The sequence below is a fragment of the Bacillus sp. FSL W8-1127 genome, assembly GCF_038006725.1.
Classification (GTDB): domain Bacteria; phylum Bacillota; class Bacilli; order Bacillales; family DSM-4216; genus Bacillus_O; species Bacillus_O smithii.
Genome location: NZ_JBBOVU010000001.1, coordinates 922,747 through 1,153,432, shown reverse-complemented (window position 1 = coordinate 1,153,432; position 230,686 = coordinate 922,747). Strand labels below are relative to the sequence as shown.

The window sequence follows — 230,686 nt, the reverse complement described above, 5'->3', positions numbered from 1 at the left end:
ACATATCGGCGTTTTCAGTTCCTTTTGAACCAACGCATGATCGACGATATCATCGTGGGCCAACGGCTGCTCAATCATCATTAAATGAAAGTCATCCAATTGTTTCAATAAAGGAACATCTTCCAAACGATAAGCAGAGTTGGCATCGGCCATCAAAGGGAGCTGCGGAAAATAATGACGGATTTGTCTGATCACTTCTACATCCCAGCCAGGTTTGATTTTCACTTTCACTCTTTTATATCCTTGTTCCACATAGTTTTTGATCATTTCCAGCAAATCATCGATGGATTTTTGAATGCCAAGGCTGATACCAACCTCTATTTGTCGCTTTTTCCCCCCAATCACTTGGTAAAGCGGTTTGTTTAAACGCTTTGCATATAAATCCCAAATGGCCGTTTCAATAGCGGATTTTGCCATATAATTACCACGAATCGGCTGAAATATCGAATTTACTTCATGTGGATGAGAAATCTCCCGCCCTTTTATCATGGGGATTAAAAAATCTTCCAAAATATGCCAGTTGGTTTGAAACGTTTCTTCAGTATAGGTAGGTGCGCTAAAGGCAACGGATTCCCCCCAACCTATATTCCCGCTCTCATCTTGCACCTCAACTAAAATGAAATCTTTCATTTGGATGATGCCAAAACTGGTGACAAAAGGAAGTTTCATTTTCATTTTCATATGGCGCATGCTTATTTTTTCAATAATCATACAAGTCATCCCCTTCTATATCGTTGCACATTCGGAACCAGCAGGTAAATTGAACTGATTCTTTTGCATTCTTACAAATTTCATTACAACCATTCCCGACTGAACATAATTAAATTAACAAGTCTTGTTTGATGACAATTTCTGCGCCAATGATTTTCTTCAGCTCATGACCGCTTAGGATCGCTCGATATAGCAAATTGTAATGGTTAGGTGAATAAACAGAGATCCAACCATCATCGTAAAATCCTATCAATTATTTCCCAGGAAAAAACAGAAACGATCCTATTTCGTTACCACATTAAAGATACTGAAAAACACGTCCATTCAAAAAGTTTGACAGGTATACCGATATTCCGTTGATGAATAAGCTTTCATCACTATTTTGGGCCCGTTGTCGGATTGTGAGTTTATTAGAAACGATCGATTTTCATTATACCATTCATCCGGCCTTGTCCTTATCCGACAGTTCGAACGTGCGCATCACTGCATTAGCCAATATTTCGATACCGGTAAAGATTGCTTCCGTTTGAAAGGTCATGTTTGGATGATGAAGCCCCGGACGCAGATCGCAGCCAAGTCCGAGCATCGTAGCTTTTAAATCTGGTTTATGGAAAGTATAATGATGAAAATCCTCGCCCCCCGTTGTCAGCATGCCAGGAACCAGCCCTTCTTCTCCCAATGTTTGGACAATCGCTTTGGACATGATTCTTTCTGCTTCCGGATGGATGGAAGCAGCTTTCACATCGGCTTCCATTTTAGCGTGGATCTTAACGCCAAATTGAATTTCTAATGATTGGAATATTTTCGATACACGTTCCATTAGCTGCTGCATAGCCTCGTTCGTTTGTGCTCTAATATCCATTCGAAAAGAAGCTTTTCCCGGAATGAGGTTTGCCGCTTCCCCGCCGGCATGAAAACTTGTCAACTTCACAGAATAAGGGATTCGGGGATCGAAATGAATTTGATTCAAAGCGTTAACCAAAGCGGCTCCAACTTCAATGGCATTTTGCCCTAAATGAGGCCTGGCGGCATGAGCATCTTCTCCGTGAATCTTGCCTTGAAGAAATGCTGATGCGCCATGTTTGATACTTGGTGAAGCCTGACCAAAGCGAAGTTCTTGAATAGGCCGCAAATGAATGCCGTATAAATAGTTCAAGCTATCAATAACGCCTTTTTCAATCATTTTCAGCGCCCCGGTACCTTTTTCTTCTGCAGGCTGAAAGAGAAACATCAACTTTCCGGGAGGACTATAGTTTATTTTTTTGAACAAAAGCATCACGCCAAGAACAATGGCCATGTGGGCATCATGGCCGCATGAATGATTGGCTTGCCATATTCCGTCTTTTTCTTGCCATAAAGCATCCATATCGCTTCTGACCCCGACACATATTCCGTTTTTCCCTTGGCCGAATTCTACCACAACTCCCGTACAATCCGTAAACGTTTTTGGTTGATAGCCGAATGTTTTCAGCTGTTCAGCAATAAAGCGTGTCGTTCCAAACTCATGCCAGCTTTTTTCCGGATGATGATGGAAATAGTCAAACAGCTGGTGAACAACAGGCTTTAAAACCTCCAAATCTTTTTTCACGTCCACACCTTCTCCCCATGCGAATCATCATTTTATCATTTAAGCATCCATCCGATTTTAAAACGTTATCTATACGTTTTTCTCCCGATACTTTGTTTAGAATGCGAGTGCACAAACGATTTTTTATAAAAACAAACTATTATGCGTCTTTTCCAGCGCCGAAAATCCATGATTTCCTGTTTTCTTTTATCTTATGGTCCATCAAGATTTATTCTTCTCATACAGCTTCTTTAATTCTATGTACAAGCAAATTTTTGAATTTTCCCGAAATAGGAAACGGATTTTTTTCAAAGAGCTTCTTCACTCAGAACCTTTGTTCAGGTTGGAATCAATTATTTCTTTCGTTTTTCACCTATTGATGAATTCGTTCGTCATCCTAGCCTTTCGGATTTTCCAAACGATCTCTTTTGCTTGATTGAATGTATTAGAAATCAAATTTTTCTAATTTTCAAAATCATCCTTTCATCATTCTGCTTAAATCATTTGAAAACGAGCATTAAATATTGTTACACATCCTTTTTAAAAGATAGTGCCCCGATATATCAACATTTTAAGGTTATTTTCAGATTTATTGAACCTTTTCCACAGGAACAAATTTTATCATTATTCTTCGATCATTCATATAAATAATTAAACTATATGCAGTATAGCGATTTTTTTCATTCCTTTATTCCGATTCTCTAAAACGAGGAGAGGTTATGATTGATCATTATTAATCAAAAATTAGAAGATTTCAGCCAAATGGATCTGGGGACTTTATCCAATGAAGCATCTACAATCCTTCAATTAATGGGGAAATACAGTACGGTTTATGAGTATGAAACAAAGGAGCAACTTGAATTTGAACTTGCGATTAGACTTCAAATCATTCAAGCGGCTAAACGGTTGTATAAAAGCGGTGTCCATTTTGCCACTTTTAGTACATCTAAATGCAACGAAAAATATTGGACGCTTACCGAAAAAGGCGCCTTTGCCCTCAAAACTAATGTTTTGCCCCAAACTGCGATTGAAGACATCTTCCGTAACGGCAGAAAGTATGCTTTTGAATGTGCTACAGCCATGGTGATCGTCTTTTATAAAGCAGTTTTGGAAATCATTGATAAAGAACAGTTTAATCTCCTTTTTTCAAATCTTTATCTATACGATTGGCAATATGACCAAGATCTTGATCTCCGCAGTCATAAAGGAACGGATTTTTTACCCGGAGATTGCGTTTATTTTATCAATCCTGATCATGATCCTAATACTCCGGAATGGCAAGGAGAAAATGCGATCGTATTGGATGAACGTCTCTATTATGCACATGGAATCGGGATTACAACCAGGCAAAGAATCATTGATATATTAAATACTAAAAGAAAGCAAAATCCCAATCAATCCGCTTTTTTAACCAATCAAATCACTCGCCTGAATTTTCGGTCTTTACTTCCTTACAAACCAAAAGTAAATCGTGATCATCACCACGTGCACCAGCATTCCAGCCTTTTTTCCGATGATGTAAATTATTTTGTGTAAGCAAATTTTTCTACTAGAAAAAAAGAAAAAGGCAGGGTATTCTCAGATTTGCGACCAAACAAAACTGAAAGGAGATACCCTACCTTATGAGTAATAGTATACTCAACTCAGATTTCGCAAATCAACTGGAAAATATGATAAAAGATTTTGTTCAAGAAAAGCTTGAATTCATCATGAGAGAAGAAATCAAAAATTTCCTCCAAGTGGAACAGGAACACGTTCAAAACTCAAGAAATGGTTATTATCACCGTACTCTTGATACAAAGTACGGGAAAATAGAAGCTCTTACGGTTCCAAGAGATCGCAACGGGGATTTCCAGACTCAACTGTTTGAGCCTTATCAACGTCAAGACGGCTGGCTGGAACAGGCGATTATTAAAATGTATCAAAGTGGGATGAGCACTCGAGAAATTGGGAAGTTTATCGAAAGAATTCTTGGTTCAACCTACTCTCCTACCACGATTAGTCATATTACAGATGCCGCGTTGGAGGATATTCAAAAATGGCAACAACGTCCATTAAACAAACGGTATTCTGTGTTGTATCTTGATGGGTTTTATATAAAAGTTCGTCGTGATACGTATGCCAAAGAAGTCATTTACGTTGTTCTTGGTGTCAATGAAGAAGGTTATCGTGAAATTCTTGGCTTTTACGTTGGAGGTCAAGAAAGCGCGCATGGCTGGCAAGAGATTCTCCAAGACCTTTATACACGCGGTGCTCATGAAGTCTTACTTGGTGTTTTTGATGGACTCCCAGGTCTTGAAGAAGCCTTTAAAGCCGTCTATCCGAAAGCCGATGTTCAACGATGTGTGGTCCACAAAGTAAGAAATACGTTAAACAAGGTAAGGAAAAAAGACCAATTTGAAGTGGCTGAAGACCTAAAGCTGATCTATCGTTCGATGACAAGAGACGCAGCCATTCAAGCCTTTCATGAGTTTAAAGACAAGTGGTCTAAAAAGTATCCTAGAGAAGTCCAATCTTGGGAACAAGATTTAGATGTCCTCCTAACATTCATGAAATATCCGACCAGTATTCGTAGTGTCATCTACACGACCAATGCGATTGAACGAACGATTAAAGATATACGTAAACGACTCAAAACGATGAACAGCTTAACCAGTATTGAAGCAGCAGAAAAAATCACGTTCTTAACGGTACAGGACTTGAATGAAAAATGGTCCACTAGAAAACTTAAAGGGTTTTCTACGGCATACAAGGCACTTCAAGATATGTTTGAAGAAAGATACTGAAAGACCAAATTTTGTTCATGAAGAACAGAGTCTAGGGAGACTAAGTTGTCTTATATGAGACTGAATATTCAGTCTCATATAAGACAACTAAACACCTCCTCCAAGATTAAAAAAACGTATCTGAGAATACTCTCTTACACAAAATTCTTGACGGTACCTTTTTTCCAATCTAATCATTTCTAAAATAGGTTCGAAAACTTATCTTTTATAATTTTTTATTACAACTGTCCAAAACTCTTCATTGTTCATTTCGGAAAGAAGTTGGGTTCCCGGCAAAAATTTTGAATGGATGGCAAGCGGTCGATCAAACTCATGACTTTGGATGAGATGTGAACATTGATTTAAATGGAAAAGAATCAGGTTGACCTCATTTTGTTACGTTTAGATGATCTCTTCAGAGTGGTTTGGTTGATGCTAAACGGCGAAAGAATCGTTTTTCATTCAGGTTATAATCCTTTTCATTGAAAAAAGGGGTGACTATAACGAAGTCACCCCCTGATTCATCCTCATTATAGTTTGACTACATGTTCTGCCTGAGGTCCACGATTTCCTTGAACCACTTCAAACTCCACTTGTTGTCCTTCTTCCAACGTCTTATATCCTTCTCCTTGAATGGCGCTGTAATGAACAAATACATCGGATCCACTATCAGATTCGATAAATCCGTATCCTTTTTCAGCATTAAACCATTTAACAGTGCCTCGTTCCATATTAAAACCTCCAACATATAAATTCATTCTTTATTTAGTTTCTCCAAAAAAAGAAAAAACATTCACTTATCCATAAAATATTCTTTTTCTGCCAAAAAAAGGCCCTACATCGATTACGGAACAAACGGAATCGTCGCAATCAATGTAGGACCGCAAATGAACCGTGCTCTCCACGGCTCCTATTGAAACGGATTAATGATTCATTTTATCCAATCGAGTCGTTCTATATTGTTTCACATCGCTCGGTTCTGCCCCGCATCCCCAAACTTTGATCGTTCTTTCAATTTTTACATCAGCTTCATAAGTTCCTTGCTGTTGGCCGTCTGGTGAATGATAATCAATTCGTACCCGAGCCGTATTCTCGCTTTTTTCAACGATCTTCGACTGTTTCATCATTTCTATCCAATCCCAGCCCATTTTCAAAAAGGCTTCCCGCTCTGCTGCTTGTTCAAATGGAGAAATAACTCCCCAGCCTCGGTAAGAACCGGCTAGATCAGAAAATGCACCCTTCCGGAACAATAGAGCATCCAGTTGATTTGGATTCAAATGGCCCCAGTAGCGTCCTTCCGGCAAGTCAAGCATAGTCGGCGCATAGCGATGGCCTCCCAAATGACTGGAACGCCATACGCGTAAACAAGAATCAGGATTTAATGAAAGACGTTCCTGAATTTCCTTATACAGTTCGTAGCCAAACTTTCCACAGCACCGATCGCGGCTGCCTTGTGTACATAAAAACAGCTCTCTGATATGGGATGAAGGCTGCAAGTACTCATCAAATTTCTCTAAAGAAGCGGTATTGGCTAAAAAACCTCGCACCAACTCGTGAACTTTTTGACTCGGAAGCAAATATTCCCGTTTTTCATAATGAGCCAAAAAAGAGTCCGGTCGTTCAAACAAAAAGACGCGCGAATACCCATCAGGAGAAGGGAGAGTATCCGAATGAAACGCTAAAAACCGGAAACTTTTTTCTTGCTCTTCCGCCTCTTTTAATACTTCCAACAATTTTTCATTCATTTTTGGGGACTGTTCTACTTTTTTTGTCCATGGAAATGGCGTTTCCACCAAAATATAGCGCTGATGAACCGGAGCTGAACCGATTGGATCAATTCCATTGGTCTTGGCTACGATGGAACAATAGTCATGTAGATCTGCTTCTTTCGGGCTTGTTTTTGTTTCTAACATACTTTGCATCGTCTCCTTGCTTTTCAACTTAATGACCTTTTTCTTCATACACTTGAATATTCTTTCTTCCTATCATTAGTTTAATGATAGGGAGATGTAACTTGCAAATGTATGGGCCCATTTTTCTTAATGATCTGTGAGAATCTTAATTATGAACAATCTTCATGTTCACAAAACAAAAACACCGTCACGTACGAACGGTGTAAAAACAAAGTCATATCAAGAAACCCTAACTATTCATTCCGGACAAAAAAAGCTCTACTTACTACCACTTAACCTGAATTCTAATTAGGAAATAATGCCTTGCAGTTTTTTAAACTTTATTGTGATCTTTGGTCCGAAATGGTTGCATGATTATTTTCGGCACTTAAGGCAGCCAAATCATCGTATGGTGGTCCTGTTGTAGTTCCAGCTAGCAAGACAATATCAAACTCATTTGCCGGGATTCCCCATGAATTACCATTAAATGTCGTGAATGCCCGATCCACTAAAAAACCACCTTTTGTATTATAAACCACGTTATTATTCATAGCACCCGTTACATTTGGATTGATATAAATACCTGTCCGCAACGAATAAAACGTATTATTTTCAACTATTAAATTCGTTACATTAACCTGAGGCACTACTGCCCGATTCACTACCCAGTCAGACATTGGCAATGCTTGTGGAGGACCGAATATTGTGTTATTCATCAACCTTGTATTCGTTCCGGCAACTTGGATGAATTCTTTCTGGTAAGGAGTATCACTCGTTATGGTTAAACCATCAATCGTCGTATTATTCGATAAAATTAACAATGGAATAAGATCGGCCTGCAATACAAGCAATGTTCCTGGCTCGCCTTTTAAAGTAATCCCTTCCTTATTGACGGCAATTTGAGTGGTGATAGGGTATGTTCCACTTAATACATGGACCGTTCCTCCCGGATTTACGGCTGCAATCCCTTCCACAATGCTACCAAATGGATTCGCTCTGCTTCCATTTCCATCTACTGAGCCTGCAAGAACAAATATATTGTTCGGATCTACGATTTGATCTATTGCATGATTAAGAGCTTCTTGTACACTTGCCACGGTAGGATATCCTGAAACGGGTCGATTCGTTAATACGGTTCCGGCTGCTTGATCTTTTTGTGCCTCTGTTAGGCTGTTGTATGCTGTAAGATCAAGCCCCAATTGTGGATTTTCAAGAGCAGCCCGCATCTCAGCCACTGTTAGAGCATTATTTACTGCATCTAGACTGCTGTTGCCTCCAGATAAGACGTAATCGGTTAGTTCCTTTGTGATTGTAATCACATCATTAGTATTAAGAAGATTATCAAGCTCACTTCCAACTACGGTTACAAATTGAATTTTGCTATAAAGATCTCCTGCAAAAATAGTAAACAAAGAAATTCCGTTCAGGAAAGAGTTTTGAGCGTTTCCAAAGGCAACGACCTCTGTTTCTCCCGGATCAAGGACAAAAGAAACCGTCCCATCTTGACTTAGCGGGTCATTTCCTTCACGAATAAAAAGAGTAACTTGTAAAGTGGCCGGGCTCGTGTTTACAAATGTTTTTGTACCTGCCATCTTATTTCCCTCCTTTCTTGCTTAATTGATCAAATATATTATTCATAAATTAGATAAAAATACCAACTGCTTATTAAGAAAGACAGATCACTGTCTTCAGTTCATCATATGTACAAGCTGGTCAAAAGAGTGAAACTAAAATAGCCCTTTTTAAAAAAAGGGCGCAACGGATTCTATTGGGATTTTTCAAAAAATCCAGTTTTAAAAAGAACACATTAAAAAAAGGGGGGCTACTATATTCTTCTTTATATCCATTCCAAAATACCGGTTAAATCTTCATATATTGCATCCGGATGTAAATCCAACTCTTCTATCGGCAACTTGTTCCGATTTATCCATGCAGTATGAAAGCCAAAGTTTTTTGCACCGGAGATATCCCATCCATTTGAGGAAATGAACAATACTTCTTTTCGTGAAACTTTTAGCGTATGTAATGTATGATCATAGGCGGCTGGAGTTGGTTTATATTGTTTTACTTCATCAACGCTGACGACATCATCAAAAAGTTCGCCAAATAGAGAATGATCGATCAATGGATCTAGCATATCATGCGACCCATTTGAAAACACAGCCAGAGTCTTGTTCCGTAATTGAAGCAAAACTTCATGGACTTCGGGAAAAGGAGTAAGATGCAAATAAGCTTCCATTAAAAATTCCTCAATTTCAGACGGTATGCTCCGTTCATTTTCTTTCAAGGCATAGCGGAGAGCATCTTTTGTTATTTCCCAAAAAGAACGGTATGTTCCCATGAGTTGACGCAAAAACGAGTATTCGACTTGCTTTTTCCGCCAAGTCTGACTAATAGACTCACCTTTTCCAGGATATAAAGTTTCCACTGCTTCTTTCACAGAATGTACATCAAAAAGAGTACCATATACATCAAATATAAATGCTCTTACGGATTTAGACATTTTTCTCCCCCCTTTAAGAATAATAAACTTAATATTCTAAAATTTAAAATGATTTTTTAAATTTTATGGTAAAAAAGCAGCCGGATCCATTAAAAAACCCTCTGCGGAAGTTCCGCAGAGAGCGAAATATTAGCGATTGTCGATTTTTTCAGGATATAAATCGTGATTCATTAATCGATATTCAGCCATTTTTTCATATTTTGTACCGGGACGTCCGTAATTGACATACGGGTCGATCGAGATTCCGCCCCGTGGAGTGAATTTTCCCCAAACCTCAATATAGCGTGGATCCATGACATCGATTAAATCGTTCATAATAATATTCACGCAATCCTCATGAAAGTCTCCGTGATTGCGAAAACTAAATAAATAGAGCTTCAACGATTTGCTTTCGACCATTTTTTTGTCGGGAATATAGCTAATATATATTGTAGCAAAATCCGGCTGGCCCGTTTTTGGACACAAGCTTGTGAATTCCGGGCAATTGAATTTTACAAAATAATCGCGGTTCGGATGTTTGTTGTCAAATACTTCGAGAACCTCTGGTGCGTAGTCGAATACATATTTTGTTCCTTGATTGCCTAACAACGTGACTCCTTGCAATTCTTCCTCATTTCTTCCTGCCATTTCGGCTTCCTCCTTTTCTACTTTTTTTGTTTAAACCCCTCGTTTATTTCCCCATAAAAGAGTATGGAGCTGCGGCAGTGCCCGAACATCATTCATTTCAGCCGATGCAGAAATTTTTTCTACAAGCCATTTCATTTTTGTTAATAAATGCTTAATCAACTGATCATCATCGGCCGTAGCTGGATCGTCATTTCCTACTTGGACAAAAAAAGGAACAGAGGGGTAGCGTTGATGGACGGAGACAGCATAATCAAAATCACGATCATCAAATATTACCACTTTTAAACTAAAAGTTTGGTGGTTTTTCGCTTGAAGCTTTTTCACGATGTCATCCAGCACGAAAAAATTGGTTTTCATCCCTGAACTAGGAGGCTTCGGTGAAATCGTTAAATCATCGATTTGCCAAAACCAATCTTGCCAGCGGCTCCCTTGCGTTTCAAGACCTATACGGATTCCTTCCTCTTTCAGCAAATCAATGAATTCTGAAAGGCCAGAGATGAGCGCCGGGTTGCCTCCGGAAATCGTCACATGACTGAAACAATCACCGCCCAGTTGTTTGAGTTCCTTCCATATTTCCTCCGCCGTCATTTGTCGAATGTCTGCTTTTGCCGATCCGTCCCACGTAAAAGCAGAATCGCACCAACTGCATGAATAGTCGCAGCCGGCCGTTCGGACAAACATTGTTTTTTGACCGATTACGCTGCCTTCTCCTTGAATGGTCGGGCCGAATATTTCTAATACAGGCACCTTCTTAGCCATATTACTTCCCTCTCTTCGGCCGATAAACTACATAACTGGTCGGTGTTTCGCGCAAGAACACCTGCAAGCATTTTGGCTTGTTCGGCAATGTGTCCAAATAAGCTTGTATCATTTCGTATATTTTTCGTGCCACTACTTCGGTGGAAGGAAAGTTTTCAGGCTGTTTTTCACTGAACATTTGGTGATCATTCAAAAGTGTATGGTCAAATGGATACGAAACAATTTTTTTCAACGCTTGAAAGTTCACCAAAAATCCGGAATCATCCAACTCGTCACCTGCAACCGTTATATTGACAAAATACGTATGGCCATGTACATTACGGCACTGTCCTGCATCTGGATGAGGAATGAAATGGGCAGCTGCAAATTGCAGATCTTTGTTTAATTCGTACGTATAATCATGCTGCACTTGCGGATAAATTTGTTGTAGCATTACTTACTACCTCCGTTCTTTTTAGATAAATATTCGTTCAATCCCCGCTTGCGAAGTTTACAGGCCGGACAATGACCGCAACCGTCGGCCATAATACCGTTATAGCAAGTCAATGTATTTTCACGCACATAATCAAGCGCTCCTAACTGATCAGCGAGCTCCCAAGTCTGAGCTTTATTCAGCCACATCAGCGGGGTATGAATGACAAATTCGTAGTCCATTGCTAAGTTAAGCGTCACATTTAAGGATTTGATAAAAACGTCCCGGCAATCAGGATAGCCGGAAAAATCCGTTTCACAAACCCCTGTGATAATATGGCGAGCCCCCGATTGCTTTGCCAGCACCGCAGCAAACGATAGAAATAACAAATTTCGGCCGTCCACAAAAGTGGTTGGGAGTTCCCCCTCTTTTTGTTCAATCTCAATCTCTTTACGAGTCAGTGCATTAGGAGCGAGCTGATTTAATAAAGACATATCCAGCACTGTGTGCTTCACTCCAAGATCGTCAGCAATCGTTTTTGCCACTTCTATCTCTTTTCGGTGACGTTGTCCGTAATCAAAAGTCACCGCTTGAACTTCTTGAAAATTTTTCAAAGCCCAAAATAAGCATGTTGTGCTATCTTGTCCTCCGCTGAATACCACAACCGCTTTTTCCTCATTCAACATGATCTTCACCTTTTCTTATATAAATTGGTTGTTTAGGGTTCACGAATTCCAATATAATCGCCGGCATAATAAAAAGAGATTGCGCAATGGAAAGACGCAATCTCCCACTATTATCAGCAGAGAAACAAACTGCTGACCTGCCGTTCCTAAAAAAAAGCAAATCAATAAAAAGCACCTTTCCATTTCGTACGAACTAAAGGGAAACGTGCTTTGACAGACATGCAGAACGGCAGCCCGGACATTGTTTCCTGGCCGGATGTCTCTCCTTAGTTTTTTATAGAGGGAGTTCGCGAACCTCTCCCGCGCGTTATGCACGGATTTCTTATGGAGTTGTTCAAATGATCATTCATCATTCTGATTGTTTACTATAGCACATTTTTATAGATTCGACTACTATCAGGATCCATCCATTCATTTGTCTTATTTTTCCATTCACAAGGAAAACACACCGTTCAACAAGACGAACGGTGTGAAAAATCGTAAATTCAACTTCTATTTAGAACAGTTCCAGGTCTGTTATTCCTGATTTTCAATCGCTTCAATCACTTTTTCAGCCGTGCTTTTGCTGGATTGTGGATTTTGTCCTGTTACCAAATTTCCGTCGCGGACAGAGAAATCGGACCACTTTTCACCCGAAACAAAGTTCGCCCCTTTTTCACGCAGCTTGGATTCCAGTAAAAATGGCATATGTCTGTCCAGCTGCGTTTCCCTTTCTTCCTCATTCGTAAAAGCGGCTACTTTTTTCCCTTTCACTAATGGAGTACCGTCTTTATAGGTGACGTTGACAAGCCCCGCCGGACCATGGCAAACAGCGCCAATGACTCTTCCATCTTCGGCGAATTGCTGCAATACATATTGCAACGTTTCATTATCCGGAAAATCAAACATGGTGCCATGCCCTCCAGGGAGGAACACTGCATCAAATCCAGCGGCATCTTCTTTGCTTAATTTCGCTGTGTTTTTTAATTCTTTTTCCGCTTCAACCCAATCCGGATTTTTTTCTTTTATGCTATTTGGATCAAGAGGAACTTCTCCGCCGTTAATGCTCGTTACTTTGACATCATATCCTTTTTCCTTAAAGGTCAAATAAGGCACCGCAAACTCTTCCAGCCAAAGTCCCGTCTTGTGATCATCCGTAATCGTTGTATGGTTCGTCACAACCATGAGAATACGTTTATTGTTCGCCATTTGATGTACCTCCTTTAATTGAGTCTCATGACGTTTTCGAATTTACTATAATGATTCTTTCCCGATAAAACAAAAGATATGCTTCGGTTTGATGAACCTTAAAATCGTTATTAAAGGTCCAATCCATATTCTATGACCTTCAAACTGCCTTGCTGATATTCCCTTTTTTGAAATGCAGAGAGCCACCTCTTATTACACTTTCGAATAGCCATCCAAATTCATGGACACTTTGCTTTAAATGCCAAATGCCAGCCAGTTAATCGATTTATCTGCTTTTTACGAGAAGCTGCACCGCTTCTTTAATGACCTCAGAACGCGCTTGATCTTCTCCCTCTTCCATTTGTTCACGAATGCATTTTTCTAAGTTTGTCGCCACTATTAGTGCAATCGCCCGATCCAAAGCACTTCTTGCTGCACTTAATTGGGTAATTACTTCTTTACAATCTTCCTCTTGGTCCAGCATACGAAGTACTCCGCGAACTTGTCCTTCGATTCGCTTTAAGCGGTTTTTAATATCTTTACTATACTCCATTACCGGCTATCCCCTTTATCCTTTTTTGATCACACGAACAGTTCGATAATGAATAACTTTTAACTTTAAACCCTTTTCTAGCTAAAAACCGCAGACCTAGATTCAATTCCAGTGGATCTTGCGCAATCAAATGAATGTTGTTTTTGGGAATATCTTTATAAAAACGTTTTAAGTATGCATATGGAATATTCAAAGATGTATGACCGTCCGTTTTCATGACTTCATTATAGTCCCTGATATCCAAGAACGTAATTTGGCCATCTTGGCGCTGTTTCCTTTGATCTATACACGGAATGCCTTTAACCGGATAGTAACGTTTATAAAGTTCTTTTAAGCAAATAAAAATGATGAATAATATCAGCAATCCAACCATAAGCATCTCCCATATCTCGTATATTCTATACTCACAATGGATAGTATACCCTATGGGGTGTTTAGTCAAGTAGATTGATTTATTATGAAGCATGAGGCTTTTGCCGCATCTTACATCGTATTTTCTTGTAATTGCTGAACATTCAATAAGAATGAACGTCTATTGGATGCTCAAAACCATTTTCATCCTATCTCTACTACATGTAACTGCTACAATATATAATACTTTTAAGAGGTGAATGGTATGTGTGGACGATTTACACTAACGGCTTCCATTGCAGAAATTGCTGAACGTTTTAGCGCTGAATATTCATTTAAGGATGAAGATTATTCCTCAAGCTACAATATAGCCCCTTCCCAATCGGTTCTAGCCGTCATCAATGATGGTCAAACCAACCGAATGGGCTTTTTAAGATGGGGATTAATTCCGCCTTGGGCAAAAGATGTGTCCATTGGCCATAAATTAGTGAATGCCAGAGCTGAGACTCTTACTGAAAAACCTAGTTATCGGCATGCATTTCAAAAAAAACGCTGCCTTATTGTAGCCGACTCCTTTTACGAATGGAAACGAGTGAACAATCAAAAGATTCCGATGAGAATTTTATTAAAATCCCACGAGTTATTTTCGATGGCTGGATTATGGGAACAATGGAAATCGCCGAATGGCGACTCGATATTTTCTTGCACCATCATTACAACCAAACCTAATCCTCTCATGGCGTCTATTCATGACAGAATGCCAGTGATATTAAAACCGCAGGATGAACCGTTATGGTTGGACCCAACTATTAGCGACCCTCAAAAATTAAAGAATTTATTAAAGCCTTATGATGAGCAATGCATGGAAGCGTACGAAGTTTCTCAATTGGTCAATTCACCGAAAAATAACTCGCCCGATCTAATTCAGCCCATTGACTAGGAAGTTTTAAGGCTTTCTTTTTTTCTTTTTTTCTTTTCCCCTTTTTCATCACGATTATAGAGAAGATTTCAATAAACGAATCCTTTTCTGAATTCGATCACGTGAAATGTCCTAATGGTTTTTCACAAAATTATTTGACACAAGTATAAAATTCTGATTTTTGATTCAAAATATGGACAAAGGAGGATTGAATGATGAAATACGCTGGCATTTTACTTATAAAATTTATTGCTTGCCTAATCGCATTTGCAGTAGGTCTCGATCTATTTTTTGATGCTACCTATTTGGATATTTTTTCTTTCAGCTTACTGACGACGATTATGTCTTTTTTAATAGGAGATCGGTTGATTCTTCCCTATTTTGGAAATACGTCTGCATCAATAGTTGATTTTCTTCTTGCCTATACGAGCGTTTGGATTTTTGGCAGTATTCTTCTTAATAACTATATGCAGATTGCTTGGGGAAGCATTATTTCAGCCGTTATCATCACAATAGCAGAAGCGTTTATTCATCAATTTATTCTGAATCGTTTTCCGGACGTTCAAACGAACAGGCGGACAAAAATGGGAGTCAATCAAAAACTAGCATATAACGCCGAGTTTTCGGAAGATCATGATTTTAACGATAAAAAAGAATAAATTGGTCATTTGATTAGATCCCCTTATAGGCAATGGAAATGAAAGAAACGAATGATACCTAAATGACTATAAGGGGTTTTTGTATGGACTTTAAAACCTATTTCCCATTCGCCCTTTTTTTTGCAAGAAAACGCCGATTCATCCTGTTTCTATAAAAAATGGTTTCATCCAAAAATAAAAAAAATCAGTGTGTGAAAAAGTTCACAAATTATTCATTTATATTGTGAATAAATTCACATTTAGTGTTGTATAATGAACTTGTAAATCGCTGCAGCCATTCCTTTTCTTTCTAAATTATCAACGTTTTATGAAGAACCGTACCCTTTCACGTGTGTCTTTGGCTGCAGCATCTTTTAAATGAATGTTGGCATAACATTTACTGCTAACAGGAAATTATGTTCTAACAGTACATAAATTTGTAGACTTACCCTATGTAAACCATTTTTTACATATGGGTTTGGTTAGATTCTCACACATTTCACATCAACCAGAAATGACGAAAGGAGTTTCTTATCATGAAAAAAGAAAAAGTAAATCGTGTTGTTATCGTTGGAACTGGTGCAGTAGGTTGCAGCTATGCTTACTCCCTAATCAATCAAGGTGTAGCTGAAGAAATAGTATTGATAGATGTCAACAAAGCAAAAGCGGAAGGCGAAGCCATGGACCTCAATCACGGAATACCGTTCGCCCCTTCTCCCGCTAAAATTTGGAACGGAGATTATGAAGATTGTAGACAAGCTGATTTAGTCGTCATAACAGCCGGATTAGCGCAAAAACCGGGAGAAACCCGTCTGCAATTAGTAGAAAAAAACACTAAGATTTTTAAAGAGATAATTCGAAATATTATGAACAGCGGATTTGACGGAATTTTCCTAGTAGCTACAAATCCGGTCGACATTCTTACTTATGTGACCTGGAAAGAATCAGGACTTCCTAAAGAACGTGTCATCGGTTCCGGCACTGTACTCGACTCAGCCCGGCTGCGCTTTCAACTTGGAGAACGTTTAAAGGTCGATCCAAGAAATGTTCACGCAGTTGTTATTGGTGAACACGGCGATACAGAACTTCCGGTTTGGAGCCATGCTACTATTGGTATTGAACCACTCGATTCCTTTATCAAAAAGGGTGAAATCACTAGAGCAGATCTGGATGAGATCTTTGTAAACGTACGGGATGCTGCATACCATATCATCGAAAGAAAAGGAGCCACCTATTACGGAATCGGAATGTCTCTTGTCCGCATCACTAAAGCGATCCTTCAGAATGAAAACAGCATTCTGACTGTATCCGTTCTGCTTGAAGGAGAATACGGTCAAGAAGATCTTTACATCGGTGCACCCGCCGTCGTTAACCGAAATGGGGTTCGTGAAATCATCGAAATGAAATTAAATGAAGAAGAAAAAGAAAAATTCAACCACTCAGCCGCTGTTTTGAAAGAAACGATGAATAAAGTACTTTCTTAAACGACCATACAAAGGGAGCGTTTTAAGTTAAATGCTTATTCCGCTCCCTTTATATATGCCCTGTCTTTTGGCGAGCTGCAGAAGTTTATTTCCAGTTTCGTTCTATCATAAACCATGATTCTGAGAAGACAAAACCATGCAAAAACTCATTTGAGAGGGCAAGGGGTATTCAAACTCGATTTAATCAAAACGATCGTTATTATTCGAATTTTAGTTGCATTTCCGCATCGTTTTTCTGGACGCCGAAATGGTTCCATGTATGAAGAAATAATATGTTGATTGAATAAATGAAACCGGCATTTTTTGACATTATATAGATTCTACTTTAGTTTTTTCTATGTTCACTATAATTTTAAAATTTTAAAAATTAAAAACTTCTTTTTGAACTGTCAATAATCCCCTTGAAAATGCACATTTTTTACACTTATTTGATCTTGCATATTCCCCACCCTGCATTTAAAATTTAATTTGAAACGACTATTTATTATTTTTAGAATTTTATTTCGTCGTTGCGAGGGATTTTGACGTCGATTTTTGTATGTTTTTTAAAATCGATTCACTAATACGCTCGAAAAGTATAAACGAAAAAAAGACCGGACAACATAAGAACGCTTAAAATCTTTTATTCATCAAACCTGCGTAGGTTCAGGGAGGAATTTCATTGTCTTTTATCATTAACATCATTGGAATTATCGTTGTTTTTGCTATTGCCTATTTATGCTCTATCAATCGTAAAGGCATAGATTTTGTCTCTATCCTTTTGATGTTTGTTATTCAATTGGTTATTACTTGGTTTATGTTAACCACTAAAATAGGTGGACAATTCATCCAAATCGTTTCAAAGTTTTTCTTATGGCTTATCCATTGCTCTATGTCCGGTATCAATTTCGTCTTTGGTGACCTAGTATCTTTAAATGGTACACCGTCCTTTTTCATGAGCGTATTAATGCCGATTATTTTTATTGTTGCCTTCTTCGATATCTTAACTTATTTCGGCATCCTTCCAGCTTTAATCAACGGCATCGGTTTTGTGCTTTCTAAATTGACGCGTGCTCCCCGCTTTGAAAGTTTTTTCGCTACTCAAGTCATGTTTTTAGGAAACAATGAAGCGTTGGCGGTAACGAGACAACAACTGAACAAAATGGATGATAAACGGCTGCTGACCGCCTGTATGGTAGGAATGTCTTGTGTCAGCGTTGGAGTTCTCGGCGGATATATGCAGCTCATCGATCCTAAATATGTATTAGTTGCCATTCCATTAAATGACGTTGGAGCATTAATCATTACATCATTCTTAAATCCATATAAAGTGTCGAAAGAAGAAGACGTCGTTTACAACCCTGCAAAATCCGGAGAGAGAAGAAACTTCTTCGATATGTTGGCAGACAGTATGCTGACTGGAGGAAAACTAGCTTTAATCATCGCCACCATGCTGATCGGATTTACAGCATTAATTACTGCCAGCGATAGCGTTTTAGGATTGATCCATAAAAACCTTTCACTGGAAAATATTTTTGCCGTACTTTTTTCGCCTTTTGCCTATTTAATGGGAGTTACACATTCCCAAGTATTTACCGTTTCTCAATTTATGGGTGAAAAATTAGCGACGAATGAATTTGTAGCAATGGGGAAACTACACCCTATACTGAATAAACTGAATCCACACACAGAGGCTGTCATCTCCACGTTTCTTGTTTCTTTTTGTAACTTTTCTACTGTAGGAATTATTTTGGGAAGCGTGAAATCATTATTCAATGAGGAGAAAACAAAACTAATCGCCAAAAATATTTGGCGTCTGCTCGTTTCAGGTATTTTGGTCTCCTTTTTAACTGCGATGGTGGTAGGGTTGTTTGTAAGATAAGCAAGAAGATGCTGTCGCTTTCTATTCATTGAGGTAAGAAAATCAATTCCGGTCCTAAGCAAAGTTGATGCTTAGGACTGTTTTATGGGTGAAACTGCTTCTTTCTTTTCTTCCTGAAATACCACTAATCTTTAGGCAAGGATTTGCATTCAAGCAATCAAATAACCCCAATATCTCGATCATATTCTTCAAAGCTTATACACAATGAATCCGCTTTTAAGTTTTTATAAAAAAAGCTCGGCACAATGTTCGAAGAACCAATGTTCCGAGCCTCTTTTTCGCATGAAAAAAGAAAAAGGTAAATATGGAATACCCTAGCTTTGGCCTTTAGACAAACCGCTTTTAAATACCCAAAGTCGGCTGCCCATAAAAGTAATGGCCATCCCACACAATGTTGCAAAAATCTTACTTACAGCCAACGGCCATTCAAACTTTTGCTTAAATAAAGAAAGTAAAAGAAGAGTAGTCGCATAGGCAGCCAAATTAATGGTTAGAAATCGAAGCAGCTCTTGAATATTAGCTTTTTCTTCTGCTTTAAAAGTCCAATTCCTGTTCCATATGTAGCTATTGATCATACCAGCAAGATAAGAACATCCTTGCGCCCATAAGTAATGGACATGTAAACCGGTGAGGACAAAAAAGACGATAAAATCAATAAGTGTATTTCCAACTCCTACCGTACAAAACTTCAGAAGCATTCCCATTTTTTCTTTTAGATGATCCCACATAAAGATACCTCCTTCGTCTTTTGACCGGAAGGCAAAAACCATAATCTTTCACGCCATTCGAATGCTGTCAGGATTTCACCAAAATTCGAGGAGGCCTGATTGGGAGCTGGACCTCCTCGCTTGATCAATTCTCGGAAGTTTTAGGAGCAGGAGATGAAAGTTTCGCTTCTTTTGTATATAAGTCCGTTTCGATCGCGTATCGAGGACGTTTTTTTACTTCTTTAAAGATTTTTCCAATATATTCTCCTATCAGTCCAATCCCCAATAATTGCAAACCTCCAATCAACCAAATGGAGAGCATGAGAGAAGTCCATCCTGATACGGTATGGTGCCGCCATTCTTGAATAAGAGCATATCCGCCAATCAAAATACTTAAAAGAATAGAAAGAAACCCTAATAACGTCACAAATCGAATGGGAGCTACACTAAACGATGTAATTCCATCAAAAGCGAAGGCCAGCATTTTTTTCAAAGGATATTTAGATTCCCCGGCGAAACGTTCCTTTCGATCATACATCACTTTAGTAGATGGGAAGCCGATTAACGGCACAATCCCTCTAAGGAAAAGGTTCACTTCTTTATATTTTAGTAATTCTTCCAAAGCTCTTTTACTCATAAGACGAAAATCTGCATGATTAAAAATAAGGTTAATGCCCATTTTGTTCATGAGCCGATAAAACGCGACAGCGGTTGTCCGTTTAAAAAACGTATCGGTATCTCGTTTATTTCGTACTCCATAAACAATGTCATAACCTTCCCAATATTTTTCTACAAACGTACGGATGGCACGAATATCATCTTGCAAATCCGCATCAATGGAAATCACGCAGTCGGCTTGTTTGCTGGCGGTTGCTAATCCCGCCAACAAGGCATTTTGGTGCCCGACATTTCGAGCAAGCTTTAAACCTTTTACATAAATATTTTGATTCGTTTCTGCTTCAATCAAATCCCAAGTACGGTCTCGACTGCCATCATCCACAAATAAAATATTGCTATCTTTTGAAATTAAATGTTCATCGATTAATTCTTTGATCACCTGTGTTAATTGTTTAGACGTTTCTTGAAAAACTTCTTCTTCGTTATAACAAGGAACGACGATGGTTAAAACTGGGTAATTCAAAGAAATTCCTCCTCAGAATTCTTTATTTTGCTTTGTATAAATAAATTCTCCACGCTGAATCCGGATCGTCGAAAGCCTTTAAAAAGTGAAGGCCGTCCTCCTCCGCATTCATAATAGGTACGGATGAAAATATATACTGTCCGCCCATTTTCTTAAATTGATCAATGTTCAATTGAAGATGATGAATTTTTTTCTTGCTATTTTTTCGGAAGTCGTAATGCTTTCCTAATTCACTTACAAAAATATAGCATCTGCCGCCCCATTGATCAAAGTATGTCTCCAACTGCTTATTTTTCTCCAGTTCTTTCGCAATGATTTTCCTAAATTGGTGCTTATACGACAAAGGATAAAAATTATTATAGGTATCCAATGTGTAAAACCCATTATACTGGGCAATGGCAGGGTGAAGCCCTATGCTCGCCACCCGATAAGAAGATTTTGGTTTTCCGATATATTTCGCTATTTCTTCAAACTGATGAGTGGCATAAAACTGTTTAAACGACGGCGAGTGATTGGCACGATAATAAATCTCTGGATTGGCTGCAAAAAGTATAAGAAGCTGCAGCACTAAACATACCTTCACAAATCTTTTCCATTGAACCCCTTTTTTCCAGAGAATATAAGCACCTACCGCGAACATCATGTAAATGATCATTGGCCGTAAAAAATGGAAACGAGCAAAATTAAACGTATTTAGCAATTGGTACCTTTCTTTTAATGGCTCCCATCCTTTGTAAAACCAGAAGGCATACCAGACTGATAATACGAAGTTAAGGATAAACAAACGAACATAGTTTCTTTCTTGATTCCATTGTTTCTTCTGAATAATGATCGCCATGACGATAAAAGAAAGCGGAACAATCACAAAAGTGTGCAGGGTCATTACGTGCGTATGCCCTAAGAAATAGTTCTTAAACACAAGACGAACAGAATGCCAAAATCCTAATTTAGAACTGACAAATTCATTCCGGCTCGTCGGTTCTGTCGGAAACACCAGCGAATAAACCAGCCGATATTCAATTGCCAAAAAAAGGAAAGTCATATACGCTATGCTGCCAAAAAACTTGAGATTCCAATCACGTTTGACCATCACATCGCGCAGCCAAAGGAGCCCCATGGCTACCAGAAAAAAGAAAAACCCTAAAACGAAGCTTGAATAGAAAGGAAGCAAAGTAATCGTCAACCATTCTTTCCAAGTCGCTTTTCGTTCTCTTATATTCAAAAATGCCCATAAAGCAAGCGGCTGTCCAAGCGTGCTTAACATGCCGGAAGGCCAAAAAGGAGTCAGCGCAAAAGCAAGCGACACTCCTACTCGAATTAGATAAGCATCGTCTGCTTTAACAAAGTGCTTTTTTAAAAGCAAATACATGCCTATAAAAGCGAATACCCGTGTGATCGTTTGGCTTAATGCGTAAGCTAACATTGGAGGAAACAAATGATGCAGCCATTCGATCCCACTAAACTCCGTACCGTATGCATTACGCGGCAACCCATTGATTACTTGTGGAATGGTAGCATTAATAGGTCCGAATAATTCCCCGCTTCGCTTTAACACCCTATACCAAGCAATGTTCGAGTCCATATTATCATGAACCCGAATATGTGAATTTTCCCCTAATACATACATAGGAAGGAGATATACTCCAATTAATGCAAAAGCAATAATAATCCATTTTTGTTCTTTCGTCCAATTCGAAGCTAATTTTGCCATCATTCCGTATACACGCACCCCATCTATTTGTTTTAAACCATTCTCTCTTCTTGTTTTATCAGTTGTTTCAATTTTTCTAGCATAGGCTCTCTTAATTCTTCATTTTTTAAAGCAAACTCAATAGTCGTCAAAATAAAGCCCAATTTTTCTCCGACATCATATCGTTTCCCTTCAAAGCAGTAGCCAAACACTTTTTGAGTCTTGCTCAATTTTTGAATGGCGTCGGTAAGCTGAATTTCTCCCCCTGCCCCTCTTTCTTGTTTTTCTAGGTAAGAAAAGATTTCTGGCGTCAGAATATAACGACCCATGATCGCTAAATTAGAAGGGGCTTGTCCTCTTTTCGGTTTTTCCACTAAATTTTTGATTTCATACAGTCGGCCATTCTGAGCCATCGGGTCAATCATTCCATAACGATGACTTTCTTCCAAAGGAACAGGCTGAACTCCAATGACGGATGCTCCCGTTTTTTCATATACATTCATTAGCTGCTTGATGCAAGGAGTTTCCGATTCCACAATATCATCCCCTAATAACACGGCAAAAGGCTCGTCTCCAATAAATTTACGAGCACACCAAACCGCATGGCCCAAACCCAACGGTTCTTTTTGACGAATGTAATGGATGTCAACCATGTTCGATGATTGCTGAACCTTTTCCAACAAATCCAGCTTTCCTGTGTCATAAAGGTTTTTTTCTAATTCAAATGCATGATCAAAATGGTCTTCTATCGCGCGTTTTCCTTTGCCGGTCACGATGATAATATCCTCAATCCCAGAATGAATGGCTTCTTCCACAATATATTGAATGGTAGGCTTATCAACAATGGGAAGCATTTCTTTTGGCATCGCTTTTGTCGCAGGCAAAAAACGTGTTCCCAACCCGGCAGCCGGGATGATCGCTTTTTTTACTGATTTCATGACGTTGCACTCTCCCTTGGATGAAAAATTGGTCTTTTTATCATTTTCACCATTCGTTCAACGGTAGAAAAACTCATATCTTCTAAAAATCCTATTTCTCAAGAAAAAAGAATTTAGCCTTTGTTTATTTTCGGGAAGAATCCATTATGAGTTTAAAAGTTAGGCGATCATGGATACAGTCCATTCACTCGTCCTCTCCATCGACCGTACGATCAAAATGAAATGTCATCATGATGATGACATTCTAAAAGACCTATCTATACCATTAAAAGTTCTGCCGGAATTTTTTATTTTCTATCCATTATTACAATATAGATAATTTCTCAAACCCATTCTTTGAAAATAATAGAATAGATCGCACGACTTCTCCAAGCTCCCGAAAGATCGGCATTGTAACCATTTCCCCCTTCATCCATTCCACGTTTTATTATAATCCCAGTTTCAAGACGAAAAAGCAGTAATCCCGGCAAAGGCTGAAAAGGAGATTGAAAAAGAGTCCTTATACAGGTTAATGAAAAAGCAGACTTTTGACAATAGAGAACGCCAGTGGAAGAATGAATCTAGAACATGCTCACTATTACATCTTATTCATAAAAAAACCTTTACGAATCCTCATTTTATGCTGAAATTCGTAAAGGTTTTACTCATTCATGATTTTATGACAGTGCATCTGATGGATGAACACAATTTTATTTTTTTAAGTTTTTCAATCTATCCAACAAAAGTATGAAAAAGGATAAAAAGATTTAGTAAAATGACTAGCGTTGCGACAATCCAGCTAATGACGGTTGTCATGCGATGATTCACAAGAATCCCCATAATTTTTCGCTTGCTTGTAAAAATAATGAGCGGAATTAAAGCGAAAGCAATGCCAAAAGATAAAACAACTTGGCTGACTACCAACGCTTTTGTAGGATTAATGCCGCTTATAATAATGGCCAACGGCGGCACCATTGTAATGAATCGCCGGACATAAATAGGTATTCTTTTGTTAATAAATCCTTGCATGACCACATCACCAGCCATCGTCCCGACGGAAGAGCTCGACAAGCCAGCAATTAACAAACCAAGACCAAAAAAAGCGGCAGCTGCAGTACCGGATAAATGATGGAAAAGGTAAAAGGCTTTGTCCAAATCTTCTACAACATAACCATTTTTATGGAATAAGGCCGCGGCTACAATCAACATGGCCATATTGATGGCACCCGATATTAACATCGCAAAAAGGATGTCCAAAAACTCAAATTGAAATATTTTCTTTTTCTCTAACTCGCCTTTTCCCACTATACGATTTTGAGTCAAAGAAGAATGAAGGTAAATAGCATGAGGCATGACCGTCGCCCCGAGAATGCCGGAAGCGAGCAGAATACTGTCTGCTCCTATAAACTTCGGCGTCAACAAGCCTTCGGCAACGGCTCCCACATCAGGTTTTGCCAGAACCGTTTGGACCGCAAACGATAAAACCACCATGGAAATCATGACGACAATCACGGTTTCCAATGAACGAAAACCACGGCGCTGACATTCCAAAATCACAAAAGATGCAATAGCGGTGATAAGAGCGGCAGGAACCATAGGCACCCCGAAAAGCAAGTGAAGCCCTAATGATGAACCAATAAACTCAGCCAAATCCGTTGCGATGATCACTAATTCACTTTGAATCCATAAAAAGACGGAAACAGGTTTTGAAAAATATCCCCTTGCTACCTCAGGCAAGTTACGGCCTGTTGCAATTCCTAATTTAGCGGATAAAGATTGAATCAGCACCGCCATTAAATTGGATGCCGCAATCACCCATAACAACGCATAGCCATATTTAGATCCCGCTGTGATATTGGTTGCAAAGTTGCCCGGATCCATATAGGCGACAGAAGCAATAAACGCCGGACCCAAGAAAGGAAAAATGCCTTTCCATCCTTTGATTTTGCCCTCTAAAACCGCCTGGGCTGTATAAATAATTTGTTTATTCTTATCATGATTGTTCATTACGAATGATCCTCTCATTTTTGCATAAACACCTAAAAGTAATACTTCTACAAAAAAGTTTACTTAAGGAAAAAATAATTGTTTTCATCTTAAATCATTCATGCAAAAATGTAAATTATTTTGCACTAATTCTTACTCGCATAGCCTGGTGAGATACATCCATACATCTTAATCCATTCACCATTATGGCAAAGCATCCATATTCAGTCCATATTTTGTGCTAGAAAGAATTATTCTATCAACAATGCTCCGTTCAGGACTTATCTATTATGACAAAATATAAAATGTTTCCATTTCTCCCTTCTAAAATCATTTCACGTATAGAATGAAAGAGACATGCATAGGTCCGTTATAAAAAAACAGCACTCTTTCACCCGATTTAAGGAAGAGTGCTGCAAGAACGTTTATTGGTTTCAAAAATCAACTTCTCAAAAAGCATTGGAGTTCCGCTGAAAATCTTGGAAAATGATTCAAACTTACACCAACAGCTGAATCTGATTTCCTGAAGGATCTTTTGTCATGTATATATCGTTTTCTTCTGTCACGGAAGCATCGATTTTCCGCAACCGGTCGATGATTTGATTTCGAGCTTCATCGCTCGGGAGGACAAGAGAAAACTTTTTCAATCCGACGCTATTTTCTGAAGGCGCAGGTATTCCCACCCCGTTCCAAGTATTTAATCCAATATGATGATGATAGCCGCCTGTCGAGATAAATAACGCCTGTCGACCATATCGGCTTACAATATCAAATCCAAGCCCTTCACGATAAAATTGCTCCGTTTTTTGCAATTCGGAAACGTGCAAATGAATATGTCCAATAACTGTATCGGAAGGAAGTCCTTTCCACGATCCATCTCTTCCTTCTGCAAGCAAATTTTCTACATCCAGCGGCTCTGTTGACATGACCACTTCCCCATTGTTCCAATTCCATGTAGATGATGGACGATCTGCATAAATCTCAATTCCGTTTCCGTCAGGATCCGCTAAATAGAGCGCTTCACTTACAAGGTGATCCGATCCCCCTTGCAATGGATAGCGAATTTGAATAAAATGCAGCAATACTTTCGCCAAGTCCGAACGTGTAGGCAGTAGGATGGCAAAATGGTACAAACCGGTTCTATGCGGCTGTTTCGGTATCACATTTTCCGGTTGCTCAATGGTTACCAGAGGCGTTTTTCCATCCGCTGTAAGGACCGCCTTCTTTTTTGATTGTTCCAGTATTTGAAAACCTATCACGTTTTGGTAAAACGCAAGAGAACGTTCTAAATTGGCCACTTTTAAGTCCACTTGTCCCACAAACGTATGGGGCGGGATGAAATTCCATATTAATTCCCTCTCTTTGAATAAATAATGAAATTCATTTACTTACCTTCAGTTGTAAAAAAGTAGTTTTCAAAATTTATATAGTTACTTTACGTAAGTAATTTTATTATTGTAATTAAAAACTGTAAAGTAACAATCTTGATCATGAAAAATATATTTGAAAATACATGAATGAGGTGGTCATTCGTGCCTTGCCGTTATAATAGTATGTTTTTATTCTTTTAAAGCCAAAACAGACAACGTTCAAAAATGATTCCATTCAACCTGCTTCCATTTTCCGATTGTTAATGTTGCTGCTATGTTTTCCTCATTGTTCAATTCAGCCAAACATTTCTCATTTGCTTATTGTCCACAAAGCTGCTCCATTTCGCATCATCATCTTTTTCAAAATTCGCACAAAATATCAGAATACATGGTTTTTAGATATCAAAACATTTCTTGATACCATTTAGCAGCGGCTTGAATTTCATCCAATGTTAATTGATGGCCTTTATTCTCCCAGTGAATGTCAACTTTCGCATGTGCTTGTTCTAATAAAAGTTGAAGTTCCGATGATTCCTGCGGAGAACAGATGGGATCATTTGTGCCCGCTGCGATGAATACCTTTGTCTCTGACAGATGCGGCAAATCAATCCCTCTTCTTGGAACCATCGGATGAAAGAGAATGGCTCCTTTCAACGCATCTTGATAATGAAACAGTAAGCTTCCGGCGATATTAGCTCCGTTGGAATATCCAATAGCCACTATATTTTTTCGATCGAATGAATACTTCTTTGATGCTTCGTCTAGAAACTCATATAATTCTTTCGTACGGAACACAAGATCTTTTTCATCGAATACGCCTTCCGCCAATCTTCTAAAGAAACGAGGCATTCCGTTTTCCAGCACATTTCCGCGTACACTTAAAACGGAAGCATCCGGGTCGATCATACCGGCCAGAGGCAATAGGTCCGATTCATTGCCCCCTGTTCCATGAAGCAAAAGAAAAGTGGGCTTCGCCGGATCGCGGCCTTGTTGAAATAGATGTCTCATGATTTTTCTCCTTTCATACCTCATAACAAGGAAGACGGCTCATTCAATTTCCGATTTTCTTATGGATTGGATCAATGATCGAATCCCAATCATCTAGTCCTGCTTTTAAAAAGAAATTTTTACTTCTGAGTTTTGTCCAATTCTCTTACTTGAATAGACGGCAAAATTTGTTCCAATTTGCTTCTGTACGGTTCATACCACTCAGGCAGCATTAAATTTTCTCCTAATTTTTCCGGTTCTTCATCAATGGCAAATCCCGGTGGGTCTGTGGCCATTTCAAATAAAATTTTCCCATATTCTCTGAAGTAAATAGAGTGAAAATAATTTCTGTCCTGTACAGGCGTTACTGGATATCCGTGTTTTTCGATGCGTTCTTTCCAATCCAACTGATCCTCGTCATTCTCTGTACGCCAAGCGATATGATGGACCGTTCCGACCCCTACTTGACCGCGGCCGGTTGGAGATGTTTTCAAATCAACCACATTCCCAATGTCGCTTGTCGACCGAAAACGGATATATTCTCCTTCCTCTCCTGCTTGTTCAAGCCCCAGTACGTTTTCGAGCAATTCAGCTGTTTTTTCAGGATCGGCAGAGAAAAGAACGGCTCCTCCAAAACCTTTAATGGCGACATCAGAGGTCACGCCGCCAAAACTCCATTGGCTGTTGTCTCCTTCTTTTCTCTCCACCAATTCTATTTCCAACCCATGAGGATCGCTCAAACGTAAATATTGTTCGCCAAATCGTTCTAGTTTGGAAAATGGAACGTGGAATTTCTCGAGCCTTTGTTCCCAAAACAGCATAGCGCCTTTTGGAACAACATATGTTGTCACTCCCACTTGTCCGTCGCCGATTTTCCCTCTGCGCCCATCTGGCCATGGGAAAAAGGTGATAATCGTGCCCGGTTTTCCGGCTTCATTGCCAAAATAAAAGTGGTAAGTGCCCGGATCATCGAAATTAATCGTTTTCTTCACCAATCGCAATCCCAGCACACCAGCATAAAAGTCGACATTTTCCTGCGGATTCCCCACAATGGCTGTGATGTGATGGATCCCTTTTGTTTTCTTCCCCATCATTCTTCTCTCCTTGAATAGATTGATTCCTTTCCTGATGAAGCAAGTATGGATCATTTTCTAAAAATACAAGTATCTTCCTCGCTTTTGCATGTTAAAAAAGAAGGGGCAAATTTTCTATAATGGATTCTATAATGGCTGATTCACTCTATTGCCCCTCCATACTCATTTACTTTAAATTCTCTTTTGATTCCCTCACATTTTGGACAAAATCGTTTTAGAAAAGAACGGCATCCAAAGCATATTGGCCAGGACCTGTAAGAGCAACCCCAATGGCAACTGCAATTAATATAAGATTCAATTCATAACCATTTTGTGTCGCCCAAAATCCATTCGGTCCGTGAACTTTTGCAATCGCAACGATCATGGTCGCAGCGATCATGATTCCCGCAAGAGGTGTTAGTAATCCTAGAGCGAATAACAATCCCCCTGCAAATTCTGCTAAACCGGCCAGAAAAGCCATCGTTGCACCTGGTTTAATGCCAATCGATTCCATCCATTGACCGGTGCCCTTTATTCCATAGCCTCCAAACCAGCCGAACAATTTTTGAGCTCCATGGCCGACAAACGATAATCCAATCACTAAACGAATAATTAACAAACCAATACTCATCATCATTTTCTCCTCCCTCAATAAAGTTTATTTTTCTCCCGAATACTCGCTTTTTCTCAAAATTTCATAGACACTTAATAGAATACACACCTCATTTAATGGATATATGTTGAATTTTTTTAAATAATTTACATGGTAGGGGGCATCCTATCAACCAAATTGTATTTATTTGGTAAAAATAAGGTATAACCGTGCTTCATCATCTCCACATCACTCACGGTCGCTAACCCTCCCACATCTCTCCGGATTGAATTCCATACATTCCTTCGTCCTGCGTATCCATGAGGTGGAGGTTGGATATGCTCCTTTGCTGGGTCACATGCCCGTATGGAATAAATAAGCTCCAACTCTGCACTATTGGTGTTTGTCATTTGAGATAATTACGGTATTCTGAAATGATTTCATGAACTTAATAAAGCCTTAAGCTGCCTGTAATGAATCGATTTGAGGCAAACCTCTCAATAACTTTGAACCATCAAATTCACACTGTTTTTGACCAATGACAAATAAGACACGTAGTAATTTACAACACAAGGCAATCAGTGACTGCTGTTTCTTCAAAGGTCGATCAGGACGCTTTGTGTAGTATTGATGCAGGGCTTTAAACGTTGGATTATGGGCAACGAGTGGACGAATGGCCAAGTATAAAGCTCTTCGCAATCGACTTCGTCCTCGTTTTGTGATCTTGGTTTGCCCCTTAAACTTCCCGGAACTATGTTCACGTAATGACAGCCCTGCCAGATTTACTAATTGCTGGGGATGACTATACTTTGTTATATCCCCGACCTCAGCGAAGAATAGCGCGACTGTTGTAGGACCTAAGCCTTGAATATTGATCATTTCCTTCGCTCCAGGTATCGTTACTACAAGTGCTTCCAGATCCTTATCTAACTGTCCTAATTGCTCTTTGTATAGCTCATATTGATCGAGTAAATAATCCAATTCACGTTTAGCAAACTTGATACCAATTTGGATACCAATGCTCTTTTTCGCTGCTTCTATTAACTTTGTAGCTCGTTTGATTCCTACACCACGGTTTACTTCTTGTTTCCATTTCGCAAGAACTTCTTCTGATGTCATTTCTTTAATCTGAGAGGGGAATGGAAAGTTTCTTAATGTACAAAGAGCTGCCTTTCCTTCCCAGTCTTTAAATACATCGAAAAACTCCGGAAAGTAACGCTGGATGTGATTTTGAATACGACCTTCTGTGATCATAAGCTGCTGGATGAGCTGATCTCTTAATTTGACGCCTTCTCTTAGCTCTGCATAGATGCCATCTAAGAGATTTGGTACGGAGTATCGCCCATCTTTAATCAGCTGTGCAATCACACGTGCATCTTTCGTATCGTTTTTAGTTGGAGAGTTATCATCCAGCTCTTTAGTTTTTTTGACATGCATAGGATTGACCAAGACAAAGTCATAACCTTTAGCAGTCAAGAAATAGGCCAGACTCAGCCAGAAATGACCGGTCGGCTCAACACCAAAAATGACATGTGTTTTTTGGTGTTCCTTTTGATGCCTCGAAACCCAATCAAGCAGTTTTTGATAGCCATGTATGCGATTTTCAAAGATCAGTCTTTTTCCAAATTCGATTCCTCGATCATCCTGAGCTCGAGCGACGTGTTTGTCTTTGGCGATATCAATGCCTACAATTAATGTTGATGGTGTAATTTGCGAGATTTTACGATTTTGCGTATAATTCATCTTGAGTCCTCCTTGGTAATTATTAATTCGGGGTCAATGCATTGACACCCTGTACTATACCAAGAGGGCTCTTTTTGTTTCAAACCTCAAATTTCTTCATTACAGGAATAGCTCCTTTAAAATTTATTTTGATCTATATTGAAGGGGCCCATTCTCGCCCCGTGCTTAGGGTGCGCTTTCCTTATTCATACTAAGGAAACGTTCCACTATTCCATCCTGTCTAAAAACCAACAGACATCATCATCTTGTTATTTCCACCCCCCTTATATTCGTTTTCTTCCACCTCATTATCTTAAATCCAAGTATCTTGAATTTGAGATAATAGTAACGCACATCCAATCTTTTGTCAACTCTTATGTTGTAGATTGGAAAATTTTATTGAATGGTATTTTTTGTTCAATCCGCAAAAGGAAAGAACAAAATAAAAATGAGCGTGATGGCAGGATCAAATAAAGCATTTATCGTATAGTGAAAAAATTATGAGATCGATCAAAACCTCCATAAAACATTGGTTTCCTTTGAATTTTATTTTGATTGTTCACATAGTATTCGAATAAAAGCTGTTTCTTCCTGCCGAATCAACACCCAAATAACAGGAATTTTTCTTTTTATGCTAAAAAAGGTTGTGCCCTATAGTGGACACAACCTTTTGGATCCGGCAAGCTCTTCCTGACATCGGTTGAACTCTTTTTTTTCCATTAATCCAATTCTGCTAATTTCGCTTTTAAATATTCGATTGACGTTCTTGCATACCAATCAGGTTCTGATTGTCTCGTATGAAATCCTACTTCCATTGACAAATAACCGTCATAATGAATATCTTTTAACGCTTTTAATAAAGATGGAAAATCGCCTCTTCCTTGTCCGGGCGGAAGTCGGTCATGATCAGAAATGTGGACGTGGTGAAGGTATTCTCCCATTCGATAAGCATAATCGCTTGGCACTTCATTTCTGTATAAAGCATGGAAAGTGTCAAACATTACTTTTACATTGGATAAGCCTGTTTGTTCCCTTAAAAGCAAGGCATCATCGGCTGTTTCAATTAAATTGCTGTCCGCAGGAGTAGGTTCTACTACCATCGTCACCCCATGTTTTTTGGCGAAATTGGCTACATCTATTAAACCTTGCAAACTATAATTCCACGCATCTTGTTGAGAAGTGCCATGGACAACCCAGCCGGCAACCCAGATAACGGTTGGACATTCCCATTCAGAAGCTAGCCGTACCACTTCTTTGTAATGGTTGATGGTAAACTTTCTTTCTTCCGCCAGAGGAGAACTCGGATTCATCCCCGGCCCGCCGCCTGGAGCGGGCAACATTGCTGATACTTTTAAGTTCTTTTCTTTTAATAATTTTAAAATCTCTCGTCTTCTTTCATTTGATAAATAGTCCGGCCACGCATGCGGACTGGCGCATCCTATTTCAATCGCATCATAGCCAAATGACGAAATTCGTTTAATCACTTCTTCTAACGGATAAGAAGGAACCCAAGTTGGAAAACTGCTGTAAACCCAAGTATTAAAAGATATACCCTTCATCTTGTACATCCCCTTTTCAAAATTCATTCCCAAACAAATACCGCTTTTTCCGTTTTGCGCTCATCAAACAGCCGAAAAGCTGTTTCAGCCTCTTCCAACTTAAATCGATGAGTGACCAATTTTTCGACGGGCAATTTTTTTCGGATGATAAATTGCGCAATTTCCTCATATTCATGAATGGGGAAATACCAAGAACCTATAACTGTTATTTGTTTACGAATGAACTGATCACTTGGCTTAATCGTTGTGCTTTTGCTCTCGCCAATCCATGCGACTCGTCCGTGAGGGCGGACACAATCCAACGCATTATTTTCAGCTTGCGCGTTTCCGGAACAATCAATGGCAGCATCTGCGCCACGGCCATTTGTAATCCGAAAGATTTCTTCCAGTACATTGACCTTTTTACCATTAACGATATAATCCGCTCCAAGCTCTTTTGCAACTTGCAGCCGTTCATCCAGCATATCTACGGCAATGACCGTTGCCCCCAATCCTTTGGCGATCATGACACCCGCACCGCCCATTGGCCCTAAACCAAAAATCACTAAGACATCTCTTCCGGAGATCCCCAGCCTCTTTTGTGCATGGTATAATGTGCCAATGGCATCAGTAGAGACGGCAGCAGCAACAAAACTCATTTCATCGGGAATTTTCATACAATTTTCAGCCGGAGCCACCATGTAGTCAGCATCTCCGCCATGAGCGTCAAATCCAATGCATTGAAATTCTTTACAAAACATTTTATAACCGCTTTTACAATATGAACATTCTCCACAGCCCAATGCTAAATAAACAGCCACCTGGTCTCCGGGATAGTAGGAATGTACACCTTCTCCTACTTGAACAATTTCTCCTGCCGGTTCATGTCCCGGAATAATGGACCCTGTTTTCGCCTTTTCTCCGCCGACAACAGGGTCGCCGTAATATAAGCTCATATCGCTTCGGCAAATGGCTGACGCTTTCATTTTGATTAACACTTCACCTGGTCCTGGAGTCGGAATGGGATATTCTCGCACTTCCACCTTTTTATCTCCAGGAAATATAACCGCTTTCATTTTCGTGATCCACTCCCCTGTAATCATTATGCAGCAGGCCCCAAGAGACAATCATATAAGATCAATCGTTTTCGAAAATTTCATAGAAATTAAGCCCACCACATTTCTTCTACCGGCTCTTTGAAGAGCGCTCCTTTTAATAAAGAAATCGCCTTGCCTAAGCCTTCATCTATGGAAGCAAGCATATCCTCGTGTTCAATGGAAACCACATAATCATACCCAACGGCGCTAAGAGCGCTGAGCATATCTTTCCATGCCTTTTCATCCATACCGTATCCAACGGATCTAAATGTCCAGGAGCGATTCAAAATATCGCTGTAATGTTTTGTATCCAATACGCCATTGACACGAATATTCGCTTCATCCAGATAAATATCTTTTGCATGGAAATGAAAAATGGCATTTTCTTTTCCTAATTTTTTAATCGCCTCAACGGGATGAATCCCTTGCCAAACGAGATGGCTTGGATCAAAGTTGGCACCGATGGCAGGTCCGACATGTTCCCTTAATTTTAGTAAAGTTTCCGGATTGTAAACAACAAAACCAGGATGCATTTCAAAGGCAATCTTCTTAATTCCGTGTGACTCCGCAAACTTGGATTCTTCTTTCCAATAAGGAATAACGACTTGGTTCCATTGCCAATCTAGAATTTCTAAATATTCCGGCGGCCAGGAACAAGTGACCCAGTTTGGAAACTTCGCATTTTCGTGATCGCCCGGACATCCGGCAAATCCATTGATCACGGGCACTTCTAGACGTTCTGCCAACAGAACCGTTTTCCTCCAAACCTCATGAGCTTCTTTTGCAGCCTTTTTATTCGGGTGAAGGGGATTTCCATGACAGCTTAATCCGCTGATGGTTAACCCTCTGCTTTCGATCGCATGTAAAAAAGATCTGATTTTTTCAGGATTATTGAGCAGCTCGTCCGGATCGCAATGGCTGTTTCCCGGATAATTGCCTGTTCCCAGCTCAACCGCCTCTACCCCCATCTCGCACAGCTTATCTAACATCTCTTCAAACGGAAGATTTTGATAAAGAACGGTAAATACGCCTAGTTTCATGAATGTACCTCCTAATCTGCCTTCACTTTCACCCATTTTTGTTGTTCATGACTTTCTAAAATGGCATCCGTAATACACATCGATACATGACCATCTTCAAATGTGGCAAAATTTGCTTTATCTCTCAGCGGGTCTTTGCCTTCTTGAATAAAGGTATAAAAATGGAGCATCATATTTTTTAAAGAGTCCGGCCAACCTTCATTGTGTCCCCCAGGATGATGAATATATGATCTTGCTTTCGGCGTGAATAAAGCAGGATCCGCTAAGAGAATTTCATTCGGCCTGTCCCGATGCCCAATCCATAATTTCTCAGGTTCTTCTTGATTCCAATAGGCCGATTTTTGGCTGCCATCAATTTCAAAACTGAGCCTGTTTTTTCTTCCGGCGCTTACTTGTGAAACCGTGAAAACACCTCTTGCTCCATCTTCAAAACGTACAAGGACAGAAGCATAATCTTCTGTTTGTATCGGAACATCTTCGGATGCTTCCTGTCCTTTTTGTGTTCCAAACGTCGTGACATGGGATGATGGTTTTTTCCTAATCGGTATCACCGTGGCCAAATCAGCAAATACTTCCACAATTTTTTTGCCGGTTATTCTAATTTTCATTTTTTTCCACTACAGATTTTTTATCATTCAAGAATTAAAATAAAACTACTTTTCTGTGGTTTGGCAGCTTGGCCTTTTCCTTAGAAGAAAATGAAATTGATCTCCAAAAGAAAGGTAGGATCCTATTGATTAAACTAGTCTTAATGGATTTAGATAATACATTATTGCCCTTTCAATCGTATTGGGAAGAAGCAAATAAGGATGTTTTCCACTCTTCTCATTTAACGAAAAACCTTGATTATCATAAATTTCTCTCTTTATTTAAAAGATATGATAAAGAATTATGGAACCTCCATTCCCAAAATGTCATATCTTTAGATGAATTGCGTCAACAAAGATTAATAAAAACGTTAAACGATTTTCAAATTGATATTACGGTTGAAGAATCTCAGCAGTATTTTCAAGAGTTTTTTCAGAATTTATTAGATAGGATCACTCCAGACTTTACGCTACATCATCTGTTGACGTCCATAAAAAGCCATTATGAACTTGCGATTTTAACAAACGGGAAAAAATCAGAGCAAAAAGAAAAAATAAAGAGAATGGGACTGGATCAAATCATTAAACCTACCCATATTTTTATTTCAGAGGAGATCGGTTTTGAAAAACCCAATCCTAAAGCATTTTATTATGTTTTAGATAAATTAAATAAGAATCGTGAAGAGGCTATCTACGTTGGAGATTCTTGGTTAAATGATATAGAAGGTTCGGTGAAAGCCGGTCTTAAAGCTGTATGGATCCATCCTTCTTCCACTTTGCCAGACCCTTCTTATCATTCAAAAGTGTATATATGCCCGTCTATTTTAGAACTGGAAGAAGTTTTACAAACGATCCAGATCCCAAACTAAACTCAACAAAGTGACAATGTCTAAAGCTCTTTATCGGACAATTGGATGAGATGATGTTCTAAATTTAGCAGGACTAAAAAAGAAAACCATATTCTTATCGAAAGAATATGGTTTTCTCAGAGTGTAGACAAAAGGCATCCGAATGTGCGCTTTCGGATGCCTTTTGTCACTTTTATGCTTTCAAATGTTTGGAATAGACCCCTCCAGGGGTCTATTTTATGTTATTGCTGGACTTTTCCATGTCCAGCAAGCCATCTTTTTCAAATTCATTGCAGCAAAAGTTAGCATCGCCTGCATGGACAATTTTTTTAGACCTCTTAAGGTTGTCCAACGCATACCATGCTTTTCCTTTGCATCAGCAAAAACACGTTCAATGGTTTCTTTCCGTCTTGCATAAATGCTCTTATTCTCTTGTGTATGCCGAAGATGATCAGCTTCCTCTAAATAAAATTCCCATACATGTCGCTGAATCAGTTTTTTATGCTCCTTACTTTGGGTGCACTTCGAAAGGAATGGACAATCTTTACACTGGACTGGATCAGAAAAATATTGACGATAGCCTTCCTTCGTCGTAGTTGCATATTTTAACACTTGTCCTTGCGGACAAAGATAACAATCGTAGTATTCATCGTAAACATACTCATGTTTTTTGAAATAACCATCCTTTGTACGAGGGCGAGTATAAGGTAAAGCAGGGGTCATATCATTTTCAAATATGTATTGGGCAACGGCGGGAGTTTTATATCCAGCGTCAGCAGCAACTACAACCGGTTTTCCATGTTTTTCTATGACTTTTTCAAGAAGTGGCTCCAATACGGAACTGTCATGAATATTCCCTGGCGTTACAATAGCCCCCAAAACAAAGCCATTTCGATCCGCAGCAGCATGGAATGAGTAAGCAAACTGTTTTGTTCGCTCGTCTTTTACGTAGTAACCACTTTCCGGATCAGTGGTACTTTCTTTTATTTCTTTATATTCTTCTTTCCCAAATTTATCTGGAGGAAATGGCTTTTTTCCATGTGCTTCTCGATCAGCATTTATCTCATCTTGTAGACGTGCTTGATAGGCTTTCGTTTCTTTTCGAACCACTTTCTTCTCAAATTTATGCTTATTCGCACTCGCTTTGACATGAGTAGAATCAATAAAGACATGCTCACTGCTTATCAGCTTCTTATCTGCAGCTTCTTTCAAAATGCGATAGAATATCTGTTCAAATAAGTCTGTATCCTTAAAGCGTCGCTCGTAGTTTTTCCCAAACGTTGAAAAGTGAGGTACCTTATCATAAAAACCAAATCCAAGAAACCAACGGTAAGCCAGATTCGTTTCGATTTCCTCTATAGTTTTTCGCATGGAACGAATACCGAAGGTATATTGGATGAAAGCCATTTTAATCAATACAACTGGATCAATACTTGGTCGACCTCTTTCCGATGAATACATGTCTTGAACAAGCGAATAGATAAATGAAAAATCAATAGCAGCGTCGATTTTACGAACCAAATGATCTGCAGGTACAAGTTGGTCTAAAGCTATCATTTCTATTTGATCACGATTCATCTGTGTATTTTTTGTTAGCACTTCATCCACCTCAATTCATTACGGTATCTTAATTATACAAAAAAACGCTTCTTTCTCCTTATTAGAAAGTTCGAAAAAAGTTTATGTTCTTTTAGTACAATCTTTTCTAAGAAATATATGTATATACAGCAAGTGCAAAAAAAGGAGCTCTTACATGATCATTAAATATTATTCTTTTACCATTAAATAAAGAAAGTATGGAACTCCAATGATCGACACAACGATTCCAACCGGTATCTCTGCGGGTGCTACAATATTTCTTGCGATCGTATCGGATATTAACAAAAGGAGCGTCCCTACTAAGGCTGACACGGGCAATAACAACTTATGTTTCGGACCTACTAATTTTCTGGCAATATGCGGAGAAATCAGACCTAAAAAAGAGATCGTTCCTGCGACAGAAGTAGCGACTCCGGCCAATGCAACCGCAAAAAGAATCAGTATCCGTCGTGCTTTTTCCACTTGAACGCCTAATCCGATGGACAAGTGATCGCCTAAAAGGAAAACATCTAAAAATCTTGCCTTATAAATTGCGAAAAACAGAAAGACTATGATCCATGGTAATATGGTGATGACATATATCCAACTAGTCCCCCATATGCTGCCTGAAATCCAAACCATTACTCTATTAAATTCCTGTGTGGTAAATCGAAGTTGAAAGATAATCATGAGAGCTTGAAAAGCAGAGTTTATTCCGATCCCGATTAAAATCAATCTTGTAGGATTGATCCCTTTTTTCCAGGCAAACAAGTAGATGAGCACGGCCCCCAATATCGATCCAAAGAAAGCTACAACAGGCATCGTCCATATAGTTAAATTACTTACCCCGTCGTAAACATTCCCGTTCATAAAATATATGTACATCACGACAGCTAACGCCGCTCCCGAACTAATTCCCATGATGCCAGGATCCGCTAAATCGTTTTTGGTGATGCTTTGAAGAATGGCGCCAGATACGGCTAAAGCGGTACCTACCAGTATCGCCATCACAATTCTGGGGAGTCTCATACTAAAGAGAACGATTTCTTGTTTTCTAGTACCTTGTCCAAGAAAGGTTTGAACGACTTCCCATGGTTTGATCGAAAAAGAGCCTAATTGTAAACTAATCAGAATCGTGAATAGAATAAGAATTATAAAAACCGTTGTAATCCAAATCACTCTTTTCCGTTTACCATATGTGATCATGACACTCTAGCACCCTTTCTTACAAGATACAGAAAAAACGGCACTCCTAATAGAGCTGTTATGGAACCTACGGGAGTTTCGTAAGGCTGATTGATCATTCTTGCGATGATATCGCTAAACACTAGCAAAGTAGCCCCCAACACAAATGAACAAGGAATAATCAATCGATAATCCGGCCCAACCAAACTTCTTACTATCTGAGGCACTATAAGCCCTACAAAAGCAATATTTCCCGCCACTGCTACGGAACTACCACTTAACAAAATAACGATGATGATTCCCATTATTCTTACAGTATTTGTCTTTTTCCCTAGACCAATCGCAACTTCTTCCCCTAAGCTTAAGATGGTAATGCTCGGTGAAAGGATGATGGCCGCAATGACTCCCCAAATCCCTGCGAAAAAGAGCAACTGGACCCCTTCCCATTTTGCCGTTGTCAATCCACCTACAATCCAAAAACTCAATTGCTGTGATAAATTGTGGTACATGGCAATGGCCACCGCCACTGATATAAACAAAGTCCCGAGCGCTGTTCCGGCTAAAGCCAGCTTGGCGGGATCCACACCATTTTTCGACCTGGAGCTGAGAAAATATACTAGTAATCCACTCAAACTTGCACCTATAAACGCAATAAACATAAAGCCTGCGCCACCTATTTTCGCTTGCATTGCAAAAGCAATGGATATAGTGAGAGTGGCGCCTTGAGTGATGCCTAAAACGGAGGGTTCTGCAATCGGATTCCTTGTCATTCCTTGCATAACGGCGCCTGATACGGCCAGGAATGCTCCAACCAGAGCCGCTGCGACTGCTCTAGGCAATCTCACATCTCTCACAATTTGAGAGTCTAAAGCATGTTTTCTCGTAAAGATACTGTTCATGACGGTCGAAAAACTGATGTCTTTCGCTCCTAGAGAGATGGAAAGTCCAATACCAAAAACCAACAGTATCAACCCAACTATCAAGAGAGAAATCGTCATGATGACTCGCCGAGACGTCAATTTTTGATGATATACTTGTGATATTTCATCCATTGTGTATTTGCTCCTCCTGAAAAAGCAATACGGGCTGACAAAAGGTAGGACTATTCCTTTCGTCAACCCTGCTTACTATCCTATTTCTTTGTTACTTTTTCTTTTATGTCATCTAGCAGAAGTTCTTTTCCGATTGGTTGATAACATTGAGTAAAGTAAGGGGAGCTATTAAGGAATGTTACATTCCCTTCTTTCACAGCTCTCATCGATTTCCACACAGGATTGCTTTCTAAATTTTTCTTATCTGCATCGGTGGCAATCATAATGATGTGATCGGCATCAATTTTGGATAATCCTTCAATCGTCACTACAGGCAATGTAATTCCTTTTTGTTTTGGCAGATTAGCTGGTTTTTTCAACTTCATATCATCATAAAGAATGGACCCCACACCGGCATCGGCTAATACAAAGAATTGGCCGCCGCTCGCTAATACGGATAAATACGTTTGATCCCCGTTTTTAGCTGCAATTTCTTTTCCATCTTCTTTCGCCTTTTGGTCATAAGCGCTCAGCCATTTTTTGGCATCTTTTTCTTGACCAAATAACTTGGCGACATCCATCATTCTGGCTCTCCAATCATTTCCATAATCCTTCATTACAACAACGGGTGCAATCTTTTTCAATTGATCATAAATTTTTTCTTGTCTTTCGCTCATGATAATCAAATCAGGATTCGTATCCAATATCGCTTCTACATCCATCGTATCGTTCATGTTATAGCCTACAATTTTTGCATTCTTCATTTTATCTTTCAGATAGCTTGGGAACTCTTTTATGTTATAGGCATCACTGTTGGCGGTCGCCACCGGCGTATGACCTAAGATGAGCAAGTCTTCGCTGGCACCGGAAATATCCGCAATGCGTTTCGGATTCGCCGGAATTTTCACATCGCCTTTGAGCGTGCTGACCACTCTAGTTTTATTATCCTCTTTGGCTTCTTCTTTTTTATTAGAGCACCCAGAAAATATAGTAAGTGTTAAAAATAATGCGACGATAAGCGCTAAAGACATTTTGTTCTTCATGGTGTTTCCTCCTATACATTTCTTAAAATGACTAATTGATGCTGTTATATAAATGGGCTTTTTGAACATTTGCTAGAGTTTTGTATCGACGGAAAGTGAAAGAGAATGAACCCACTCCTGTAACGCTCTTCTTGGTTTTGCTTTCGGTATTTTCTCTTCATCTATGTATCCTAAATGAACAGAACCTATGATTTTTTTAGAAGATGGGATCCCTAACTCTTTTGCAAATATCGGATCATGAATATAAGGATTAGTCCGCCACACAACCCCTATATTTTTCTCCCAACATAATAATTGAAGGTTTTGAATAAACGCACAAGTAGCTCCTATGGATTCAAAGTCTTTTTGTTCATCTCCAAAGAGATCCGTTGCTACAATTAACGTAATGGGAGTTGATGAAAAATACTGCTCATACGCCTCTCTTATTTTATTCACACGCTCTTCAGAATAAGCAGCCAACACTCCGGTTCTTTCGTAACTATTCATCACACAATTCAAAAAATACTTTTTCTCATCCTCAGTAGATACGATGGTGACAGACCAAGGTTCCACTTTGCTGTGAAAGGGTGCATAAGCAGCCATTTCCAACAAGTGTTCCACTTCTTGCAAAGGAATGGGAATTTCTTTTGTTACTCGAATCGTTCTTCTTGATACAATGACCGATTCGATGGAAGATTCCGGTTTTAGCGTCTCCATAAGCTCCACCTTCTCCTTATATCAGATCCCCGCCGCTTTTCCAATGTCAAGTTGCTCATCTTTCAGCAAATCGTAAGTCAGACACACAGGTCTTTTCGTTCTCGGATCTTGCACAATTTCTGCGTCAATCTGAAAGACCTTCTTTAATATTTCAGTCGTCATCACTTTCTCTGGCTCCCCTTCACATACGATTCGCCCATCGCACATAGCAACCATATAATCGGCAAATCTGGCTGCATGATTCAAATCGTGCAAAACCATGACAACTGTTCGATCTTCTTTTTTATTTAATTCCTTAAGAAGCTCGAGTACTTCCAGTTGATGCGCTAAATCCAAATACGTGGTAGGTTCATCTAGTAAGATGGAGTCCGTTTGTTGGGCAAGTGCCATGGCAATCCAGACACGCTGTCTTTGCCCGCCAGATAAAGCATCGACCGGACGATCTTTAAATGGTAATGTTCCTGTGACAGTTAACGCCCAATGAATGATTTTTTTGTCTTCCGCTGTTATTCTTCCAAAACCGCTTTGATGAGGAAAACGGCCATATGTGACCAGTTCAAAAACCGTCAGCCCTGATGGCGCATCCGGTGCCTGCGGCAAAATAGCCATCTTCTTGGCAATCTCCTTCGTCGATTGTTTATGAATGGCTTTGCCGTCCAAATAAACAGTGCCTTTCTTTGGTTGCATGATGCGCGCCAACGTTTTTAACGTAGTGGATTTTCCACAGCCATTAGGACCTATAATAATGGTCATTTTCCCTTTAGGGATTTTCAAATTCAGATCCTGAACGATTTTCCTTTCCCCATATGAAATATCAAGATTTTCAGTAGCTAAGTAAGGCATTGCGATCCTCCTTTCTTTTAAAATGACCCGATCTCCGCCTGTATTGTTTGGTTTTATCCGCGAAATCGCTTTTATGTCATGAAAACCGCAATTATTATAATGATAATCATTTTCAATTATAAACGTGGAATCGCTAGTGTCAAGATTATTTCTTAAGAAACACAGCTTAGTCCCTTACATCATTTTGTGTAATCCTACAAAAAAAATCAATAAAGCGAAAGCGGAGAAAATCCCTTTTCAGAAAAAGATAAAATACAAAGCCGAAACAGGATATAAGGATATCGAAATATCTGATTTTATTCTTCAAATCAGTTAAAAAGAAATTCCACACCTATTGCAAAAAAGTAAGAAAGCTTTTGACTAAAAAGGAACTCGCAGCCTACATGCAGGCTGACTCCATAACATATTGAGTCAGCCTGGGCTTTTACAAAAACGTTTGAGTAAAATCAATCGAGTGAAAATTCAGCCATAATACGATATGATGACATCAATCTTTTTATGAAAAACGTGTATGAAACCATGTTTTAATAACCAAAAACCGTTCTCAACAACATTGTTCTTAAGATTGCTGATCATTGAGAAAATATTTTTCAATATCATCCAACATTAAATTAGCAGCGATGACACCGCCTGCCGTATTCCAAATAGCATCGTCCACTTTATAAACTTTATGATTCTTCGAAACGGATAAATTTTTGAAAATCGGATCAGAAATCCAATCCTTTTCTAATTCATTTCCTTTATTGTCACCGGTATCATAAGTGAAATAGAAAAGAATATCGCCATCCATAGCAGACGCACGCTCTTTTGTTACGTGTTGTTCTGCAAAGTCGTTTTTATCTTGTGAGGCAGGGCGAGCAAATCCTAGTTGGTCTAAAATCACTCCTGAAAAGGTGTCTCTATGATAAATCCGAACATCCCCTGGAACAAATCGAACGACAGAAACTTTCATCTTTGTTTTGTCCCCTAGCTTTTGCTTCAATTCCTTTACACGATTATCAAATTTGGCAATGACTTCATTGCCTTCTTTTTCTTTATGTAAAGCTTTCGCATAAAGTTTGAAATTTTCTTTCCAATCTCCGCGTAGTACATCAGAAAAAACAGTAGGCGCAATAGCGCTTAATTGTTTATAAATTTTTTCTTGGCGCATTTTATTCCCAATAATCAAATCCGGTTTCAATGAAGCGATTTCTTCTAAATTTGGTTGGTCTTCTGTACCTACTACTTTGACGCCTTTCATCTGATCTTTAATATGATCATACCAAGGATTCCCTTCCCATGATTGAACAGCTCCAACCGGTTTCACACCCATCGCAAGCAAAGCTTCTGTCCCTTCATTGGTTAAAATTACAACACGTTTCGGTGTCCCTTTAATCTTTGTAGTACCCATGGCATGTTTGACCGTATAGCTGGTGCTCGGAGAAGCGGTGGTTTTCTCCGAAGATGTATCTCCGCTGCTGCTACAAGCTCCCAGAGCAAAGACAGCAACAAGAATAAGTAAAAAAGTAGTTAGTTTGGTAGAAACCATTTGCATATTATTCCCTCCCGAGATAATTGATAGTAATTTTCATTCTCAAATACCATATTATGAGTGATAGAGCCGGTTGTCAATGATTAATTGAAAATGATTATCATAGTCATTGACAGTTTATTATTAATTTTCTAGACTATTAATGAACAAGTATGTTGAAATCGATTAAATAGACAAGGAGAAAGACCTTATGTTAAGCAGCTTTACGACACGATTGGTTGGATTAATCGGGGGATTCATTCTTTTAGTGATTTGTATTGGTTTGAGCATCATCTTAGGATACACCGATACAAACGTACAAGCAGTGATAAATACTTTTCAACATTTTAACGGCTCAAATACTCAACTTGTGATAAAAAATGTTCGTTTGCCAAGGGCTTTGATTGGCGCGTCGGTAGGTGGTTGTTTAGCTGTAGCGGGAGCTCTTATGCAAGCACTTACCAAAAATCCTCTTGCTTCTCCTGACATTATGGGAGTAAATGCTGGTGCCGGCCTCTTTATAGTAGTCGCTGTTATCTTTTTTTCTGTTAGTTCGCTCCATTCCTTTACATGGATCGCTTTTCTAGGAGCTGCCATTGCCTCTTTTATTGTCTACTGCCTTGGATCACTGGGTAAAGATGGTCTTACACCGATGAAAATGACATTGGCGGGTGCTGCGATTGCGGCTATGTTCGGCTCATTGACCCAAGGGCTGCTTGTTATCAACGAATCTTCTTTAGATCAAGTTTTATTTTGGCTAGCAGGATCTGTTCAAGGACGAAAGCTTGAGATTCTTTTTGCAGTACTTCCCTATATGATTTTTGCTCTTGCTTGTTCCTTTTTATTAGGAAAGCAAATCAATATTTTAGTCATGGGTGAGAAATTGGCGAAGGGATTGGGCCAACGAACAGGGATGGTCAAACTCCTTATGTCTTTAATGGTAGTCCTCTTGGCCGGAGGGGCCGTTGCGGTTGCCGGTCCGATCAGTTTCGTGGGTGTCATGATTCCGCATGTTGCCCGTTGGCTGGTGGGAAATGACCATCGTTGGGTTCTCCCTTATTGTTCTGTTTTAGGTGGAATTTTTTTGATTATCGCGGATATTGGCGCCAGATATATTTTAATGCCCGAAGAAGTACCCGTAGGCGTGTTGACGGCTTTCATAGGGGTTCCCTTTTTCATTTACATAGCGCGCAAGAAAGGAGAAGCGTTATGAAAAATCATCTGTCTTTGCGAACCAAGTACTTTTCTTTTTTAATCAGTAAAAAGTCTTTATTTCTTATTCTGTTTCTTTTTATCCTTTTGCTCGTTTGTTTTACAATCAGCGCAAGCTTGGGAGAAACGTTTATCAACCCATTTCATGTGATCGAGGTATTAGTCGGAAAAGGAAATGCATTTGAACAATTAGTGGTGACTCATTTTCGACTTCCTCGGATTCTCATTGCTATTTTAGTGGGAAGCAGTTTGGCTGTAGCTGGCGCCATTCTACAAGGAATGACGCGCAATCCCCTAGCTTCTCCTGACATTATGGGGATTACAGGAGGAGCCGCTACTGCGGTTGTGCTCTTTTTGACTTTCTTTAGTGACAAAGATAATAATTTGACCGTCAGCATTCAATGGTTGCCTTTGAGCGCATTCGTAGGAGCCACCGTCGTTGCACTGCTTTTATATATCTTAGCCAACCACGGCAGGAATCTTTCCCCTATTCGTTTAGTGTTAATTGGAATCGGTTTATCTGCTTTCATGAAGGCCGCTACGACACTCTTTATGATTACTAGTCCTATTTACCGTGCGAGTCAAGCCAATATTTGGATTACGGGAACTGTCTATGGATCTGACTGGCAAGATGTAAACATACTATTGCCGATTACGACTGTATTAATGTTGATCAGTTTCCTCATCATTCGGGACATAAACATTCAAGAATTAGGCGAACCAATCGCCAAAAGTGCAGGAAATCGTGTCCATACATATCGTTTCCTGTTTTTATTGATTTGCACAGGTTTAATCGGCAGCGCAGTTGCTTTTGGAGGAACGATTGGTTTTGTTGGCTTGCTGGCCCCTCATATCAGTCGGAGATTAGTCGGATCTTCCTTTGGGTATCTGCTTCCTTCATCTGCTATCATGGGAGCTCTTTTAGTTTTACTGGCTGATCTGGTCGGAAGAACGCTGTTTTTACCCATTGAAGTTCCGGCTGGTGTTTTTACGGCGTCTATTGGAGCCCCCTATTTTGTCTATCTTTTATTGAAACAAAGGAATCAGTAATTGCTTGGAAAGGAGAGAATGACATGGAAGCCATTGAAACAAAATCATTGACTTTATCATATGGAGACAACGTCATTATTGAAGAGTTGGACTTACAAATCCCTAAAGGGGAAATTACGGTGTTTATTGGCAGTAATGGATGTGGCAAATCCACATTGTTACAATCTTTAGCTCGATTGCTTAAACCGGCTAACGGGACGATCCTATTAGATGGAAAGCAGATTTTGAAGCTGCCAACAAAAGAAGTGGCAAAACAGCTTGCCATTCTCCCTCAAGGCCCTATTGCACCGGAAGGGATTACCGTATTGCAGTTGGTTAAACAAGGACGCTACCCCCATCAAAGGTGGTTTCAACAATGGTCAGAGGAAGACGAAAATAAAGTTCTAGAAGCATTAAAACTGACAGGAATGGAGACGCTGGCAGATCGTCCTGTGGATTCCCTTTCAGGTGGCCAGCGGCAAAGAGCGTGGATTGCCATGACGCTGGCCCAAGACACTGACACGATTTTATTAGACGAACCTACTACGTATTTAGATATGGCTCATCAAATTGAAATTTTAGATTTGCTGTTTGAATTAAATGAAACAAAAAAACGCACGATTGTAATGGTGCTGCACGATTTAAATTTAGCGTGTCGCTATGCTCATCATTTGGTCGCCATTCATGATAAGAAGGTATATGACCAAGGAAAACCTGAAGAAGTGGTAACATGCGAACTTGTCAAAGATGTCTTTCAAATCGATTGCCAAATTGCGGTTGACCCTATTTTCGGCACACCGATGTGTCTTCCCCACGGAAAAGGACGCCGGATTGTACAAAAAGCCGGCCCAACACTACGAGCAGCGGACTACTAATCAAGAAAACGAAATAACAAACAAACATGCTGTTTTTTATAAAACGACCGGCTTATTTGCAATGAAAATGATCATATGAATCGAATGAATCCTTTCTACTTTATTCTACTCATTTTTTGTACAACTGGTCGGCTATCTGTTTCATTTAGATTCATCATTTTCAGGTGTTCTGCTAATCTTTATAACGGCTAATAAAAAACATGAAATCATCCATTCACAACAGGCAGATCTTATTTGAAGATTGGCAGAGAACTGCTCCTTGTTTATGACTAATTAATACTTCCATGGTTTCTCTTTTACAAGATGTAAAAGAACTTCAATGAATGGTTCATTCATTGAAGTTCGCCCTTTAATATTGAGAATTTATATGATAGGGGGTGGGATCATAAACGTTTTTAACGCAAAAACGATAATTACTTCTTCTTGCTAGTCTGAATGGCTACTTCATACAGTGCATTCGACACTTCTCCATACTCGCTGGCATGCGGACGATCCTCTCCGTCTGCATAACCATAATCGAACATGCGATTTCGATTCAGTGCCAACTTTGTAAACGTTGGACGCAACAAATCAAAGAGCTTGAATCGGTCTTGTAAATGCGAAAATTTTCTTTGATATGATAGGATTTCTTCACGAACAATGCCCCAAAAACGATACTCAGAAAATTGTTCTTTTTCCTGTAAAATGTTGCTTAAATACCGGAAATGGCAAATAAATAATCCGGTTAAAATAAATTGTGTCAATCCTTCAGGCGGCTCGCTGCGCAATACTTTTTTCAACTCGGGAGACAATACCTCAAGTTCCGGAAGAGGCTGGTCGCTAATATTGACATCATCGACAAAATCTTTCATAATGATGCGCTCTGGCTTGTAATCTTTTAACACAAGCACCGTATTTTGGCCATGCGGTGAAAACACGGTACCGTACTGATATAAATAATGAAGCAACGGTGGCAGAATCGCTTTTGCAAGCTTTTTCACCCATTGTTCTACCGTAAGACCAGATCGTTCCACTAATTTGGATACGAACGGAGTTCCTTCATGGTCTACATGCAGCAATGCTGCAAGTGTAATCGCTCGCTCACCTTCTTTCAGTTCCTTATAGACGCTTTCTCTCCACACCACACCAAGCATTTCAAGATATTGATAAGGAGCTCCTTTTAAGTTCGTATACGTGCGGTGATCGACATTGATGGTCGCCACTTCTCCCAACAGACCAAGGCGGCATTCTTCCTTTAAAAACCAATCGTTTTCCAGAATATTTTTCATATACGTCGTTACTTCGGGAGCGATCACCGTCCTCTCGCTCGGCAATCCCCTGTATACAAGTGTATTAAAAATGCTCATCGGCAGCTTCACATGAAACTTTTCTTTGCTTGTTACATTCACAAAAGTGCGAATCGACTGTTGAGGCAGATATTCATCTTCTCCTTCTCCTAACGGAATCAACTCTTTTCTTGCTATTTCAGCAGCAAACATAGACACAATTACATTGTTCCATTGCCAGGCATGTATGGGCATGAAATAATAATCCTTCGCTTTGACTCCTGCTTCTTCCAGCTTTTTCAGAAAAAGCTGATAGGTTTTTTCACCAAGTTCTTGTTCGATCACATGCTGATAAGTTAAACCGTCTACCGAATGAAAAGTGCCAATATTTCGATGAACGGCAATCCATGACAGCTGGACCTTTTTCTTTTGCTCCGGTGCGTATTTGACATAGTCATCATACCCGAATCCAATACGGCCTTTATTGTATGTGATCCAAGGATGCCCCGTCATTTCTCCTTCCAATTCCGAATAATCTAATAAAATCAGGTCTTGCGATAACTTGGATCTTTCTTTCAAATGAGTATCCGCTACTAATGTATGTAAATACTCTTTTACTAAATGTCCCGCCGTAGAACTTGACATGTTTCCTTCCTCTTTTATACTTAACAAAAAAGCAAGAGACTGTGGTATATCGCTTTTTTCATTCGTTACCACTTTGATGCTCTCTGGTAAAACATAATAACTGTCAAATAGGCGAGGTTTTGCCTGAAAATAGTAAACATTTCCTTTTTGATCTTTCCATTCGCAATACCGAATGCCTTCTGACTCATCCTCACTGAATACCTTAGGTATTATAATTTCCTCATACATGAACTCTTGAATCATTTTGGCTAAAAGTCGTTGATCGGCTTCTTGAAAAGCTTTTTCTGTTATCATATGGACAGGAGTTTCACAAATTTTCACGACGTTCAACTCTCCTTTTCATTGAATTTGAAGATGATGGATCCATATGGATAGAACTCAAGATTATGCTCAGTGTCGAACCCAATAAAAGAAAACCACACAGGAGAAAAGGTGCTTCCAAGCCGTTATGCTGCACCATCATCAAAGCAGCCATCGGCGATAAAAGCAGGGAAACATTTTGCATCGACGAGACAATACTATAAGACAATGGCGCTTTTTTTCCGATTCCCATTTGGAAAAATAAAAGATCTAATGCCGCCAGACTTACAAAAAAACACATACCATACAAGATTCGAATGAAAACAAACAACCATATGCTTCTGGCAGCCGATTGGATAATAAGCAATCCCCCGGTTATACCCGTTAAGCTAATGAAGATGGCTTTCATATGCGTTTTTAGACAACGCTTCGGCAATAAAAATTGCAGTACAATCGCCACAATACTTGGTAATACATATAACAAGCTTGATACTTGTTTGGTTAGGCCAAATCTGTCGTCAAGAATAACCGTAAAGTAGGGACGTATGGCATTATGTCCAATATAAAAGAGAAAGACAGTGAGCAAATATCCTAAAAATTCCACCGACCACCTTCTACTTTTTCTTTTAACGGAATTTTCTTTCTTTTTTACACACCCCCTTTTTCTCATCGCTTCATTGCGAGAGAAAACAAAGCCACTTGCGATCGCAAAAACGAAATCTATGAATGCAAAAACGTAATAGCTGTCGAACGGGAACGGCTGGTTCACCATAAAGCTTCCAGCCATTCCCGATACGACCACACTCCCATGAAAGATCCATAAGTAAGTCGTTGTGGCTCTTACTTTTTCTTCCTCATTTTTGCTTGCAGCCACGAGCGTCGGATATAACAAATAAATTCCGCTTTGGAAACAGAGCAAAATAAGTGAAACGATTAAAAAATAAAGAAACGTATGGCCCATAGGGAGGAGGATTTTGCACCCTCCCATAGCTGTCAACAAGATCGGTATACATTTCTGAAAATCTCTTAATTTCCAAATCATCGCCCACAGTGGTGTCATCACAATCACAACAAGGCGACAGCAAATGATAAAGAAGCTCGTCGCTTGCACCCCATCCACTTGAAAATAGTCGGAAAATAGCTGCGGATAAAACGGGGATAACAGCATTTCTGATATCAACGTAAACAGTAGACAACTGTAAATAAATCCTTTTTCCCTGTTCGTCATTTCTTTTTTCTACAGCCCGAATTGTTGAAACACATTTTTTTCATAGGTTTGGTAAATTTCTTTTCCTGCCAACTGATTGATAATCGTTGCATTTCGAAAGGCGCCTAGTCCCAAATCAGGTGCACCTACACCGTGAGTATGAAGTTCGCCGTTTTGAACGAATATGTGGTTTTGCCCTTCCTTGTTCAACTTCACTTTATAATTTTCCTGAATGACAAGTTGTCCGTCCTCATCCCAATCCACGATATGCTTGATTCCTTGCAAACAATCCGGGATATAAGGATGATATCCCGTTGCCAGGATCACAACATCACTATTCAATTGGTGACTCTTTTCTTGTTCATGTTGGTACAGCGTTAAACGATATAGATGATCCCACTCTTCTATAGACACTAATTCGGTTAATGCTTGCAGATGAACATTCAGCACTTTATTTCCCACTGTCCGTTCATACAATAACTCGTAAATGTCGGCAATGGTCTTAAAGCTGATCCCTTTGTATAGCAGCGCTTGTTTGCTCAAAACTTCTTTTTTCTTTTCTTTCGGCAGCCTATAGAAATATCGTGTATAATCTGGCGAAAAATGCTCGAGACCAAGTTTGGAATATTCCATCGGATAAAATCCTTTGGATCTTGTAAACCAATTCAACTGGTAATCATGTTCCGGCTGCTTTAACAATAAGTCGTGGAAAATCTCCGCTGCACTCTGTCCGGATCCAATCACCGTAATCGAATTCGCGTTCAAAATATTATCTCGCTTGGTCAAATACTGACCAGAATGAAAAACTCGATCACCAAGAACGTTTTGAAACTTATCGGGAACGTACGGTCTCGTTCCTACGCCTACTACTACATGTTTCGTGTGATACGTTTTTCTTTCCTTTTCTTTCTGGCAATAAACGGTCACTCGATAATATCCTTCTTCTGTTTGCTCAATGTTCTCTACTTCACATCCAAACTGAAGCTGTGGAAGCTGGCTGGCCACCCATTGACAATAGTGATTGTATTCTGTACGTGGGATTAGGAATTTTTCAAAAAAGTAAAAACGATACAACCTGTTATGCTCATGTAAATAGTTGAGAAAGCTGAAACGGCTTGTTGGATCGACCATCGTTACGGCATCTGCCATAAAAGGTACCTGCAGAGTCGTTCCCTCCAACAACATTCCCGGATGCCAGTCAAATTGATCTTTTCGATCAAAAAATATGGAACGACAATCTGTTTTTTCCAGTAAAGCAGCCAATCCAAGATTAAAAGGACCGATTCCGACGCCAATTACATCTAAAATCTGTTCTCTTGCCAATCTGTCCATCTTTTTTCAAATCCTTTCCTCTCACAAATCATAAATAATCCTGTTTTATCAGGGAGATCCACCTCCTTAATGGGCTGAAAACCGCATTTTTGGAATATATGAATCATTTTTTCATTTCTCACATCGGGCTCGGCCACAATGCGAGTCGTTTCTTGAACTTGAAATTTTTTATGCAAAATGGTTAACAATAACGGATAAATGTAGCCTTTTCCTAAAAACTCCTTTGGTCCTATCAATAAATGAATGCCTTGATCATATTCATCAAACTTATAATATTTCCCGATAATATCATCCTTCACCCAGTAGGACTCCCAATAGCTCATTGGAATTCCGTCCATTTCTCCAATGAGAAGTATTTGATGATCGTCATGCAGAAATTTCTGTAAATGTGCTTTATACTCGGTAAAAGGGATATTTAAGTTCCAAAAGGGAATGACATGCGGCTCATGCATCCATGAATGAAGCCGACTCACATCTTCTTCTAAACGAACCGGCCGAAATGTAATCTTTTTTTGAATGACGGGATCGTACCTTTCAAATGGATAGCTCTGTTGAGCCATGATATTACACTTCATGCCATTCACCCACCGCAGCAACGATTGGATTAGGTACTCGAACATAAACGGATTGCGATGCAAGAGACCCTACAAGCTCGTCCATATCATGCACTCTTGTCAGTAAGTTCCCCTTGCTCGGCAGCTCTCTTTCCGTTAGCAGAGATTCTATCAAATTCGTACGATCACCCAGTTGAGCTTTTAATTGATTCAACTCTTCTTTAACCATGATCAACAAACGGTTTTCATCTATTAAACGGTTCACTCCGAACGCGTTGATTAAACCAAATAAATGATTAAACAATACGTAGTAGCAAAAACGCTCCTTTGCAATAGCATCGTCGCATACTGTGTCGCTTTTTTCGTTTAAAGTGCCAACCAGTTTTTTAAGAGCTTCCGCTTTTGATCTCATAAAATAATAGCCTTGGTTATCGCGATAATAGAAAGTGGATGGATAACCTTCTTCGTCCAGTTTGACGATGGAGTTTTGCTGATGGGCTTCTAAGGCAATCCCATACGTTTCGTATAACCAGTAAAGAGGCCGCAAACTGATCTCTAAATAACGAGCAAACCACTCCTCGCTCACTTCCGCAACGGAAGTCCCTTCTCGATGTGCAATGTCCAAAATGATGTTGGTTAGATGGGAACGTCCTCCTGTAATATGGTCTTGACATAACGCCGCTAATAAAGTAGTCCGAAGTTCATTTCCTTCTTGAAATGGATTATCACGAATGACGACTTCGAATCCAGTTTCATAAGAATCGGATTTTAACGAAATATAAGCAGGATCTTCAATAATGCGAAACGAAGGGTGCTGTTCTTGTAATTGTTCACGAATCTCTCCGTGAAGCAAACGACTCACTTCCACCCCGCGATGCAGCTCTTTTCGCTTATTAATACGCAACGAATTGGTGATTTTCACCGGAATCGAAAATTTATACATGAACTTTGCCTCTGGGTGGTATACAGTTCGTACGGAAGAAGTTGGATAATATTTTCTTCCATGAGGTCCAAGATAAGCCATTTTCCCTGATTGGATCAGGTCACACACATATTCATTCCCCAAAAGCTTCCTTGCCTGAAGCGGGTGAACTGGTATAAGAGAAAAACCATCTTTCTGACAATATTTTTCTTTAAAAGCTTTTGAAACCAAAGGATCATACAACAGTTCTTCTTTAATAAGAGTGGATGCCTTTTTTGCCAATACAGAATCTTCTTCCACCAGTTCATTCACAATTCGAAAATAATGAAGCTGAAAAGCTCCTTTTCGTTCAGGAGCAAAGATATGCTCTTCATCTTCATCGATTCCTTGTCGGCTTTTCGGCGTCGGATGGAGCTGGTGTCCGACGATCAATGACTGTTCCGATTGGAGGTAGGTTTTTTCTTTTTGATAGCATTCTTCTATATCCTCCTTTCTTTCTGTAAGAATGGTTTTCATATTCTGATAGCTTAAAAGGATACGAAGGATCAGTTCGTCTGAATGAATGGGCTTGTCCGATTCGAGTCTGCATTCTTTTTGAATCAACAAAGCCAATGTGACATAGTCGAGTTCTTCCATTTCCCCATCTCTCAATTGATAATAAATAGGAGATGAATAGAGGTGGCGGCCTGTTGGCGACTTATACTGAACAGGAACATATACTGTAACAGACTGCTGACCAAAAGAAAGTACTAATACATAGGCAACATCTGGTATTTGGACTTGAACAGGAATGTCATCCGGATGCTTCCATTCCCCTCTTCCCGTCTCTTTTACATAACAATTAATTAAGTTTTGCATCGTAATGTGGCTCGTAATGAATGGAATATTCATGCCTTTTCTCTCCTTGCTCTTTCTCTATTTTTTCTCCCAATCTCTTCATCCGTTCTATATGTTTCTTCATATGATCGATCGTATTAAGCGGATTAAGCATCGTACATTTTAAATATAGTTTTCCATTTTGTTTTGTTTTGGCTATAATGAACTCGCCGTTTTCGTAAAGGGCTTGCTGGATCTTACGGTTCATTTCATCCACATACTTTCGGTCTTCCGTACGTGACGGTAAATAGCGGAACAGAATGGCATTCATTTCCGGATGGACCGGCACTTCAAAACAAGGATCTTTTTTCATGAGCGATGCCGTTTCTTTCGCTAAATCAATCGTATAATCAATCATCTGCCCCAAGAGATCGGTCCCTAATAATTTGAAAGTCATCCATAATTTCAAAGCGTCGAAACGCCTCGTTGTCTGAACACTTTTTTCAACAAGGTGGATCATCCCTTTTTCCTGATCTTCCTCAGGATTCAAATAATCCGCATGATAAGCAATACGGTGAAAATCTTGCTTATTTTTCACAAAAAAAGCACCGCAGCTGATGGATTGATAGTATAACTTATGAAAATCGATGGTGATCGAATCAGCCAAATGCAATCCATCTAATAAAGACCGATATTGATGAGAAAAGAGAAGCGCTCCGCCATAGGCGGCATCGACATGAAGCCATAATCCTTCGTCCTTTGCCAATCGTGCCGTCTCACTTATACTATCAATGCTTCCAAAATCTGTTGTCCCTGCTGTCGCTACTATCATAAAAGGAATCAATCCTTCTCGACGAAGCTTTTTCAGTTTGTCCCTCGCATCATCTATGGACAGCTTCTGCTGATCATCTGTCGATACTGTCACTACGGCATTCGCTCCCAATCCAAGCTGTGCGGCCGACTGCTGCACAGTAAAATGAGCATGCTCCGAGCAAAGGATGCGCAGCTTATTTGCTTCATAAGGCAAACCCTTTTGATGGGCATTCACCTTGAAGTACGTTTCACATGCTTTATTCCGAGCAAGCAGCAATCCCATATAATTAGATTGAGTGCCCCCGCTTGTAAACACACCATCAGCTTCATGAGAATAGCCAATTTTTCGAGTAAAAAATTTCACAAGCGCCTCTTCCACATAAGTAGCAGAGGGGCTTTGATCCCATGAATCCATCGACTGATTTAACGCTCCAATCATCGTTTCTGCCGCAATCGATGGAAGCAAAGGGGGACAATGCAGGTGTGCCATAGCGGAAGGATGGGAAATCCATAACGAATCTCCCACAATAACGTCTTGAATTTCCGCCATCACTTTCGCTACTTCTTGGCCGGCGATTGGAATGTGGAGCGCCTCCTTCACTTTTTCCTCTATCTCCAAACAGCTTGTCCCGGAAAACGGCTTTTTCGCCTTTTTCGTTTGTTCACATATTAATGTCATGATCTCATCCATGAGTAAGCGATAGGTTTTCTCGCTTTTACCGTCAGGATGAAGAAACCATTTTTGAAAATTGGAATTCATGCCCATCACCTTCTAGCGCAATCCAAAATAAGATTCAGCATTTATTACGGCTTCATAAAACCGCTGCAACACATCACCGATTTGTTCTTTTGAAATAATTAACGGCGGCAACAGTCGAATGACGGAGCTCAAACGACCCCCAACTTCCAAAATCAACCCGCGGTTAAAACATTCTTGCTGAATCTTCTTGGCAAGCTCTGGATGGGCAGGGTAACTTCCGATCGCATTTGGTTGTTTGGTCGGATCAATGATTTCAATCCCGATCATAAGACCCCTGCCTCTTACATCACCGATGGAAGAAACTTGTTTTTGCATTTGTTTTAATTGCCCCATGGCATATTGTCCTAATTCATGAGCATGCTCTGGCAAGTGATGTTCTTTCACAAACTGTATAGTAGATTTTCCCGTTGCCATTGCCATTTGGTTTCCGCGAAACGTTCCGATATGGGCTCCCGGCTCCCATTTATCAAGACTTCTGTCATAAAGAACGACGGATAAAGGCAAACTTCCTCCGATGGCTTTGGATAAAACAAGAACGTCCGGTTCGATTCCTGCATGTTCAAAAGCAAACATTTTTCCCGTTCGACCGATCCCCGTTTGCACTTCATCAATGATAAGAGGAATATTACATTCTTTAGTGATTCGTCGAAGTTCTCTGAGCCATTCGATCGGGGCTGGAATCGAACCTCCCTCTCCTTGAACCACTTCCACAATAATTCCTGCCGGAGAAACGATTCCACTTTCTGGATCGTCTAATAAATGTTCAATGTATGTGCTGCTGATACGGTGTCCTTCCGCTCCTATGCCAAACGGGCAGCGATATGCATACGGATACGGAAGAAAATGAGTATCAGTAACAAGCGCGTGAATCTTCTTTTTAGGATTTGTCGTTCCGGAGATACTCAACGTTCCATGAGTCGAACCGTGATACCCTCCTTGGAATGATAATATCGTTCGATTTCCCGTTGCTGTTTTCACCAGTTTCAAAGCAGCTTCGACTGCATCAGCTCCCGTTGGTCCACAAAAATGGATTTTTGACTTTTCAGCAAACGAAGAAGGTAAAGAAGCAAATAGTTCATCAATAAAGGCTTCTTTAATTGGTGTGGTTAGGTCAAGCGTATGTAATGGTACATACGCTTGCAGGACTTTTTCAATGGCTTCTCGAATCACTTCATGATTGTGACCCAATGCCAGCGTACCCGCACCTGCCAAACAATCAATGTACTGCTTGCCGTTCATATCTGTTATATAAATGCCTTCAGCTCTTTTAATCGCAAGAGGGAGTCTTCTTGGATATGACCTGGCATTCGATTCTCTTTTTTCTTGCATCGCCAATAGGTCTTGATTTCCTATTTGTGTAAAAACAGGTGCTTTCATCCTTCACCACTCCTTTATTTTTCTCATTCTCCATTCATAACAGAAAGAGGGGTTTCCATTCATATATTGAGAATGATTTTCATTATCGATTGCAAGTATTATCTTAATTGATAATGATTATCATAGTCAATATCTTTTTGAAAAAATGATAATTTTTTCCTAAATTAGAAAAAAGGGTATATTATTTAAAAAGGTTTTAAATCTTTTAATTTTTCTTAGTTTCTGTTGTTTTCAAGCTTCACTCTCTAACCCTTCATCCATTAATAGAATTGAATGACAAAGTACCTACTCTTGTCCTCTTCCAATAATGGAATGAGAAAATGAATTCCATATGATGGGATAAAAGCCATAAAATAAGAAATGAATGATTCAAATTCGAATGTAAATCATCTAAAAACAATAAAGGGTAACCAAATATTGGCTACCCTTTAGCAAATTAAGCTTCTGGTCTAAATGTTTTACAATCTGTTTCTTCAGTACTCGATGCCTGTTTTCCTTTGTGACTGACCACATAAATAGTATCTGCACTGCATTTGTTTCCATTGCTCCAATATTTACAATTATGAACTTCACAAAGAACATCTTGAGCCATATTAGTATCCCTCCCTAATGGTTATGATTCGCCGTTTTTCGGTTATCGATACTTATTTTTTGTCCTCATTATTTTGTGATGCATACAAGAAATGTCAAAAAGGTTTCCTTATCATATAAAAGGCCTCGTTGAGTTTTTCCCCAATCCATGAGTAGGTGCTTATTTCGAATTTTACTAAAGTACTCCTTGCCCCAGAAAATTTAAAGCATAGCGGCTAAGAATGATAATACCCATTTAAATTATCAAAATTTTCTAAAAATATATTGCGTATGGACCATTGTTTTTTTAAAATAAACTCATGGTTCTGATAAATGTAAGCGATTTCAGAACTGAATCATTTATAAAGGAGTGACGAATATGGAAAACAAAGAGTTGCAATCATCATCCCCGCCTGAAAGCACAACGATCGACCACGAAAAAATCGCTGCCAGCGAACCATTTCAACATCTTGTTTCATCAAAAAGAAAACTTCTTGTACCACTCACAGTATTCTTTCTCGTTTTTTACTTTGCGCTTCCTTTTCTGACCTCATTCACTAAAGTGTTAAACCACTATGCCATCGGCGATATTTCTTGGGCTTGGATTTTCGCCTTTGCTCAATTTATCATGACTTGGACGCTTTGTACGGTATATGTCAAAAAGGCAAACAAATTCGATGATATGGCAGGAAACATTTTGGAAGAATATAAAAACAAGGAGAGTAACGTATGAGTATAACGGCATTTATTTTATTTGTTATTATTGTAGGCATTACCCTTATGATTACGTACTGGGCAGCGAAGAGAACCAAAACAGCTAGCGAGTTTTATACAGCCGGCGGCGGACTCAACGGCTGGCAAAACGGTTTGGCGATTGCGGGCGACTACTTGTCTGCCGCATCCTTTTTGGGAATTGCTGGAGCGATTGCCTTAAACGGATTTGACGGGTTTTTCTACAGTATTGGCTATCTTGTTGCCTATTTAGTTGTTCTGTACGTCGTGGCGGAGCCATTGAGAAACCTTGGAAAATATACTTTGGCAGACATGATTACCGCTAGGTTCGACCAAAAGAAAATCCGCGCAGTTGCGGCCATCAACACCATTGCCATTGTGATCTTTTATATGATCGCTCAACTTGTCGGAGCGGGAGCACTCATCCAATTATTGCTCGGCATTGATTATTGGATCGCCGTTTTAATTGTCGGCATCATGATGACAATTTACGTGCTGTTCGGCGGAATGACCGCCACAAGCTGGGTGCAAATCATCAAAGCCGCCTTGTTAATGCTTGGAACGGTCATTATTTCTTTCTTAGTTTTAATGAAATTTCATTTTAATCTGTTCAATATGTTTACTGAAGTTAAAAACGCTACACCTCATGGCGAAAACTTTTTGCATCCTGGAATTAAATATAAAGATCCGATCGATACGATTTCGATTACGCTGGCATTAGTTCTTGGAACAGCAGGCCTTCCTCATATTTTAATGCGCTTCTTCACCGTAAAGGACGCAAAAACGGCCCGCAGTTCTGTCGCTGTGGCCACATGGGTCGTGGGATTGTTTTACATTTTGACCATCTTTCTTGGCTTCGGCGCCGCTGCCTTTGTCGGGTCCGAAAAAATCATTCAAGCGAACGCAGCGGGGAATATGGCCGCTCCGTTGCTGGCGCAAGTGTTGGGCGGAGACTTCCTCATGTCTTTCGTATCTGCCGTCGCTTTTGCAACGATTTTAGCGGTTGTAGCGGGGCTCGTTTTATCGGGGGCCTCTGCTTTTGCACATGATATTTACGGGCAGATTATCAAAAAAGGAAACATAACGGAAAAACAACAAGTGTCAGCTGCTCGTTATTCTTGTATTTCCGTCGCTGCATTATCCATCATTTTAGCTTTATTTGCCCAAAAAATGAATGTGGCCTTTCTCGTTTCATTAGCATTTTGCGTGGCAGCCAGCGCCAACTTGCCCGTCATTCTATTTACGATTTACTGGAAAAAGTTTAATACGGCAGGAGCCATTACAGGAATGCTTTCGGGTCTGGCTTCATCCCTTATACTCGTCATCATAAGTCCAAACGTGATTGCCCCGGAACCAGGCACCGCGATTATAGTCGGAAAACCGCTTATTTCATTAACCAATCCTGCCATCATATCCGTGCCAATCGGATTTTTAGGAGCTTATTTAGGTACCGTTTTGTCGCCAAAACGAGATGACAAAAAATTCGCTGAAGTGACGGTCAAAGCCAATACAGGCTTAAAATAATTTTCTTTCATCTATAGAAAAGTCATCAATCCGTCACCAGAAGCTGTTCCCGTTTTGCGGCATTTCTTCCTTTGCTTTCGGGAAGTCTATTTTCAAACGGATCTATATCTTGGTAAAAAGAAAACACGCAACCCTCTTCTTTTCTCTATACTTGAATCGACCTGAAGCAAGCAATAAAGAATAGGGTTGCGTGCGGTACGATTTTTACATGACTCTTCCCTGATTAAAAGATGGTCCAGTCATTTTGATAGAATGAACAAATTTCGGAGGATATACTTTCATTTCTGCGTTTCATACAAATAGTGCTTATGGACTCATCGAAAAGATGGAATGATGTGATTCATTATATCAAAATTCAAAATTCCATGAAAAAGCGGATTGATTTTACGATGAGGCTAAGTACTGAACAAAATAAGACAAAACAATGGGGAAGAAATTCGCTGCATCGCTTCTAATCAAAAGAGATAGCCAGGCAGAATGCGAGCATAAAGTATAAAAGCTTAAGCAAGAGTTCTTGCTTAAGCTCAGACTGTCGACAAATCCGAAAAAACCGGATTTGCCGACAGTCTTTTTTTGTATAATTAAGATACCGTAATGAATTGAGGTGGATGAAGTGCTAACAAAAAATACACAGATGAATCGTGATCAAATAGAAATGATAGCTTTAGACCAACTTGTACCTGCAGATCATTTGGTTCGTAAAATCGACGCTGCTATTGATTTTTCATTTATCTATTCGCTTGTTCAAGACATGTATTCATCGGAAAGAGGTCGACCAAGTATTGATCCAGTTGTATTGATTAAAATGGCTTTCATCCAATATACCTTCGGTATTCGTTCCATGCGAAAAACTATAGAGGAAATCGAAACGAATCTGGCTTACCGTTGGTTTCTTGGATTTGGTTTTTATGATAAGGTACCTCACTTTTCAACGTTTGGGAAAAACTACGAGCGACGCTTTAAGGATACAGACTTATTTGAACAGATATTCTATCGCATTTTGAAAGAAGCTGCAGATAAGAAGCTGATAAGCAGTGAGCATGTCTTTATTGATTCTACTCATGTCAAAGCGAGTGCGAATAAGCATAAATTTGAGAAGAAAGTGGTTCGAAAAGAAACGAAAGCCTATCAAGCACGTCTACAAGATGAGATAAATGCTGATCGAGAAGCACATGGAAAAAAGCCATTTCCTCCAGATAAATTTGGGAAAGAAGAATATAAAGAAATAAAAGAAAGTACCACTGATCCGGAAAGTGGTTACTACGTAAAAGACGAGCGAACAAAACAGTTTGCTTACTCATTCCATGCTGCTGCGGATCGAAATGGCTTTGTTTTGGGGGCTATTGTAACGCCAGGGAATATTCATGACAGTTCCGTATTGGAGCCACTTCTTGAAAAAGTCATAGAAAAACATGGAAAACCGGTTGTAGTTGCTGCTGACGCTGGATATAAAACTCCCGCCGTTGCCCAATACATATTTGAAAATGATATGACCCCTGCTTTACCTTATACTCGCCCTCGTACAAAGGATGGTTATTTCAAAAAACATGAGTATGTTTACGATGAATACTACGATTGTTATCTTTGTCCGCAAGGACAAGTGTTAAAATATGCAACTACGACGAAGGAAGGCTATCGTCAATATTTTTCTGATCCAGTCCAGTGTAAAGATTGTCCATTCCTTTCGAAGTGCACCCAAAGTAAGGAGCATAAAAAACTGATTCAGCGACATGTATGGGAATTTTATTTAGAGGAAGCTGATCATCTTCGGCATACACAAGAGAATAAGAGCATTTATGCAAGACGGAAAGAAACCATTGAACGTGTTTTTGCTGATGCAAAGGAAAAGCATGGTATGCGTTGGACAACCTTAAGAGGTCTAAAAAAATTGTCCATGCAGGCGATGCTAACTTTTGCTGCAATGAATTTGAAAAAGATGGCTTGCTGGACATGGAAAAGTCCAGCAATAACATAAAATAGACCCCTGGAGGGGTCTATTCCAAACATTTGAAAGCATAAAAGTGACAAAAGGCATCCGAAAGCGCACATTCGGATGCCTTTTGTCTACACTCTGAGCTTAAGCAAGAGTTCTTGCTTAAGCTCCTTGACACATACAATACTTGATAAATCAAATATTTGAACAGAAAAAGTTGGAAAGAGCCTAATGAATTCATTTTGTTCTAGGAATATCAGGAATCCATATTTTTAGGTTGATGTGTTATGAATCTCTTCATTTGTAATAATAATTTTTGAATCACAAATCCAACCAATAAAATGACAACAAGCAATAATGTAATCGTCGCCCCGGGTGGAGTCCCCAGCTTATAGGATGAAATAAGTCCGGAAAAGATGCTGATTCCTGCTACTGCAATCGCTGTGATGAACACCATTTTAAATCCCTTTGCCATTCTGATAGCAAAAGCAGCGGGCAGAACCAATAGTGCTGAGACTAGAAGCACTCCAACCATGGGGATAATAATTGAAATGCACAATCCTGTCATAACGCTAAAAGACAGCGATAAAAGGTTCGTATTCACCCCACTGGTGAAAGCAGTATCTTCATCGAATGTAAGCAAATATAAAGGCCTTCTTAAAAAAAGAAAATAAAGCAACAAGAGTATTGTGACTCCTATCATTTCATATAACTGCCGATCCGTAATGGTCACAATCGAGCCAAACAAATATTGTTCAATATTTGTGGTCATTCCGCCTTCTGTCAAGCTTAACAGGAACAAAGCGAATGACAAACCTGCTGCCATTAAAATAGCGATGGATACTTCTGAGTAGGTTCGATACGCCCTCCTCATATATTCAATTCCAATGGCTCCTGCGATAACGACTAAAATACTGGACAGTATAATAGGCGAATGGATGAAATATCCAATGGCTACCCCGGCTAGAGAAATATGAGATAATGTATCAGCCATTAAAGCTTGTCTCCTTAAAACAAGGAAAACTCCGAGCATTGGAGCGATAATGGCAATTAATCCGCCAGCCCAAAACGCCCGTTGCATGAATTCCAGGTTAAACATTTCCATCCGCCTTGCTCTCCCCTTTCTAAATGGATGATTTTATCTAAATACGGTTCTACTTCATTCTGCTCATGAGTCACCATAATGACCGTGCGATGATGTTGTTTGACTTGGTGATGCATAAATTTATAAAAACCTTTCCGGCTTTCATAGTCCATTCCTGTTGTAGGTTCATCCAATACGAGTAAATCCGGATCAGATGCCAATACTCGTGCAATACAAATTTTTTGTTTTTGACCACCTGATAAATCCCCGATTTTATGATGGCGAAATTCCCACATTCCCACCATTTTTAACGCATTTTCTACTTTTTTATGATCGGTTTGACTCAATCTCTTTAACCACTTCCCGCGTCGAAACCTTCCCGATTGAACTAACTCTAATACGGTGCTTGGAAAACCAACATTAAAAGAGGCGATTTGTTGAGGCACATATCCGATGGTTAATCGTTTTCCTTGAATATTTTGTTTGCTGATGGTAACCGTTCCTTCCCAAGGCTTTAGCAAACCTAGCATCACACGCAGCATCGTTGATTTAGAAGCTCCATTTGGTCCTGTAATTCCTACAAATTCCCCGCTATGAATCTCAAAGGACACTCCATTTAAAACGGGAGTATGCGAATATCCAAATACAACATGATCTAAAGATACTAATTTCAACAGCTTCTCCCCCTTTCCTATAGAACAAATAAAAAGTGGGCGCCTATTTTTCAAAGACGCACACTTATAAAATTAATGACTTCTGCACAAAATTATGGATTCATTAATGATTTTTTCAAAGAGTCTAGATTTCTTTTCATGATTTTCACATAATTAAGACCTTTATCTTGCTCTTCTTTGGTTAAACCTTCTAAAGGACTTAATACCTCCGTTTTCGCACCTACCTCATTCGCCAAAGTCTGAGCTACTTTAGGTGAAGCAATCTCTTCAAAATAAATGATTTTCACCTGATGCTTCTGGGCAAATTTTTTGAGTTCCGCTAATCGTGCCGGACTAGGCTCTTGTTCAGGAGTAAGTCCCGAAATGGGAACTTGTTTCAGCCCATACTCTTTAGCTAAATAACTAAAAGCAGTATGTTGTGTAATAAATTCCTTTTTTGGTGCTTTTTCAAGTGTCGTGCGGTATAAATGATCAAGTTGTTTCAGTTGCTGAATGTATGCTTGACTGTTTTTTTCGTAATAGGCTTTATGTTCAGGATCTTTTGCCACAATGGCTTTCGTAATGTTTTCCACTTCTTTTTGAGCTAATACCGGATCCAGCCATACGTGAGGATCTAAATGAGATCCTTTATCTCCTTCTTCTTCCTCTTTAGCCCCTTTTATCAAAGAAATCCCTTTACTAGCATTCACAAATTTTACATTATTTATACTTTTTTGGAGATCAGGAGCCCATGTTTCCAGCTCAGGGCTGTTATAAATCAGCAGGTCTGATTTTTGAATTTTTTCGATATCTTTAGGAGATGGGTCCCAATCATGCGGCTCCACATTGGCAGGAATTAAAAGATCTACTTGCGCTTTGTCTTTTGTAATGTTTTTCGTAAATTCATACATAGGGTAGAATGTAGTCGCAATATGTAGCTTAGAATCTTTCGAATTAGTTCGGCTTTCATTGTTGCTGCATCCTGCAATCGCTAATGAACACATCAGCAATGACAAGAAAACCATGAATCGGAAGCGTTTCATCCTCTTTTCTCCTTTTTTATTGATTTATCTTAAACGGAATGGATATTTGCAAATCAAAATGATTACGATTTTGTCGTGTTAGAATAATACTATTAGAACTATAGTGTAGTCAAGTAAAAGTTCTAATCTCCATTCTTTTACTTTCTTGAAAAAGAAAAGAACACGATTATTCATTGCAAAAATGTTTTCACTTCTAAATCTTAGTCCATTGAACCAAAGAAAATTACCAGCTTGATTTTTTCACGCCCGGAATCTGACCTTTATGAGCATACTCACGAAAAGCAATGCGGGACATTTTAAATTTTCTTAAGTATCCACGTGGCCGCCCAGTTATTTCGCATCGATTTCTCAATCGCGTTGGAGATGAATCACGCGGTAACTTTCGCAATGCCTCATAATCTCCTTTTTCCTTTAATTCCTTGCGCAGGGCGGCATATTTCTCAACCATTTCTTGACGTTTTTTTTCTTTTACGATCTTTGATTTTTTAGCCATTTTTTTCATCCTTTTAAAAAAATAAGCCTTTTCATCATCCAACATTCATCAATTGATAATTATAATCATTACGATTTACTAGATAAGCTGCTTATTTGCTTATTATGAAAGTATACATACATAATGATCGTTTCAGAACCAGTGCATTGAATCCCTCCTTTTTGTTATAAATCGTAATGATTACGATTTATAACGTATTATAAACGAACTTTGCTGCCATTACAATATATTCTCAAGAAAGATTTTTACGCATACAAACGCAAAGACAACAGAGAAAATGTCTTCCCTCTTATTATTGAAACGTCTTGGCTATTGAATAGCCTAATGGAAAACAACATCATGATTCTTACAAGGAAACAATGACACGTTTAAGATAAAACTTTTATTCATTGTGAATTAACCAATAATAAAAGGCTTGCAGACTGTCAAGCAATTTTGACTTTGTCGACAAGCCGTCATTTTAAAAACCAGATCGAATTCTGCTTTAAACTGTAAGTATTTTTTTAGTTTGAACCCTTTTCTTCTGAAAAAAATTGCTTCTTTAGAGGGCAATGTATAGCGTCTGACAAAAAAGCCGTTCAATATTCCCCTATAAAATGGTAAGAAACACACACCGATTGAACTCATCGTACCGTTAAATCAGCTCTAAATACTCCAGCCCGTATCGAATACCCCCATCATTCACGTGCTTGGTCGTGAAATCAGCAAAAGGCTTTACCTCTTCATTGGCGTTTCCCATCGCAATGCCCATCCCAACATAAGAAAGCATTTCTTTATCGTTTAAACCGTCTCCGAATGCTACCGCATCATCAGGGGATAGTTTCAAGTGCTGCAGCATAGCTGCAATCCCTTTTGCCTTCGATAAATCGGAAGGAAGCACATCCATCGACAACGGATGCCAACGAATAAAAGAAAGATCGTTAAATTTCTCAAGGTAATGAATCTCTTCATGTTCTTGGCAATAGAGCAATGCTTGATAGATACTAGTATCCTTCCAATAATGCGGTTGGAAACCAGGCGACTCCAGCTTGAGAAATTGAAAACTTTCGACTACATGGGGATGCTGTTTTTTGTTCGCATAGCATTCTTTATGGCTCAAATAAACGATGGGATGGTTGAACCGATGGGAATATTGCTCCAATTGTTCCAAACTGGCGGGATGAATCGGTTTTTCAAAGATGACTTTCCCTTTATATACAACGTACGAACCGTTAAAGCTTACAAAAGAATCAATTCCTAATTCTTCAGCAATATGACGAAAATGAAATGGGGCTCTACCAGTCGCAAAAGACACTTCAATGTTTCGCTCTTTCAGCTTTCGAATGGCCTCTTTTGTGTCAAGAGGTATGGTCGAATCTTTATTGACTAATGTGCCGTCAATATCGAAAAAGACGATTTTATAAGACATAGTTTCTCTCCCTACGTATTTTTTGAAAATGGCACTTTTTCACCAATCACGAATTATCTGACCATTTTCATGGCTAAATTCAATCATCCTGCGAACAGAAGCTCCTTCCATTCATTTTATAACAAGAACGCAGCAAGAATGTCCAAACACGACACAAAATTGCCCGTACAGGACTTGTATGTATGTAACCTTCCATTTTAAGCAGATGCCTATAAAAAGAGTTTAATAAATGCTTTATCATTTTGATGATGAGGAGGATTCAATGTCATTATACGCATGAAAAATGACTTGGGTAAGGTTCCTCTAAGCCTATCCAACATATTCGCCACTGTATTGAAGATCTCCTTCATATTTAAAACTTTTCTTTACCTATAAACCTCCCGCTTTTCCCGGGAGGCTGGAAATGGTTTGCTGAATGCGTTCTAAAACGAAAAAATCCTTTGAAACGTCAACTTTCATCAACACCAATCATCGTTCGGGATATCTATAGCTGTCATTTCAGCTATCATTTTCGGCATAATCCATAAAATTTTTTACACCATCTATTTCATATATAAAATAGTACTCATCGCACAGCGTGAGGGTTTTATGATATTCCGGCAAGTCGTCAGTACTTTATCATTCCCGTTCAGTTGGCCACATTTCTTCGTTGTAAGCCATCTCCCAAAACATGTATTCAAATCGAGTCGTGTTCAAGAAAATTTCTTCCAGTCTCGCAAGTTCTGATTCTTGTTTTCCTTCTGCAAGATCATCGAGAAGATGGATGCACCATTGAGCGAGTTCTCCAAATTCTTCCGTGCTGTACATTTGAATCCATTCTCCATAAAGTTCATGATCACTTGCCCCCGGCAAACGGCTTAATTCTTTTCCAATCTCCCAATAGCTCCACATACAAGGAAGTATAGCGGATACAAGTTCCGCAAGCGTACCATTTTGGCCGACATGCAGCATATAATGCGTATAAGCCAGCGTAGTGGAAGAAGGTTTGGCTTTTTCAAGCTCCTCTTCGCTAATGTCAAATCGTTTCGCATATTGGCGATGAAGAGACATCTCCTCATTGATGGTGGAGTGCAAAAGCGCTGAAAATTTCCCCATTGTTTCTACATCATCAGCCTTAACAGCACCCAATGCAAATAATTTTGAATATTGAATCAAGTATAGGTAATCTTGAATCATATAAAATCGAAATTTTCTTGGATCAAGAGAGCCATCCCCCATTTCCTGTACAAAGGGATGAGAATGATTCTTTCTCCAAATAGGTTGTATTTTTTCGTATAATCTTTTACTAAATTTCATCATAGCCACTCCTTTTGTCCATCGGATTTCGTATGACACCATTGATAAATAAAGGTCAACATGACTTTCGTATAATCGACCAATTGATCAATCGATAGATGTTCATTCACAGCATGAGCGTTGTGCAAATCACCCGGTCCATAAATCGCTGTAGAAATACCGGCTTCACCTAGCCATCCACCGTCAGTGACTGTTTGGGACACATCTATGATAGGATCGGTTTTACAAACGTCTTGGTGCGAACGGGCTAACAATTGTACTCCGGGATGCGTAGGATCCACTTCCAGCGATGGAAAAATTTCACCGCGATCTTCAATCATGGAAGTGCCTCCCCATTTAAAAGTGGGGGGATTTTCTCTTAACCACACATCTCCTTGAGCTACCATTTTTAGATGCTCCTCGATTTCTTTTGCAACCTCTTCATAAGATTCATTCGGATAATAATGGACCGTGATCCATAATCGGCATTCATCCGCAATAAAAGCGGCATGTCTTCCGCCCTCAATCACTGCCGGGTTAATGGTATTGGATCCCGGAGGGAATCCCGGATAACTTTTCGTTACGGCCCAATGACGTTCCAGCTCCTGTAACCCCTCTATTACTTTCATCATTTTTTCAATCGCGTTTGCACCAAACAATCTCCCACCGGCATGGATCATGTTTCTTCTCATTGCATCGTGAAACGTTTCTTTACTTTTAACAGTGATCCAGCCGGTAATAACACCGCCTTGTCCTTGAATATGTAAGTCGCTTGTATCTACAACAACTGCAAAATCAGCCTTGTACCCGCGTTTACAGCATTGCAGCGTTCCTGCTTCGCCTACTTCCTCCCCAATAACCGATTGAAAGATGAGATCCCCTGGCAATTCAATCTCTGCTTCACGAAGCATTTGAATAGCAAACAGTGCTCCGGCTAGCCCGCCCTTCATATCTGCAGCACCACGCCCCACTACTACTCCGTCTTTCGCTACTGGTTTAAAAGGATTCACTTCCCAGTCCTCATTTTCATCCACTTCTGCGACGTCAATATGACCATTTACAATCAGACTCTTATAATTTGGGGAGTCCCTTCCTTTTAAAACTCCCACCACATTAGGATCACCGGGATAAACATCCCACATATCAATCTTAAAACCTAGGTTCTTCAAGAATTCTGCCACAAATGATTGCGCTTCTTTTGTATTTCTGGCCGGCGGGGCAGGAGTTCTAAAAGAAATAAGCTTTTTCAATAGATCAATCAATTCTTGTTTTCGTTGATCGACTTGTTCAACAATCCGATGTAAATTTTGGCTCACCGAATACTCTCCCCCTTATATGCATAAAAAAACCACTTCTTGTTCAAAGAAGTGGCGGCGGCATCATCCAATCGAAAAACAAAGCATGTCTTTCGAAAAAGATGACGACAACACCGCTTCCCTACGCTAGTATTACCTAGTTCAGGTGATAAGGGTTAAGGCCATTATGCCTCTCTCAGCTTTTCAAAAGCACCCCTAGTGGTGTATAACGATTCGATTTTATAAAAATTTTTCCGAAAATCGTAATAATGACTATTTTTGTTCATTTTAACATATCAAGACTACTTGTTCAATTGCACAGGAGGATTCGTATGACCTAGCAGCCCCAATATTTTTCCAATAAGCAAACTCTACTCTGATTTAGAATGAAATCCACACTGAAATGGATTATAGAAACCCTTCATCTTAAGAATTTTACGAGCTCACTTTCCCTTCAAAAACCAATTCTTTTAAAGGTTTTCTCGTATTTGGATTTTCACGCTTCTGCAAGTTTTCATCAAGTATTTCTTTTTCGCCTTGATAACCAATAGCAATCACGGCATGTAGATCAAAATTTTGCGGAATATTTAACAATCTGCGAGCCTCCTCTCGATCAAATCCTCCAATGGCATGTGTTACAAGACCGAGCAAAGTGGCCTGAATTGCTAAATATCCCCAAGCAGCGCCAGTGTCGAACGCATGTGCACCATTAGGATCACCATTCTCTCTTTGTTTGTTTGAAGCAACTAGAACAAGAACGGGAGCCTTTTCTGCCCAAGTTCGATTAAAAGGATGAAGAAATTGGTGGAAAGTTGTTAATTGCTCAGATGTTTTCGCCACAATAAAACGCCAAGGCTGGTCATTATAGGAAGAAGGAGCCCAATGAGCCGCTTCAAGTACACTATACAAATCTTCATCAGAAACTTTCCGATCGGAAAATGCGCGAGGAGACCATCGATTTAAAAATAAAGGATTAACGGAATGCGCAGCTTTTCGAAATTCTTTCACTTCATTGTATAGCTGTTCGACAGGATTTACAGTTAAACTCATTTAATATACCCCTTTTCAAATTTAAATGATGATTACGAATCTTCGTTTCTGTTTCGTTCTAAAGCAGTTATAAACTGTCTATTCTTTCAGTCGGCCTATCCGTGCTTAAAAGGCTTAAGGTTCGATAAAAAATTTTTACCGGAATGATCTTTTAGAGGCTGATTTTTGAATATCAGTGACTCGATTTTTTGTAAGAGGAAATCTCTTTTTCTCCGTAATATCCAATTGGGTAATCTCTCCTTCATGTATCGTAATTAATATGGATCCATAATCTAAATTATTAATTGCTGCAAGAATTTCGTTTAGCTTTGAATCGTTATAAGTAGACATAAGGTTCCTCCTCATTCATTATAAATTCTATTATTCTTATTAATTAACTATGTTTTAACGCAATAAAAGTGAAAACATTCATTTTTCTCTTAAGAATACACCGTTGTCGAATAACCAAAGTCTTGCGGGCGTTCTTTCGCAAATTCAATTGAGATAATAGAATCTTCTAACGATCCGTTTGCTTTAGGAAGTATGAAAACATCTATAAAATGACTAGATGGCCAATTTGATTCTTACAGCATAAGCATACGCTTTTATGATTGGGAAAAAGCCAAAACTTAATAAATCAAAGGCTGCCATAATCAAAGAAAACTTATCATTATATTCCCGCCAAGATCCATACTTCTTGAAATCATCATGTATTTTTCTTCAATTTTTTGGCCGCCCAGTTCCCTAATGATTGAATGAGTTGCACCATAAAAATTAATATTACAACGGTAACCATCATAACAGGCAAATCCCACTGTTGATAACCGTAGCGCAGGGCAAGGTCGCCTAATCCACCTGCGCCGACAGCACCTGCCATCGCCGTCGCTCCTATTAAACTAATCAACGCAATAGTCAAACAAAGCAAAATTCCGGATCTTGCTTCACGTATTAGAACTCGAAAGACGATTTGCATCCATGATGCTCCCATTGCCAAATAGGCTTCAATCACTCCAAAATCCACTTCAAGCAAAGCCGTTTCAGTCAGTCTTGCTATATAAGGAGCTGTATAAACGATGAGAGGTACAATTGCCCCTCGAATTCCAATAGCTGAACCCACAATCATTTCAGTAAATGGAATAATCGCTACAATTAAGATAATAAACGGGAGTGAACGAACAATATTAATGATCGTATTTAAGCTATAAAATAGCCATTTGTTTGGTTTAATATGATTGGGCCGTGTTATGACTAGCAAAACCCCAAGAGGAACCCCGATAATAGTTGAAATCACGAGTGAAAAGACCACCATGATGATTGTTTCATACAAAGATTGAGTAAATAATGGAGTCAAGTCTAACAGTCTCTGAATCACTTGGACATCACCTCTAATTCGGCACTCATTTCGGATTTAATTTCCACATGATATACCCTCTGTTTAAGATCATCGATGGCCCGGGATACGGCCTCCTCATCACCGGAAATGGCAAGCAACAAAATTCCAAGAGGCGTGCCTTTGATATGGGTGATAGAACCATATAATATATTGAGTGTAATAGGATATTGGGCAGCTATGGTTCCCAGCACCGGATCAAGAGCAGCGTCTTCTCGAAAAGACACACGCAATATTTTCGAACAAGGCCCATATGCCTCTATTTTTGTGATGATATCCCACGGAACTTCCTCATCAAAAACCGTCCGAATGAAGTTTTTGGTTGCCTGCCGCTTCGGCCTGCTAAAAATATCAAGAACACTTCCTTGCTCAATGACTTCTCCTTTTTCCATTACAGCTACCCGGTCACAAATTTTTTTGATCACTTCCATTTCATGTGTAATAAGCACGATAGTTAATCCCATTTTTTGATTGATCGTAAGAAGTAAGTCAAGAATCGATTCCGTTGTTTGCGGATCAAGAGCGGATGTAGCTTCATCACATAACAAGATTTCCGGATCCATGGCTAACGCACGAGCAATGGCTACCCTTTGTTTTTGTCCCCCTGATAATTGCGAGGGATATTCTCTTGCCTTATCTTCCAATCCCACCAGTTCAAGCAAGTCATTCACTTTCTTTATGATCTTCTGTTTTGGTATGCGATTCATGCGCAAAATTTCTGCAACATTGTCAAATACGTTAAAAGAAGAAAGCAAGTTGAAGTTCTGGAATATAACCCCTATTTTCTTTCGGGAATATCTTAATTGCCGATCACTTAAATCTAAAAGGTTTTCTCCATTTACGACGACGTTTCCGCTTGTAGGTCTTTCCAAAAGATTCATGATGCGAAGCAATGTACTCTTTCCTGCGCCGCTATAGCCGATTACCCCGAAAATTTCTCCTTTATTGACATGAATGGTGACTCCTTTCAGAGCTTCAATTTCTTTTTTTCCTACTTGAAACTTTTTATAAACGTTAGTGAGTTGGATCATAACTTGCACTCCTCTAATCATTTAATTCAAAGGGTTTATTAAAAGTAATGACCACGCCTTTATATTTTTCTTTGATGAACTTCTTGACTTCGTCGGAATTGTATAACTGAACCAACTTTTTGTAAGCAGGATTATTTTTATCTTTCTTATTTGTTGCTACAACATTTACATATTTATCGTCATTTTCTAAAAAAATAGAATCTTTTTTTGGTTCATATCCTGCTTGTAAAGCGTAATTTCCATTAATAGTCGAGGCATCAAGGCTATCTAATGTACGTGCCAAGAGACCAGCTTCTAATTCTTTAAATTTCAGGTGCTTCGGATTTTTTTCAATATCCTGTACGGTTGCTTTATCCTCATCTGTTCCGGGCTTTAATGTAATGAGTCCCGCCTGTTGATAAACATGAAGAGCCCGCGATCTGTTGACTGGATCATTTTGAAGTCCTACTGTAGCTCCATCCGGAATATCCTGAACACTCTTGTATTTTTTAGAATAAATCCCCATAAGCATCGCCACCGTTTTCCCGACTGGAACGATATGAGTGTTATGATCATGATTATATTGTTTCAAAAAAGGAATGTTTTGGTAAACATTCACATCGATTTCTCCTGCTGTCAGTGCTCGATTGGGCGTCATATAATCGTTGAAAACAACAGGTTCAATATTCATTCCCTGTTTTTTGGCTACTTCTTTTACTTTGTTGGTAATCTCCTCAAATGGGCCTGCAGTTACACCGACTTTGATGATATCTTTCTTGCTTCCATTAGTGGTGGTATTCACACTGCAGCCCGCAAGTGAAAACAGTAAAATTGCTACCATTAAAACTGACAATCCCTGCTTCTTCATTGTCTCTCTCCTTCCAAAACGACCTAAACTCCCCTAAAAATGATTCTTTCTACAAAAAAACGACTATTTACGTCATCCTGACATTACTGTCAAGATTTTTCCATTCGTTTTATGACGATCGATTCTATTTTTTAGAAAATCCATCTCTGCATGATAACAATCTATCCTATTTCGTTGTTATGAATAAAAACCTGCTTTGGGGTATTCTTGATGCAGCACCCAGTTTCCAATGTTGCGCAGTTTGTATTCAACAGGGTTATGAAGCGTATGGGTTCGTATGTTGCGCCAAAAACGATCCAATCCATATTTAGAGGCGGTAGATCGCGCCCCTGTCACTTCAAAAATTCGACTGCTAATATCCAAACCTACTCTCCCGCTGAGAACATTTGCTGCAGCCACTAGAATGGCACATTCCCCCCGTTCTTCTTCCGACAAGAAGAATTCCTTTTCCCATATTTCATCCAATTTATTTGCAGCTTTTTCCACCAAGCTTGCAGCTGATTGGATTTCAACCCAAAAATCGCCATACTGGCGAAGTGTAGACGGATCCTCGGATGCTTTTTCCACTCCAGAGGTATACCAAGGTCGTGATTTAGTTAAAGTATATTGTTTTGCATCTGCTACAGCTCCCTCTGCACTTCCTACAAATACATTGGCTAAAATGCTTTGGGACAGAATCGGATTGATGGTGGCAAAAACGCTATTTGCGGAATCGGAGGTGCCTAGTATTTCATGATTTTCCACTATCACATCTTCAAAGCTAACAGTTCCACTGCCTGTCTGACGTTGGCCTATACTGTCCCAATCATCATGAACAGTGACCCCTTTTCGAGAAGTGGGAATGATTCCATTAAAATATTCATTTGTGTCCTGATCGCTCCAAGAAATTAAGAGAAAATCAGAATCCGGTGATCCCGAGCTGAAATTTTTTTGTCCATTAATAATCACTTGATTTCCAACCCGTTTACCAATGACCGTTCGTTGCAATGGATTGGACGAATTTCCCCAAAAGTAGTTGTTCTTTGCTGTAATCGTATAATAATATTCCTTTTGTTCCGGCGTGCCTTTTAAATGAGCTCTCACTAAAGCTAAAAAGTGATATCCGTACAAATGAGCAATCGACGCATCAACTTTTGCCCATTCTCTGACGATTCGAAGTACTGTAGACCACGGTTGCCCTTCTCCTCCATATTCTTTTGGAATAAGCAATTTCAATAAACCACTTTCTCTAATTTTGTCTCTTTGAACTTTTGGTGTTCCCCCTGCTTTATCACGTTCCACCGCATCTTTCGCAAACTCCTGTGCAAGTAAATTCGCCTTTTCTAAATAGATATTGGAATCTTTTACAACAGCATCCATGTTATCTCGCTCCTTTAACCCATCATTACTTTTGAAAATTCGATCTAATGAAATGTATTCAACCGTTCACGCGATTTGTTATCAGAAGATTAAGATTTCTTTTTTTTAACGATAAAGTTGTTTTGCAAAGCCACATTGCTAGTTTAAAAGATTAGTGCAGACACATTGCAGGGATTGTGGATGAAACGATCTTTTCCTTACTTTTTCGATTGCGAAAAAACTGTTCGATAAGCCGCACCTGGATGCTCATCTTTTAAGCGTGCCTGTCCTTTTCCAAACAACTTTTCCCGATAGGTTCCTTCCTCATATTCGGTTTTAAAAAGACCCCGTTTTTGTAGTTCAGGCACAACAAGATCCACAAAATCTTTAAATGTTCCTGGCGTAGTAGCATAGGCAATATTAAAACCATCGATTCCTGCCGTTTCAGTCCAATATTCCAGAGCATCTGCAATTTGTTGAGGCGTTCCTATTTCTACAGGTCCCATTCCCCCTATTCCAACAAAATTTGCCAGTTCGCGCACTGTCCACTTTTTATTCGGATTGGCTTTCGTGAACTTTTCCACCGCTGATTTAATGGCATTTGTTTCAACATATTCAATGTTTTGATCCGGATCATATTTGGAAAAATCAATACCGGTCCATCCACCAAGCAGCGCAAGAGCTCCTTCATAACTAATATGTTTGGACAATCGACTATATTTTTCCCATGCTTCTTCTTCTGTCTTTCCGACGATGGGGGTGAAGAGATTAAAAATTAAGATATTCTTAGGATCACGCCCATATTTTTTGGCTCGTTCCCGTATATCTTTTACATAAGGTGCCGCAGTTTCTATACTCGGAAAACTAACAAATATGCATTCAGCATGTTTAGCCGCGAATTCCCTTCCTCTTGTCGACGCGCCAGCTTGATAAAGGATAGGAGTTCTTTGTGGGGAAGGTTCACAAAGATGGATTCCCGGTACTTGAAAATATTTGCCTTGATGATGAATCTCGTGTACTTTATCAGGATCGGCAAAGATTTTATTCTTTGTATCCTTTATAATCGCATCATCCTCCCAGCTTCCTTCCCAAAGCTTATAACAAACATCCATGTATTCATCCGCTATTTCATACCTTTGCGCATGATGAAGTTGTTCATCGAGGCCTAAGTTCTTTGCTGCACTGTCTAGATAGGACGTAACAATATTCCATGCGATGCGCCCGTTTGTGAGATGATCCAAAGTCGACATTCTCCTTGCGAACGAATACGGATGTTCATAAGTCGTGGAACAAGTAACGCCAAACCCGAGATGTTTCGTCGCATAAGCCATAGCGGAAATAAGTAGAATGGGGTCATTTACGGGTACTTGCGCTCCTTGGCGCACACAAGCATTTTTGCTATTTTGATAGACATCATAGATCCCCAATACATCGGCCAGAAAAAGACCATCAAATTTTCCGCGTTCAAGTAATTTCGCAAGCTCTACCCAATACTCAAGATCTTTATAGCGATCCGCTTCGTCTTCTGGATATGCCCATAAACCCGGCGACTGATGAACAACACAATTCATCTCAAAAGCGTTTAAATAAATCCTTTTCCCCATATTCTTCACCCTTTCTTTCTAGGTCGTATAGCGGCTTCCACACTTCCGCAGGAAGAAAATAATTGAAATTTCCGTAAACGAAAGACATCTACGTTTTCACTTTTTAAAAAAGAAAACCCCCTATGTTGCCATTCTGATCCTTGCGGCAAATTATAGGAGGTTCTGGTTGTCCAGTCACCTATCAATAGAAAAAATGAAAATAATAAGGATTCTTTTCTGTTTATGGCTTGAAATCGGCCAGTGATTTCATTTGGAAAATGCCAGTTGTGTCTTGATATCTCGCTTGAATTATTTAGTATGAAAAAATTCAATCAATTTTTTTGTAAGTCCCCCATTTCCAAAACGGATAAATTTATGCTGCCCGGATCCATTTTCTGTCTCCCTGACAAATTTAAGAAAAGCTAATATATAGATTCGTCGAGAAATAATCTCTTCCAACCCATGTTCATAAAACCAGTGATCAATGGTGTTATAGACCCCTCTATTGATGCCGTATTGTTGATGGCACCAATGAAAAAAACTCAAATCCGGCATATTTAAATACTTGTTCTCCCTTAGGGAGTTTTTCTTTTCTTTTCGAACGGGTGGCTCCCAATAGATTAGATTATTGTTTGGCATATAGATTTCCTCCCTAATGTAGTGATTAATAAGCTAAAGAGATTCAAATACGCCTTGTAAAAAGGAACTCAGATGTTATGCTGGAATACTATAATCAATACTATTCTTATCGGAATTAATTGATTTATTTTTCTAAATATTAGCAACAGACCATTTAAAAGTCAATACCTTAAAGTTTTATTTTCATTTTTTCCATTCTATATTAAAAACCAACTTGATTTATAGGAATAATGTGTTTAAAATAAATCTCAAACTTTATTGGAAAGGAGTAAGGAGATGAGTATTCGGGAATACAAGATTCATTCCAGACAGGATATTATTGACTTTGTCAATTCCAATCCCGTCACCCCAAAAGGAAAGAAAATTATTTTAGTCGCATTAGGAGGGATTTTTGTAGATGCCTATGATTTCACTAGTCTGGGCATTGGAACAGATCAATTAAAAGAGCAATTTCATCTCTCCCCCACGGAACTGGGGAGTCTTACAGCGATCATGGCTTTAGGTGCTTTGTTAGGCGCTACACTCGGAGGATATTATACAGATAAGTTTGGAAGAAATAAGATGTTTCTTATAGACTTGTTTTTTATGGTATTTTCTGCTTTAGGAGCAGCACTTTCCCCTAATTTATTCTGGCTCGCCATCTTCCGTTTTTTGATGGGGATAGGCGTCGGGTTAGATGTGCCAGTTGCTTTAAGCTTTATTGCTGAGTATAGCAATTTGAAGAAGAAAGGACAGTATGTAAACTTGTGGTGCCCGTTATGGTACTTAGCCGCCACCGTTACAGGCTTCGTTGTTTTCCCTTTTTATTTTTTTGAACAACAAGAAGACGTTTGGAGATGGTCGGTTGGTTTTGGAGCAGTAGCCGCTCTTATCGTCTTGATCACAAGATATCTGTTCATGAATGAAAGTCCGATGTGGGCAGCCTATCACTTGCCTCTAAAGGATGCAGCAAATGTTTTGGAGAAAACTTATAAAATAAAAGCTGTGATTGTTCCCAACAAGGACCAAAACCTTGAAATTCCTGCAAAAAAACTATCGTATAAAGCGATTTTCCATGGAAAATATAAAATACGTACATTATTAGCCTCTGTAATAACTTGCACACAAAGCATGGAATATTTCGCTGTTGGTTTTTATATCCCTACCATTTCTTCTATGATTTTTGGAAAAGATTTGATTTACGCCATTATTGGGACGATATTTTTTAATATATTTGGGGTCATAGGGGGATTTACTCAATCATACCTTACAGAAAAATTAGGAATTCGAAGACTTGCGATTATAGGTTACGTTATCGCTGCGGGCAGTTTATTGACCTTAGGTATAACGGGTAATCAATTCTCTGTCATATTACCTACAATTTTTCTCGCTTTATTTATATTTGGTCACTCTTTTGGTCCAGGTTCACAAGGAATGGCGATGGCGACTCTTTCCTATCCTACGGAATTGCGTGGTTTAGGAACGGGCTGGGGACAAGGTACAACCCGTGTCGGAAGTATATTAGGCTTTTTTATATTTCCTGTCGTCCTGTCTTTGGTAGGTTTTCAAACTACCATCCTTTTCTTGACAATTATCCCCACGATTGGATTGATCGCAACCGTTTTAATAAAATGGGAACCTATCGGAAGAGATATCGAAAAGGAAGCAGTTGAAAACACAATCTTACCACTAAGTGAAGGGAAAGCTTTTTAAAGGAAGTATCTAGTTTTCATAATACCAGCAGATCGGCATTGTCTCATTTGCAGACAGATAATTAGGAATATTCCGTTTTTTAAGCGATATTATGATGACGCTCACTAGTGTTTGAGGTGCTGAGGCTGTATAACATTTGGGGAATGGAAGATTCACGTTTTAGATTTAGGATGGACATCAAGATATCCATTCCCCTTAGCGTAAAGTTTCTCATTTGCTTTATGACCATATTATTTCAAACAAAAAAATATATATAATCCCATGTTATTGGCTTATCCTTGTTTTTTACAATAAAAAAAGCATGTAGACAAAGCTTTAAGTGCTTCGCTTTGTCTGCATGCTGATCTGTCCGTCATATGGATGCATTTGTAGGACTAAAACTTCTTCTCATTTATTCGTCTTGCAAGAAAGCGTTTTTCTAAATTTGTCCCTATTCTTTTCTAATTGTTCTAATTCTCTTTTCGTTATATTGTTTTTAGATTCTTCCATGAATCTTTCATAAGAAACAAATTTTCTTAACAGCATAACTTCTCCTTTCTATGTATTATATGAATATAAGAAAGAGTGAACCGATCATTGCTCATAAAATTCTATAAACTGTCTATTTGGCAAAAAAACACATTCTTTTTATCGCTGCTGCAAATTCCAATGAAATGGATCTTCCAATAATTTCCAATCACGATCAAACTCATCAGGAGTTAGAAGGCATTTATCTAAATCTTCTATCAATTCAGGTGGGTTTAAATCTCTACCTATGAAAACAAGTTTCGTATGTCTATCTCCAAACTGAGTATCCCAATCATCTAATAGTTGAGGCTCTTCTCTAAAAATCTGTTCTTGTTCCCGCTTAGGCAGGGAGGCTACCCAATAAGAAATAGGTTCTATGGATACAGAAGGACCCGCCTGCGACAGCAGCAATGCCAAATCATTTCGAGTTGCACACCAGGCAATCCCTTTCGCTCTCACGATATTTTTGGGCATAGAGTGTATCCAATTGTTAAATCGTTCTGAGTGGAAAGGAAGACGCCTTGCATATACAAAAGAAGAAATGCCATATTCCTCTGTTTCCGGTGTGTGATTTTGATGTCCACTTGTTAATTCTTTTATCCAACCAGCGGAAGAACTTGCTTTTTCAAAGTCAAATAGACCCGTATTTAATATCTCATTTGGTCTGATTACTCCATTGATCGTACGGATGATTTTAGCATCCGGTTGGAGAGTTTTCAGTACATTTTCAAGTATGTCCAAATCCTCTTTCGTCACAAGATCACATTTATTGATGATCAGAACATCACAAAATTCAATTTGATCAATCAGTAAGTCTGCGATTTCTCTCGTATCGTTTTCTCCTACCGCTTCCTTGCGATCCAGTAAACTGTCGTCTGATTGAAAATCGTGCCAAAAACGATAAGCGTCTACTACTGTTACCATAGTATCTAATCGGCAAAATTTAGTTAAATCAATTCCCATTTCTTCATCAATATAAGAGAAAGTTTGGGCAACTGGTACAGGCTCACTAATCCCGGTAGACTCGATGAGAATATAGTCGATGTTTCCTTCGTTAGCGATTCTCTCAACCTCTATTAATAGATCTTCTCGAAGTGTACAACAAATACAGCCATTAGACATTTCAACAAGCTTCTCATCCGTTCGAGACAACCCTCCACCCTGCTTTACCAGATCTGCATCTACATTAATTTCGCTCATATCATTTACTATTACGGCAACTCTTAAGCCATCCCTATTGTTCAAAATATGATTGAGTATCGTGGTTTTGCCAGAACCTAAATACCCGCTCAATACTGTAACCGGTATTTTCTTTTTATTCATCATCATTCCTCCTGAACATTGAAAATGATTTGAAGCGTTCTTTTCGACCAATAAATTCAAAGAAACGAATACTTTATTTTACATTTCGTCGCAAGAACTGTTTATTGATAAGGAGATTACCATTGTTGCCGTTTTAATTTATAAATGAAAACGCGGGATTTTTTCTAAACCATTAATCCGTTTATCATTATTTTTGAACGGTAATGGAAGCTATAGCATCATGCAGATGAATAGATTCCTCATTTCTGCATTCGATTGTAAACGATTCCATCCACTCTATTTCGTAAAGATTTGCCGCCACAAGACGTACCATATCTTCTACAAAACGCGGATTTTCATAAACTTGTTCGGTTACTATCTTTTCATCTGTTCTCTTCAATACAGGATGAATACATGCACTCGCATTAGATGCTGCTGCATGTAATAAAACTTTCTTCCAGTCCGTTTCATCTTGATAACGAGGTGAAAGTTGAACCTCATGGCCACATATCCCCGCTGATTATGGGCCCCGTACTCACTTATTTCTTTTGAACAAGGGCATAACGTTGTAATTCCGCAAGTTAATGCCGCTTCATTTGTAAAGCCCGATTGCTGATGGTATTGAGTCACCATTTTTGCATGGGCATGGTTAAGACCTGTTCACTCCGAAGAAGGTCCTGTACGTTCATAAAACCACGGGAAACTCACTTCTATTTTCGTATCTTTTTGCTCTATTCGTTGTGACAACTCTCGTGCAAAATCATGTAAAGTAGAAAAATTCAACGTAAATCCTTTATGCCTGTATTGTTCTAACTGTTCCATAAACCGACTCATGTTGTTCCCTTTCTGGTTATGCGGTAGACTGGAAGTTAAAGAAAACGTCGCTATGGTCGTTTGTTGTTTCGGAGACAGTAGACTATTTACGTTAACAGGCAGTTTTACGTTGCTGATACCAACTTGATCGATAGAAATTAAGAAATGATTCTTTTGACTTTGTATATCTACCATCTCGTGTTTTTGAGTTGGTTTTATTTTTGTACCCGGTGAGACAGATCCAAACAATCTATGCCTTTCTTTTTTTGGCGGAAGTTGAAAATTCATGTTTTCACCCTGTCTTGCGATGATGGTAAAGCGATGTCGTCTTTTCATATAATTCCCACATAAAGAAACATCCTAGCGATAAGAGAATCGATACTACGTTCATTTCTTGAAAAACTGAGTTTGACGTTATTTCGTTTCCCGATGCAATGTATATCTTTTTAAACGCGGTGAATACTTTCTTAATTCTAAACGCTCTGGATGTGTACGTTTATTTTTCGTAGTAATATAATTTCGATCTCCAGTTTCTGTGCAAGCTAATGTAATTTTGACTCTCATTTTCTCTCCTCCTTTAGGTTAATAAGATGCTAAAAATGGTGGAATTGGATCCTTAAATAAAGACCAATCTTGTTGACTCTCTTCTTCCGTTAGCAAACACTGATCCAACGATTGTTCAATGGCTAATTGGTTCATATGAATACCAATCATGACCAATCCCGTCATTCGATCACCTTATGTTTCACCCCAACTTATTTGAATACTTTCTCCATAATTGTCCCATCCACTACGTAGAAATACTCTTTTTGATAATCGAAATCATTACGATTTAATGATTGTCACGATACCCCCAGTTTGCTGAAAATACGGTTTTGCCTCCGGCTCTGCCAAATTCCCCTGCTAATCAAAAATTTTAAAAGAAACATCTCTTCGATCCGATCGTTCCTTATCTAAGTAAATGCGGCTTTCTGTTGCCTTTAGCTGTATGAATGAATTTTATCTATTTGAGACTCCCCCCTCTTTTTATCCAGCAACCATTCCCAAAATCACAGTATCGCCAAGTAAATGTTTATGTATTTGGGCACTTATTTTTTCCAAACGATACTTCTATCTTTGGAATGTTTTCATTGGACTAACCTGTTTATTCCACCAATAGATAATTGATCCTTACTAGCACATTTTAAAACGTAATGATTCCGATTTGCAAGATAAAAATGAAAAAATGTGAAAAATTTCATAAAAAGGTATGGTACATCTATAAGATCGGTTCCACTTACATAAAAGATATGATCATTAAAAAATGAATTTCTTTCAACGAAGAGATACGATTTCGATTCCGTGGATCGAATACTTTTATGAAGCATATAACGTTCTATTTCTACCACTCCTATTTTCCTATCGTTTTGAAGCAGCTGCTCACCTGTCTTATGAACAGAATAAATATAATTTTCCAAATTCATACTATTAACGTTTTCCCCTTCTAAACCATATCAAAAAAGGAAAAGATACTGCCAACAGTGAATGGTCATTAAGAATGAGTGATTACTCACTTTACAAAATCCTTTTTTCCGTTTAGTATAAAAGTGAGTAATCACTCAAGAAAGGAAGGAGACTCTATGCCCGAAAAACCGTGTATTTCTTTGGAACACGTGTCTAAACGTTTTGGGAAAAAGAAAGTCATTGAAGATGTATCATTAGAAGTTTTCAGAGGGGAAATTTTTGGAATGCTTGGACCTTCTGGGGCTGGAAAAACGACAATTGTCAAAATGATCGCTGGAATCGATGAACCTACCGAAGGAACGATCGATGTGTTGAATACAAAAATGCCAAACCTTCATGTCATGAAACAAATTGGTTTTATGGCACAGTCTGATGCCTTATACAATGAATTAACAGCCCTTGAAAATTTACAGTTTTTCGCTTCTATTTATGGATTAAAAGGGAAAAAGCAAAAGCAGCGTATCAACGAAGTCATGCAGCTGGTGAATTTAACAGATCATTTAAAAAAGAGCGTCAGCCAATTTTCCGGTGGGATGAAGCGGCGTTTGTCACTTGCCGTTTCTTTATTACATGAGCCGGAAGTTTTAATCCTAGACGAGCCAACAGTCGGAATTGACCCATTGCTTCGCCAAGCCATTTGGGATGAACTGGACCGAATTCGACAAAACGGAACAACGATTGTCGTAACTACTCACGTCATGGATGAAGCAGACAAATGTGGACGTCTTGCCATGATTCGCGACGGTCGCCTCATCGCGTTAGGCAGTCCGGAGGAATTAAAGAACCGGACGAATTCTCGAACCATTGAAGAAGCATTTTTATATTTTGGAGGTGCACGACAATGAGAGTCCGCGCGATCGTCATTCGTATCATTCGCCAATTTTTCCGAGACAAACGTACACTTGCGCTCATGATTGTGGCTCCCATGTTTATCCTTTTTTTAATGAATCTTGTGTTTAATGGAAAAGATTATAAACCAACGATTGCGGTTGATCCCAACGTTCCTGAAGTTGTTGTTGAGAAGTTAGCCAAACATGATGCGGATGTTAAAGAAATGACAAAAACGACCGCTCATCATCAATTAAAAACGCAGCAAGTGGATGCTTTTATGGAAATGGATAAGGGAGCTCCAAAGATGACGTTAGAAGGAAGCGATCCCAATGTGAATAAAGCTGTCCTTTTGACGGTGCAAAAAGCGATGCAAGAATTAGCTCCTCAAACACCATCCATGCATTTAAAAACGTCTTATTTACACGGTTCAGAAGATATGGCGTTATTCGATTATTTCGGACCGGTGTTAATCGGCTTTTTCATATTCTTTTTCGTATTCTTAATCGCAGGTGTTTCTTTCCTTCGCGAGCGCACAGGAGGAACATTGGAACGAATACTAGCCACTCCTTTAAAACGTTGGGAAATCGTAGTAGGGTATGTCATCGGATTTGGGATTTTTACCACTTTTCAGGCGAGCTTAATCTCTTGGTTTGCGATTGATATTCTTGACATGATAATGGAAGGCTCATTCTTATACGTCCTTTTTATTACATTTTTATTGGCCATGACCGCTTTAACTTTGGGAACGTTGCTGTCTGCCTTTGCTAATAATGAACTGCAAATGTTTCAATTTATACCGTTGGTCATTGTCCCGCAAATTTTCTTTTCCGGGTTGTTTAACCTAGAAACCATGCCAGAGTGGCTTCGTTCATTAAGCGTTGTTATGCCTCTCACATACGGAGCGGATGCGCTTCGGGAAATTATGATTCGCGGCAACGGCTGGAATGAAATTGCCCAAGACGCCTATGTATTACTTGGCTTTTCCGTTTTGTTTATGATATTAAATGTGATAGCATTAAAAAAATACCGAAAACTGTAAGGGGTAGTATGAATGAACGAGCAACAGTGGATCAAAGAGCTGTTGAAAGTGAACGGTGAAGATGTCAAACTGAGCGAAAAGCAAATAAAAATTTTAGAAGCGGCCATTGAAATTTTCGCTGAAAAAGGATATGCCTCTACTTCGACGAGTGAAATCGCCAAAAGGGCAGGCGTGGCTGAAGGAACGATTTTTCGCCATTATAAGACGAAAAAAGACTTATTATTAGCGATTGTGAATCCAACACTGATTAAATCCGTTGCTCCGTTTTTGGCAAAGGAATTTGTGAAAGAAGTATTTGAAAACGAATATCAACATTTCGAAGATTTTATTCGAGTGCTTCTCAAAAATCGTTATGATTTTGTTAAGAAATATTTGCCTGCAATTCGTGTATTCTGGCAGGAAATTGCATTTCTTCCTGAAATCAAGGAGCAATTGCAGTTTATTTTTACGAAACATGTGTATGAGAAGTTTAAAAAAATTATTGAACATTTCCAAAAAAAGGGAGAGATTGTCATGATCCCTCCAGAGTCTGCCATTCGGATGATCATTACAACCATAGTTGGATTTTTCATCACTCGGTTTATCGTATTGCCGCATCACAACTGGGATGATGAAACGGAAAAAGCAGAAATTGAACGAACCATTCAATTTTTGATGCATGGGCTTCAGCAAAAATAAAAGGACCGTGAAAGTTTATCACAAATGACAAAAACAAAATCTTTTCACTTATGACGATCCTTCCATTCTTATTTAAAATCAAAAGAAAAACGGATCTTGCATAAAGAAAGGCTGGTTCAACATCGCTAAAAGAGTATTGAACCAGCCTGTTTTTTCATATATCGGGTGTGGAAGCAAAAGCCTGATGGTTGAAATTAGAATGTATGAGCTAAATCTTTTGCACGAGCAATGGCTTTTTCTTTGATTTCTTGCGCTTTTTCAGGCATAGCATTTTGTCCTTCAATAAATAAACCTTCAAAAGAAGGAACACCAAAGAAATTCATTACCGCTTGCAAATAACGATGACCCATTTCCATATCGGCTGCAGGGCCTTCTGAATAAATACCGCCCCGTGCTTGGATATGTAGTGCTTTTTTGTCTGTTAGCAAACCGATAGAACCTTCTTCGGTGTATTTAAATGTTTTTCCAGCTACTGCAACCGAATCAATGTATGCTTTCATAACGGGCGGGAAAGAAAAATTCCACATTGGAGTGACGAACACATATTTATCAGCGGCTACAAATTGGTCGCATAACTCAGCGAGGCGTCCCACTTTTGCTTGTTCATCTGCAGAAAGTTCTTCAAATTTTTTTCCAGAGCGAAGTTTTTCCCATCCGTTTAATACATCCGCATCAATTTGTGGGATATTTTCTTTGTAAAGGTCAATGTGTATAACTTCATCATTTGGATTTACTTCTTTATAAGTGTCGATAAACGCTTTTCCTGCAGCCATGCTGAAAGATTTTGTTTCATCAAATGGATGTGCAGTAATGTATAAAACTTTTGCCATTATGTTTCCGCCTTTCTTTTGTTGTGATATTATTAAAGATATTTTATTGTTGTCTTAATGACAACAACATCATACAAAAGATTTTTTCTTTAAATTAAATATCTTTAATTCGAGATTATAATACCTTAATTTCATTTTTTTGTCCACCAATTTTTATTCAAAAAATGATCATAATCCATTGACTATTTACAAATACTAATTCCATCATGATGGAAGTGAAAACAGCCAGTAAAGATTGTCACGAACCAAACAAAACAGGTGATACAAATGAAAATTTTTTTGCCAATATAGTTGCCCATATCCTAACAGCTTTCTTAACTATATTCGTGAATAGACGAAAAGAAAAACACCAAGATCGAAAACTCTATGTATGTTTAATGATTGGCGGATTTGTCTGGTCACAACTTCAAACTGAATACTTGATTTGGCGTATTAATAAAAAGATCGAGCAGGATTGTAACAAGTGAACCGATCAGAAAGAATTGGCCGATGGCGTTATGAAAACGATACGTGACCATCTTAATTCCTAACTCTTTCTTCCTCACTTTGAATTCGTATCAAATGGATGTATTTTTCTTGGCCATTAGAGCTAGAACAGCAGAAATAATATTTAATCCAGCAGTGAAAATATAAACAAATTGAACTGTGCAATGATCAGCGATCCAACCCATTAAAAGAACAGAACATCCATACGATACAAATGTAAGGGTTCCAAAAGCAGCCAATACCTTTGACAGCCATTCTGCGGTTGTATGAGACTGTAAAAGAGTTCTTTGTGCAATGTTTCGTAATTGATAAGGCGGCCCCATTAATAAAGCTATTGCTAATGCAAACCAAGGATTGGCGGATAAAGCAAATATCATCGTCAATACGCCGATTCCTAAAGATCCGATCAACATACTGAATATGATCCAATTTTCAATCTTTTTTGACATCTTCCAAATAAGTACTCCTCCGAGAATGGTTCCCGCAAAATGACTGGTATTGATAAATCCCCACCAATCCTCCCCCTTATGCAATACTCCTTTTACGAATACTAAAATGATGGATCCAGCCCATATACTTTCTCCAAGACCACTGATTATCTCCATTAAGGATAACGTACGAAGGAGGGGATTCGTCAAAATTATGCTCCATCCTTCTTTCATACGATCCCATGGTTTTGGCTTTTTTTGATTGGATGGAACGATCTTGGAAGGGTCTTTCACAAAGAAAAGAGCCAGCGCCGAAAGGAACATCATGATGGTAGTAATCCCTAACACTTGAAGAATTCCCAATCCGGCAACCAAAATCCCGCCCAATGACCAACCGACTAGTAATACCATTTGATCCGAAGTGGCTAGTAAACTGTTGGCCTTCATCAATGAATCAGGTGGAACTAATCGAGGGGCAAGTGCATTTCTTGCCGGAATCCCCCATCCATGAAGAATTGAAATACCTAATACTAAAAAAAGAACCGTTGGAATCAGCCAGTGAGAAGGTAAGGCAATGAATAGAACACACATGAACCCGAAACAAATAGCTTGCCCCATTTCGGACATCCATAAAAGAAAATCAAGCCGAAAACGATCCATAAGCAGAGGCGCCGAAAATCCGCTCAGCGCTTGTGCACATACCCGCAAAACAGGAAACAGTCCTGCAAAGGCAGCTGAACCCGTACTATTATAAATGAAAGTTACTATAGCTAAGATATACAATGAATCTCCCAAGTTAGCAATGGATTGGCTAATCCAAAGCAACCGGAACGATGAAAGTTGATTCACTTCGCTCCCTCTTTCAATAGAATTTTGTTTAGTACTACTACATAGCTACCGTAGGAAGATTGTCGCCATTCTTAATCCCAAACATCAGTGAAAAGCACTACACTCTACTGTTGTATCAAGAGTCTTTGATGGAATAAGAACCGTTTGACCATCTACCTTCAAGATGAATACATTCGTTTCCCAAATTATAGGATCTATCGCGATTCCTATTTGTTGTTTTCTTCTTATTCAACCAGCTGGAGCCATTCCATTGATCATTCTTATTCGTCAGAAAAACAAACGAATTATCATATGAAAAGGGGTTCTATATGATTTTCCTTTAAAGTAAAATATTTACATACAAAAGAGGGTCTTTTGGAAGAAGTTTTTTCACTTACCGTCTTCAGTTTTAAGATCATTATAATGAAATATTCAAAAAGTTGGTGTTAGAATGACTCTTTTGCATGATTTAAAAATACTAGATTTTTCAAGTCTACTGCCTGGACCCTATGCATCCATGATGTTAGCAGATTTAGGGGCTGATGTGTTGCGAGTCGAGTCTCCAACAAGGCATGATTTGATAAGGCAATTTCCTCCAATGGATGGTGAACAATCAACATCTCACAGTTATTTAAATCGTTCGAAGCGCTCGATCGCACTGGATTTAAAAAAGCAAGAAGCTGTGGAGATCGTAAAGCGCCTAGTGAAAGAATATGACATTATCATTGAACAATTCAGGCCAGGTGTGATGGATCGGTAAGGTGTTGGATATGAAGCTTTAAAGAAAATTAATCCCCGAATCATTTATTGTTCCATTACAGGATTTGGGCAATCAGGCCCTTACAAAGATCGTCCTGGACATGACAACAATTATCTATCTCTATCAGGTGTAGCCGACGGTATGAGAAGAAATGGAGAAAAACCAATTGCTTCAGGTATACAAGTAGCGGATGTTGCGGGCGGGTCGCTGCATGCCGTCATTGCCATTTTAGCAGCCGTTTACTATCGAGAAAAAACCGGGGAAGGTCAATGGCTGGATATAAGTATGACGGCTGCTGCATTCGCCTTAAATGCCATTTATGGTTCAGGAGTTTTGGCAGGAGGTGTGGAAATAAAACCAGAATCAATGCTGTTAAATGGTGGGACTTTTTATGATTATTATGAAACAAAAGATGGCCGCTATTTTTCAGTTGGGAGTCTTGAACCACCGTTTCGGAAAGCATTATGTGAAGGGATTGGGAGACCTGATTTAATCCATCTTGCAATGAGCGAAAATCTAGAAGACATTCATGTTTTCAAAGAAGAGGTTCAAAAGACATTTCAACAAAAAACGTTTAACGAATGGTGTGATATTTTCTACGACTTTCAAGCATGCGTAGAACCAGTCCTTACCTTTTCTGAAGCAAGTGAACATCCCCAATTGAAAGCGCGAGAAATGATCGTAGAAGTTCCTAAAAAGGATGGAACGACTCAAAAGCAAATCGCATGCCCGATCAAATTTTCAGCTGGAAAAGCCCAATATAAACATGTAGGGAGTCTATTAGGAGAACATACAGAGGAAGTATTAGAAGAGTTAGGTTATACGAGAGAAGAAGTGCTTAAGTTAAAAGATAAAGGAATTTTTGGCTAATTTATAAAAAAGTTGAATAGTGTTTTAAATATGCTTACATGTGTTTCAAACTAATTTTTTTGCAAAAAACTTTTTCATGGAAGCAATATGCTTTCTCTCAAGGAGGAGTTAAACTGTGAACCGCACAAGCCAGCTTGTTCAATATTTTTTGGCCCATCGCAGCGTTACAGCGGAACTAGTGAACAAAATCGAAAAGGAACATTATGACTATAAACCAACGCCGACCTCCATGTCAGCAAAAGACCTCGTTACACATATACTTGTGACATTTTATAAACTTGCAAAAGTCGCAAAGAGCGGCAATCCAGCAGTGCTCAAAGAAAAAATCGAGGAAACCGAATCAGACTTGCGCAAAATGGCAGAAATCTATACAGAAAAAACTAAAAGCTTATTAAAATCGCTTACAGATGAAGAATTAGACCGCATCCTTGACCTTACGGAAAGTTTTGGCATGAAAATCCCTGCCCATCAATTTCTTCAAACAGCGATGGATCATGAAATTCATCATAAAGGGCAGCTTTTCGTGTACGTACGTGAAATGGGACATACCGAACTTCCTCTTTTTGTGAAACGAGGTTAAAACAGTTGAAAAAAGGGCTGACTAAACATCTCCTTTTTCGATGTAGAGTCAGCCCCTCATTATTATAGTGACAAGTTATTTGCCACGTGATTCACTCTGCAATAATACGGATTAGCCCAATTTCGGTTCGGATTTCCGTCACCATATCTTTGCCTAGAACCCTGTTGACTTTCGAATCATTTCCAAGCATGCTTTTATCTTCTGCTCCTAATAGCGGGATAGATCCGTTTATTTCATCCAATTCGGGAAAGCAGAGATTCATTTGATTATCATTTTATCTCTTTTGATCATGACTATTTAATAGAAATGATGGTGGGTTATTTTTTTGTTTATGATATTATTTTTTATATTTTAAAAAATTAAGAAATGGAGGATCCAAAATGGAAAATTTACGATATCCGATCGGACGATTTGAATTGCCGCAACATTTCGATCAAGAAATAAGAAAGCATTTTATTCAAGAATTAAAAGAATTTCCAAACGTCTTGAACCAAACTGTCAAAGATTTAAATCCTGAGCAATTAAATACTCCTTATCGGGACGGCGGTTGGACAGTGCGGCAAGTCATCCATCATCTAGCAGACTCCAATATAAACGCATATACTCGGTTTAAATTCGCTTTAACAGAAGATCAACCAACGATTAAGCCTTTTAACGAAAAAAAGTGGGCAGAACTTCCTGACAGTTTGCAAACAGATCCTACTGTTTCCATCACCTTGCTGAAAGCCGTACATAGCCGCTGGGTTGATTTGCTTCTCTCGATGGATGAAAAAGATTTCTCACGTTGTTTTATACATCCAGAAAATGGAAAAATGGATTTAAACCAAGCCCTTGCATTATATGCTTGGCATTCGAAACATCATCTGGCTCATATAACTTCTTTACTGGATAGAATGGATTGGAAAAAATGAATATTAGTATGCTTTTATCCCTTATTCTTGAAAAAATTATTCATCATATTTTATCTTCCTAGAACCCTGTTGAAAATAGGGTTCTTTTTCTCTTTGGTTGATTTTTTCCTTTATAAAATTAAAGTGATTGGTTCCTATCAACAAGATGGATTGGCCATGTACATAACTTGATAGTGTTTCAGACGCTTTAATTTTCATGGGCAAATACGAATAAAAGAGAAATAAACTATACAGTTTTTCTTCCTCATGACTTACGTGTGTTTGATAAGTTTATGGCAAACGAAAAATGTACAGTTTTGGCCATTACATCCTACATCTCTATAACTATAACTTGATACGGAGTGGTGGTCATGACAGCCGCTTTCCTGCAAAATGATGTAATTTTCTCTTTTTCCACAAAATCATGGCCATAGAAGTCCCTGTCAAGAAGCGTGGTGATATATATATTCAGTCGAACGAATTCTCTTATTTGCCGTTTAGTATATTGTTAAACAGCCAAGTAGATTTGAATTATGATAGAAAGTATGTTTACAATAATAAAGGGGTGATGTTAAAAATAAACAATAACTTTTAATTTGTCTTATTTCATTTTGAATTTTTTAAAGGGGGAAGATCGTGAAGAAAACAACAAACATTTTTTGGATTTCGCTGATCATTGGAGTTTTTTTTGTCCTTTGGGGAGTCGTCACTCCAGACAATTTAATACGTGTGATGACAACAGTACAAAGTTATTTACTTGACCGTTTTGGCTGGTTCTATGAATATACGGCTACTTTCTTTTTAATTTTTTCTTTACTCCTAGCTTTTAGTCGTTTTGGAAATATTAAACTTGGAAAACAAGACGAAAAACCTGAATTTAGTACTCCCTCATGGTTTGCTATGTTATTTGGTGCTGGAATGGGAATTGGACTTTTATTTTATGGAGTGTCAGAGCCCATCTCACATTATGCAAATCCTCCATTTGGAAAATCTCAAACAGCTGAATCTGCAAAAATAGGCTTACAATATACGTATCTGCACTGGGGTTTTCATGCATGGGCCATCTATGCAGTCGTAGCGCTTGCCTTGGCTTATTATAAATTCCGAAAAAATTCTCCCGGTTTAATGAGTGCAACTTTATATCCTCTACTTGGCAATAAAGTCAACGGTCCAATTGGATATATAGTGGATATTGTGTCAGTATTTGCTACTGTATTTGGTGTTGCTGCATCTTTAGGGTTAGGGGCAGCACAAATCAATAGTGGATTGCACTATTTACTTGGATTACCTATTAACTTTAAAGTTCAATTGATTATTATTATGATCACAACTTTCCTTTTTATAACCTCTGCAGCGACAGGAGTTTCAAAGGGAATTAAATATTTAAGCAACATAAATATGATCTTGGCAGTTATCTTGTTTCTATCTATCCTATTCATAGGCCCGTCACAATATTTAATAGAGTTATTCACCACAACTTTCGGTGCATATCTTCAAAATCTGCCAAGCATGGGATTGCGTTTTGCACCATTTAATTCACAACACAATCAATGGGTAAAAGACTGGACAATTTTTTACTGGGCTTGGTGGATTTCATGGACGCCATTCGTTGGAACTTTTATTGCTCGTGTATCCAAAGGACGTACGGTTCGTGAATTTATTATTGGAGTATTAATCGTCCCAAGTTTGGTTTGTTCACTATGGTTTGGAGTAATGGGTGGAACTGGCATTTACTATGATTTTATAAAAGGATTAGATGTTGCAAAACAAAGTTTAGAAACTTCTTTATTTTTTGTATTACAACAAATGCCTTTTGGAGGACTTCTTTCCGTCCTTTCAGTCATTCTAATTATGATCTTTTTTGTTACATCCGCTGATTCCGCTACATTTGTTCTTGGAATGCAAACGACGAATGGAAGTTTAAACCCTCCTTTCCTCGTTACATTTACTTGGGGAATCATTTTAGCTGCAGTTTCTGCAATTTTACTATGGACAGGGGGTCTAGTTGGTATGCAGGCCGCCATTATTGTGAGTGCTTTACCGCTAGCGATTATTCTTCTGTTTATGTGTTATGGACTAGTCAAATCTTTTAGTCAGGAATATTCTACAATAAAAGAAAAAAAACAGTATCAAAATTCGGTTGAAACACCAAAACAAAAAACCTCTTAAATTTTTTCCGATTATCGTTCCTATCTGTTTAAGGAACCTTGGTCAATTCAGATAATAAGGAAGCTGGGTTTCCTACCCCAGTTTCCTTTTTGATTCTTTTATACTATTTTCCTGCCAATGATCATATTAGGTTTCAAAATCCTTTATTTTGGCATTTGGGTGTAAAAATTTTTCTGGTACAAATTCTTTCAACGTTTCACCGTTTTTCACTTTGTTCACCCAATCACTATTTGCAAGGGCATCACGACCAATGGTAACGACATCCGCTTCTCCTTTTTCGATCATTTCATTTGTTTTTTCAGGATCATGAAGATTCCCATTGGCCATTACAGGCAATTGGCCATATTTCTTTGCTAATGCCAGCAAGGGTAGGACCACCATTTTCTTTTCCTTCTCCATCAGAAAATGCAGGGGTCCATGCCACATCTGAAAGGATCGTAGGAGCAATGACATTCCCCTCAACTTTTCCTCGTAAAGCGTATCGTGCCCCTTGTTCAATGCTTTGGTCAATTAAATTTTGGATCACCTCTACTTGTTTATGGTTAATAAGTGGACCTACCACTACATCTTTCTTTCTTGGGTCTCCATATTTAATTTGAGAGGCTTTATCCACAAAAGCTTTTATAAATGCATCATATACCGGGCGTTCGACAATGATCCGATTCAAGGCCATACATATTTGTCCACTGTTTAGAAATTTGCCAAATGCCGCAGAACTAGCAGCTCTTTCAACATCCGCATCTTTCAGTACAATCATGGCGTCATTTCAGCCCAGTTCCAATGCCACACGTTTAAGATGTCTTCCGCAAAGTTCCCCAATATGGCGTCCCACACGTGTGGAACCTGTAAACGAAATAATCTGAGGGATAGGATGTTCGACAAAAGCATCTTTAATTTCTGAAGAACTACAAACAGCGATATTGAGCAACCCTTTCGGAATTCCTGCATCCTCAAAAAATTTGCCTATAAACAATCCGCCAGAAATCATCGTTTGCAAATCCAGCTTTAGCACAACGCCATTCCCTGCTGCCAAGGCTGGAGCAAGAGAGCGCATGGTTAAATGAAACGGAAAGTTAAAAGGACTAATAATCCCTACCACTCCTGCAGGGTCGAGATAAATTCGATTTTCTTTTCCCGGAATCACAGAGGGCATGATTTTTCCCTGCATACGAAGAGGAAATGTTGCGGCTTCTTTCATAATGCCGATTGCTGCATCAATTTCAATATTCGCTTTTGTATGGGTCGTTTTCTTCCACTAAAATTTTCACCAATTCTTCTCTTCGTTCTTTCACCAATTCTATCGCTTTCTTCATGATGGCTACCTTTTGGTAAGCATTGACCTGTTTCCATTCTTGTTGCGCTTTTTGAGCCGAACGATAAGCTTCATCAATATCCTCAACACTAGCCAATCGAATCTCAACTAGGGTTTCTTCAGTTATATGGATTTTTATCTGCATAAACGGTTTTACCTTTTCCCTCTCTCCATTGACCATTTATAAATTGTTTATTCCATTGTTCATACATGTCCTATCTTCCTTTCGGTGTGTTTCTATGTTGAGTTTGTGCTAGTAGGAATATTGGTTAAAATCACAATATTCCTAACTTAGGTGACACTCATTATACACCAGCTTTTCTTATTATCAAAGGAAGAAGCCTTATACCTCAGAGGCTTTCTTGGAAATGTTTTATTTTTATCTATTGAAACCCTCCCATTGTTATAAGTAAAAGAAATAGAAATGAATATCATTAAACATCAGAAGACACTTCTTATGGAGCCTTAATATGATAGTCATCTACGACATTGGAACTTGTGAAACAACTCGTCCTTCAATTCGATCAAAAATGTCATCCAAATTATGACCTGTAATCGTAAGACCATGATTTTTTAGCCCGATGATAGCTCTAGATGGATCATCTGCCTTCCTTACTAAATCGGCTACCGTTTCAGCTAATTGAATGGTACCACAGGGGTAATTAATTTCGGATGCCTGTACTCTATCCATCCAAGCATGTATGTGAACGATGGCACCTACACTTGGATGCTCTTTATAGATCATCCAATGCTCAATCGCATCAACCGAAGCCCTTTTGGGAGAAAATATTAGGCGGCACACTAATTTCCATCGTGGTTTTCTCGGGATTAAATCCCTTTATAAACAAAATATCCCACCCAATCATCCGCATATCAGCTTTATTAATTCCACTGTCATCCAAAAGCTTTTATCATCGTGGTTTTTATGATGTTAAAAACCATTAATTTTTGTTCATTTCTTCTAAAGCCTCTTCATAATCAAATTCAACTAATGCCACGATCATTTTTCTTATTTCTTCCACAATATCCTTTATCATTTGCACCATGACTGTTTTGAAAAACTCCTTTCTTATATTTATACATAAAGCGATATATACATCCCATAAGAAAAAGGAATAGGTAAAAAATAATTTACTCAAAAGGTTTTTTTACTATGCAGCTTTTTTTGACAGCTGCCTTTTTCCTTAAAACAAAATTAGGAAGTGTATCCAAACGTTGATTGTCCCGTAAACGAATAGTTAGGTTGTCATTTGCCATACTATAACTTGAATTAAACGAAACAGATAACTATAAAAAGGGTTGAGTCACTTTGAAAATAATCACTTTAATACTATCGGTAACTGGATTGATTCTCCTATTATTTTTCTTGTTTTCAAACAACTCCTCTAACTCCAATTTTACAAAAGTTGAAAACCAGGTTACACAGCCTAAAAGACCTGTCATTTTCTTAATGATTGACTCTTTGATGGATGAACCTTTACAGAAAGCGATGAAAGAAAAACGGGTTCCGGCACTTGAATTTCTTATACGGAATGGACAGTATTACCCAAATGTGGTTAGTTCCTATCCCACCATGTCCGTCACGATCGACAGTACATTGCTGACCGGAACGTATCCGGACCATCATAATATCCCCGGGCTCGTCTGGTATGACGAAAAAGAAAAACGGATTGTCAATTATGGCAGCGGAAAAAAAGAAATTGTTGCTCTTGGTACCAAACAGGTTTTAAAAGACATTTTGTATCATTTAAATAATCAACATTTAAGCAAATTGGTTACAACGATTCATGAAGAGTTGGAAAAGAATAAAAAACATTCTGCTTCGATTAACGGTCTTATATACCGCGGCGATTATGAGCAAACTCTTGACGTTCCAAAACCTATTTCCTTCTTTCGTTTATTGCCTAAACAATTAAAGACAAATGGACCGATCTTGTTTTCGTTCGGACGGTTTTCACAATTTGATCCGAACAACCGTTATAACCATTTCTGGCAAAATGTTGGATTTAATGATCACTTTTCCGCACAAGAAGTCAAATACCTGATTCAAAAAAAGAAACTTCCTGCTTTTACAATTGCCTATTTGCCAAGCAATGACCATACTGTTCATAAAATGGACCAATGGCTATAAAGGGAATTGAAAAAGCCGATAAACAGCTTCAAAACATTTTAAATTCTTATGACTCGTGGGACGAAGCGCTCAAAAAAGCAGTGTGGATTGTCATGGGAGACAGCGGTCAATCCCCAATTGGAAAAGACAAAAACCAATCCCTCATTTCATTAAACTCCTTATTACAGAATTACCGAATTTCTAAATTGGGTGAACCCATCAAGGAAAATGATCAAATTGTCCTTGCTGTGAATGAGCGGATGGCTTTTATCTACACATTGGATCACAACATTTCTTTTTCTGAGATTGCTTCTAAATTAAAACACGATTCAAGGATTGGTTTTATTGCGTGGAAAGAAAATGATTGGATTCATGTGGCGAATGAAAAAGCGAAAGATACCTTTCAATTCCGCCCTAACGGCAAATTTACGGATCCGTATAACCAGTCTTGGACGTTGGAAGGGGACGCTTCGATCTTGGATCTGGCGATAAAGGAAAATGACATCCAATACGGAAATTATCCGGATGCCCTTGCCCGCCTTTATAGTTCTTTTCATTCCCACAATGGACGATATCTGATTGTTGATGCAAAACCGGAGCACGAATTCATTAGCGAAAAATCTCCTACCCATATTGGCGGAGCCGCACACGGTTCGTTACACAAACAAGTTTCGGTTTCCTAGATATTTTTTTGAATCTTACCTGTTTCTCGAAATTTTAATATCATATCATTCAAAAAATTTAAGAGTTCCGTATTTCTTTTTCTTACCGCCATAACATAACTACTTTCGGCACATTCTCTTTTTCATTCTGGAGGTAGATAGCTCCATTAAAATAAGTATGTTTTAGAGAAATCTGTTTTTTTACTGTATATTCCTGGAACAACATTGACATCTCCACACTTTAAGGCAATAATCACATCTCAAAGGTTAGAATTATATTCCATTGATAACATTTACATTGGAGTTTTTTTACATTTTGTCAGCAACACAGGGGAATCCCAAATTAAAAAATTTATTTTTTTGTAAAGAATGTTAAATTTTAAATCTTGGCTAGTTGTATAATCAAATGCAACAAGCATAAAAAATGAAAAACCATAGATAAACCACGTATGATTAAGTCGACTAAAACAATATCGATACGGAGGATTTATCTATGGCAATTACTAATTCTACCATAGGAGCTCGGCATTTCAAACACTTAACGGCTTATGACCGTGGGAAAATTGCGGCCTTACACGCTGCTGGTAAGACTCAACAGGAGATTGCAGATTATGTTGGTTGTCACAAAAGCACCATCTCCCGTGAGTTAAGAAGAGGTACAGTGCCACAAAGAAAAAGCAACGGGAAAATTGTTCATGTCTATTTTCCAGACACAGGTCAACTTCTCTATGAGAGAAACAGGAAAGCCTGTGGCCGCAAGCTAAAACTAGACGATGCCATCGAGTTTATTAAGTATGCCGAAACTCAGATCCTTGATAAGAAATGGTCTCCTGATGCGGTATGTGGGAGAGCCAAACGTGATGGGAAATTCAAAGACAAAATGGTTTGCACCAAGACCCTTTATAACTATATTGATCTAGGACTTATAGGCGTTAAAAACATTGACCTACCTATGAAAATTACCCTGAACACCAAGAAAAAACGTAACCGGAAGAATAAGAAGATCTTAGGACGCAGTATCGATGAGCGACCAATTGAAGTCAATGAACGCCAAGAGTTTGGTCACTGGGAAATTGATACGGTTATAGGCAAGAAGACTAAAGATCAGGCCTTATTGACTCTTACTGAGCGCAAAACCCGTAAAGAAATAATTTTGAGAGTGACAGCCAAGGATAGTCTATCCGTTTCAGAAGTCATATCTCAGTTGAAAGTGTCTTATGGTAATCGGTTCTCTAAAGTGTTTAAAACCATTACGGCTGATAACGGTTCTGAATTTGCTGACCTCGGCCTTAGTGTTGAAAAAGATCTAACAGAGGTTTATTTTACACACCCTTACACATCCTGTGAACGAGGAACCAACGAGCGTCATAATGGCCTTATTAGGCGCTTCATACCAAAGGGGAGACCCATTTCCTCTGTGGCAGACGAAACCATTACCTATGTTGAAAATTGGTGTAACCATCTTCCAAGGAAGATCCTCAATTATCGTACACCTGAGGAGTGTTTCCAAATAGAGTTAGCTGGCTTAGCTTCTTAACCTTAAGCCAGCTAACCCAAAGGGTTGGTTTTTAGCAACTTGACAAAGAGCCTCTGCGGGCATGGCTACCAGCCATGAAGCCAGGTATACGGTACTGGCTGGGCCAACCAGGCTACCATGCCCGCCACTCCACGTCAAGTCGCGCAGAGTGTCCCGATTCTACTTAATCATGGGTTATCTGGTCTTTCAATACTTGTTGCATTTAATATTGCAATTTAAAAATTTTAAATCTTATGTCTTTTCAAACGAATTTTTAAGTAAAATGTGAGATAGGTAGGGCTTACTTGGGGGGCAAAATGATGAAAAAGTTTACAACAGAAGAGAACAGCTGGGTTTTCTATGATTGGGCAAGCTCTGCTTATTCTCTTATCATTACGACAGCTGTCTTTCCTTTATATTATAAAGCGGCTGCCCAAAATGCCGGCGTCAGCGCTGCTGATTCTACGGCTTACTTAGGCTACACCATCTCCATTTTCACCTTTATTATAGCCATGTTAGGGCCTATTTTAGGGACCATTGCCGATTATCAAGGATTGAAGAAACGGTTTTTTGCGTTCTTTTTTGCCCTAGGTGTATCCTTTACGGCTTTATTGGCTTTTATCCCAAGTGATCAATGGCTTATCTTGTTAATCATTTATACCCTGTCTGCCATCGGATCGAACGGGGCCACTGTGTTTTATGATGCTTTTCTTGTCGACGTAACCACAGATAAACGCATGAATCGTGTATCTGCTCGCGGCTTTAGCTTTGGCTATATCGGCAGCACAATCCCGTTTATCGTAAGCATCGCGATCATTATTTTAGCTCAAAGTAAAATAATTCCGCTTTCCACCGCATCTGCAAGCAAAATAGCCTTCCTTATGACCGCCATCTGGTGGGGATTATTCACCATACCGATGTTTCGAAACGTCCGGCAGCCTTTTATATTCAACGTGAAGCGAATCCCATTGCAGAGAGCTTTAAACGGCTTCTGAAAACACTAAAAGAAATCAAAAAGTACCGCACTCTGTTTTTATTCTTACTCGCGTATTTTTTCTATATTGACGGTGTCGGTACCGTCATTACGATGTCCACAGCGTATGGAACGGATTTAGGCATCCGTTCTTCCGATCTGTTAGTGATTTTGTTTGTCACCCAAGTCGTTGCTGCTCCGTTTGCCATTCTGTTCGGGAGATTGGCCGAAAAATTCACAGAGAAAAAGATGCTTTATGCAGGCATTTTCGTCTATATCATCGTTTGCATCTATGCCTACTTCTTAAAAACAACGTTGGACTTCTGGATATTAGCGATGCTTGTTGCGAGCTCTCAAGGAGGCATTCAATCGTTAAGTCGCTCATATTTTGCGAAGCTTGTTCCCAAAAAGAACGCCAATGAATTTTTCGGATTTTATAACATCTTCGGAAAGTTTGCTTCTATTTTAGGTCCATTATTAGTCAGTTTCACAGCACAGCTCACAGGAAACACCAATGCAGGTGTGTTTAGCCTTGTTATTCTCTTCATCATTGGCATGATCATTCTTGCCCACGTTCCTGATACCAATGTTTCCAATTGAAGAAACCAAGAAGCACGTAAGTAAAACTACGACTATTAAGATGAGATTATATTCATTCCTTCATACCGCTGAATAAAAGTTTCATTATATATCTTTCGTTTTTAAAATCCCTCAACTTCTATATTACATTTCAAGTAAATCCTCTTTTTCCTTCCTTTATTGGCTGTCATATAGACTAACTAAATTTATAGTGGTTCAACTTGATAGATTTTAGTTGGAACGCAAAAAAGCGCCATAAACGTTATGCAAATGGAACCAACCTCCACCATGGTAAGTAGAAAGACCAATAGGAGATATGGATCAAAACCAAATTTTTAGGCATTTTGATTGATTGACATTTTTTGCATAATATGTCTGTTGATAGTAATTTTTTAGAATGTTATGGTAAAAAGGAAAAACATTACTGGCGAATATTCCCGATAAAAATTAAAGGAGAGATGAAATCATGGCCACTGCAAAGAAAACCTCCTACGAAACAAAACGTTACGCAAATCTGATTCCTATGAAAGAGATTCAATCTGTACAAGATCAGTTGTTTCCTTTTACTATTTATAACACTTTGCGAAAAAAACACCGGTAAGATATGACCCCATTCGAGAATGTTGGGATGTATTTCGATACGAAGATGTTCATTTCATCTTAAAAAATCCTGCATTATTTTCCTCTAATCGTGGGATCGGCGACAAAAGAAACAGTATATTGATAATGGATCCGCCCAAACATACAAAAATGAGAAATCTTATTAATAAAACGTTTACTCCCAAAGCTGTCAACGAGCTCTCTCAACGAATTCAGGACGTTACAACCTCCCTGTTGGACCAAGCAAAGGAAAAAGAAACATTGGAAATGATTCGTGATTTTGCCGCTCCGCTTCCCGTCATTATCATTGCGGAAATATTGGGAGTCCCGGCAAAAGACAGGGAACTTTTTAAAAACTATTCTGATATTCTTGTGTCTGGAGCCGAGGATGATTCGGACGAGGCCTTTAATATGATGATGAAAAGAAGACGTGAAGGAGCCAAGTTTCTGAATGACTATTTTAAAGAAATCATACAGGAGCGACAAAGAAGCCCAAAAGATGATTTAATTTCTTTATTATTGGCAGCAGAAGTGGACGGAGAAAGACTAAAGGAAGAAGAGTTGCTCAAATTCTGTATTTTATTATTAGTCGCGGGTAATGAAACGACAACGAATCTCATTGTGAATGCTGTTCGATATATGGTAGAAGATACAAATACTCAAGAAACAGTCCGAAAAAATTTTTCTTTGGTTCCCAACTTAATTGAAGAAACTCTTCGATTCTATCCTCCAATCCAAGCAATTGGACGTACTGCGACGGCAGATGTCGAAATTGGAGGCCATACGATTCGCAAGGGATCTCAAGTGATTAGCTGGGTAGCGGCAGCTAATCGGGATGAGCAAAAGTTTGAACAACCGGATCGTTTTATGCTGGAACGCCACCCAAATCCACATTTAGGTTTTGGATATGGCATCCATTTTTGTTTAGGCGCTCCTTTAGCTCGACTGGAAGCAAAAGTTGCTCTTTCTGTATTATTAACCACTTTCTCTAAACTAGAACTAGCAAAACATACAGAACTTGAGCCCATTCAAAGTCCATTTGTATTTGGCGTGAAAAGTTTCCCAATACAATTTAGTCTCTAATTTTATAGCATTTTTTATCCAGTTGTGAATCAACTTAAAAGGCCCTCTCATAAGCCGGTTTAACCGACTTATGATAGGCCCCATTTTCATTCCTCTCTACATTTTTTCTCATAAGAGGATTACTTTTGAATCAGCCCCTCCTCCTTTAAAAATTGTTCAGCCACGTCATCATAATCTTTCTTTTTCAAATCTACTTCTGCATTTAACTGCTGCATTTTTTCATTTGTGATCTTTCCTGCAAGTAAATTAATCACTTTTTCCAATTCCGGATGTTTTTTCAGTACTTCTTCGCGTATAACTGGTGCTGCATTATAAGGAGGAAATTGATGTTTATCATCTTTTAACACATATAAATGGAATGCTGGTATGCGTCCGTCAGTTGTAAAAGCATCAATAACATCTACTTTATGATTTTTTAAAGCACTATACATAATTCCCGGATCCATGGACATGGTATTTTTAAACTTAATTCCATATTTCTTTTGTAAACCAGGATATCCATCTTTTCGTTCTAAAAATTCAGGATCGGAAGCAAGAGTTAATTGGGGTGCTTTTTTCGCAAGATCCGAAATGGTTTTTACATTCCATTTTTTCGCATCCTCATTGCGAATGGTAAGTGAATACGTATTATTAAATCCAATTGGTTTTAACCAGATTAAATGATACTTTTTCTCATACTGTTGTTTTACATGATGATAGACTTCATTTGGATCTGTTGTATGGATTTTTTCTTTTAGGATGTTCATCAACCCAGTTCCAGTGTATTCAACAGCTAAATCATAATCGCCCTTTCGCATTCCTTCAAATACCGGCACCGTTCCGCTAATAAAAGACTTATATTGAACATGCAAATTGGTGCGATCTTCTATCAATTTTCCATACATATGAACCAAAATTTCTTGTTCCGTAAAATTTTTTCCCGTAATCACAATTGTATTTTCTTTTTAAATTGCAATATTAAATGCAACAAGTATTGAAAGACCAGATAACCCATGATTAAGTAGAATCGGGACACTCTGCGCGACTTGACGTGGAGTGGCGGGCATGGTAGCCTGGTTGGCCCAGCCAGTACCGTATACCTGGCTTCATGGCTGGTAGCCATGCCCGCAGAGGCTCTTTGTCAAGTTGCTAAAAACCAACCCTTTGGGTTAGCTGGCTTAAGGTTAAGAAGCTAAGCCAGCTAACTCTATTTGGAAACACTCCTCAGGTGTACGATAATTGAGGATCTTCCTTGGAAGATGGTTACACCAATTTTCAACATAGGTAATGGTTTCGTCTGCCACAGAGGAAATGGGTCTCCCCTTTGGTATGAAGCGCCTAATAAGGCCATTATGACGCTCGTTGGTTCCTCGTTCACAGGATGTGTAAGGGTGTGTAAAATAAACCTCTGTTAGATCTTTTTCAACACTAAGGCCGAGGTCAGCAAATTCAGAACCGTTATCAGCCGTAATGGTTTTAAACACTTTAGAGAACCGATTACCATAAGACACTTTCAACTGAGATATGACTTCTGAAACGGATAGACTATCCTTGGCTGTCACTCTCAAAATTATTTCTTTACGGGTTTTGCGCTCAGTAAGAGTCAATAAGGCCTGATCTTTAGTCTTCTTGCCTATAACCGTATCAATTTCCCAGTGACCAAACTCTTGGCGTTCATTGACTTCAATTGGTCGCTCATCGATACTGCGTCCTAAGATCTTCTTATTCTTCCGGTTACGTTTTTTCTTGGTGTTCAGGGTAATTTTCATAGGTAGGTCAATGTTTTTAACGCCTATAAGTCCTAGATCAATATAGTTATAAAGGGTCTTGGTGCAAACCATTTTGTCTTTGAATTTCCCATCACGTTTGGCTCTCCCACATACCGCATCAGGAGACCATTTCTTATCAAGGATCTGAGTTTCGGCATACTTAATAAACTCGATGGCATCGTCTAGTTTTAGCTTGCGGCCACAGGCTTTCCTGTTTCTCTCATAGAGAAGTTGACCTGTGTCTGGAAAATAGACATGAACAATTTTCCCGTTGCTTTTTCTTTGTGGCACTGTACCTCTTCTTAACTCACGGGAGATGGTGCTTTTGTGACAACCAACATAATCTGCAATCTCCTGTTGAGTCTTACCAGCAGCGTGTAAGGCCGCAATTTTCCCACGGTCATAAGCCGTTAAGTGTTTGAAATGCCGAGCTCCTATGGTAGAATTAGTAATTGCCATAGATAAATCCTCCGTATCGATATTGTTTTAGTCGACTTAATCATACGTGGTTTATCTATGGTTTTTCATTTTTTATGCTTGTTGCATTTGATTATACAACTAGCCATTGTATTTTCTTTTTGTTTTGATTGATAAATTCCGAACCCTGATACGGCTGCAATCACAAGGACTAGAATGGAAACAAGAGAAATTTTGGCGCCTTTCGACCATTTTTTTCTTTTTATTCCAGGTTTTGCTCGATTTTCAACTCGTTTTAATATTTGGTCAAATACAATCGCAATAATCGCTGAAGGAATAGCACCGGCTAAAATAAGAGCGGAATTATATGTTTGCAATCCTCTAAAAATGAAATCACCTAATCCGCCAGCTCCAATTAAACCTGCCATCGTCGCTACACCAATGACCAATACGGCTGCTGTACGGATTCCTCCCATGATAACACTTAGGGCGAGAGGCAATTGAACGATCCATAATACTTGTCTGCTGGTCATTCCCATTCCTATACCAGCTTCAACGATACTGCGATTTACCCCTAATATTCCTAAATACGTATTGCGAAGTATGGGAAGAAGTCCGTATATCGTCAATGCTACAATAGCGGGCGGCTTTCCGGTTCCAATAAAGGGAACTAAAAATACTAACAAAGCCAGACTTGGTATCGTTTGTATGGCCGAGGCGATGCCCATGATAGGATCGGCCAACTTTTTATGCCTTGTTAAATAGATCCCTAGTGGGACAGCAATGATAATGGCAAGCGCAATCGCCACTAGCGACAAATACATGTGCTCTAATAACAGTCTCCCAATGTCATTCCATTTGTTTACAAATACATCTGCTGTTTCTTTCCAAAGACTATTAATGCAAATCACTCTCCTTTATTCATCGCCAATTGACTGACAACATAACTGACAATGCTTGAGCGATTTATGATCCCTTTCACTTTATTTTTTTCATCTAAAACAGGTACAAATCCCGTTTTGGATTCGTTCACCATTTGCAGTGCTTTTTCTGGAGAATCGCTGGTTTTCAAAGTAGGAAAGTCCTTCTGAACGATATCAATAAGATGCAATTGTTCATCTTTATAAGCTTTTCTCATATCCCAAATATTCACGACGCCGTAATATTGATTGTATCGATCGACTATCACCAAATGGTCTACCCGTTTGTTGCGCATATATTTTAACGCTTCCGCTAATCCTCTTGTCGGATAAGCTGTAATGGGCGGAATCATCAATTCTTCTAAATCAGGTATATTAGAGGCATCTTGCAAACGTTCCTCTCCAATAAATTGGCGGACAAATTCATTGGCAGGGTGGCGTAAAATGACCTCTGGCCGATCTAATTGAACAATTTCTCCATCTTTCATGAGACAGATGCGATCCCCGATTTTGATCGCTTCATCCATGTCGTGAGTCACAAAGACAATCGTTTTTTTTAATTCTTGCTGAAGTCTGGTCAGCTCCTCTTGCAATTGTTCACGACTGATTGGATCGAGGGCGCTGAACGGTTCATCCATTAAAATCACTTCAGGATCGGCAGCCAATGCCCGTATTACACCAATTCTTTGTTGCTGCCCGCCCGATAATTCATCCGGATAACGGTCCCCCACTTCCTTAGGATCTAAACCAACCATTTCAATTAATTCATCCACTTTTTTCATGTAGCGTTTTTCGTCCCATTTTTTTAGCTTTGGAACGAGAGCTACATTTTCGCGAATGGTCATATGCGGCATTAATCCGATTTGCTGAATGACATAGCCAATATTTCTCCTCAGCTTCACCGGATTTTTCTTTGCAATGTTTTCGCCATTGATGAAAATCTCACCGCTTGTAGGCTCAATCAAACGATTCATCATTTTCATCGTCGTCGTTTTCCCGCTGCCGCTAGGACCAATCAACACAAACAATTCGTGGTCATGAACGGTCAAGTTAAGGTTTTTAATGGCGACAAAACCGTCCTCATACTTCTTTGTCACATTCTTAAATTCAATCAACAACAACACCTCCCCTTTTTCTATACCCTTCTAACAGGTAGATTAAACGACAAATTTTTTGCTGTTCCCCCATTCACGAAAACCAGTTGCTATTATTTTTCGACATTCGTATGGTCCGCATGTATGAAATTGTCATGAATCTTTTTCGAAAGAGCGCCTATTTCAAATTTTTGATCAAATCAACATCATCGAGATTGGAATTGGAGTGGTCTGAATGACAAGGGCACTTGCAATGAATAGGGGAGCCTATTTAAGACAATGAAGAATCATCACAGCGGACTTTCTTGATCGGGATTAAAAAACAAAACAGTAATAGCACCACCAGTCGCCATTTGCGGCCATTCTCCCGCTTTCATTCACTGTCCATTGTCATTTGCTTGTGGTCTGCCCATTCTTCCACCTATTTTTTGCATTTGTATGCTTCTCTTGAAGAATTGGTGCTGAGCTTGATTGATGTGCATCGAGGGAAGAAATGCAAATTGGCGCCTGTCCTTTGTTGGGACAGACTCTTTAATGATGATCGATTGTCTATTTCCAAACTTCTTATTTCAAATGCAAACATTAACCCTGATTATTCAGATTCCGAAACTACCGTAAATCTTTCATTGATATGTTGCGGATTTTCAATTTCATCTACAAGCGCAATGGCAAAATCAGCATAACTTACATAACTTTTTCCTTTGGAATTGAAAATCAAATGATCTTTTCCTTTTTGATAGCTGCCTGTTCTTTTCCCTTCATAGTCAAATTCAGCAGCCGGGCTGATAAACGTCCATTTAATAGAATCCGTTTGCTGCAAAATTTCAAGACTTTTTGCTGCGTTTTCAGCAGTAGGATAAATAAAGTCCGGGAAATCAGGAGTTTTGTATAATGGAGTGGTTTTTTCTTCATCTACATATAAGCTACCTGCGCCGCCGATCACTATTAATCTTGTATTCGGAGCGTTTTTCAAAACTTCAATCAAAGCGTTGGTTGCATCAATATAAAGATGTTCTTGTCCAATGGGTGCAGCAAATGCATTGACAACGACATCATATGCTTTCAAATCTTCTGTAGTAAGATCAAAAAGATCTTTTTCAATCACGCTCACATTTTCTTTCACTTTCGATGCATTTCTAACAATGGCTGTCACATCATGGCCTCGATTTAAAGCTTCTTTCAAAATAAGGTTCCCTGCTTTTCCAGCTGCCCCAATAATACCAATTTTCATTATATTTTCTCCTTTCAAGTCGTTTTTTGTTTTTCTTTATTCCAACGATGAAGGTCAAACTTTAGATGTAAACAATTTGGATACAACTTAATTAAAAAAATTAGCATGAATCAGCGCTAATTTTTTTCCCCAGTTCTTCCGTTAATTCCTTTAAAGTGGTTCGTGCCAGTTCTTTTTCCATGGCTAATTGGGCTTTCCTTACATGGGAACGAAAAACCGATTCCACATGCGCTCCGACTTCACAATTCGGATTAGGATGTTCGTGAAAATGAAACAGTTCATTCTGTTCTACTACCTCAACAGCATGATAAACATCCAGCAACGTAATGTCATCGACATCCTTTAAAAGATAAGTGCCACCCACACCGGGCCGCACATCAATCAATCCCGCTTTTTTTAATTTCGATTGGATTTTTCGGATGAAAGCTGGATTTGTATTCACACTGCCCGCAATTTCTTCAGAAGTAAGCATAGGATACCGATGCACCAACAACAAGATGTGCACCGCCACTGAAAAACGGCTGCTGATTCTCTTCATGATTGTCCCTCCATCGTCGTTGTAACCATTATAAATACAACATGGCGATTGTGTCAACCAATAGGTTTTTATTTCCAAATTTTAATAGAAAAGTAAACTTAAGCATTCTTAAGTAGAGTTAAGTCCAAAATAAGAAAAGAGCCATGTTGCTTCCCAATTGGTAGAATTAACAGTGAACCGTTGATTACAAGAAAGAGATTTTTTGCTTAAACCAACAGAAAAAAGTGATTTCATTTGCCGAAAAAATTTTAAAAAAACAGACGAAAATGAGCAACACTATTTCGACTGTTTCGGCAGAGGTGGGGACTCGTTCGTTTAGACGCGTTCCTGCAGGGAAAGGCTCATTAAAGCTCAATACACGTGTACTCAGCAACTCATATATACCATTTCTAATTTTCAATTGCCGAATGTCAAATATGTCCTAATGGACTAATGAAGACTTTCCCTTACTATAGAAATGACTCCATTTATTTAACAAAATGCTGCCAGTTAGCTGAATGAGCAGTAAGGCTATAAGAAATATAATTTCACTGGGTCGAAACGTAGTTAACCAGGATATACTTATCATGAAGAAAGCTAAACTTAAAATCTTTTGCATATTCCGTTGTTTTTTTAACATTTTTATCAGGTATGTCCTAAATTGAGTTGCAAGGATAATCATTAAAATAAACAATAATAGCCATTTTATATATGGGATCGATCCAATAATCATAAATGAATGATCATCAAATTGTATGTGATTAACAATGCTAATGAAAAAGCCGAACACTGCTACTTGATATAAGATTGCTCCTATCGCGATGGTTTGGTTGACATTTTTATAATTTCTGCGTAAATTTTGCAAGTCTAGAAAATATTTTTCACAGTAATATTGTTCATGTGGACGGCAGCAGTTTTCATGCTCTTGTTGAATGATTCGAAAAGATTCTGTCATCTTTTTTATAGACTTTTGAAGGCTATATAAATATAAAGAAGCAGGTAAAAGTACAATAGAAGTGCATAAAGCTAGTGATAAAATTATTAAATAATCATTCTTCAAAAACTGAAAATAGAAAGCTACCATTTTAACCGCATGTTGAATTAATCCAATATATTCTAATAACATATACAAAAACATCAGGGACGCAATGACTATAAGGGTCTCTTTCTTTATTTTCAAACTTTACCACCTCTATGTATATGAGATATAAACTTTTTTCGCTTCAATAAAAAAGTGCATCAGTCGTAAAAAATCATCATCCCGCATGTTTTCAACGATTTGATATACCTTTAAAAGAGAGCAATCATAGTACGCATAGTCAGAAATCCAATCAAATAGCTTTCGTAAATAATCACTCTCATAAATAATTTTATTTAAGAAAACTTCTTTTCCATAGGAAAGCCATTGAGATACCTTTTTCCTGTCATTCAGAATATTAGCATTCCATGCTTCAAACAATATTTCTGACTTCTCGCCTTGTAAATCCAATATTATAAAACTTACATCTTCAGTAAAATGGGTATGCATTGCTAGATTTTGAAGAAATATTTTGTTAGATTTCTGCAGCTCCTGAATAAAGGGAGAACCTATGTGGAATAAAGCCCGCAAAAAAATTTCCCAGTATACCTTCTGTTTTAACAATAGTTCATTGTCTTTGGAACGGGGCAGTAGAACTCCTATCATAAATCCCGAGATTCCTATGTTGCTTTTATAATTTTGAAAAACATCCTTTGAAAGCAAGTCGCAATGGGGTTCCAAATGTCTGCTTAAGCTGCAATGCTCCTGATTATTTTCATAGCTTTCAAGTTTATGAGAAATTATATCATCTAACTCTTCTCTTCCGCCTATTATAAATAATTTCATATTTTTCGGTTGATAAAATGTTTGATAAGCAGTTTTTAATTCTTTCGTTGTCAGCGAATCTATATCACTGTGATTACCCGCCGGGTATATACTTACAGGGGATCCATTGCACAATAAGTGCAGCATTCTATAATGTTTGTCTACCCATTGATCCATTTTGGCTGTGTCGATTTCATTCTTTATAACTCGCTTTTCCTGCTCAACTATTGCATCATTCAGTTGGTGCTGGTTTAAAATCGAAAACAATTCCTCTAAATTTTCAGAAACAAACTCAGGCCTTGTATTGAACATGAAATTTGTATCTGTATATGTGGTAAATGCATTTAAAATTGCATTTCTTTTAAAGAAATCCTCATACACATTATGATTGCCTTTCCAAAACATTAGATGTTCAAGAAAATGGGCTGTACCATAAGGTAAATATTGGATATTATTCTGCGATTTTAGCATATAATCTCTGCTTCCAAAGTTCACTTGAATGTTAACCAATCTCATATATGAATTCGGATATTTTATTCGATAGATAGTCAATTTGTTTCTTAAAAACGCTTTTTCTGTCATAGACTCTAATTTATGAAAAAAATCAAATTTCCCCAATTTTACTCCCCCTTAAAACATGTGCACCAATGTATTCCACATTATCACAAAAAAAATTGGATAAGCTTTCACATGTAATTTTTGAGAGTTCTAGTTCAATATCATCTAGTGAAACAGCGAATGTTTTTATCATATTTAAATAGGACACTGTCCCTTCAGGTGTATCAAGCAAATAAAAGACTTCATTCTTAAAAAACTGTTTTGTCTTTTCTAAGTAGGCAGAATCGATTTCAAATCTTAATATATTTTCTATCATTTCATCTACTGTTTGTTTTTCGTATTTACAAGGTACGCAGACAGAGACAAGTAGGACGTTGCACATCATATCGTAACGACTTATAACATGATAAGGTGCTATATTTTTTTTCCTTAATCTTTCAAATAATTTGGAATGACCATATTTACCAAGCATCCCGTCAATTAATTGCATGTTTAAATAATCTTGAAAACATTCTATATTGACACAAGAAAATCCTAACGTAATAATCGTCTGGTTGATAGAATCTTTTCGAACCTCAGTTTCGTAAAAATTGCTATTGACTATTACTGGTTTAGAATGAAGAAATCTGTCTTCTTTTTGAAATGTCGATCCATTTAAACGGAGATTCCCCAAAATAAAAATATGTTTGTCTTGTTGTTGGAGAAAATCCAGATATTCCTCTGCTTTTCGCAAAAAAGAGAAATCAAGATTTTGATAAATATCTATGTTACCGAAAACATCTGTTCCGTACCTTTTATTTTGAAAGGCAGTTTCCAAAAGACGAGCCGTAGAATATGCGAACGGATTTGCAAATTGTCTTTGGATTTTTGCAATTAGATCTTGCTTAGCTTTTCTCATTAAATCCTCTGTTAAATCCTTCGTATGAATCAAAACATTAACAAGTTCATCAACAATGTTTTCTAAATCTTGATCATAACAGTCAGAATACTTAGGATGAATGATTCTTGTTCCATATGTTTTAAGCTGATTATTAAAAAAAAGGCTTGTCGAGCAAACAAATCGTTCAGCAACATCAAAACCAAACTTTTCAACCAGTATTTTCTTTTTCAAGGAACTAAACCAATAAAAAAATAGAGTATTTTCTTCAAACTTTACTGAGTCCTGAAGCTTATCATAGAAATAGACTGCAATAGACACAGTTGAAAATTTTTTTGTCGGAAACAAACTGATTTTCCACTCTTTATCTAATTGTATCTTATCCAATAAAATCACCTTCTTGCTTGTTTAGCATATACCAAATGAATATCGTCAGGATCGGGATGGATATTAGAGAAAAAAAAGTTCCAACTATTGCTGGCAAAAACAGAGGGAAACAATAAAAATACGACCGGTATTTCTTAAAGTCACTCCATAATTTTTGTTCTGTCTCCCAATCGAAATTTGGTCTATATTCATCTGCTTTTAGACGGATAAATGCTCCCGCTAGAAGCAATTCTACACATTGAGCTATACTCCAAAATGAATTAAGTGTTTTAAATAATATGGAAAAAACTAAGATAATTGAAACATATCCAGTCAGCAGCAATCCTATGTAGAAAGCATATTTCTGCCAAAATAGTGACCATTTCTTAATAGGCAATGCTAATAATAGTTTTCTATTATGTTTTTCAATCGAATAAAGCAATGCAATTGGTGAACAGGTTAACAATAATGCAACAGCAATGAAAAAAACCGTAGCCGATCCAACCATTTTTAATTTCATTAGGTTATAGGAGAAGAAAACAATAAAAGCAACCATTACGACATAGTTTAAAATCATTGCTTTAGATGAAAGAAATCTGTTCCATTCCCTTTTATAAAAGGAAAATTCGATATGTCGTGATTTTGAATTTTTATCAGACTGGTTGGAAACCTGCAAGAATTTTGGAAAATCTACAACGATCACCCAGCCTATATGGATGATGCATACCAATATATACAATATTGGCAAACGGTACATGGAGCAAAACACAAGCAGCAGAGCTGCAATATGAGAGAACATATACAGTGTTTGTTTTCTATTCAACAAATTTCCTAATGCAATGCCAATCACAATAGAATATATGGTTAAAAACAAAAATTTGCATAACCAAACCAATAAATCGTTTGCAGATAGATGGTGGTCAACAAATAAAACAATAGGGAGTATAATGAAAAACAATGTTCTTCTTAAACACATATCAATATAAAGAAAAAGTATTTGCGAAGTCCAAAAAACACGTGGCCGAATAGGCATGATGCAAATGACATCCATAAATTTTTCTTTCCACTGCGTATTTACAGATAGAGAAGTGATATATACGTTTATAAAAAGAAGAGCTCCCACAATATAACCTTTTAATAAAATACTTTCGTTTAAATGCGCCTGTTTGATTAAACCAATTTCAAATAGAACAAGAATGCCAAGACCAATTATTGTTTGGATGAAATCTTTTCTCTTATATTTTCCATAGTACTGTTTAATGAATAAATGAAAGATGAGCAAGAAATCAGTCATTTCGGATTACCTCAAAAAATTCCTTATGTAAATCTAAATTTTCATTTATTTTTACTACAGAAAGGATTTTCTTATTATGCAAAATAATTGCATAGTCACAAAACCTCTTTACGATTTCAAGAAGATGGGATGAAAAGAGAATAGTTCCTCCATTCTTACAATACTTTTTCATTTTTTGATGAAATACTTCTATGGACTCTACATCTAAACCGACAAGTGGTTCATCGAGAATAAAAAGAGGAACTCTCAGCAACAGACCTGTTATTAGAACAACCTTTTGTCGATTTCCAAGCGATAATTCAGAAATACGTCGGCTAACATATTTCGTAAAATGAAACTCTTCAGCTAATTGAAGAAATTCTTCTTCTTTATATATTTTTTGATAAAGCTTATGAACGAATTTAACATATTCACGAGCAGACATCTCTGTGAACAGCATTGGATAATCAGCGGCAAAATATCGTTTTTTTTTAGATTCATGCCATTGATGTAATTTTGCATCAGGCTCCACTTTTATATCATCCATTTTAAAAAAGCCACTAAAAGAACGATTTATTCCGGTTAAAGTATTTAACAAAGTTGTTTTTCCAGCGCCATTGACTCCTAGCAATCCGTAAACATACCCCTGCTTCAAAGAAAGATTGATATCCTCCAAAACAAAGTTGTTTTTTTCATACCATACGGATAGATGTTGAATGTCTAAAATAGGATTCATCGTTTCACATCCTTTGTTGCTCGAACGACAAACACAATGGCTATGATTAGAGAGAAAACGGCTAAACCCCAATTACCTTTTACGAAATAAGTAATAGCTGCCGCAAAAAAGATCAATGAAATAATATATTGAAATACCCTCCGTTGACTTCCGCGATTTTGTCGATTTTCTGACATGAAAAACCCTCCTAAACAAGCTGGAGAATATCCTCCAGATTCTCATTTTTTGCCCAAGAACAAGTATTTGTACGATGATGTTTGTTAGCATTTAATCCTTTCAAATAGCAGCCTCCACAATATCCATTAAAAGGACAGCCTTTCTTACAATGTTCACTAAATTTGGGAGACTGTAATTTCCATAATTTGTGGACAATTGGCGATTTAAATATATTTTCATATGAATCTGTTAAAATATTTCCTAAAGAGAATGTTTTCGGAAATAAGGCACATGGCCGAACATTGCCATATGGATCTACCACTATAGAACGCCATCCAGCTCCACAATTACTTACCCTTTTTCTTTCATATGGAATAATCGGAATTAAATCTTTGAATTCTTCAAGTAGTTCCTTTTCATAGGATAAGAACTTTTGATATACATTTGCGTTCACAGTGGGAAGTTCTATATTTTTTCCTCTACCAAAATCATTCACCCAATTATAAGTAAATAACTTAGCTCCCAGTTCTTTTACTAAACTGGCCATTTCACGTATTTCCCACATATTATCTTCAAAAACAGACATAGCAACTCGAACAAAAATGCCATTATCGCTGAGTAACTTAATCGTTTTACAAGTCTGTTCAAAGGCATGCTTTTTTCCCCTGAAACGATTATGTACTTCCGGCCGGACACTATCTAAGGAAATGCCCACAATGATCTTATGTTTATATTTTATTAAAAGATCTGCACTTTCTTTCCTTAATAATGTTCCATTTGTTAAGATCGCTACCTTTTTAAATTTGTTTAATGCATATGCTAGAATCTCGTTTGCTTTTGGATGGACAAATACTTCCCCACCGGTAATTTCACAGGTTAGTACACCGTTTTTATATAACATATCTGTAACTTTCTTAAATTTTTCTAAAGAAATTGTCCCTTGTGCTTGAGGGGAACTTTCTAGATAACAATGTTCACATTTTAAATTACATTTGTGTGTTAGTTCAAATGTAGCATGTAATGGCATTGGATATTCATTGCTTCCGCTTACTTGTATAAGTTTGTATTTAGCCTGATCCATTATTTTTATAACTTGCTTTTTCAAAAGCATATGGATCATATCATAATACCATCCCTCATGGTCATGTATATTTTCATTGTATTTATCACATTGTGCTTGTAAGATTTCTTCAATCGTTTTGGTGCCATCCATACGCATGCAAATCTCATAAGCAGTTTGATTTAAATCTAGATACTCAAAATCCGAAGCGGAAACATCTTCTCTTAAATAATCGATTTCAAGAACACCGCCTGATGGTAGTTTATGAATTCTTATATGATCCCCTATATAGGGATATTTATTTTTTAAGGCCATTTCCATCCCTCCTTATAAAAAATTTATTTTTATATTCTGTATTGTACAATTTACAAGGGGGGCGTCCCAATGATGTCTGAGCCTTAACAAATGCATGAACTGGTAAATTAAATATTTTATTCATTGTGAAGGCTTGACACCTATTTGGAACAATCCCCTAAAATTTTACCCCACAAGCCCGAAAGTACCAGAAATAGCAGCAACCTCAAAATCAGGTACCGGTCCATCAGCTAGACATAATGCACCAATGGAACATGCTGAGCATCCTTTGTTCTCTACAATTACTCCCCTTTTCATAACACATTTCCTCCTTTTGTTATATTAGTTAATTTCAGTAATACCCGGGTACAATTTAATGGTAAATTACCAAAATTGTTAATTCAATATAATAATTTGAAAAATCTGTTAATGATGTTTGACTTTTCTGTTAACAACGTATTGATGATGCAAAAAATAATAAAATGTATTCATATCAAGCGGGATAGAACAGACTGGTAGAGTTAAATTGTTACATAAGTGACAACTATACGAAAGGGAGCAAGTGCTAAAGAAGAGGTATTGTGAAAATGGCAAAGTATTCAAAAACATGGAGAAAATCATTTTTGTCTAGAGAATTGCTTGACACAAAAGGAAAAAGAAACAACACAAAAATAGCTTCCACTTTTGTACGAAATATCTCAACAACCAGGATTTTATTAACGAATACACAAAGTAATAGGGTTTCATAATGATTCCGATTGGTCTCGAACCAGCAGCCCCACCCTGTCATGGCTAATAATCTACGATTGATAATGAACAAGTAGGTTAAAATCCAAGGTTTCCATTTTTCAATATAATAGTTTCTGTTCAAAAATGAAGATTGTTAATTGTTTTCATCAACAATCCCGTCAAAACTGAAAGATGGAATATAATTCTAGTAATTACTTTATTATACCATAAATGAGATGTATAATAATTACAATACTGTAACTATTTGTAGGATAGGGATCCTAAAATGAGCAAAAAGAGATAATACTATAGCGATGCCATAATTGCCCTTATACTTGTCGCAATCCTTTGTCTAGTCATTTTATCAATACCGGTTTCAATCTTTTTCTTTGGTTTGAAATTTTTAAATTCCCTTCCTGAAGTGAACATTGAAAATGGAGGATTCATAAAAAATTTATGGTTCACCCTGAATTTTATCGGTTATGTGACCGCGTTTTTTCTCGTTGCAGAACTATTGTCTAAAAATTTAAATGAAATTAAAAATAAGTTCTTATCTACAGTTGTTAAATATGCTTTCACATTCACTTTATGTTGGTTATTTGCCGCTATTTACACACTGTTCTCCGAGAAGTTGTCAGCAAGCAATCTAGGCGTCTTGTACATAGCCATATTCTAATTCGCACTTGGGATAATAGTGGAAATACTATACTTCTTTGTTTACCAGTTACCTAATAAAAAAGAAAAGTAATTAAATCTATTATGAAAAAAGAACTGACCGTAATTTAGGTCAATTCTTTTTGTTCATTAAAAAATCAACACTTATAAACTTAGATTACTTTTAATCCAGATCATAATATTGAATGAATGAAAGGCTCTAATGTCAATCCGTTGGGTGCACTATCGAGCGCCCTCTTTTTTGTAGTTGACTGGATGACATAAAGCTTTTCAAGGTGCAGCTTCGGGCTGTCGGGCTGAATAAATCAGCTTTTATTTTTGATAAAGCCGTATTAAATGATCTTGTGGATTTTTACAAACAAAATCACAGCCATCAACGCTTACGGCGAATAATAAAACCATTATCAACCTTATCAAAACCAACTTTTGGATAATAATCCATTGCACTTGGTGCCGATAACAGGATGAGGGCGACCTCTTCACCGATAATTTTCCTTATCCTCTCTATGAGTTCCTTGCCAATCCCTCTTTTTTGATAATCTTTATCGACAGCCAAATCAGAGAGGTAGCAACAATAACTGAAATCCGTTAATGCGCGGGCTATTCCAACCAATCTATTATGGTCCCAAGCCGTCAGAATAAGATTGGCGTGATCCAACATCTTCTGAATCCGCTCTTTTTGGCCAATCGGGCGAGTGATGCCACTATTCCTAAATACTTGTATAACGTCTTCCGCTTTTACCGGTTCATTGTATTTATAAACTATTTCCATTTAAATATACCCCCTTAGACAGCATTATACGGAATATTCAAGCAGTTAGAATCAAGCCGATTTTTCATTATACCTTTCTTTTGTTGTATTATTTTTTTCAAGCTGCGATCAATACTGATTGCAAAATCCTTTTCTTGCCCACTAGTTACATCGTTAAGTTACCTATTAACCCCTTCTTCTGTCATCAATTGACTTCTGTCGACTAAACCAATCAAGGTACTTGAAAAAACGAAAGGAAGCCTCCATTTGCTAAAATGGATGCTTCCTCAGAGTGTAGACAAAAGGCATCCGAATGTGCGCTTTCGGATGCCTTTTGTCACTTTTATGCTTTCAAATGTTTGGAATAGACCCCTCCAGGGGTCTATTTTATGTTATTGCTGGACTTTTCCATGTCCAGCAAGCCATCTTTTTCAAATTCATTGCAGCAAAAGTTAGCATCGCCTGCATGGACAATTTTTTTAGACCTCTTAAGGTTGTCCAACGCATACCATGCTTTTCCTTTGCATCAGCAAAAACACGTTCAATGGTTTCTTTCCGTCTTGCATAAATGCTCTTATTCTCTTGTGTATGCCGAAGATGATCAGCTTCCTCTAAATAAAATTCCCATACATGTCGCTGAATCAGTTTTTTATGCTCCTTACTTTGGGTGCACTTCGAAAGGAATGGACAATCTTTACACTGGACTGGATCAGAAAAATATTGACGATAGCCTTCCTTCGTCGTAGTTGCATATTTTAACACTTGTCCTTGCGGACAAAGATAACAATCGTAGTATTCATCGTAAACATACTCATGTTTTTTGAAATAACCATCCTTTGTACGAGGGCGAGTATAAGGTAAAGCAGGGGTCATATCATTTTCAAATATGTATTGGGCAACGGCGGGAGTTTTATATCCAGCGTCAGCAGCAACTACAACCGGTTTTCCATGTTTTTCTATGACTTTTTCAAGAAGTGGCTCCAATACGGAACTGTCATGAATATTCCCTGGCGTTACAATAGCCCCCAAAACAAAGCCATTTCGATCCGCAGCAGCATGGAATGAGTAAGCAAACTGTTTTGTTCGCTCGTCTTTTACGTAGTAACCACTTTCCGGATCAGTGGTACTTTCTTTTATTTCTTTATATTCTTCTTTCCCAAATTTATCTGGAGGAAATGGCTTTTTTCCATGTGCTTCTCGATCAGCATTTATCTCATCTTGTAGACGTGCTTGATAGGCTTTCGTTTCTTTTCGAACCACTTTCTTCACAAATTTATGCTTATTCGCACTCGCTTTGACATGAGTAGAATCAATAAAGACATGCTCACTGCTTATCAGCTTCTTATCTGCAGCTTCTTTCAAAATGCGATAGAATATCTGTTCAAATAAGTCTGTATCCTTAAAGCGTCGCTCGTAGTTTTTCCCAAACGTTGAAAAGTGAGGTACCTTATCATAAAAACCAAATCCAAGAAACCAACGGTAAGCCAGATTCGTTTCGATTTCCTCTATAGTTTTTCGCATGGAACGAATACCGAAGGTATATTGGATGAAAGCCATTTTAATCAATACAACTGGATCAATACTTGGTCGACCTCTTTCCGATGAATACATGTCTTGAACAAGCGAATAGATAAATGAAAAATCAATAGCAGCGTCGATTTTACGAACCAAATGATCTGCAGGTACAAGTTGGTCTAAAGCTATCATTTCTATTTGATCACGATTCATCTGTGTATTTTTTGTTAGCACTTCATCCACCTCAATTCATTACGGTATCTTAATTATACAAAAAAAGACTGTCGGCAAATCCGGTTTTTTCGGATTTGTCGACAGTCTGAGGAAGCCTCCATTTGCTAAAATGGATGCTTCCTTTCACATACGGGTTTTTCGGTTATGCCGGATTTGCTTGTTTTTTTTCCTCTAATGCAAGCGTCCGCGCTGTATATGCATGAATTTCATGAATAAGTTCTGGGTTTTGCAATAGTGACACGCCGTAAGAAGGAATCATTTCTTTTATTTTCGGTTCCCACGCATTTAGATGTTGCGGGAAGCATCTTTTGATCACATCAAGCATAACGTGAACGGCAGTAGAAGCACCCGGAGAAGCACCGAGCAATGCAGCGACCGAACCATCAGCGGCGCTAACAACTTCTGTACCAAATTGAAGCGTTCCTTTGCCGCCGGTCTCCGTATCTTTGATCACTTGTACACGTTGACCCGCTACTACAATATCCCAATCTTCGCTTTTGGCGTTCGGGACAAACTCTCGCAACTCTTGAATACGCTTTTCTTTCGATAACATAAGTTGTTGGATCAGGTATTTTACCAATGACATATTTTTGATGCCTGACGCCAACATCGTTACGAGATTATGCGGTTTTACGGAAGCAAATAAATCCAGATTTGAACCGGTTTTTAAGAATTTTGGCGAAAAGCCGGCAAACGGTCCAAAGAGCAATGATTTTTTGTTGTCGATATATCGTGTATCAAGATGCGGAACAGACATTGGAGGAGCACCAATTGCAGCTTTGCCGTATACTTTTGCATGATGCTGCGCTACAACCTCCGGATTGTTACATACCAGGAATAATCCGCTTACCGGAAATCCTCCAATATGCTTACTTTCAGGAATGCCGGTTTTTTGCAGTAAAGGCAGACTTCCGCCGCCGGCGCCGATAAAGAGGAATTTTGCAGTATGGAGTTCGACAGTACCGCTATCGAGATTTTTTACTTTCAATTCCCATAATCCGTCGCTGGTACGTTTAATATCTTGGACTTTATGTTTGTAGTGGATATCGACGCCTTGATTCTTTAAGTGGTCAAACAACATACGCGTTAATGCGCCAAAGTTGACGTCTGTTCCGGATTCGATTCTTGTTGCCGCTATCGGTTTATTGATTGTCCGGTCTTTCATCATAAGTGGAATCCATTCCTTCAGTTTTCCCGGATCATCGGAAAATTCCATCCCTTGAAACAGAGGATTGCCGGACAATGCTTCAAAACGTTTTTTCAAAAACTGTACGTTTTGTTCCCCTTGTACGAAACTGATATGTGGCAATGGCCGGATGAAGTCCTGAGGATTACGAATTAGATTGTTTTTTACAAGATAAGACCAAAATTGTTTTGAAACCTGAAACTGCTCATTAATTCTGATAGCCTTGCTGATATCTATGGATCCATCCGGTTTTTCGACAGTGTAGTTCAACTCGCACAATGCAGAATGTCCTGTTCCCGCATTATTCCATTCGTTAGAGCTTTCCTCACCTGCCTTGTCGAGCTTCTCAAAAACTGTAACTTCCCAATCCGGTGCTAATTCTTTCAGCAGCGTTCCCAACGTCGCACTCATGATGCCTGCACCAATTAAGATAACGTCTGTTGTAGTATGTCTGTTACTCATATTTAAAGTCCCGTCCTTATACCCTAAGATTTACAGAAAAGATGTATGCGCTCACAACAAGCCATAAAGCAGCCGTGTCACACATCTTTTCTGGATCAAATATAACCAATTATAGTGTATCACTATTATCAAAAGATTAAAATATTTATTTACAATTATATGATTAGTTATAACCTATTTAAAAGCTGGTAAATTTCAATGGTGACATACTGTGTTGCCGCTAAGAAGCGATAAGCAAGGCACCGGGAAACACAAAAACCAAGGCTTTAAACCAGCTTTATTCATAGGCTGAGTTTTGGTGTGCTGTTACCATTGAACCGACATTCTTGTAGTTCCTTAATTGCGCTATACTGGTTTATTTTGCACATGAAAAATGATCTCTTTTCCGACAGCAGGTTTTTCGATACCAATTTATTAAGCTTTCGAGCAATTGGTAGCTTTTCGAGGATAACAAAGAACAACCCTTTCGCAATCTGATTCGATTAAAGCCGTATTTAGAGTGTTTCTTGTATTCTTCCAACGAGATGTTCTTTTTTCGCCCACGTTTTGTACCCGCTTTCATAAATTGGCGTGTCGCTGTCAAAGCTACACCGATATGCCGCAAAGGAACCAAGCTGCTTGCCGCATATTGAAACCAACGCCTTCTTGGTCCGTCCGATATGTTTTTTGAAGCAGCAATTCCATCAATATAATATTTCTTCTATTTCATATCTTTATAGCTGCGCCATCAACATCTTTGTAAATTATGAATCCGTTTTAATCCAGCCTTTATTGGGGTTGACAGAGTTTTTCTTCTAACAGGTGCAAAGAAAAAAATCGCTTATTTTCCAAAAATATTTTACCATCAACCCCGTCCATTGGAAACCGAACCGTACAAAGCGGTTCAATCATCAGTTCATCATTTTCCAATTTATTGCATTCCTATTAGGAGAACTGATCCTTCTCGAGCATCAGGGTCTGAAAAAATAACCGCAATCCGTATTGTCGCGGGGATAATATCCAAAGAATTCCATTGAAGAATCAGCATATATTCATAAAAATCAATGCTCCCTTTTATTGATTCTTTCTCTCTTGTAACCAAATAAACAATTAACATCTAGAAGGACATAAATAATAAACCCCGTTATCTAATTGCATTTCATTCAAAAAAACCACCTTCTTGCTTGTTTAGCAGATACCAAATGAATATCGTCAGGATCGGGATGGATATTAGAGAAAAAAAAGTTCCAACTATTGCTGGCAAAAACAGAGGGAAACAATAAAATATTTCTTAAAGTCACTCCATAATTTTTGTTCTGTCTCCCAATCGAAATTCGGTCTATATTCATCTGCTTTTAGACGGATAAATGCTCCCGCTAGAAGCAATTCTACACATTGAGCTATACTCCAAAATGAATTAAGTGTTTTAAATAATATGGAAAAAACTAAGATAATTGAAACATACCCAGTCAGCAGCAATCCTTTTTATTTCGATCGTCATTTATTAAGGAGAAAACACTCTTCATATTAGATAGATAAAACAGGATTCTCCTTATATCATTCTTACATTAAAAAAGGAGGGATATGTATGTTAAGTTTTTTACCTTGCAATCGAAAAAAGGGGAAAAGAACGCTATCCATTCCAAAAAATGCGGAGTACAAATCACGAGTTGCAACAGTGTAATCAAATCTTTCAACTTTGACTATCCAGGATGAAAAAGTGAAGCAGGTCCACAAAGATGGATTACATATCATAATGATTTAGGCAACAGCAAAAATGTTATGTTGGAGGTGTATAAATGAGACAATTAAATCCAAAAAAATATTCCAATTCGACGATCCCGGCAATTTTTCAAGCTATCCTAAATATAGCATTGATTTTACTTGCCGTTGTTTTATGTTTTTTGCTTGGTAAGGAGATCGTTTATTCTATTCGTTTTGTCGTCTTTAATCAAGGAGTTGAAATCCACTATCATCTTCTTGAACGCTTCCTGATATTCTTCTTGTATTTCGAATTCATTTCGATGATTATAAAAATTTCCAAGGGAATTATCACTTCCCGTTGCGCTACTTTGTATATATTGGCATTACTGCCATGATACGCTTGATCATTGTATGTCATGAAAATCCCATGAATACATTTTTGTACACTTTATCTATTTTAGCTTTAGTGATCAGTTACTATATTATTAATTCTAAAAGAAAAACGGATTGAAGTGATTGATAGGGAGATGACACTCTTATAATCTTTTAACCGCAAGCCAATCGAACTATTTGAAAAGTTTTATTTGGATGGAGAATGAATTCCTGCCTTGTTGGATCAGAAAATCGACCGTGTTTTTAAGATCACTAAGTTTAGCTTTCACACTATAAACAGAATGATGGCTTTCTTGTCCATTCATCCGCTTTAGTGGCGGCATTCCCCTGTAACAACTCAACTACACAACTAAACCTGTTCATTTTTGTGAATAATTTCACATAACGATCTCATAGCCACACCCTCTCCTCTGACATCCTATACACATGAATGAAAGATTCAGTAGAAATGAAAATAAGCATTGCATCAGCTTTTTTCTTAGTCATGTCAGTTAAAGCTGATTTAAGCGTTCCGTTTTGACGGAACGCTTTTGTGATTTTTCGGCCCTTTTTACTTTACGCAACAGCATTTCATGCTTATCAATGAAAGACAGATGGATCACGCTTTTAAAGCACAATAGTTGACTATTCATATCAAGGGCAATCTATTGACCTCGTAAATGTTGAAATTGTATCAAGATACGATTCTAATCATTTTGTCCACTGTTGGGAAAATCTTTATTTAACTTTTTTCTGAACGGAGTGTAAATAAACACAAGACTGCCGGTGAGTTTATGAAAATTGAGGGCTTTATAATAAAGAACATCCTACTAAAAAACAAAATTAACAAAATAATTATAATTGATGAAAAAATATTATTTTAATAAAATGAGTTGCATAATTATTCTACCCTATGTATTATTAATCGTATCTATTACATGAATCACTAAGAAAGGGTAAACAGCAATGACAGAAAAAAAGAAGATCGGTGTATTGGGTTTAACGATCATCAGTACAAATACCATATTAGGTTTAAAAAATATTCCTTTTGCGGCTACGGTTGGACCGTCTGCTATCATATTTTGGGTCTTAGCCGCGTTCTTATTCTTTATTCCGATTAGTTTAATCGTGGCGGAGTTGGCGACAACCTATCCCGAACAAGGTGGAGTGAGTGCGTGGGTAAACCGTGCTTTTGGCCAAAAAGCAAGCTTTTTATGCAGTTGGTTTTATTGGGTGGCAAATTTCACTTATTATCCATCCCTATTACTTGGAATCATCGTGAATATTGCTTATGCCATCAATCAACAGCAAATGATCCATAACAAAATATTAACAACAGTGATATCCCTAACTATTTTCTGGGTTATTACGTTATTGACATTGCGTGGCACCCGAATGAGCGAGAAATTGGCGGCCATCGGAACCCCGCTTGGATTAATTGTGCCAGTCATCTTAATTTTCGGCTTTGGATTCGCCAGTATTTTAAGCGGACATCATTCAGCAACAGAATTTTCAGTACGGACGATGACGCCTAATCATCTTTCATTAGATACAGTGATGTTTTTGTCAACATTGATGTTCGCCTTTGCAGGAATGGAAATGCTGGGTACCATCGCTGGCGACGTAAAAAATCCGCAAAAAACATTTCCAAAAGCCATTTTGATTTCTTCAGTCATCATTGGAGGAATCTATATTCTTGGGACCATCGCTTTTCAATTTGTGTTTAACATCAAACCGGATCAAACGGCGACGGCTTTATTCTTATTTGCGGATCAAATGACAAAATAGTTCCATTTACCGTTTTCATTATCGCAAATGCTTGGGATTTGTTTTGCCATTTCAACGATGGGTGCATTGTCTTTTTTAATTTTGAATCCGAGCGTCATGTTCTATAACAGCGGAAAAGCGATTCTGCCCCCATTTCTAACAAAAATGAATAAAACAGATATGCCCGCCAACCTGATTCTTTGGCAAGCTGCAGGCGTATCCGTTATATTAGTGCTTTCCGGTTTTGTTCCGACTATATCGAAAGCTTTGAACATGCTGGTCCTTATGGCCACTCTTGCCTTCTTTATTCCTTATCTCTTTTTAATTTGTGCTTATATCAAATTGCGCAAGACGGACCAGGCAACAGTCAGACCGTTCAAAATAAAGAAAAATGCATTAGCTTATGTGGTTGCAGGCATTGGATTGATTTCCGTTACAGGAACCATCATATTAACTTTGATTCCCGCTCCGGACACGACCGTATCACAATATGCACCGCTTATAGTAGGACCTATATTCTTTGCCGCTTTAGGTTTTTGGTTTTATCGAATCGGAAGAAAAGAAAAAAAGGAAGTCTTGAAAAAAGCGAGTTAATATCCAACTTCCATTTATTTGCATGATATTGCATATTCATGCTCCATTATGAAATAAAATAGATCTTTCCTTCATAGAGAACACTGTAAAAGGAGATGATGTTTTCAATCATCTCCTTTTTGAATGAGCGAACTCTTCCTTCCCATTCGGCCATTGATCATCATAGAAAACACGGATTTAAATGCTCGCCAGTTGAACCTACTATGACAAAGAATCTCTATCGTCGAATCATCTTTCTATATATTTTATACCGTGTTTTAGTTATGACAATTTTAATATCTCATTCCCCGAAACTTTATAAACTCCGCTTCCAATAATGGACATATGATTATGATCGTCCAACCTAATGGCAGAGAAATCCGAAATGCAATATAATTCGTTATCAATCTTTCCAGCAATATTTAAAACCATTTGTTCGTAGATTTTATTGCTGTGTTCGAAATGGACCTCGACACTGAAACTTACTAAATCGAGACCATTATATAGGTGCACTTCTTCTACTTCATGGATAGGTGTAAGGATTGCTTTTCTGCACATATTTATGGCACCAGCACTGATTCCGATTACGACTCCTTTAAATTCTTTTAAAACGGATTGAAGATTGTGATGAACGATAAAATTATACTGCCGCAAGGTATTTCCACCCATTAAATATAGAACTGAAGCACCCTTTATTTCTTTTGACATTGCTTCTGGATCCATATCACTGTATAAAGTGACTGATTTTTTAAAATGAATTTGGGCTTTTTCAAAAAACCGTAAAGTTTCTTCAACATATTTTTGAGTGGTTATCTTTTCATCAGGTGATGTTGGAATGAATACTATTTTCTCTTCTTTTATATCTCTTTTCATGAAATCAGCCAGTTTTTCATCAAAATGATGATGAAAATCGATCTTGCTTAATAAATACCTAATCACTAAATCACCATCTTTTTCGACAATACCGTAAAAATACAAAATTCCTTTCTCTACGAATCTTTCGTCATCAAACTAGATATTAGCGAAATGGATATCTTCTATAAAATTGTACCTTTTTCTCATGATAACTGTCGTTTCAAAAGGACTTGCTTTTGCATGTAATATACTACAAACATTAGAAGGTGTTTCATAGATGCATCATCGTCCTAGACCTATTGTGTGTCCGCCAATACATCGTGTCCGAGATCATTTTGTCCCTCGCCAAGTGCCCTACATTCATCCAGTCGTAAATGTCAATAGATACAACATCGTCAATGTACCTAAACATATTTACAGGCCTGTTACAAGAAATGTGGTTGTTGACCCTGGTTACCCTAATAAATGCTGCTATTAATGCAGCAAACTGCCTTCTTTTTGTAGTAGGGCATTTTCATAATATCTCATAAGTGAAAAAAAAAAAAAACGATCCACGATCTTAGACATATGCTCTAGCTTTCCGCACTGCCAACGCGTTTTTCGCACCCATGTGGCGGTATCGAAACTATCTTACCCGCCTATCCTTTACGATAAAATTTGCATTTTAAATAAGGACAACTTCATCAATATCTATACAAGATTTTCCCTAAGGCAAGACGATTCTGGCATGTCGGAAAAGATCTTGGCGTTTTTATTTTTTGGATATAATACAATATTTGTAAATAAAACCATTATTTTATCATCGACATTAATAAACCAAAACTGATATCATTCTTCTCGGGCTTTGATTGGTAAAAATTCAAAGCTCTGCCAACACAGCCACTTTTGGGCACCGATTTTATATCGGTGCCTTTTCATTTAATGATTACTGAGTTTCGTATCATCAAGTGCTGTGTTGCAAACTTTTTGAGTTCTTCCATCATGATAGGTACACGCACTGCTTAATACACATTGACATAAATTAGTTTGTAATCACAATATTCAAATAAAAGGATGAATGAACCATGGTTTTGTATATGGATTACACATCACCTCACACTCAATTCACTTTCGATGTAAACAAAAGCAATGCGTTCACAAAAGATAAACACAACTTTATCAATGTATTAGGGATCGAACAGTTAAACACATTAGAAAATATTTCTTTATTGGATATTTTCTTAAGCAAAAATAATGTGATCGAGCCACATTATCATCAAAATGCGGCAGAGCTGGTTTATTGTATTTCAGGAGCTGCCGTCGTTTCCTTATTCAATCCATTTACCAAACAAATCCATAACTATCCCATAAAACCAGGCCAAGTGGCCAATGTTCCACAAGGATGGTGGCATTACGAAGTAGCGACGAAAGATCATACACATCTTCTAGCCATATTTAACGCACCGACTCCTGAAGTGATTTTAGGTTCAGATCTTTTGAAATTTACCCCACCAAATATCATAGCCCACACCTACTGCCTCAATGAAAATGATTGGAAAAAAACGATCGCTCCTATTCAACCCAATACCTTTATAGGACCATACAAAAACTGTCATCGCGAGCAATATCAAAAGGAACAAACTAGATTGGCCCATCATAGCCAGAACGAAATCCGTCATTCCTCTCATTATCCATACTATCAACCATATCAGCAGCCTCATCATTCGGGACACAACGAATATTGAAGCACCAACGGAATTCCCGATTCATGCTTTTTATCCGTATGGATTTAAGGGGGAAGCAAATTTCTCCCTGTTCTGTAGAATTTTCTAATATTTTTCCGGTTTGACCACTTTAATGATTAAAATGTTTGTTTTATAAGTAAACATCTATTAATTAGTTACAACCTCAACTTTCGCACACAGAAATATGGAGACAGTCCTTGATATAACGAGGTAAAGAAGTAATCCAATTAGACAGTTGACACTGAAAAATGTCCATACTCAAATAAACCTTAGCTTCAGCCAAAGTTTGGAAAAGAGAAATCAATTGTAGTAAAGCCGTTTTAAAGTCCATCTCCTTTACTTCGTCACATAGAAACAAGAATAAGTTGCCCATGGTCTTCGGATCCTCTTCTTTCCGAAGTTGCCAAGCAATCAAGATATACCGAGTGAAGACAATGGTAGTATGGCTAATCATCATGTCATAGGAACGACCTTGAAACTCTTTGGCTAAATGTAAAAACGATTTACTGAATTTAAAAAAGGTTTCAATGTCCCAACGCATCCCATAGATTCGAACGATTTCTTCATTAGACAGCGTGGTATCTGTACTCAAAATGGCTAGCCATTCACTTTTTTCGTTATCATAATGGTGACACCTTTCTTTCTTTGGTTTTTTTGGTTTGGTCACCAATAGTTTACCAAAAGAAAGAGGTGTCTTTTTGTTTTTTAGACGAATTTTTTCAGTGTCAAGTGAATATGAGATACCCAAAGAAACCTATCAAATCAAGGATTATTCATAAATTTTTCACTGCGAAAGTTGAGTTACAACCTAATTCTGCTGCTAATCCCGCACCACAGATGGAAGTCCAGCTCTTCCTTCACAGTGTGCATCAAGAATTCATTTTTGATCAAACCACTCCTGTTCTAAAATGCTCATCTCCCATAAGCTCCAATAATCATTTCCTGTTTTTCTGCAATCTCTGAGCAATCCTTCTTTTTTAAAACCAACCTTTTCATAACAAGCGATCGCAGATTTATTAAAGTCAAATACGCCAAGACTAACTCTATGCAATTTTAGTTCTTCAAATGCTATTTTCAATAGTTCTTTTACCATCAATGAACCTATCCCTTGACCTCTTAAATTTTTTTCTCCCACTAAAACTTTCCCTATTCTTGCTGATTTATTTTTCCTGTCTATTTTCCCCAGAGAAATATGGCCGATCACATTCCCTGTTTCTTTATGTATCACTTTATAAACCAAAGTATCAGAGGTATCACGATTTGCATTCTCAATGTACTTTTCTAATTGACTTTCGTTCAGCGGGTAATCAAATTGAGGTCCTCCCCACTGAAGTAAAAATTCCGGTGAATCAATCCAACGAATCAGCTGATTAAAATCTGGACGTTCAAAATATTCAAGTTCAATCATTACACCGCTCTCCCCCTTCAACTAATTTATTATCCTTAACATCTAGAGACGATTAAGGATTTCTTATTCACTAACTCTCCCCATGCGTTTTTTTGTCTTTCAGCAACTGCCGCCTTTCCCTATCAGTTCGACAATCTTTGCTATAATTCCTTTTCTATATAAACTCTTTGCCTTGTACAAAGATCATTAGGAGAATCTATTTATCCATACATTACATTAAATGTAGACGCGCCTCACAATGGACAAAAAGCCCTTACTCAATGGAAGAATAAGGGCGCTTTTTTAAGCAATTTCGCTTTTTTTAAAAATTAACTTTTAAGGAAGGAGTCATTTCTTTCATCCTATTCATGGTCTCGTCTGCTTGTACAGTTTTGTTAGAGTCCTGTTTTTCTTCTTCATTAGTTCCTCGAACCATTGCCGGTCATGTTGATCTAATGCCATATCAATCAATTCTTTTAAATCTTCAGGGTGAATCATATCCGGAATAAGGTTTATTTCATATAGCGAATAGGTTCCCAGTCGCTTTTCGATTGGCTCTATTTCACCATTTCGGACACAAATCGTTTTTTGAATTTCCACTGAATAATCAAAAATCCACACTACATAACCGATCACATCATATTCAGATAAACGCACCTTCACCCAATCTCCTATCGTACCATGATCCATTCTCTTCCCCTCATTCAGTTTTCATTCTCACCATCTAAAGCAATGCCTCACTTCTAAATAATCCAGATCCTAAATCACTCCGATACGCTCTTCCGTAACACCCATCGCCAACAATAAATGTAACTACTTACATTTACTCTCGCTTTTCAAAAAAATACTCATCACGACAACACACATTGATATTCGAACTTACAAACCACCATTTCATTTTGCAGATGTAGTCTCTTTACAAGTACAGCTAAATAAATTCTCACTAAAAGTAGCCGTTTTATGGTTTCGTCATTATTTTGGCTTTAAGCTCGTCCATAAAGAAAACATCAAAAACGACAAAACGTTCCAGTCCCGAATCACGTTTTGGACAAAGGAGCTTTTCTAATTTCAAAATAGTGATTTTGTTTCTTAAATACGCAACAAACCCGGAATTTTCGATTCCAACCTCCTCTTCAGCAAAAAAACCGTTTGAATTGTCCCATTTCACCAGCTGAGTAAAGACATTTAAATCTGAAGCAGTAGAATTCTTTTTGATTTATTTAGTTTATGTTTATGAAATGTTTGATGTTTGTGTCGTTGTGACTGTCTGCTTTTTATACTTGCCTTAAGACCTTAGGAACCCCCACCTAGCCGCGTTCATCGTGTTATTTTTTAACCTGTTGTTGTTTTCAGAAAAGGGAAAGATTGTATAAATGATAAAAAAATTTCTGATGAAAGAGGAACTTGAAAATGGATTGGTTTTGTTAGTGGATTGACAAATTGAGCCCAATTTTTATGGATCCGTAAATAAAATCATGGATCAAAAAAGATATGGCATTCAGGAAAGCGGATAGTGGGCAGAACGGACTAACAACGTAGTTCCATTCATATCCGAATGAAATGAATATAAAAGACTTTTTCCTGCCAGTATGGTGTTAGAATCAAAAACTGTTATCCAAAACTTTGCAAACTACAACTCTATTAAACATATGGATGCGGCCCTTCATGAGCTTTTATTGGAATTATTAGAGATTAACTTTTCAAAGAATTAACAAAACATAAATATAGTACTTTTTCCCTTTTTTTAGTACAAAAGGTTCAATTTTTTAAATTTTTCGTATAAAATAATTATAGTTGGTTGTTGGAAAAACTATAAAGGGGAGGAAATATTTATGAAAAAGGTACTATCCGTATTCTTAGTAAGTTTACTAGCTATTCCATTTATGTTTAGTGGAACAGCACATGCAGCTCCAGCCCCAGCGTTAACAAACATTCAATTTATTGGGGTAACATCAGACGGAGAAAATGGAAATTGGGAAAAAATTGGTTTTAACCAACAGTCTGCGAGTATACCGATGAGTGGCGAAAATGGATATATTGCAGTCTATGTTGAAGGAACCATTCAAGCTGGTACATTAAGAATATATAACAACGGTAATAATATCACATCTAGTACATTCCAGGCATTACCAGATGATTATGTAACGGATTCAAACAATATCGTTATAGGGACCATAAAATATATAGGTATCCCACTTTCGGCAGTTTCATCGGGTACCTTTACTGTATCAGCAAATAATTATTATCCACCTAATAATACAATTTATGATAATCTATTCATTACAGTTAATAAATAGGGGGTAAAAAAATGCAAATCAAACCAAATGACCCGAATTTTGCTGCCTATACTCGATTGACATTATTTGCTGAATTTCAAAAAAGCATAAAGGATGGAACTGAATTTGTCGGTGGAAAATCGAAGGATATTTCTTTTGAGCAATTTAACGAACTTTTGAATGAAAATAAAGTTGTAAACAAGGAAAACGCCGGAGAAATGTCTAAATTTCATAAAGATGCGCTTCAAATACAAATGAATTATAGTAAAGACCCTGAATTTACATTAAAAGTAAAAGATATTATATCCAAGGCATTTCAATTAGGCCTTGTCGACAAGGATGAAACTTTAATAAATAAAATCGATACAAAAGCATAAGAGGAATTTACATTTTTTTGCTATATAATAGCCATTAGACATTGGTGATGCAAAAATCAATTAGAAAAAAGCTTTCATTATTGGAAATGACATCACATATCAGAAAATGCTGGTCTGTAATGAATGTTCATTTCACGAAATTGCCCTTACTAGGGGCTTTTCTTTTTTAACAACTACAGTACTTGTACTTATGTTCATAAAAAAGGAAAACGCCTAGGGAGAGTCGCTCCTCTCAGACTTTTCTTGATTCTTTCCATCCTGCGGGGGAGCTTACTCTCCCTTATGCGGGATAAAGCGAAACTTCCTTCAGGAGGTGTCTTATCCTCCTGAAGGTTAGTTGAGCTAATCGGGCATTTAGAGAGAGTCGCTCCTCTCAGACTTTTCTTGATTCTCTCCATCCTGCGGGGGAGCTTACTCTCCCTTATGTGCGGGATAAAGCGAAACTTCCTTCGGAGAGCTTTTAGTGCATCAGCCCGTTCTCATGATCGTGATCCATTTTTGACGCGAGACTTACTTTGCAAAAACTCCCAAACCGGCTTTGTATATTGCTGTTTTTCCGCATTCGTATATATATTGGCCAAGGCTCTTACAGGATCTCCTGCATAATATCTTTCGTATAATTCGTGTCTGGAACCCAATTGGCTCCCAAACAAGTCCCAAGCCAGCTTAAACAGTTTGACTTTTTCTTCGGCTCCCACCGTTGCTCCGGCAAAATATTTATGCATTAATTCTGAAATGGGCCCGTTTATTTCTTCCAATGTAGACGGAACTTGAACGAAGCCCCCCGCACCGATTTGCTGTAAAATTTCGATCGCACGCGGATAGTATTGAGATCCTAGAATGCGCGCCGTATCAATTGGTTTAAGAGCAGGAATAAACGTGCCGGTCTCGTCCCTTTCAGCTTGCGCCTCCGAGGCAACCAACAGCGAATGAATCGTTTCGACTTGAGTAATGAGTTCCCCCAATTTTTCTTGAATATGCAAATATCCGGAAACCCCAATCGCTTCTGCAATGGCGATGGCGACACCGGTCACAAACTCAAGTTTGCTTAACAGCCTCACGACCGTTTGATGAAAAGCGAGAGAATTAGCGGTCCGATTCATCCGAAACTTCCATACTGCTTCCGCATTCCCGTGAATGAGCACTCTTTCCCAAGGAACTAGAACGTCGTCAAAAAATAATACAGCATCCATTTCGTCGAAAGAAGCGCTCAAAAGATGATCTTGTTCACGATCAGAAGTGAACGGTTCCCGGCATACGATATGCAGTCCCGGCGAATTGGCGGGAACGATCAAGGCATGTGCATGTTTCGCATATTCCTCTTTGATTTTATGAAAAGGGAATATAAGAAAATCGTGTGAATAAGGAGCGGCGGTGGCTATCATCTTGGCACCCCTTAAGATCAAACCGTCCTCCGTTTCTTTAACGATATGCAGAATGCGATCGGCCGCATCGAAATCTTCCAATCCTTTGGAACGGTCGACCTGTGGATCGAGCAATGCATTGGCTACAAACAAATCATTGTACCGTGCCTTCTCGTAATAATCCGCAATCTTATATGCAAACTGCGGATCCAACTGGGCCAGCTGCTCTCTGGCAGCATACCACCCGGTTACGAGTGAGCGGGCGTATTCCGAAAGACGGCTCATCACTCCATGCGTTTCATCCGCCCAATATTTAAAAGCGATGCTTCTCTTCCGCAAATCGTCTTGATTTCGAGGTACAAGAAATGAACTATGGACATATGTGTCTGAACCAGGCGGTTGAAAGCCGACCAATTGCTTCTCTTCCGGATGATCGAGCATATTGAACAACCGCTCGATGGTAGACAGCGTTCCCGTAAAGGCGGGGTGCGCAGTGACATCCTCCACGATGCTCCCATTCAGCCACACGTTCCTTCCATCTTTCAAACTGTCCAAATATTTTTTGCCACGTGTCTTGTTTATCATGCTATTCTTATTCATTAAACGTTTCCCCTTTCCAAGGATTGGTAGCTGTCTTGCCAAGCAAGAATTCGACGTCCTACCAGCTCCAAGAAATAATCGGTGCATTTTCCAAACAAAGCAAACAATAAAATGCTGGCCACGATAATAGCTGGTCGCCCTGTCGTTTGACCATCCATCATAAGAAAGCCTAATCCCTTACTTGCCCCCATGATCTCCGCCGCTACAACAAACATCCATCCTAATCCAAGTCCACTTCTCAGTCCTACAATGAACGAAGGCAGAGCCGCAGGCAGAAAAAAATGACGAATCAATCTCCAGCCATGATAACCGTGCACCAATCCTACTTCCAGTAAACGTCGGTCCACTCCTTGAATACCAGACACTAAATTAAGATAAACCGGGAAAAAAACACCTAAAGCAATCAAGGATATTTTGGAAGTCTCGCTTATGCCCATCCATAAAAGAAATAACGGTACCCAAGCCAAGGAAGGGATATTTCGCAAGGCTTGGATAAGTGGATCCAACAAATACCGAAACGTACGAAAATATCCGTTCAATACCCCAAACAATAAAGCAATAGCCGTTCCAAGCAAAAATCCCACGCTTACCCGATATAGTGTAATTCCGACGTGTTCCATGAGCTCTCCTCCCCGAAACAAATCTACGATGGTGAAAACAATCTTCAAGGGAGAAGGCATAATATTAGGGGGAATCAAACCGTTAATAGAAAGGGATTGCCACAAGATGATGATGAATATTGGAATGATCAGCCCCATACCTGTGATAAAGAAATGTTTCTTCCATTGACGCAACCGCTTTCCTCCTTTACTTCTTGTTGATGTTTTCGATATACTCCGGATCAATTAAATTGTCGGCCGTTTTCTTAATATCGACGGATTTATCCATTGCACCGCTTTTCAATAACACTTCTCCCGACGCTTCTATGGTCCGTTTGTGGACCTCCCCAATGACCGGATTGGTCAAATCTGTTCGGTGGATCACTTTTGAGGCGACTTTATCACTTTGTTTACTTTCTGCTGCCACTAATTTCTCAAACTCGTCCGGATTTTCTAATGCCCATTTTCTAGCCTTTTCATAAGCTTTAAGCACTTTTTTCACAATCTCGGGATGGTCTTTTGCAAACTCTTCCCTTGCATTAAGAAATCCGTACGTATTCCAATCCGGGTGGCGGAAAAACAATTTTGAGCGTTTCTCTATCTCTGTTTGCGCCATATACGGATCGAGTCCTGCCCATGCGTCTACATCCCCTTTTTCTAAGGCCGTTTTACCATCGGGGTGTTGAAGTTGCACGATTTCTACATTTTTTTCGCTCAATCCAGCAGTACCCAATGCCCGCAGCAAAAATATGTAAGGGTCCGTTCCTCGCGTAACAGCTATCTTTTTACCTTTCAAATCTTTTACTTTTTTTATAGGAGAATCGGAACGAACAACTAAAGGTGTCCACTCTGGCTTAGAAAAAACATAAATCGATTTGATTGGGTTTCCATTTGCCCTTCCAAGCAGAGCCGAGGCTCCAGATGTCGAACCAAAGTCAATGCTCCTGCTATTTAAAAGCTCCAGCGATTTATTACTACCGGCGCTAAAAATCCATTCAACTCCGATTCCATCCTTTTTCAAATCGTCTTCCAACCATTTCTTTTCTTTCAGAACTAGACTCACCGGATTGTAGTAAGCATAATCAAGTTTGACAGTTTTCACTTCGGATTCTTGGGAAACGGAGTGACTACAGCCATCAAGAATCCATACCACCGTCATAACGAAAATCATAACGGCCATTTTATACGTTTTTGAGATCATCGGAAAGATCCCTCTTTCAATGGATTGAATTAGAATAAAAAATATTCAACATTTATAAACTATTATTTGGAAGAGAACATAAACGGAGATTCTAAAGTCTCTTTAGTCACTTTTCCCATAAGACGATCCAGAATGAGCTTTTCATAATAGGCAAAGCCCGTATTTCTTTCTCTCGGACGGGGTAAATCTACCGGTATATCAAGAGAGATAGCCCCATTTTCGATCAAGACGATACGATCTGCCAAAGCGAAAGCCTCGCTGACGTCGTGTGTGACCAAAACGGCAGAAAATCGTTGTTCCTGCCAAATTCGTTCAATCAATTCTTGCATTTCAATACGTGTCAGAGCATCTAATGCGCTAAGTGGTTCATCCAATAACAGGAGACGCGGATTACCCGCCAACGCCCTCGCAAGAGCGACACGCTGGCGCTGTCCGCCGGATAATATGCCGGGCCATTCTTTCGCTTTATGTTCCAACCCCACGAGCTGTAGTGCTTCCTCTGCTCTGTCCTTGTCTCCGTTTCTTGCACCGATTTGTACATTCGCTATCACTCTTTTCCAAGGAAGCAATCTAGCATCTTGAAAAAGTATTCGCGTATCGGGATGAACTCCTTTGACTCTTTTATTGTCAAGAAGCACTTCCCCTTCTGTCGGAACATCAAGTCCAGCAAGAAGACGCAACAGAGTGCTTTTGCCGCAGCCGCTGCGCCCAATAATAGCAACAAATTCCCCAGGTTCGATTTCCAAATTTAAATGATTCAATACTTGGACATTATTAAATCGCTTGCTGACCTCTTTGACCATTAAATGGAAACCTATTGACCCTACCCCCAATCCTCATTCCTCCCTATATCAATAACCAATTTTACGAATATTCATAATTATGGTGATGTAGATTTGTCCGTCTAAATATTCCGTCATCCCGCTGCTGTTTATCAAGGATTTAGAAAATACCGCAGAAGTGCTCCCTTCTTTGTATAATGGAGCACTTACAAATGCAATCCCAGCCGCATCCATCCCGTTTTAGCGAGCATTTAAAGATTTGGAAACACATTGTTTTAATCAATGATTTTGGTAATTGGTCGAATATCTTTTTCAACAATAGAGGGGGATTCTTCTCGCAAGTCTTCTTTCTACATTTAGTTGTACATAACCATTCCTTGCTACGTTCAACATCACACTTTTCATAAAAAGTCTATTTCTATACAGCATCCACGTTTAATATGGCTTCCTTTTCTCGAACCAATGGAATCACTTTTTCCCCGAATAATCGGATTTCTTCGTCATAATGAAGGAATCCGGTTAAGATAAGGTCGACTCCGATTTTTTTGAGTTCGATTATGCGATCCGCCACCTGTTCCGCCGTACCGATCAATCCGGTTTTAAAACCGTCGTTGTATTGAACCAAATCGTTGAAATCCGAATTTGCCCACATTCCTTCTCTTTCCGGAGAAGCTTTGCCGGCAAAGCGTACTTGGCTGCGGAATCCTTCCACAGCTTCGCCATCCGCATAAGCAATAATGTCACGAAGCACCTGTTTAGCTTCCTCTTCTGTATCTCTCACAATCACAAATGCGTTGACGCCGAATTTCAGCTTACGGTTATTTGCAGCTGAGAGCGAATTCACCTCATCAATTTGTGCTTTAATGCCTTCGATGGTATTTCCGTTCATGAAATACCAGTCAGATACTCTGGATGCCATCTTTCGTGCAGCTAAAGAATTCCCTCCTTGGAAAATCTCCGGAACTCTCAAAGGCTTCGGCTTTAATGGAGCACCGTTTATTCGGTAAAAATCACCGCGAAAATGGGTTTCCTCCTCCGTCCACAATTTTCGAAGCACATTGATAAACTCCTCGGATCTCCGATATCTTTCGTCATGGTCTAGCCATGGTTCGCCATATGCGTTAAATTCTCCTTTAAACCACCCGCTCACAATATTAATCGCTGCACGTCCATGGCTGATTTGATCAATGGTGGAAATCATTTTGGCTACCGTCCCCGGATGCCATAAGCCGGGAAGCACCGCCGAAATCAGTTTTAGCTTTTTCGTTACCGCCGCTAATGCGGATGCCAACGTGATGGCCTCCAATTGATTTTCCGCACCGTAGCTTGCCAGAAATCTCGTTTGAAGCAACGCATATTCAAATCCTGCTTCTTCAGCTATTTGAGCGTATCTGGCATTATCCTCAAAGGACCAGCCTGTCTTTTGAGGAATTTTGGAAATCACCAATCCGCCGCTAACATTCGGAACCCAATAAGCAAACTTCAAAGACATTTTCTTCACCCCTGTTTAAAAATGGATCGCGATAGAGTTAGATCTCTTCTAGAAAATGAATAAGTTTATTTTTAATATTCAGAAATATTTTTGTATAAAACTAGCTGCTTTCTTGCTTCGTTAGCCTTTGACGGTTTATTTGACCTTTTCCGGCAATCCGCTTCTCAATTCTATTTCTTCTAGCAATTCTGCGACTGCTTCATCTAATCTGCGAATCAATTCTTCCGATAGATGATAGCCGTTGTTTCCGTTTCGGGTTATCCAAGTATCCACCGCATACACTCCGCCGATAATGAGCCTTGCGCCCAATGTGGATAGCACCGGCTTCAACGCATAATCGATGGACAAAAGATGAGCGATTGAGCCGCCGATAAACAGTGGCAGAATGATTTTTCCCGATAAAGCTTTTTGCGGAAGTAAATCGAGGTAGGTCTTCAATACTCCCGTATACGACGCTTTATATACCGGACTCGCGATGATGATCACCTTCGCTTCCTCTACTTTTTGATTCGCTTTCCGTATAGCGTCACTGTCAAAATTGGCCTTGATTAAATCGTCCGCCGGCAATTCCGCAACTTGGATATGTTCAATATCAACCCCCTCTTGCAGCAACTTTCGTTCAACATATTGAATGATTCCGTTCAGTCTCGATGTCAGCGAAGGATTCCCGTTAATAATCGCGATTTTCCCCATTTAAACTCCCCCTTATTTTTCTAAATAATAGCATTAATTTTATTAAACTTATAAATCATACCTGTTTAGTTTGATTTATTGTATATTATCACCGTCCCTGCTAAGTGTCAATATCAAAAAGAAAAAAAGTCGCTATATTCCGTCAATTTGTCGGATGGACGAACTGAAACCATTCCAAATCTTTTTGTTTTCGATATGAAAAATTCACTTAAATGATAAAGCCTATAAAACTTTGAAGAAGATCACTATTGCGCTTTTAAAAAAATGCTTTTGCAAAACGACTGGAAAAAATTTGTACCCCAACAAAAATCATTCATCGGATATAAGATGATTTTCTTTTTTCTACAAATAATCCTTCAATTTCTTCCACACTCTCAATAACACGATTGGAAATTTCATTACTCACAAAATACATATAATAATCGTAGCCAAAATGTATTTCAAAATAATCATCCGAAACTAATTTACACCAAATGTTTTCCCTAAGAATCATTTTCATTACTTCGTTTAAATTTAAGGACCCTATACTATCTCCCTCTTTTAGATTCAGGTTTAGATCTTCAGAATATATCTCTAGATCTCGAATTTTTAAGTTCTTGATATTCTTTTCTTTTAAAATTGTTTTTACAGCTTTTATATATTTCTCCTCTACAAGTAAATATTCATTTAAGGAAAATAACTTACCTTGAAACACTTTATTAATATCTGAAAAACTAGTCCACTCTTCTCTAGTGTACACATCGTTCGTATCTCTGTACTGAGGATTGTATTTAGTCACTCGAATCGAATCCATACTTAAATCTCCCATTCTATTTCAATATTCATCATAAGTGCCAGGATCTTGTAATTCTCTTTCCTAAGTTTTCAATCACTCTGCTGCCTTCCAGCACATACACTATACAAAAACGACATATCTTTGCACGTGCTTTTTTAAAAATAGCCTACTCATTCCAGCGGAAGTTTATCTCATCAGTTAAACGTATTTTTTAGTATTTCTAAGAAACACCATTGGTTATGATATATTCATAAAATAAACAAATGATCATTTTCAAGGGTTTACTTCCATTTTTTTTATGTCATAATTACTTAAAACGCAATTTTTTTAGGAGTGCCATACAATGTTGGAATATGTTTCAAAGTTTATCTTAGGCGGCTGCATCCTTGCCTTTGCGACCTATTTCAGCAAATCCAAAAATTTGTTTATATCCGGTTTGATCACTGTACTTCCACTTATGACATTGGCTAACATGACGCTGCAAATGAAATTCATGAGCTCAAAGGAGTTTCATACAGCTCAAAAAAGTGGTATTTTCGGTGCGCTCGGTTTAGCCCTTTTTGTATTTTGTGTTTTTCTCTTGACCAATTGGATGAAGCCGTCTTATGCCGTTTTGCTTTCCGTATTCATTTATGCTGCTTACCTCTTCATGTCTAAAATAATGATAGCTTAATTTACCTAAAAACCTACTAGAGACTTTTTCTAGTAGGTTTTTGATTAGAATTATATGGATCCGTTTGGACCAACTTTTTTATCACTTCTGGATGTATGTAACTAGGTTGAACCTGTACGAAGATTTCAAGACGCTTTCTCTTCATTTTAAAATCTAAGGGGTGAACCTTGACATCTGCAATAAGGTCAATCGTTCAAAGTGAATTTCAGAAAAATAGATCCGATAATGTGCTTACAATCATTTCAACTAATACCCAACTTTCATTTTCCTGCGGAATGAAATGGGGATCTTTTTAACTTTATGATGAAACATTTGTCATTCAATTGCTTATCTCCACTCTTTTCTTCAAAAAACCGTCTTACCCTTTTTTGTTACTTTCAATATTCATAATGGAACCCCTAATCATTCTTCGACTCTTGCAAACCAATGTTCACCTTCTCATATGTTTGCCATATTTGTTTTGTCTAATCAATGACTTTCTTGAAATCATTGCCATATTCCACCTTCATCATCTCTATCGCTGGACAATTTTTTCTTCCTCCTAGTACTCGCGGCGCCGTTCTTATCGTTTCTTATGCACATTCTTTTTCCTTGTTAGTTCCTCGAACCATTCTCGATCATAATGATCTAATGCCATATCAATCAACACGGGTAAATCATCTGGATGAATCGTTTCAGGGATCGGTTTTAATAAACCTAGTGAATATTTCACCGGATCCTCCCGAGTGATCATGATGATCCCGTCTCGAACATAAATCGTTTTCTGAATAACGGCTGAATAACCGTAAGTCGCAATGACAAACCCAATCACGTCATAATCCTTTAAACACACCTTCACCCAATCCCCTACTCGCACCATAATTCGTTATCCTCCCCGCACATTCAATAAAATTCTGGCCACCGCGAGCAAATGGAGTATCATGCCATCATCCACGTTCTGAACCAGCTTCCCGGTTTCTTTTATCATTCTAGATGTATAAATTCCAAATGGACGTTTCATATTTGTATGCTTCAATCGTTTTGCAGAAACTTTTTTCCGACAGATTCAATCGGACTTCTGATGCTGCAATCCCAATCTTATGGTGATGTGATCATGCTGAAATTCTTTTTGACTGATCGATCTGCGACCAATTTTACCAATGCTGAAATGGACATTCCGCTGTTCGGCTTCTTTTCTGAAAATGCTGAATAAGTCCAAATTTCACTTGGTCAAAACTTCTTTTTTTGAATTTCTCCTCTTCTGCAACGGCAAACTCGCATAAGCAGTCCCAAATCATCAAGTACTTGACCTTTTGAGATTCCATCTCTCGCTGAGAATAAACAAACAGATCTTTTGTGAAAGAACGGTTGAAATCAACCGCAGTAGAATGAATTTTTTATTTAGTTTATGTTTATGAATGGGTTAGTGCTTGTGTTGTTGTGACTGTCTGAAAGGATCTTGGTGTTGATGACAAGATTCATGTCTTCATTCCAAATGCCGCAAGCCATTTAGATTTCAACTTTATACAGTCGGCCAGCCGGTATTATTTTTTGTGTTTAATTCCCTTTTGTCACATCTGCTAAGCTTGGAAAATGAAAAAAATCCTGATGGAGGAACGCGATGAGAAACCTGAAGGTAAGGCTAGTGAATAAAATACTACTTTATGAATAAACAGATTTGATTATTTCATGCCATAAAACAATGATCTATACATGCTTTATCGAGGGTGCTTTGAGAATGGGGAGTTCTTAGAACGTGGAGAAAAATTATTCTTATGGGCAGACTGGCTTCGCACCAAAAGAAAACCAAATAAGAACCAAAAAACAGACTCCATTATTTGCAGGAAAAATCGTTAACAAATATCTCGATCTGCCTGTATCAGCAGATAAAAAAACACACCCTGTTCGGTGTGATATACAATTCAAATTATATATGTAAACGATCATCTACAGATTCTCTTCCATGCAGAGTGGTAATAGATAAGTTTTTTACCGTTATACCTTTTCATTTTGCATGTTTCTGTGAGGGAGCTTACCATTATAATGTATTCTTTAACTCAAAATTATATTTTTTATTAATTTTCTTTGCGATTGCCTCCAGGAAATCTTCCACATTCATTTTTTCTACTTCGTTCGTATACCAAGCAAGTTTGGCTCCTTTATCTTCTCCGTCATAATGAACTTCTAAAGGCATGTAACGATTCATCGAATAAGTAAAGTCAAATTTAATATACAATTCTTTGCCTTTTGGACTCTCCAGCTTTACTTTATAAACAGGATTTTTATATTCCGGTTCTAGTTTAAACTTTTTTATCTTTGTTAACATGATCATAACTCCTCGAAAAAAATTTTTTAAACACTATTGATATCGGAAGAATTAGGAAAATATTTATTCTTTTTAGAGTAGACACTCCGCTTACTTCCATTTCCTTAGATTCCAGAACTGGACCTCGTTCACTCCTTTGATATCGTTTAAACAATTTGATAGAGAACTCTCTTTCTCTTATCCTTGGAATTATAAAGATCATCATTCTATTCGTATCGCTTACGGTCTTGGATAAAACCTTTTTGACAGTCCTTATCATTCTTCTGTTTTCTATGAAACTCATAGTTATTCTGGATCATTTGGATTCACGACGGCGAAGTGTAAATGATCTTCCCACTTTCCGTTAATCTTTACATTCTTCTTGGAAAGCCCCTCTTTATGGAATCCTGCCTTCTCTAAAACTCGAATCGACCCGATATTTTGCGGCATTTAGGCAGGCACTCTCTTTCAAATGTTTTGATTTATGGGCAGGCATTTCCAAACATGCCATTGTGAGCAATTTTTTTTGCCTATCTGTATTTTTATATTATAATAATTATTAAATAATAATAGATGAAAGAGGTGTTCCCCATGTCCATTTATCAATTTGAAGTAGAGAATGCATACGGTGATAAAGTTTCTTTAGAAGAATTTAAAGGAAAAGTGCTCTTAGTGGTGAATACGGCTAGTCAATGTCGCTTTACATACCAATTTGAAGAATTGCAAAAGCTGTACGAAAAATATCAAAAGCAAGGTTTCGAAATACTGGGATTTCCATGCAACCAGTTTGATCAACAAGAACCTGGAACAAGCAACGAAGCAGCTTCTTTTTGCCAATTAAAATTTGGCGTCACGTTTCCGATGTTTGCAAAAATCGATGTAAACGGAAAAGACGCTCATCCTTTGTTCCATTATTTAAAACAAAAGGCGCCGTTCCAAGGATTTGATGAATCGAATATGACAGAAAAGCTATTAAAAATAAAACTGGCAAATGACTATCCTGAATGGCTGGTCGGCGATGATATTAAATGGAATTTCACCAAATATTTAATTGACAAAAACGGTCAAGTCGTGGATAGATATGAACCATGGGAAGAACCGGTTGATTTCGAGCAAGACGTTCAGAAGTTATTAGAAGAATGATGCGAAACATAAGAAAGCAAATAACTGTTTTACTGCATAAAATGGAAAACGTCTGATTTTTTGCAGATAAAAAATACCGTTGGCTAGTTGTATAATCAAATGCAACAAGCATAAAAAATGAAAAACCATAGATAAACCACGTATGATTAAGTCGACTAAAACAATATCGATACGGAGGATTTATCTATGGCAATTACTAATTCTACCATAGGAGCTCGGCATTTCAAACACTTAACGGCTTATGACCGTGGGAAAATTGCGGCCTTACACGCTGCTGGTAAGACTCAACAGGAGATTGCAGATTATGTTGGTTGTCACAAAAGCACCATCTCCCGTGAGTTAAGAAGAGGTACAGTGCCACAAAGAAAAAGCAACGGGAAAATTGTTCATGTCTATTTTCCAGACACAGGTCAACTTCTCTATGAGAGAAACAGGAAAGCCTGTGGCCGCAAGCTAAAACTAGACGATGCCATCGAGTTTATTAAGTATGCCGAAACTCAGATCCTTGATAAGAAATGGTCTCCTGATGCGGTATGTGGGAGAGCCAAACGTGATGGGAAATTCAAAGACAAAATGGTTTGCACCAAGACCCTTTATAACTATATTGATCTAGGACTTATAGGCGTTAAAAACATTGACCTACCTATGAAAATTACCCTGAACACCAAGAAAAAACGTAACCGGAAGAATAAGAAGATCTTAGGACGCAGTATCGATGAGCGACCAATTGAAGTCAATGAACGCCAAGAGTTTGGTCACTGGGAAATTGATACGGTTATAGGCAAGAAGACTAAAGATCAGGCCTTATTGACTCTTACTGAGCGCAAAACCCGTAAAGAAATAATTTTGAGAGTGACAGCCAAGGATAGTCTATCCGTTTCAGAAGTCATATCTCAGTTGAAAGTGTCTTATGGTAATCGGTTCTCTAAAGTGTTTAAAACCATTACGGCTGATAACGGTTCTGAATTTGCTGACCTCGGCCTTAGTGTTGAAAAAGATCTAACAGAGGTTTATTTTACACACCCTTACACATCCTGTGAACGAGGAACCAACGAGCGTCATAATGGCCTTATTAGGCGCTTCATACCAAAGGGGAGACCCATTTCCTCTGTGGCAGACGAAACCATTACCTATGTTGAAAATTGGTGTAACCATCTTCCAAGGAAGATCCTCAATTATCGTACACCTGAGGAGTGTTTCCAAATAGAGTTAGCTGGCTTAGCTTCTTAACCTTAAGCCAGCTAACCCAAAGGGTTGGTTTTTAGCAACTTGACAAAGAGCCTCTGCGGGCATGGCTACCAGCCATGAAGCCAGGTATACGGTACTGGCTGGGCCAACCAGGCTACCATGCCCGCCACTCCACGTCAAGTCGCGCAGAGTGTCCCGATTCTACTTAATCATGGGTTATCTGGTCTTTCAATACTTGTTGCATTTAATATTGCAATTTAAGAAAAAATACCGTTGCAAAAAATAAGATAAAAAGTATTGACTATTTTTTATGCATCCAATAAAATAAGACATGTCAGTTAAACGAATACTGATTGTCGATTCCGTAGCTCAGCTGGGAGAGCGCCACCTTGACAGGGTGGAGGTCGCTGGTTCGAGACCAGTCGGAATCATTGAACGAGCGTCAAGCCGTGACTTTCAATGGTTTGACGCTTTTTTGTTTACGTTGACATAAGCGCAGACTCGTCCGAAAGGTTTCACCCTACTTAACCCGGTATGTTGCACGCTTCGAAAAGGAGCGTGTTTTTTCATGCGAAACAATGAACGAACATGTCGTGAGGAAAACCACGATCAACCTAGACGATCTTTCCGAAACGTTCTTTGCAATCAAAAAGGCGGAAGATCAAGCGCCTAACACTCTAAAAAAATACCGCGACAACTATTCGTGTTTTACCGAGTATTTAGATAAATGCGGAATTCCACGATCAATTAACGAAATTACTCGTGATACTATTCGATTTTTCTCACAAATTAATGAAATTTTTTCTATATCCTCTTTTTATGGACTGAATTTCACCCTTGTTTACTTTATCTAATAAAGGCCTATATATTTTCTCATAATTACCAAATTTTTATTACATACCAATTATTGTAAAATTTATTGTGTTGCTTCTTTCAATGTCACGTTAAATTCTTGCGACATGATATCTTCCCTCCTTATTAGTAGTTATCTTCCCAATTTGTTTTCTATATAGTTCTCGAAAAACCTTCAAAGATTTTAAAAAGAACCCGCGTATAAATTGCCTGTTCCCGGAAAGATAAAAATGGACATACTAATACATTGAGGTGATTAACATGGTAGATTACATCGTATTTTTCGGCCTTATAAGCGTTGGTCTTGTCTTTTATATCCTCGCCTTAAAACTCGAAAAAGATTATTCGGTCATCGGCGATCTTGATCGTCAAAAATGCGAAAGTCCTATCGAATTGCGACTTTACGATGCGCTGTCCCTAAACGGCTATTATGTAAAAACGCAAGTGCCATGTGGTAAATACCGGATCGATCTTGCGCTGCCAACGTATAAAATCGCTATTGAATGCGACGGTAAAGCGTATCATTCAACACCCGAACAAAAAGCACATGATCGACGTAAAAACGCTTATTTGCGGAAAAACGGCTGGAAAGTGATGCGGTTTAGCGGCCGGATGATTCACCGAGATTTAGCGAAAGTACTCGAAAAGATTAAAAGCGAAATATAAAAAACTTCTGCTTATACTTACATTGTTCCATAATAATTTCCATTGAATTAACAATGTTGCTTTCGTATCAGACCCCCAAAGTTTTTTCTGTGCGCACGTCTGAAACCCATAAAATTCACAGAATTTCCAGACGTCTTTTCGAGAGGCATGCGGTCACAAAAAATCCGGCCATTACATTAATGATTGTACGTTTATAACGAAATTTAGCGCGTTTATCATGATGTAGACACTTGAACTTATGAGGAATTTTTTAAAATGATAGAATTTTCATACCTTTAAATGCGTACTAATTGGATTTTTGCAGATCCTATCCAAGAAATCAAATGATTCAAGGAGCTTGCAAGATCATATTAAAATAAGTAGAATGATAAAATATAAAAAAAGAAAGGCGCGCGGCCTCCGATGTTGGGAGCATCAGAGGTCTGACACCTCTCACGAAAACGTCTGATCAAAGGGTAGCGCAAGATAACTGCTTTCTAAGGGGATATTGCTGCAAGTTTCAGATTTTATTCTGGTTTGACTAAAATTTTCACTTGATCTTTTTCTTTGATGAGTTTTTCAAATCCTTCTTCTACAATTTGATCCAGTTTAATTTTTTTCGTTACAAGCTTTTCAGCTGGGAAATAACCTTGTTTCATTAAATTCATGACTGCCGGGAAGATATCGCGGTATGCAATGACTCCCTTTACGTTTCTTTCTTTTAAAACGATGTTATTGGGCAAAAGGTTCGCTTCTTTTTCCCAAATACTTACGATCACTGTTTCTCCTTCGAACGCCGTACTGTCAACAGCTTGTTGTAAAACAGCCGGCACTCCTGTTACTTCAAAGGAAACATCGACGCCTCCATCGGTCAGTTCGAGAAGCTTTTGGACGGGATCTTCATTTTTCGGATTGATGACAGCAGTTGCGCCGAGTTCCAACGCTTTTTGAAGACGTTCTTCGGAAACTTCTACGGCATATATTTCGGAAGCACCGGCTGCTTTTAAAGCTTCAATGACAAGAAGCCCGATTGGACCTGTTCCAAAGACAGCCGCTTTATCACCGGCCTTAATTTTGCTCGATCTTACGGCGTGTAAAGCTACAGCTGCCGGTTCCACAAGTGCCCCTTGTTCGAAAGAAAGGCCTTCTGGCATTTTATGAACCATGTATTCATCTACTACAGTATATTCAGAGAATCCACCGCCTCCTCCGGCTAAACCGTAGAATCCTAAATTTTCGCAGAGATTGTATTTTCCTTGTTTACATGCAGGACATTTTCCACAGCGAAGAATGGGTTCTACAACGACAGGATCTCCTACTTTTACTTTCGTAACTCCTTCGCCCACTTCCACTACTCGTCCCGAAAATTCGTGTCCCATAATGATAGGAGCTACATCTTTGCTGATAGGATGAGGTTCTTTGACAGGAATAAAAATAGGACCGGCAACGTATTCATGCAAATCACTGCCGCAGATTCCTGCCCATTCCACTTGGATTTTTACTTTTCCTTTTTCTACTTTCGGTTCTTCCACTTCCTCCACTCGAATGTCGCGAACGTTATGCCATCTTGCACCTTTCATGAGAATTCCCCCTCTTTATTTTCTTTACACGTTCATTGTATCATCAAAACTCCAGACTGTCGACAAATCCGAAAAAACCGGATTTGCCGACAGTCTTTTTTTGTATAATTAAGATACCGTAATGAATTGAGGTGGATGAAGTGCTAACAAAAAATACACAGATGAATCGTGATCAAATAGAAATGATAGCTTTAGACCAACTTGTACCTGCAGATCATTTGGTTCGTAAAATCGACGCTGCTATTGATTTTTCATTTATCTATTCGCTTGTTCAAGACATGTATTCATCGGAAAGAGGTCGACCAAGTATTGATCCAGTTGTATTGATTAAAATGGCTTTCATCCAATATACCTTCGGTATTCGTTCCATGCGAAAAACTATAGAGGAAATCGAAACGAATCTGGCTTACCGTTGGTTTCTTGGATTTGGTTTTTATGATAAGGTACCTCACTTTTCAACGTTTGGGAAAAACTACGAGCGACGCTTTAAGGATACAGACTTATTTGAACAGATATTCTATCGCATTTTGAAAGAAGCTGCAGATAAGAAGCTGATAAGCAGTGAGCATGTCTTTATTGATTCTACTCATGTCAAAGCGAGTGCGAATAAGCATAAATTTGTGAAGAAAGTGGTTCGAAAAGAAACGAAAGCCTATCAAGCACGTCTACAAGATGAGATAAATGCTGATCGAGAAGCACATGGAAAAAAGCCATTTCCTCCAGATAAATTTGGGAAAGAAGAATATAAAGAAATAAAAGAAAGTACCACTGATCCGGAAAGTGGTTACTACGTAAAAGACGAGCGAACAAAACAGTTTGCTTACTCATTCCATGCTGCTGCGGATCGAAATGGCTTTGTTTTGGGGGCTATTGTAACGCCAGGGAATATTCATGACAGTTCCGTATTGGAGCCACTTCTTGAAAAAGTCATCGAAAAACATGGAAAACCGGTTGTAGTTGCTGCTGACGCTGGATATAAAACTCCCGCCGTTGCCCAATACATATTTGAAAATGATATGACCCCTGCTTTACCTTATACTCGCCCTCGTACAAAGGATGGTTATTTCAAAAAACATGAGTATGTTTACGATGAATACTACGATTGTTATCTTTGTCCGCAAGGACAAGTGTTAAAATATGCAACTACGACGAAGGAAGGCTATCGTCAATATTTTTCTGATCCAGTCCAGTGTAAAGATTGTCCATTCCTCTCGAAGTGCACCCAAAGTAAGGAGCATAAAAAACTGATTCAGCGACATGTATGGGAATTTTATTTAGAGGAAGCTGATCATCTTCGGCATACACAAGAGAATAAGAGCATTTATGCAAGACGGAAAGAAACCATTGAACGTGTTTTTGCTGATGCAAAGGAAAAGCATGGTATGCGTTGGACAACCTTAAGAGGTCTAAAAAAATTGTCCATGCAGGCGATGCTAACTTTTGCTGCAATGAATTTGAAAAAGATGGCCTGCTGGGCATGGAAAAGTCCAATAATGGCATAAAATAGACCCCTTAGAGGGGTCTAATCCCAACCTTTAAAGTATAAAAATGTCAAAAGGCATCCGAATACACACATTCGGATGCCTTTTGTCTACACTCTGACTCCTTTTATTTTTATCTATTCAATAAATTTCAAAAATAGTTCAAAAATACTAGAATTGAATTTTGTCATTTTCATCGTGCGCCGATGAAACAGGGTTTATATTAGGAAAGACCTATCCATTTCCATATAAAAGAGAATGACTCCATTCGAACTGCTAAATGGGGATGAAACCACCATTACAGGAGCCATTCTCTATGAAAAAGGATGAATATAATGAATTGCCCAATGACAACAACCTCTTTTTAAGAAGTGATATTTATGGTTTAGGAGAATACTCTTTGAATATTTCGTACAAAAATTTTATCGATTTGTTCATCGGTTAATCCGCCTTGCTTCATTTTCGGAAGGATATTTTCGAAAAGATGTCCGGGCTGCCAGTTTTTCAGAGCTTCTTTCATTTCCGGAGGCATTTGCGGCGGTCGTCCCAGCCAAACGTTGACTGTGTCGTGCGAGAGGAACAAACGGTCTTCAAATCCGAGCGCAATCAATCCCATAAACGTTCCAATGCGGCGGTCATCCGTTGGAGCTCCAACCAAATTTTGCAGTCCAAAGCGGTCAAAGGCAACGTTGACTCCATAATCCAGCGTCCGAAGTTGATAATCGATATCGTTGTTCCCACACATGTGTCCGATGATAATTTTTTCCGGAATGCCGCCGTTTTCGACTAGAAGTTTGGCTTGCTCCGGTCCCATTGTGCCCTCTTGTGTATGGGTGACAATCGGGACGCCGGTTTCTTTTTGAACTTGCGCCGCTGCTACAAAGAACATTCGTTCATAAGGCGTGATTTGATCCTTGCTGGAGGCAAGTTTGATCACCCCTGCTTTTATGCCCGATCCTTCAATTCCTTCCGTCACTTCGGTTTTCAGCAAGTCGTAAATTTCTTGTTCGGCTGTGCCAAGCGCTTGGCGGAATTTAAAATACGCCGGACCGCCTTCCCCTTCATAGTAATAACCTGATGCACAAATAATGTGAATGCCGGTTCTTTCTGATAACGCTTTCAAAATTGTCGCATCACGTCCGCAATCACTAGGTGTCGGGTCAATTACCGTCTTCACGTCGTGTTTTTTCATAATCGCTGCCGCACGGGACGCTTCTTCCAACAGCGTTTCTATTGATCTCCCCGCCAACGTCCGGTCTCCTTGAAATCCCGCGTAATCAAAAAAGAAATGTTCATGCATCAACGTTTTTCCCAACTGTTCAGGAGCCAGCTCTCCTGTTACTGTTTGAATGCCCATTCCCCTGATCCCCCTCTTTTTAAATCGCTTTCATTCCATTTTACTGACCAATTGACAGGTTTATTCGAACAAGACAAAAACTCGTCCGTTTGCTGAGTGATAATTTTCCGCCCAGGAATCATGGGAGTTCTATGAATTGCAATCTTTTTTAAAGGACATTTGGAAAAAAATACAACCTAAGCTTCTTTGACAATCGAACAAATGTTCTATATAATTCACCACAAGGAGGTGCGACCAAATGGAATCTCTTTTCAGAAGAAGCATGCGGGAGCGGTTCCCCATTACGATCATTTACGAATCCAAATACGGAAAATTTTCTCAGCGAACCATTCTTGTCCTCAACCTAAATGAACACTCCATCCTCGCCTACTGCTTTATGCGCCAAGACTTGCGAAGATTTTCCATCGATCACATACTGTCCGCGTTTCCAGGCCGTTTCCCCCAAATGAAACGTTCAAAAAGACGGTCAGCCGGCTGAAACAGATCATCCCCTTTTCTGACAAAAATTCGTTGACGATAAAATGAACTAGAAGAAACTTTTTTCCCATCTGCAGGAATAAAACTTATAAGAAAATTTTGCATTTTTATGGTAAACTAGATAGGCAAACGTTTAGCCAATGGGTTGTTTTCGTCATCTTCCCTCATCCGGTGGCCATTGTTCCAGAGAACCAAAACAAATACGGGACCCAAAGGAATGCCCCGAAAAAAATGCTTGACTTTATTTACTGGAGGGTTGACAAATGTCTCAACAACGCGGAACGGTTACAGAACATACTATTTTTTCAAAAGAATTGAACGAAGAAATCCCTGTTCTTGTCTATTTGCCCCCCTCTTTTTCGCCGCTTTCCAAATATTCTTTGCTAATCACACAAGATGGCAAAGATTATTTTCAATTAGGAAGAATTCCTCGTTTAGCCGATGAGCTGCTTGGGAAAAAAGAAATTGAAAACATTATTATCGCGGGTATTCCTTATCGAAATGTTCAGGATCGTCGGAGGAAATACCATCCGGATGGGGAACAGAATGCGGCTTACATCCGCTTCCTTGCCCATGAATTGGTACCTTTCCTCGACGATGCTTACCCCACTTACCAAATGGGCATGTGCCGCTGTTTAGCCGGAGATTCTTTAGGGGCAACGGTTTCTTTAATGGCAGCGCTTCAATATCCAAATATTTTTGGGAAAATCATCCTTTATTCTCCATATGTGGACGAAAAAGTTTTGAAAACCGTTGAGAACAACGACCAAATGCATCTTTTGGATATTTATCATATCATCGGCCAACAAGAAACAGCGGTGAAAATGACAAACGGACAGGTAAAGGATTTCTTAAGCCCGAATCGGGAGCTCCATTTGCTGATGGAAAGCAAGGGATTAAATCCATTTTATGATGAGTTCGATGGGCACCATTCTTGGAAATATTGGCAGCCTGATTTAAAAAGAGCTCTTCGGAAAATGTTTGCCATTTGAATTTTCAAACTATAAGTTTTGAATCATTCGAAAATTTGTTATAATAAACTACATATGTCTAATGAAGGCATAGTGAGGAGGATGAAAATATGAAATATGGAATTGTGATATTCCCGTCGAAAAAACTCCAAGATTTGGCCAATTCCTATCGAAAAAGATATGATTCCCACTATTCGTTAATCCCTCCGCATCTGACTTTAAAAGATCCATTTGAAGCGGATGAAGCCAAAATTAGCGAAATCGCACAAAAACTAAGCGGGATTGCCAAAAAATCAAAGCCCCTAACGTTGCATGTCTTCAAGGTAAGCTCTTTCCAACCGGTTAACAACGTCGTATATTTTAAAGTAAAACCGACGGAAGAATTAGAAAAACTGTATCAAGATATTCATGAACAATTTCCTGACGATGATACGAAATACGCTTTTGTGCCTCACATTACGATCGCACAAGATTTATCGAATGATGAGCATTCCGATGTTTATGGATCGCTTAGGATGCTTGGCATTGATCATACAGAAACAGTAGACCGATTCCATTTACTGTATCAATTGGAAAACGGACAGTGGACAGTGTATGAAACATTCTTATTAGGAAAGGAATAAGCCCATGCAAGTGAAAGTCGTTGAAACAAAACATGAGCTTGAACAAGTCTTTCAAATTAGAAAAAAAGTATTTGTGGAAGAACAACATGTACCAATAGAAGAGGAAATCGACCAATACGAAAAGGAAGCAGTCCATTTTCTCCTTCTTCATCATGGAGATCCGGCAGGCGCCGGAAGGTTCAGGATAGTGGATGGCAAAGGAAAAGCAGAGCGGATTTGCGTTCTTCCTGAAACGCGCGGATCAGGTGTCGGAAAAGCGATTATGGAAGCCATCGAGGAATACGCTAGAAGCCAAAACGTTCCGGCATTAAAGCTTAATGCCCAAGTCCATGCCATCCCTTTTTACGAAAAGCTTGGATATAAAGTTGTCTCCGAAGAGTTTATGGATGCCGGAATCCCTCATAAGACAATGCTGAAAGAATTCTGACCTGATAAGTTGTGTCAAACACCCTATCCGAGCACTGCAATCGCTTCCTTCTTCATTTCAACGCACAAAAAGTGAATACTATCTATAGTATCCACCTCCCATTATGTGCAGCGCCCTCTAAACGGGTGCCTCGTTTATGTATGATGTCAATGAACGTCATGGATGTCCGGCATTTTACAAACGTAAATCGATCTTTTTTCTCATATCTTGTTCTTTTTCTGTCATGGTACTAGAATGTTTTTTCTTTTTTGGCAACGGTAGTTTTTTATCAAGCATCTTCTGAAACGGGGATTTCATTTTTATAGGATGAATGCTTTGAATTTGATAAGGCCGTGCCATTTGATTTCTAATCCGTTCATGATACTGGATAGTATGAAACGAAAGATTAGGATTGATATAGCCCACAATCATTCACTTCCTTTTCTATAGTGGGTGCCGCAAATCCATAAAACGGGGGATGCTGCCCCCGTCTATGTTCGATCACTGTTTATATATAACATTTCAAAAATTCAATTATTTTTCAATGTTTTCATCACTTAGTGGCAGTCAGCAAGTTATTTCCCTGACTTTTTGTTCATCATTTGGGAAATTGTATTGAAATCTAATTTTTTCCCATCTTTTATAATCGTTCGAACAATTTTATCCTCCATTTCTTTGGAAACAGGTTTGTTCGCGATTTGTGAAACTCGGCGGATGACGTGGCGAACGGTTTTTTCATCTCGAAAATCAGCATTTTGTAGAGAATTTGCCAATTCAAAGACATCCTTCATATTGACGCCTGTTTTCTTTTCGATATTCTTAAAAAATTGATTATCCATTTTCTCTACCGACCTCCTTTTGGCTACTGCTATCATATTCAACCCTTAGCGTTTCGTGCACCAAAAGAAAGCCTGAATTCCTCAACAATTGAAAAAGCAGAGAGCCAGTTGCCCTCTGCCTTTCCATATAGGTGAACACATTAATTAGCAGAAACTTGCGCCAACTATAATTAATAAGATGAAAAGCACGACGATTAGCACAAACGTAGAGCCGCCATAAAAACCACCGTAGCCATAGCCGCCGTAGCCGCCACAACCGCAGCCACCAAAGCCGCCGTAGCCACCGTATCCTCCAAATCCGAAGCCCATGATCGTCACCTCACTTTGTGATTTCATTAATAACATATGTGGAGGTGTACGTTCTTGTATAGGCTTTTGCCATGAAAGTTTGATTATCCCTTTGGTTTAAATAGCAGTGCACCGATAAATCCAAAAATGATGGCGGCGGAAATTCCTGAACTCGTTACTTCAAACATTCCTGTTAATACCCCTACAATGCCGTGACGTCTTGCCTCTTGCATCGCTCCTTGTACAAGTGAATTGCCAAAACTGGTAATCGGAGTAGTGGCACCCGCACCGGCAAAATCGATCAACGGTTCATACAGTCCAAATCCGGACACAATAGCACCTAAAACAACCAATAAACTCATCGTATGGCCCGGTGATAATTTTGCAACGTCAAAAAGAAGCTGACCGAGAACACAAATCGCTCCACCGACGACAAAAGCCCAAAAGTACATGGCGATCATATGAATCACTCCTTTTCTGTTCAATTTGTAAAGTCGCTTTCATCGGCCAACGCCTCTTACGGCATTCGTGAACAATGAAATCGGATGATTAATCTTCATTTCGTGGAGTAAAGATGCCTAAAAATGCAGATCTTTTGAACTTGAACGTTTCATCCCCTATTACAAAACGCCGAATTTGAACAAAAGTGTTTTAATTAAAGCGATCACAAAGGCTGAAAAAACACCGAACACAATGACCGATCCGGCTAGTTTAAACATATTGCCGCCCACTCCTAGAACGAACCCTTCTGTTCGGTGCTCAATGGCTGCAGAAATAACCGAATTTCCGAATCCTGTAACCGGAACCGCACTGCCTGCGCCTGAAAATTGACCGATTCTATCATAAACCCCAAATCCCGTCAGGAGCATCGACAGGAATACAAGGGTAGCAACGGTCGGATTTCCCGCTGTTTGTTCTGTAAAATCGAAGAAGTAAATATAAAAATACGTGATCGCTTGTCCGATGGCGCATATCAGCCCTCCTACGAAAAAAGCTCGCACGCAATTTTTTAACACTGGTCTTTTCGTTTCATATTTTTTTTCAATTTCTTCATATTCCTGTTGAACCATGGTTTTTTGCTGTTTCGGCATTTGAATACTCCTTCCTTTATGTAAGTTCTTTTGACAGTTTTATTATTTTCCGAAAACGCTTGTTGGCTTCTTTTTTGGATATTTTTCCTGCATCTAAATCTTCCTTCAATCTAACGGATTCCAAAAATATTTTATAGTCGCTTGAGACAACGAAATGATCGTGTGGATATTGTTTCTCAAGTCTCTCTTTTAAATTCTTTTCGATGGTTTTCATTTTAAATCTCGACAAATGCCTCACTTTATAAGCAACCAGTATATCCTTTTTCCCTTCCACCACAGAAACATCATAAATTTCATTCATCCGGCTGACTTCTTTTTTAATGGCAGCTACTTTCTTAGAGGAAGAGTCGGATAATTTTATCGGTTCGGGATCCGTCGTTTTCATCAACGCCAATTGACTGTCTTTTGTGTGATTGCTGCCCATGCCGCCGCATCCGGAAAGACAAAGGAAAAGAACAAATATGGCCATAATTCCTTTTACGATGTTCATAACGTCATCTCCTCAACATTGCTTGTTAACTAAGTCTTATTTTTTTCCAAACCCGTTATTTTATAATGGAAATGGTTAACAACTATAAGATCCGCATCTTGTAAAAGCCATGTTCTCCCATCACGACTAACAATGAGTGCACTGTGGTTGTTCAAATAATCCAATTGATCATAAAAAATGGTTTTGAATTCAGTTCACTTACATGACAAAATCCATGATTGGATCCTGGCTCATTAAATAATGGATAACTCAATGGCTAAATTCATTAATGAGGATGAGCTACTTAGTTTTATTATGAACAAAGAAAAAACTGTTTTCGTTCTAGGCGAGAAAAACACACAATTAAAACATGAATTGTATAGATTACAAATGAGTTGGATAAAGGTTGAAACGAGATTGTGTGATGACTTTGAAGGACACGATATGACCCGTGTTGAATATGTGTATCCGAGGGGATTGGGACATGAATAGCGATAATGTAGGGAAAGAATACAGTACTAAAGATATAGCGAATATGGTCGATATAGCGGAATCGACGGTAAGAAAATATGCACAAGCATTGGAAAAAGCAGGTTATAGATTCAGGAAAACCGAGAATGGATCCAGGATCTATACGGATAACGATGTGTTTGTTTTCAAAGAAGTAAAGAGTTTATCTAAAAAAAGTGCTGTGCCAGTGGAACGTATGGCGAAAATGATCGTAATCAATCAGAAACAAAAAATACAAAGTGAAGCGGAAGGCGAAACACTTAAACAAGTCCAGTCAAATCAACAAGAATCAAGCGATATAACACAATATGATAACCGATTCAATGAGTTAATGAATCAATTGGATAAACTCAACATGATGGAAGATATAGTAAAAGAGCTTCGAGAACTCAATGAGCTCAATAGACAATTAACGGAACGATTTCAAGAACAAGAAATATTCATCAAAGAGTCATTGGAGAAACGTGATCGACAACTCATGAAATCATTGAATCAAGCTTTAGAAATCAGGAAAGCTAGAATCGAAGCCGCCATGGCAGAAAAAGAGAAACAAAAAGGTTTTTTTTCACGTTTGTTTTCCAAAAAACGGAAATAAAAATAAGAAGACCGAACTGATTGTGAATCGACATTCAAAAATTTAAGAAATATGTGTCTTAAATGAGGAACACAAGCGGGATTTTCTTTCGTTATGTGTATAAATGACTTGCTAAATGCAAAAATTCCGCTTCATTTTTGGGGACAGATTCGGGGATCTACCGCTCAAAATCAGAAGGGAAAATTTCTTTTGCTCATTTTAAACGTTGAATAATGAGGTTGCCAGGGCAACAGTATGCTGCTCTTCAACCTCTTTTTCAACACTGCCAAAATAATCCCTTGAGTTATTGGAAACAATAACTATATATTATAGACGATTTTGTTCCAATCCAGCGCCAATAAAAATGAGTTTTTAATTTATTAGATATGTGACACTGCCTTCTTATTGAATGTTTGGTAGAACTTTCATTTTAAAGGAGATCCTTCGTGCAGGGCTATTTTTATGCTGATCTCATTTTATCTGGCACCACGGGTGATTTAATATTTTTTTATTGGTTTTTTATAACTCACTCTCAAGAAGATCAAAACGTTTACTCCAAAATTTCTCAAAAAAAGCAGCCGTTCTGTAGCTTGAAATAATGATGCGGTATTTAAGCAACACGTGTGAGTTTTTCCATTTACAATCTTATGGACTAATTCGCTCGCTCTAAAATCTTCACTTGTTTTGAAATAGAAGCCAAAAACAGATTAAACGGTTTCGTTAGTTCAGAAACTGTCCTATCTTTCAGCACCAGCCCATGAATCATTTCTCATCCTGTTGAATCAGCTAATGCATGAAACTTTCATTTAAATGATCATCATTATTATGGTTAACCATTTAGTTATATATAACAGATATCACACCTATATTAAACCATTTGGTTAAAGAGAAAGAATTCATTCTTTCAAATTCAAACAGCTTTCTTCAGATACAAAAAGATAGTTAGGATTAGGTTCAAATTTGCATTAATTGTCGAAATGATAGACTGATAGCAATATTATTTTTCGAATATTCAAATAAACGCTTCGGCAAAAAGCCGCATTACGTTCAAAAGTCGTATCAAACTAAATGATCCCATTACCCAAAAATAATCTCTAACCATACTTCAGTAAATCATGATTTCTTTTCTCCTTCATGATTCACCCTTTCTTTTTATTTTAAAAACACAGCGCCAATCCATAAAAGGACGGTGGCACAAATATCCATGATCATCTCTTTCTTTTTGTTCGTTATCACCGCCACCATTAAGTCTACCAGCGCCACTAGCGACAATAAAAATAGTTGAATAGAGATACTGACTCTTAAAAGCCCGCCAATGAAAAGAATAAGCGCGCACACAATCCCTATGTTATATTCGTCGTATTTTTTTAAAAGTTTGCTTTCTTTTATCTTTTTATCCATTATCCTTCTCTCCATTTTCTGCTTGCTTATTGCCTGAGGAGCTGTTATTCCTCTAAATATTTCCCTTTTCCTATCGTGCCTTTTTCAATTGAATCATGATCATATGCCGCAACAAAAACTTTAGTAGGGATCAAACCGCCATTGTAAAAATATTCGTAACGAACACCTTTTTCATCTTTGTAGGAAACAACCATATAATAAGTCCCCTTTTTACTGTCATAAACCATCTTTTTAGATCCTATCCGGTCGGCATATCCTTTTTCCTCGATATGATCCATTATGGTTTTTTGTGCTGCAGCTTTTTGAAAATAAAACTTGTCCGTTAGAAAACCTCCTCCGATCAGGATGAGAAGGACGAGTATAAGGCCCTTCATTTTTTTACTCTCCATCCAAAAATATCTTTTTATTCCAAAATAAAATAATATTATCATTTTATTATAAAGCAAAAAACGAATAGGAGATAAAAACGAAACTACTATGTATGCTTTTTCTTTTTCTTATTCTTTTTATGTTTTTAGAGTTCTTTTAACGAATTCTCCGTTTCTGCCTATTCAGACTTATCTTCAAAACCTTTTAATTTCTCAAATAAAAAAGATTCACCCGGCGGCGAATCATCGCATGATCGATTCCTTATTTTTTGCTGCGTCTCAAATCTCCCATTCTTAAGATATAAGCCAATAGATTTTTTCTTGCATGCCGCTTCATATGTTTTTCCTTATTTCTCCATAAAAAAGCCTCCTCAATCGTAAACAGAATCATTTGTTTTCTTTTTCTGTCTACCTTGAGGGGATCCAAACAGACAGGTTTTTATTTCGATTTATCTTGATACTTTCGATCCTTTTTTAATAGAGTGCTCCGGTAAAGGATTCCACTATTTTCAATGAATGAATGCTGACTGAAAATTTTTAAGTAGGCTATCTGCTCCATTGGACGATTCCTCATTTTGATTACTTTCGTTTGATGTCTATGTGGCATCATCCGCTATGATGATTAGAATCGTCTTTATGGTCATCCAATTTGTCCGCTTTAACGAAGATATTGTCCTGTTCTTTTGCCGCGTTCAAGATAGGTGGTTCTGCAACAGTCTCGTTCCTCTGTATTTCCATCGTGTACTGCTTTTGCATCGGAGTGTTCGGCAGGGGAAATTTAGGCTGACTGATATACAATAAAGGCGGTCTCGACTGTTTGATTCTTTGGCTTTGTTCCATTCTCAACCCTCCATTCTGATCGAACCTTCCTTATTGTATGCTGCGACCGCCCATTTGTTGATAAATAAAAAAGCTGGCTTGAAAAGAGCATCCTTTCCAAGCCAGCCCATCGACTCGATTAAAGCGCCGTAATATGAAAACCAGAATCCACATGTATATTTTCGCCGGTGATTCCACGTGACATGTCGCTGAATAAAAATACAGCCGTGTCGCCAACTTCTTCTTGTGTAGTAGTTCTTCTAAGCGGCGAGCGTTCTTCAATAACTTTTAAGATCGAGTTAAAGTCGCTGATCCCTTTTGCCGATAGCGTACGAATAGGTCCTGCCGAAATCGAATTGACACGGATTCCATATTTCCCTAAATCCGCAGCCAAATATCTCACGCTTGCCTCCAAAGCTGCTTTAGCCACACCCATCACATTATAGTTGGTTACCACTCGTTCACCGCCTAAATACGTCATTGTGACGATGCTTCCACCGTCTGTCATCAACTCTTTCGCTTCTCTGGCGACGGCGGTTAATGAATAAGAAGAGATATTTTGAGCGAGAAGATATCCATCTCTGGAAGTGTCCACATAGTCTCCGCTTAAATCCTCTTTATTGGCAAAGGCAATGCAATGCGCAAGACCATGAATGACCCCGACGCGATTTTTTATTTCCGCGAAACATTTTTTAATATCTTCGTCATTGGTGACATCACACGGCAAAACAAGCGAGTCCTCGTTTAAAGATTCTGCCAGTTCCTTCACGCTTTTTTCCAAACGTTCTCCTGCGTATGTAAAAATAAGACGCGCCCCAGCTTGATGAAGGGAACGAGCAATGCCCCATGCGATGCTCCGCTTATTCGCGACCCCCATCACCACAAACGTTTTTCCTTTTAAAAGATCCATGTTCCGTTTCCTCCTAATACAAGTTATTAGAACCTGATAAAAAGTTTAGCATGTTTCCATACAGAAAAAAAGCCCTGATAAAAAGGCTTCCGGATTCTGCATGTGAATCAAAAAACACTGCGTTCTATCCGTTTTCCTTATTGCTTTTTCAATTCCTTTCTTTTTCCACGTATTATGTTTTATTTTGAATAATGAAAAAAGACGAAATATGTACTTCTCAATGGACAAAAAGGAAAGAATAAAAAGAAACACGACGACTTGGGGGAATTGAAAATGAACATCGATATTATTGGAGACATTCATGGGTGCTTTCAAGAATTGGTAGAGCTGACCGAAAAACTTGGATACGACTGGAAAAAAGACATTCCTGTCCATCCAAAGGGAAGGGTGCTTTCATTTGTTGGAGATTTGACGGACAGGGGGCCTCAGTCTCTGAAAGTGATAGAAACAGTCTACCTGCTTTGGAAACAAAAACTTGGTTATTATTCGCCAGGCAACCACTGCAACAAGCTCTATCGCTACTTTCTCGGAAATCGTGTTCAAATTTCCCATGGGTTGGAAACGACTGTAGCCGAACTGAAGGCTCTCCACGAAAAAAATGCCGCCCATTATCGGCGCATGTTCATGGAACTCTATGAAAATGCCCCTCTTTATCAAATTCTAGACGAAAGCCAATTGATCGTCGCTCATGCCGGCATTCGTGAACAAGATATTGGAAAAAACAATCAACGCGTCAAAACTTTCGTCTTGTACGGCGACATTACCGGTGAAAAACATGCGGACGGAACTCCCGTTCGCAGAGACTGGGCCAAATATTATCGAGGAAAAGCCTGGATTGTTTACGGACACACTCCTGTAAAAGAACCACGAATTCTTAACCGAACTGCCAATATCGATACAGGGGCTGTATTTGGCGGAGCCCTCACCGCTTTTCGTTGGCCCGAACTCGAAACGGTGAGCGTTCCTTCGACGATGCCCTTCGTCCCCGAAAAATTTCGAGAAACGCTGGATTAACTCTTGAGATTCCACTGAGACTAGAGGTCGATCTTAGTATGGAAAGCAAGAATTTGTTTCATATCCAACGGCAACGGTTCACTAAACTCCATATCCTTTTGGAATACAGGATGGTGAAATTGAAGATTGGCGCAATGGAGCGCCTGTCTTGAAATGAAGCTCGTATTCCCGCCGTAAAGATCATCCCCCAACAGCGGATGGCCGATAAAAGACAGATGAACGCGAATTTGGTGCGTCCGCCCGGTGTCCAGTGTCAACTGGACGTGGGCGAATTGGTCGTATTGCCTAAGTACTTTGTAATGTGTACAGGCATACTGGCCATCTTCTCTTACAGTGCGTTCAATAATGCTCGACTCTTTTCTTCCAATGGGCTGTTCGATCGTTCCTTGTTGGTTTAAAAAAATCCCTTCCGCAAGGGCTTGATACGTTCTTTTCACCCCCTGCCTTTTTTGCATTTCGCTGAAAAGATGATGAATATGGCGGCTTTTCACCGCCAGCACCAAACCTGACGTGTGACGATCAAGCCTTGTCACAATATGGGGAGCCGCCTGAATCCCTTTCTTTTCATAATACCCCAATAGTGCGTTTGCAAGGCTTCCCGAAGGATGCTCCCGGGAAGGAATCGTGTTCATTCCTGCATGTTTGGAAATCACGAGTAAGTATGGATCTTCATACACAATCGAAAGCGGAATGTTTTCTGCCTGCAAACTTTCAGAAGGCATCTCCGGGGGAAACACGACAGTCAGTCGCTCCCCTTTCTTCAGGCGATAGCGGACATTTTGCTCCTTGCCATCAACCATTATTTTTCCACCCGAAAATTTGATTGCGGTTAATGCTCGCTTGGAAATATGCTGTTTTCCTAAAAATTCTCTAATGAGAAGACCATCGGCATCTTCATGAATGACCCACTCAAGCTGAAAAGGCATAAAGGTTTTCATATTGCTCCTCACCGTTGTTAATCTTCGGAAATAAAAGAATCACGCACCCGCTTCCAAAACGGAAAAGGGCGGAAACGGGCAAAACGGATCGTTTCATTCGCTACCCGATATTGAATCGATTTAACATCCTTGTGGAGAAGTGTTAAATGATCAATGGTAATCAAAAAATCCATTTTATTAACCGGCTTTAGCATACACGTATGATGAGAAGGCAAAATCAGCGGAGAGCCGACTGTTCGGAATACCCGATTATTAATGGAAGCCATTTCTGCAATTTGAATCGCCCTAATAGAAGGATGGATAATGGCTCCGCCAAGTGCTTTGTTATACGCGGTGCTTCCCGATGGAGTCGATACGCAGAGTCCGTCTCCCCGAAAGCGTTCAAAATGGGATCCTCTGATTTCCACATCCATCACTAATGTACCGTCCACGCTTTTCACCGTTGATTCATTCAAAGCCAAGTATCTCGTTTCTTTTCCTCCGTGCTGGTAGCGAATAATGATTTCAAGAAGGGGATATTCGACCACTTGAAAGGGGGTTCTTGCGATCGCGATGACCAGTTTTTCGATTTCTTCGGGAACCCAGTCGGCATAAAATCCCAAATGTCCCGTATGTATTCCGACAAAAGCCGTTTTGGAAAGCCTTGAACTGTAGCGATGAAAAGCATACAGCAGCGTGCCGTCTCCCCCTACTGAAATGACAATATCAGGCTGGTTATCGTCATAGGTTAAATCAAAATCCTGCAAATACGTTCGGATTTTGTGCATAAGCGCATTGGACTTCGCATCTCCTTTGGACGTGATCGCAAATTTCATTTTTCTGTCCCCCCTTTTTGATCCGATATTTTGTCATTGTGATCCTTTTTCGCTTCTTTCTTCTTTGTGAAAAAAGCCTGGGCTTCTTGAATTTCTTCTCGAATTTGCGACATTTCCTCATCCAATTGAAAGGCTGCTTCCGCCGCTCTCTGCAGCCTCATTTCGATTTCTTTCGGAAAACGGCCTTTATATTTATAATTCAAAGAATGCTCGATCGTAGCCCAGAAATTCATGGCCAACGTACGAATTTGAATCTCGGCTAAAATTTTTTTCTCTCCATAAATCGTTTGGACGGGATATTCGATGATCACATGATAAGAACGGTAGCCACTTGGTTTTTTATTTGAAATATAATCTTTTTCTTCTACAATCGTAAAATCTTTTCGCATCCGCAAAAGTTCTACCACTTTCATAATATCGTCCACAAATTGGCACATCATCCGCAAACCAGCTATATCCTGCATTTGCGTTTCCAATTGATCCAGCGGAATCCCTTTTTGATTGGCTTTATCCAAAATGCTGGCGATCGGTTTCACCCGCCCGGTAACAAACTCAATAGGAGAAGGAATGTTCATCAATTCAAATTGTGACCGCAGCCCTTTCAGTTTCACCTTCAGCTCATCTACAGCTTGCTTATAAGGCGCTAAAAATTGATCCCAGTGATTCACTTTCTTCACCTCACAAGAGGAAAATATTCTTTTCCCCTATTCTATATAACCGGCCGTTACTTTTCGAAAAAAACAGATTCTACTTTTGCCACCATTTCTTCTCCATAATTGCTGTTTCCTTCTATGTTGTGGATTAAATAGGAAAGTTCATCAGAAAATTGAGTTAATTCCAATATTTCTCCTTCAATATCGGCTTTCACTGCTGCGTCCGTTTGCAGCGCTTTATGTAAATCCGCCCAAACAGGCTCGTGTATGTAAAGATATATATATTCGTCTTTATCTTCCGCCAAATAAATAAAAGCGAATTGATCGGAATCGACGATCATTTGTCCACTTGCTTTCAAAGCAGGAAAAGTCTCCTTTTGATCGGTTTTCAGAATGAGATTTTTTCCATCCCATTCGGACTTTGTAAAGTGAATTTTCTTTCTCATCTTTTGTCTCCCTTCCAGGACTTTTGATGCAATCATTGATGTTTTTCATGATTCAAGACATAATTATATTATCATTTTTTAACGGAAAAGAGGAATGTTTCATGCCTAAGCAGCTAGAAATTGAGTTTAAAAATCTGTTGACCGAAGAGGAATTCCATCGTTTGGCCGACCGTTTCCGCGTCAGCCAAAATGACTTTTTTTCGCATAAAAACCATTATTTTGATACACCTTCTTTTTTATTAAAAGAAAAGAAAATGGCTTTGAGAATTCGCGAAACTAACAACCATTTTGAACTTACATTAAAACAGCCTTACGAAAAAGGCCTTCTTGAAACCAATCAAACTTTAAATTCGGAAGAAGCGACCATGATGCTGACTTCCGGCATGATCCCCGATGGAGAAGTGAAGTCGGCATTGATTCAATCTTCTGTTCCCCTTTCAGAATTAAAATGCTTCGGCACTCTGACTACTTGCCGTGCTGAAATTCCTTACAAAGATGGCATTCTCGTATTGGACAAGAGTTGGTATTTAAATACTCAAGATTTTGAGCTAGAATATGAAGTAGAAAATTATGATGTCGGAAAAGAAAAATTCTTATCACTATTGCAGCAATACGGTATCCCGGTCAGAAAAACGGAAAATAAAATCAAACGTTTTTATAACGCACTGATGTCGAAATAACGAAGCAAGGAGGAAGGATTATGGTCAATAACAATTGGTTGGGGCTTATCACGCAATTGAACGCTCTTGGCAATATCGCCTCTTCTCCCGTTCAATCCATGTCGTCACAAACACTTTTTCAAGAGGAACCGCTGAATTCATTTGGCGTCATTTTCCAGGAAGCGTTAAAAGAAGGCTTAGAAATCATAGAAGATTATGAGAACCATCATTCGGCTCCTCCTTTGATCACTAAGCCCGGCGCAGATGTGATCGCTTCTACAAACGATTCTTCTGTAAAAACGGATTTTGATGAATACATAACGAAAGCGGCTGAAACGTACCACGTTCCGAAAAAACTGATTCAAGCCGTCATCAGGCAAGAGTCTAATTTCAATCCAAACGCCGTCAGCCCTGCCGGCGCAATGGGATTGATGCAATTGATGCCCGCAACGGCAAGGTCGCTTGGAGTCAGCAATCCAATGGATCCCGAAGAAAATATTTTTGGGGGAACCAAATATTTGCGGCAGCTTCTCGATCGCTTTGACAATAATATTGAGCTTGCTCTAGCCGCTTATAACGCCGGTCCCGGAAACGTAGAAAAATACGGAGGCATCCCGCCGTTTCAAGAAACAGAAAATTATGTACGCAATATTGCTCAACAATTTTATGCATAATATATAATATAAATCCGGCATGACAGTTTCCATCTTCTTGAACAGGATATGAAAGAGATTGAGCATCTATTCGACCTTATTTCAGAAGCTGGGAGCTGAAATCTATCGCCGGTCTTTTTTCCGCTTTTCCACTAAATGTGATATACTATTTTTGAAAAATGTTTATCTTTTTGCAATTTGTATGTGCTTTTATGTGCAAATACGTTGCGGCGAAACTTAGGTGCATTTTGAACGCCAACGTTGATGAGGGCACCGAACCCACCGTTAAAAGCTATTTGTTTGAGTTCTCTTTCTATCACTGATACAATAAGCTTAAAATACTAACACTAAGGATTGAAGGAGCCTGAATAATGGTTGAAAATGCGGTAACGCCTTATGATGTCATCGGTGAAAAGAAACTTTCCGATTTAGTAGACGCTTTTTATGCCAATGTGGCTAAAGACCCTGATTTATCCCCTATTTTCCCTGATGACCTAACCGAAACAGCCAGAAAACAAAAACAATTTTTGACCCAATTTTTAGGGGGGCCTCCTTTATACTCTCAAGAACATGGACACCCCATGTTAAGAGCGCGGCACATGAATTTTCCGGTTACACCGAAACGTGCAGAAGCCTGGCTCAACTGCATGAAAAGGGCAATGGATAAAGTGGGACTGGCGGGGGAATTTCGTGAATTTCTCTTAATGCGACTGACGCTGACGGCCCATCATATGATCAACACACCCGAAGAACAAGGTGAAGTATAGTGGAACAAATATTTTTTTTCCAAAATTGCTGCAGCAAAGAAAAGAAACCGCTGGAAATCTACTTTTTTATTGATCCGTTGTGTCCTCAATGCTGGGCGTTGGAACCGATTTTAAAGAAACTGCACATTGAATATGGACAGTATTTTCGTCTTAGACACATATTAACGGGAAAATTGACAACATTAAATATCAGCAAAAAAAGGCATGAAAACATGGCCCAATATTGGGAAAGAACAGCAAGCCGGACGGGGATGTCCTGTGACGGAACTCTCTGGCTGGAAAATCCTATTTCCTCTCCTTATATCGTTTCTGTAGCCATTAAAGCAGCCGAATTGCAAGGAAGAAAAGCCGGAAGCCGATTTTTAAGAAAGGTGCAAGAACGATTGTTTTTAGAAAAACAAAATGTGACGAAGATGGATGTTCTTGTACAAAGTGCAGAAGAAGCGAATCTCGATGTAGAAGAATTTAAAAACGATTTGCATGCCGATCCGGCGGTAAAAGCTTTTCAATGCGATTTAAAAATCACCTCGGAAATGGAAGTAGATGAAATTCCAACTTTGGTGTTTTTTAATGAGAATATCGAAGATGAAGGAATTAAAGTTACTGGAACTTATCCATATGAAATTTATGTTCAAATTATCCAAGAGATGTTGCCGGAAACGCCTGAGCCTTTATCTCCACCCCCGCTCGAAGTATTTTTGAAACATTATCAATTCGTGGCCACTAAAGAAGTGGCTGTTGTCTATGATTGGGAGACGGCCGATGCTGAAAAAGAGCTTAAGAAGCTTATGCTTCAAAGAAAAGTAGAAAAAATACCTGCAAAGCACGGGGTTTTTTGGAAATATATCGGTTAAAAAGCAAGTGTTCTTTTACAAAAGGATCACTTGCTTTTTATTTTTTATGACGAAATTTTTCAAAATGCATTTTGAAGCAGTGTATGTACACGTTGCAAAGCATTGTGAATGAACGATCTTCTATTACTTTACACCGTTTCCATTCCATCCTGCACAGAATTCCACCATGCTTTCCTCTCTCCCACTGAAGCCCACCCTCTTTTGGATTTTTTGTTTCTCATCATTATGAACATTTTGTTAATCTTTGATATAGTAGTGATGAATCCTTTTTTTCATTTGAATCGTATACAATAGAAGAACGACAAATATAGACAGGAGTTGCCGAAAAGTGAAATGGATTTTAGATCTCTTGATTCGGATTCTCATTACCATACCGTCGATGATCTTCATTTGGGCGCTCGTATATTTTCTGTTTCATCATTTATTTTGGTTATCATCGGCAGTTTCCATTTTTGCCGGTTTCGTGATCTACCAATGGCTAAAATGGATGATGACTGGAAAGTTTTTGAAACAGCAAGGTTTATCAAGAAAAGAATATCGCTTTATCCGCAAAAATTTAAAAGAAGCGAAGCTAAAAATGAAACGTCTTCAAAAAGCTTTTCTAAGTGTTCGCCAAATCGATACGTTCAGACTGTTTTATGACATGTACAAATTAGTCAGAAAAATATATAGTCTCATAAAAAAAGAACCGAAGCGATTTTATCAGGCAGAGTCATTTTTTTATGTTCATCTGGATTCAATGGTAGAACTCATTGAAAAATACGCCTTATTAAATACACAGCCCGTTCAAAATAAAGAAATGATACAAAGCGTTCAAGAAACGAAGCGCACTTTACAGGAATTGCATCATGTAGTGGAGAAAGATTTATATCAACTGCTTTCAAACGATATGGATGAACTCCAATTTGAACTGGAATATGCAAAACGCTCCCTCAGACATAAACACCCGCTCTCACGTCATGAAAGGAGAAACAGCACAAAATGACAGATGAAAAAAAATCGTTAACCCCTGAACATTCCAGTGATGGAATCGATGATTTACTTGCCAACCCTTTTGGAAGCAACGAATTTATATTGGATCAAAAAGAGAATCAAACGGAAGTCGGCCATAAAGCCGATTCTAACCGTTTAGTCGACATTTTGCCTGAAGAGCATCGTCAAAAAGCATATGAACTGAGCAAACAAATTGATCCCACCGATCATCGAGCCATCATTTTATACGGAACGCAAGCGCAATCTAAATTACTCCATTTCTCGCAAACGATGCTTGAACATGTACAAAATAAAGACATTGGCGAAATCGGCGATATTTTAAGCGAATTGATGCAAAAGCTTGAACAAGTAAAACCTGAAGAGCTGCAGCCGGAAAAGAAAAACTTTTTCCTGCGGATGTTTGGGAAAATTTCTCATTCGGTTCACGAAATATTATCCAAATATCAAAAAACGAGCGCTCAAATCGAACGCATTAGCGTGAAACTCGATCTTGCCAAACAAACATTGCTTCGTGATATCCAATTGTTAGAACAATTGTATGAGAAAAACAAAGACTATTTCCATGCTTTGAATATTTATATTGCGGCAGGCGAGTTAAAATTAGAGGAACTTCATACGAAGATCATTCCGGAACTGAGGAAAAAAGCGGAAACATCCGGCGACCAAATGGCTTATCAAGAAGTAAATGATATGGTGCAGTTCGCTGATCGACTGGAAAAACGTCTGCACGATTTAAAATTAAGCCGTCAAATTACGATCCAAAGTGCACCACAAATTCGATTAATTCAAAATACAAACCAAACATTAGCTGAAAAAATTCAATCCTCGATTATGACGGCGATTCCGTTGTGGAAAAATCAAATCGCGATTGCGTTAACGCTGATTCGCCAACGTCATGCAGTAGAAGCTCAAAAACAAGTCAGCAAAACAACGAATGAATTATTGCTGAAAAATGCTGAAATGCTAAAAGCAAACACCATCGAAACGGCTCAAGAAAACGAAAGAGGCCTCGTCGATATTGAAACACTGAAAAAAACTCAAGAAAACTTGATCTCGACATTAGAAGAAGTGTTGCACATACAACAAGAAGGCCGCGCCAAACGTTACAAAGTCGAGCAAGAGCTTTCCACAATGGAAAACGAACTAAAACAAAAGTTGCTGAATTTAAAGTGAAAAAATTAGAAGCGGGGAAACATCTTCCCCACTTTTTTATGAATGGAAACCTTTACGTGCAAGGTAGATACAAAATCAGCCTTTCATTGAACGAATGGACATAGCATTTCCACCATATCAACGAAGAATGTTCTCTCGGATAGCTCCTTTTAAAAATAAAGCCTAAAACAGTCTATGTCCGATCTTCCTAATACCGCCTTTCTCCCCTCCTATCGACTCCCCTCATCTAAAAATCTATTCGACTTACCTGTTCTCCAGCCTATTAGTACTTTCTATTCTTCCGTCCAAAAACAAACATTCATTAAACAACAGCCATTCACCGGAGCTTTGTTGCCCCCAAAAAGTAGGATTAAAATGACCATAAGATGAAATGAACACTATTTTAGTAGATTTTCGTCAATGTCCATCACAAAGAGAAAAGGCCTTGCAATGACAAACTGCAAGGCCTTTTCTCGAACAAAGGGGATGGGAGAAATTTTTCACGGTCAAACAAAGGGGTATATGTTTGCTTGTGATCAACTTCACGTTTTTAATATATCAATTATTTTTTTAGTTTTCAAGAGTTTGCTCGAATTTTCACAGATTTGTCAAATTCCGAATAAATGTTAGAAAAAGAGCACATCAAGATGGGCTCTTCCCCTTATTCGAATGAATGGGATGCCCTTTTCATAATAATGAAATAGAGCAAAAAACAGCGAAGGAGGCTGTTTCGATTGAAAAAACTTCCCATTCTATTTCTTACCATTCTGCTTCTATTGACATTATTGATCAATTTGCTTGGACTTATGAAATTAGTACCCCTTTACATTACTTCCCCCATTTTATTTATTGTGATTTTTCTATTTATTAGTTATCTGAACGATCGAAAACGTTTTAAAGGATTTCGTTAAAAACTATGAATTTCTGCGGGGAAATGATGGAGAATTTCAAAGAAAGAAGTAATGTTTTCCCAATGCTCAATGGGACGTTCACCATCCCTGTTAATCGAAAATAACCATCAGCGGAGAGAAATCCCCACTGATGGCCGTTATTTCTCCTTTGTTATTGCTCTAATAATGATTCGAGTTCGGACAGCTTTTCTTCAAATACTTTCAAAGCCTGTTCAATTGGTTCAGGTGTCGTCATATCAACCCCTGCTTTTTTCAGCACTTCAATTGGATAATCGGAACTGCCCGCTTTTAAGAAATGATTGATGTAACGATCAACTGCCGGTTTCCCTTCGGTTAATATTTGTGAACTTAAAGCTTGGGCTGCACTGAATCCAGTTGCGTATTGATATACGTAATAATTGTAGTAGAAATGCGGAATCCGCGCCCATTCTAAACCGATTTCTTCATCGATGGTCATCCCCGTGCCAAAATACTTCTTGTTCAATTCATAATATTCCTTAGTCAATAGCTCAGATGTCAATGCTTCGCCGTTTTGTTCCTTCTGATGGATGATATGTTCAAATTCAGCAAACATGGTTTGACGGAAGACTGTGCCTCGGAATCCTTCCAAATAATGATTCAAAATATACATCCGCTCTTTTTCGTCTTTCAACGTTTTCAATAAATACTCATTTAAAAGCGCCTCATTGCATGTCGAAGCAACTTCCGCCACAAAGATGGAATAATCGCCATACACAAACGGCTGATTTTTTCTCGTATAGTAGCTGTGAACGCTATGACCGAATTCATGTGCAAGCGTAAACAGATTGTTCACATTGTCTTGCCAGTTCAAAAGAATATAAGGATTCGTTCCATAGGATCCGGAAGAATAGGCGCCGCTTCTTTTCCCTTTATTTTCTACAACATCCACCCAACGATTCTCAAAGCCTTTTTTCAAGACATTCAAATAATCGTTTCCAAGAGGAGCTAAACCTTTCAATACATAGTCTTTGGCTTCCTCGTAAGTTACATTCATATCGACATCTTGAACGAGCGGTGTGTAAAGGTCATACATGTGAAGATCATCGAGTTGTAACACTTTTTTGCGCAAATCCACATAGCGATGAAGCAAGTGAAGATGTTTATTCACTGTCTCCACTAAATTATCGTACACCTTCTCCGGGATGTTGTTAGAAGCCAGAGCCGCTTGGCGGGCACTTTCATAATTTCGAACCCTTGCATAAAAATTATCTCGTTTTACTTGGCCGTTCAGTGTGCTGGCAAATGTGTTTTGAAACTTTCCATATGTTTCATAAACCGCTTTAAAAGCTTCGCGGCGCACTCTGCGATCTTTTGATTCCAAAAATTGAATAAAGCGGCCATGGGTGATTTGTACTTTTTCCCCATTCTCGTCTTCAATGGCCGGAAACTCCAAATCGGCATTATTTAAAACGCCGAACGTATTGCTGGAAGCACTCATTACCTCTGAAGCTTGGGCCAGCAGCGCTTCTTGATCGGCATCAAGAACGTGAGGGCGCTCGCGGTTGATTTCTTCAATGGCGTGGCGATACAGTTTTAATTCTTCTTTTTCTTCTAAGAACTTTTCAAGTTTGCTTTCATCGATGCTCAATATTTCCGGAACGACAAAAGAAAGGCTGCTGGCTACTTGTGAATACAAGCTTTTCGCACGCGCATCCAGCCCTTGATAAAATGAATTTGTCGTATCTTCATCATATCTCATATGAGAATAGGCATATAATTTTCCCATCCTCAGCAGCAATTCATCTTGAAAAGTCAAAAGCTCATATAATCGATCGGCACTTTCTCCCAACTTTCCCTTAAAGGTAGCTGCTTTTTTCGCCAATTCTTTAACGGCTTCGAATTCTTTTTCCCATTCTTCATCGGAGGCAAATATATCTTCCAGCCTCCATTTCAGCTCTTCCGGCACTTCATTGCGAGAAGGCAACGTCTTTGCCTGTGTTTCTGTCATCAATATCCCTCCATCGAAAACGTCAGCATTCCATTCGTTTTTGTTCATCTCTTCGCATGAGAGTTTCACTATATATTTTACACTTATTTCCGAAATTATCCTGCTTGAGTGCTCAAATTTGGAGTGAATTTAATATAATCTCTTTATATTTGTTCAGCAATAGCCTCTCCTCTTGATACTGCTTGTCCACCGTGGAAGCGTCGATTGCTTTCTTTTGCACTTTAAATTTTCCTCCCCCTATATTCAGTAAAATATCCATGCTTGCAAGTAATTGAAAATATTGAAATACCGTCTTTTCTAGTGTTATCGGTTCAATAAGGGGAAACTCGCGAATCACCAACTCCCCTTTTTTTACACGTCTTAGTAAAACCACTAATCCTTGTTTAATATGAACGGTTTGACCGATCTTGACACGGTAAAGCAAATCGGACCATAAATAATATTGCCATTCGACGGGATGGCTTCGAATCCAGATGCTATGTTTGACGGGAAGTCCTATGCAAGAATGAAGAAGTTGAGGATTTTGGCCGTTGAAATAAACGGTTTTCAAAAACGGATCACGGAAAGCTTTGGAATAACGAATTTTACGGCTGATCCACCGTCGTTTTTCCTCAAGCCACTGAGCCATGGTAAAAAAGCGCGAGACACTCGGTTTACGTAGAGAGAACGGAAAAGCAAGCTGATCCATCAATAAGCTCACTTGTACGCCGAAAAATTTGACCGGCGAAAACGGAAAGAGGAAAAGATAAAAATGAAACATTTTCGTTTCTGGTTGGAAGGCAGGAAACCAATACCCCCAGTGCGGTGAGTATTGAAAAAACATTTGTTGAAAAGAAGTAAAAGAAAAAAGACGAAAACAATCTTGTGAAACGGTCTGACCTCCGTAAATCCAAAGCGGCTTTAAGCCGTGTTTTCGATAAAAGTCCGTTCGTTTTTGAAAAAGAGAGACAGAAAGGGGAGAACACTGGATTTCAATTGCCAAAGGCGGATTTTTCAAAAGCAAATCGGGGCGCTGCTGAATGGAGGGTAAATAAGCTTCTAATTGGACATCGAGTCGTTGATTTCGAAGCCATTCATAAAGAAGAAGTTTGCTCGATAAATGCCGTTCCGATTCCCGCTCAGAAGAAGCAGGACATTTTTGGTTGGAAATATGAGCAAAATGAGGGATCTTCGTTGAACCGATTTTTAATGTGAGCGGAGAGCGGCAACAAGGGCAATAAAAACGTTTTTCCTTTTTCCATCGCTTTAAAGCCTCCTTATCACGGCAAGACAATAAATGAACGGCTGTACCTTTTTCATCATAGGCAGTAAACACCTCCTCACCTCCCAACCTTAAGATTACGACATTCATGCTTCAAATCCCTGCGCCGTTTAAAAAACCGAAAAACCGTACAAAAAAACCGATTTCGTATGAAATCGGCATCATTTTGGACATACGGTTAAGAGAAATACTTTTGCAGTGTACGGAATACATCGTTTTCTATAATGACTTTTCCGTATTCCTCCAGAACATGGATCGTCGTATTGGTTTCTTTCCCAAATTCAAGCAAAATGCTTAAATAATTATCGATATCTTCTTCCGTAAACAATTCCTCAGGAAATTCGACATATACATAATATTTATCGTCATAGGCAAAAAGCTTTGTTTGCAAATCGTCCAGACCTGGCTGGGCAGCAAGTCCGATCAAGTCTTCAAAATCATTAAATACCAGCAAAAATTCTAAAGAATCTTCTTCATCACCGTCTAACGGTCGAATGTGGAAATGCTGGTCTAAAAGCTCTTCAAAACGCTCATCCATCGGGAATTCTCGCAGTTTCTCTTCTGGAATGGGCAATTCTAAACGTTGACCGTCTTTGGAGATTTGCGCTTTCGTCACTAAGATTTCAAGCCCTTTTTCCAAAGCTTGCACTTGGATCCAGAGCGGACCTTCCACAGCGAAATCTTCTTCCTCATGCACTTCATCCATTACTTCCCAAAAGAGTTCTTCACTGCGTTCCCGGTTATACCAGATTTCTTCGCGGTCAAAACCTCTTTCTTCTATATCAACATACGAAATGTAAAACTTGACTGTATTTTCATTTATACGTTCTATGTCCATTGATTACCTCTCCCTTCTGGATATAAGGTGATGAAGGGACTGCACCCCCGAGCACTGCTCTGTTCGTTGGTGATTGCATTACAATTATTTTTACCTTGTACTTCTATTTTATGATAAAACATCAGGAAAGGGAAATAAAAATCCCTCCCAATACGAAAATTCCTTGCTTTGCCTAAAACATAATGAACTGTGTTTTGTCATTCTATCTAAAATTTTTAAAATATTCAAGTGGAAATGATTGATTTGACCTAAATGAATTTTCTTTTTTAGAAAGAACAACAAATTAGCATAAAAAACCGTTCGTTCCACACGATTCGAAAGCACTCACTCTCGTCCTTTTCATTATTTTAGAATCGTTCTTTTCAATTAAATATCGGCAAAATTATTTAACAAAGCCAAAAACAAAAAAGCACGCTTTTTCATCAGCATGCTTTAGAAGATTATTGTTTCATAATGAAACTATTTATTTAATTCGACGATGGTACCTGTCTTCAAATACACAATCCATTCGCAAATATTTGTCACATAATCTCCGATTCGTTCCAAATGCTGAGCAGCAAGCAGGAGATGCGACGCTTGATGAATTTGTGATTGATTTTGTTTCATGTCTTCCACTAAATCTAATACAATCTGTGAAAAATAACGGTCTACCATGTCGTCCCTTTCGGACACTTTCACCGCCGTCAGCTCGTTTAAGGAAATATAGGCTTCAAGCACTTCGTGAACCATTTCTTTCACACATTCTGCCATTTGGGGGATATTGATGAGCGGTTTTAAATAAATTTCATTTTCCAAACGGATGGTGATTTTTGCAATGCTCACTGCATGGTCAGCCATCCGTTCCAAATCGGTTGCCACTTTCAACATGGTCGCAATCTTCCTTAAATCAGTGCCAACCGGCTGCTGCGTTGCGATCAACTCAAAGCATTTCTTTTCAATTTCAATTTCATAATCATTGATCTTCGGATCGTTATGGATGACATTTGTTGCTTGCTCCGAATCTTTTTCGACCAGCGAATGCACGCTTTTAAAAATCGCTTCTTCCACCAGAAGTCCCATTTTTAACAACGTCTCATGCAGCTCCTGCAAACGAATTTCAAATAATTTTCTAGGCACTTTAGCCGAACCCCCTATCCTTTTTCTCGACCGCTTTTGTCCTGTCTGAAAAATAAATCATCCAAAACGACCGGAAATATAGTCTTCTGTCTCTTTCCTTTGTGGATTAGTAAAAATCGTTTCCGTATCGTTAAATTCAACAACTTGACCATTTAGGAAAAAGGCCGTTTCGTCCGAAACACGCGCCGCCTGTTGCATATTGTGCGTCACTATCACGATGGTGTAGGACTTTTTCAACTCTAAAATCAATTCTTCTATTTTTGCAGTAGAAATAGGGTCCAACGCGGAAGCCGGTTCATCCATTAAAATGATCTCCGGTTCGACCGCAAGCACCCTCGCTATGACCAAACGCTGCTGTTGTCCACCTGAAAGTCCCATGGCGGAAGTATGAAGGCGGTCTTTAACCTCATCCCATAAAGCAGCATATCGAAGACTTTTTTCCACTATTTCATCTAAGTCGCGAGTCTTTTTTATTCCATGGATCCTTGGTCCATAGGCAACATTGTCATAAATGGACATAGGAAACGGATTGGGCCGCTGGAATACCATGCCGACACGTTTCCTTAATTGAACGACATCTGTTTTAGGGCTGTATATTGGTTTTCCTTCAATGATGATATCCCCTTCGACGCGAAATCCAGCTATTTGATCGTTCATACGGTTCAAAGTACGCAAAAAAGTGGATTTGCCGCATCCGGATGGACCAATCAGTGCAGTAATATGATGTTTTTTCACTTCAAAATGAATGTTTTTCAACGCATGGAAGTCACCATAATAAACATTGACATTACGGGCCTGAATAATGGATTGTTGTTGGGTCGCAATGGCCATCTTGTTCTCTCCTCCGATTGAAACTTTAACCGAAATTTCCAGTAATATAGTCTTCCGTTTGCTTCTTTTTCGGGTTTGTAAAAAGTTCTGTTGTTTCCCCGAATTCAACGAGTTCCCCCATATAAAAGAAGGCCGTATAATCGGAAATCCGTGCGGCTTGCTGCATATTGTGCGTCACAATGATCACCGTGTAATCTTTTTTCAATTCTTCGATTAATTCTTCTACCTTGCCCGTTGAAACAGGATCAAGTGCCGAAGCCGGTTCATCCAGCAATAAAACGTCTGGCTCCATCGCTAAAGCTCTTGCTATGCATAACCGTTGCTGCTGGCCTCCTGATAAAGCCAACGCGGAACGATGAAGCCGGTCCTTCACTTCATCCCACAATGCTGCTTTCCGTAAGCTTTTTTCAACGATTTCCTCTAACAGCTGTTTATTTTTGACGCCATGGTGCTTCGGTCCGAAAGCCACATTCTCAAAAATGGATTTAGCAAAAGGATTAGGCCGTTGAAATACCATTCCAATCCTTTTCCGGATATCAAATACATTCGCTTGCGGATGATTTAAATCGATGCCTCTGTATAAAATTTCTCCTTCTATTCTGCATCCGGGAATTTCATCATTCATACGGTTTAAACTTCGCAAATAGGTGGATTTGCCGCATCCAGATGGACCGATAAGAGCCGTTACCCGATTTTCCATAAAAGAGGCGCTGACATTCTTGATCGCCAGATGGTTTCCGTAAAAAACACGTAAACTATTCGTTTTTAAAACGACGTTTTCACTCTTTAATTGATTTTCAGAACTGCTGTTGGGGACTGTCATTTTCATAACTCCTGAGCGAACGTTGCTGCTCGCTTTATTTTCTTTCATCAGTGTTGTCGTCGCCATTCTGTTCTTCCTCCCTTAGCTTGATGTCATCCGCCGATAAATTCTTTTTCCAATCCAACGGGCGCTGACATTAAAGACTAATATAAATAACACAAGCACAGCAGAAGCCCCGCTAGATACGGCATTAACATCCGGTATCACCGCTTCGCCGTTTACTTTCCAAATATGGACAGCCAGAGTTTCAGCAGGACGCAGCGGATTTAACGGAGAGGTTGGGCTGAATGGATTCCAATTGGTAAAATCCAGATTAGGAGAACTCATTCCTGCGGTATAAATGAGAGCGGCCGCTTCACCGAAAACTCTTCCTGATGCCAAAATAATACCGGTAATGATTCCAGGCAGTGCAGCCGGCAGCAAGACGTGTTTAATCGTTTCCCATTTGGAAACGCCGAGGGCTAGACCTGCTTCTCTTTGTGAAGATGGAACTCCCCTTATCGAATCTTCCACTACCCGCACCATAAGAGGCAAATTAAACAATGTTAATGCTAATGCACCGGATAAGATGGAAAATCCCCAGCCCATCGAAATAACAAAAAAGAGAAAACCAAACAATCCTACTACGATGGACGGTAAAGACGATAGTACTTCGATGACCGTTCTCAAAATATTCGTCCATATATTTTTTTTCGCATATTCCGCCATGTAAATTCCGGCACCAAGTGACAGAGGGATACTAATGAGCATCGTCAACACCAGTAGATAAAGTGAGTTAAACAACTGAGGTCCAATTCCGCCGCCCGCTTGAAAACTTTCCGGAGGCGATGTAATAAAATGCCAGGAAATATGCGAAAGACCTTTTAGCAATATATAACCAAGAAGCCCTGCCAACAGAAGCACGAGCAATAGCGCGATGATATAAAATACAACCGTTGCTACACGATCAGCTATTTTCGCTTTCATTCAAAAGTCCTCCTGCGTCCCAAAATCCTTACAATCATAATAAAAATTAAAGACATCAATAATAAGATGAGCGCCAAAGTCCACAACGCATTATTCTCCACTTGGCCCATAACGGTATTTCCCATACCCATAGTCAAAATACTCGTCAAAGTGGATGCTGGTTCCATCAACGATTTTGGAATCACAGCCGAGTTTCCGATGACCATTTGAACAGCCAAAGCTTCTCCAAACGCACGAGCCATTCCAAAAATCATAGCCGTCAAAATGCCAGGGCGCGCTGTCCTGAGCACTACCTTATAAATGGTTTGCCATCTTGTGGCCCCCAATGCGAGCGATGCTTCCCGTAATGAAGCCGGAACCGCCAGAATGGCATCCACCGATAAACTCATCATCGTCGGCAAAATCATGACGGTCAATACGATCGTCGCCGCGGCAATACCAAATCCGCTGCCTGAAAAATGATCTCTTAAAAAAGGGACTACCAAGCTTAATCCAGTAAATCCATAAACAACCGAAGGAATACCGACCAATAATTCAATGACCGGCTGCAAAATTCTTTTCCCAAATTTCGGGGAAATTTCCGTCATAAACACAGCCCCGCCGATAGCAAATGGAGTGCAAATTAAAGCAGAAAACAGCGTGACGGCAAACGATCCTGCAATCATCGGCAATGCGCCGACTACCGGTTTCCCTTCCTTATCCAGCTTCCCCGGATCCCATTCTTTTCCAAAAAGAAAGTCGGCAATGCTTGCTTTATTGATTACAAACGTACTCAATCCTTTTGATGTCACAAAATACAAAATAGAGGCTGCCACAAAAACCATAAAGGCGACGCATAAAAGTGTCACCATTCTCCCGCGCCGCTCAATCCATATTTTTGATTTCGCACGAGCACTCTTCATTTTTGTCCACTCAACTACTCTGTCGCTCAATTCGGTTTCCCCTTTCCAATACAAGTAAGAAAAAGGGAGAGACCCCCCAAAAATTATTTTTGGGTGATCGTTCCCTTTGCATCACGTTCAACTTTCATTCCTGATACCGGTATATAACCTAATTTTTTAACAAGGCTGTTTTGAACATCATCGGACATCATATAATCAAGAAAATCTTTTGTTAATCCGGATGGTTCGCCATTTGTATACATATGTTCATATGCCCAGATTTTCCATTTTCCTGATTCTACATTTTGTTCCGTCGGTTCAACCCCGTCCACTTTTAAAGCAGTCATTTGATCGTTGAAGTAAGAAAATGCTAAATAACTAATTGCTCCTGGAGTTTCGCTAACGATTTTTTGAACCGTTCCGGAAGAATCTTGTTCTTGGGATTTAATCGGTGTCGCACCATCCAATGCCGTTTTTTCAAACACAGCTCTTGTTCCAGATCCTTCTGCGCGGTTGATGACAACGATTTTTTGATCTTTACCGCCAACTTCTTTCCAGTTTTTCACTTTTCCAGTAAAGATGTCGATTAATTGTTTTTTCGTCAGATTATCTACACCCACATCTTTATTGGCAACGGGTCCCATTCCTACAACAGCGACTTTATGATCAACTAGTTTGCTGGCGTCAATACCGTCTTTTTCTTCAGCAAACACGTCGGAGTTCCCAATATCGACAGCACCTTCTTGCACTTTGCTTAAGCCTGTTCCGCTTCCTCCGCCTTGTACATTGATCGTTGTACCGGAGTTTTTATTCATATATTCAGTAGCTGCTTCTTGTACAAGAGGTTGTAATGCAGTAGATCCTACCGCTGTAATGGAACCAGATTGGGCTGTTCCATTGTTATTGTCGGTTTTGCTAGGAGTGCCGGCATCCTTGTTTGAATTGTTGCCGCATCCTGCTGCCGCGAAGGCAAATAGCAGTACCATTGTGAACAATGCGATCAATCTTTTTCTCATTTTTTTTCCCCCTATGAATTAATAAGGTTCTGTTCTCTCTTACAAGTTTTAAGATAATGGGGCGGTATTAAGCCTGTATTAATAGAATGTTAAGAAATTGTAAAGACGGTCATATTTATTGTTTTGAAGCTGTAAAACTAAGGTCTTATCTATGATCAAAAGCGATTAAATGTAATGAAAAAACCGCACCATGAATGAGATGGGTGCGGTTCATAGTTACGATTTTATTTGCTTTTTCGGCAAAGTAATGGTGAATGCCGTCCCTTTTCCTTCCTCGCTTTCTACTTGAATAGTGCCATGATGGGACTCCACTAAATGCTTGACAATGGCGAGACCAAGACCTGTTCCTCCAGACTGACGAGATCTTGCTTTATCCACGCGGTAAAAACGTTCAAAGATCCTAGGCAAATCTTGCTTGGAAATGCCGATTCCCGTATCTCTTATGACAATGTCCACTTCTTTTTCTCTTTCATGCAGTTCTATATCGATGTACCCGCCTTCAGGTGTGTAAGCCGCGGCATTCGTTAAAAGATTTAATATGATTTGCTGCAGCCGATCTTTTTCCGCTTCGATCACCACTTCTTTATGATCCGGAAGACTCAGATGAAGCCGTTTTTTATGAATCGTCTCTTGGATGGTTTCCGCTGTCTCGTTAATAACCTGTGATACGTTGAGAGGCTCAGGCTTTAAAGGCAATCTCTGCTGTTCAATTTTGGATAAATCCAGAATGTCTGAAATTAAGCGATGCAGCCGGTCACTTTCATCATAAATGATTTTTAAAAAAGTACGGCAAGTTTCTTCATCATACATGGCCCCGTCTAACAAAGTTTCCGCAAATCCTTTTAATGAAGTCACCGGTGTTTTTAATTCATGGGAAACATTGGCTACGAACTCGCTGCGGATTTTTTCGAGCCGGCGAATGTCTGTAATATCGTGAAGAACGGTTATGACTCCTTTTACTTCTTCATGATCGCCCACATATGGGGCAATATGCGCATCCAGTATCCTTTCTTTCGGATAATAAATATGCACTTCTTCATGAATGTGCACTCCTTCTTTTAATGAACGGTCTATCAGCTGGCTAAGACCAAAGTTTTTCCCCGCTTCGATATGAAGCTTTCCAATTAAATTTTCAGAAGAAGCACCGATAATTTTTTCCATCGCCCTGTTGACAAGAGTAATTCTTCCAGCAGGGTTAATGAGCATGACGCCGCTTACCATATTAGCCAATACCCCAGTCAGCCGCTGCTGGTTTTCACGGATTTCTTCCATCTGCTGCTTTAAACTGATGGCTAAGTCATTGATCGCATTCACGAGCTGTTTCAACTCGCCGCTCGCCTTTGTTTTCACTCTGCTGTCATAATCTTTTTCAATTAGGCGATTCGCAACTTGAATGCTCGCTTCAATCGGCCGTGTAAACCGTTTAGCCATTCTGAATCCGATGAATCCGGAAACCGTTAAGGTCATCACCATGGCCAAACCGAGACTGATCCATAGTTGATCGAGCGTGTGTTCAATTTTTTTTAAAGTAACGGAAATCCGTACAACGCCAATGGACTTTCCGTCTTTTTGGATCGGTTTCGCTATGTAAATCATGCTATAGCCAAGCGTCGGGCTGCGGCGAATAGATTCCCCATATGAACGATGTTCGCGAATCACTTCACGAAATTCGGGACGGTTTGAATGATTTTCCATTTTGCGAGGATCACGGTCGGAGTCTGCAAGCACTTTCCCATCTGCTCTAATAATCGTGATCCGCGGATCGTGATAAGAATAATAGTGGTGAATATAGTTTTGAAGCTCATTTGAATGTTGAAACATGGACTTGGTGTCAACCGTTTTGACAATGATATCAGCGGTCTGGGACAATTGGTTTCGGATCATATCCATGTAAGTATTTTTCATGATGTCCGCAATGACAAACCCAATCCCAAGGAGAACGGCCAACAAAAGCGCAAAAAAGGTTAAGAAGATTCTAAGCCAAAGTTTATTCATGTGGATGTCTTTCTCCTTTGTCCAATGAAAATTGCCTCTTTTTCTTGTTCTTTTTGTCTATTATAATGGGATCGAAAGAAAATGATTCTTCATCTTGACCACCTTATCCATTTATGATTACCATTCATTGTATAATTCTTGGAGTCACATGTCACTAGGATATGGAAAAGCTCACAAAAATAGGGCTGATTTTCTTAAAGAAAACCAGCCCTATCGAAAAACGTCTATCGAAGCAAAAGCTTAGTTCACCATTTTTTGAGCTTCCAACAATTGGAATGTCCGTACTTTTCTAGGTAAAAAGCGTCGAATTTCATCTTCGTTGTATCCCACTTGAAGGCGCTTTTCATCCATAATAATCGGTCTTCTTAACAGACCAGGGTTAGCCTGGATCAATTCAAACAAATCTTGAAGCGGAAGAGCGTCCAAATCAACGTTTAATTTTTGGAATATTTTCGAACGGGTAGAGATGATCTCATCCGTTCCATCTTCCGTCATTCTTAAAATACTTTTAATTTCTTCAATGGTGAGAGGTTCGGAAAAAATATTTCGTTCCGTATATGGAATATCATGCTTTTCCAACCATGCTTTTGCTTTTCGGCAAGATGTACAACTTGGTGAAGTGTATATTGTTACCATTCCTCAATCACACTCCTTAAATTTTAATAATACTTGATTCATCTTGAGGAATATCAATAAATGAATATTTTAAAGATAAAATAATTTTGGAGCGAAGATACATTATGTATTATACACCATATTCAATATTTTTGATATAGATTTCCTAAAATTCTCTAAAATATTCTTTTTCTTTCCTTCCTCATTCATTATTGTCCGGCAAGATATACGGATGACAGACAGAATTCGATTCCTCTTTACTTCAGCCATTCACATTTTCCAATCGAGTAGGGAAGGTGGCGCAGTTCTTGTTGATTTCGTCCATCACTGGCGTTTACTCTTTTACATTTGGCAGAAATCCAGCAAAATCCATCTAAAGCTTAAAACAAATCTTACTTACTATAAAAAGAAGTATCCCAATCGCTTTGAGATACCTTTTTCCGCTTTTAAATCATGTTTTCAGTCGTGTTGGCGAGCTGCTTGGCGGTGGAGCGATCCGGATCAAGGCGTTTTTCAAGTTTTCTGGCCAAGATGGACAGCAAATAGTTGACGATGAAATACATAAATGCGGAAAGAAGCAGAATCGGGATAATGTATTTTGCGCCGCTTTCCCCGCTGTAGATGCCTTTTGCGTTGTGCAAAAGTTCCGGCAGCGAAATGATAATCGCAAGAGAAGTATCTTTTAACAGCGAGATGAACTGGCTCACAAGCGGCGGGATCATTTTTTTCAAAGCTTGCGGCAGGATGATATGCCACAGCGTTTGGATATAATTAAGGCCTGATGAACGGGCGGCTTCAATCTGCCCTTTTGGAATCGAGTTCAAGCCGCCGCGCACGATTTCGGCTATCATGGCCGATTCGAACACTGTCAGGGCTGCAATCGCCGCCATCGTAACGCTCATTTTGATGCCGACTTCCGGCAAGGCAAAATATGTAAAGAAAATAATCAAAATCAGCGGCAAGTTCCGGATGACTTCCACTATAAGCGCAACCACACTCGATAAAACCGGAATTTTTGTGTAACGCAAAATGCCGAGTACACAGCCGAAGATGAAGCTTAAAATAATGGACACAACGGCAACTTTCAATGTCACCGCAAAGCCTTGCAGTAAATATGCCAAATTTTCGCCTGAATAAGCTCCGGCAAAGTCCATAACGTTCCCCTCCTTGTATCGTTCCAAATGATTTGTTTATGCGTCGTTATTCGCTTCTTGCCAGCCGGCGTTCCAGGTAGTTGACCAGCAAGCTGAGCGGAATGGTCAGGACGAGATAAAACATGCCGACAAAAATATACGTATCAAACGTAATCCACGTTTTTTCGTGGATGATATCGGCGTAGTACATAAGGTCGAGCCCTGCAAAAACCCCAAGAATGGAAGAGTTTTTAACCAAGTTCAGGAATTGGTTGCCGATCGGCGGGATTACGATTTTGATCGCTTGAGGCAAAATAATATAACGCATCGCCTGGATGTAAGTCAGGCCTGTGGAACGCGCAGCTTCAAGCTGTCCCCTATCGACCGATTGGATGCCGGCACGCACGGCTTCTGCAATAAAGGCGGCTGTGTAGATGGAAAGCGCAATGGTCCCTGCGATAAATCCGCTTAAGTTAATATGGAAATAACTGAGCCCGTTGTAGAAAAAGAAACCGATCAGAATTAACGGAATGTTGCGGACTACTTCCACGTAGAAGGCGCCGATAAAATTCAGCAGCTTGACAGGGGCCAGCCGGAAAACGGCAATGATGTTGCCAAGAATGAAACTGGCAATCAGACCGATAATGCTGATTTTAATCGTATTGACGAAGCCCTGCATGTATAAATCTAAATAGTCAGTAAGGATCGAAAAATCGAGCATACCTGTTTCACTCCTTTACGGTTCAATCAGTGGAAAGGGATGGGCGAATTTGCCCACCCCTTTCCGGATTATTATTCTTTGATCCATTTGTTTTTGATTTTGTCGTATTCTCCGCTGTCTTTCAGTTCTTTTAAAGCCTTGTTTACAGCTTTCACGAGTTTCGTATTCCCTTTTTTCATCGCAATGCCGTACGGCTCATTCGTAAATGTACCGCCAACGACCTGATAATCCGGATCTTGAGCAGCCATGCCATAAAGAATCGAATTGTCGGTTGTCAGCGCATCGCCTTTTCCTGATTTCAAAGCTGTGAATGCTTCCTGGTAGTTTTCAAACTCGAGCACTTGCGTGTCGGGTGCGGCTTTCTTGACGTTGTCCCCGGACGTCGCACCTTTTACCGTCAATACTTTTGTCCCTTTTTTCAAATCTTTGACGCTATGAATCTTGCTGCCTTTTTTCACAAGGAGCGATTGACCGGCGTCAAAGTAGACATCCGAGAAATCGACGACTTTTTTGCGGTCCGGCGTGATCGTCATAGTGGCGACGACCATATCTACATCACCGTTTTGCAACATCGGAATCCGTGTTTTGGACGTGACTTCCTTGAGTTCCACTTTTACCTTATCGCCGAAAATTTTCTTGGAAATCGCTTTAGCAATATCAATATCAAAACCTTCCACTTTTCCGGTTTTCGGATCTTTGTAGCCAAATAAATATGTATCATATTTGACTCCGACAACCACTTTCCCCTTGTCTTTGATTTGCTGGATCGGATCATCGCTGCTGCCGCTCGTCGTTTTTGACTTGCCGCAGCCCGCCATCAAAGCGGCCGCTAAAACAAAAATCAAGCCCACTGTAAACCATTTTTTCATCTTTCTCATTCTAATCCCCCTCTATATATATTTAATGATTGAGAACACGGTTCAAAAAGGTGCGCGCCCGTTCCGCACGCGGGTTTTTGAAAAATTCTTCCGGCGTGTTGTCTTCGATGATCCTCCCCTGGTCCATGAAGATGACGCGGTCTGCTACTTCACGGGCGAATCCCATTTCATGCGTGACGACCACCATTGTCATGCCGTCTTTTGCCAACGACTTCATAACATCGAGCACTTCCCCGATCATTTCCAGGTCAAGCGCGGAAGTCGGTTCGTCAAACAGCATAATGCTCGGCTCCATCGCCAGCCCGCGAGCAATGGCCACACGCTGCTGCTGGCCGCCCGATAATTGCGATGGGTACGAATTCGCTTTATCCGGGATGCCCACTCTTTCCAGGTAACGCATAGCCCTTTTCTCCGCTTCCTCTTTTCCCAAGCCGAGCACTTTAATCGGCGCAAGAGTAATATTTTGCAAAACGGTTTTATGCGGATACAAATTGAAATGTTGGAAGACCATGCCGATATTTTTTCGCAATTCGTTGATGTCAGTTTTTTTGTCATTTACTTTAAGATTTCTGACGAGAAGTTCGCCATCCGTAATCTCTTCCAAACGATTGATGCAGCGGAGCATCGTGCTTTTCCCCGATCCGGAAGGACCGATCACCACGACGACTTCTCCTTCATTGATTTCAAGATTAATATCTTTTAAAACATGAAAATTTCCGTAATATTTGTTCACATGTCGGAACGAGATCACATCAACACCTCCTTTGTTGTATTCCTTTCTCGATGAAGTCTTCCATCATTTAAGAACATTGCACTACTTTATTTTAGAGTATATCAATTTATTAAAATAATATCAATATTTCTTCAATTTAGATTTATCTGCTTATTGAAATCGCTTTATTATGTCTATTTGTTCAAACATATTCGGAAATAGCTGCAATAAAACTTTTAAGAGAAAATTACTCTGTTCATTTTTCATACTGAAATAAGAAGGAAAAGCGAACGGATTTCGAGATAATCCGACTATGTCCTGTAATATAACATAGCCAAAAGATAAAAAGCTCAAAATTGCTCGGAGCCAAGAGATGTTTATTTTGGCGACGCATCCTGGAGATGACTTCGACAAATCAAGAAAGAATCCAAACAATCGGAATGCCGAAAGAACCTGCTCTCTCACAAAAAAGGTTCGCAAAAATGAAATGAGCCACATATAGAAACAGATAAATGGATCTTGGACAACAGGAACTGCGAATTTAAATCATCGCTAAAGACATTAGGCACAAGTGTAATGTCCTTTTATCCCCCGCTGATGATGTATACGATGATGAAAAACGGGTAATCCGTATTCTTTCACCGGAAGTTTGCCGTCCTCTTCCTTCAGATTCCGCCTCAATGTACGCTCTTCCGTTAAGCTATCGCGGCTGTTGCCTTCTTAATTGGAACTTTAGACAGATACATGTGTGCAAATAAAACACGATCCCCTGAAAAAGGATCGTGTTTCCTCATATAAAGAATATCGCTTTTCGCAAACGTTCTTAAGATGCACCATTCAAATCTTTTGAATGCAAAATTACTCGTTTAGACTGTTTTTATACTGATGCCACTCTTTTTCTGAACAATAGACAAAATGTCCGGGAGTCACTTCCCGCATTTCCAATTGATCATCAGGTCCGTATTGGTGGACGCTCGGATCATACAAAATTCTTTTTCGCGAACGTTCACTTTCAGGATCCGGCAGCGGGATGGCCGAGAGAAGGGATTGTGTGTAAGGATGAAGAGGATTCCGATACAGTTCCTCGCTTGGTGCCAGTTCCACTAATTTGCCAAAATACATCACACCAATTCGATCGCTGATATATTTCACCATGGACAAATCATGGGCGATGAATAAATACGTCAGCCCTTTTTCTTTTTGCAATTTTTTTAGTAAGTTGACTACTTGTGCTTGAATGGAAACATCCAACGCAGAAATCGGTTCATCCGCAATAATAAATTCCGGTTCCACTGCAAGAGCGCGTGCAATTCCAATTCTTTGCCGCTGTCCGCCTGAAAATTCATGAGGATATCGGTCTGCATGATCTTTTTTTAATCCAACTGTTTCCAGTAATTTATATACTTTTTCCATTCGTTCTTCTTTGGATTTCGCTAATCCGTGAATATCGATGCCTTCCGCGATGATATCAGCGACTTTCATCCGTGGATTCAGGGATGCATAAGGATCTTGGAAAATCATTTGCATTTTCCGATTGAATTCTTTTAATTCCTTTTTCGATTTTCTGCCGTGTACATCTTTTCCTTGAAATAAAACCTTACCGCCTGTCGCTTCATATAGACGAATGATCGTTCTTCCTGTCGTTGATTTTCCGCATCCCGACTCTCCAACAAGGCCAAGCGTTTCTCCTTTATAGATATCGAACGATATATCATCTACCGCTTTTACCATGTTCGGTTTACCTTCGTTAAAATAAAGTTTCAAGTTTTGGATTTCCAATAATTTTTCTGCCACCTTCCTACACCCCCTTCACGAGCAACGGTTCCTTATAATTGCCTGGCATCAAGCGGATACGCTGTTTCACGATTTCAGGCGGCTCCACTTCCGGTGCTTCCGGATGAAGCAGCCACGATTTCACTAGATGGGTATCCGAAACCTTATAAACAGGCGGTTCATATTTAAAATCAATTTTCAAAGCATATTCGCTTCTTAAAGCGAAAGCATCGCCTTTAGGTGGACGAAGCAAGTCCGGGGGAGTACCGGGGATCGCTTTTAATTCCTCATTCTGATCGATCTCCATGCTCGGCATCGAAGCAAGAAGCCCCCATGTATACGGATGTCTTGGATCATAAAATATTTCGTCCACTGTTCCAATTTCAACTATTTGCCCGCCGTACATGACCGCCACACGATCCGCTACATTGGCGACCACTCCTAAATCATGGGTAATGAAAATGATGGAAGTCTCCATTTTTTGTTGTAAATCTTTCATCAATTCTAAAATTTGTGCCTGGATGGTCACATCTAAAGCCGTCGTTGGTTCATCGGCAATGAGAATTTTCGGATTGCATGCAAGCGCAATGGCAATCACAATTCGCTGTCTTTGTCCGCCTGAAAATTGATGAGGGTATTGCTTAAAGCGCGCTTCCGGTTGAGGTAAACCAACCAAATGCAGAAGATCAATCGCCTTTTTTTTCGCTTCTACTTTTGACAGCTTTCGATGTTTTCTTAAAGGTTCCATAATTTGTTTTCCGATGGTCATCGTCGGATTCAGCGATGTCATCGGATCTTGAAAAATCATCGAAATTTCTTTTCCCCTGATTTGATCCATTTCCGAATCCGATAATTTCGTCAGATCTTTTCCGGCAAATAAAATTTCTCCTTCTTTAATCGAACCGAACGAGCTGGGAATTAAACGCATAATGGCTTTAGTGGTCACCGACTTTCCCGACCCGGATTCTCCCACGATGGCCAGCGTTTCTCCTTTTTTTAATTCAAAATTCACCCCCCGAACAGCCTGAACCTCTCCTGCATGCGTATCGAAGGAAACATGTAAATTTTTAACTTCGAGTATATTTTCCATTTCGATTCTCCTCTTTCTTCTTACTTACGCATCTTCGGGTCTAACGCATCGCGCAATCCATCTGCCAATAAGTTAAAGCTTAAGATCAACAAGCTGATGATGACAGATGGAATGATGAGCATATAAGGATTCGTTTGCAAGGATTTGAATCCGTCGTTCACCAATGAGCCGAGAGAAGCTTCCGGCGGCCGAATCCCCAAACCGATAAAACTTAAAAACGCCTCGGTGAAAATGGCATTCGGAACCGTAAACATAGTGGTAATAACAATTTGGCCCACTATATTGGGAATCAAGTGTTTAGCTATCAATCTCTTATTGGAAGCCCCCAGCGTTCGGGAAGCAAGAACAAATTCTTGGTTTTTCAATTTCAATATTTGTCCGCGGACAATTCTCGCCATATTTACCCAGCCGGTAATGACCATCGCCAATGTGATCGACATGATTCCCGGCTGGATCACGAGAATAAAGAGAATGACAATAATTAATTGCGGAATTCCCATCAACACTTCGCTGATCCGCTGCATAATATCATCCACTTTTCCTCCGTAAAAACCAGAGATGCCTCCATATAAAACGCCAATCAGCAAATCGATGGCCGCAGCTAAAATACCGATGTAAATCGAAATGCGAGTTCCATACCAAGTTCTTGTCCATAAATCCCGTCCCAGTTCATCCGTGCCGAACCAATAATATTCTTTTACATTTTTGGCTTTGTACATATCAAATCCGTCTTGATCCTTTCCGTTGAACGGCAGCCACGAAATTTTTTCCAATCCAGGAATTTTAGGCGGAAGTTTCGTATGAGCGACATTTTGTTCTTTATACGTGTGTCCGGACAGGCTAGGCCCAATAATCGCCATCACTGAAATCAAAATGATCAAAATTAAACCGACAACAGCTCCTTTATTTCCTTTCAGTCGAATCCAGGCATCTTGCCAATTATTCAAGCTTGGACGTTCGATAGTTTCTAATTGTTCCTCTTTTCTTTCAACAGGAACAAACAGTTCGTCTGAGAGATGATTCAAGTCTGGCAAACGATCAGCATTCATGATTTCTTCCCTCCTGTCAAACGGATACGCGGATCAATCACTCCGTACAAAATATCCACAACAAAAACCATAAAAATAAACAGAGCGCTGTAAAACAAGGTGGTCCCCATAATCATGCCGAAGTCATTCGTCATAATCGAACGGACAAATTGATCCCCAAGACCAGGAATTCCGAAAATATTTTCAATAACTAAAGATCCGGTTATAATGTTCACAATCATTGGACCAAGCAACGTGATAATGGGAATAAGCGCGTTTCGTAGCGCATGCTTCAAAATAATATCCCGCTTCCCGACCCCTTTTGCGCGGGCAAGCATAATGTAATCCGACGATAAAATTTCCAAAAGCTCCGTTCTCATAAAACGTGCTACTGTGGCAATAACGGGTACAGACAGAGCAAGCGACGGCAACACCGTATACTTGAACCCGCCCCAATCCGCTACCGGAAAGATCGGAAACTTCACCGCCAAAAAGTATTGAAGAAATCCCGCAAAGACAAAGGAAGGAATGGAAATCCCCAGAACGGCAATGGTGGTAGCTCCATAATCCACGATTGTGTTATACTTTAAGGCTGCGATGATTCCAAGCAAAATGCCGACAATGGTGCCAAACACGACAGCCTGAAACCCTAAAACGGCGGAAGGACCAATCCGTTCTGCAATCATCGTCGACACCGGACGGTTATTATATTGGAATGACACTCCTAAATCTCCTTTTACTAAGTTCCCCATATAGCGAACATATTGAACGGGGAGCGGATCGTTTAATCCGTATTTTTCCAGAATGATTTTTTGTTGGTCTGGTGAAAGTTTTTCTTGATTATGCAACGGGGATCCAGGCAGAAGCTTCATAAGAAAAAACGTGACCGTTGCAATCACAAACATCGTCACAAGCATATAAACAATACGCCTGATGGTATATCTTAACATCCGATAACCTCCATTCCTTTTTCATTATGACAAAACTCAACAATTTTTTGTCAATTCCTTATATTCAGAATGATTTTCCCCACTAGGGAAAAAGGAGAGTATATGCTCTTAAGCACACACCCTCCTTTTTCAAGGTCAGCTTCATTCCTCTACTGAATCGATACCCACTTGTAAGATAGTTCAGGGCCTACTTTATGTTTCAACAATCCTTTTACATACGGACGTTGCAATACTGCTCTTCCTCTTTGATAAACAGGAGCGATGGCTGCATCTTGATCCAAAAGGATTTTTTCCGCTTTTAGCATCGCTTCCCAACGTTTTTCCGGCTGCAGAGCATAAGTCGTTTTGGCTTCTTGGACAAGCTTGTCATATTCAGGATTAGAATAATGCATTTCATTGTTTCCGCCGTCGGTTACAAACATATCGATGAACGTCATCGGATCGGCATAGTCTGGTCCCCAGCCGGCAAGCGAGAAATCATAATTCATTTTGGCTTCAAGGTCAAGTTTTTGTTTGAACGGCTGTTGTTTAATATTAACCGTTAATCCTTTTAAGTTCTTTTCCAGCTGTTCTTTTAAATATTCGCCTGCTTTTCTGGACAAGTCATCGTCATAATTTAACAGTTCTAAAGTGATTTTGTCTTTGCCCAACGCTTTTTTCGCTTTTGCCCAATATTTTTTCGCTTCTTTTACGTTGTACGTATTAAAGTTTCCATTCTCATCTCGGAAATATTTTCCGTTTGGCCCCTTGACAAATTCTGCCGGAACAAAATAATCAGCAGGGATAGATCCGTTATTTAAAACGACTTTGGTAAATTGATTTTTATCAAAAGCCATGCTGATGGCCTTGCGGGCATCCACATTTTTCAATACAGGGTTTTGTTCATTGAAGCGCAGGAAGAAAACAGTTGCTTCTTTTTCATATTTCAAATCTTTGTCATTTTTATACTTATCAACAAATTCAGAATCGAGATTGACGCGGTCAGTGGCATTGCTTTCATACAAGTTCACTCCAGTTTGCGTATCTTTGATGACTTTCACATTAACTTCTTTCAGTTTTACAGAATCTTTATCCCAATAATTCGGATTTTTCTTCATTTGCCATTTGTCGTCATGCTTCCAAGAAGACAGAACAAACGGGCCGTTGTAAACAGTGGTATCAGCTTCTAAACCGTAGTTCTTGCCTTGTTCTTTGACAAATTTTTCGTCTTGAGGCAAGAATGTTCCAAACGTTAGAAGATTTTTAAAGTAAGGAACCGGTGACTCAAGCTGAACTTGAAGCGTTTTATCGTCCAGCGCTTTTACTCCCAATTGTTCCGGCTTCATTTTTCCTTCATTGATCGCTTGTGCATTTTTGATGTCATACATTATGTATGCATATTGAGAGGCAGTCTTCGGATCCACTACTTTTCTCCATGCATATACGAAATCGCCGGCTGTTACCGGGTCTCCATTGGACCATTTCGCATCGCGTAGTTTAAATGTCCATGTTTTTCCATCTTTGCTGACTTGCGGTTCCCCTTCCGCTATTCCTTCTACAGGTTCATCGTTTTTTCCTAAACGATAAAGCCCTTCCATTACATTATTTAAAGCAGTAAAGGAAACAACATCAGTTGCTAACGCAGAATCCATCGTTGGTATTTCCTGCGTTTCAACCAGATTTAATACTTGATCTTTTTTGGCATTGTCCTCGTCTTTGCCGCCATCGCCGGATTTACTGCCGCTGCATGCAGTCAACACCGTGCCGAGAGCAAGCAAGAAAACGAGAAAAAGAGAGAACTTCTTTTTCATAGGGAATTTGACCTCCTTTTATGATAGTATCTTCCTATTTTTTCGAAAGATTTGATAATTATTATAATCTATTTTAACTTTTTTGCAATAACTAATTTTTTTATATTTCGATATACACAATCTTATTAGAATATTAATTAAATAATGATTAAACAGAATTCCTTCTTTAAATTAAAATGGTAACGCTTTAATACGTTTCCTTAGTTTAAACTTTTAAATTGATTTTCTATTCATGATATGGATGTATTTTTCTAAAATAATATGAGAATCATTTCATGAAAATAATGGATTTTAAAGTGGACCGATCATTGTCTGCCGTTTTCATCACAAGTATACTTAAAGGTAGAAACGGCGATTGCAACCTGCAAAAGATTGTTACGATATCATAGGGAGCGTTGTTCATGAAGACGGTTTTTATTTTATTCTTTGTTAACATATTGATTTCTGCCTTGTATTCTTTGATAGATCCGCAATCTTTTTTTACTAGCTTTGTCAACTCCACGTTTTTGATCGGTCTCTTTTTCTTGACGATCGGTCTCTTTCTTTTCGTTTATGGTGGAGGTTTTTTTGACGGAATCATGAATAGCTTTAAACAAATAAGAAAAATGTCCAAAGAAGGCCAGTATGTTTCACAATTTGACCCAGTCGATCAAACGGTAGTTTCACGTTTAGATGCTGGCAAAAGAAAAATTCGTTTCACGAATCCATTGATCATCACAGGCAGTTTTTTTGTGGTTTTAGATTTGATGATTGCCTTTCTCTTTTCCCCTTGAGCCGCTTGAATCCTTGTTAAAAATTCGTTATAATCAGGAACACACATAATTGAAGCGATGAGAAAGAAGAGTACAGCCGATAACCGGTTTTCCAGAGAGTTTGTGGTCGGTGGAAACAAACAATCGGACGGCTGGAATGGACTTTCGAGCTCCCTTTGCGAACGGCTTCAAGCTTAGTAGTGAAGAGGCGCATTCCGTTGCGTTAAAAGGATTCCATGTGAATGGAAACAAAGTGGCTCCATGCGAGCAACTTAGGGTGGCACCGCGGAACAACCATTCGTCCCTAATCTTTACGGACGAATGGTTTTTTTATGGATCAAAAAATTTTAGGATGCATGATGGAGGTAGAAAATGATGAAAACAATTTTTTCGGGTATTCAGCCTAGCGGAACGATTACGCTGGGAAACTATATTGGGGCAATGAAGCAATTTGTTGAACTGCAAGACGAGTACAACTGTTATTTTTGCATTGTGGATGAGCATGCCATTACCGTTCCGCAAGATCGTCTTGAGCTTCGCAAAAACATCCGCAGATTAGCGGCATTGTACTTGGCGGTCGGTCTTGATCCGGAAAAGGTGACTCTTTTCATTCAATCCGAAGTTCCGGCCCATACGGAAGCCGGTTGGATTCTTCAATGTATTTCTTATATTGGCGAATTGGAGCGTATGACACAATTTAAGGATAAATCAGCCGGCAAAGAAGCGGTTTCCGCCGGTCTTCTCACATACCCTCCACTAATGGCAGCCGACATTTTATTGTATAATACCGATTTAGTGCCTGTTGGAGAAGATCAAAAACAACATATTGAATTAACGCGAGACTTGGCGGAACGATTTAATAAAAAGTACAACGATATTTTTACCATACCGGAAATCCGCTTGCCGAAAGCCGGAGCGCGTGTCATGTCTCTCCAAGATCCTACGAAAAAAATGAGCAAATCCGATCCGAATTCAAAAGCGTTTATCACCTTGCTTGACGAACCAAAACTCATCGAGAAAAAAATCAAAAGTGCCGTTACCGATTCTGAAGGAGTTATCCGCTATGATCGGGAAGCTAAGCCCGGAGTTTCCAATCTGTTGTCGATTTATTCCGTTCTCGGAAATATTTCCATCAAAGAGTTGGAAGAAAAATACGCCGGTAAAGGGTATGGAGAATTTAAACAAGATTTGGCGGAATTAATTATCGAAGAGCTAAAGCCGATTCAACAACGTTATGCTGAACTCATCGATTCTGAAGAACTGGATGAAATTCTCGACCGCGGTGCAGAAAAAGCGAACTATGTGGCCAATAAAATGCTGCAAAAAATGAAAAACGCCATGGGGCTCGGAAGAAAAAGAAGAAGATAAAAATCCGGCCGCGGGACTCATCCCGCGGCCGATCATTTTTCATGAAAGATTCAAAAAAATAGCAGAAAGATGGCACTCATCTCCCGCCTGGAATAACCTTTTGCTCCTGCAAAGCCTCGTCGTTTAATTCACTTTCGAAGAACCATTTTCCATTTCCCACAGTTTTTCAAAAAAGGCTTGTCCCCGAATAATATTTTCGCAAAGCTGCATATGTTTTTCGGTCCAGCCTACTTTCGTTTCTTCATAGAGAGCGTTCCATGCTTCATCGAAATTCATTTCTTGAATTTGCGCATATTTTTCCGGCGCCCATTCTGTATACCAATAGCGAATTTCCGCTGTATTTTTGGAAGACTGAAGTTGATCAAGAGCCATAAACAAAAGTTGTTTCAGCTGTCTTTCTTTCCTGGTCAGTCCGAACATTTGATCCGGAAGAGGAGAAAGAATATGATGTTCTTTCTCTTTATGAGCTAATTCCCATTCGAAGTTTGCTTCTTCTTCATTTTCAATCATTTCGTATACTAATTGTTCCTGACGGGGAATCAAACGGCTTTTTCGAATCGGGATGGTGTAGCCCATAGTATCGACAGCCAAAATACCGGCTCCGTCTGTTACAACGAATGCATAATCCAACTGGATGCGTTCATGGTTTTTTCTTAAATAGGCTTTTTGATAGACTTCATTTAATAAGTCTTTCGGCAAATCAGACATATCATTTTCAATAAAGTGGTATAATAGCTTATTTACTTTCAAAAGAGGCACCTGGTCTAATAATTCAATGGCGTCCTCTTTCCTCCATTCATGAAACGGACAGACATTATATCCGTTTTCCTCGCCTTCAAACCAATTTACCCAGACATCATGCAAGTACAACATGTAGAGACCCCCTTACATCTTCTTCATTTGTCACACAGTATGGGCAAAAGAAAGTTAAATTATTCCTGTAGGGGGATGTTTTTGAATGTGTTCTTATTTTTTCTTCTTTGGCTGTGGATAGTAAATGGAAAGACTGATGATGATCAATCCGAGTACAAACAAATAACAATTCCCTTTTTTCGCAAGAAATTTCACGTATTCAACGAACGTCAGCCCTGCAGCCATAAAGTTCACATAGATGATCATGCTGACTCCGCCGGCCACTGATAATCCGAATCCGAAAAGCCAAAAAAAGATTCTCCCCACCTTTTTCCATCCTCGCCGCCATTTTCTCTCTGTTGGCTTGTCCAACGTCTTTTGTTCATGTATATTCTCGAAATCCCGCTATTATGCGAAAGCGATATTTCCTCGACATGCTTTCTTTTTTCAAAATCAAATTTTCACATTCATAAATGTGATCAACGAATTTCCGTTGCGTTAAAACCGTTTAGACATTTTTCAACCTTACTGAAAACAAAAAATCCCCCTTTATATGGGGAGATGGAAACAGGTGATCATTGATTCCATTCTTTCAAAAAAGTTTCGGCAGGCAGAGCAAGCATTTCCTTTGTCCCTTTCTTCCATTTTTTTGCACATTCCTCAACAATGGAAAATCCCGTCGCATAGCCAAGCATAGACGGCAGCATGCCTTTCCCATATAAAATTCGATCATGAACAGGATTTTGTTTGGACAGCATGAGGTGATCTTGTACATAAGAACGCCACCATTTTTTTATATCAGCCGATGTATATTGTTTGCACCAAGAAGCATTCCATTTTTCTCCTACATATTCCTTCACGGCAAACTCCGCCAGGCCTTCAAACAAAATGGAATCTAAAAGTCGATACTTTTCCTCTCTTTTTTCCAATTTTTCCATCCGAGCACAATGATGATATTCATGAACAAACACGGCTTCCCATTGTTCTTTGTCAATGTCGGGAGATAAAAACAAAAACATCTTGTCGCCTAGAGCCAGACCCGATTTGTTCGGTCTGTCTCCAAAAAGGGAAAAATTGGATTGAACAGGAAACAAATAAATGCCGATATCAGGGCCATTCCAAAGCTGTTTATATTTTAAAAAAAGACGTTCCATTTCCTTCCAAGCTTTTTTCTGTACAAGACCCTCAAAAGTGGGTCTTGTTCGTTTGGAAGGCGCAAACATGCCGTGCTTCTGTAAATAGCGATAAAACGAAATCGCTTCCCGTTCTGAGATTCCATCGATCTTGCTCATCCATTCGAGTGGTTCGTCCCAATGATTCATTAGCCATTCTTTCGTATTGTATACACCCATGAAAGGCATCCTCCCTTTTTATGTATTTATATTTATGTTCAAAACCATTCAAAAGACACAAAAAAGCAAGGCCACTAAGCCCTTGCTTTCCAAAATGATTCAGGGAGGATTGCTCTCTAATCTATGTTTTTCTTCACAAGGTTAGCGAAAACGAAATCGTCTCATTTTTGTTCCAATCATTGGCCAAATTTGTCCGTATCATCTTCTATTTTATGAATGGTCCCGTTAAACATGCCTTCGCTCCATCAAGTTGATCCCGATTCCCATTAACACCACTCCCATCATAAACAGAATGCTGATCGGATATAACAATTCGCTGAACGAATAATGATAGATGGTCGCTTCTTTCAGCGCCTGCATGGCATAGGTCACCGGCACAAACTTTGAAATGGCCAGAAGCACTTGGGATGAAACGATCTCAATCGGCCAATAAGCTCCACCGACCATTGCCATGCTGACCGCTAGAATTTGCAAGATGGCCCGAAACTGCGGAACGCTCTTGCAGATGCCGGTAAGAAATATAGAAAGAGCCACAACGGAAAATACATAAGGAATCAAAATGACCAGCGTTTTGGCAAAACCACCATAAAAATCAACGCCTATTGCATAAAAAACAGAAAAAACCATCAGAACTTGAATGTACCCTAAGACAAAGCAAAACAATAAATTGCCTGTGTACATTTGCCATTTTTTAATCGGGGAAAAGATCATTCGATCCCAAATTCCCTCTTTTTTCTCCTGCAATATATTCACAACTTGAAAAGCAATGGTATAAATCACAAAGAATAAAGCGAAACCGAATAAGCTTTGCAGATGAGGATCAATAATCACCGTACCGTGATCGTGCAAACTTTTTTGTTTGATTTGAAAAAGCGGTTGGTCTAAATCTTTAAGAACTCGCTCTTTCATTTCCTTTGGCATCTTTTCCAATTCGATTTTGATGTGGCGATTTTGGAAATACTCGTCTTGGACCTTTTCTGCATACCGCTTGATCAGCTGTACGTTTCCGGTTTGTGAGGTGACCACAAGACGAAAGTGATCTTTTGACAAGATGATGCCAGCTTCTGCTTTTCCTTCGCCAACCATTTGTTGAACGTCCTTTTCCGTTGTCAACCGAAAGTCAACCAAATCGAATTGATGGAATTCGTGCAACACCGTCTTTGTTTCCTTTTCGTTCAATTGGCTGGCTACAGGAACGATCATTTTCGTATCATTTGCTTTTCCGACGATAAAAGCAAAACCGACGCAAATGACAGAAATCAAGAAATAGCCCCACGGTTTTCTCAAAAACATTTGCCATTTTGCCAGAAGAATCGCTTTCATGCAGACATCTCCTTTCTAGGAAATATCATCCACCCGATCATGAATAAACAAATACTTAATGCAAGCAAATATCCAAAAGAGCCAACGACTTCAGTAAATCCGTAGCCTTGCAAAAGCTTCAAATAGGCATTCATTCCCGCCCCATTCGGAGTCGCATTGCCTAGCCATCGAAACACATTGGAAATCTGTCCGACGGGGAAAAAGCTGCCTCCGACAAATGCAAAAACGGAAACAATGGCGGATGAAAAAAACGTAGACGCCGACTCCGATTGGCTGCGGAAATTGATGGCCATCATCAACACTGCCAATCCGCCCACAGATGCGCTTAACGATATGGAAATAGCCAGGAAGGAAAACCAATTAGGCCACTTCACTCCGTACACAATTTCTACCGCCCCATATAAAATCAATATTTGCAGCAACGCTAGAACAAAAGCGGATAAAAAAGTTCCGAATACGTATTTAAAGATCGGAATATTAGCCAAAACCATCCTGTCAAACGCATGAGATTCTTTCTCTTGAAAAGCATAAGTCGATACTTGAGAAACGATATATAATACAAACATTACGCTCATTCCCACAGTATAATAGGTAATGGCTTTCATAGGTTTTCTTTTCGTTACAGACTCCATCGAAATTTCCGCAGGATGATGATTGCCGTTGAAACGAATTCCGTTTTTCGTCATTGCCGTGTTAGTGGTCAACTGGTCACGGTACGACCTAACAATATCAAGAGCGGCCAGTGCCGCCATTTTCCCATCATTTTGATAGAAAGTCAGCTGCGGAACTCGTTTTTCTCCTAAAAAGACATGCCGGTACACATTATAAGAAAAATGTTTCGGAACAACGATCACAGCAGATACATCCCGTTTTTTCCTGATATCGTCAAGATCGGTCCTGCCTTTGATGCTCACTTCCATATATTTCTTCACATTGGGACTATTAAAAATACCTTTTAATTGTTCAATAGGCGAAAACGATTGGGTCCCCTCTATCAAATTCTGTTTTTGCTGCTGTGGAATCGAAGATTGCTTGATTTCTTGAATCAATTTTTCCTTATCCTTTTGTTCATTTCCTTGAATGATGATGGCCACTTTTCCTTTTATCGGTTCATCGCCGCCATCCATAACGCTGCCAAGAGCGACGCCTAAAATCGTAATTAATAGAAACGGCATTCCCAACAGCACAAGCAGCTCCTGTCGGTTTCGCAGTAATAATAGCAATTGTTTTTTCACAAGCGATGCGATCATGTTCTTCCCCCCTTATTAGTCTCTTAATGCTTTTCCGGTAAGATGCAAAAATACATCTTCCAACGTCGGTGATTGAACATCGATAGAAGTAATGACCGTATCCGTACTCTCCGCGAATCGAAAAATTTTTTGAAAAAGGTTCACCTGTTTCGGAACGATAATCGATACTGTTTGATTTCCCACTGAGACTTTTCGTATGGTCGGTTCTTGGTTTAAAACATGGACGAATTCTTCCTTGAGCCTCTCCGTTTTGATCACGATCGTCTTTTCGGCCGAAAGAATATTTTTAATCTCCTCTTTGGTTCCGGAGGTAATGATTTTCCCGTTGTCCATGATATAAATCCGATCGCATAGGAACTCGACTTCTTCCATATAATGGCTTGTATAAAGGACCGTCATTTTCTTTTCTTCGTTCAGCCGCTTGACAGTTTGTAAGATGAAATTGCGAGATTGCGGATCAATTCCAACGGTCGGCTCATCCATGATGATCAATTCCGGGTCGTGAAGCAATGCTGCCCCAATATTCAGTCGTCGTTTCATCCCGCCTGAAAAATGTTTCGTCAAATCATGCTGCCGATCTTTAAGACCAATGATGTCCAATACTTCATCCACTTTTTTCTTTTTTTCTTTTCCTGAAAGCTTATACATTCTTGCGAAGAATTCCAAGTTTTCTCTTGCTGATAAATCCATATATAAGGCGATCTCTTGCGGAACAATCCCGAGAATCGAGCGAAGATAAGCCGGATGCTTAATCACGCTTTCGTTATTCAATCGAATATCTCCAACCGTAGGAGGAATCAACGTTGCGATCATGGAAATGGTTGTAGATTTTCCAGCGCCGTTTGGTCCCAAAAGCCCTACCGTCTCGCCTTTGTTCAGATACATATTGACCCCGTCGACAGCCGTTATTTTTTTAAATTTTTTCGTGATATTGACCACATCAATCATGTTTTCTTTCTTCCCCTTTCGTTTTTCTATTTACATGGTACTGAGTTTGCGATCGGGAAAACACTATCTTCCGTCATCTCTTCTTTTCCAAAACTATGACCTCCGTCATTGTTTAACAATGGTTGCGACAGGAAACTCCGCTTCTATCAGCGTTTGATTTCGTAATGTCATTTTTTGTAGACATATGTTTTTGGCGATAAAAAAATGTCGGTATGCACCGACACTCTTTTGTTTATTAGCAAAGCCCATTTTTCACGGCAAAAATCGCCAATTGAGTACGATCTCGAAGATGCAGCTTTTGCAAAATTTGCGAAATATGATTTTTGACGGTTCCCACCGATAAATAAAGCTCGGCGGCAATTTCCCGATTGGATTTTCCTTCTCCCACTAAAATGGCGATGGTTTTTTCACGGGGCGACAGCGGAAGCTCTATTGCTGGTTTGGGATGGTTGAATAATTTCGGCACCACTTTTGCCGCCACTTCCTCATGAATGGTGATTCCTCCACTCATGCAGCTGTGAATAGCTCGGATGAACGCCTGCGGCTCCGCCGATTTCAGCAAAAATCCACTGGCTCCGTCCCTTAAAGCGGCCTCGGCATATTCTTCATCATTAAAAGTGGTAAGTATCAGTATTTTCACATGAGGCCATCGCTTTTTGATTTCTCTCGTTGCTTCCAATCCATTCATCACCGGCATGCGAATATCGATCACTGCCAAATCAACGTGATTCCGTTCTAAACATTTGAGAGCTTCCAGACCGTTCTCTGCTTCTTGAATCACTTGAATTTCCGGATCTTGTTCCATCATCATTTTTAATCCTTGCCTTACGATGGGCTGATCTTCAACCAATAATACTTTCCACATTACGGTTTTCCCCCTTTAACGGAAAGCTCCCTTCCACTACAAAATCCGTTTCCGTATAGTAAACCGTCAATTTTCCGCCAATTTCCTTTAATCGTTCTTCCATATTGGATAAACCGAATCCAAAAGTAAACTCTTTTTTTTCAACCACTTTATTCGAAATGGAGAATTCCAGTTTTCCAATCGCGTCGAACCCTAATTGCAGCTCCACTTCTTTTGAATGAGAATGGCGCATGGCATTTGTCAATGCTTCTTGAATCACTCGATATAAAACTATACTTTCTTGATTGGTCAGAGGTGTGGATAAAATCCCTTTTTTGATGGTTAAATTCAAAAAAATGTGGCTCTCCGCTTCTAACTTGCGTATAAGTTCTAAAACGGTTGCAATTCCTTCATGCTCCTCTGTCCTCAAAGCTCTTACCGCCTGCCTTGTTTCTTCTAAACTATCTTGTACCAATCCCTTCAATTCTTCAAAATCTTCTCCTTTCTGCATGGATAAAATTTGCAAATGCATAAGCAGTGCAGTGAGTTTGTGCCCAACAGAGTCGTGAATATCCCGGGCAATTCTTGTTCGTTCCTCCAGCCTTGCCGTTCGCTCCGATTCATAAGAAATACGCTTTAATTTTCGAAACTCCCCGACCAGCGTTTCATACAGCTTTTGTTTTTCCTTCAGAGCTGCAAAACTGCGATTTAAACTGAACGTTAAAATGGCAAAGAGAGAAGAAACTAAAAGAAAGGGGCTTTTTTCCGGTACTTTCCAATAAAGAAATAAAAAAGACAAAATCAAATAAGAGCCGAACGAGTAAAGAAAGTCTTTGGAACTTAGCAATACGGCTCCTTCCATCATCAAATACAAAAACAAAAAAAGGATATACACCTTCGTTTCTGAAGATGCGAAGAACCCGAATGAAAAGAGCAAAATCCCCATCACACCATGCAAAACAGCTGGTTTAGGCACGACGGATAGCAAAAAATAGCCGATCAACAAAAGGGAAAACAAAAGAAGCAAAACGGCAAAATGTTGAGTCGGCTCAAACTCCTGATACAAAAAGACAACACTTATCAAACTAAAAATCACGAATCGGATCCAAAAAAAGGACACTGTCATTTCTCCTAATCGTCTTTTTTTCAGTTTACTATACCGCTCAGGTTTTTGAATATATTTTTTGGAATAGTAAAAATGATTTTCCATCAAAAAAGGACAGAACGGAAAAACACATTCTGTCCTTTTTGAGGGTTTCCATCATCTTATCCTACACATGCAAAATGAATCGTTTAAGACATAAACCCATTACTGTTCATATTTTTTAAAAACAATCGTGGCATTATGTCCGCCAAATCCGAATGAATTACTGATGGCTGCGCGAACCGTTTGTTTTCTTGCTTCATGTGGAACGTAGTCGAGATCGCAATCCGGATCTTTTGTTTCCAAATTGATAGTCGGCGGCATGATATCATTTTTTATTGAAAGGACGGTGATGATAGCTTCCACGCCCCCGGCCGCACCAAGCAAATGCCCTGTCATGGACTTAGTGGAGCTAACAGCTAGACGGTATGCATGTTCACCAAAAACCGTTTTAATGGCCGCCGTTTCAAATTTATCATTGTACGGCGTGCTTGTTCCATGGGCATTAATGTAATCAATATCTTCCGGTTTTAAACCGGCATCCTGGAGCGCCTTTTTCATAGCCCGCGCTCCTCCTTCTCCTCCCGGGGCAGGAGCTGTAATATGATAAGCGTCGCCTGTCATGCCATAACCAACGATTTCAGCATAAATTCGCGCTCCTCTTTTTAATGCATGTTCCAGTTCCTCCAAAACAATAATTCCTGCACCTTCCCCTATGACAAAACCATCGCGATTTGCATCAAAGGGGCGGCTGGCCGTTTTTGGATCCGGATTTGTAGAAAGAGCAGTATTGGCGCTGAAACCAGCAATACTCATACGAGTGATAGGAGCTTCTGTACCGCCCGTCACCATCACATCGGCATCTCCGCGCTGAATCGCTTTAAAAGCGTCACCGATAGAGTTTGTGCCGGTTGCACAAGCTGTCACCGTACAGGAATTAATTCCTTTGGCACCAAGTAGAATAGAAACTTGGCCGGCTGCCATATCAGGAATCATCATCGGAACAAAGAACGGGCTGACTCGGCGGTAACCTCTTTTTTGGAATGTTTCAAACTGCTGTTCAAATGTTTCCATGCCGCCGATGCCGGAGCCGATCCACACTCCCACTCGTTCTGCATTTGATTCATCAATGACTAGATCAGCATCTTTTACAGCTTGAATGGCAGCAGCTACGGCATACTGAGTAAAGCGATCCATTTTTCTTGCTTCTTTTCGTTCTAAATAGTCTTCCGGATTAAAATCGTTTATTTCAGCTGCTACTTTAGCAGGAAATTCATCAGGATTCACTCTTGTCAGAGGCTTAATCCCGCTTACTCCGTTTATGATATTTTCCCAAGAAGTTTCAACATTTAATCCAACAGGTGTAACCGCACCAAGCCCGGTTACAACAACACGTCTTTTCTCCATTACCCCATCTCCTTTACGAGTTCAAGAAGATTTATTTTTACCGTCCCCATCTTAGAAGAACAGCTCCCCATGTCAGACCACCGCCAAATCCTACCATCACGATAACCTGATCATCTTTTATTTTACCAGCTTCCAGTTCTTCCACAAGCGAAATTGGAATAGAGGCAGCAGAAGTATTTCCGTATTTATGAACGGTTTTCGACATTTTTTCAACAGGAAGCTCCAAGCGTTGGCGAGCAGATTCCATAATCCGAATATTGGCTTGATGAGGAATTAGAAAATCGACATCTTCTTTCGAAAGTCCCGCTTTTTCTATCACACGAATGCAGGATTCTCCCATTTGTCGAACCGCAAACTTGAACACTTCCCGACCGTTCATATGGATATATCGGTCTTGGTACAAATACTTCCCGCCGGATCCATCCGCACCGAGATCAAAAGCGAGAATTCCTCTTCCTTCAGAAACTGGCCCTACTACAGCTGCCCCTGCTCCATCGCCAAATAGTACAGCTGTATTCCGATCGCTCCAGTCCGTGATTTTCGAAAGTTTTTCAACCCCCACCACTAACACATAGCGGTACGCACCTGAAGTGATAAATTGTTGGGCGGTTGCCAGCCCGTACATAAAACCAGCACAAGCAGCACTAATATCCATCGCCGCTGCATTGGCTGCCCCCAATCGATCTTGGAGCATGCATGCGACCGTAGGGAAAGGCTGATCCGGGGTGACAGTAGCCACTAAAATTAAATCTATTTCTTTTGGAGAAATTCCGGCATGTGCAATGGCGTTTTTCGCAGCTTCAAACGCCATATCGGACGTATCCATATCATCTCCGGCAATTCTCCGTTCTTCAATTCCCGTTCTCGTACGGATCCATTCATCAGACGTATCCATGATTTTTTCTAAATCTGTATTTTTTACAACCTTTTCTGGTACGTAGCGACCAACTCCAATAATTCCTGCGTTCAACACGCTTCCCTTCCTTCTAAAAACTTTGTTCAACGAGCGTTCGTTGCGAAAAATACGCAATGAGCGTCCATTGACTTATAGAAAGTGGTATAAGCACATATTATTACCTGGTACTAATCATAACAAAAATACTTTTGTCTTGCAAACTTTTTTCCTCAACCCACTATATCTATGGGACTCTATCCATTCCGTTTTAATTGAGACACATAAACTAAAAGGTAGAAGGAAAGGGGGCAGCTAACTTATGAGTACGGAAGAGAAGCAAAAAACCAATATACATCCTTTTGACAAACTAATGTTTGGCCAACATGAACGTAACGGCGAAAAAAAATCGGAGAACAAAAAAGATGAGATGGATCTGGAAAACGTTGATTTTATGGAATTGATGAATCAAATGGATATATTGATGTCCTCTTTTGAGCATTTTAAACCACTTTGGAATAAAGTCACGCCGTTATTGGAAAAATGGATCAAGAAATAAAGAAACTTTTTCATTCGTCCAACAGGAAGGATGAAATTCATGAACTTTTAAAACTTGCGGCAAAAAAGCGGTCTATGATTTAGGGGAGAACCCAATTATCATAGGATTCCCCCCTTTTCCATTCCTATTCTTTCAAGGCTTCTTTTTTCCCTAATTCATATGCTTCGTTCATCACTTTCAAAAACAGATCCATAAAAGGCTGAATCAACTCCATGGAAAGTTTGATTCCCGCTTCCTTTAATTTTTCTTGCGCCTCAGGTAAGTATTTCATGGCCATTTGCACGAATTCCATATTTTTTTGTTCATTCATTTAAATGCCTCCCTTATCACTTTTGCTTGGCAGCTTTCCTGTTTTGGTATAAATGGCGATATCGCGATTCAACCGGTCTCGGAATGGTTTATCAACCACGGGGCTCCATTTACCCATCGTAATGACACCGTCTTGAAAATCAAAATACAAATTTCCAGGAGGAAGCTTTCCTTCTGCAAAACGCGCGGCGGCTACTTCATAAAGTTTATCAACATGCTGTACAGTACTTGTAAGCACCGTATACTTTCCTAAATCCGATTGGTCAGACACATAGCCAATGGCATATAATCTTTTTTCTTTCAATTTTTGAATAACCGGGACACTGTAGCGGTCGCCGGCCGGATACACGACATCCGCCCCTTTGTCAATCAGCCCATCAAGCAAATGAAGCGCCTGATCTGTGTCATCCCAATTTCCGACATATTGTTTAAACACTTGAACGTCAGGATTTTCATATTTGGCGCCATCCACAAACCCTTTGATCTCCGGCTGCCATTTATAGGTAGCAAGAACAGCAATCTTTTTTGTTTTTGTTTCATGGGCGGCTGTCATTCCTCCAAAAAATCCCATAGCATAACCTTCAAACTTGAGGCTTGTCGTATTTTTGCACTTGGCATTCCCATTAAAACTGACAAAATGGATATTTGGAAATTTAGGCGCTATTTGATTAAAGTTTTCTGCATATTCACTTCCATGTCCAAAAATTAAATTAATCCCTTTATGTGAAAATTCCTCTACTGCTTTTTCCGTTAGCACTTTTGAGTTCATCCATTCTTTGTAATAAACATCCACACCGAAACGTTTTTGAATGCGAAGCATACCACTGTATCCTTTTGTACCCCATACTTGATCATTTATGGTTTCCGGTACCAGTATTCCAACTTTTTGAAGATGTCCTTTATCATCTTCTTTCTTGCAAGAAGATAGCAAAGCAAATAAGATCATCACTATAATTACAACTGCGACTTTTTTTGCCATTCCGAGAACTCCCTCTTTCCAAACCCTCACTTCAGGTAAAAGCTGTTAAAGCATAAAATATGCGTTGATGCTCTAACATGTTAAAGGGAGTACGTGTATAAAAAGAGAAAAATCCATAAAGCACGCCTCCTCCAACTCTTTTAAAAGAAAAATGAGATTTACGAATCTTTCCCATTTCCTCAATAGGAAAAAGTACCCGATTTGGACCAGTCTTTATTCTACACTTCTTCTAAAACTTAAAAAAGGGGAAATCACAAATCTCTCGTTTTTTTATATGAATAATTTGCTTTTGTACTGCTTCGTCTATAGGTAATTTGTTTTCAACCTGCAAGGTTTCAAAAGGATAGGCATTTCGTGATTGATCTTTACAGCGTTTTTTTAAAGCGTTTATTTGTTCTTCGTCATGGATCACACGGCTCATAACCGCTTCCCAGCTCGACGGATTGGCATTTACCAGGATAAAAGTATTAGACTTTTCTTTTTGCCTGTTGATGACGTCGACGGCATCCTCTACGTATAAAGCATCCTCAAGATCCTCATCAATGCAAGCTTGTTCCCATTGAAAAGCAGGATTGGTCATCGCTTCCGCCAATAAAAAAGAATTGGGCTGGCGAGGGCCGAAAACGGTCGGTAAATAAAAAACAGTTACGGACGCTTTTTCTTTTTCAGCTTGTTTTCGGAGTTCCTCCGCCTCCACGTATAGATCATGTTTTTCTTTTCTTTTCAACCAAATAGATGGATACAGAAAGATAAAATGATGTTTTTTCCAATCCAAACTTTTTTCAACAACGGGCTTGATCGCCTTCCAAGCGTTTTCTTTTCGGTGGTAATAACCATCATAAAAAGAAAAAACGAGATAAGATGGGGATGGTATGTGCTCAGGTCTTTGAATATGATGAAATTTTTGATATTGAAAATTAGCATTTCTCCCTATCTCCAACAATCGATCCTCATCCAGCTCATCTTCATCGCAGCCAAGGACCGTCATTCCTTCCTCTAAAAAGACTCGGCACAATTCAAATCCAATAAATGAATTGCCGGAAAACACAACTGCATCATTCATAGGCATCCCCCCTTATTCCCCATATAGCTATTTTATGCTTCCCAATCTTAGCTGTTAAAGGATCTTTAGTAAAAAATGAACTTAAGCGAGGAAACTCTTTCATTTAAGCTTCTTTTGGTAGAGCATATGCGATCTTTTTTAAAGGATCCTTCTTTTTTATGAACCGTTCGTTTCCGGTTTATAATTCTTTTTCATGCTCGCGAAAATATCGCAAACATTTTCGAATAATAAGCGGCCGCTTCTCCGGCAAAAAGAATTCGAGTTTTACCGGCAAATGGTTCCTCATCCGTTCTTTACAAACGGATTGGACGACTTCCAATTGTCCTTTATACGATAGGTGTCCAATGATTTCTATAAAATAAAGGGGATTTTTCGTTTTGATCAGCGGAATGACCGTATCCTTTTGGATCACTTTTTCCCATTCCTTTTCTTCGACCTGATAAGCCACAGAAATTTCCTTCCTGAACTTTTTCAAGAAGAACTTCTGTTTTCTTTCTTGCTCATTATGCAATCGTAGGGAAATGCACGGAGTGATGACGACTGCACAGCGCAAATTGGACTGAATACCCGTTAACATGTTTTTTAGTAAAAGCGCTCCGGTTCCCTCAGCTAGAATATGAATACGCTGATTGATAATCTCCTGTCTTTTTATATAGTGGTATAAGTTCAATGCAGATTCCACGGCCTTTTCGCTTCCCCAATGGGCCCCAAAAAAGTTGAAATAAAATACCAGATAGCCGGATTTCGTCAACTGGTCAATCCAATCCCTCCTAGTTTCGTTTTCCATCCAAAAACTCCCTTTTTCTGTGACATAATGATTTTGATCTCCTAGAATCATAACGGCAAAACCGTTCGGCTTTACTGGATAATGAACAATGCACCACTCTCTATCATGCTGAAATATCTTTTGCTGCATGATCAACTTCTCCTTTTGCATAGTGAGTCTTAATATTGTATGAAGGCAACAGATTTTTCGATAAGAAATCAGCCTATTCAAAACGGAGGAGTTTCAAATGTGTAAGAAAGATTTCATCATCGAACGGAAGTGTGGTAAGATAGAGGTATAATAGGTACATACTGATTTATAAAACGAGGTGAATAACCGATGCGTTTCATTATGACACTGGTATGGGCATTTCTTTTGTCTTTAATGCTCGTATATGTTGTGGGAGCAATGGCCGGAGCAGCGTTTAATTTCAGTCTCAGCCTTCTTTTAACGTTTGTCTTTGCGATTCTGATCTTTTTGTTAAGCTCGCTGATTCCGGACGAACCGGTTGAAAAACATTGAGTCCAAAAGGGGCGGCCGATGAGGTCGCCCCTTTTGGCTTGTGGCATCTTTCATCAATGGCCAAAATGGATACTTCAGCCATGAAGGTGTGAGCGAACAGATCCCCCCGTCTATTTAAGAAGAACGGACAATGAGCTCTCCGTTTTCTTCATCAATCACCGCTTCTTTATTTGGCAAAATATCTCCGGCAATAATCGCCCTTGCCAGCTTAGTCTCTACTTGATGTTGAATGAACCGTTTCAATGGCCGGGCTCCATATACCGGATCGAATCCCTCTTTCGCAATGAGCTTCTTAGCGTTTTCCGTGACTCTAAGATCCAATTCCTGATCTTTCAGTCGTTGTTTTAGTTCACCGAGCAATTTTTCCACAATGGCTTCTACGTTCTCCATCGTCAACGGTTTAAACAAAATAATATCATCCACACGGTTTAAAAATTCCGGGCGAAAGTGATGCTTTAATTCGTTCAATACTTTTTCTTTTGTCTCCGGTTGAATGTCTCCTTCTTCTTTTCGATCTAACAAGTAGGAAGAGCCTAAGTTGGAAGTCATAATGACAACCGTATTTTTGCAATCAACCGTTCTTCCTTGTGAATCCGTGATTCGACCGTCATCCAGCATTTGCAGCAAAATATTAAATACTTCCGGGTGCGCTTTTTCTATTTCATCCAATAAAACAACCGAATAAGGTTTACGGCGAATGGCTTCCGTAAGTTGGCCCCCTTCTTCATAGCCGACATATCCAGGAGGAGCACCGATTAAACGCGAAACAGAAAATTTTTCCATATACTCGGACATATCGATCCGAATCATTTGCTCTTCGCTATCGAATAATGCCTCTGCGAGTGTCTTTGCCAGCTCTGTTTTTCCGACGCCTGTCGGACCAAGAAATAAAAACGATCCGATCGGACGATTTGGGTCTTTAATTCCCGCTCTTGCCCTTAGTACAGCATCACTCACCAGCTTCACTGCTTCTTCTTGGCCGATTACTCTGTTTTGGAGAATTTGTTCTAATCGCAGTAATTTCTCTCTTTCTCCTTCCACAAGCTTGGTAACGGGTATGCCTGTCCAACGGGAAACGATCCCCGCAATTTCTTCTTCTGTCACCTCTTCCCGAAGAAGCCGATTCTCGTCCTGTTTCGTTGCGGCTTCGTTTTCCAGTTCCTTCAGTTCTTTTTCTACTTGGGGAATTCTTCCATGGCGCAATTCAGCTGCTTTATTTAAGTCATATTGGTTCTCCGCCAATTCCAGCTCCCTGCGAAGTCTTTCCAACAGTTCGCGTTTTTCCTGAACTTTTTGAATAGCCTCTTTCTCTTTCTGCCATCTTGCCCGCATTTCGTTCGCTGTTTCTCTTAAATCCGCCAATTCTTTTCTCAATATCTCAAGGCGTGCTTTGCTGGCATCATCCGTCTCCTTCATTAAGGCAGCTTCTTCAATTTCAAGCTGCATCACTCTTCTCGTCACTTCGTCCAATTCTGTCGGCATCGAATCGATTTCCGTCCTGATCAAAGCGCACGCTTCATCAACCAAGTCAATCGCCTTATCAGGAAGAAACCGATCGGAAATATAACGGTTAGAAAGCGTTGCGGCGGCTACAAGAGCCCTATCATGGATATTAACGCCGTGGTGAATTTCAAACCGTTCCTTTAAGCCCCGTAATATCGAAATCGTATCTTCCACTGTTGGTTCTTGAACGAGAACTTGCTGGAAACGACGTTCAAGCGCCGGATCTTTTTCAATATATTGACGGTATTCATCCAATGTTGTGGCCCCAATACAATGGAGTTCGCCTCTCGCCAGCATCGGTTTCAACATATTCCCTGCATCCATGGCTCCCTCTGTTTTTCCGGCGCCCACAATCGTATGCAGTTCATCAATAAACAACAATATTTTCCCTTCGCTTTTCTTAACCGCATTTAAAACCGCTTTTAACCTTTCTTCAAACTCGCCCCGAAATTTGGCTCCAGCGATCAGCGCGCTCATATCCAAAGCAAAAATGGTTTTATCTTTCAATCCTTCAGGGACATCTTTGCGGACAATCCTTTGGGCAAGGCCTTCCACAATCGCGGTCTTCCCAACACCCGGTTCACCGATTAAAACCGGATTATTCTTCGTTTTCCGAGACAGAATCCGGATCACATGGCGAATTTCGCTGTCCCTGCCAATGACAGGATCCATTTTTCCTTGTCTCGCTTCCTCGACAAGATCCCGTCCGTATTTTTTCAATGCTTCATAGACGGCTTCCGGATTTTGGGTTGCCACTTTTTCATTCCCCCTTATCTCTTTAATAACAGCAGCCAACTGCGACTTTGACACTTGATGTTTATGTAAAAACTGTTTCCAGTTGTGATCCGGTAAATCCATGCTTGCCAAAACCACATGTTCTACCGAAAGATAATCATCCTTCCATTGCTCCCGCACCTTGTCTGCTTTTTGAAAAAGCATCTGCAGATGATTAGAAAGATAGGCGCCGTACTGGACGCCTTCTCCGCTGACTTTGGGGCATTCGTCCAACCGCTTTTGAAAATAATGGATGATTTCTTCTTTAGACAACCCGACCCGCTCAAAAATATGGGCCATTAAACTATCGCTTTTGTTCAATAACGCATAAAACAGATGAGGTAAGTCCATTTCTGTATTTTGTTGTTGCTCTGCCAATTTTTGAGCTTCCGCCATTCCTTCCTGAAGCGCATACGTCATCCGCTGGATATCCATATGGGTCCCTCCATCCGTTTTTCATTCCTTTTTCCAACATTCATTATTCACTTTTCCGATTTAACTGTAAAGCCATCCGTCTCCGGATGGCTTGCTTGTCGTACATTACGGTTTCCGTTTATACGTCCATATTCGTTCGTCATTTGAGTTTTCCGGGAATCGGTCGCCTTTTGCCAATTTGATTTGCTTTGGATTCACCACATTGCTTCCCGTATCCCCTACTTCTACATAAATTCCGTTATTCGGCGCTTTTTCTCCGGGATGAAATTGCCTTTTTTGTCCCAACGCATGCCCCTCCGCATAAACGACGTTGTTTTTTGACGCATATTTGCGCCTGTACATAGAATTTGCCTCCCGCCATTATCTATACACGGTTATTTCCGTCATCCATTCCAACCATTATCATTACTCCGTTGTTTCTAATAAAAAACACATGCGAGAAAATGAATATAAAAGGTGCCCAACCTTTAGATAGAAGGAGCAAATATTTTTGCCAGGACGACAATAATGGACGAATCATTTGTCGGATGGTTCATTCATTTACAGAAAAAACACCTGCGCACCAATGCGCAGGTGGTTATTCTTACTCATCAGTTCCACTTCTATAAACGATTTTCTTTGGAACTATACAAAGATTTATTGATTAATCAGGAATTCCTAATGCGATTTTAGCGTAGCGAGACATTCGATCTTTTGTCCACGGTGGATTCCAAACGATATTCACATCGACATCCTTAATTTCAGGAATATCGCTCAACGCATATTTCACTTGATCCACAATGGTGGAAGCAAGCGGACATCCCATTGCTGTCAAAGTCATCGTGATCGTTGCTTTTCCTTCTTCGTCCATATCTATACCATAAACTAGGCCAAGATTCACAACATCAATGCCGATTTCCGGATCGATGACCTGTTCAAGTGCACCGAGAATATTCTCTTTTAAAGCCTCATCCACTTCCCTCACTCCTTTTTCGTTATTTAACACTATTTTAATCAAAACCTACGGTAGTAATCAAATCATTCATTCTGATTACAGTTTTTCGGAAAACCATTCCACTGTTTTTAATACTCCGGAACGAGACACTTTATGGCCGCTTTGTTCGTCCAGCATAAAAAAGAAGTCTTCGGGATGATTTTCATATTGATCCCGGTTGGACAAATAAAAATCATAGGCATTTTGAAAAGGAACGATCGGGTCATTTTTTCCGTGCCAAAACATCAAAGGACGCCCTTTGAGTTTTTCCGGCTGCTGGCTTAAATCGTAGGTCCGCAGCCTATTAAAGGTTTTTTCCAATTCCTTTTCCGTAAAAGGAATATGGTATCCACGCTTTTGAATTTCGCTGATTTGCCGGCGGGCATAATCCTCATACACCGGAGACCCCATCAAACTGACGGCCGCCTTAATCCAAGAATACTGTGTTAAAGCTCCTAAAGTCACTATTCCTCCCATGGATGTGCCGGCAACGCCAATCCGATCCTCATCTATCCTTTGTTCATAATGATTTTTAATCGCTTCTATTTCTTGGATGGTGTTTACCACAATGTCCCAAAATCGATACGTTAGGTCCCTTTCCGATATGGATTCTTCCCTCTCTCCATGAAAAAAGGCTTCCGGCAAAACAACCCGATATCCTTTTTCGCTTAGATAATAAGCGTAATGAAGATTATGTTCTTTTGCACTTTGAAAACCATGGATGAATATGATGAACGGTATTTTTTGATCCAACAATGATTGTTTCACTACATGCAAGACCGGAATATTGTTCACATATTCTTTTCGAACGATCATCATTTTGACGAATCCTCCCTTCCCTTTCTTTATGTATCATAATCGAGAGTCCAAAAATTTCCTATACTTTTTTCATTTTTCTTATTTCTTCGTTCGTCATGTTGAATCAATTTTATGAATAGATTAAAAACAACCTAATCTGACAGAGTGGTGGGTAAAAAAAAAGGGACTTTTGCAAATGATTCATGACATAAAATGCGATTCCTCAGGCCGATCGATGATGACCAAAAAAACATTCTCGCACCCATGAACGAACGATGCAGGAGCTGGAAAGGCAGGGAGAAAGTACGTGTGTGGAGCACTAGATGATGAGGAACAATGTAAAAGAACGAATTTTCGTTCATCAATAAAAAGGGGTGGATCGAATGGGCAAACGGAATAAATCAAAACGATTTATCCATGACGGGAAAAACTCCGTTCAACAACATGCATTGAAAATTCCCTACCATATGACATATGCCGAAGCAGAAGCCGCAAAAATGAACAGTTCCCGAAATGACATAGAAGAAATTTAGCTACGATATCATCACGAACTTTCAGCTGAACTAAAAAACGTCAAGGAAATACAATACTTGTCTAACGAAATACACCCTTTCTTAATACCAGCCTTCAAGCCGCGCAAGGGGCCCGTCATTCATATAGGACGGAGCCTGCTTGAGCGGCTCATATCACAGTCCTGCTTGAACGGGCCCAGACTCTTCCTCATCCAATTTTATGGAAAAGATTTGCTGCTGTTTATAATGCGAACGGCGATACATATAGATTCCACTGTCTGGAATTCAGCTTGATGTTTTAGTCTTTTCGGAAGAAGCCGACCACTTCCGCTGTTTCCACAATATTGGTAAAAGCCTTGGGGTCGACACTTTGAATGATTTTTTTCAAATCGTACAATTCATAGCGTGTGATCACGATCATCATCATTTGTTTCTCTTTATTGGAAAAAGCCCCTTTCGCCGGAACAACCGTTATTCCTCTGACCAGTTTTCTGTAAATCGCTTGTTTCATTTCTTCCGGCTTGTCCGTGACAATCATGGCTGTCAATTTTGCGTATCGAGTATGGATCGCATCAATGACTCGGGTGGAAACGTATAAAGAAACAATCGTATAAAGCGCTTTTTCCCATCCAAATACGTATCCCGCTGTCAAAACAATAGCCCCATTCATCAGAAAAAAATAAGTGCCAACCGGCTTATCTTTCATGCGGGAAAGGACCATCGCGATAATATCAAGACCTCCAGTGGAGGCCCCGTATTTAAGTGTCAAACCGATCCCGACAGCCGCTATCACGCCTCCAAAAACAGCATTCAGTAAAATATCATGAGACAACGCTTTAACCGGGAGAAACTGAAGAAAAAAAGACATCAACACTACAGAGAGAAAGCTGTAACAGGTGAAAGATTTTCCAACTTTTTTCCAACCCAAAATGGCCACCGGAATATTTAAAATCAATAAAAAGATACCTGTCGAAATGTGAATCTTCGTAAACTCCTGCAAAAGATTGGACAATAATTGCGAAATACCGGTAAAACCGCTAGAATATACGTTTGCTGGAATTAAAAATAAATTCATTGCCAGTGCGTTTAAAAAAGCACCGAATACGACAATTACGATTTTTTTTGCCTCATTCCCTATTTTGATGGTATCCATTTTGTTTCCTCCTGATTGATCTTGCCTGATGTACTTATTCACCTTATGCTCTTTCCATAAGCATTGTCAAGGGGCAAAAGAATAGATACACTAAGGTTAACAACTTTTGATTGGTAGGTGATTATATATGGCAATTCGTTTATTTACCGACAGCGGCAGTGATCTTCCGCTTTCTTTTTTTCAGGAGCATTCCGTTACGTTAATACCGTTGATCGTTCAATTAGAAAACAAGGCATATGAAGATATCCTTTCAATTGATCCCAAAACCATTCATGATGCGATTCGGAATGGAGCATCTCCCAGTACTTCACAGCCTTCTCCCGAGGTTTTTATGAAGCATTTTACAGAGCTGGCTGAAAGCGGAGATTCAGGGATTTATATTGCTTTTTCCTCCGAATTATCCGGTACCTATCAAACGGCGGTCATGATCCGGGATCAAGTGAAAGAAACTTATCCATCCCTTGATCTCACCATTATTGACTCTAAATGTGCGTCTCTCGGCCAAGGGCTGGCAGTGATCGAAGCCGCTAAAATGTTAGAAAGCGGCGCCTCAAAAGAATCCATTGTCGAAGAGATCACATTCCGCTGCCGGCATATGGAGCATCTTTTTACGGTAGAAGATTTAGATTTTCTGGCAAGAGGCGGAAGATTATCCCGGGCCTCCGCTTTCTTAGGTGGTCTCCTAAATATCAAGCCGCTTCTGCATGTGGAGGACGGAAAATTAGTGCCGATCGAAAAAATCCGAGGCCGAAAAAAACTGTTCAAGCGGATGCTTGATTTAATGGAAGAGCGCGGAGCGGATCTTTCATCCCAAATGATTGGAATCAGTCACGGCGACGACGAACAAACCGCGCTTGAAGTAAAACAAATGATCGAAGAGCGCTTTAGCTGCCGGCATTTTTTCATTCACTCAATCGGAGGAGCCATCGGTTCCCACGCCGGGCCTGGCACTTTGGCTATTTTCTTTTTGAACGAACTTAGAAAAAGCGACTTTTAATATGTCATCAACACTAAAGATCTAACATATTCCGTTCTCCGTTCCTGTTACACATATTATCAACTTTTTGGGTGATACTATCCCTGAAAATGTGAAGGAAGGAGAAAAATCATGCCAAGAACATCCGACAATGACAAAAAAGCAAGAGATCGGCAAGCATCTCGTGAAGAAAAGAACATTTTAGAAGAGAAAAACCGAGAAGCAGGGAAAAACCAATACTCGAAAAAAACCGATCATTTATGATCGACCTTTCTCTTATGGTGTCTTTACAGACCGTCGTGATTGCTAAAGGGGCCGCATCCAGCGTTTTTCTCACCTGGATGTGGCCCCCCTTTATTGATTGTGATTTTGCAATTTGTTTACTATAATGGAAAAAATCGTTTATAGTCGGAGGTTGTTTCATGGCAAAAGAGAATTCGTTTGACATTGTATCAAAAGTGGATTTTTCGGAAGTTACAAACGCAATCAACATTGCACTAAAAGAAATCCAAAACCGCTATGATTTTAAAGGTAGCAAAAGCGATATTTCGCTTGAAAAAGATGAGCTGGTACTAGTCTCAGATGACGAGTTTAAACTCAATCAATTAAAAGACGTTCTTTTAAGCAAATTAATTAAACGAGGCGTACCCATTAAAAATATCGATTATGGCAAAATCGAAGGAGCTTCCGGCGGTACAGTACGCCAACGGGCAAAATTGATACAAGGGATCTATAAAGAAAACGCCAAAAAAATAAACACAATTGTAAAAAATTCAGGTTTAAAGGTAAAATCACAAATTCAAGAAGATCAAATCCGTATCACGGGTAAAAACAAAGATGACCTGCAAAAAATCATCGCTGCCATCCGTGAAGCGGATCTTCCGATCGATGTCCAATTTGTCAACTTCCGGTGAAGGCGAAACATCCATCATCACGTTTTCAGCATATGCCGGTTATAAGAATCAGATTATTTATTCCCAATCGTTTGATTGGGAATTTTTTAGTTCTGATCCTATTCTTTTGTGCAAATTTTTTTCATCCCCACAGATATATTTTGTCGAGCCGATTACACAGGTTTGATGCCGATAAAGACGAACTGTTTTAACTTGTTATATGAACAATAAATTTTTGTAGAAATCAAAATGAAAAAGATCTCGGATAATGTCCTATGAATGTGGAAGTTGCTTACAATCGAGAGAAAGAATTATAAATGTTGATATGGTTTTGCCTTAATTCGATATTTTTTTAGCTTCCTGACAACATTGGATTGGCTGATTCCTAAGAATTCCGCCATTTCGTATGTTGTTTTACATTGCTTAACGGCACGTCTTAGCCACAAAATTTCTACTTCTTCCATTGCTTCTCGTAAAGTTTTCCCTTTCATGTTTTTCAATAATAAAGAATCTGTTTTCTGTGTACGATCCATTTGAATGTCCGATGGTAGATTGTCTGGATGGATGATATTGGTTTCCGAAGTAATCACAAGGCGTTCCATCATATTTTGAAGTTCCCGCACATTTCCCGGCCAGTGGTAATGAATAAGCTTATCAATCGTTGCAGGATGAAGAGATTTTCTCATACGATACTTTTCATTGAATTTTTGCAAGTAGTAATAGGCCAGCATTGCAATATCCTCTTTCCGTTCCCTTAAAGGAGGTATGGTGATCGAGATGACACTTAATCTGTAAAAAAGATCTTGTCGAAACGAGCCATGTTTTATCATTTCCGATAAATTTTGATTGGTTGAAGTAATTAAACGGAAATCGACTTTTTTCGGTCTTACTCCTCCAATTAGAATGACTTCTTTATCTTGAATCACTTTTAACAATTTTGACTGCATAGATAAAGGAATTTCACCGATTTCATCAAGAAATAATGTCCCTTGATCAGCTAGTTCGATTAACCCCGTCTTGCCCTTTTTACTGGCTCCTGTAAAAGAACCAGGTTCATATCCAAACATCTCAGACTCAAATAAAGATTCGGGAATCGCACTGCAGTTTACATCGATAAAAGCTTCATTTGCTCTTTCACTTGCTTGATGAAGTGCACGAGCAAAGTGAGTTTTTCCAACACCGGATTCACCTAAAAAGACAACCGAAGCATCTGTTTTGGCAACACGCTTAATGAGCTGCCAGATTTGCTGGATGGTTTTGCTTTTCAGAATAGTATTGCCTTCGATTTGTTCATTGTCTCGAAGTTCTTGAATTTCCGTTTCATATCTTTCAATCTTTTTTTGTAATTGTTTAAATTCCTCTTTTAATTGTTCGATTTCCGTTAAATCATGTGAAAAGCTGATTACCCGAATAATTTCATTCGATCGATCAAAAATGGGAAGACCGATAGCCATAACAGAACGCCCGGTTTTTGTATTTTGCATGACGCGCACTTCTTTCCTCTCGTTTAAAACTTTTATCGTAACGGAAGGAGAAAAAATATGATCTTCTTCAAGCTAATAAACAGACTTTCCAATTAAATCATCAGTGCTGCTTCCATAAATGGCGTAGTTATTGGGGCTGGCGCGCAGCACAACGCCATTTCCGTCTGTAATCACAATATTATCTTTTGATTTTTTTACAATCGCATCCAGTTCAAGCTCAAGTATTTCGGACTGCATATCCATTAGACAATCTCACCTTTTCAAAACATTTCAATAAATATTGTTAATATTATATAAAATCAGAATATAACGATCGATTTTCAAATGAATTATTTTTATTTCCGTTCCAAATCGTAATCTGTTCAACGGTTTGTGTTTAAAAGCAATTTTTATGTAAACTCACGAGCGATTTGTCAGATAATCTCACATAAAATCGATAAATGTCGTTCATGTGTCGATGAAATACTTTAAAATTTTTATCTCTTCCTCTGTTTTTGAAAAATAGGATTTAATAACTCAGCTTTCGCAGTCCAAAATCTTGTTTAAATGCTTGATGTAAATGGTTTTGGGAAGTACAAAATTATCATTTGACATTTTTTAAAACATAAAGAAAGACACCTATTCTTTTGGTAAAATATTGGTGACGAAACCAAATCCAAAAGAAAGGTGTCACCACTATGATAACGAATAAAGACTACTTTGCGCAATTACCAAAAGAAATTAAACAAGGATTTTCCGAATTAAATATTGGATATCATTTAAGAAAAGCGAATATTACGAAACTTTCCGGGTATTCTTGTCTTACTGTTTTCAAACTGATTTTTCTTTTAGTCTTCCAATATAAGAACTGGTTTCGTGCTTTTATGAGTAAACGATCTCAGGATCTGCCCGGAAAGGATACAGTCTATCGCTTTTTAAATACACCAACCTATCATTGGAGAAAGTTTCTGCTTTCATTAAGCAGTGAAATGATCCGTCTGCTTCAACCATTAACTTCAAAAGATCGTGTCACAGCTTTTGTGATTGATGATTCTGTCTTTTCAAGAAACCGTAGTAAGTCGGTTGAACTGTTGGCTAAGGTTTTTGATCACTCTACCCATCAGTACTTGAAAGGGTTTCAAATGCTTACCCTTGGCTGGACCGATAGTTTTACTTTTATTCCCGTTGATTTTGCTCTTCTAAGTTCACCGAAAAAGGAAAATCGCCTGCAAGAAATCAATACCAATATTGATAAACGAACATCTGGCTATAAGCGTCGCCAGGAAGCTCTGAAATCAAAACCGGACGTGGCTTCAGCTTTACTTGATCATGCGCTTGAAAAAGGGATTATAGCTGACTATGTTCTCATGGATTCCTGGTTTACACAAGCGCCTTTAATTGAGAAGATTACGAACAAAGGGTTATTTGTCATTGGCTTGGTGAAGCAATTAAAGCAGCGATACGTTTACAATGGTGAACGTTTCACACTGAATCAACTTTACAAATTGGCAAAACCTCACATGGGTAAAAAAGACATTCGCGGATCCGTTTATGCTACTTTAGACAATGGAATTCCAGTAAAAATTCTATTTGTACGAAACCGTAATAAACGGAGCGAATGGCTTGCCATTCTCAGCACAGATACAACATTAGAAAATGAAGAGATCATTCGTATTTACGGCATGCGTTGGGACATTGAAGTCTTCTTCAAATGCAATAAATCCCTTTTAAATTTAGAGAAAGAATTCCAGGGACGTTCCTACGACATGTTAATTAGCCATACAACCATTGTTTTTACACGATATATTCTCATTGCTTGGCAAATGCGAAAAGAGGAGGATCCTAAGACGATTGGCAACCTTTTTTACATCCTTTGCGAAGATGTAAAAGACATAGATTTTATTACTGCCCTTCAATCACTTATTGACCTTTTCCAAACTTTGGCGGAAGCCGAGGTTTCTTTGAACATGGACATCTTTAAAAATCAAATGAATAAATGGTTGGCCACTATACCTAATTATATCAAGCAATGCTTAAATATTTCTGTGTGCGAAAGTTGAGTTAATAATTAAAAGAAATTCAGCCGTTTAAAGCATAAGTATTCACCCGATCAGCCATCCTACATAAAAAAGATGGTTCATATTCCTTCTCAGTTGGTGAAGTTAGATGAATAAAGTCATACAAATATACAGCATGGATATTAAAAATATTGTGAAAAACTGGGCTGCTTCTGTGATCATTTTGGCTCTTATCATTCTTCCTTCTTTTTATGCTTGGTTCAACATTAAGGCGTCTTGGGATCCGTATGGCCATACAAAAGGGATTGCGGTTGCGATAACCAATAATGACAAAGGCACCACATTACAAGGTCGCTATTTGAACGTTGGAAATGAAGTAGTCCAATCACTGAAAAAAAATCAAGCTTTAGGATGGAGATTTGTCGATGAAGAGGAAGCTTTACAAGGGGTAAAAACAGGCCATTATTATGCCAGCCTTATCATTCCTCAAGATTTTTCCGATAAACTCACGTCGATTTTAAAGGAAACACCCGAAAAACCCGTGATCAAGTTTACGGTCAATGAAAAATTGAATGCAATTGCCCCGAAAATGACGAAAACGGGAGCAAGCACGATCGTCGAAAATATAAATGAAGAATTTATCAAAACATCCAGCAAAGCCCTTTTCACCGTTTTTAATCAATTAGGCATAGAATTGGAGAGGGAATTAGGTACAATAGAACATTTAAAGCATTTTCTTTTTTTCTTAGAAGCAAAGCTTCCGGAAATTCATCAAGCGGTGGATACAGCTTATGAAGATGCCGTAAAAGCACAATCGATTGTCCGAAAAGCTCAAAATGCATTGCCGGTTGTTTCCGTGTTGACCAAAGATGGAATGCAGTTTTCTAACGGACTGTCAACCTTTCTCATAACTACTAGAAACACTTTAAAGAAATCCGAACCAACCATAAAGCAGGATTTGATCACGCTAGAGCAAACAGCTATGACGTTGCATGATGTTTACGACACACTTCAAAACCAGCCCATTTCCCTTTCAAAGTTGCAGTCGGATGCCGATCAATTACAGCATCGTTTAGAACGAGGCATCGATTTAATCGACAGTTTGACAAATGTAATGGAAAACATGAATCACCTTGGCCATTCGCAAGAACTGAATCCAATAATCAATAAACTCCAACAAGTCAAGAGTCAGTTTCAAACCGAAATTCGTCTAAGCAATGAAGCGTTGGATCTAGTCAAAAGAGGAGAAAATCCTGGATCTGATCTGTTATCGCGTCTTGATGAGCTCTCTCAACAGTCTTCTGATACTTTATCCAACTTAATGGCGAACTATGATTCTGTCGTAGTTCCCGCTGTTCGAAACGCTATTTCTCGTGCGATCAGGGACAATCAATATGCCGGCCAGTTATTGAAAGAAGCCAACGCAAGCTTGCCGGATGCCTATAAAATAGTAGCCGATGCTTCGAAGGGGATTCATTTTGGGATAGAAGAGATCTCCTTCGCCCAAACACACTTGCCCGAGTCTGAACGAAAGATAAGAGAAATGGCAAACAGAATACGGGATTTTGAGCAAAAACATAATATCCATCAAATCATTCAGCTGTTAAAAAATGATGTGGAAAAAGAAAGTGATTTTTTCAAGAAACCGGTGCTGTTGGAAGAACATCCCCTCTTTCCTATTCCTAATTACGGATCCGGCATGTCCCCCTTTTATACAGTGTTATCATTTTGGGTAGGGGCCATGCTGTTAATATCGTTATTATCCGTTGATGTTACCAGCAGCGAAAACTATAAAAGCTGGCAAGTATATTTTGGCCGCTTGCTTACCTTTTGGACGATTGCCTTGCTGCAATCCCTCGTTGTATCAATCGGAGATTTATATATTCTCCACGTTTTTGTGAAAGAAAAAACGATGTTCGTACTGTTCAGTGTATTCATCGCCTCAATTTTTATTTTCATCGTCTATACATTGGTCTCAATGTTTGGCAATGTCGGGAAGGCATTAGGAATCATATTGCTTGTTTTTCAAATTTCTGCATCAGGCGGAACGTTTCCCATTCAAGTTGCCCCGCCTTTTTTTCAAAAGATCCATCCATTTTTGCCTTTTACTTATGCTATCAGCTTATTGCGGGAATCCGTTGGCGGGATGCTGCCGGATATCGTAAGAAAGGATCTATTCATCTTGTCCATTTACGGTTTGATGATGTTCGTATTCGGAATGACATTGAAAGCTCCTCTATACCGATTAAGCAAAGTCTTTGTTCAAAAAGTCAAACAAAGTCATCTGATCCATTGAACATCGTTCTAAAAAACGATGCCAAAAAATGAATGAATACCGCATGAATCAGGAATCTCTTTCAACCGTTGTTGCCAAAGGATTTCGCTCCAATATCATTTGCAGCATAAACTGAATTTTTTAATTTAGAGAGCACTAGTCGAAGGCTTTTATTCATCATACCGATCTTCATATAGATCCTTTCTTATTTTGGATGCTAAATATATTGAAGGGAGCCTGCCTGAGCCGGGCCCCCTCTATTTTTTGTTATCGATCTACAATTTGAATATGATAATCTTGAAACCAAACATGAATTTGACCGAGATGCGCCAAAAGCTGAGGCCCTGTCATTAATTGGCCGTACCATGGCACTTGAAAAGCCCTTCCTTCTGTTTCAACCAGTTCTTCCAATGTTTTTTTATCCAACAGTTCATGCAAAATGCTCGACCGGTCCTCCAACAGTTGAGAAACCCATTCTTTTACAATTTTTGTATAAACGGGATGATGGGTTTTAGGATACGGGCTCTTTTTACGATAGAGCACTTCTTCAGGTAAAATCCCTTCCAACGCTTTACGAAGTAATCCTTTTTCCCTGTTGCCGTACATTTTCATTTCCCACGGAATATTCCAAACATATTCCACCAAGCGATGATCAGCGTATGGAACCCTTACTTCCAGACTGGCTCCCATACTCATCCGGTCTTTTCTGTCCAAAAGTACCGGCATAAACCAAGTCAAATTCAAATAAAACAATTCCCTTCTTCTCGCATCAATCGAATTTTCCCCTTCTAAAACAGGAACCTCTTTCACCGCTTCTCGATATTGATGGAGCACAAATTCTTTTAAGTTTAATTTTTTCCTCCATTCATCATTTAACAGCTGTTCTCTTTCATTCGTTGCTCTCATCCACGGGAAACCTTCGCGATTAAAATCGTCCGATCGATGAAACCAAGGATATCCTCCGAAAATTTCGTCTGCGCATTCCCCTGATAACCCGACGACAAAACTTTTTTTAATTTCTTGTGAAAACCATAACAAAGAAGAATCAACATCTGCCATTCCCGGAAGATCTCTAGCATGAACGGCAGCCGGCAAATAATTTTTCAACGTTTCCTGTGAGATGACGCAATTATGGTGAATCGTCCCTAAATGGTCGGAAACTAGTTTAATCCATGGACCGTCTGCATTAGGCTGAAAATCATTGGCTTGAAAAAATTGGTCATTCTCTTCATAATCGATGGAATAAGTGTGAAGAGTGCCTTTCCGTTTTTCCTTAAACGAGCGTGAAGCAATGGCCGTGATGGCGCTGGAATCGACTCCCCCTGATAAAAACGTACAAAGCGGTACGTCCGATACGAGTTGGCGAGTGACCGCATCTTGAACGAGGAAGCGTACTTTTTCAATCGTTTCTTCCATTGAATCTTGGTGAATGTCGCTTTTCACGTTCCAATATCGCCAAATGTTCAGCCCTTCTTTTGAGAAAGCCAAAGCGTGCCCCGGCTTTAATTCTTTTATGTTTCGGAAGACACCTGACCCGGGAATTCGTGCAGGACCAAGACCCATCACTTCCGCCAATCCTTCTCTGTCAATTTCCGCTCTCGTATCCGAATGGGCTAAAATCGCTTTTATCTCCGAACCAAAAACGAAGCTTGATCCGATTAAAGTATAAAAGAGCGGCTTAACACCGACACGATCCCTCGCAAGAAACAGCTTCTCCTTCTCATGATCCCATATGGCAAAAGCAAAAATCCCATTTAAGTATTCCAAACAATCTTCTTTCCATTCTACGAAAGAAGTAAGTAATACCTCTGTGTCAGAGTGGCCTTGAAATGCATATCCTTTTGATAAAAGAACTTTTCTGATATCTTCCGTATTATATAACTCGCCATTGTAGATGATCGTGTACGTTCTTTCGTTGTGTGTTTTCGTCATGGGCTGCCTGCCACCATCAGGATCCACCACAATCAACCGTTTATGGCCAAACAATAGATGATCCTGCTGAAAATAATTCGTCTGATCAGGTCCGCGATTTTGCAATGTTTCTGTCATATTCACGATTTGTTCCGTAAAAGGCCTTAAATTTTTTTTGAAATCTGCCCATCCTGTTATCCCGCACATAGTTGAGTGCCTCCTTTGAAAAAATAGAATGGATATTTGCCTAATCATTCTATTCAAAGGACCCGTTATATGTTCATTGTCCTTTTCCATGAATGAAAAGGTAGGAAATTGTCAATAAATGAAAATATCCGTTTAATACGACAGGAGAATCATCAATGGGAAAGTGGGACAGGAATCAGTTGTTGGAACAACAAATCCGGTCTTATCAACAAGGAGTGGTGGAATATATACGTCAAGAATGGATCTTTTTTGATGACGAAAGTGATGAAGCCATCAATTTAGATTTGTTTGAACAAAAAGAAGTGCAGCTTTACCGCCAACAACAATGGATCCATGGAATTCTTACCGGTGACGGTGCCGTTCAAACTGAATCGAAGCTGATTATGCTGCATGATTCCGATCAGCTGAGGATAAAAAAAAGTCTAGTCTATTCGTTGGAATTGCTGTTGGATGAATTAAACGATGACGCCTTTTTGCACTTCCTTTCCGGATTGAACAGCATGCAGTTTTCCATTTATGACTGTATTTATTGCCATAATCACTTGTCCTTTTTAAATCGGAATGACATTCGTCAAGGAACGAATTTTATCATTTTCGATAACGGTGACCAAATATGCTCCGTGCACCATCATTTCAGCTATATGGAAAAAAGAAGCGATCGATTTGAATTAACAATCAATACCGGAAAAAGAATTATTTTAGAAAAACTGGAATAAAAAAATCCCGGAATCATTACGAAAACGGGATTTTTTTCTTTCAAACTTCGTTATTCCGTTTACATACGCTAAAAAAGAGATGGAAACTTCGCCTTACTTAACTTGTCCATCTCCATCTTTACAACATAAATGCCGTTATTTCAAAATCGGATCTCTTTAACGCAAACTTTCAAAAAGCAAATATTCTCTTTTCTAAAAGTGGCCGGACATCGTTTGAAAAGATCCATCCGCTCTTTTTTAAGCGAAGAAATGAAAGCCAAGCGGAAGCTTAAATCCAATATAAAATACGGCAATAAAAGCCAAAATCAGAATGATCCAATAAACCGTTGCACTCTTTCCTTTTTTTAAACGAACCAATGTCATTTCCATCATACCAATCACGATCAATCCAACCAACAGTTTTATTCCGTACAGCATTTCATTGATGGCATGATTCTTCATAAACAGGAACAAACCTGTCAGAAAGACAAATACATAAAATAAGCGCAAGATCATATGCGTTATATTCAAACTTTTTTTGTTTTGACCTCTCGACAGTCCAAGAGCAACGAGAAACAATATAATGGCGATGACCCACGTCGTAATATGCAAATGGGTATTATAAAAAAGAACACTTTCCATGAAGATGTTTCCTCCCTCTTTTTCTTTCATCCTTAAAAGGCTAATCATTTTCAAAACGTTCTTTCCATTCATATGGATTTTAGAAGCTTGAAACACCGTTCACCCAGTGGAATTCGTCGGCAACACCATTTGCCAAAGCAGACTTTTCCTAATCACCGTCGCCGTAATCGGTTAAATGTTCGTCGGCTACTTCAAATTCCCTATTACTGCACTTGGTTTCGCAGTGTTCCGATGCCTTCAATGGTAATTTCAACAACGTCTCCGGCCTTTAAGAGTTTCGGAGGTTGAAAACCAAGGCCTACACCAGCAGGAGTTCCCGTCGCGATCACATCTCCGGGTTCCAATGTCATCCCTTTAGAAAGGGTTTCTATTATTTCTTCAATCGAGAAAATAAAATGTCGTGTATTAGACATTTGCCTCACTTCTCCATTCACTCTTGTTTCTATGCCCAAATTGCCTGGATCCGGCACCTCGTCTTTCGTGACAATCCAAGGTCCCATCGGGCATGAACAGTCAAGGCTTTTTCCCAGAAAATATTGTACATGACGCTTTTGCAAATCCCTTGCCGTCACGTCATTAATGATGGTATACCCGAAGACATAATCTAAAGCTTCTTCTTTTTGAATTCCTTTTCCTTTTTTTCCAATAATAACGGCCAATTCACCTTCATAATCAAGGGCTTCCGTCACATCCGTATAAGCAGGAATCGGATGCAAATGGCCAGTGACGGTTGTCGGTGCTTTCGAAAAAACGATCAGATGTTCAGGCACCCCATCTTTTCCACCCAATTCCACCGCATGATCTCGATAGTTTTTTCCAATGCAAATCACATTTTTTAATGGCCGCGGAATGGGTGCCAACAGTTCCACATCTTCCCATTTGAACGCCCACGGACGGTTGCGTTGACCCTGTTCCCAGTTTAATAGAGTATGTACTTTTTGCAAGAAGAGATCTCCTAATCCTAACGCCTCTACAAGCTGTTCAGGAAGATCGGAATAGCCGTTTCTTTGTTCATCCATTTTTTTTACGTCCAAAATCAATTGTTTTTGTTCATCGTAAACGCCATAGCCATCATATTTCCCCGTACGGAAACTGACCCATTTCATGTCCTTCACCCCCATCTATTTTCCCCGTCATGCTGTTTTTCTGCCGTAGACCAGCATTTTCCACACGTTTTCCAAAGGCCCTTGTTGAAATTTGGAGAGCCACATTTCCGATAAAATCAATTGGATGAGATAAAGGGTAAATGCCAGCCACGAGCCGGTGATTAAATCCATTTTACCATATAAAGCTAATCCATAATGGTAAAAAAGCAAAGACCCTATCAAAGATTGAAATAAATAATTCGTCAACGACATTCTTCCCGCCTGTGCGATCCATTTGCTGTATTTCTGGCCGTATGGATTGCGGACAATGATCATGACAGCTAATGCATAAGCAACGGAAAGCAACGGTCCGCCAAGCGAATCTTGCACATATTGATAAGCCATGTTCTGACCAAAAAAGAACGGAAGCAATTTCAAGAAGATTCCTGCTGCCATGAACATAAGCAGCAAAGTAAGATTGAGCTTTTTATGCTTTTCAATCGATTCAACCAAATGAAGTTTTCCGGCCCCCGCCCCTATCAAAAACATAGGAAAAATAGACAAAAGCACCGAAAAAAAATGAGTCGAGCCGTTGACAGAATACCAATCAACGAGACGCTGCTTCGTAATACTCCAAAAAGAACCGGTACTGTATGCTTGAATAGAATGTTGAATGCCGTTCATATCCGACCAAAAAGCAGTGCTTTCAGGATTTATGATCGATGTCATAATCAATAGAATGCTTAAGAATAAATGCGGAATAAGATATAATACGCTGCCAAATATGATTAAGGTACGTCCTCGTCCTTTCATAAACAAAAGCAAAAGAAAGCCGCATACCGAATAATTCAATAAGATATCTCCAGACCAAATAAATACGATATGAAGAATTCCTGCCACCATCAGCACCAACAGACGTTTTGACTCCAGCAAAAAAAAGTTCTGTTTCAATCTTTCTTGCTGCAAAGACATGCTGTATCCGAACAGCATGGCAAACAACGGATAAAAACTCGCTTGGACCAAAACATCGATCCACGCATAATGGGCATAATCGCTCGGGCTATTCCACCAATGATAAGGATCATAATAAAGATAAGGAGAATGAAATGAAATCATGTTGACTAAGAAAATGCCAAGCAGCGATATCCCTCTCATGACATCCAGCGACAATATCCGCTTATTGGGATGAAGCGGCGTTCTATTTTCCTCCCCCATTACCATTCCTCCAAATCATCATTTTCAAACATTCAGGCAATCCGACCAGTTATTTTTTCTATAGGCTTATGTATCACATCTTCCCGACCCCCACATATAATAAAGCAGAACGCGCAGCTTAGCCAGATGCTGAATCCTTGATTCAGACAATAACAGCCATCAAATTCGAATAGTCTATTGATAATCAAACGGTGAACTTATGATCAGAATCAAGACTCTCAAAAAAGGATGTGAACGGCGATGCCAGCTTATGTGGGTGCCGTTCAAGTGATAAATGTCAGCTCGAGTGGCGTCTTTCATATCGGGGATGTCATACAAATTCGCCCCATTTCCAATACGAAAACCTTTTCCGGCGCCGGATCATTCAATACCGGAGACGGCTTGGCCATTTATAACCAATATTCAGCCACTAACACATTGGACAACGATGGAATCGACCAAGGCATAAACTTTAACCTTTAAAGAGGGATTTTTTATGAATATTTACGTCCAACAATCAATTCAAATTCGTATGATCAAAATCGGCAGCCTGACCAATTCATCCGTACTTCAAATCGGTACGCTCGGCTCCAGTCGGTCTATTGCCAATTTATATAATACCGGCGGTTTTACAGAACCGGCCCCCGAATTGTCACAAAACATTCTCAACAAACCATATTCCTCATTGCCCATACTTGTCCCGCTGCAGCCGCCTACTGCGTAATGTTGAGGTGATAAAATGTATAATTACTCTTCTATTTTCCATCAATTATATCAATATATCGGAGAGCAGCATCAAAAAATTGAAGTGCTGAAACGGGAAATACAATCCATTAAAGATCAATTGCAAGACATGAAAAAGAAGCCGGTTATGAACGTGGAAAAAATGGAATATCGATTTGATCAGTTGAAAGTCGATACGTTAGAAGGGACGTTGAATATTGGTATGAATCCCGCAGATACGGCAGAAATGGCTGATATGGCTCTTCCCTTTTCTGACCAATCGGCCCTGCCTCCGCTTGAGTACGCCCAACTGCTTTTAAACACGTATGCTGCCATGAATGAATATATTAATAATGAACTGCCGGACTGGCTCCGCCATCAGGAAGTTCTTCAAAAACGAAAAGTAGAGCCTTCCGTTTACTCAGTCATCAAAACCGATCTTGCTAAACAATTGCCGGAACGTATACAATTTTATATTCAACAGCTCGCTCACCGTCATAAAGACTCTTCTCTCATACAACAAGAGGTGCTCGAAAAAACAAAATTGGATATTCAACAAGCTATTGTCCGCTTTTTAACTGCCATGCCTGACCAGAAAGGTGGAACATTCAATGAACCTCCAAGTCAGCAATCATGAATTAAAAGTTGCCAATATTAAAATTACTGGTGTATCCAGTTCTTCGCTTGTATTAATTGGAGATGCGAACCAAATCCAACTGTTTTCCGCTTTCGATACCCCTCCGGAAGCTTTGATCGTGGGACCTTTTGTTCCATTTTCACCTAGGGGGTAATCGTCTTATGCCAGTCCGATCTTCTGTAGTAGACAATATTCATTTAACGACTCTTCTCTTCAGTTCGGTTTTCAATATCGGCGATGTCGAAAATATCGCATCAAGAGCCAATGTATTGGCCGTTCAGCATACAAAGCAATTTTTCTTTTTAGATGAATATCCTTTTTTATCTTTTCCGATTTTTTCGGAACCTCTTCATTTTCAGCTTGGAGAACCGGGACACTCAGTCCAAACGTTCCATGTAAACCCCGTCATCCATGTTGGAAATCTTTCCATCATCGGAACATCTGCGTCTGCAGTGATTCAAATTGGTTCGCTAGTTAACGGTGTTTTTGATTCAAGAGTAAAACATATTCGTCATATTGAAAACATTGAAAACGTTAAAAACATGGAGACGAAAAATCTTATGCCAAAGGATGTTTGATATGCCGTCTGTAATCGGATCTGCCCAATTCATACACGTGAGCAACGGAGTGGTGCAATTTGGCGATACCGCTTTTATTTCGCCAAAATCAGCCTCAAGAACGTCGGCAGGCGCCGGCGGTTTTAATACCGGACCATTTATCGTGACCTATTCAGGGCTCAGCACGAATCCAACTATAACAACAAGTGTCTTCGACCAGCCTCTTGCTGGAAATAATTGATCATAAAGATACAGCCGGCTAAAAGCCCCTTCTTTTTACGGCTTTCAGCCGGCTTATTGATGATCCGTGAAGCAGATGTGGTTCCTTTCATAATCGGTCGTTTATCTCTATAAGACGGCCACCGTCAAAAAAGTATAAATAGGCTTCAGAAAGCGGCCGCTTTAAAATTTGCTCCACCGCTCTTGTATATAAAGCTATTTGAATACGATAGCGATTTTCCAATACTTGAACAACATCCTTCCCGCCTT

General features: G+C 39.1%; 212 protein-coding genes, 1 tRNA gene, 10 pseudogenes, 2 riboswitches and 1 other annotated feature (2 of these 226 running past the window's edge). Of the genes and pseudogenes, 66 read left to right on the top strand and 157 right to left on the bottom strand.

Going from position 1 to position 230,686, the window contains the following annotated elements:
* Together menC and NST12_RS05490 are read right to left on the bottom strand one after the other, a co-directional pair.
* Positions 1-711, bottom strand: the 5' portion of a protein-coding gene (gene menC, locus NST12_RS05495) for an o-succinylbenzoate synthase (RefSeq protein WP_048623010.1). Its footprint begins 393 nt before the window's first position; 711 of the gene's 1,104 nt are visible here — the first part of the coding sequence; the start codon lies at positions 709-711; its stop codon lies beyond the left edge, outside the window.
* Positions 712-1,150: 439 nt separating this feature from the next.
* Positions 1,151-2,299 carry a M20 peptidase aminoacylase family protein gene (locus NST12_RS05490; protein ID WP_341100547.1) on the bottom strand — a complete coding sequence of 383 codons (1,149 nt, stop codon included), beginning with the start codon at positions 2,297-2,299 and terminating at the stop codon, positions 1,151-1,153.
* A 702-nt stretch (positions 2,300-3,001) separates the two neighbouring features.
* Between NST12_RS05490 and NST12_RS05485 the strand changes: the two genes are divergently transcribed.
* On the top strand, positions 3,002-3,814 hold the full coding sequence (locus NST12_RS05485; RefSeq protein ID WP_048623009.1) for a protein-glutamine gamma-glutamyltransferase: 813 nt from the start codon (positions 3,002-3,004) through the stop codon (positions 3,812-3,814).
* Between the two features lie 86 nt (positions 3,815-3,900).
* Positions 3,901-5,064 carry an IS256 family transposase gene (locus tag NST12_RS05480; RefSeq protein WP_048623008.1) on the top strand — a complete coding sequence of 388 codons (1,164 nt, stop codon included), beginning with the start codon at positions 3,901-3,903 and terminating at the stop codon, positions 5,062-5,064.
* 509 nt (positions 5,065-5,573) lie between these two features.
* On the opposite strand, the gene NST12_RS05475 is transcribed toward NST12_RS05480, so the two are convergent.
* From NST12_RS05475 to NST12_RS05425, 11 genes are all read right to left on the bottom strand, one after another.
* A complete protein-coding gene (locus tag NST12_RS05475; RefSeq protein WP_003355029.1) occupies positions 5,574-5,774 on the bottom strand; it encodes a cold-shock protein in 201 nt (66 codons plus the stop codon).
* A 192-nt stretch (positions 5,775-5,966) separates the two neighbouring features.
* Complete coding sequence (locus NST12_RS05470) at positions 5,967-6,956, bottom strand: sucrase ferredoxin (RefSeq protein ID WP_048623007.1); 990 nt, start codon at positions 6,954-6,956, stop codon at positions 5,967-5,969.
* A 320-nt stretch (positions 6,957-7,276) separates the two neighbouring features.
* The gene (locus NST12_RS05465) at positions 7,277-8,527 is read right to left on the bottom strand and encodes a right-handed parallel beta-helix repeat-containing protein (protein WP_156179222.1); all 1,251 of its coding nucleotides are present in this window, start codon (positions 8,525-8,527) and stop codon (positions 7,277-7,279) included.
* A 245-nt stretch (positions 8,528-8,772) separates the two neighbouring features.
* Positions 8,773-9,438 carry a haloacid dehalogenase type II gene (locus NST12_RS05460; RefSeq protein WP_048623006.1) on the bottom strand — a complete coding sequence of 222 codons (666 nt, stop codon included), beginning with the start codon at positions 9,436-9,438 and terminating at the stop codon, positions 8,773-8,775.
* A gap of 129 nt (positions 9,439-9,567) precedes the next feature.
* Positions 9,568-10,065 (bottom strand): preQ(1) synthase, encoded by a 498-nt coding sequence (gene queF / locus NST12_RS05455; protein WP_048623005.1) that lies wholly within the window; start codon positions 10,063-10,065, stop codon positions 9,568-9,570.
* A 30-nt stretch (positions 10,066-10,095) separates the two neighbouring features.
* Positions 10,096-10,824: a 7-carboxy-7-deazaguanine synthase QueE gene (queE, locus tag NST12_RS05450; protein ID WP_048623004.1), complete on the bottom strand. Its 729-nt coding sequence runs from the start codon at positions 10,822-10,824 to the stop codon at positions 10,096-10,098.
* A gap of 1 nt (position 10,825) precedes the next feature.
* Positions 10,826-11,257, bottom strand: coding sequence for a 6-carboxytetrahydropterin synthase QueD (gene queD, locus NST12_RS05445; RefSeq protein ID WP_048623003.1), 432 nt, complete (start codon positions 11,255-11,257; stop codon positions 10,826-10,828).
* A complete protein-coding gene (gene queC / locus NST12_RS05440) occupies positions 11,257-11,919 on the bottom strand; it encodes a 7-cyano-7-deazaguanine synthase QueC (protein WP_371836618.1) in 663 nt (220 codons plus the stop codon). Before queC ends, queD begins: the two co-directional genes overlap by 1 nt.
* A gap of 263 nt (positions 11,920-12,182) precedes the next feature.
* Positions 12,183-12,226: riboswitch (PreQ1 riboswitch) on the bottom strand.
* A gap of 212 nt (positions 12,227-12,438) precedes the next feature.
* Complete coding sequence (locus NST12_RS05435; RefSeq protein ID WP_041846895.1) at positions 12,439-13,110, bottom strand: type 1 glutamine amidotransferase domain-containing protein; 672 nt, start codon at positions 13,108-13,110, stop codon at positions 12,439-12,441.
* Positions 13,111-13,375: 265 nt separating this feature from the next.
* Complete coding sequence (locus NST12_RS05430) at positions 13,376-13,642, bottom strand: metal-sensitive transcriptional regulator (protein ID WP_003354269.1); 267 nt, start codon at positions 13,640-13,642, stop codon at positions 13,376-13,378.
* Positions 13,632-14,015 (bottom strand): hypothetical protein, encoded by a 384-nt coding sequence (locus tag NST12_RS05425; RefSeq protein WP_003354268.1) that lies wholly within the window; start codon positions 14,013-14,015, stop codon positions 13,632-13,634. Before NST12_RS05425 ends, NST12_RS05430 begins: the two co-directional genes overlap by 11 nt.
* A 243-nt stretch (positions 14,016-14,258) precedes the next feature.
* On the opposite strand from NST12_RS05425, the gene NST12_RS05420 reads away from it, so the two are divergent.
* The 4 genes from NST12_RS05420 to NST12_RS05405 all read left to right on the top strand — a co-directional run bounded on the left by NST12_RS05420 (position 14,259) and on the right by NST12_RS05405 (position 18,895).
* Complete coding sequence (locus NST12_RS05420) at positions 14,259-14,933, top strand: SOS response-associated peptidase (protein WP_048623001.1); 675 nt, start codon at positions 14,259-14,261, stop codon at positions 14,931-14,933.
* Positions 14,934-15,127: 194 nt separating this feature from the next.
* Positions 15,128-15,571, top strand: coding sequence for a YndM family protein (locus NST12_RS05415; RefSeq protein WP_048623000.1), 444 nt, complete (start codon positions 15,128-15,130; stop codon positions 15,569-15,571).
* 515 nt (positions 15,572-16,086) lie between these two features.
* Positions 16,087-17,034 carry an L-lactate dehydrogenase gene (locus NST12_RS05410; protein ID WP_048622999.1) on the top strand — a complete coding sequence of 316 codons (948 nt, stop codon included), beginning with the start codon at positions 16,087-16,089 and terminating at the stop codon, positions 17,032-17,034.
* Between the two features lie 661 nt (positions 17,035-17,695).
* Complete coding sequence (locus tag NST12_RS05405) at positions 17,696-18,895, top strand: NupC/NupG family nucleoside CNT transporter (protein WP_048622998.1); 1,200 nt, start codon at positions 17,696-17,698, stop codon at positions 18,893-18,895.
* Between the two features lie 314 nt (positions 18,896-19,209).
* On the opposite strand, the gene NST12_RS05400 is transcribed toward NST12_RS05405, so the two are convergent.
* The 14 genes from NST12_RS05400 to NST12_RS05335 all read right to left on the bottom strand — a co-directional run bounded on the left by NST12_RS05400 (position 19,210) and on the right by NST12_RS05335 (position 35,363).
* Positions 19,210-19,623 (bottom strand): GtrA family protein, encoded by a 414-nt coding sequence (locus NST12_RS05400; protein WP_048622997.1) that lies wholly within the window; start codon positions 19,621-19,623, stop codon positions 19,210-19,212.
* 124 nt (positions 19,624-19,747) lie between these two features.
* A complete protein-coding gene (locus NST12_RS05395) occupies positions 19,748-20,743 on the bottom strand; it encodes a glycosyltransferase family 2 protein (protein ID WP_048622996.1) in 996 nt (331 codons plus the stop codon).
* 22 nt (positions 20,744-20,765) lie between these two features.
* Positions 20,766-22,457, bottom strand: a complete 1,692-nt coding sequence (locus NST12_RS05390; protein ID WP_048622995.1) for a DUF6044 family protein — start codon at positions 22,455-22,457, stop codon at positions 20,766-20,768.
* 29 nt (positions 22,458-22,486) lie between these two features.
* Complete coding sequence (gene galU / locus NST12_RS05385; RefSeq protein ID WP_048622994.1) at positions 22,487-23,371, bottom strand: UTP--glucose-1-phosphate uridylyltransferase GalU; 885 nt, start codon at positions 23,369-23,371, stop codon at positions 22,487-22,489.
* Between the two features lie 711 nt (positions 23,372-24,082).
* Positions 24,083-25,357 carry an Nramp family divalent metal transporter gene (locus tag NST12_RS05380; protein WP_048624409.1) on the bottom strand — a complete coding sequence of 425 codons (1,275 nt, stop codon included), beginning with the start codon at positions 25,355-25,357 and terminating at the stop codon, positions 24,083-24,085.
* Between the two features lie 476 nt (positions 25,358-25,833).
* Positions 25,834-26,634: a VOC family protein gene (locus NST12_RS05375; RefSeq protein WP_244878048.1), complete on the bottom strand. Its 801-nt coding sequence runs from the start codon at positions 26,632-26,634 to the stop codon at positions 25,834-25,836.
* Between the two features lie 474 nt (positions 26,635-27,108).
* Complete coding sequence (locus tag NST12_RS05370) at positions 27,109-27,714, bottom strand: alpha/beta hydrolase (protein ID WP_048622991.1); 606 nt, start codon at positions 27,712-27,714, stop codon at positions 27,109-27,111.
* Positions 27,715-27,833: 119 nt separating this feature from the next.
* Positions 27,834-28,784: a ring-cleaving dioxygenase gene (locus NST12_RS05365; RefSeq protein ID WP_048622990.1), complete on the bottom strand. Its 951-nt coding sequence runs from the start codon at positions 28,782-28,784 to the stop codon at positions 27,834-27,836.
* Between the two features lie 217 nt (positions 28,785-29,001).
* Complete coding sequence (locus NST12_RS05360) at positions 29,002-29,400, bottom strand: DoxX family protein (protein ID WP_048622989.1); 399 nt, start codon at positions 29,398-29,400, stop codon at positions 29,002-29,004.
* 417 nt (positions 29,401-29,817) lie between these two features.
* Entirely contained in the window at positions 29,818-31,101 is a 1,284-nt protein-coding gene (locus tag NST12_RS05355) for an IS110 family transposase (RefSeq protein WP_270584767.1), read from the bottom strand.
* 698 nt (positions 31,102-31,799) lie between these two features.
* Positions 31,800-32,639, bottom strand: a complete 840-nt coding sequence (locus NST12_RS05350) for a sugar phosphate isomerase/epimerase family protein (protein ID WP_048622988.1) — start codon at positions 32,637-32,639, stop codon at positions 31,800-31,802.
* Between the two features lie 23 nt (positions 32,640-32,662).
* The gene (locus tag NST12_RS05345) at positions 32,663-33,694 is read right to left on the bottom strand and encodes a zinc-dependent alcohol dehydrogenase family protein (protein WP_048624408.1); all 1,032 of its coding nucleotides are present in this window, start codon (positions 33,692-33,694) and stop codon (positions 32,663-32,665) included.
* Between the two features lie 89 nt (positions 33,695-33,783).
* Complete coding sequence (locus NST12_RS05340; protein WP_048622987.1) at positions 33,784-34,755, bottom strand: sugar phosphate isomerase/epimerase family protein; 972 nt, start codon at positions 34,753-34,755, stop codon at positions 33,784-33,786.
* Positions 34,756-34,766: 11 nt separating this feature from the next.
* Positions 34,767-35,363: a Gfo/Idh/MocA family protein gene (locus NST12_RS05335; protein ID WP_244878046.1), complete on the bottom strand. Its 597-nt coding sequence runs from the start codon at positions 35,361-35,363 to the stop codon at positions 34,767-34,769.
* Positions 35,364-35,488: 125 nt separating this feature from the next.
* On the opposite strand from NST12_RS05335, the gene NST12_RS05330 reads away from it, so the two are divergent.
* Entirely contained in the window at positions 35,489-36,211 is a 723-nt protein-coding gene (locus NST12_RS05330) for an HAD family hydrolase (protein WP_048622986.1), read from the top strand.
* Between the two features lie 216 nt (positions 36,212-36,427).
* Here the strand turns inward: NST12_RS05330 and NST12_RS05325 are convergent, their stop codons facing one another.
* The 7 genes from NST12_RS05325 to NST12_RS05295 all read right to left on the bottom strand — a co-directional run bounded on the left by NST12_RS05325 (position 36,428) and on the right by NST12_RS05295 (position 44,094).
* The gene (locus NST12_RS05325) at positions 36,428-37,789 is read right to left on the bottom strand and encodes an IS1182 family transposase (RefSeq protein ID WP_048622333.1); all 1,362 of its coding nucleotides are present in this window, start codon (positions 37,787-37,789) and stop codon (positions 36,428-36,430) included.
* Positions 37,790-37,957: 168 nt separating this feature from the next.
* Complete coding sequence (locus NST12_RS05320; RefSeq protein ID WP_048622985.1) at positions 37,958-38,974, bottom strand: FecCD family ABC transporter permease; 1,017 nt, start codon at positions 38,972-38,974, stop codon at positions 37,958-37,960.
* A complete protein-coding gene (locus tag NST12_RS05315; RefSeq protein ID WP_048622984.1) occupies positions 38,971-40,005 on the bottom strand; it encodes a FecCD family ABC transporter permease in 1,035 nt (344 codons plus the stop codon). The genes NST12_RS05320 and NST12_RS05315 overlap by 4 nt, the downstream gene beginning before the upstream one ends.
* Before the next feature lie 80 nt (positions 40,006-40,085).
* A complete protein-coding gene (locus NST12_RS05310) occupies positions 40,086-41,027 on the bottom strand; it encodes an ABC transporter substrate-binding protein (RefSeq protein ID WP_003354245.1) in 942 nt (313 codons plus the stop codon).
* A gap of 72 nt (positions 41,028-41,099) precedes the next feature.
* A complete protein-coding gene (locus tag NST12_RS05305) occupies positions 41,100-41,723 on the bottom strand; it encodes a nitroreductase family protein (protein WP_048622983.1) in 624 nt (207 codons plus the stop codon).
* Positions 41,724-41,744: 21 nt separating this feature from the next.
* A complete protein-coding gene (locus NST12_RS05300; protein WP_048622982.1) occupies positions 41,745-42,566 on the bottom strand; it encodes an ABC transporter ATP-binding protein in 822 nt (273 codons plus the stop codon).
* A gap of 559 nt (positions 42,567-43,125) precedes the next feature.
* Positions 43,126-44,094 carry an ABC transporter substrate-binding protein gene (locus NST12_RS05295; RefSeq protein ID WP_048624406.1) on the bottom strand — a complete coding sequence of 323 codons (969 nt, stop codon included), beginning with the start codon at positions 44,092-44,094 and terminating at the stop codon, positions 43,126-43,128.
* A 193-nt stretch (positions 44,095-44,287) separates the two neighbouring features.
* Here NST12_RS05295 and NST12_RS05290 point away from each other — a divergent pair, with 193 nt between their 5' ends.
* Genes NST12_RS05290 through NST12_RS05280 form a run of 3 tightly spaced genes read left to right on the top strand, consistent with a single transcriptional unit; the run spans position 44,288 to position 47,192 of the window.
* Complete coding sequence (locus tag NST12_RS05290; RefSeq protein WP_048622980.1) at positions 44,288-45,289, top strand: FecCD family ABC transporter permease; 1,002 nt, start codon at positions 44,288-44,290, stop codon at positions 45,287-45,289.
* Positions 45,286-46,338: a FecCD family ABC transporter permease gene (locus tag NST12_RS05285; RefSeq protein ID WP_327797606.1), complete on the top strand. Its 1,053-nt coding sequence runs from the start codon at positions 45,286-45,288 to the stop codon at positions 46,336-46,338. The genes NST12_RS05290 and NST12_RS05285 overlap by 4 nt, the downstream gene beginning before the upstream one ends.
* Before the next feature lie 23 nt (positions 46,339-46,361).
* The gene (locus tag NST12_RS05280) at positions 46,362-47,192 is read left to right on the top strand and encodes an ABC transporter ATP-binding protein (RefSeq protein ID WP_327797605.1); all 831 of its coding nucleotides are present in this window, start codon (positions 46,362-46,364) and stop codon (positions 47,190-47,192) included.
* A gap of 413 nt (positions 47,193-47,605) precedes the next feature.
* Here the strand turns inward: NST12_RS05280 and NST12_RS05275 are convergent, their stop codons facing one another.
* The 8 genes from NST12_RS05275 to NST12_RS05240 form a co-directional block, all read right to left on the bottom strand.
* The gene (locus NST12_RS05275; RefSeq protein ID WP_327797604.1) at positions 47,606-49,423 is read right to left on the bottom strand and encodes an IucA/IucC family protein; all 1,818 of its coding nucleotides are present in this window, start codon (positions 49,421-49,423) and stop codon (positions 47,606-47,608) included.
* Entirely contained in the window at positions 49,410-50,630 is a 1,221-nt protein-coding gene (locus tag NST12_RS05270) for an MFS transporter (protein ID WP_327797603.1), read from the bottom strand. Before NST12_RS05270 ends, NST12_RS05275 begins: the two co-directional genes overlap by 14 nt.
* A gap of 9 nt (positions 50,631-50,639) precedes the next feature.
* Positions 50,640-51,941, bottom strand: a complete 1,302-nt coding sequence (locus NST12_RS05265) for a lysine N(6)-hydroxylase/L-ornithine N(5)-oxygenase family protein (RefSeq protein ID WP_003354232.1) — start codon at positions 51,939-51,941, stop codon at positions 50,640-50,642.
* Positions 51,911-52,501, bottom strand: coding sequence for a GNAT family N-acetyltransferase (locus tag NST12_RS05260; RefSeq protein ID WP_341100515.1), 591 nt, complete (start codon positions 52,499-52,501; stop codon positions 51,911-51,913). The genes NST12_RS05265 and NST12_RS05260 overlap by 31 nt, the downstream gene beginning before the upstream one ends.
* Positions 52,502-52,505: 4 nt before the next feature.
* Positions 52,506-54,308 carry an IucA/IucC family protein gene (locus tag NST12_RS05255; RefSeq protein WP_341100513.1) on the bottom strand — a complete coding sequence of 601 codons (1,803 nt, stop codon included), beginning with the start codon at positions 54,306-54,308 and terminating at the stop codon, positions 52,506-52,508.
* Positions 54,259-55,806: a pyridoxal phosphate-dependent decarboxylase family protein gene (locus tag NST12_RS05250; RefSeq protein WP_341100511.1), complete on the bottom strand. Its 1,548-nt coding sequence runs from the start codon at positions 55,804-55,806 to the stop codon at positions 54,259-54,261. The genes NST12_RS05255 and NST12_RS05250 overlap by 50 nt, the downstream gene beginning before the upstream one ends.
* 12 nt (positions 55,807-55,818) lie before the next feature.
* The gene (locus NST12_RS05245; protein WP_341100508.1) at positions 55,819-57,183 is read right to left on the bottom strand and encodes an aspartate aminotransferase family protein; all 1,365 of its coding nucleotides are present in this window, start codon (positions 57,181-57,183) and stop codon (positions 55,819-55,821) included.
* Between the two features lie 436 nt (positions 57,184-57,619).
* The gene (locus NST12_RS05240) at positions 57,620-57,775 is read right to left on the bottom strand and encodes a DUF1540 domain-containing protein (RefSeq protein WP_082142263.1); all 156 of its coding nucleotides are present in this window, start codon (positions 57,773-57,775) and stop codon (positions 57,620-57,622) included.
* A gap of 357 nt (positions 57,776-58,132) precedes the next feature.
* On the opposite strand from NST12_RS05240, the gene NST12_RS05235 reads away from it, so the two are divergent.
* The 3 genes from NST12_RS05235 to NST12_RS05225 all read left to right on the top strand — a co-directional run bounded on the left by NST12_RS05235 (position 58,133) and on the right by NST12_RS05225 (position 61,984).
* Positions 58,133-58,486: a DUF485 domain-containing protein gene (locus tag NST12_RS05235; RefSeq protein ID WP_341100506.1), complete on the top strand. Its 354-nt coding sequence runs from the start codon at positions 58,133-58,135 to the stop codon at positions 58,484-58,486.
* Positions 58,483-60,009, top strand: a complete 1,527-nt coding sequence (locus tag NST12_RS05230) for a solute symporter family protein (RefSeq protein WP_341100505.1) — start codon at positions 58,483-58,485, stop codon at positions 60,007-60,009. The genes NST12_RS05235 and NST12_RS05230 overlap by 4 nt, the downstream gene beginning before the upstream one ends.
* 613 nt (positions 60,010-60,622) lie before the next feature.
* The gene (locus NST12_RS05225; protein WP_048622333.1) at positions 60,623-61,984 is read left to right on the top strand and encodes an IS1182 family transposase; all 1,362 of its coding nucleotides are present in this window, start codon (positions 60,623-60,625) and stop codon (positions 61,982-61,984) included.
* A gap of 214 nt (positions 61,985-62,198) precedes the next feature.
* On the opposite strand, the gene NST12_RS05220 is transcribed toward NST12_RS05225, so the two are convergent.
* From NST12_RS05220 to NST12_RS05150, 15 genes are all read right to left on the bottom strand, one after another.
* A complete protein-coding gene (locus NST12_RS05220) occupies positions 62,199-63,047 on the bottom strand; it encodes an iron chelate uptake ABC transporter family permease subunit (protein ID WP_327797594.1) in 849 nt (282 codons plus the stop codon).
* Positions 62,993-63,700, bottom strand: a complete 708-nt coding sequence (locus NST12_RS05215) for a metal ABC transporter ATP-binding protein (protein WP_341100502.1) — start codon at positions 63,698-63,700, stop codon at positions 62,993-62,995. Before NST12_RS05215 ends, NST12_RS05220 begins: the two co-directional genes overlap by 55 nt.
* 92 nt (positions 63,701-63,792) lie before the next feature.
* Positions 63,793-64,722 carry a metal ABC transporter substrate-binding protein gene (locus NST12_RS05210; protein ID WP_341100499.1) on the bottom strand — a complete coding sequence of 310 codons (930 nt, stop codon included), beginning with the start codon at positions 64,720-64,722 and terminating at the stop codon, positions 63,793-63,795.
* Positions 64,723-64,945: 223 nt separating this feature from the next.
* Positions 64,946-65,215, bottom strand: a complete 270-nt coding sequence (rpsN, locus tag NST12_RS05205; RefSeq protein WP_048622964.1) for a 30S ribosomal protein S14 — start codon at positions 65,213-65,215, stop codon at positions 64,946-64,948.
* A gap of 634 nt (positions 65,216-65,849) precedes the next feature.
* A complete protein-coding gene (locus NST12_RS05200; RefSeq protein ID WP_341100497.1) occupies positions 65,850-66,623 on the bottom strand; it encodes a Cof-type HAD-IIB family hydrolase in 774 nt (257 codons plus the stop codon).
* Positions 66,624-67,241: 618 nt separating this feature from the next.
* The gene (gene tenA, locus NST12_RS05195) at positions 67,242-67,919 is read right to left on the bottom strand and encodes a thiaminase II (RefSeq protein ID WP_341100494.1); all 678 of its coding nucleotides are present in this window, start codon (positions 67,917-67,919) and stop codon (positions 67,242-67,244) included.
* Positions 67,919-69,214 carry an acetylornithine deacetylase gene (locus NST12_RS05190; protein ID WP_327796562.1) on the bottom strand — a complete coding sequence of 432 codons (1,296 nt, stop codon included), beginning with the start codon at positions 69,212-69,214 and terminating at the stop codon, positions 67,919-67,921. The genes tenA and NST12_RS05190 overlap by 1 nt, the downstream gene beginning before the upstream one ends.
* A gap of 101 nt (positions 69,215-69,315) precedes the next feature.
* A riboswitch (TPP riboswitch) is annotated at positions 69,316-69,421 on the bottom strand.
* Between the two features lie 207 nt (positions 69,422-69,628).
* Complete coding sequence (locus NST12_RS05185) at positions 69,629-70,243, bottom strand: nitroreductase family protein (RefSeq protein ID WP_048622961.1); 615 nt, start codon at positions 70,241-70,243, stop codon at positions 69,629-69,631.
* Between the two features lie 135 nt (positions 70,244-70,378).
* A complete protein-coding gene (locus NST12_RS05180) occupies positions 70,379-70,573 on the bottom strand; it encodes a YezD family protein (protein WP_048622960.1) in 195 nt (64 codons plus the stop codon).
* A 355-nt stretch (positions 70,574-70,928) separates the two neighbouring features.
* Positions 70,929-71,531, bottom strand: a complete 603-nt coding sequence (locus NST12_RS05175) for a methionine ABC transporter permease (RefSeq protein ID WP_412677248.1) — start codon at positions 71,529-71,531, stop codon at positions 70,929-70,931.
* A 59-nt stretch (positions 71,532-71,590) separates the two neighbouring features.
* Positions 71,591-72,643: a methionine ABC transporter ATP-binding protein gene (locus NST12_RS05170; protein ID WP_327796563.1), complete on the bottom strand. Its 1,053-nt coding sequence runs from the start codon at positions 72,641-72,643 to the stop codon at positions 71,591-71,593.
* A gap of 13 nt (positions 72,644-72,656) precedes the next feature.
* Positions 72,657-73,490 carry a MetQ/NlpA family ABC transporter substrate-binding protein gene (locus NST12_RS05165; RefSeq protein ID WP_341100489.1) on the bottom strand — a complete coding sequence of 278 codons (834 nt, stop codon included), beginning with the start codon at positions 73,488-73,490 and terminating at the stop codon, positions 72,657-72,659.
* A gap of 177 nt (positions 73,491-73,667) precedes the next feature.
* Positions 73,668-74,849 carry an acyl-CoA dehydrogenase family protein gene (locus NST12_RS05160; protein WP_341100486.1) on the bottom strand — a complete coding sequence of 394 codons (1,182 nt, stop codon included), beginning with the start codon at positions 74,847-74,849 and terminating at the stop codon, positions 73,668-73,670.
* 197 nt (positions 74,850-75,046) lie between these two features.
* Positions 75,047-76,432, bottom strand: a complete 1,386-nt coding sequence (locus NST12_RS05155; RefSeq protein WP_327796566.1) for an LLM class flavin-dependent oxidoreductase — start codon at positions 76,430-76,432, stop codon at positions 75,047-75,049.
* 288 nt (positions 76,433-76,720) lie between these two features.
* Positions 76,721-77,050: a hypothetical protein gene (locus tag NST12_RS05150; RefSeq protein WP_244878045.1), complete on the bottom strand. Its 330-nt coding sequence runs from the start codon at positions 77,048-77,050 to the stop codon at positions 76,721-76,723.
* A 276-nt stretch (positions 77,051-77,326) separates the two neighbouring features.
* Between NST12_RS05150 and NST12_RS05145 the strand changes: the two genes are divergently transcribed.
* Positions 77,327-78,742 (top strand): MFS transporter, encoded by a 1,416-nt coding sequence (locus NST12_RS05145; protein WP_341028862.1) that lies wholly within the window; start codon positions 77,327-77,329, stop codon positions 78,740-78,742.
* 627 nt (positions 78,743-79,369) lie between these two features.
* On the opposite strand, the gene NST12_RS05140 is transcribed toward NST12_RS05145, so the two are convergent.
* From NST12_RS05140 to NST12_RS05125, 4 genes and pseudogenes are all read right to left on the bottom strand, one after another.
* Positions 79,370-80,572, bottom strand: a complete 1,203-nt coding sequence (locus NST12_RS05140; RefSeq protein WP_341100480.1) for a GTP-binding protein — start codon at positions 80,570-80,572, stop codon at positions 79,370-79,372.
* Between the two features lie 187 nt (positions 80,573-80,759).
* A pseudogene (folE2, locus tag NST12_RS05135) lies at positions 80,760-81,652 on the bottom strand (GTP cyclohydrolase FolE2).
* Between the two features lie 126 nt (positions 81,653-81,778).
* Entirely contained in the window at positions 81,779-81,928 is a 150-nt protein-coding gene (gene rpmG / locus NST12_RS05130; RefSeq protein ID WP_048622957.1) for a 50S ribosomal protein L33, read from the bottom strand.
* An 18-nt stretch (positions 81,929-81,946) separates the two neighbouring features.
* Positions 81,947-82,093: a hypothetical protein gene (locus tag NST12_RS05125; protein ID WP_156179221.1), complete on the bottom strand. Its 147-nt coding sequence runs from the start codon at positions 82,091-82,093 to the stop codon at positions 81,947-81,949.
* An 890-nt stretch (positions 82,094-82,983) separates the two neighbouring features.
* Here NST12_RS05125 and NST12_RS05120 point away from each other — a divergent pair.
* Genes NST12_RS05120 through NST12_RS05110 form a run of 3 tightly spaced genes read left to right on the top strand, consistent with a single transcriptional unit; the run spans position 82,984 to position 85,415 of the window.
* The gene (locus NST12_RS05120) at positions 82,984-83,712 is read left to right on the top strand and encodes an ABC transporter ATP-binding protein (protein ID WP_048622955.1); all 729 of its coding nucleotides are present in this window, start codon (positions 82,984-82,986) and stop codon (positions 83,710-83,712) included.
* Positions 83,709-84,737: an ABC transporter permease gene (locus NST12_RS05115; RefSeq protein ID WP_048622954.1), complete on the top strand. Its 1,029-nt coding sequence runs from the start codon at positions 83,709-83,711 to the stop codon at positions 84,735-84,737. The genes NST12_RS05120 and NST12_RS05115 overlap by 4 nt, the downstream gene beginning before the upstream one ends.
* A 12-nt stretch (positions 84,738-84,749) precedes the next feature.
* Positions 84,750-85,415, top strand: coding sequence for a TetR/AcrR family transcriptional regulator (locus NST12_RS05110; RefSeq protein ID WP_048622953.1), 666 nt, complete (start codon positions 84,750-84,752; stop codon positions 85,413-85,415).
* 194 nt (positions 85,416-85,609) lie between these two features.
* Here the strand turns inward: NST12_RS05110 and NST12_RS05105 are convergent, their stop codons facing one another.
* Both NST12_RS05105 and NST12_RS05100 read right to left on the bottom strand, forming a co-directional pair.
* A complete protein-coding gene (locus tag NST12_RS05105; RefSeq protein WP_048622952.1) occupies positions 85,610-86,245 on the bottom strand; it encodes an FMN-dependent NADH-azoreductase in 636 nt (211 codons plus the stop codon).
* A gap of 557 nt (positions 86,246-86,802) precedes the next feature.
* A complete protein-coding gene (locus NST12_RS05100; RefSeq protein ID WP_341100476.1) occupies positions 86,803-88,008 on the bottom strand; it encodes an MFS transporter in 1,206 nt (401 codons plus the stop codon).
* 430 nt (positions 88,009-88,438) lie between these two features.
* Between NST12_RS05100 and NST12_RS05095 the strand changes: the two are divergent.
* The 4 genes and pseudogenes from NST12_RS05095 (at position 88,439) to NST12_RS05080 (ending at position 93,256) form a co-directional block, all read left to right on the top strand.
* A pseudogene (locus NST12_RS05095) lies at positions 88,439-89,617 on the top strand (CaiB/BaiF CoA transferase family protein).
* A gap of 115 nt (positions 89,618-89,732) precedes the next feature.
* Positions 89,733-90,197 carry a DinB family protein gene (locus NST12_RS05090; protein WP_048622948.1) on the top strand — a complete coding sequence of 155 codons (465 nt, stop codon included), beginning with the start codon at positions 89,733-89,735 and terminating at the stop codon, positions 90,195-90,197.
* Between the two features lie 380 nt (positions 90,198-90,577).
* Complete coding sequence (locus tag NST12_RS05085) at positions 90,578-91,108, top strand: YfiT family bacillithiol transferase (RefSeq protein ID WP_341100475.1); 531 nt, start codon at positions 90,578-90,580, stop codon at positions 91,106-91,108.
* Between the two features lie 615 nt (positions 91,109-91,723).
* Positions 91,724-93,256 (top strand): glycine betaine uptake BCCT transporter, encoded by a 1,533-nt coding sequence (locus tag NST12_RS05080; RefSeq protein WP_341100472.1) that lies wholly within the window; start codon positions 91,724-91,726, stop codon positions 93,254-93,256.
* Between the two features lie 126 nt (positions 93,257-93,382).
* Here the strand turns inward: NST12_RS05080 and NST12_RS05075 are convergent, their stop codons facing one another.
* From NST12_RS05075 to NST12_RS05060, 4 genes and pseudogenes are all read right to left on the bottom strand, one after another.
* A complete protein-coding gene (locus NST12_RS05075; protein ID WP_244878044.1) occupies positions 93,383-93,622 on the bottom strand; it encodes an oxidoreductase in 240 nt (79 codons plus the stop codon).
* Positions 93,561-94,454, bottom strand: a pseudogene (locus tag NST12_RS05070) (aldehyde dehydrogenase family protein). The gene NST12_RS05075 and the pseudogene NST12_RS05070 overlap by 62 nt, the downstream one beginning before the upstream one ends.
* Positions 94,455-94,476: 22 nt before the next feature.
* The gene (locus NST12_RS05065) at positions 94,477-94,713 is read right to left on the bottom strand and encodes an aldehyde dehydrogenase family protein (RefSeq protein ID WP_174521021.1); all 237 of its coding nucleotides are present in this window, start codon (positions 94,711-94,713) and stop codon (positions 94,477-94,479) included.
* 336 nt (positions 94,714-95,049) lie between these two features.
* Positions 95,050-95,487 (bottom strand): annotated as a pseudogene (locus NST12_RS05060) (class II aldolase/adducin family protein); the annotation flags it as partial.
* Between the two features lie 546 nt (positions 95,488-96,033).
* On the opposite strand from NST12_RS05060, the gene NST12_RS05055 reads away from it, so the two are divergent.
* From NST12_RS05055 to NST12_RS05035, 5 genes and pseudogenes are all read left to right on the top strand, one after another.
* A complete protein-coding gene (locus tag NST12_RS05055; protein WP_341100469.1) occupies positions 96,034-96,699 on the top strand; it encodes an alkaline phosphatase family protein in 666 nt (221 codons plus the stop codon).
* Complete coding sequence (locus NST12_RS05050; protein WP_341100467.1) at positions 96,690-97,361, top strand: hypothetical protein; 672 nt, start codon at positions 96,690-96,692, stop codon at positions 97,359-97,361. The genes NST12_RS05055 and NST12_RS05050 overlap by 10 nt, the downstream gene beginning before the upstream one ends.
* A 472-nt stretch (positions 97,362-97,833) precedes the next feature.
* Positions 97,834-98,877, top strand: coding sequence for an IS30 family transposase (locus tag NST12_RS05045; protein WP_048622401.1), 1,044 nt, complete (start codon positions 97,834-97,836; stop codon positions 98,875-98,877).
* A gap of 296 nt (positions 98,878-99,173) precedes the next feature.
* Positions 99,174-100,429: pseudogene (locus NST12_RS05040) on the top strand (MFS transporter).
* 445 nt (positions 100,430-100,874) lie between these two features.
* Positions 100,875-102,091, top strand: a pseudogene (locus NST12_RS05035) (cytochrome P450).
* Positions 102,092-102,210: 119 nt separating this feature from the next.
* Here the strand turns inward: NST12_RS05035 and NST12_RS05030 are convergent.
* From NST12_RS05030 to NST12_RS04950, 16 genes are all read right to left on the bottom strand, one after another.
* Complete coding sequence (locus tag NST12_RS05030; RefSeq protein WP_341100465.1) at positions 102,211-103,020, bottom strand: glycine betaine ABC transporter substrate-binding protein; 810 nt, start codon at positions 103,018-103,020, stop codon at positions 102,211-102,213.
* A 234-nt stretch (positions 103,021-103,254) separates the two neighbouring features.
* Positions 103,255-104,298, bottom strand: a complete 1,044-nt coding sequence (locus tag NST12_RS05025) for an IS30 family transposase (RefSeq protein ID WP_048622401.1) — start codon at positions 104,296-104,298, stop codon at positions 103,255-103,257.
* 65 nt (positions 104,299-104,363) lie between these two features.
* A complete protein-coding gene (locus tag NST12_RS05020) occupies positions 104,364-105,167 on the bottom strand; it encodes an ABC transporter permease (RefSeq protein ID WP_341100463.1) in 804 nt (267 codons plus the stop codon).
* Positions 105,164-106,291: an ABC transporter ATP-binding protein gene (locus tag NST12_RS05015; RefSeq protein WP_003354191.1), complete on the bottom strand. Its 1,128-nt coding sequence runs from the start codon at positions 106,289-106,291 to the stop codon at positions 105,164-105,166. Before NST12_RS05015 ends, NST12_RS05020 begins: the two co-directional genes overlap by 4 nt.
* Before the next feature lie 571 nt (positions 106,292-106,862).
* The gene (locus tag NST12_RS05010) at positions 106,863-107,501 is read right to left on the bottom strand and encodes an NAD(P)-dependent oxidoreductase (protein WP_048624403.1); all 639 of its coding nucleotides are present in this window, start codon (positions 107,499-107,501) and stop codon (positions 106,863-106,865) included.
* 100 nt (positions 107,502-107,601) lie between these two features.
* Positions 107,602-108,039 carry an Rrf2 family transcriptional regulator gene (locus tag NST12_RS05005; RefSeq protein ID WP_048622943.1) on the bottom strand — a complete coding sequence of 146 codons (438 nt, stop codon included), beginning with the start codon at positions 108,037-108,039 and terminating at the stop codon, positions 107,602-107,604.
* A gap of 1,171 nt (positions 108,040-109,210) precedes the next feature.
* Entirely contained in the window at positions 109,211-110,479 is a 1,269-nt protein-coding gene (locus NST12_RS04995; protein ID WP_328203343.1) for an insulinase family protein, read from the bottom strand.
* Complete coding sequence (locus NST12_RS04990; RefSeq protein ID WP_328203340.1) at positions 110,466-111,683, bottom strand: insulinase family protein; 1,218 nt, start codon at positions 111,681-111,683, stop codon at positions 110,466-110,468. The genes NST12_RS04995 and NST12_RS04990 overlap by 14 nt, the downstream gene beginning before the upstream one ends.
* Positions 111,676-112,956, bottom strand: coding sequence for a bacteriocin biosynthesis protein AlbD (locus tag NST12_RS04985; RefSeq protein WP_341100458.1), 1,281 nt, complete (start codon positions 112,954-112,956; stop codon positions 111,676-111,678). The genes NST12_RS04990 and NST12_RS04985 overlap by 8 nt, the downstream gene beginning before the upstream one ends.
* On the bottom strand, positions 112,949-113,671 hold the full coding sequence (locus tag NST12_RS04980) for an ATP-binding cassette domain-containing protein (RefSeq protein ID WP_048622938.1): 723 nt from the start codon (positions 113,669-113,671) through the stop codon (positions 112,949-112,951). The genes NST12_RS04985 and NST12_RS04980 overlap by 8 nt, the downstream gene beginning before the upstream one ends.
* Entirely contained in the window at positions 113,668-113,847 is a 180-nt protein-coding gene (locus NST12_RS04975; RefSeq protein ID WP_048622937.1) for a hypothetical protein, read from the bottom strand. Before NST12_RS04975 ends, NST12_RS04980 begins: the two co-directional genes overlap by 4 nt.
* Positions 113,848-113,858: 11 nt before the next feature.
* Complete coding sequence (locus NST12_RS04970) at positions 113,859-115,202, bottom strand: subtilosin maturase AlbA (protein WP_048622936.1); 1,344 nt, start codon at positions 115,200-115,202, stop codon at positions 113,859-113,861.
* Positions 115,203-115,367: 165 nt separating this feature from the next.
* Positions 115,368-115,499, bottom strand: coding sequence for a subtilosin A family bacteriocin (locus NST12_RS04965; RefSeq protein ID WP_048622935.1), 132 nt, complete (start codon positions 115,497-115,499; stop codon positions 115,368-115,370).
* A gap of 1,459 nt (positions 115,500-116,958) precedes the next feature.
* Complete coding sequence (locus NST12_RS04960; RefSeq protein ID WP_003354187.1) at positions 116,959-117,357, bottom strand: GNAT family N-acetyltransferase; 399 nt, start codon at positions 117,355-117,357, stop codon at positions 116,959-116,961.
* A 366-nt stretch (positions 117,358-117,723) separates the two neighbouring features.
* On the bottom strand, positions 117,724-119,085 hold the full coding sequence (locus tag NST12_RS04955) for an IS1182 family transposase (protein ID WP_003354354.1): 1,362 nt from the start codon (positions 119,083-119,085) through the stop codon (positions 117,724-117,726).
* 142 nt (positions 119,086-119,227) lie between these two features.
* Positions 119,228-120,733 carry a malate:quinone oxidoreductase gene (locus NST12_RS04950; protein WP_341028823.1) on the bottom strand — a complete coding sequence of 502 codons (1,506 nt, stop codon included), beginning with the start codon at positions 120,731-120,733 and terminating at the stop codon, positions 119,228-119,230.
* Positions 120,734-122,511: 1,778 nt separating this feature from the next.
* Between NST12_RS04950 and psiE the strand changes: the two are divergent.
* Positions 122,512-122,927 (top strand): annotated as a pseudogene (gene psiE / locus NST12_RS04940) (phosphate-starvation-inducible protein PsiE).
* Positions 122,928-123,754: 827 nt separating this feature from the next.
* Positions 123,755-125,149, top strand: a pseudogene (locus NST12_RS04935) (APC family permease).
* 261 nt (positions 125,150-125,410) lie between these two features.
* Here the strand turns inward: NST12_RS04935 and NST12_RS04930 are convergent.
* Positions 125,411-126,106 carry a Type 1 glutamine amidotransferase-like domain-containing protein gene (locus tag NST12_RS04930; RefSeq protein WP_341028821.1) on the bottom strand — a complete coding sequence of 232 codons (696 nt, stop codon included), beginning with the start codon at positions 126,104-126,106 and terminating at the stop codon, positions 125,411-125,413.
* A gap of 941 nt (positions 126,107-127,047) precedes the next feature.
* Here NST12_RS04930 and NST12_RS04925 point away from each other — a divergent pair.
* Positions 127,048-127,707, top strand: coding sequence for a cupin domain-containing protein (locus NST12_RS04925; protein ID WP_048622928.1), 660 nt, complete (start codon positions 127,048-127,050; stop codon positions 127,705-127,707).
* A gap of 163 nt (positions 127,708-127,870) precedes the next feature.
* Here the strand turns inward: NST12_RS04925 and NST12_RS04920 are convergent, their stop codons facing one another.
* The 3 genes from NST12_RS04920 to NST12_RS04910 all read right to left on the bottom strand — a co-directional run bounded on the left by NST12_RS04920 (position 127,871) and on the right by NST12_RS04910 (position 129,784).
* A complete protein-coding gene (locus NST12_RS04920) occupies positions 127,871-128,455 on the bottom strand; it encodes a transposase (protein ID WP_061778487.1) in 585 nt (194 codons plus the stop codon).
* A gap of 129 nt (positions 128,456-128,584) precedes the next feature.
* A complete protein-coding gene (locus tag NST12_RS04915) occupies positions 128,585-129,115 on the bottom strand; it encodes a GNAT family N-acetyltransferase (protein ID WP_048622927.1) in 531 nt (176 codons plus the stop codon).
* Positions 129,116-129,460: 345 nt separating this feature from the next.
* Positions 129,461-129,784 carry an IDEAL domain-containing protein gene (locus NST12_RS04910; protein ID WP_341100452.1) on the bottom strand — a complete coding sequence of 108 codons (324 nt, stop codon included), beginning with the start codon at positions 129,782-129,784 and terminating at the stop codon, positions 129,461-129,463.
* Positions 129,785-130,926: 1,142 nt separating this feature from the next.
* On the opposite strand from NST12_RS04910, the gene NST12_RS04905 reads away from it, so the two are divergent.
* Both NST12_RS04905 and NST12_RS04900 read left to right on the top strand, forming a co-directional pair.
* Positions 130,927-131,391 (top strand): DUF4879 domain-containing protein, encoded by a 465-nt coding sequence (locus NST12_RS04905; protein WP_053083221.1) that lies wholly within the window; start codon positions 130,927-130,929, stop codon positions 131,389-131,391.
* 11 nt (positions 131,392-131,402) lie between these two features.
* Positions 131,403-131,747 carry a hypothetical protein gene (locus NST12_RS04900; RefSeq protein ID WP_048622924.1) on the top strand — a complete coding sequence of 115 codons (345 nt, stop codon included), beginning with the start codon at positions 131,403-131,405 and terminating at the stop codon, positions 131,745-131,747.
* Positions 131,748-132,226: 479 nt separating this feature from the next.
* Here the strand turns inward: NST12_RS04900 and NST12_RS04895 are convergent, their stop codons facing one another.
* From NST12_RS04895 to NST12_RS04865, 7 genes are all read right to left on the bottom strand, one after another.
* A complete protein-coding gene (locus tag NST12_RS04895) occupies positions 132,227-133,711 on the bottom strand; it encodes a 4-hydroxyphenylacetate 3-hydroxylase family protein (protein WP_341100448.1) in 1,485 nt (494 codons plus the stop codon).
* Entirely contained in the window at positions 133,711-134,505 is a 795-nt protein-coding gene (locus NST12_RS04890; protein WP_341100446.1) for an ABC transporter permease, read from the bottom strand. The genes NST12_RS04895 and NST12_RS04890 overlap by 1 nt, the downstream gene beginning before the upstream one ends.
* Before the next feature lie 13 nt (positions 134,506-134,518).
* On the bottom strand, positions 134,519-135,511 hold the full coding sequence (locus tag NST12_RS04885) for an aliphatic sulfonate ABC transporter substrate-binding protein (protein ID WP_341100444.1): 993 nt from the start codon (positions 135,509-135,511) through the stop codon (positions 134,519-134,521).
* 62 nt (positions 135,512-135,573) lie between these two features.
* The gene (locus NST12_RS04880) at positions 135,574-136,314 is read right to left on the bottom strand and encodes an ABC transporter ATP-binding protein (protein WP_445662338.1); all 741 of its coding nucleotides are present in this window, start codon (positions 136,312-136,314) and stop codon (positions 135,574-135,576) included.
* 397 nt (positions 136,315-136,711) lie between these two features.
* Entirely contained in the window at positions 136,712-137,785 is a 1,074-nt protein-coding gene (gene sfnG, locus NST12_RS04875) for a dimethylsulfone monooxygenase SfnG (protein ID WP_341100439.1), read from the bottom strand.
* A gap of 135 nt (positions 137,786-137,920) precedes the next feature.
* Positions 137,921-138,478 carry an NADPH-dependent FMN reductase gene (gene ssuE / locus NST12_RS04870; RefSeq protein ID WP_341100436.1) on the bottom strand — a complete coding sequence of 186 codons (558 nt, stop codon included), beginning with the start codon at positions 138,476-138,478 and terminating at the stop codon, positions 137,921-137,923.
* A gap of 313 nt (positions 138,479-138,791) precedes the next feature.
* On the bottom strand, positions 138,792-139,271 hold the full coding sequence (locus NST12_RS04865) for a hypothetical protein (RefSeq protein ID WP_341100434.1): 480 nt from the start codon (positions 139,269-139,271) through the stop codon (positions 138,792-138,794).
* Positions 139,272-139,596: 325 nt separating this feature from the next.
* Between NST12_RS04865 and NST12_RS04860 the strand changes: the two genes are divergently transcribed.
* Complete coding sequence (locus NST12_RS04860) at positions 139,597-139,926, top strand: GlpM family protein (RefSeq protein ID WP_327798144.1); 330 nt, start codon at positions 139,597-139,599, stop codon at positions 139,924-139,926.
* Positions 139,927-140,488: 562 nt separating this feature from the next.
* Here the strand turns inward: NST12_RS04860 and NST12_RS04855 are convergent.
* From NST12_RS04855 to NST12_RS04845, 3 genes and pseudogenes are all read right to left on the bottom strand, one after another.
* On the bottom strand, positions 140,489-140,785 hold the full coding sequence (locus NST12_RS04855) for a hypothetical protein (RefSeq protein ID WP_048622918.1): 297 nt from the start codon (positions 140,783-140,785) through the stop codon (positions 140,489-140,491).
* Between the two features lie 1,158 nt (positions 140,786-141,943).
* Positions 141,944-142,231, bottom strand: coding sequence for a hypothetical protein (locus NST12_RS04850; protein ID WP_341028797.1), 288 nt, complete (start codon positions 142,229-142,231; stop codon positions 141,944-141,946).
* Positions 142,232-142,516: 285 nt separating this feature from the next.
* A pseudogene (locus NST12_RS04845) lies at positions 142,517-142,660 on the bottom strand (GNAT family N-acetyltransferase); the annotation flags it as partial.
* A gap of 141 nt (positions 142,661-142,801) precedes the next feature.
* On the opposite strand from NST12_RS04845, the gene NST12_RS04840 reads away from it, so the two are divergent.
* From NST12_RS04840 to NST12_RS04825, 4 genes are all read left to right on the top strand, one after another.
* Positions 142,802-143,353: a glutathione peroxidase gene (locus NST12_RS04840; RefSeq protein ID WP_341028793.1), complete on the top strand. Its 552-nt coding sequence runs from the start codon at positions 142,802-142,804 to the stop codon at positions 143,351-143,353.
* Positions 143,354-143,539: 186 nt separating this feature from the next.
* Positions 143,540-144,583, top strand: coding sequence for an IS30 family transposase (locus NST12_RS04835; RefSeq protein WP_048622401.1), 1,044 nt, complete (start codon positions 143,540-143,542; stop codon positions 144,581-144,583).
* A gap of 316 nt (positions 144,584-144,899) precedes the next feature.
* A tRNA-Val gene (locus tag NST12_RS04830) sits at positions 144,900-144,972 on the top strand.
* Positions 144,973-145,654: 682 nt separating this feature from the next.
* Positions 145,655-146,059 (top strand): endonuclease domain-containing protein, encoded by a 405-nt coding sequence (locus NST12_RS04825; RefSeq protein WP_174521043.1) that lies wholly within the window; start codon positions 145,655-145,657, stop codon positions 146,057-146,059.
* 506 nt (positions 146,060-146,565) lie between these two features.
* Here NST12_RS04825 and NST12_RS04820 read toward each other — a convergent pair.
* Positions 146,566-147,618 (bottom strand): 2,3-butanediol dehydrogenase, encoded by a 1,053-nt coding sequence (locus NST12_RS04820; RefSeq protein WP_341028789.1) that lies wholly within the window; start codon positions 147,616-147,618, stop codon positions 146,566-146,568.
* A gap of 140 nt (positions 147,619-147,758) precedes the next feature.
* On the opposite strand from NST12_RS04820, the gene NST12_RS04815 reads away from it, so the two are divergent.
* Positions 147,759-149,120: an IS1182 family transposase gene (locus NST12_RS04815; protein WP_341100430.1), complete on the top strand. Its 1,362-nt coding sequence runs from the start codon at positions 147,759-147,761 to the stop codon at positions 149,118-149,120.
* Between the two features lie 364 nt (positions 149,121-149,484).
* On the opposite strand, the gene NST12_RS04810 is transcribed toward NST12_RS04815, so the two are convergent.
* Entirely contained in the window at positions 149,485-150,456 is a 972-nt protein-coding gene (locus NST12_RS04810; RefSeq protein ID WP_341028785.1) for a phosphotriesterase family protein, read from the bottom strand.
* Positions 150,457-151,196: 740 nt separating this feature from the next.
* Between NST12_RS04810 and NST12_RS04805 the strand changes: the two genes are divergently transcribed.
* From NST12_RS04805 to NST12_RS04795, 3 genes are all read left to right on the top strand, one after another.
* Complete coding sequence (locus NST12_RS04805) at positions 151,197-151,925, top strand: alpha/beta hydrolase (RefSeq protein WP_341028783.1); 729 nt, start codon at positions 151,197-151,199, stop codon at positions 151,923-151,925.
* Between the two features lie 89 nt (positions 151,926-152,014).
* Positions 152,015-152,527, top strand: coding sequence for a YjcG family protein (locus NST12_RS04800; RefSeq protein WP_003353623.1), 513 nt, complete (start codon positions 152,015-152,017; stop codon positions 152,525-152,527).
* A 4-nt stretch (positions 152,528-152,531) separates the two neighbouring features.
* Positions 152,532-152,954 (top strand): GNAT family N-acetyltransferase, encoded by a 423-nt coding sequence (locus NST12_RS04795; RefSeq protein WP_048622908.1) that lies wholly within the window; start codon positions 152,532-152,534, stop codon positions 152,952-152,954.
* Between the two features lie 554 nt (positions 152,955-153,508).
* Here NST12_RS04795 and NST12_RS04790 read toward each other — a convergent pair.
* The 5 genes from NST12_RS04790 to NST12_RS04770 all read right to left on the bottom strand — a co-directional run bounded on the left by NST12_RS04790 (position 153,509) and on the right by NST12_RS04770 (position 155,641).
* Positions 153,509-153,772, bottom strand: a complete 264-nt coding sequence (locus NST12_RS04790) for a stage VI sporulation protein F (protein ID WP_003353626.1) — start codon at positions 153,770-153,772, stop codon at positions 153,509-153,511.
* A 144-nt stretch (positions 153,773-153,916) separates the two neighbouring features.
* Positions 153,917-154,081 carry a YjcZ family sporulation protein gene (locus NST12_RS04785; RefSeq protein WP_270584206.1) on the bottom strand — a complete coding sequence of 55 codons (165 nt, stop codon included), beginning with the start codon at positions 154,079-154,081 and terminating at the stop codon, positions 153,917-153,919.
* Positions 154,082-154,164: 83 nt separating this feature from the next.
* Positions 154,165-154,521 (bottom strand): stage V sporulation protein AE, encoded by a 357-nt coding sequence (spoVAE, locus tag NST12_RS04780; protein ID WP_327797926.1) that lies wholly within the window; start codon positions 154,519-154,521, stop codon positions 154,165-154,167.
* A gap of 159 nt (positions 154,522-154,680) precedes the next feature.
* Positions 154,681-155,151: a stage V sporulation protein AC gene (spoVAC, locus tag NST12_RS04775; protein WP_003353629.1), complete on the bottom strand. Its 471-nt coding sequence runs from the start codon at positions 155,149-155,151 to the stop codon at positions 154,681-154,683.
* Between the two features lie 16 nt (positions 155,152-155,167).
* The gene (locus NST12_RS04770) at positions 155,168-155,641 is read right to left on the bottom strand and encodes a YhcN/YlaJ family sporulation lipoprotein (RefSeq protein WP_270584208.1); all 474 of its coding nucleotides are present in this window, start codon (positions 155,639-155,641) and stop codon (positions 155,168-155,170) included.
* Between the two features lie 463 nt (positions 155,642-156,104).
* Between NST12_RS04770 and NST12_RS04765 the strand changes: the two genes are divergently transcribed.
* On the top strand, positions 156,105-156,725 hold the full coding sequence (locus tag NST12_RS04765) for a MerR family transcriptional regulator (RefSeq protein WP_048622904.1): 621 nt from the start codon (positions 156,105-156,107) through the stop codon (positions 156,723-156,725).
* 1,131 nt (positions 156,726-157,856) lie between these two features.
* On the opposite strand, the gene NST12_RS04760 is transcribed toward NST12_RS04765, so the two are convergent.
* The 4 genes from NST12_RS04760 to fabI all read right to left on the bottom strand — a co-directional run bounded on the left by NST12_RS04760 (position 157,857) and on the right by fabI (position 160,202).
* On the bottom strand, positions 157,857-158,105 hold the full coding sequence (locus NST12_RS04760; RefSeq protein WP_003353635.1) for a hypothetical protein: 249 nt from the start codon (positions 158,103-158,105) through the stop codon (positions 157,857-157,859).
* 44 nt (positions 158,106-158,149) lie between these two features.
* Positions 158,150-158,479, bottom strand: coding sequence for a DUF3139 domain-containing protein (locus NST12_RS04755; RefSeq protein WP_341028771.1), 330 nt, complete (start codon positions 158,477-158,479; stop codon positions 158,150-158,152).
* A 600-nt stretch (positions 158,480-159,079) separates the two neighbouring features.
* Positions 159,080-159,313, bottom strand: coding sequence for a hypothetical protein (locus NST12_RS04750; RefSeq protein WP_341100424.1), 234 nt, complete (start codon positions 159,311-159,313; stop codon positions 159,080-159,082).
* Positions 159,314-159,431: 118 nt separating this feature from the next.
* Positions 159,432-160,202 carry an enoyl-ACP reductase FabI gene (gene fabI, locus NST12_RS04745; protein ID WP_048622899.1) on the bottom strand — a complete coding sequence of 257 codons (771 nt, stop codon included), beginning with the start codon at positions 160,200-160,202 and terminating at the stop codon, positions 159,432-159,434.
* Between the two features lie 273 nt (positions 160,203-160,475).
* On the opposite strand from fabI, the gene prpE reads away from it, so the two are divergent.
* A complete protein-coding gene (gene prpE, locus NST12_RS04740; RefSeq protein WP_048622898.1) occupies positions 160,476-161,216 on the top strand; it encodes a bis(5'-nucleosyl)-tetraphosphatase PrpE in 741 nt (246 codons plus the stop codon).
* 20 nt (positions 161,217-161,236) lie between these two features.
* Here the strand turns inward: prpE and NST12_RS04735 are convergent, their stop codons facing one another.
* From NST12_RS04735 to NST12_RS04720, 4 genes are read right to left on the bottom strand one after another with little or no spacing between them, the layout of a single operon-like run.
* Complete coding sequence (locus NST12_RS04735; RefSeq protein ID WP_341100420.1) at positions 161,237-162,154, bottom strand: RluA family pseudouridine synthase; 918 nt, start codon at positions 162,152-162,154, stop codon at positions 161,237-161,239.
* 17 nt (positions 162,155-162,171) lie between these two features.
* Positions 162,172-162,969: an NAD kinase gene (locus NST12_RS04730; RefSeq protein ID WP_003353645.1), complete on the bottom strand. Its 798-nt coding sequence runs from the start codon at positions 162,967-162,969 to the stop codon at positions 162,172-162,174.
* Positions 162,966-163,637 carry a GTP pyrophosphokinase gene (locus tag NST12_RS04725; RefSeq protein WP_003353646.1) on the bottom strand — a complete coding sequence of 224 codons (672 nt, stop codon included), beginning with the start codon at positions 163,635-163,637 and terminating at the stop codon, positions 162,966-162,968. Before NST12_RS04725 ends, NST12_RS04730 begins: the two co-directional genes overlap by 4 nt.
* 56 nt (positions 163,638-163,693) lie before the next feature.
* The gene (locus NST12_RS04720; RefSeq protein WP_082142253.1) at positions 163,694-164,068 is read right to left on the bottom strand and encodes a UPF0738 family protein; all 375 of its coding nucleotides are present in this window, start codon (positions 164,066-164,068) and stop codon (positions 163,694-163,696) included.
* Between the two features lie 101 nt (positions 164,069-164,169).
* Between NST12_RS04720 and NST12_RS04715 the strand changes: the two genes are divergently transcribed.
* From NST12_RS04715 to NST12_RS04685, 7 genes are all read left to right on the top strand, one after another.
* Entirely contained in the window at positions 164,170-164,748 is a 579-nt protein-coding gene (locus NST12_RS04715) for a CYTH domain-containing protein (protein ID WP_048622895.1), read from the top strand.
* A 20-nt stretch (positions 164,749-164,768) separates the two neighbouring features.
* A complete protein-coding gene (locus NST12_RS04710) occupies positions 164,769-165,401 on the top strand; it encodes a lytic transglycosylase domain-containing protein (RefSeq protein WP_053083219.1) in 633 nt (210 codons plus the stop codon).
* A gap of 350 nt (positions 165,402-165,751) precedes the next feature.
* A complete protein-coding gene (locus tag NST12_RS04705; protein WP_003353650.1) occupies positions 165,752-166,147 on the top strand; it encodes a globin domain-containing protein in 396 nt (131 codons plus the stop codon).
* Positions 166,147-167,001: a ClpXP adapter SpxH family protein gene (locus NST12_RS04700; protein WP_341100417.1), complete on the top strand. Its 855-nt coding sequence runs from the start codon at positions 166,147-166,149 to the stop codon at positions 166,999-167,001. Before NST12_RS04705 ends, NST12_RS04700 begins: the two co-directional genes overlap by 1 nt.
* Positions 167,002-167,329: 328 nt before the next feature.
* Positions 167,330-167,986, top strand: a complete 657-nt coding sequence (locus NST12_RS04695; protein WP_048622894.1) for a 5-bromo-4-chloroindolyl phosphate hydrolysis family protein — start codon at positions 167,330-167,332, stop codon at positions 167,984-167,986.
* On the top strand, positions 167,983-169,167 hold the full coding sequence (locus NST12_RS04690; protein WP_048622893.1) for a toxic anion resistance protein: 1,185 nt from the start codon (positions 167,983-167,985) through the stop codon (positions 169,165-169,167). Before NST12_RS04695 ends, NST12_RS04690 begins: the two co-directional genes overlap by 4 nt.
* 713 nt (positions 169,168-169,880) lie before the next feature.
* A complete protein-coding gene (locus NST12_RS04685) occupies positions 169,881-170,057 on the top strand; it encodes a hypothetical protein (protein WP_003353655.1) in 177 nt (58 codons plus the stop codon).
* Positions 170,058-170,208: 151 nt separating this feature from the next.
* Here NST12_RS04685 and pepF read toward each other — a convergent pair whose 3' ends face one another.
* The 20 genes from pepF to NST12_RS04585 form a co-directional block, all read right to left on the bottom strand.
* Positions 170,209-172,026, bottom strand: a complete 1,818-nt coding sequence (gene pepF, locus NST12_RS04680) for an oligoendopeptidase F (RefSeq protein ID WP_341028758.1) — start codon at positions 172,024-172,026, stop codon at positions 170,209-170,211.
* Positions 172,027-172,138: 112 nt separating this feature from the next.
* Positions 172,139-173,341: a competence protein CoiA gene (locus NST12_RS04675; RefSeq protein ID WP_341100412.1), complete on the bottom strand. Its 1,203-nt coding sequence runs from the start codon at positions 173,339-173,341 to the stop codon at positions 172,139-172,141.
* Positions 173,342-173,465: 124 nt separating this feature from the next.
* Positions 173,466-174,125: an adaptor protein MecA gene (gene mecA, locus NST12_RS04670; RefSeq protein ID WP_327797936.1), complete on the bottom strand. Its 660-nt coding sequence runs from the start codon at positions 174,123-174,125 to the stop codon at positions 173,466-173,468.
* A gap of 459 nt (positions 174,126-174,584) precedes the next feature.
* On the bottom strand, positions 174,585-175,241 hold the full coding sequence (gene phoU, locus NST12_RS04665; protein ID WP_341100410.1) for a phosphate signaling complex protein PhoU: 657 nt from the start codon (positions 175,239-175,241) through the stop codon (positions 174,585-174,587).
* A gap of 57 nt (positions 175,242-175,298) precedes the next feature.
* The gene (gene pstB, locus NST12_RS04660) at positions 175,299-176,072 is read right to left on the bottom strand and encodes a phosphate ABC transporter ATP-binding protein PstB (RefSeq protein WP_003353665.1); all 774 of its coding nucleotides are present in this window, start codon (positions 176,070-176,072) and stop codon (positions 175,299-175,301) included.
* 25 nt (positions 176,073-176,097) lie between these two features.
* The gene (pstB, locus tag NST12_RS04655) at positions 176,098-176,901 is read right to left on the bottom strand and encodes a phosphate ABC transporter ATP-binding protein PstB (protein ID WP_048624395.1); all 804 of its coding nucleotides are present in this window, start codon (positions 176,899-176,901) and stop codon (positions 176,098-176,100) included.
* 75 nt (positions 176,902-176,976) lie between these two features.
* Positions 176,977-177,861 carry a phosphate ABC transporter permease PstA gene (gene pstA / locus NST12_RS04650; protein WP_270584391.1) on the bottom strand — a complete coding sequence of 295 codons (885 nt, stop codon included), beginning with the start codon at positions 177,859-177,861 and terminating at the stop codon, positions 176,977-176,979.
* On the bottom strand, positions 177,858-178,763 hold the full coding sequence (gene pstC / locus NST12_RS04645) for a phosphate ABC transporter permease subunit PstC (protein WP_341102128.1): 906 nt from the start codon (positions 178,761-178,763) through the stop codon (positions 177,858-177,860). The genes pstA and pstC overlap by 4 nt, the downstream gene beginning before the upstream one ends.
* Before the next feature lie 83 nt (positions 178,764-178,846).
* Entirely contained in the window at positions 178,847-179,758 is a 912-nt protein-coding gene (locus NST12_RS04640; protein ID WP_327797942.1) for a phosphate ABC transporter substrate-binding protein PstS family protein, read from the bottom strand.
* A 216-nt stretch (positions 179,759-179,974) separates the two neighbouring features.
* Complete coding sequence (gene pnpS / locus NST12_RS04635) at positions 179,975-181,753, bottom strand: two-component system histidine kinase PnpS (RefSeq protein ID WP_328203492.1); 1,779 nt, start codon at positions 181,751-181,753, stop codon at positions 179,975-179,977.
* Between the two features lie 240 nt (positions 181,754-181,993).
* A complete protein-coding gene (gene spxA, locus NST12_RS04630) occupies positions 181,994-182,389 on the bottom strand; it encodes a transcriptional regulator SpxA (RefSeq protein WP_003353672.1) in 396 nt (131 codons plus the stop codon).
* A gap of 425 nt (positions 182,390-182,814) precedes the next feature.
* On the bottom strand, positions 182,815-183,522 hold the full coding sequence (locus tag NST12_RS04625; protein WP_003353673.1) for an amino acid ABC transporter permease: 708 nt from the start codon (positions 183,520-183,522) through the stop codon (positions 182,815-182,817).
* Between the two features lie 46 nt (positions 183,523-183,568).
* On the bottom strand, positions 183,569-184,222 hold the full coding sequence (locus NST12_RS04620; protein WP_003353675.1) for an amino acid ABC transporter permease: 654 nt from the start codon (positions 184,220-184,222) through the stop codon (positions 183,569-183,571).
* A 71-nt stretch (positions 184,223-184,293) separates the two neighbouring features.
* On the bottom strand, positions 184,294-185,100 hold the full coding sequence (locus tag NST12_RS04615) for a glutamate ABC transporter substrate-binding protein (protein ID WP_048622884.1): 807 nt from the start codon (positions 185,098-185,100) through the stop codon (positions 184,294-184,296).
* A 22-nt stretch (positions 185,101-185,122) separates the two neighbouring features.
* Positions 185,123-185,851, bottom strand: coding sequence for an amino acid ABC transporter ATP-binding protein (locus NST12_RS04610; RefSeq protein WP_341100405.1), 729 nt, complete (start codon positions 185,849-185,851; stop codon positions 185,123-185,125).
* 819 nt (positions 185,852-186,670) lie between these two features.
* On the bottom strand, positions 186,671-187,606 hold the full coding sequence (locus tag NST12_RS04605; protein WP_048622881.1) for an ABC transporter ATP-binding protein: 936 nt from the start codon (positions 187,604-187,606) through the stop codon (positions 186,671-186,673).
* A gap of 4 nt (positions 187,607-187,610) precedes the next feature.
* Positions 187,611-188,675, bottom strand: a complete 1,065-nt coding sequence (locus NST12_RS04600) for an ABC transporter ATP-binding protein (protein ID WP_341028746.1) — start codon at positions 188,673-188,675, stop codon at positions 187,611-187,613.
* A 20-nt stretch (positions 188,676-188,695) separates the two neighbouring features.
* Positions 188,696-189,724, bottom strand: coding sequence for an oligopeptide ABC transporter permease (gene opp3C / locus NST12_RS04595; protein ID WP_341100402.1), 1,029 nt, complete (start codon positions 189,722-189,724; stop codon positions 188,696-188,698).
* Complete coding sequence (gene opp3b / locus NST12_RS04590; RefSeq protein WP_003353683.1) at positions 189,721-190,653, bottom strand: oligopeptide ABC transporter permease; 933 nt, start codon at positions 190,651-190,653, stop codon at positions 189,721-189,723. Before opp3b ends, opp3C begins: the two co-directional genes overlap by 4 nt.
* Before the next feature lie 149 nt (positions 190,654-190,802).
* On the bottom strand, positions 190,803-192,443 hold the full coding sequence (locus NST12_RS04585) for a peptide ABC transporter substrate-binding protein (protein ID WP_341100400.1): 1,641 nt from the start codon (positions 192,441-192,443) through the stop codon (positions 190,803-190,805).
* A gap of 401 nt (positions 192,444-192,844) precedes the next feature.
* Between NST12_RS04585 and NST12_RS04580 the strand changes: the two genes are divergently transcribed.
* Both NST12_RS04580 and trpS read left to right on the top strand, forming a co-directional pair.
* Positions 192,845-193,216 carry a DUF3899 domain-containing protein gene (locus NST12_RS04580; RefSeq protein ID WP_048622877.1) on the top strand — a complete coding sequence of 124 codons (372 nt, stop codon included), beginning with the start codon at positions 192,845-192,847 and terminating at the stop codon, positions 193,214-193,216.
* Between the two features lie 48 nt (positions 193,217-193,264).
* Positions 193,265-193,504: a binding site (T-box leader), on the top strand.
* A 63-nt stretch (positions 193,505-193,567) separates the two neighbouring features.
* Positions 193,568-194,563: a tryptophan--tRNA ligase gene (trpS, locus tag NST12_RS04575; RefSeq protein ID WP_341028744.1), complete on the top strand. Its 996-nt coding sequence runs from the start codon at positions 193,568-193,570 to the stop codon at positions 194,561-194,563.
* A gap of 123 nt (positions 194,564-194,686) precedes the next feature.
* Here the strand turns inward: trpS and NST12_RS04570 are convergent, their stop codons facing one another.
* From NST12_RS04570 to NST12_RS04525, 10 genes are all read right to left on the bottom strand, one after another.
* Positions 194,687-195,436, bottom strand: a complete 750-nt coding sequence (locus tag NST12_RS04570) for a YjbA family protein (RefSeq protein ID WP_048622875.1) — start codon at positions 195,434-195,436, stop codon at positions 194,687-194,689.
* A gap of 93 nt (positions 195,437-195,529) precedes the next feature.
* Positions 195,530-195,742 carry a hypothetical protein gene (locus NST12_RS04565; protein ID WP_341028741.1) on the bottom strand — a complete coding sequence of 71 codons (213 nt, stop codon included), beginning with the start codon at positions 195,740-195,742 and terminating at the stop codon, positions 195,530-195,532.
* Positions 195,743-195,990: 248 nt separating this feature from the next.
* The gene (locus NST12_RS04560; protein ID WP_341028738.1) at positions 195,991-196,767 is read right to left on the bottom strand and encodes a DUF2268 domain-containing protein; all 777 of its coding nucleotides are present in this window, start codon (positions 196,765-196,767) and stop codon (positions 195,991-195,993) included.
* Between the two features lie 225 nt (positions 196,768-196,992).
* Positions 196,993-198,090 carry an ABC transporter permease gene (locus NST12_RS04555; protein WP_341028736.1) on the bottom strand — a complete coding sequence of 366 codons (1,098 nt, stop codon included), beginning with the start codon at positions 198,088-198,090 and terminating at the stop codon, positions 196,993-196,995.
* Positions 198,087-199,340 carry an ABC transporter permease gene (locus NST12_RS04550; RefSeq protein WP_341028734.1) on the bottom strand — a complete coding sequence of 418 codons (1,254 nt, stop codon included), beginning with the start codon at positions 199,338-199,340 and terminating at the stop codon, positions 198,087-198,089. The genes NST12_RS04555 and NST12_RS04550 overlap by 4 nt, the downstream gene beginning before the upstream one ends.
* 15 nt (positions 199,341-199,355) lie before the next feature.
* Positions 199,356-200,288, bottom strand: a complete 933-nt coding sequence (locus tag NST12_RS04545; RefSeq protein WP_341028733.1) for an ABC transporter ATP-binding protein — start codon at positions 200,286-200,288, stop codon at positions 199,356-199,358.
* 235 nt (positions 200,289-200,523) lie between these two features.
* Positions 200,524-201,153: a response regulator transcription factor gene (locus NST12_RS04540; protein ID WP_048622870.1), complete on the bottom strand. Its 630-nt coding sequence runs from the start codon at positions 201,151-201,153 to the stop codon at positions 200,524-200,526.
* A complete protein-coding gene (locus tag NST12_RS04535) occupies positions 201,131-202,252 on the bottom strand; it encodes a sensor histidine kinase (protein ID WP_061778467.1) in 1,122 nt (373 codons plus the stop codon). Before NST12_RS04535 ends, NST12_RS04540 begins: the two co-directional genes overlap by 23 nt.
* 189 nt (positions 202,253-202,441) lie before the next feature.
* Positions 202,442-203,683, bottom strand: a complete 1,242-nt coding sequence (gene fabF / locus NST12_RS04530) for a beta-ketoacyl-ACP synthase II (RefSeq protein WP_003353693.1) — start codon at positions 203,681-203,683, stop codon at positions 202,442-202,444.
* Between the two features lie 37 nt (positions 203,684-203,720).
* Positions 203,721-204,653 carry a beta-ketoacyl-ACP synthase III gene (locus NST12_RS04525; RefSeq protein ID WP_341030473.1) on the bottom strand — a complete coding sequence of 311 codons (933 nt, stop codon included), beginning with the start codon at positions 204,651-204,653 and terminating at the stop codon, positions 203,721-203,723.
* Between the two features lie 244 nt (positions 204,654-204,897).
* On the opposite strand from NST12_RS04525, the gene NST12_RS04520 reads away from it, so the two are divergent.
* Positions 204,898-205,134, top strand: coding sequence for a hypothetical protein (locus tag NST12_RS04520; RefSeq protein WP_341028731.1), 237 nt, complete (start codon positions 204,898-204,900; stop codon positions 205,132-205,134).
* Between the two features lie 124 nt (positions 205,135-205,258).
* On the opposite strand, the gene NST12_RS04515 is transcribed toward NST12_RS04520, so the two are convergent.
* From NST12_RS04515 to NST12_RS04500, 4 genes are all read right to left on the bottom strand, one after another.
* Positions 205,259-205,444 (bottom strand): ComZ family protein, encoded by a 186-nt coding sequence (locus NST12_RS04515; protein ID WP_003353696.1) that lies wholly within the window; start codon positions 205,442-205,444, stop codon positions 205,259-205,261.
* Positions 205,445-206,422: a BMP family ABC transporter substrate-binding protein gene (locus tag NST12_RS04510; RefSeq protein ID WP_341028730.1), complete on the bottom strand. Its 978-nt coding sequence runs from the start codon at positions 206,420-206,422 to the stop codon at positions 205,445-205,447.
* 229 nt (positions 206,423-206,651) lie between these two features.
* Positions 206,652-207,485, bottom strand: coding sequence for a hypothetical protein (locus NST12_RS04505; protein ID WP_048622867.1), 834 nt, complete (start codon positions 207,483-207,485; stop codon positions 206,652-206,654).
* A gap of 178 nt (positions 207,486-207,663) precedes the next feature.
* Positions 207,664-208,401 (bottom strand): hypothetical protein, encoded by a 738-nt coding sequence (locus tag NST12_RS04500; RefSeq protein WP_341100392.1) that lies wholly within the window; start codon positions 208,399-208,401, stop codon positions 207,664-207,666.
* 189 nt (positions 208,402-208,590) lie between these two features.
* Between NST12_RS04500 and NST12_RS04495 the strand changes: the two genes are divergently transcribed.
* Positions 208,591-208,773, top strand: a complete 183-nt coding sequence (locus tag NST12_RS04495; RefSeq protein WP_003353700.1) for a YjzD family protein — start codon at positions 208,591-208,593, stop codon at positions 208,771-208,773.
* 114 nt (positions 208,774-208,887) lie between these two features.
* On the opposite strand, the gene clpB is transcribed toward NST12_RS04495, so the two are convergent.
* From clpB to NST12_RS04475, 4 genes are all read right to left on the bottom strand, one after another.
* Complete coding sequence (gene clpB, locus NST12_RS04490; RefSeq protein WP_341028726.1) at positions 208,888-211,485, bottom strand: ATP-dependent chaperone ClpB; 2,598 nt, start codon at positions 211,483-211,485, stop codon at positions 208,888-208,890.
* 105 nt (positions 211,486-211,590) lie between these two features.
* Complete coding sequence (locus tag NST12_RS04485; RefSeq protein ID WP_040341183.1) at positions 211,591-211,770, bottom strand: YjzC family protein; 180 nt, start codon at positions 211,768-211,770, stop codon at positions 211,591-211,593.
* Positions 211,771-212,128: 358 nt separating this feature from the next.
* Positions 212,129-212,440, bottom strand: a complete 312-nt coding sequence (locus NST12_RS04480; protein WP_048622864.1) for a metal-sulfur cluster assembly factor — start codon at positions 212,438-212,440, stop codon at positions 212,129-212,131.
* A gap of 75 nt (positions 212,441-212,515) precedes the next feature.
* Positions 212,516-213,277 (bottom strand): alpha/beta fold hydrolase, encoded by a 762-nt coding sequence (locus tag NST12_RS04475; RefSeq protein WP_341100390.1) that lies wholly within the window; start codon positions 213,275-213,277, stop codon positions 212,516-212,518.
* A gap of 362 nt (positions 213,278-213,639) precedes the next feature.
* Here NST12_RS04475 and NST12_RS04470 point away from each other — a divergent pair, with 362 nt between their 5' ends.
* Complete coding sequence (locus tag NST12_RS04470; protein WP_169799155.1) at positions 213,640-213,789, top strand: hypothetical protein; 150 nt, start codon at positions 213,640-213,642, stop codon at positions 213,787-213,789.
* A 277-nt stretch (positions 213,790-214,066) separates the two neighbouring features.
* Here NST12_RS04470 and NST12_RS04465 read toward each other — a convergent pair whose 3' ends face one another.
* Entirely contained in the window at positions 214,067-214,921 is an 855-nt protein-coding gene (locus NST12_RS04465) for a YitT family protein (protein ID WP_048622862.1), read from the bottom strand.
* A 127-nt stretch (positions 214,922-215,048) separates the two neighbouring features.
* Between NST12_RS04465 and NST12_RS04460 the strand changes: the two genes are divergently transcribed.
* From NST12_RS04460 to NST12_RS04450, 3 genes are all read left to right on the top strand, one after another.
* Positions 215,049-215,918, top strand: a complete 870-nt coding sequence (locus NST12_RS04460) for a DegV family protein (protein ID WP_327804931.1) — start codon at positions 215,049-215,051, stop codon at positions 215,916-215,918.
* Positions 215,919-216,029: 111 nt separating this feature from the next.
* Positions 216,030-216,161 carry a DUF3941 domain-containing protein gene (locus tag NST12_RS04455; protein ID WP_003353709.1) on the top strand — a complete coding sequence of 44 codons (132 nt, stop codon included), beginning with the start codon at positions 216,030-216,032 and terminating at the stop codon, positions 216,159-216,161.
* A gap of 158 nt (positions 216,162-216,319) precedes the next feature.
* Complete coding sequence (locus NST12_RS04450) at positions 216,320-216,811, top strand: YajQ family cyclic di-GMP-binding protein (RefSeq protein WP_341100389.1); 492 nt, start codon at positions 216,320-216,322, stop codon at positions 216,809-216,811.
* Between the two features lie 290 nt (positions 216,812-217,101).
* On the opposite strand, the pseudogene NST12_RS04445 reads toward NST12_RS04450, so the two are convergent.
* Positions 217,102-218,517 (bottom strand): annotated as a pseudogene (locus NST12_RS04445) (sigma-54 interaction domain-containing protein).
* A gap of 434 nt (positions 218,518-218,951) precedes the next feature.
* Here NST12_RS04445 and NST12_RS04440 point away from each other — a divergent pair.
* Positions 218,952-220,313 (top strand): IS4 family transposase, encoded by a 1,362-nt coding sequence (locus NST12_RS04440; RefSeq protein ID WP_087960047.1) that lies wholly within the window; start codon positions 218,952-218,954, stop codon positions 220,311-220,313.
* Positions 220,314-220,419: 106 nt separating this feature from the next.
* A complete protein-coding gene (locus NST12_RS04435; protein WP_048622860.1) occupies positions 220,420-222,567 on the top strand; it encodes a YhgE/Pip domain-containing protein in 2,148 nt (715 codons plus the stop codon).
* Between the two features lie 246 nt (positions 222,568-222,813).
* On the opposite strand, the gene asnB is transcribed toward NST12_RS04435, so the two are convergent.
* Positions 222,814-224,664 carry an asparagine synthase (glutamine-hydrolyzing) gene (gene asnB, locus NST12_RS04430; protein WP_048622859.1) on the bottom strand — a complete coding sequence of 617 codons (1,851 nt, stop codon included), beginning with the start codon at positions 224,662-224,664 and terminating at the stop codon, positions 222,814-222,816.
* A 155-nt stretch (positions 224,665-224,819) separates the two neighbouring features.
* Here asnB and NST12_RS04425 point away from each other — a divergent pair, with 155 nt between their 5' ends.
* Positions 224,820-225,380 carry a DUF2777 family protein gene (locus tag NST12_RS04425; protein ID WP_341100387.1) on the top strand — a complete coding sequence of 187 codons (561 nt, stop codon included), beginning with the start codon at positions 224,820-224,822 and terminating at the stop codon, positions 225,378-225,380.
* Between the two features lie 237 nt (positions 225,381-225,617).
* Here NST12_RS04425 and NST12_RS04420 read toward each other — a convergent pair whose 3' ends face one another.
* The 3 genes from NST12_RS04420 to NST12_RS04410 all read right to left on the bottom strand — a co-directional run bounded on the left by NST12_RS04420 (position 225,618) and on the right by NST12_RS04410 (position 228,301).
* A complete protein-coding gene (locus NST12_RS04420; RefSeq protein WP_048624391.1) occupies positions 225,618-226,001 on the bottom strand; it encodes a YisL family protein in 384 nt (127 codons plus the stop codon).
* 203 nt (positions 226,002-226,204) lie between these two features.
* Positions 226,205-227,107: a fumarylacetoacetate hydrolase family protein gene (locus NST12_RS04415; RefSeq protein ID WP_341028708.1), complete on the bottom strand. Its 903-nt coding sequence runs from the start codon at positions 227,105-227,107 to the stop codon at positions 226,205-226,207.
* 27 nt (positions 227,108-227,134) lie between these two features.
* A complete protein-coding gene (locus tag NST12_RS04410) occupies positions 227,135-228,301 on the bottom strand; it encodes a DUF418 domain-containing protein (protein ID WP_341028706.1) in 1,167 nt (388 codons plus the stop codon).
* Positions 228,302-228,541: 240 nt separating this feature from the next.
* Here NST12_RS04410 and NST12_RS04405 point away from each other — a divergent pair, with 240 nt between their 5' ends.
* The 6 genes from NST12_RS04405 to NST12_RS04380 are packed head-to-tail and all read left to right on the top strand — an operon-like array spanning position 228,542 to position 230,438.
* The gene (locus NST12_RS04405) at positions 228,542-228,763 is read left to right on the top strand and encodes a spore germination protein (protein ID WP_003353720.1); all 222 of its coding nucleotides are present in this window, start codon (positions 228,542-228,544) and stop codon (positions 228,761-228,763) included.
* Positions 228,764-228,776: 13 nt separating this feature from the next.
* A complete protein-coding gene (locus tag NST12_RS04400; RefSeq protein ID WP_048622855.1) occupies positions 228,777-229,004 on the top strand; it encodes a spore germination protein GerPB in 228 nt (75 codons plus the stop codon).
* A gap of 15 nt (positions 229,005-229,019) precedes the next feature.
* The gene (gene gerPC, locus NST12_RS04395) at positions 229,020-229,640 is read left to right on the top strand and encodes a spore germination protein GerPC (RefSeq protein ID WP_048622854.1); all 621 of its coding nucleotides are present in this window, start codon (positions 229,020-229,022) and stop codon (positions 229,638-229,640) included.
* Entirely contained in the window at positions 229,615-229,794 is a 180-nt protein-coding gene (locus tag NST12_RS04390; protein WP_003353724.1) for a hypothetical protein, read from the top strand. The genes gerPC and NST12_RS04390 overlap by 26 nt, the downstream gene beginning before the upstream one ends.
* A gap of 7 nt (positions 229,795-229,801) precedes the next feature.
* A complete protein-coding gene (locus NST12_RS04385) occupies positions 229,802-230,218 on the top strand; it encodes a spore germination protein GerPE (protein ID WP_048622853.1) in 417 nt (138 codons plus the stop codon).
* Position 230,219: 1 nt separating this feature from the next.
* On the top strand, positions 230,220-230,438 hold the full coding sequence (locus NST12_RS04380; RefSeq protein WP_003353726.1) for a spore germination protein: 219 nt from the start codon (positions 230,220-230,222) through the stop codon (positions 230,436-230,438).
* An 87-nt stretch (positions 230,439-230,525) separates the two neighbouring features.
* Here NST12_RS04380 and addA read toward each other — a convergent pair whose 3' ends face one another.
* A protein-coding gene (gene addA, locus NST12_RS04375) for a helicase-exonuclease AddAB subunit AddA (RefSeq protein WP_048622852.1) crosses the window boundary here: on the bottom strand, positions 230,526-230,686 show its 3' portion. Its footprint extends 3,610 nt past the window's final position; the window shows 161 of its 3,771 coding nt (coding positions 3,611-3,771); its start codon lies beyond the right edge, outside the window — the gene reads right to left on this strand; its stop codon occupies positions 230,526-230,528.

Coding starts and splice junctions, on each gene's coding strand:
- NST12_RS05480 (WP_048623008.1), top strand. CDS start 3,901: ATGAGTAATAGTATACTCAACTCAGATTTCGCAAATCAACTGGAAAAT.
- NST12_RS05475 (WP_003355029.1), bottom strand. CDS start 5,774: ATGGAACGAGGCACTGTTAAATGGTTTAATGCTGAAAAAGGATACGGA.
- NST12_RS05470 (WP_048623007.1), bottom strand. CDS start 6,956: ATGTTAGAAACAAAAACAAGCCCGAAAGAAGCAGATCTACATGACTAT.
- NST12_RS05465 (WP_156179222.1), bottom strand. CDS start 8,527: ATGGCAGGTACAAAAACATTTGTAAACACGAGCCCGGCCACTTTACAA.
- NST12_RS05460 (WP_048623006.1), bottom strand. CDS start 9,438: ATGTCTAAATCCGTAAGAGCATTTATATTTGATGTATATGGTACTCTT.
- queF (WP_048623005.1), bottom strand. CDS start 10,065: ATGGCAGGAAGAAATGAGGAAGAATTGCAAGGAGTCACGTTGTTAGGC.
- queE (WP_048623004.1), bottom strand. CDS start 10,824: ATGGCTAAGAAGGTGCCTGTATTAGAAATATTCGGCCCGACCATTCAA.
- queD (WP_048623003.1), bottom strand. CDS start 11,257: ATGCTACAACAAATTTATCCGCAAGTGCAGCATGATTATACGTACGAA.
- NST12_RS05435 (WP_041846895.1), bottom strand. CDS start 13,110: ATGGCGAACAATAAACGTATTCTCATGGTTGTGACGAACCATACAACG.
- NST12_RS05430 (WP_003354269.1), bottom strand. CDS start 13,642: ATGGAGTATAGTAAAGATATTAAAAACCGCTTAAAGCGAATCGAAGGA.
- NST12_RS05425 (WP_003354268.1), bottom strand. CDS start 14,015: ATGGTTGGATTGCTGATATTATTCATCATTTTTATTTGCTTAAAAGAA.
- NST12_RS05420 (WP_048623001.1), top strand. CDS start 14,259: ATGTGTGGACGATTTACACTAACGGCTTCCATTGCAGAAATTGCTGAA.
- NST12_RS05415 (WP_048623000.1), top strand. CDS start 15,128: ATGAAATACGCTGGCATTTTACTTATAAAATTTATTGCTTGCCTAATC.
- NST12_RS05410 (WP_048622999.1), top strand. CDS start 16,087: ATGAAAAAAGAAAAAGTAAATCGTGTTGTTATCGTTGGAACTGGTGCA.
- NST12_RS05400 (WP_048622997.1), bottom strand. CDS start 19,623: ATGTGGGATCATCTAAAAGAAAAAATGGGAATGCTTCTGAAGTTTTGT.
- NST12_RS05390 (WP_048622995.1), bottom strand. CDS start 22,457: ATGATGGCAAAATTAGCTTCGAATTGGACGAAAGAACAAAAATGGATT.
- galU (WP_048622994.1), bottom strand. CDS start 23,371: ATGAAATCAGTAAAAAAAGCGATCATCCCGGCTGCCGGGTTGGGAACA.
- NST12_RS05380 (WP_048624409.1), bottom strand. CDS start 25,357: ATGAACAATCATGATAAGAATAAACAAATTATTTATACAGCCCAGGCG.
- NST12_RS05370 (WP_048622991.1), bottom strand. CDS start 27,714: ATGAGACATCTATTTCAACAAGGCCGCGATCCGGCGAAGCCCACTTTT.
- NST12_RS05365 (WP_048622990.1), bottom strand. CDS start 28,784: ATGGGGAAGAAAACAAAAGGGATCCATCACATCACAGCCATTGTGGGG.
- NST12_RS05360 (WP_048622989.1), bottom strand. CDS start 29,400: ATGATGAGTATTGGTTTGTTAATTATTCGTTTAGTGATTGGATTATCG.
- NST12_RS05355 (WP_270584767.1), bottom strand. CDS start 31,101: ATGAATTATACGCAAAATCGTAAAATCTCGCAAATTACACCATCAACA.
- NST12_RS05350 (WP_048622988.1), bottom strand. CDS start 32,639: ATGAAGGGTATATCTTTTAATACTTGGGTTTACAGCAGTTTTCCAACT.
- NST12_RS05345 (WP_048624408.1), bottom strand. CDS start 33,694: ATGAAAGCGGTTATATTTCCTGGAGATAAAAAGGTGGAAGTGCGAGAA.
- NST12_RS05340 (WP_048622987.1), bottom strand. CDS start 34,755: ATGAAACTAGGCGTATTTACCGTTCTTTATCAAAATCTTCCGTTTGAA.
- NST12_RS05335 (WP_244878046.1), bottom strand. CDS start 35,363: ATGAAAATTAGAATAACCGGCAAAAAAATTGTGGAAGTATTTGCTGAT.
- NST12_RS05320 (WP_048622985.1), bottom strand. CDS start 38,974: ATGATCACATATGGTAAACGGAAAAGAGTGATTTGGATTACAACGGTT.
- NST12_RS05315 (WP_048622984.1), bottom strand. CDS start 40,005: ATGGATGAAATATCACAAGTATATCATCAAAAATTGACGTCTCGGCGA.
- NST12_RS05310 (WP_003354245.1), bottom strand. CDS start 41,027: ATGAAGAACAAAATGTCTTTAGCGCTTATCGTCGCATTATTTTTAACA.
- NST12_RS05305 (WP_048622983.1), bottom strand. CDS start 41,723: ATGGAGACGCTAAAACCGGAATCTTCCATCGAATCGGTCATTGTATCA.
- NST12_RS05300 (WP_048622982.1), bottom strand. CDS start 42,566: ATGCCTTACTTAGCTACTGAAAATCTTGATATTTCATATGGGGAAAGG.
- NST12_RS05295 (WP_048624406.1), bottom strand. CDS start 44,094: ATGGTTTCTACCAAACTAACTACTTTTTTACTTATTCTTGTTGCTGTC.
- NST12_RS05290 (WP_048622980.1), top strand. CDS start 44,288: ATGTTAAGCAGCTTTACGACACGATTGGTTGGATTAATCGGGGGATTC.
- NST12_RS05285 (WP_327797606.1), top strand. CDS start 45,286: ATGAAAAATCATCTGTCTTTGCGAACCAAGTACTTTTCTTTTTTAATC.
- NST12_RS05280 (WP_327797605.1), top strand. CDS start 46,362: ATGGAAGCCATTGAAACAAAATCATTGACTTTATCATATGGAGACAAC.
- NST12_RS05270 (WP_327797603.1), bottom strand. CDS start 50,630: ATGACGAACAGGGAAAAAGGATTTATTTACAGTTGTCTACTGTTTACG.
- NST12_RS05265 (WP_003354232.1), bottom strand. CDS start 51,941: ATGGACAGATTGGCAAGAGAACAGATTTTAGATGTAATTGGCGTCGGA.
- NST12_RS05260 (WP_341100515.1), bottom strand. CDS start 52,501: ATGGCTCAACAGAGCTATCCATTTGAAAGGTACGATCCCGTCATTCAA.
- NST12_RS05255 (WP_341100513.1), bottom strand. CDS start 54,308: ATGAATATTCCATTCATTACGAGCCACATTACGATGCAAAACTTAATT.
- NST12_RS05250 (WP_341100511.1), bottom strand. CDS start 55,806: ATGAATTCCAATTTTCAAAAATGGTTTCTTCATCCTGACGGTAAAAGC.
- NST12_RS05245 (WP_341100508.1), bottom strand. CDS start 57,183: ATGAAAGCACCTGTTTTTACACAAATAGGAAATCAAGACCTATTGGCG.
- NST12_RS05240 (WP_082142263.1), bottom strand. CDS start 57,775: ATGGCTCAAGATGTTCTTTGTGAAGTTCATAATTGTAAATATTGGAGC.
- NST12_RS05235 (WP_341100506.1), top strand. CDS start 58,133: ATGGAAAACAAAGAGTTGCAATCATCATCCCCGCCTGAAAGCACAACG.
- NST12_RS05230 (WP_341100505.1), top strand. CDS start 58,483: ATGAGTATAACGGCATTTATTTTATTTGTTATTATTGTAGGCATTACC.
- NST12_RS05220 (WP_327797594.1), bottom strand. CDS start 63,047: ATGGAAATGTTTAACCTGGAATTCATGCAACGGGCGTTTTGGGCTGGC.
- NST12_RS05210 (WP_341100499.1), bottom strand. CDS start 64,722: ATGAAACGCTTCCGATTCATGGTTTTCTTGTCATTGCTGATGTGTTCA.
- rpsN (WP_048622964.1), bottom strand. CDS start 65,215: ATGGCTAAAAAATCAAAGATCGTAAAAGAAAAAAAACGTCAAGAAATG.
- NST12_RS05200 (WP_341100497.1), bottom strand. CDS start 66,623: ATGTCTTATAAAATCGTCTTTTTCGATATTGACGGCACATTAGTCAAT.
- tenA (WP_341100494.1), bottom strand. CDS start 67,919: ATGAAATTTAGTAAAAGATTATACGAAAAAATACAACCTATTTGGAGA.
- NST12_RS05185 (WP_048622961.1), bottom strand. CDS start 70,243: ATGAGTTTAACTGTAAATCCTGTCGAACAGCTATACAATGAAGTGAAA.
- NST12_RS05180 (WP_048622960.1), bottom strand. CDS start 70,573: ATGTCTACTTATAACGATTCAAAGCTAAACGAAATTCTTGCAGCAATT.
- NST12_RS05175 (WP_412677248.1), bottom strand. CDS start 71,531: ATGGTGGTCTTTTCACTCGTGATTTCAACTATTATCGGGGTTCCTCTT.
- NST12_RS05170 (WP_327796563.1), bottom strand. CDS start 72,643: ATGATCCAACTCACTAACGTTTATAAAAAGTTTCAAGTAGGAAAAAAA.
- NST12_RS05165 (WP_341100489.1), bottom strand. CDS start 73,490: ATGAAGAAGCAGGGATTGTCAGTTTTAATGGTAGCAATTTTACTGTTT.
- NST12_RS05160 (WP_341100486.1), bottom strand. CDS start 74,849: ATGGATGCTGTTGTAAAAGATTCCAATATCTATTTAGAAAAGGCGAAT.
- NST12_RS05155 (WP_327796566.1), bottom strand. CDS start 76,432: ATGGGGAAAAGGATTTATTTAAACGCTTTTGAGATGAATTGTGTTGTT.
- NST12_RS05150 (WP_244878045.1), bottom strand. CDS start 77,050: ATGCCAAACAATAATCTAATCTATTGGGAGCCACCCGTTCGAAAAGAA.
- NST12_RS05145 (WP_341028862.1), top strand. CDS start 77,327: ATGAGTATTCGGGAATACAAGATTCATTCCAGACAGGATATTATTGAC.
- NST12_RS05140 (WP_341100480.1), bottom strand. CDS start 80,572: ATGAATAAAAAGAAAATACCGGTTACAGTATTGAGCGGGTATTTAGGT.
- rpmG (WP_048622957.1), bottom strand. CDS start 81,928: ATGAGAGTCAAAATTACATTAGCTTGCACAGAAACTGGAGATCGAAAT.
- NST12_RS05125 (WP_156179221.1), bottom strand. CDS start 82,093: ATGACGGGATTGGTCATGATTGGTATTCATATGAACCAATTAGCCATT.
- NST12_RS05120 (WP_048622955.1), top strand. CDS start 82,984: ATGCCCGAAAAACCGTGTATTTCTTTGGAACACGTGTCTAAACGTTTT.
- NST12_RS05115 (WP_048622954.1), top strand. CDS start 83,709: ATGAGAGTCCGCGCGATCGTCATTCGTATCATTCGCCAATTTTTCCGA.
- NST12_RS05110 (WP_048622953.1), top strand. CDS start 84,750: ATGAACGAGCAACAGTGGATCAAAGAGCTGTTGAAAGTGAACGGTGAA.
- NST12_RS05105 (WP_048622952.1), bottom strand. CDS start 86,245: ATGGCAAAAGTTTTATACATTACTGCACATCCATTTGATGAAACAAAA.
- NST12_RS05085 (WP_341100475.1), top strand. CDS start 90,578: ATGGAAAATTTACGATATCCGATCGGACGATTTGAATTGCCGCAACAT.
- NST12_RS05065 (WP_174521021.1), bottom strand. CDS start 94,713: ATGCAGATAAAAATCCATATAACTGAAGAAACCCTAGTTGAGATTCGA.
- NST12_RS05055 (WP_341100469.1), top strand. CDS start 96,034: ATGGATGAACCTTTACAGAAAGCGATGAAAGAAAAACGGGTTCCGGCA.
- NST12_RS05050 (WP_341100467.1), top strand. CDS start 96,690: ATGGCTATAAAGGGAATTGAAAAAGCCGATAAACAGCTTCAAAACATT.
- NST12_RS05045 (WP_048622401.1), top strand. CDS start 97,834: ATGGCAATTACTAATTCTACCATAGGAGCTCGGCATTTCAAACACTTA.
- NST12_RS05025 (WP_048622401.1), bottom strand. CDS start 104,298: ATGGCAATTACTAATTCTACCATAGGAGCTCGGCATTTCAAACACTTA.
- NST12_RS05010 (WP_048624403.1), bottom strand. CDS start 107,501: ATGAAAATTGGTATTATTGGGGCAGCTGGAAAAGCAGGGAACCTTATT.
- NST12_RS05005 (WP_048622943.1), bottom strand. CDS start 108,039: ATGAAGAGAATCAGCAGCCGTTTTTCAGTGGCGGTGCACATCTTGTTG.
- NST12_RS04985 (WP_341100458.1), bottom strand. CDS start 112,956: ATGACTGATTTCTTGCTCATCTTTCATTTATTCATTAAACAGTACTAT.
- NST12_RS04980 (WP_048622938.1), bottom strand. CDS start 113,671: ATGAATCCTATTTTAGACATTCAACATCTATCCGTATGGTATGAAAAA.
- NST12_RS04975 (WP_048622937.1), bottom strand. CDS start 113,847: ATGTCAGAAAATCGACAAAATCGCGGAAGTCAACGGAGGGTATTTCAA.
- NST12_RS04970 (WP_048622936.1), bottom strand. CDS start 115,202: ATGGCCTTAAAAAATAAATATCCCTATATAGGGGATCATATAAGAATT.
- NST12_RS04965 (WP_048622935.1), bottom strand. CDS start 115,499: ATGAAAAGGGGAGTAATTGTAGAGAACAAAGGATGCTCAGCATGTTCC.
- NST12_RS04960 (WP_003354187.1), bottom strand. CDS start 117,357: ATGGAAATAGTTTATAAATACAATGAACCGGTAAAAGCGGAAGACGTT.
- NST12_RS04950 (WP_341028823.1), bottom strand. CDS start 120,733: ATGAGTAACAGACATACTACAACAGACGTTATCTTAATTGGTGCAGGC.
- NST12_RS04925 (WP_048622928.1), top strand. CDS start 127,048: ATGGTTTTGTATATGGATTACACATCACCTCACACTCAATTCACTTTC.
- NST12_RS04915 (WP_048622927.1), bottom strand. CDS start 129,115: ATGATTGAACTTGAATATTTTGAACGTCCAGATTTTAATCAGCTGATT.
- NST12_RS04910 (WP_341100452.1), bottom strand. CDS start 129,784: ATGGATCATGGTACGATAGGAGATTGGGTGAAGGTGCGTTTATCTGAA.
- NST12_RS04905 (WP_053083221.1), top strand. CDS start 130,927: ATGAAAAAGGTACTATCCGTATTCTTAGTAAGTTTACTAGCTATTCCA.
- NST12_RS04900 (WP_048622924.1), top strand. CDS start 131,403: ATGCAAATCAAACCAAATGACCCGAATTTTGCTGCCTATACTCGATTG.
- NST12_RS04895 (WP_341100448.1), bottom strand. CDS start 133,711: ATGAATAAGAATAGCATGATAAACAAGACACGTGGCAAAAAATATTTG.
- NST12_RS04885 (WP_341100444.1), bottom strand. CDS start 135,511: ATGATCTCAAAAACGTATAAAATGGCCGTTATGATTTTCGTTATGACG.
- NST12_RS04880 (WP_445662338.1), bottom strand. CDS start 136,314: ATGGTCAAAGAGGTCAGCAAGCGATTTAATAATGTCCAAGTATTGAAT.
- sfnG (WP_341100439.1), bottom strand. CDS start 137,785: ATGTCTTTGAAGTTTGCTTATTGGGTTCCGAATGTTAGCGGCGGATTG.
- ssuE (WP_341100436.1), bottom strand. CDS start 138,478: ATGGGGAAAATCGCGATTATTAACGGGAATCCTTCGCTGACATCGAGA.
- NST12_RS04865 (WP_341100434.1), bottom strand. CDS start 139,271: ATGGATTCGATTCGAGTGACTAAATACAATCCTCAGTACAGAGATACG.
- NST12_RS04860 (WP_327798144.1), top strand. CDS start 139,597: ATGTTGGAATATGTTTCAAAGTTTATCTTAGGCGGCTGCATCCTTGCC.
- NST12_RS04855 (WP_048622918.1), bottom strand. CDS start 140,785: ATGGTGCGAGTAGGGGATTGGGTGAAGGTGTGTTTAAAGGATTATGAC.
- NST12_RS04850 (WP_341028797.1), bottom strand. CDS start 142,231: ATGTTAACAAAGATAAAAAAGTTTAAACTAGAACCGGAATATAAAAAT.
- NST12_RS04840 (WP_341028793.1), top strand. CDS start 142,802: ATGTCCATTTATCAATTTGAAGTAGAGAATGCATACGGTGATAAAGTT.
- NST12_RS04835 (WP_048622401.1), top strand. CDS start 143,540: ATGGCAATTACTAATTCTACCATAGGAGCTCGGCATTTCAAACACTTA.
- NST12_RS04825 (WP_174521043.1), top strand. CDS start 145,655: ATGGTAGATTACATCGTATTTTTCGGCCTTATAAGCGTTGGTCTTGTC.
- NST12_RS04820 (WP_341028789.1), bottom strand. CDS start 147,618: ATGAAAGGTGCAAGATGGCATAACGTTCGCGACATTCGAGTGGAGGAA.
- NST12_RS04810 (WP_341028785.1), bottom strand. CDS start 150,456: ATGGGCATTCAAACAGTAACAGGAGAGCTGGCTCCTGAACAGTTGGGA.
- NST12_RS04805 (WP_341028783.1), top strand. CDS start 151,197: ATGTCTCAACAACGCGGAACGGTTACAGAACATACTATTTTTTCAAAA.
- NST12_RS04800 (WP_003353623.1), top strand. CDS start 152,015: ATGAAATATGGAATTGTGATATTCCCGTCGAAAAAACTCCAAGATTTG.
- NST12_RS04795 (WP_048622908.1), top strand. CDS start 152,532: ATGCAAGTGAAAGTCGTTGAAACAAAACATGAGCTTGAACAAGTCTTT.
- NST12_RS04790 (WP_003353626.1), bottom strand. CDS start 153,772: ATGGATAATCAATTTTTTAAGAATATCGAAAAGAAAACAGGCGTCAAT.
- NST12_RS04785 (WP_270584206.1), bottom strand. CDS start 154,081: ATGGGCTTCGGATTTGGAGGATACGGTGGCTACGGCGGCTTTGGTGGC.
- spoVAE (WP_327797926.1), bottom strand. CDS start 154,521: ATGATCGCCATGTACTTTTGGGCTTTTGTCGTCGGTGGAGCGATTTGT.
- spoVAC (WP_003353629.1), bottom strand. CDS start 155,151: ATGCCGAAACAGCAAAAAACCATGGTTCAACAGGAATATGAAGAAATT.
- NST12_RS04770 (WP_270584208.1), bottom strand. CDS start 155,641: ATGAACATCGTAAAAGGAATTATGGCCATATTTGTTCTTTTCCTTTGT.
- NST12_RS04765 (WP_048622904.1), top strand. CDS start 156,105: ATGAATAGCGATAATGTAGGGAAAGAATACAGTACTAAAGATATAGCG.
- NST12_RS04760 (WP_003353635.1), bottom strand. CDS start 158,105: ATGGATAAAAAGATAAAAGAAAGCAAACTTTTAAAAAAATACGACGAA.
- NST12_RS04755 (WP_341028771.1), bottom strand. CDS start 158,479: ATGAAGGGCCTTATACTCGTCCTTCTCATCCTGATCGGAGGAGGTTTT.
- NST12_RS04750 (WP_341100424.1), bottom strand. CDS start 159,313: ATGGAACAAAGCCAAAGAATCAAACAGTCGAGACCGCCTTTATTGTAT.
- fabI (WP_048622899.1), bottom strand. CDS start 160,202: ATGGATCTTTTAAAAGGAAAAACGTTTGTGGTGATGGGGGTCGCGAAT.
- prpE (WP_048622898.1), top strand. CDS start 160,476: ATGAACATCGATATTATTGGAGACATTCATGGGTGCTTTCAAGAATTG.
- NST12_RS04735 (WP_341100420.1), bottom strand. CDS start 162,154: ATGAAAACCTTTATGCCTTTTCAGCTTGAGTGGGTCATTCATGAAGAT.
- NST12_RS04730 (WP_003353645.1), bottom strand. CDS start 162,969: ATGAAATTTGCGATCACGTCCAAAGGAGATGCGAAGTCCAATGCGCTT.
- NST12_RS04720 (WP_082142253.1), bottom strand. CDS start 164,068: ATGAGAAAGAAAATTCACTTTACAAAGTCCGAATGGGATGGAAAAAAT.
- NST12_RS04715 (WP_048622895.1), top strand. CDS start 164,170: ATGCCTAAGCAGCTAGAAATTGAGTTTAAAAATCTGTTGACCGAAGAG.
- NST12_RS04710 (WP_053083219.1), top strand. CDS start 164,769: ATGGTCAATAACAATTGGTTGGGGCTTATCACGCAATTGAACGCTCTT.
- NST12_RS04705 (WP_003353650.1), top strand. CDS start 165,752: ATGGTTGAAAATGCGGTAACGCCTTATGATGTCATCGGTGAAAAGAAA.
- NST12_RS04690 (WP_048622893.1), top strand. CDS start 167,983: ATGACAGATGAAAAAAAATCGTTAACCCCTGAACATTCCAGTGATGGA.
- pepF (WP_341028758.1), bottom strand. CDS start 172,026: ATGACAGAAACACAGGCAAAGACGTTGCCTTCTCGCAATGAAGTGCCG.
- mecA (WP_327797936.1), bottom strand. CDS start 174,125: ATGGACATAGAACGTATAAATGAAAATACAGTCAAGTTTTACATTTCG.
- pstB (WP_003353665.1), bottom strand. CDS start 176,072: ATGGCCATTGCGACCCAACAACAATCCATTATTCAGGCCCGTAATGTC.
- pstB (WP_048624395.1), bottom strand. CDS start 176,901: ATGAAAATGACAGTCCCCAACAGCAGTTCTGAAAATCAATTAAAGAGT.
- pstA (WP_270584391.1), bottom strand. CDS start 177,861: ATGAAAGCGAAAATAGCTGATCGTGTAGCAACGGTTGTATTTTATATC.
- pstC (WP_341102128.1), bottom strand. CDS start 178,763: ATGAAGAGTGCTCGTGCGAAATCAAAAATATGGATTGAGCGGCGCGGG.
- NST12_RS04640 (WP_327797942.1), bottom strand. CDS start 179,758: ATGAGAAAAAGATTGATCGCATTGTTCACAATGGTACTGCTATTTGCC.
- pnpS (WP_328203492.1), bottom strand. CDS start 181,753: ATGAATAAACTTTGGCTTAGAATCTTCTTAACCTTTTTTGCGCTTTTG.
- spxA (WP_003353672.1), bottom strand. CDS start 182,389: ATGGTAACAATATACACTTCACCAAGTTGTACATCTTGCCGAAAAGCA.
- NST12_RS04625 (WP_003353673.1), bottom strand. CDS start 183,522: ATGGACTTTGCCGGAGCTTATTCAGGCGAAAATTTGGCATATTTACTG.
- NST12_RS04620 (WP_003353675.1), bottom strand. CDS start 184,222: ATGCTCGATTTTTCGATCCTTACTGACTATTTAGATTTATACATGCAG.
- NST12_RS04615 (WP_048622884.1), bottom strand. CDS start 185,100: ATGAGAAAGATGAAAAAATGGTTTACAGTGGGCTTGATTTTTGTTTTA.
- NST12_RS04600 (WP_341028746.1), bottom strand. CDS start 188,675: ATGGAAAATATACTCGAAGTTAAAAATTTACATGTTTCCTTCGATACG.
- opp3C (WP_341100402.1), bottom strand. CDS start 189,724: ATGAATGCTGATCGTTTGCCAGACTTGAATCATCTCTCAGACGAACTG.
- opp3b (WP_003353683.1), bottom strand. CDS start 190,653: ATGTTAAGATATACCATCAGGCGTATTGTTTATATGCTTGTGACGATG.
- NST12_RS04585 (WP_341100400.1), bottom strand. CDS start 192,443: ATGAAAAAGAAGTTCTCTCTTTTTCTCGTTTTCTTGCTTGCTCTCGGC.
- NST12_RS04580 (WP_048622877.1), top strand. CDS start 192,845: ATGAAGACGGTTTTTATTTTATTCTTTGTTAACATATTGATTTCTGCC.
- trpS (WP_341028744.1), top strand. CDS start 193,568: ATGATGAAAACAATTTTTTCGGGTATTCAGCCTAGCGGAACGATTACG.
- NST12_RS04570 (WP_048622875.1), bottom strand. CDS start 195,436: ATGTTGTACTTGCATGATGTCTGGGTAAATTGGTTTGAAGGCGAGGAA.
- NST12_RS04560 (WP_341028738.1), bottom strand. CDS start 196,767: ATGGGTGTATACAATACGAAAGAATGGCTAATGAATCATTGGGACGAA.
- NST12_RS04555 (WP_341028736.1), bottom strand. CDS start 198,090: ATGAAAGCGATTCTTCTGGCAAAATGGCAAATGTTTTTGAGAAAACCG.
- NST12_RS04550 (WP_341028734.1), bottom strand. CDS start 199,340: ATGATCGCATCGCTTGTGAAAAAACAATTGCTATTATTACTGCGAAAC.
- NST12_RS04545 (WP_341028733.1), bottom strand. CDS start 200,288: ATGATTGATGTGGTCAATATCACGAAAAAATTTAAAAAAATAACGGCT.
- NST12_RS04540 (WP_048622870.1), bottom strand. CDS start 201,153: ATGTGGAAAGTATTATTGGTTGAAGATCAGCCCATCGTAAGGCAAGGA.
- fabF (WP_003353693.1), bottom strand. CDS start 203,683: ATGGAGAAAAGACGTGTTGTTGTAACCGGGCTTGGTGCGGTTACACCT.
- NST12_RS04520 (WP_341028731.1), top strand. CDS start 204,898: ATGAGTACGGAAGAGAAGCAAAAAACCAATATACATCCTTTTGACAAA.
- NST12_RS04515 (WP_003353696.1), bottom strand. CDS start 205,444: ATGAATGAACAAAAAAATATGGAATTCGTGCAAATGGCCATGAAATAC.
- NST12_RS04510 (WP_341028730.1), bottom strand. CDS start 206,422: ATGGCAAAAAAAGTCGCAGTTGTAATTATAGTGATGATCTTATTTGCT.
- NST12_RS04505 (WP_048622867.1), bottom strand. CDS start 207,485: ATGAATGATGCAGTTGTGTTTTCCGGCAATTCATTTATTGGATTTGAA.
- NST12_RS04500 (WP_341100392.1), bottom strand. CDS start 208,401: ATGCAGCAAAAGATATTTCAGCATGATAGAGAGTGGTGCATTGTTCAT.
- NST12_RS04495 (WP_003353700.1), top strand. CDS start 208,591: ATGCGTTTCATTATGACACTGGTATGGGCATTTCTTTTGTCTTTAATG.
- clpB (WP_341028726.1), bottom strand. CDS start 211,485: ATGGATATCCAGCGGATGACGTATGCGCTTCAGGAAGGAATGGCGGAA.
- NST12_RS04475 (WP_341100390.1), bottom strand. CDS start 213,277: ATGATGATCGTTCGAAAAGAATATGTGAACAATATTCCGGTCTTGCAT.
- NST12_RS04470 (WP_169799155.1), top strand. CDS start 213,640: ATGGGCAAACGGAATAAATCAAAACGATTTATCCATGACGGGAAAAAC.
- NST12_RS04465 (WP_048622862.1), bottom strand. CDS start 214,921: ATGGATACCATCAAAATAGGGAATGAGGCAAAAAAAATCGTAATTGTC.
- NST12_RS04460 (WP_327804931.1), top strand. CDS start 215,049: ATGGCAATTCGTTTATTTACCGACAGCGGCAGTGATCTTCCGCTTTCT.
- NST12_RS04455 (WP_003353709.1), top strand. CDS start 216,030: ATGCCAAGAACATCCGACAATGACAAAAAAGCAAGAGATCGGCAAGCA.
- NST12_RS04450 (WP_341100389.1), top strand. CDS start 216,320: ATGGCAAAAGAGAATTCGTTTGACATTGTATCAAAAGTGGATTTTTCG.
- NST12_RS04440 (WP_087960047.1), top strand. CDS start 218,952: ATGATAACGAATAAAGACTACTTTGCGCAATTACCAAAAGAAATTAAA.
- NST12_RS04435 (WP_048622860.1), top strand. CDS start 220,420: ATGAATAAAGTCATACAAATATACAGCATGGATATTAAAAATATTGTG.
- asnB (WP_048622859.1), bottom strand. CDS start 224,664: ATGTGCGGGATAACAGGATGGGCAGATTTCAAAAAAAATTTAAGGCCT.
- NST12_RS04425 (WP_341100387.1), top strand. CDS start 224,820: ATGGGAAAGTGGGACAGGAATCAGTTGTTGGAACAACAAATCCGGTCT.
- NST12_RS04420 (WP_048624391.1), bottom strand. CDS start 226,001: ATGGAAAGTGTTCTTTTTTATAATACCCATTTGCATATTACGACGTGG.
- NST12_RS04415 (WP_341028708.1), bottom strand. CDS start 227,107: ATGAAATGGGTCAGTTTCCGTACGGGGAAATATGATGGCTATGGCGTT.
- NST12_RS04410 (WP_341028706.1), bottom strand. CDS start 228,301: ATGGGGGAGGAAAATAGAACGCCGCTTCATCCCAATAAGCGGATATTG.
- NST12_RS04405 (WP_003353720.1), top strand. CDS start 228,542: ATGCCAGCTTATGTGGGTGCCGTTCAAGTGATAAATGTCAGCTCGAGT.
- NST12_RS04400 (WP_048622855.1), top strand. CDS start 228,777: ATGAATATTTACGTCCAACAATCAATTCAAATTCGTATGATCAAAATC.
- gerPC (WP_048622854.1), top strand. CDS start 229,020: ATGTATAATTACTCTTCTATTTTCCATCAATTATATCAATATATCGGA.
- NST12_RS04390 (WP_003353724.1), top strand. CDS start 229,615: ATGAACCTCCAAGTCAGCAATCATGAATTAAAAGTTGCCAATATTAAA.
- NST12_RS04385 (WP_048622853.1), top strand. CDS start 229,802: ATGCCAGTCCGATCTTCTGTAGTAGACAATATTCATTTAACGACTCTT.
- NST12_RS04380 (WP_003353726.1), top strand. CDS start 230,220: ATGCCGTCTGTAATCGGATCTGCCCAATTCATACACGTGAGCAACGGA.